The organism is Haloferax sp. DFSO52 (assembly GCF_048158745.1).
Classification (GTDB): Archaea; Halobacteriota; Halobacteria; order Halobacteriales; family Haloferacaceae; genus Haloferax.
Map to the genome: position 1 here is coordinate 786504 of NZ_JBLOPB010000002.1, position 222139 is coordinate 1008642.

Genomic DNA, 222139 nt, shown 5'->3' on the forward strand with positions numbered 1-222139 from the left:
GTCCGTCTCGCGGGTGACCCCGCAGACTTTCACACGGACCATCTCACGCCTCCCGAAGCGCGTCGAGTTTGGCTATTGCGGCACCGGAGTCGATAGCGTCGCGGGCAACGTCGACGCCAGCATCGAGCGAGTCTGCGAGGCCAGCGACGTAGACGGCAGCGCCTGCGTTGGCGAGGATAAGGTCCCGTTTGGCTCCGGTCACGTCTCCCGTCAGGATGCCTTCGAGGTCACGGGCGTTCTCCTGTGGTGACCCACCGGCGACGGCGCTGATTGGAGCCTGGTCGAGGCCGAGGTCTGTGGGTGTGAGCGTGTATTCGGTGATGTCTTCGCCGTCGACTTCTGCGACGGTCGTCGCGTCGTGGAGCGCGATTTCGTCCATGCCAGCGCCGTGGACGACGAGAGCGCGCTCGACAGGCATGTGTGCGAGTGCGCGAGCGACAATCGGCACGAGGTCGGGGTCGTAGACACCGAGTACCTGTGCGTCGGCTCCGGCGGGGTTCGTCAGCGGGCCGAGGACGTTGAAAATCGTGCGCATGCCGAGTTCTTTCCGCGGGCCGATGACGGCCTTCATCGCGGGGTGGAACACGGGGGCGAGCATGAAGCCAACGCCGTTTTCGTCGATACACCGCTCGACGGATTCGGGGTCGGCTTCGACGTTGACTCCGGCGACTTCGAGCACGTCGGCACTCCCAGAAGACGAAGAGACGGAGTAGTTGCCGTGTTTGGCGACTGCCGCGCCCGCACCGGCGGCCACGAGCGCGCTCGTCGTGGAGACGTTGATGGTGTCGTAGTCGTCGCCACCGGTTCCGCAAGTGTCGACGAGTGGGTCACGAGATGGCTCGATAGTAAGCGCGGCGTCGCGCATCCCCTGTGCGAATCCTGCGATTTCGGCTTCAGTCTCGCCCTTCGCCCGCAGTCCCGTGAGGAGGGCACCGATTTGCGCCTCGGTCGCATCCTCGAACACAGCGCGTGCGGCGTCGCGCGCCTCCTCGACAGTCAAATCAGAACCAGCAGTGACGCGTTCGATGTAATCTTGCATTGGTAATCACCAGTGTACGTGTTCGTGTTATGATGTACAAATTCGTACATCGACTTAAGGATGTCGGGCTGGCGAAACTCGCCGGATTCGGACGGTCGCGCTGTGTGTCGAATCGCCCGTGTATGGTGCACAGACGTACCACGGGAGGAATCGCCGCACGTGGTCGGATTCGAAAGCTTAAATTGTAACCCCGGGTAACGGAGAAGTACGTCCGAACGGGCGTGGGAAGCACCGTAACCGGGTTGGTGGTCTAGTCTGGTTATGACACCTCCTTGACATGGAGGAGGCCGGCAGTTCAAATCTGCCCCAACCCACTACACTTCCCACGTTTTCGGAGTTCGGTCGATGTTCGCAACTCCGGGTTGGTGGTCTAGTCTGGTTATGACACCTCCTTGACATGGAGGAGGCCGGCAGTTCAAATCTGCCCCAACCCATTTTCTGATTCCTCGCAACTCTGAGCGACGCTTCCGTGAGCGAAGCGAACGAAGTGGAGCGAGGAGTCTGTGGAATCGAAAATGGTGACGGGTGATTTGAACTCGGGAGCGACTGAAAGGAGCGACCAAAGTTCAAATCTGCCCTAAGTCACGACATCGCCTATCTTCCAGCAGTCAACCATTCGTACTAACGAAGAGTCATCTAGAATTTCTACTCCAGGATTATATTATGTGTTGACAATTTAGAATTGAGTAATATGTTGAATGGTTTAATTCAAATCGAGCTGGCATTCCCGGGATGGTGGACCGCATTAGGATTGTGTGGACTCTTGATTGACTTCATCGCCGCTCTCCTCTTGGCGATGGGGGGAACCGAGTGGTTTTTGAACAAAACCAACCGTTGGGTTACTAAAGACTTCAGTGAGCCAGCCCGAGAAGCCTACGACGACCTGAGAGCTGAAGGTCGACTCGATGAGGATACGAATTCGTTTAAATTCCTTGCCGAGGTCTTTGACCCGTACATCCACGGTGACATCCAATCGTTTGACTACGAAGAGACGGATACACTACTTGGTGATAAGGTGGTGATTGAATTCGCATCTGGTCACGAAGAGGAATATAATCAGGCGGTAGTCCAAAATGCGATAGAGAAGTTCGAGACCGAGTTTGCTAGGAGTCTTAGAGATAGACTCTCAGTTGTGTTCGGGATTTTACTAGTTGTTGGATTCAGCTTACAATTGGTTTCGTTTTTCGTCCGCAACTTCGTTGCGTAGGTAGATACGTGTCAATTACAAAGCTCCTTAATCGTCCGCCGGCAGCAACGCTGGCGGCGAAACCGCCCGGTGCTTGTACATTCGCGCCACCTGCAACACGACGGCGTACCCGACGACGGCCATCGCGAGTGCGAGAATCGTGTTTCCGAGTAGTTGTCGAGAGAGGATATCGAATCCCGAGTTGAGCGATACGTCGGAGACTGACACACCAGGAACGGGGCCGAGGATGTACGACCCAACCCAGAAACTCGCGCCGTAGACGGCGAACTTGACGGGGGGATTGAAGATGACGAGTGTGGAGGCAAGCGCGAGTTTGCTCGCTCGCTCGAAGAAGTAGGCGATGAGTGCGAACAGTGCGAGCGCCGTGCCGGCAGTCGGCATCGCGACGAAGAACACACCGAACGCGAAACTCACCGCAATCTCGTGGGGCGTGTGTTCGGCTGCAAAGGCACGTTCGATTCCCGACCACACACGGCCACGAATCGACGCTACTCTCTGGCGCACAGGTACCGGCTAGATGGGCGTGTGTACTATCAACTCTTCGCCGTGCGAGACGCTCTCTATCGAATTCAGGAGTTCGAGACTATCTGAATCGCCGGTCAGATTCCCACTTGCTCTTGAGTTCCATCATCTCTCCGACGCCACGGGCGACGTCGGAGACGTGGAAGGCGATGTCGGTGGCAGTCACGATGCCGACCATCTCCGTTCCGTCGACGACGACGAGTTTCTTCACGCGCTCGTCGCGCATCTTCTGTGCGGCCATCCGATTCGTCGAGTCCGGACGGATCCACTTGATCGGATGCGACATGACCGCGCGAGTCGGAATCGAAGACAGCGGCGTGTCGCTGGAGACACCGGCACGGAGAACGTCAGATTCGGTGACGATACCGACTGGCCCGCGGTCGGTGGTCACCACGACACTTCCTGCGCCGTGATGGAGCATCGACCGTGCGCACGAGGCGACACTGGAGTCGACGCCGATCGTCGCCACGTCTTCGGTCATGACTTCGTCGACCCGCATCGTCAGTCGTCGTCGGACACCCGAACTGCAGTGACTGGGTGCGAATCGGCGTTCGTCGTCGAGGCACGTCGTATCTTGACAGCCGTTTCTGGTTCTGCTGTATGATATTTAGAACCGATACTCGTCGAATCGAGCGTCGAATTGAGCGTCGGATCGAGAGCGGTTCTGGATGGAGAATAGAACACTCGATTCGTATCAACCGAGGGCCGTAGCCGAATAGTTCTCTCCGTGCCGGTAGGACTAGCCATTACCGAACCTAACCAGAATGGTGCGCATAAATCCGTCCACTCGAATATCAACTCCGATAACTTTCCGTTCAACTCCCCGAGACCATCACGGTCGATAACGCCGATATCGATACATGTGTCGGACGCTAGCGTATCCCATGGATATTGGTCTCCGACTCGTGGTGGCGGGCGTTTGCATCGTCGCCCCGTCGTTGTTGTTCGTCGGATTCGTCCGTCTCCTCGACCGGATGCGAGAGGATGCGCTCGTCGAACGAGTTCTCGACAGACTCGACGAAGACACTCACGAGATGGGAACGTCAGTCGACCCGACGACGTTCCTCCGAACGGCACAGGAAAAATCGCGTCAGCGGATGATTCCCTGCGCGGAGTGCGGCGCGCCGAACGTCGCCGGAAGCACTCGGTGTGGGTTGTGTGGGACGCGATTGAGAAATCGGGTCGGTCGGTGACGGAGTCGCCCGTTCCTTCGAACTCCCGGTCACGGTGCCGTCCCGAAGCAGTCGCTCGAGCGTCGAAAAACGAAGAGAGAGAGCGAAGACTTAGAGGAAGTCTTCGATGTGGTCTGCGACTTCGTTCGGGGTGTCGCCGACGGGAACGCCCGCGTCGTTGAGGGCGTTGATTTTGGACTCTGCGGTGCCGGTTCCGGACCCGGAGACGATAGCGCCAGCGTGACCCATACGCTTGCCCGGTGGTGCCGTGCGGCCGGCGATGAAGCCAGCGACGGGCGTGTCCATGTTCTCCGCGATGAACTTCGCGGCCTGTTCTTCGTCTTCGCCACCGATCTCACCGCACATGGCGACGGCCTTCGTGTCGGGGTCGTTCTCGAACGCTTCGAGTGCGTCGACGAACGACGTACCGATGATCGGGTCGCCACCGATACCGATTGCGGTGGTCTGGCCGATGCCGCGTTCGGTCAGGTTCGAGACAACCTGGTACGTGAGGGTTCCGGAGCGCGAGACGAGGCCGACGTTCCCCGATTCGAAGATGTTGCCGGGGAGGATACCGAGTTTGGCCTCGCCGGGCGTGATGATGCCCGGGCAGTTGGGGCCGATGAGATTGGTGTCGACTTCGGAGAGTCGCTTGTTCACCTTGGCCATGTCCTGCGTGGGGACACCTTCGGTGATGGCGACGACGAGGTCGAGGTCCGTGTCGAGTGCCTCGAAGATGGCGTCACCAGCGAACGCCGGCGGGACGAAGACGACAGACGCGTTGGCGTCTTCTTCTTCGACGGCCTGCGAGACGGTGTCGTAGACGGGGACGCCTTCGACTTCCTGACCGCCCTTGCCGGGGACTGCGCCGGCAACGACGTTCGTGCCGTATTCCATCATCTGCTGGGTGTGGAAGCGGCCTTCCCCACCGGTGATACCCTGTACAACTACGCGCGTGTCGTCGTCGACGAAAATACTCATTGGGACACCTCCTGTGCGTTCTTGACGGCACGCTGGACTGCATCCTCCAGCGTCCCTTCGACCTGTACGAGGTCCGTGTTCAGAATCTCCATGCCTTCTTCGGCGTTCGTGCCTGCGAGGCGGACGACGACCGGTTTCGGAATCTCGTCGAAGCTTTCGAGTGCCTCGTTGATACCCTTGGCAACCTCGTCGCCACGGGTGATACCACCGAAGATGTTGAAGACGACGGAGTCGACGTTCTCGTCGGAGAAGACCATGTCCAGCGCGTTCGCCACGCGTTCGGCCTTCGCGCCGCCGCCGATGTCGAGGAAGTTGGCGGGTTTGCCACCGAAGTAGTCCACGAGGTCGAGCGTCGTCATGACGAGGCCGGCACCGTTGCCGATGATACCGACGTTGCCCGACAGACGGACGTAGTCGAAGCCGTATTCGCCAGCCTTGGCTTCGAGCTCGTCCTCGTAGGAGTCTTCTTCCATCGCCGCGAGGTCTTCGTGGCGGAAGAGCGCGTCGTCGTCGATGTTCATGACGGCGTCCGCGGCGACGACGTCGCGGTCGGACGTGATCATGACGGGGTTGATTTCGATGTCGGACGCGTCGTTCGACTCGTAGAGGTCGTAGAGCGTCGAGAGGAACGAGGCGACGTCGAACGCGACGTCACGCGGGATGCCCGCGTCGAAGACGATTTTGCGGGCCTGATACGGGTGCAGACCGAACGCGGGGTCGATGTGTTCGCGTGCGATGGCGTCGGGGTTCTCCTCGGCGACTTCCTCGATGTTGACGCCACCTTCGGTCGAGACCATCGCGACGGGTTTGCCCTCGCCGCGGTCCATCGTGATACCGACGTACAGTTCGTTCTCGAAGTCGACGCCGGCCTCGACGAGGACCTTCTCGACGGTGTAGCCTTTGAGGTCCATCCCGAGGATGTCCTCGGCGGCCTGCCGAGCTTCGTCTTCGTCCATGGCGATTTTGATACCGCCGGCCTTGCCACGTCCGCCGACGTGAACCTGTGCCTTGATTGCAGCCGGGTATCCGATGTCCTCGACCGCCTCCATAACCTCGTCTACAGACGACGCGAGACGGGACTCTGGGACCGGAATCCCTGCCTCAGCGAAGATATCCTTCGCCTGGTATTCGTGAAGCTTCATTACCATCCGTGGGAGGGGAAGGCACGCGCTTAAATCCCATCCATCTCGGTTTGCGTAATCCGGCGAAATTCGCCGAGTGGGGAGTACTCGTGGGAAAATTAATATTTTCAACCAGTCCTGCTGAGTGGCGCTTACGAACCCCACAGTACCGGTGGTTCCGTTCTCACTAGCTGAGGAATATCGGCGTGTGTTAGGTGTGAGACGACGTACGCTCTGTATGGCGACGAAGGCGACAGACCGACGTGTACCGGCAGGGACGGGGTGGGTAATCGGGATGGTGTTCGGCCTCGTGTTGGGTGCAGTCGGGTGGTGGATGACCCGAGAGATAACGATACTCCTCGTTATCTTCGTCGCGACGGGGACTGCGTTGGGCTACGCGCTCGAACAGACGCTGAATCCGACACCACTGACGCCGACGCAACGACGCCTCATGCTGGCACTGCTGGTTCTCGGTGTCGTCGTTGGCGGGGCTGTGTTCCTCTACGCCTCGATTCTCGGCTAATTGCTGGCTTCGGCGGATACGCTTCGTGGTTGGCCGCTGTGTCCGATTTTATCAATGATGCCGACTCACATCCAGTCATGCGCGCGGTCAGATTCCACGAACACGGCGGACGCGACGTACTGCAAGTAGACGATATCGACACACCAGAACCACAGGACGACGAAGTCCTCGTTGAAGTCGTCGCGGCGGGTGTCAACCCCGTCGATACCTACTTCCGCGAAGGGTCGTACAAACCGTTCGCCATGCCGATGATTCCCGGCGTCGATGTTGCGGGCGACGTCGCCGCAGTCGGACCGAACGTGACGGACTTCGAGGAAGGCGACGCCGTCGTCGGAACCGGCATCGGGAAGGACCACTACGGCGGCTACGCAGAGTTCGCTGCCGTCCCGACCGACCGTCTCGCAGTGCTCCCAGACGACGCCGACCTCGTCGCTGCCGGTGGTGCGGGCGTCGCGGGCGTCACCGCGTGGCGCGCACTCGTCGACCACGGAGAGATGCAACTCGGTGAGACGGTGCTGATTCACGGTGGGTCGGGTGGCGTCGGCCACGCCGCAGTCCAACTCGCCGCAGCGGCAGGCGCACACGTCGTCGCAACCGCGGCACCCGACTACCACGAACGCGTGTCGGAACTCGGTGCAGACGTGGTACTCGATTACAACCGCGACGACCTCGCTGAGGCAGTCACAGACGCCGCGGTCGGTGACGGCGTCGACCTGACGCTCGACCACCGCCTCGACGACTATCTCCAGTTCGACGCCGACGTCGCGGCGACTGGTGGCCGAATCGTCGGTATCGGCGAGAACGACCCACAGGTCGGGTTCGACCTCTCGTCGTCCGCGCGTGGGAAGGACCTCTCGATCACGATGATGAGTATGTTCAACACCCCGGAACTCGCCGCCCCACTGTGTGAACTCGCCGGAATGGTCGACGCGGGCGAGTTCGAAATCGACGTCGCACGAACCTACGACCTCGACGAGGCCGCCGAAGCACAGCGTGCTGTGATGGAAGATAGCTTCCTCGGGAAACTCGTCATCACGCCCTGAGCACTGACCGGCTCTGTTGTTGGAGTCGACGCGTGCGGCGGCCACACTGCCGCGACCGAATTGTGGGCACGCGTTTCCGCGACCGGGTTCTGGACACACGTTGCCGCGACCGAATTATGGGCAATGCTGACGTAGGACACGGATATGGACGTGACCTACGATTTCGATGGGACAGTCGCACTCGTAACCGGTGCCAGCGGCGCGCTCGGCGGTGCAATCGCGCGAGCATTCCACGACGCGGGAGCGAACGTCGCCGCCGCGGATGTCGTCGAACCCGACGACGAAGACGGCTTTTTCGACGCGGACGGCGTCCGGTTCTACGAGGGTGACTTCACCGACGAAGCCGACGTTGCCCGCGTCGTCGACGCCATCGCTTCCGACTTCGGTCGCATCGACCACCTCGCAAACATCGCAGGAACGTGGCGTGGTGGAACACCTCTCGACGAAACCGAGGTGGGGACGTTCGACTTCCTCTTCGACGTGAACCTCAAGACGATGTTCCTCGCGTCGAAACACGCCATCCCGCACCTCAAAGAGACTGAGGGCTCCATCGTGAGTGTCTCTGCTCGCTCGTCACTCGAAGGCGGAACCGGAGACGGCATCTATCGAGCGTCGAAAGCAGGCGTTCGACTCCTCACCGAAACGATTGCGAAAGAGAACAAAGGCCTCGTGCGGGCGAACGCGGTGATGCCGAGTGTCATCGACACTGCGATGAACCGCGAGATGATGCCCGACGCTGACTTCGACAAATGGGTCAGGCCAGAAGAAATCGCCCAGACCGTTCTGTTCCTCTGTTCGGATGCCTCGTCCGCGACGAGTGGGGCCGCCGTCCCCGTCTATGGCGAGGTGTGATAGTCTCAACCGCGGGGCATAATATTACCAACCATGCCACATATTTCCACAGTTTCGCGCACGGATTTTTACACACCACGTGAGCGATTCACGAACACGACACACGTTAGAAAATAGAGGTGAAGTAGGCGAAAAATCCGGACAAACGTCCCATCATTTATCTTCGGTTAGAGAATTATGTCGAATTTCACTCCGATATGCGACTGCATACCGCGTCATTTATCACACCCACATCGGCAAGAGTGGGATAGAAATGAGTGAACGAGAAACATGGGCAACCAGGGCAGGATTCATCCTGGCTGCCGTCGGCAGTGCAGTCGGCCTCGGGAACATCTGGCAGTTCCCGTTCAAGACTGCGCAGTTCGGTGGCGCGTCGTTCCTGATCGTCTATCTGATTGCCGCACTCGGTATCGGTCTTCCGACCATCCTCGCCGAGTTCGTCATCGGGCGGAAGAGTAACCTCAACACAATCAGCGCCTTCGAGAAACTCGGCTACAAGAACTGGCGTATCGTCGGCGCACTCGGCCTCTTCACCGGGTTCTGGATTCTCTCGTACTACAGCGTCGTCGGCGGGTGGGTCCTCCGATATCTCGGTGGCAGTGTGACCGGTGCGTACTTCGGTGCACCAGCAGAGTACTTCGGCCAGATTTCCGCCGGCATGGACGCACTCGTGCTCCACGCCGTCTTCATGGCGCTCGTCATCGGCATCGTCGCCGCAGGTATCGAAGACGGCATCGAGAAGGCAACGAAACTGATGGTCCCGAGTATCGTCGTTATCCTCGGCGCACTCGCTATCTTCGCGTTCACACTCCCCGGTGCATCCGAAGGCTACGCGTACTTCCTGTCGCCTAACTTCGACGCACTCGCCTCGAACTTCGGTGAAATCGTCCCGTTCGCAGTCGGCCAGGCGTTCTTCTCGCTCTCGCTCGGGATGGGTGCGATGATTACCTACGCGTCCTACATCGACGGCGACGAGAGCCTGTTCGGTGACGGTATCACCATCGTCTTCCTGAACAGCTTCGTCGGCATCCTCGCTGGTCTCGTCGTCATCCCGCTGCTGTTCGCACAGGGTATCGACCCCAACACGAGCGGTGCGGGTGCGGTGTTCATCAGCGTCGCTGGCGCGTTCGGAAGCCTGCCTGCCGGACGCATCATCGGCGTCGTCTTCTTCGCAGTCGTCCTCATCGCGGCGCTCTCGTCGGCGATCAGCCTCCTCGAAGTCGTCGTCGCGTGGGCCATCGACAACTACGACGTGTCGCGTCCGCAGGTGGCCACCCTCCTCGGTGGAATCATCTTCCTCCTCGGCGTCCCGTCGGCACTCGACACGGCGTGGCTCGGCTGGTTCGACACGCTCGCGTACAAGTTCTTCCTGCCGGTTGGCGTCCTCGGCATCCTCGTCTTCGCGGCGTGGGTCTACGGCGCACCGGCCATCGACGAACTGATGAAGGGCAGCGGACTCGGCGAAGGAGTCGGCCTGACGTGGCTCTGGCTCGCCCGCACGCTCGTCATCGTGGCCGTCGTCGTCACGCTGGCGCTGGGCTTCCAGACCCTCTTCCTCGGCGAGAACCCGGCCATCATCCCGCCGCTCTGAGGCGACGAGTTCTCGTCGCATCGGGCAGAAACACGTTCCATTTTTGAGCAGTTACGAATCGTCAGTGGCAAGGCTTATTTTTCGGCAATTTGGTGTTGATAATTGCGCATAGATGGGGTAAAGCCGTTAAATTTCTGCGATGACGGTTTTTCAGTTCGAAAGTCATTTGAGGGGCGAACGGGGAATGAGAGCCAATGGCACGAGAAACATGGGCAACACGGCTTGGATTTATCCTCGCCGCCGTCGGAAGCGCAGTCGGCCTCGGGAACATCTGGCGATTCCCGTGGCAGACCGCAGAAAACGGTGGCAGTGCATTTCTGGTCGTCTATCTCGCAATCGTACTGCTGGTCGGAGTCCCCGGACTCCTCGGTGAGTTCGTCATCGGCCGCCGGGCGAAGAAATCACCAGTCGGCGCACTTCGTGACCTCTCCGGGTCGAAAACGTGGGGATACGTCGGTGCGTTCTCGGTTATCGCCGGCATCTCGCTGCTGTCGTTCTACAGCGTCGTCGGCGGGTGGATTCTCCGGTACCTCCTCGAAAGCGGGGCAGCTGTCGTCGGTGGGAATCCCGCCTACTTCACGAACCCCGGCCAATACTTCGGCGGTGTCTCCGCCGGCGCGGATGCCGCGCTCTACCACCTCCTGTTCCTCGGATTGACCGCCCTCATCGTGTTCGCGGGCGTCCGCAAAGGAATCGAACTGGGAACCAAACTCATGATGCCCGCGATTCTCGTGCTGCTCGTCGGCCTCGCAGCGTGGGCCGCGACCCAACCGAACGCCGCGGCCGGATACGCATTCTTCCTCCGGTTCGACCCTTCGGTCATCTCCGAGAACTTCTTCGCCATCCTCGGTCCTGCCGCCGGACAGGCCCTCTTTACGCTCTCGCTCGGTGCCGGGACGATGATTACCTACGCCTCGTACCTCGACGAAGACCGCTCACTTCCCTTCGACGGCGCGGCTATCGCTGTCCTCAACACGAGCGTCGGCGTCATCACCGGCCTCGTCGTCTTCCCCCTGCTGTTCTCACAGGGTATCAACCCAACCGAGACGGGGACCGGTCCCGGCGCACTGTTCGTCGGCCTCGCGGGTGCGTTCTCGCAACTTCCCGCCGGCACGCTCATCGCGACGGCATTCTTCGCCGTCGTGACGCTCGCGGCGCTGTCGAGTTCCATCAGCATGCTGGAGATTCCCGTCGCGTTCCTCGTCGACGAGTACGACATCTCCCGCAAGCAGGCAGTGGTCGGCATGACGACGCTCGTCGCCGTGACGGGGACTGTCTGTGCGTTCAACCCGGCTATCTTCGGATTCGTCGCGGGCACGCTCGTCAACATCCTCTTGACCGCCGGCCTCGCCGCCTTCCTGCTCTTCATCGGGTGGGTCATGGGCCGTGACGCGCTCGAGGAGTTCGCATCCGGTGCTGGGTCGGTCGGTCGCGCACTCGCAACGCCGTGGCTCTTCGGGGCCGGTGTCGTCCTCCCGTTGTTCCTCGTCTTCACGCTCCTGACACACTTCGGCGTGGACACGACCATCGGCTTCTGGCCGACTGTCCTCGTCTCTGTCGCCGCGAGCGCTGTCGCGTTCGCCGGCCTGCGTCGCCCCGGCTCGGTTATCTAACGACGCTTCGGTCTCCGATTTTTCACCTCCAGTTCTCCTCCGCAGACGCTGTCATCCAGGCTTCGTATTTTGGAGCGTCGTATTTCACTCAGGTGACAACTAATACGACAGTTGTCGAAACAAGGGTTGCCGGATTGCGGAACTCCTTTGACCCCAGACTACGCACCGAATTTCAATGAGCGACGGTGGTCTGGCATGACGATGGAGGACCGCATCGACGAACTCAACGAGAAGCGTGAACGAGCCCTGAAAGGCGGTGGCGAAGACCGAATTGCCTCCCAACACGACAAGGGGAAGATGACCGCCCGCGAGCGGATAGACTACTTCCTCGACGACGGGAGTTTCCAAGAGTTCGACCAGTTCCGAACGCACCACAACCACAAGTTCGGAATGGAAGAGAAGAAACTCCCCGGCGACGGCGTCGTCACGGGCTACGGAACGGTCGATGGGCGGACCGTCTTCGTCTTCGCCCACGACTTCACCGTCTTCGGTGGGTCACTCGGCGAAGTGTTCGCCGAGAAGGTCTGTAAGGTGATGGACAAGGCGATGGAAGTCGGCGCACCCGTCATCGGCCTGAACGACTCCGCTGGCGCACGAATCCAGGAGGGCGTCCAGTCCCTCGGCGGGTTCGGTGAAATCTTCCGCCGAAACACCGAAGCATCCGGTGTCGTCCCGCAGATTTCTGCGATTATGGGCCCCTGTGCAGGCGGTGCTGTCTACTCTCCCGCACTGACAGACTTCACGTTCATGGTTCGCGACACCAGCCACATGTTCATCACCGGCCCGGACGTCATCAAGACGGTCACCGGTGAAGAGGTCACGTTCGACGAACTCGGCGGTGCGACGACGCACACCGCCACGAGTGGTGTCGCACACTTCGCCACCGACACCGAAGAACAGGCGCTCGACGATATTCGGCATCTCCTCTCGTATCTCCCGCAGAACAACGTCGAAGACCCACCACGTGTCGACCCGTGGGACGACCCAGACCGCGTCGACGACTCGCTCGCGGAAGTCGTCCCCGACCAACCGCGAAAACCGTACGACATCCACGACGTACTCGGTGGCGTCCTCGACGAGGGGTCGTTCTTCGAGGTACAGGAAGACTTCGCGAAGAACATCGTCGTCGGATTCGGCCGACTCGACGGCCATTCGGTCGGTCTCGTCGCCAACCAACCGCGGGTGAACGCCGGAACGCTCGACATCGAGTCGTCCGAAAAAGCGGCCCGATTCATCCGCTTTTGTGACTCGTTCAACGTCCCCATCCTGACGTTCGTGGACGTTCCCGGATTCCTCCCCGGAACCGACCAGGAACACAACGGCATCATCCGCCACGGCGCGAAACTGCTCTACGCCTACTCCGAAGCGACGGTGCCGCTCATGACCGTCATCACGCGCAAAGCCTACGGCGGCGCGTACGACGTCATGGCCTCGAAACACCTCGGCGCGGACGTGAACTACGCGTGGCCGACCGCAGAAATCGCAGTGATGGGGCCACAGGGTGCGGTCAACATCCTCTACCGCGACGAACTGGAAGCGGCCGACGACCCGGACGCCCGTCGCGACGAACTCATCGAGGAGTACCGCGAAGAGTTCGCCAACCCCTACACCGCTGCAGACCGTGGCTTCGTCGACGACGTTATCGAACCCGGCGAGACGCGCAAGCGACTCATCTCGGACCTGCAGATGCTGAAGTCCAAGCGGAAGTCGCAACCAGACAAGAAACACGGTAATATTCCACTATGAGCGAGGACCTGCGCTCCGGGCTCTCGATTCCTGACGACGCCGACCCCGAGGAGGCAGCAGCCATCGCCGCCGCAGTCGGTGCGCATCTCCACGACCAACAGGTCGCCGCCGCTGCCGCAGCAGCAGACGACGAAGAGACGTGGAACGACAAGCGCTGGCAGTTCGCCGGACGACTCCGGTCTGTCACCGGGTGCGCCCGTCGCGTCCCGTCCAGTGCCCCGACGAACGCGTGGGCCGCGTCGGGTCGAACCGACCGGTTCTAACCCACGTCGTACGGTTCTGGTAGAAGATTTGACCGTTGATTCGTGTGAGAAGCACCTGCTCCGTCGCGCCAGCGCTGCCGCTCCCGCCACGGGTGGAAAAGAGGATTCGCAGAGAGAATCGTCTGCTTCGAACTTACGCGGCCTGGCTGCCTTTCTTCCGGGTGATGTAACCGGCGATACGGTTACGGACGCTCTTCGATTCCACCGTGGTCAGTTGACTGACGCTGTCCTTGTTCGTCTCGAAGTCCGTGTTGAACGCCTGCGGGTAACGCTCCAGCAGGATGTTACCAAGTTGCTTGACGTACTTGGGCTTGATTGCCATGTGCAGAATTTCCCCGGACGAACACTAAAACGATTCGTTCCGTCTTTGCGAGGCCCGCTCGCGCCACCCCGTCACCTCGTCGATTCGTTCGAACGCATCACGCTCTCTCGGTCCGCCGCATTTCTCGACTGTCGTTTCGAAGTACGCGAGTCGAGTGAGCAGTTCGTCGGTATCGAAGGCAGGAACGTCCAACCGAGAAGCGGCGACTGTCGCGTCGATGACCGCACCGAACCCTCGGTTGATGGTGAACGGCCGGGTCGCTTCGACGCCGGCGTCGACGGGAGCGAGTTCCCATCGCTCCCAGTGTGTTCCGTCGTCCTCGCCTGATTCGACCATCGTCGCGGTGACTTCGACCCACGCGTCCGCCGCGTCGAGGACCGGCGAGTCCGTCTCGTAGATGGTCATCGCCGCTTCCACGAACGCCCGCGGGTCGGAGACGAACTGGACGACACCGCCACCCTGCCGGTGGAAGTTTCGACGAGTGCGAGTGTTCCCCCACGTCGTCGCAGTTACCGGGTCGTCGGGGGCGTCGGGCGCGTGAAGCCCCAGCGCCGCCTGATTCCACCGGTCGTTCGGGCCGAGCGTCGCGACCACCGATTCGGTGACGCCGCGAAGTTCGACTGGCCACTCGATGGTCGGTGGAGAGTCATCACCATTCGGAGTAACCGTCACAGCGGCACCCCCCGTTCGAGTGCCACGAACGCCGCCGCACAGACGATATCGGCAGTCGTTCCGGGGTTGATGCCGTCGGCGACGAACGACTCGGCGAGTTCTTCGGCCTCGTCCAACGTCGAGACGGCCGCCGCGCGGTCCATCACGTCGCGGGCGACGGTCTCGCCGTGATTCGTCACGACGAGTGTATCCGGTTCTTCCGTGAGCAGGTCGATAAACGCCCGCGCGACGCGGTCAGTGACTGGGCCATCGTCCTCGAGAATCGCAGCAGCCGCGCGGAAGGTTCGCTCGAATCCACCTGTCCACTCGCGGGCGTTCGCGTCTCGGTCTGCACTGAGGACCATAATATCGAAGAGCGTGAGCGACTGCTCTCTCAGCGCTGGTTCTGCTCTCGCACCTCTGCGAACGTCGAGGTCAGGTGCGTCTTCGGGTGGGTCGCCCACGGCGACATCGACGTACTCGAACGCTCGATAGAACGATACCGCGTCGTCGACGGTGGTCGACCGAACGACGTCGGTCACACCCTCGGGAGAGAGGTCCCCAGCGGCCGACGCCCGGACGAGCGGAACCAGCAGGAGGAGGCATCCGAACTGCGTGTTGCCACCGCCTTGCTTACTCATCCCTTCGACAGCGGTCTCGAACGCTGTTCCGACTGTCGCGCCTTCCTCGGCGAGTCGAAGTCCCGGTCCAGACCCGACAGCGCCTGTCAGGAAGTGTTCGAAGTGGAGATCCGAAAGGTCGCGTCGGCGGTCCACGTTGCCGGGTTTGGGCGTTCCGGCGACTTCGAGGAGCAAGGCGAGTTCGGCGTGTCGCGCGGGTCCGAATCCGCGGTCCGAAACCGGTCCAGTGACCATCAGGGCGACACCCCCCGTTCGCTCTCGGACAGCGGTTCCGTCTCGTCTCCATCGAACCACTCGTCAACGGCGTCTCTGACCCGGCGAAGCACAACGGGGTCGTCGCTCGGGCGGCCGACACTGACCGCGTCTGCGCCGTACTGGAGATACTCGTGTGCAGTCTCCCGGTCGCGAACACCGTTGTTAGCGACGACGAACAAATCCGGGGCGGCAGCGACGATGTCGGCAATCACGGATTCGGAGTCCATCGCATCCACGTGGAGCCACGACGCTCCAGCATCTCCGAGTTTCGGGGTGAGTTCGGGGAGCGAGACGCCGTCGACTTCGGCGCGTACTTTCACGCCGACTGGTGCACCGAATTCGGCCGCCGCAGCGACGTATTCGACGAGACGGTCGGTGTCGCGGAGGAGCGTCTCGCCACACCCGACGGCACACAGTTCGTCCTGTCGGCAGTGCGCGTTCACCTCGACGCCTGCACCGTGGTCTGCACAGAGTGCGGCCACGCCGCGAATCGGGTCCGCAGTGGTCGCGCGGACGTTGACGGCCGCGAAGATGTCTGTGTCCGCGAGTGCGTCGAGCTGTGTCTCCACGAAGGCCAGTGGGTCGTCGGTGAGGAACTCCGAGCGGCCACGGGCCACGAGGGCGCGTGCGGCGTCTTGTGCGGGTTGGTCGAGCGCGACGCCGCCGAGGAACGCTGCCCCGACGTGTGGAGCAGCTGTGCGGGCCCACGCTGCGTCGGACTCGCCGCTGAGACTTGCGACGGCCACGCGCGGGTCGAACATCACGACACCTCCGCGAACGCCGATTCGACCGCACGTGCGACTCGTTCGGCGTCTTCGGGCCCGTCGATGCGGGTGTCTGTGCGGACGACGGGTCGGTCGAGGTCGGTTCCATCGGCGTCGTCGAGGACGAACGCGTCCGCGAAGGGATAGGCGTCGGCGACACCCGCCGTCGATGGGTCGTAGCCCACACCAGCCATGAGGTCCGCAGCAGGGCCGGAGAACACAGTGTCCTCGACGAACGGCGAGACGGCGACGACTGGTGTCGATTCGAGCGCTGTTTCGAACTCGTCGAGAGCGAGCATCGGGCCGATACTCGTCACGGGGTTCGACGGCCCGACGACGACGGGGTCGGTGAGGGCGTCTGCGACGGCGTCGGTGATGCGTGCGTCGTCTGCGCCGCGGAACTCGACATCGAGGACCGTGGGTTCGGCGCGGCGGTGGACCCAGTATTCTTGAAAGTGCATCGTCCCCTCGTCGGTGTGGACGAGCGTCGCCACGGGGTCGTCGCTCATCGGGAGGAGCGAGATGTCGAGTCCGAACGCCTCGGCGAGTGTTCGGGTGACTTCGGTGAGCGACTGTCCTTCGTCGAGAAGCGAGGTTCGGGTGATGTGGACCGCTCTGTCGCGGTCACCAATCTCCATGAACTCCGCGATGCCGGAGAAGCGTCGCCAGCGGGCGATGTCGCGGCCTGTCGTCTGGGTCTCGTCCGAGAGATACCGCGGCCCGGCGTCGAGGCCCGCGGCGGCTGCGAGTCGGCGGAGTTCGTCGTCGGTTTCGGTGGTGTCGTCCGCGATACCCCACCACCGGTCAGTGTCGAGGACGCCGCCCTCAGAAAAGAGAACCGTATCCACGTCCGGGCAGACGAGATGCCCGCCGAGTTCGACGTCGTCGCCCGTGTTCGCGACGACTGTCGTCTCGGCCGGGTCGAACACCTCGGCAGCGCCAGCGAGGAGTTTGGGGGTGCCCGTGCCCCCGGCGAGGAACGTTGTCATGCTCGGCCGTAGGACGAGTGTCGGTTTGAAAGTTCCCTCCTCGGGAGTCGCGCGAGAGACGGGACAACACGAATCACAGAACGATTATCGTTTCAGACGGGCGATATGAATTGTGTCACAGTCTTCGCCCTCCCCTCGCGTTCTCGTCCTCGTCGCTGTCGTCGTTCTGGCGGCCATCGGCAGCGGATTCCTCCTCGCCGATTTCGAAGCGGCAACCTTCGAGACGAAAGCGAGTTCGACGACGACCGCCGCCGGGTCGAATCTCGATTCGCTCCCACCGGTCTCCAACGGATACCTCGTCGTCGACGCGCCGGACGCCATCCGCGACGACCTGACCGACGAGCTCGTCGCCGCCTTCGAGCAGAAAGGACTGGACCTCGAACCCATCGACGCCCGCGACTCGTACGACCGTCCAGTCGTCGTCGTGGTCGTCGACGAGTGGAACCCACGGTGGACCCCCGTCCTCTCGTCTGGAAGCGTGTCGTGGCGTGTCGTCTTCGACGCCGGTGGTCACGCCGAACACGTCGACGCCGCGCTCGCGGACGAACCACTGGAGTACTCCTCGGAAATGGGGGCAGACCTCACCGTCACGGCCGACATCGACATCGACCTCGGCGCTCGGGGGGTCATCTCTCGACCGGCGTACTACGGCCACCTCGTGAGCGCGGTCGCCGACGCCAGCGCGACGCAGACGATGGCGCAGATAGACGGCTAGCGATCCGGTATCTCCTGCCGAAGACGCCGAGAGACAGTGTGGATATTTGATGGCGGGCGCACAGGTCTCTGTATGACCGCGGTCAAAGACAGCGTCCACGACTACATCTCGCTCGACCCAGTGGCCGCCGACCTCGTCGATACACCCGAGTTCCAACGACTTCGGCACATCAAGCAGCTCTCGACGGTGCGTCTCGTCTACCCGTCTGCGAGTCACACCCGGTTCGAACACAGTCTCGGTGTCTACCACCTCGCCTCACAGGCAGTGTCACATCTCGACATCGACGGTGACCGTGCCGACCACGTCCGTGCTGCCGCGCTGCTCCACGATATCGGACACGGCCCCTACGGCCACCAGACGGAAGACCTGATTCGTCGTCGGACCGGCCGTGACCACGACGAAATCGAGCACTTGCTCGACGGAACTCGCGTCGGTGAGATTCTCGAAGCACACGGACTGTCGCCCGCCCGTGTGGCCGCCATCGTCGATGGCGAGGGGCCTGTCGGCCAGTTGGTCTCGGGCGAACTCGACGTGGACCGGATGGACTACCTCGTTCGCGACGCCCACCACACGGGCGTCCCCTACGGCACCATCGACCACGGCCGACTCGTCAGAGAACTTCGCTACCGAGACGGTGAACTCGTCCTCGCAGAAGGGAACGTCCAGACGGCGGAGTCGTTGTTGCTGGCGCGGGCGCTGATGAACGGGACCGTCTACCGACACCACGTCTCGCGTATCGCGGGTGCGATGCTCGAACGTGCGTCCGAACGACTCCTCGAAGACGGCCTGCCAATCGAGACGTTCGTCAGGATGGCAGACCACGACTTGCTCGTCGCACTCGGTGACCGCGTTCCCGAACTTGGTCGGCGTATCGAGAGTCGAAATCTGTACAAGCGCGCAGTCTGGGCCGCTCTCGATGCCGTCCCTGCAGACGTCGTCGAATTCGATTTCGCAGCATCGCGCGCGGCAGAACGCGAAATTGCCGACGTGGCAGGAGTCGCCCCGGCGTCGGTCATCGTCGATGCACCGCCGCGACCACAGATCAAAGAGTCTCGCTCGCGAGTCGTCGTCAACGGTGTCGTTCGACGCCTCGAAGACGCCTCCGAACTCGTTGGGGCACTCCGCGCCGCCGAACGCTCACAGTGGCGACTCGGGGTGTACGCACCGGAATCGATTCGCGACGACGTCGCTGCCGCCGCAGTCGACGTTCTCGACGTTCCGATACGTGGAACGACGCCGACGTGAGAGTCTGGACCCGAACGACACCCCAGAACTACAGGTTCCTCCGAACCCAACGTGACGCCGGACACGACGCAGAGTGATAGCCATCGGTGTGAGTGCGCACGTCACCGGAAGACCAACCAGCACAGATTTCCACGTTTCTCAGATTGTCTGGTGAAATTGTTGCTTAATCAGCTCTCTGCCGACCAGAACCTCTGAAAAGATAGACTCTTCTTCGGAATCTTCTTGAAAAATGTCTAAGGTGTTTATTTCGTGAGAGAGCCATCTGAGCACTATGGCAATCAACTGGCGTGCTGTCCTGTACGGCTTCGGAACCAGCCTCGTCCTCGGAATCCTCAGTGGTATCGCAATCCCCTTTACAGACCTGTCGCTCCCGATCGTCGGAGCGGGACTCACCGGCCTCATTGCGGGTGGTGTCGCCGGATACTACAACAACCGCTCGGTGATGAGTGACGCCACTCACGGTGCACTCGGCGTCGTCATCGGCGCACTCATCGTCGGCCTCCTCGTGACGCTCATCACGACGCTCGTCGCAGGCATCTTCGGGCTCGGACTCGGACTCGGACTCCTGGTCCTCATACTCGTCGCTGGCATCCCCGGTGCAGTCGGCGGTGTCATCGGCGGCTACCTCCACCAGGGCCGCGAAGAGACGATGGGTCGCCCAGCTGCCTGAGCGAGCCAAGGGCATCACATTCACCTCCGTTTTCTAGGCCACTGAGCGAATCCAAGACCTACTAGAATAGACAGTTTTGTTCAGTGTTCGCTCGAATTTTTCGTTCAACCGACGTTACGAACGCTCTGATGTTCAGAAATCTCATCCACAAATCCAGCACCTTCATGATATCTGTCTGAGGTTTTTATCCTAATTCACGTTGATATCTGTGGCATGGCAATCAACTGGCGCGCCGTGCTGTACGGCTTTGGTACACAAATCGTCCTCGGGTTGCTCAGCGGGTTCGTCATCCCGTTCACAGGCCTCGCCCTTCCACTCATCGGGTCGGGATTAGCCGGACTCATTGCGGGTGGTGTCGCCGGGTATTACAACAACCGAAGTACGACGAGCGACGCCACACATGGTGCGCTCGCAACGGTCATCGGTGCACTCGTCGTCGGAATTATCCTGACGGTACTGGGTACGCTCGTCGCGGGTATCTTCGGCCTCGGTGCAGGCCTCGGTCTCATCGCGCTCATCTTCGTCGCTGGCATCCCCGGTGCCGTCGGTGGTATCGTCGGTGGCTACATCCACCGCGGCCGCGAAGACGCCATGGGCAGCCCGGCTGCCTGAGACCACAGTCACCCTTCGTCCCCGTTTTTCCGTCAGTGTAAATCAGCGGAGAGAGCGTTTTTCCTCCCGATTCAGCCCATCCTTTTTACCCGATGACGGCCGAATGACCCACCATGACGACCATCAAGGACAGCGTCCACGACCACATCGAGGTCGAAGGCGCGGCCGAAGCCCTCCTCGATACGCCGGAGATGCAACGACTCCGGCGTATCAAGCAGCTGGGGACGGTCCAACTCGTCTATCCATCTGCGAACCACACCCGGTTCGAACACAGTCTTGGTGTCTATCACCTCGCCTCGCGGGCGCTCTCACACCTCGGTATCGAAGGTGACGCTGCCTCACACATCGAAGCGGCGGCCCTCCTCCACGACGTTGGCCACGGTCCGTACAGCCACAATATCGAGGACGTGACGCACCGACACACCGGGAAGTACCACGACGACGTGAACGAACTCGTCACGAGCGGAACCATCGGCGAGACGCTCGAAGCACACGGTCTAGACCCCGACCGCGTCGCTGCCCTCATCGCCGGCAACGGGCAGTACGGCCAACTCGTCTCGGGTGAACTCGACGTAGACCGGATGGACTACCTCGTTCGCGACGCCCACCACACGGGCGTCCCCTACGGTACTATCGACAACGAGCGCCTGATTCGCGAACTCGCGTTCGTCGATGGCGAACTCGTCCTCGCAGAAGGGAACGTCCAGACGGCGGAGTCGTTGTTGCTGGCGCGGGCGCTGATGAATCCGACCGTCTACCAACACCACGTCGCGCGCATCTCGAAAGCGATGCTCCGACGGGCGTCTGAAGGACTCCTCGCCGAACCGGATATCGATGCCCACGAACTCCGGCGAATGGACGACTACGACCTGCTGGTCGCACTCAGACTCACCCCCTCGACGAGCGAGTTCGCCGAGCGCCTCGCCACTCGAAATCTGTACAAACGTGCTGTCTGGGCCGAAATTCCGGACGTTCCCGACTCGGTCATCGACGCCGACCACGAGACGATTGCCGACTTCGAGCGGGAAATTGCCGACGTCGCCGACGTTTCGCGGGAGTCGGTCATCCTCGACGTCCCACCGCGTCCGTCGATGACCGAGTCGTCGTCGCGGGTGATGGTCAACGGCGAGATTCGGCAGTTAGAACGCGAATCACCGCTGGTGCAAGCGCTTCGGACGGCACAAGAACAGCAGTGGCGTCTCGGCGTCTACGCACCGGACGGGGAGACTGACCGCGTCGGACGCGCTGCCGCCGACACCCTCGGACTCGACATCGACGGCGCACTCGTCTCAGCGGTTCGACGCAACCTCAACGCCACGCTCGACGAGTTCGAGTAAGGTGGTCTCTTCCCTCGTTCCGAGACGAGAGGTTCAAGCCGCGCGCGACACGATTCGAGAGCAATGCAACTCGAGGGAACCGTACTTCGTGGGCGCGAGTTCGAACCGGTCGAGGGGCGCGTCGTCGTCGAAGATGGAACGATAACGGCCATCGAGGAGACCGACACCGATTCGACGGATATCATCATCCCGGCGTTCGTCAACGCACACACCCATCTCGGTGACTCTATCGCCAAAGAAGCGGGCGGTGGTCTGTCGCTCGACGAACTTGTCGCACCGCCAGACGGCCTGAAACACCGACTCCTCCGAGCGGCGAGCACCGAGGAGAAGGTGGCCGCGATGGCCCGCTCACTGCGCATGATGGAACACGGCGGAACCGCCGCCTGCATCGAGTTCCGCGAAGGCGGTGTCGAGGGCGTCGATATCATTCGACAGGCACTCGACGGACGCGATATCGACGCAGTCGTCCTCGGCCGTGAGACAGCCGACGCGATGGAGATCGCCGACGGATTCGGTGCCTCCGGGGCTCGCGACGCCGAGTTCGGAGCGCTCCGAACCGCCACAGAGGCGGCCGGCAAACTGTTCGGAATCCACGCTGGCGAGCGAGACGCACTCGACATCAACCCCGCGTTGGACCTCGACCCGGACTTCCTCGTCCACATGGTTCACCCCGAACCGCTCCACCTCGAACGCGTCGAAGACAGCGAGATTCCAATCGTGGTCTGTCCGCGGTCGAATCTCGTCACGGGCGTGGGCGTCCCACCGATTCGAGAACTCTCCGAACGCACGACTGTCGCACTCGGGACTGACAACGTGATGCTGAACAGTCCCTCGATGTTCCGCGAGATGGAATTCACTGCGAAACTCACGGACGTACCCGCCGCCGAAGTGCTCCGGATGGCGACCATCAACGGCGCGGACATCGCCGGGCTGAACTACGGACTCGTCGAGGAGGGCCGAGACGCGAAGTTGCTCGTCCTCGACGGCGACTCGGACAACCTCGCTGGCGTCCAAGACGTGGTTCGGGCCGTCGTCCGCCGTGCTGGACTCGCCGACGTAACAGACGTCTATCTCTGAGTCGTCGCTCTTTTGAGCGTCACCCTTCTGAGTCGTTGCGGCCCTCGTTGCTGCTTTGTTGCCGCTTTGTCCCCCCTTCGTCGCCTGTTCGTCGCTATTCTCGACGTATTCTGTCCGTCGCAAAGTGTTATTACCTGCTGTGGTAATATGTCACTAAGTGTCATGGTGTTGTACGACCGAATTATCGTTCCAATCGACGGGTCTGCGGGGTCGAGTCGCGTCGCGATTCACGCCGCCAAACTCGCCAACGTTCACGGTGCAGAACTGCACGGCGTGTACGTCGTAAACGCCGGGAGTTTCGCTGGACTCCCGATGGAGTCGTCGTGGGAGGGACTCGACGACCTGTTGCGTTCGGACGCCAAAGCAGCACTCGAACTCGTCGAGCGGGCGGCCGAACGCGAGGGTGTCCCGGTCGAAACCCACATCCTGGAAGGCAGTCCAAGCCGTGAAATCGTCGAATTCGCCGAACGCGGCGAGTGTGACCTCATCGTCATGGGGACACACGGACGGGGCGGCATCGACCGTCTGCTCCTCGGGTCGGTTGCAGAGAAAGTCGTCCGCGCGTCTTCGGTTCCGGTATTGACCGTTCGTATCGAAGGCGGGGACGAGGAGTCTGCGGACCTCGGTGCCGAGACGACTGGCGACGCCGCTGCAGAGTCACACGTCGAGACCGAAACGACGGCCGACCCGACTGCCGCGGCCGATGGCGAAGAATAGCAGTTAGTCGTTCTCAGGCACCGGACGAAGATGTTCGCAGTCTCCGGCGTGGACCCGCGTATCTCCCTCGTCGGTTCGGACGACGAGCGTCCCGGGATGTTCGACATCGACAGCGACGCCTTCGACGACGCCACCGGCGGTGTGGACACGGACTCGTCTGCCGAGCGTGTCTGCTCGCTCGCGCCACGCCGGGAGGACGCCGTCGAGGGCTGTTCGGTGTTCGTCGAACAGTTCGAGCACTCGCTGAACGAAGAGACGGCGTTCTACTTCGTTCGCTTCGGCGGCCACGCTGGTCGCGCCCTCGGGGAGCGTCTCAGGGTCGACGTTGACGTTGATGCCGGCCCCGATAATCATCCACGACACCCGGTCTGCTTCGCCTTCCATCTCGGTGAGGATGCCGCAGAGTTTGCGGTAGTTGTGGTTCGTGGGGTGACTGGCTGGGGGTGTTCCCCCGCTCGCTTTGCTCGCGGGGACGCCGTCTGCGTTCGCAGACGTGCCTCCACTCATGTCATTCGTGGAGACTCCGTCAGGCTCTGATGAGCCTGACGTGCCATCGTTCACTTCGCTCACGATGACTCCGTCGGACGCTGACGCGCCCGACGAGCGATTGCTCGCAGCACGCTCGCGCGTGCTGCTCACAATCACATCATTCGGCCACTTGATACTCGCATCCACACCCGCTTCACGCGCCGCATCACACACCGCGATGGCCATCGCCAGCGTGTACAACGCCGCGAACGCCGGTGGTTCGTCGGGGCGGATGAGGACGCTCATCGAGACGGTTCCGTCCGGTGCGGCCCACTCGCGCCCTTTCCGGCCTCTGCTGGCAGTCTGTTCGCGAGCGACGACGACGACGTCGCTCGCTCCGTCGGCAGCGAGTTCGCGTGCCCGGTCGTTGGTAGAGCCAAGCGTCTCGTGGAACTCCACGTCGTAGTCGGCATCGAGTCCGAATTCGATTGCCGGGCCGCCGTACTCGGGCACGTCCACCACGACGTAGCCCTCGTCGGTGCTCTCGATGCCGAAGCCATCGTCGCGAAGTGACTCGACGTGTTTCCAGACTGCGGCGCGAGAGATGCCGAGTCGCTCCGCGAGTTCGGGGCCGGAGACGGGGCCCTCGGCAAGTGCGGCGAGGAGGGCACGTCGCGTGTCGCTCATAGAGAGTGGTTCTTCAGGCCGGGAAAAGAGGTTCGCGGTTCTCGGTCGGTCGCGACCTTATTCGATGACGATGAGCACGTCGCCCATATCGACACTGTCGCCTTCTGCGACGAGGACTTGCGTGACGGTGCCGCCGCGTTCGGTGACCACGTCGTTTTCCATCTTCATCGCTTCGAGGACGCAGACGGTGTCGCCGGGTTCGACGTCGTCGCCTTCGTCGACGCCGACAGAGAGGATGGTCCCTTGCATCTCGGCGGTGACGGACTCGCCATCGCCTTCGATAACCTGCTGTCCGTCGTCGCCACCGTCGTCACGGCGCGTGCGCGGACCTGATGGTTTGGACGCCGCCGAAGCACCACCGACCGGGATGGCCGGGACGCCGCGTTCTTCGAGACTGACCTCGAAACGCTTGCCGTTGACTTCGACAGAGAAGGTTCGCTCGGTGACTTCTTCGTCGTCGTCGTTGCTCGTGACTGCCTCGGGTGCCCAGCGCTCGACTGCTGCCTCGATTCGGCTTCGGTCGACTACGTCGTCGAGATATTTCGTCGTGTGCGTGCCGTCACGGAACGCTTCGTCGGTGAGCATCAGGCGGTGGAACGGGATGACCGTCCGAATCCCTTCGATGTCGAACTCGGCGAGTGCGCGTTCGGCGCGGGCAAGCACTTCCGTGCGGTCCGACCCGGTGACGATGAGTTTCGCAATCATCGAGTCGTAATCGCCGCCGATTTCGTCACCCTGACGGACGGCGTCGTCCATGCGGACGCCGATGCCGCCCGGTGGGTCGTAGGTCGTGAGTTTGCCCGTCGCGGGGGCGAAGTTCTTCTCCGGGGCTTCTGCGTTGATACGGAACTCCATCGAGTGACCGTCGATTTCGACGTCGTCTTGCGAGAAGTCGAGTTCTTCGCCGGCGGCGACGCGAATCTGCCACTTCACGACGTCGAGGCCCGTCACTTCCTCCGTGACGGTGTGTTCGACCTGAATCCGCGTGTTGACTTCCATGAAGTAGAACTCGCCGTCTTCGACGAGGAACTCCACCGTCCCGGCGTTGGTGTAGTTGGCAGCGCGGACACCGCGCCGTGCCGCCTCGCCGATCTGTGCGCGCAGGTCGTCGTCGAGTGCCGGCGACGGTGCTTCCTCGATGACTTTCTGGTGACGGCGCTGGAGCGAACAGTCGCGTTCACCGAGATGGCGGACGTTGCCGTGTTCGTCGGCCAGAATCTGCACCTCGATGTGACGGGGGGCTTCGAGATACTTTTCGACGTAGACGGATGCGTTGTCGAAGTACGCTTCACCCTCGCGCTGGGCCGTCTCGAACTGGTCTTCCACCTCTTCTTCGGAGTGGACGACTTTCAGACCGCGGCCACCACCGCCACCTTCGGCCTTGATGGCGACCGGGTAGCCGTAGTCGTCTGCGACCGCCTTCACGTCCTCGGCAGATTCGGCGGGTTCGGTCGTTCCGGGAACGACCGGCACGTCGGCGTCCTGCATGAGGGCGCGGGCTTTCGTCTTCTCCCCGAGTCGTTCCATCGCGTCCGCCGAGGGGCCAATCCACTTGAACTCGGACTCTTCGACCTTGCGGGCGAACGTGGCGTTCTCCGCGAGGAAGCCGTATCCGGGGTGGATGGCGTCGGCACCGGCTTTACGTGCCGCTTCGATGACCGACTCGTGGTCGAGATAGGAGTCGGCCGCACGGGCGGGACCGATGTTGTACGCTTCGTCGGCGTAGCGCACGTGGCCGCCGTGTTTGTCGGCCTCGCTGTAGACGGCGACGGTTCGGACTCCTAACTCCTCGCATGCACGCATGACACGTACTGCGATCTCGCCTCTGTTGGCGACGAGAACCTTGCTAAACATTTGCGGTAGACTTTCTGGGAGTTGCACCTTATTCTATCGGTTTTTACCAACGTGTGTCGGTGTCCCGTTCGACGATTGACGATTTGTGTGTTCGACCGTGATAGACGCGCTGACGCCCCCGTTCGTGGCAATTATTGGGAACGAATATCGGCCCAAATCCAAACGGCCTTATGCGTGTGACACACTACGACACGGATAATGGCAGTACGAGTCGGAATCCTCGGCGCAACCGGTGCAGTAGGACAGCGATTTATCCAACTTCTCGAAGACCACCCCACGTTCGAACTCGCGGCCCTGACCGCGAGTGAGTCGAGTGCGGGCAAGCGATACGACGACGCGGCAAAGTGGCGCGTCAATACGCCCATCCCGGACGACGTCGCATCGATGGAAGTCGGCCGAACGGACCCCGCGGACGTCCCCGACGATATCGACCTTCTCTTCTCTTCGCTCCCCTCTTCTGTCGCCGCAGACGTCGAACCCAAGTTCCTCGAAGAAGGCTACGTCGTCTCGTCGAACTCCTCGAACGACCGGATGGCACCCGACGTGCCGCTGACGATTCCGGAGATCAACCCCGACCACCTCGACCTCATCGAAGTCCAGCGCGACGAACGCGGCTGGGACGGCGCGCTCGTGAAGAACCCGAACTGTTCGACCATCACGATGGTTCCGACGCTCGCCGCTCTCGACCAGTTCGGTCTCGACCGAGTTCACGTGACGACCCTGCAGGCCGTCTCGGGCGCTGGCTACGACGGCGTCACCTCGATGGAGATTATCGACAACGCCATCCCGCACATCGGCGGCGAAGAAGAGAAGATGGAGACCGAGTCGCGCAAACTGCTCGGCTCGTTCGACGGCGCGGAACTCAGTCTCCACGACGCCGAAGTCAACGCCTCGTGTAACCGCATTCCGACGCTCGACGGCCACCTAGAGAGCGTCTTCGCGGACCTCGAAGACGACGCCTCGCCCGACGACGTCGCGACCGCGATGCGTGAGTTCCCCGGTGTGGACCTCCCGAGCGCCCCCGAGCAACTCATCCACGTCTTCGACGACAACTACCGACCGCAACCACGCCTCGACCGTGACCGTGGCGACGGCATGCAGATCTCCGCCGGTGCGATTCAGGAGACGCCCAACGGTGTGAAGTACAACTGCCTCGCCCACAACACGATTCGCGGCGCTGCTGGTGCCTCGGTCCTCAACGGCGAACTGCTCGTCCAAGAAGGCTGGATTTAACGAAACAACTTCTTCTCGGCTTCTGAGCGTTCGATTTCGTCAGACGCTGCTCGCCACTCGTCGGCCAGCAGGCCGTATCTCAGTACGTCCACGTGTTCGCCATCGACGAACCCCTCCTCGCGGAGCACGCCCTCTCTCGTGAACCCGACTTTCTCGAGGACGCGAACCGAGGGCTGGTTCGTCTCGTACGCCTTGGCGTAGACTTTGTTCATCCGGCGCTCGTCGAACGCGTATCCGCAGATGGCTCGGACTGCATCAGTCGCGTAGCCCTCTCCCCAGTGCGTCGGCGCGACGATATATCCGACTTCGACTGCGCCCGTGATGGTGTCCGGCGGTTTGAGACCGATGGTACCGACTGGATTGCCGTCGTAACAGATGAGGAAGTTGATGTCGTCACCGTCGCCACGAGACTCGACCCACTGCTGTTCGGTCGTCCTCGTGACCGGGTCGACAGCGGCGATTCCCTGTCGGACTTCCGGAGCGTTGACCAGCTCGTGAAGAAAGTCGATATCCTCTGTCTCGATGGTGTGGAGTTCGATATTCTCACCTTGGATGAACACTGCCCCGGGCATGGCTAGAATCTCTTCTCGAACTGACTTGTAGTTCTACGTAGACCGTCCTGAGTTCCTGTCAGAAGGAACAGTCCGCTTCGCTGTCGCGTGTCGGTCCCGGCACGAAGAGTCAGACACCGTTTTCAGTGTGCACCTGTGGACGTGTGGGTATGGGACGACGAGGTGCCGAGACTGCGCTCGTTGCGGGCATCCTGTTCGCGCTCCTTGGACTCGTCGCGTGGGGGACGGGGAGAGCGTTCGTCTTCCCGAGTCTCGGCCCCTCTGCGTTCGCCCTCGCGTTCGCACGCCCCGGAGACAGACCCAGTGGTCGTCGCGTCGTGGGAGGACACGTCGTCGGCGCGGTCGCTGGCTTTCTCGCGTACACCATCCTCGCAGGCGACGTGGTGCTCACGGCGACGCCGCCTGCGTTTTCAGTCGGTGGGCTCCGACTCGTCGCCAGTGGGCTCGTCTCGCTCGTCGTGACGAGTTGGGGGATGGTCGTCACCGACACCGTCCACGCCCCCGCGTGTGCGACGACGCTCATCGTCTCGCTCGGGTTGCTCTCGTCTCCCGTCGAGGTGGGCATCGTCGTCGTGAGTGTCGTCTTGCTCGCCGTCGCGTCAGAAGCCGTGACTCGACAACAGGTCTCTCTCGAACACTGACGGAAAGCGCTGAATTCAGCGGGTAGACCGTGCGAGGCTGTCGCTCAGCGAGATTAAGCCATCGTACGACGTTGTAGCTGTGATTATGCGAAACCAGATACTCACCGTTTTCGTCGCCTTCCTCCTCGTCCTCGCGGGGTGTACCGGCGCGCCAACAGAGAGCCCGACAGCAACACCAGGCGGCGGGTCGTCCGGAGGGTCTGGTGGGTCCGGCGGTGGTTCAGATGGTGGAGACAGCACGGGTGAGTTCACCGTCAGTGATTCCGAGGCCGCCCTCGTCGATGCAGGGAGTTTCACGAGCACGTGGTCGTTCCGTCTCGTCGACTCCGAAGGTCAAGAATCGACGCTCACCAACGCCTACTACGTGGACCTCGATGCGAACCGAACGAGCGAGACGTTCACCGTCGCTGGCGATGGTGAGGGCGCGAGTTACGAGCGGTTCATCGCCGATGGGATGAGTTACACTCGGTTCGGTGACGGCAGCGACGTCATCTATCAGGTCGTCCCCGCAGATGGCAACCAGCTCGACTACGCGCTGGCCCGCGGCGCAGCCTTCGCCTACGACGACGTCGAAGAAGCCACGTTCGTCGGCACCGAGACGTTCGACGGCGTCACCGTGCAGCGATACGAGTACACCGACCCGATGCTCTGGAGACAGTACGGTGCAGGGACGTTTGGCTCTGACCAGAACGTGACCATCACCGACTTCACGCTCGTGGTTCTCGTGGACGAAGACGGTATCGCCCGCTCGTCCGGGTGGGAACTCGTCGGTGAGACCGAGACCGGTGAACGCGTCACTGCCGAGTGGCGCTTCGAACTGACAGCCCTCGGTTCGACCGACGTTCCGGACCCCGAGTGGCTCGACGAGGCTCGTGAAGAAGGGACAGTAACCTACTAACTTCCACTGTAACCCACTAACTACCACTGTAACCTACTAACACGACCACTCTGGCAGAACGAAGAGGCTACCTACTTCAATCACAGGATGGGGTATAATGACGCTCGATGACGACGCGCGGGAATACCACCGCCGTGACCCACCCGGAAAAGTCGAGATTGCGACGACGAAACCGACGAACACACAGCGAGACCTGAGCCTCGCGTACTCGCCGGGTGTGGCCGCACCCTGCCGCGATATTGCGACTGAAGAAACACTCGCGTACGAGTACACCGCGAAAGGGAACCTCGTCGGTGTCGTCTCGAACGGGACTGCTGTCCTCGGTCTCGGGGATATCGGTGCGCAAGCGTCGAAACCCGTCATGGAGGGGAAGGGTGTGCTGTTCAAGCGCTTCGCCGACATCGACGTGTTCGACGTCGAACTCGATATCGACGACACCGACGCGTTCGTCGAGGCAGTCGCCGCGATGGAACCGACGTTCGGGGGCATCAATCTGGAGGACATCAAGGCCCCGGAGTGTTTCGAAATCGAACAGCGACTCGCGGAGCGAATGGATATCCCTGTCTTCCACGACGACCAGCACGGGACGGCCATCATCTCCGGTGCGGCCCTCCTCAACGCCGCCGAAATCGCCGACAAGGAGCTTTCTGACCTCCACGTTACCTTCGGGGGTGCGGGTGCGGCGGCGACGGCAACCGCCCGGTTCTACGTCTCACTCGGCATCCCCCGCGAGAACATCACGATGTGTGATATCGACGGCATCCTCTCCGAGTCGCGGGCCGACGCGGGCGAACTCAACGAGTACACAGAACCGTTCGCCCGAGGCGTCGACGACGGGACGTTGGCCGATGCGATGGAAGATGCGGACGTATTTGTCGGCCTGTCTGTCGGCGGTATCGTCTCCCAAGAGATGGTTCGGTCGATGGCTGACGACCCTATCATCTTCGCGATGGCGAATCCGGACCCCGAAATCACCTACGAGGATGCCAAAGACGCCCGCGACGACACGGTCATTATGGCCACGGGCCGGTCCGACTACCCCAATCAGGTGAACAACGTCCTCGGATTCCCATTCATCTTCCGCGGTGCCCTGGACGTGCGCGCGACCGAAATCAACGAGGCGATGAAACGTGCCGCTGCAGAAGCGCTCGCCGAACTCGCCCGACAGGACGTACCCGACGCCGTCGTCAAAGCCTACGGTGACGAACCACTCCAGTTCGGTCCCGACTATCTCATCCCGAAACCGCTCGACCAGCGCGTCCTCTCTGAGGTGACACCCGCCGTTGCGAAGGCGGCGATGGAAAGCGGGTCGGCACGGGTCGAACGCGACCTCGACGCCTATCGCGAAGAACTCCACGCACGTCTCGGCAAGTCCCGAGAGATGATGCAGGTGGTCCTCAACAAGGCGAAGTCCGACCCCAAGCGGGTCGCACTCGCCGAAGGCTCCAACGAGAAGATGATTCGGGCGGCCTACCAGATGCAAGAAGAGGGAATCGCCCATCCCATCCTCATCGGCGAGACGACGGCCATCCTCCGGACGGCAGAAGAACTCGGCCTCGACTTCGACCCGACGATCGCCAACCCACACGGCGGCACGTGGGACCACTACGTCGACTCTCTCTACGAACACCGTCAGCGGAATGGACTCACTCGCAGCGAAGCAGCAGAACTCGTTCGGAACGACTCGGATTACTTCGCCAGCGTCATGGTCCAGATGAACGACGCGGATGCGATGCTCACCGGCCTCACCCACCACTATCCGTCTGCATTGCGCCCGCCGCTGCAGGTTATCGGCACCGCAGAAGATGCCAACTACGCGGCCGGTGTCTACATGCTCGCGTTCAAAAATCGCGTCGTCTTCTGTGCCGACGCGACGGTCAACCTCGACCCGGACGCCGAGGTGCTCGCCGAAGTCACGAAACACACCGCAGAACTCGCCCGTCGGTTCAACGTCGAACCACGCGCCGCACTCCTCTCGTATTCGGACTTCGGCAGCGTGGACAACGAAGGCGTTCGCAAACCACGAGATGCAGTCACACTCCTCCACGACGACCCGGACGTCGACTTCCCAGTGGATGGCGAGATGCAAGCAGACACTGCCGTGGTCGAAGAGATGCTCACCGACACCTACGACTTCGCGGCACTCGACAAACCGGCAAACGTCCTCGTGTTCCCGAATCTCGAAGCGGGGAACATCGCCTACAAACTCCTCCAGCGTCTCGGCGGTGCAGAAGCAATCGGCCCGATGCTCGTCGGCATGGACAAACCGGTTCACGTCCTCCAGCGCGGCGACGAAGTGAAGGATATCGTCAACTTAGCGGCGACGGCTGTCGTGGACGCGCAGCAGGAGTAACAGTCGAACGAGAGTAAGACCGGTTTCGAGTCGATCGGGGGACGATGCAAGGGTTTGGAAGACGAGCGATTCCGAGCCGGGAGGCGGCCGACTATGTACGTTGGCGTGGAAGGTCGTCGAAGAAAGCCGTGACCATCTCGAGTTCGGTCGGGACGAGGTCACACTCTTCGAACTCGTCTTTCGCATCGCCTTCGGCGTACATCTGTTTTTCAGGGAGTCCGTTCATCCCCGCCATCGCGGCATCTTGGAGGACGCGACATCCGTTGGCGAGTGCGTCGGTCATACATCCAAATTCTGAAAGCGGTTCCTTGACTGCCGCAATCTTTGTCGTTTCGGCGAGAGAGCCGTGTAGGTCTTCAAACTCTCGAGAGAGTCTATAGAAGCTACTCGCCGCGCCGTCGTAGTTCTCTTCTAAATATTCGCTAAAGCTCTGGTCCAGTTCGAGTACGTGACTGCTCAGGCTGGCGACTAAATCTGCAAATCGTTCGAAGACGGAGAGTTCGGTTTCGATTTGAGCGACCGTTTTCGTATACGCGGCCGGCTTGAGCGCGGTAATTGCGCCGAGACTGCTTGCTTTGGATTCTTCTTTCATCGAAGAAACAGCCTTCTTTGCGTCCTCGACTGCCGAAACGATTTCGTCTGCTCGTGAGCTGACTTGGTCGTACTCACCGAGATAGAACCTCGAGACGGCGTTCTTCGATCGGCGATTCGCTTCGCCGAGTTGCTCGAACGATTTTCCCGCCCACCAGAGGAACCAGTACACATCTCGAAGGCGCGACTGGCGCTCTCGTTGGTCTTCGCTGGCAGTTTCGATATCGTAGAACAGCTCCCGTGCAGCGTAGAGATGTTCGGCGTTTTGGTTGAACGAGAACCGAGACGTCGAGTTCAGGTCAAGAAATCCCTTATTTTTGCCCGCAGCAGCGGCATATCGTTCAACGGTCCTGTCGAGGTGCACCGTGATTTGGTTCAGGGTTTGCTCGACTTCGTCTGGTGTCTCTGGGGTTTCTGTTTCGGTTGTCGTCTCCGGCGTCGTCGTCTCCGGCGTCGTCCTGGTCGGTGTCGCTGTTGTCGTCGTTGTTGGGGCAGTCGTCGTGGTCGGTGTCCCAGCAGGGGGGTCTGACGCGATACACCCACCGAGGGATATCGCCCCTGCTGTGAATAGGAAGGCACGTCGATTCATACTCAATAAAGACAGTCAGTTGAGATATAATTATTGGACAAATGACATCTTGGCGTGTGGTAACTGTCGTCTCAGGTGCGATTGGTGTCGATGACGCAGACGGAGTCTCTCGGGAGTTCGCGGACGAATTAATTGGTCACGAAGTCAGAGAGTCGGTGGAACGACTCGCGAATCTGGTCTCTGCTGACTTGCGTCGTCTCCCCGGTGTCGGAGTGTCGAACCTCGACGTGGTCGAAATGGGCGTCGTATCTGTCGAACAGAAGTGCTGCGGTCATCGTGAATCTCGTCTCGTCGAAGTCGTCTTGCTCGATGACGAGGGTGTCGTCCGTTTCGTGTACGTCGTGAACTTCGATTTCGTAGGTCTCAGCGATTCGTTCGACAGCCTGTGCGATTCCGTGGGGTTCCATGGCGCGCCATCAAAGTAGCGTGTAATAAAATTTCCTTTCGGAGACGACAGAATGGGTTGGAGTATGGGAGTATAGGAATTCGACTACTTACGCTCGTTGACTGTCTCTCCAATTACCAAGAGCGTACAATTTACTCGACACAGCCGGATTCTAGCGGACTCACGGCTCGGGATGGTTCACTGTTTTTGGACCGCGAACCGAGCGGAACGAGGCTTCGCGGGAAGTTTTTGGTCCACCGTGAGACGCAGCGCGTCTCACGAGCCTCCGTTCGCGTTCGCTCACGGAGACTGATTTTTGCGAGGAGACTGTCGCTCGAAGAGCGACAGTCGAAGAAGTAAAAAGGTGGAGTGGGACCGCTGAGAGTCGAACTCAGGTCCTACCGACCCCATCGGCAGAGGATACCACTACCCCACGGTCCCAGGGTGCATTCAAAGCGATGCGTGTCTCGCGGTTAAGCCCTTCGTTTCGTTGTCGGACTGCGGCGGTCTGTCGTGCGATGAGGTCGCAGTCTCGACCACGCAGTGGGTGTTCGAGTCGGACTCTCGAACAACAAGATTGTCGCGACGTTTCACGAATACTCTCCTCCGTGAGGTGTGGTCTCGCGGCCACGCAGAGAGAGCCACCAGAGCCCGCCGACGACTACCAGCACCCACCCGACGATGTAACCGTTGTCGTGGAGTGAAACCCGAAAGCCAGTGTGTGGCTCTATTTCGTCGACGTAGATCTGGTAGAACTGGTCGCCGTCGCGAATGACTGTCCAGCCAATCGGGTCGTGAGTTTCAAGCGACCCATCTCGAAGCAGGTCCTGCGTGCGGGAATCTGCCTGCTCGAGAGGGAGTGCCAGTGCCCCGTAGTAGGTTTCCAGCGAAACCCGTTCAGCCGAAATCCGTACAGTGTCGTCACTCCGGGTGGTCGTCACCCGGTATGGGTGGTACACCTCTGTGCCGTCTGCGTTCTCGTCGCCTTCGACTGCATAGTACTGGTACTCGGTGAGATACGAAAGCCGCCCCTCGTCGTCGGCTGGGATGGTGTACGAGCCGTTTCGTGCATTCCGGATGACCGACTGTCGAACCTCGTCTTGGAGAGAGATAGTTCCCGCTGCTGGACCACGGTTGTCTTCGGAGCTAGAGAGCGAACGTGTGCGCCGGGTGTTGTACGCGACGATTGCCGGTGTCGAACCGTCGGACTGTGATATCTCGTAGACACCGTAGTTTATCGTCGTATCGGGTGTCGTCGCGTCGAGGGCGTACGAGCCACCGAGTATCACGCCGCCCAGTGCGACGAGGAGGAGTGCGGTCTTGGCAGCGGAGGGCATCTGATACGGAGACAACTAGTCTGGAAGTGCTTGTCGTTACTGGTGTCTGGTCAGAGACACGACTGCGTCCTTCGTGAGTTGAAATCTGTGGCCTCGACAGCGCCGAAATAAGAGGGAGTTCTCAGACCAACACACGCTCTAACGAGACGACGACGCCAGATTCAGCGTCCGCGTCGCCGACGAGTTCGCCGAGACAGACGGCCGACCCGTTTTCGGTGTAGCAGGCGACGAGGTCACCACGAGACGCGTCGGCATCCACGTCGAACACGCCGGGGGCGTAGACCGGTGCGCCGTTGGCGACTTCGCGGGCGGCGGTGTTGGCAATCGTGACCGACGGCAGGTGTGTCAGTGCGCGTTCGGCCGGGAAGACGAGGTCACGAAGCCACGACTCGTCACCTTCCTCGGCGAAGACGAGGGCGTCTTGCAGGTCGTGGAGGTCCACGAGGTCCGAATCGTCGAAGGGGTCAGTCGCAGTTCGGCGCAGGTGACCCATGTGGCCGCCGGTGCCGAGTGCGAGGCCGAGGTCGTGACAGAGTTTCCGGATGTACGTCCCCGACTCACAGCGAATGCGAAGGAGGGCCTGACGGTCTTTCACTTCGAGCAGGTCGAGGTCGTAAATCTCGCGGACACGGAGGCGACGCGAGACGGCCGACTTGCGCGGCGGTTTCTGGTAGAGTTTGGTCTCGAACTCGGCGACGGTCGAGTCGATGTCCGCGGGTGCGGGCCCGTGGAGTTCGAGCACCGAGACGTACTCTTTGGAGCCTTCGAGGAACACCTGCGCCATGCGAGTCGCGTCACCGAGGAGAATCGGCAGACAGCCAGTGACCTTCGGGTCGAGCGTTCCCGAGTGCGCAGCACGGTCGACACCGGCCATATCGCGGACCCACCCAGTCACCTGGTGGGCCGACGGCCCCGGTGGTTTGTCGAGGTTGACGACGCCGAACGAGAGGAGTTCGTCGACGCTTCGGTCTTCGGGTGGGGTGCGGAGCATGGTTAGAAGTCGTAGCGGACGCCTTCGACAGGGTATTTGCCTTCGTCTGCGTCCGCGTCGTAGGCTTCGACTGCAGCGGTACAGATGGCGGTCACTTCTTCGGGACCCCAGCGGGCCGTGTTGAGCGCGATATCGTAGATAGAGAGGTCGGTGATATCGATGTCGTAGTACTCGTTGTACCGGAGTGCTTCGCTCTCTTCGCGAGTGACGGTCTCTTCGCGCGCGAGTTCTGCGGACTTGTCTTCGCGGTCCGCGATTCGGGCCGCACGAACGTGGACGGGGGCGTCGAGCCAGAGTCGAAGGTCTGCTTCGTCACCTGCAAGCCACCCTGCGAGTCGTGATTCGAGGAGAACACCGTCGCGTTCGAGTGCGATGGTGCGGAGTCGGCGGTCGAGGTCGCGGTCGATTTGGTCGTCTTCTTCGGCGAGTTTGTTGAATTCGACGGCGGACATGTCGCGTTCGGCAGCGAGTTCGCGGAAGATGTCGCCTCCGCTGATGTGCTCGAGGTCGAACGCCGCGGCGAGTGCGGCGGCCGTCGTGCTCTTTCCGCTGCCCGGTGGCCCGGAAACAGTCAGTAACATATCCATGCTCCGTGGGGTTCACTAAAAGAGGTTATCGTTGGCGTCGGCCCCTGTGGGGGCTTCTCACGCCGGTCGAGAGAAGAAACGGGGTCGGAGAGTTACGACGTCGAGGGCGTCATGTCGATGTTGAGCCCTTTGCGGATAATCTGGGTGAAGCCCATCGAGCAGAGGAAGTACCAGACAATCCACGCCTGCATCGGGCCGATGACGCCATCTTTCCACGCGACTTCCCCGATCATCGGGAGCACGAGCGGTTCGAGCGTGACGTGCGGTTGGGCGTTCGCGCCGCCGACGCCGATGGCCCAGTACATCCAGAGGAACACCGGGATGGTGAGGAACATAATCCAGACCATCGGGCGGAACTGTTCTTTGAACATGCCCATCTGGTCGCCCATCGCTTCCATCTGTTCTTCCTGAATCTTTTCGAGTTCGGCGTCGTCGTCGTTCGCACGGGCTTCCTTCTGCCGCTTCTGGATGTCCTTCATCCGCTCTTGGTAGACGGACATCTTCTCCATGTCCATGAGGTTCGCCTGCAGGAGCGTGGAGTAGAGACCCGTGGCGAGTGCGAGAACCATCACGACGGCGTAGAACGGGAGCAACTCGGCCAGCGGACCGAGTGCGACGTCCATGACTCCGCCGATGACGTTGCGAACTTCGGCGACCGAGTAGCCGAGGAACAGGCCGACAGTGATGACTGCCGCGGCTTTGTCGTACTTCGACCACGAGGAGTCTCCAGTATCAGTAGACGAGGAAGACGAGGTCGACGATTTGGACGACTCAGACGACGAGTCGTCGGCTTCGAGGCCGGCGCGGGTCGCCGTCGCGTCTGCGAGACGGAAGCCTTCGTCGCCATCGACGAGAATTCCTTTCTCGATGAGACGACCCCACTGGCCGCTCGTGAGCTCGTCGCGGACGTCGGCCCACTCGACTTCGCCGTCGTCCGCCCGTTCGAGGACGGTTTCGACGGCAGCGCGCATGTCGGAGTCCGAACCGACGAGGTCACGCACTTTAGATTCGATTCGTGCCATTACCGACTCCTTAGCAACCGGCTGTTATCAAGCTTTTACTCTGCGGACGAGGGGACGCGCAACTGGTGACGTGGTGTCTCACCCGTTAAAAAGCGCCAGAATACCCGAAGCAGTGTTTCGATTACGCGTCGCCGACGGCGTCACCAGAACGCTTCGGGTTCTGGGTGCTCGCCGAATCTTATTGGTCGAGGACGACGACGATGTCGTCGAACACGTCGTCCGGTGTCTGTTCGCCATCGATTTCGACGAGGACGCCTTCGTCGCGGTAGTGCTCGATGACGGGTGCGGTGTTCTCTTCGAAGACGGAGAGACGCTCACGGACGGTCTCTTCTGTGTCGTCGTCGCGCTGAATGAGTTCGCCGCCACACTCGTCACAGACGCCTTCTTCTTCGGGTTGGTTGAACTTGACGTGGAAGTTCGTCCCACACTCGGAACAGACACGCCGGCCGGTGAGTCGCTCGACGAGTTCGCTTTCTGCGACCTTCAGGTAGAGGACAGCGTCGAGGTCCGTAATCTCGGTGAGATACTCCGCCTGCGAGAGGTTTCGCGGATAGCCGTCGAGGACGTAGCCGTCCGCATCTTCGAGTGCGGCACGGACGATTTCGTTGACGACTGCATCGGGGACGAGCTCTCCTTTCTCCATGAACGACCGAGGCGTCCCGTACTCGGTTTCCATATCCTTGTTCGCGCGGAGCGCGTCACCGGTCGTGACGTGCTCGATGTCGTACTGCTCGGCGAGTCGCTTCGACTGCGTGCCCTTGCCCGCGCCAGGAGCGCCGAGCAGGAGGATGCGCTTGCCCATATCGACTACCATCCAGCGAGAGCATATAGTGTTGAAGATACCAACCCAGATATGCACCGACCCGAGTCCGTGCAACTGGCGATATTTGCCAGTTCTCTCCCGACAATTGTGTGTGGATGCAAAACATTGCCACAATTGTGGGAGTATGTTGCTGGTTTCTGTGACAGAGAACGATACGTTCAACGGGGTGTCGTTCGTCTTCCCAACTGATGCGTGACTCGCCTCTCGAGCGTGACTCATCTCTCGATGTAGATGGCCTCTCCGACAGGTTCCGCGACGAACCGTGAGTGTAATGAGTGTCTCTCGCGTTCGTCGCCTCCTTCCGGGCCTCGGACTTCTCGCCCTCCTCGCTGGTGTGGCAACACTCGTCGCAGGGGCTGTCTCTGGGCTCAACGCCCTCTTGCTGGGTGTCTTCTTCGGAGCACTCGTCGCGAACACGGTCGGTGTTCCTTCGTGGGCGAAACAGGGAGTGCGAACACACATGGTACTGCTCGAGGCGGGTATCGTCCTCCTCGGCGCTCGTATAGCTTTCGACGAAGTCGTCGCGTCTGGCCCGGTCGTTCTCGCGTTCGTCGTCACGACTGTCGTCGCGAGTATCGCTCTCGTCGAAGTCGTCGCCGCGCGCGGATTCGGACTCACGGCCAAGACCGGTTCACTCCTCGCAGCAGGCGCGAGTATCTGTGGCGTCTCGGCGGCGACTGCCATCGCGGGCATCATCGACGCTGACGGGGAAACACTCACCCACGTCGTCGCAACGGTGCTGTTGTTCGACGCGATTACGCTCGCTGTGTTTCCTGTGGCGGGAGAGATACTCCCGCTCACTGGCCAGCAGTTCGGCGTCTGGGCAGGCGTGAGTATGTTCAGCACCGGGCCAGTCACTGCGGCCGGATTCGCTCACTCCGACGTTGCCGGGCAGTGGGCGACGGTGACGAAACTTGCCCGGAATTCGATGCTCGGTGCCGTCGCGCTGTGGTACGCCGTTCGATACGCCAGTGCCGAATCGACGGGCGTCAAAGCGGTCGTAGAGGGTATTCCTCCGTTTCTCGTCGGATTCGCCGTCGTCGCTGTCCTCGCAAACGTTGGGCTGTTCTCACCCGGTGTGTTGGCGACCATCGACACCGCCAGCGACGCGTTGTTCGCGCTCGCGTTCGTCGGCCTCGGTCTCGGCATCCGTCTCGAGACCATGCGAAAGACCGGGATGGCCCCTGTCTTCGTCTTCGCAGTGCAGTTACTCACCATCAGCACGGTGAGTCTCGGAGCAGTGCTCCTGTTTATCTGACCGCCGCGACGACGCGGGCGGTTTTTGTACCGAGCGACAGTAGCCACGACTATGACCCGATTCGAGGCTGACTCACCCCGAGAACGCCGGAAACTCTTCGCCGACGCCGTCGTAGCACATCGCAACCGAGGAAGTGCGTTCCTCACGCTCGAAGCGGCCCATGACCCCGACATCGACGGTGAAGACCCCGGCCCGTGGATTCAGTTTGGCGACCGGACGTTCAATATGGACGTGACCGACGAGGAACTCGACCGGCTGAAAGACCTGCTTTCGGAGTTCCCCGAGTTCCGTATCGACCAACTGGAGAGTCCGGACGAAGCAGAAGGAACGAACGTGAGAATCTCTGCGCGCTCTGACGCGAACCGTCTCGCGGGGTTCGCAGACCGTGCATTTCAGGCAGTGTACGGTCGTGCAGACGACTACCGAGCGTGGGTTACTGCCATCTGAATCTCTAAAGTTAACGAACGTCTCATTATTCCGGCGAATTTCGCCGACTCGGGGACGGGATTTGCGAACTTCTATACCAATTCGCGCCCAAGCCGGCGATATGAACTCCCGACGGTCACATGGTGAATCGGGTGCGGCCGAGCCCGACACGATCCCGTTCCGCCGGGTTGAATCGCGCGTATCAAGCAACAAACAGACGGGGACACGACGATGACGACGGACTTCGAGCCATTGTTCTCTCGTCCGCTCGTTCCGCTTGCGAACGAAGCAGACGCCGAGGTGACGTGCAACGTCGCGTTCCCACGGATTGCGGCAACAAACGGCCGGGCGTTCGTCGTCCACGTCATCGAGAAAGCCGGTGGGGCACCGGACAAAGCAGGTGTCGAACAACGTGAGGAACTCGCAGACGACGTGTTCGACATCGCTCGCCGCGCCGCCGACACGGCCGGCATCGACGTAGCGACCGACCTGCGATTCGATACCGACGTTGGCGACGCGATTCTCGATGCTGCGGCCGAGGTAGACGCGTCAGCGATCGTCTTTACGCCCCGTGGCGGGCGCTCGTGGTGGGACCTCTTTTCGGGCGACGTTCGCGACCGATTGATTCGCAAGAGCGATCGTCCGGTGGTCGTCTTGCCCGGAGACGGTGTCGAAACCAGTGAAGAGAGCGAAAACGACCCGGACGAAACGGCAGACGGTGAGAAATGACAGACGAGGAACTCGCAAAAGACCTTGGCCCACTCGCGGCGCTGACGATTGGTATCGGGACGATGATCGGTGCAGGTATCTTCGTCCTGCCCGGTGCGGCAGTCTTACAGGCAGGCCCACTCGCCGCCGCGGCGTTCGTTCTCGGGGGCGTCATCGCACTGCTGACCGCCGCGTCCGCCAGTGAACTCGGGACGGCGATGCCGAAATCCGGTGGTGCGTATTACTACATCAATCACGCTCTCGGGCCACTGTTCGGCAGCGTCGCCGGCTGGGGGAACTGGATGGGGCTCGCGTTCGCGTCCGCGTTCTACATGACCGGGTTCGGCCAGTACGTGGTCACCTTCCTCTCTGTGCCGAGTCTCGTTATCGGACCGGTCGTTATCTCCGGCGTCAAACTGGTCGCGCTCGCTGGCGGCCTGTTGTTCGTCTTCATCAACTACGTCGGTGCGAAAGAGACGGGGAAACTCCAGAACGCAATCGTCCTCATCTTGCTCGCCATCCTCGCAGTGTTCACCGTCTTCGGCCTCCTGAACGCGGACCTCGCGAAACTCCGCCCCTTCATCCCGCCGGACAAGGGTGTGAGTCCACTGCTCCCCGTGACGGGCCTCATCTTCGTTTCCTACCTTGGATTCGTCCAGATTACGTCCGTCGCTGAGGAGATCAAAGACCCCGGAAAGAACCTCCCGCGTGCAGTCCTCGGGAGCGTCATCATCGTCACGGCAGTGTACGCGCTCGTCCTCGTGACGGTGTTAGCCGCCGTCGACAACAGCGTCGTCGCCGGCAACGAAACCGCCGTCGTCGACGTCGCGCGCATCCTCATCGGCCCTGTCGGGGCCGCCGCGATGCTCTTCGGTGGGCTTCTCGCCACGGCGTCGTCGGCAAACGCGTCCATCCTCGCGTCGTCGCGTATCAACTTCGCGATGGGGCGCGACCGTATCGTCTCCGAAAACCTCAACGAGATTCATCCCCGGTTCGGAACACCGTACCGCTCGATCGCAATCACGGGCGGGTTCATCCTCGTGTTCATCCTCCTGGCCGACGTCGGGACGCTCGCGAACGCGGGCAGTGTTCTGCACCTCATCATCTACGGCCTCCTCAACGTCTCGCTCATCGTGATGCGTATCGCAGACCCTGACGACTACCAACCGGATTACACGGTCCCACTGTACCCATTCACGCCGATTCTCGGGGCGATTACGTCGTTCGCGCTCATCGCGTTCTTCGCAGACACGATCGTCCTCCTCGCAGTCGGGTTCGTCGTGTTCGCCATGCTCTGGTACGCCGTCTACGCCCGTGGGAAGGCCACCAAGCAGGGGATTCTCGGCAAGTACGTACTCCAGCGGTCTGAGGAGATGCCTGCTGCAGCAGTCTCGGCGACGACGTCGGTCCAGCCCGACGGTGGGTTCCGGGTGATGGTTCCGCTCGCGAATCCCCAGAGCGAACGTGACCTCGTCACGCTCGGCGGGTCTGTCGCGAAAGCGAACAACGGAACCCTCGTCGGTGTCCACATCGTGCAGGTACCTGACCAGACGGCACTCGAATCCGCCCGGACAGAGTACGACTTCGCCGAGGCAGACGAGCTGCTCGAACAGGCACGTCTCGACGCCGACGAACTCGACGTTGATATCGAGACGCACACGGTGCTCTCTCACCGGTCGTTCGAGGAAGTGTTCGACGCCGCAGAGACGTACAACGCTGACCTCGTCGTGATGGGATGGGGCCCAGACAGTCACGGCGCACCCGGCCGTGCAGAGTCGGCCATCGAAGAGATGACCAACACGCTCCCGTACGACGTGTTGGTGCTGAAAGACCGCGGATTCGACCCATCGGAGGTGCTCGTCCCGACTGCCGGCGGGCCGGACTCCGACCTCTCTGCGTCCATCGCGTTGGTGCTCAAGGAGTTCTACGACGCCAACGTGACGCTCCTGCACGTCGCAGACGACGTGGACAAGGGCGAAGCGTTCCTCAGCAAGTGGGCCGAAGAGCGCGGCCTGAGTGACGCCACGCTGGCAGTCGAATCTGGCGACGTCGAAATGGCAATCGAATCGCACGCACAGGATAAGTCGCTGCTCGTCATCGGGGCGACCGAACGCGGCCTCCTGTCGCGTCTCGTCCGCGGGACGCTGGTGCTGGACGTCGTCGACGACGTCGAGTGTTCGGTGCTCCTCGCAGAACGAACCCGCAAACGGAGTCTCCGCGAGCGACTCTTCGGATAGCCCGGTTCGGCCACGTTTTCGACTCGAATCTGGCCGAATTTCGCGGACGTCTGCCGCACTACTTTCGCCGCGGCACATTTGTCTTCTGACCACGTAACGAGAGATATGTCGAGTCAATCGGGCCTCTCGTGTGAGGACGTAGAACTTCTCGTCGATGCGTCCGGTCGCCGTGTCGAGGTCGGTGACGTCACACTGCACGTCGTCGAGGCAGGACCCGAAGACGGAGAACTGGTCGTTCTCCTCCACGGGTTCCCCGAATGTTGGTACGCGTGGGCGGACTATTTCCGCCCTCTCGTCGAAGATGGCTATCGGGTCGTCGCCCCGGACCAGCGAGGATACAACCTCAGTGACCGCCCGGCAGATGTCTCGGCGTACCAGATCGACGAGCTCGCAGGCGACGTGGTCGGCCTGGTCGACGCACTGGGCTACGAGAAGGCACACATCGTCGGCCACGACTGGGGCGCAGCAGTCGCGTGGTGGACGGCACTCCATCACGAAGACCGAGTGCGGTCGCTCACGGTGATGAATCTCCCGCACCCGACAGTCTACCGTCGGCATCTCCTTCGCGACCCGGCGCAGCAACTCCGCAGTTGGTACATGCTGTTCGCCCAACTCCCGAAACTTCCAGAACTTCTCGCACCCGTCGGCGATTGGGCGGTCCTCGAGCGGATGATGCGCTCGTCGTCGCTTCCGGGGACGTTCTCGGAGACGGATATGGAGCGGTATCGGGCTGCGTGGTCGGTTCCCGGTGCGTATCGGTCGATGGTCAACTGGTATCGCGCACTCGTTCGTGACCGCCCCCGGCCGAAGCGACGTACCGTGGAGGCACCGACGCTCATCGTCTGGGGGACCAACGATAGATTCCTTCGCCCAAAGATGGCCAGGGAGAGCCTCTCGTACTGTGCCGACGGCCACATTCGCACGTTCGAGGACGCGACACACTGGGTGCAACACGAAGAACCGGTCGCCGTCGCCCGCGCCGTCATAGAACACATCGACGACGTCTGGTGGACGCCGAACAACACTCCCGACGAAGCGGGGTATCGGCCAGTCTGAGTGGTCGATGCGTCTCGAAGTCGGTACTGTTTTTTATGGATTTTGTTCCCCTATATATGGCCTTCGAGGGGACTTAGCGAACTTCTTGTAGGTCCAGAGCAGATACTGAACTGACGCGGTTTAACGCCGGTGGTGGTGGGACGTATTGCTCCCGTCGAACCGTCTCCGCGTCCTTCTTCATGAGTTGGGACGGGGGACCGTCCCACGTCCACCTCTCGAGCATGGTGCGTGTCGATAGTCCAGTGATTGCTTCGGTCTCGATGGACGGATGGGTACGTTCTTACTGGCGGCCCACTGACTCTCGATATGACCGACCTCGGAAAGGTCGACCGTGCGTTCTTCGACGAGTTCATCTACCCTCGCCTCGGCGCAGACCGAGACGACGTCGCGCTCGGTCCGACCCACGGCGTCGACTTCGGCCTCCTCGATATCGACGGGACTGCAGTCGCGCTCGCGACCGACCCGATATCTGTGCTCCCTGCACTCGGATTCGACCGAGCGGGCCGGTTCGCTCTCGATATCGTCCTCTCTGATATCGCCGTCTCCGGTCTCGACCCATCTCACATCGCGATATCGTTCACCCTCCCGCCGGAGATGACAGACGGCGAGTTCGCCGAACTCTGGAACGCGATGCACGAAGAGGCAGCAGACCTCGGCGTCAGCATCGTCACCGGCCACACCGCTCGCTACTCGGGGTGTTCCTACCCGTGGGTCGGGGGCGCAACCGCACTCGCAGTCGGCGAGCACGAAAACGTGATTCGCCCCGACGGTGCTCAGCCGGGTGACGACGTCCTCGTGACGAAAGGTCCCGCAGTCGAGACGACTGGCCTCTTGACGACACTCTTCCCCAAAGGGTTCGATGGGCTCGATGCCGACCTGCTCGCGACTGCACAGGCGCGTCTCGACGAGACAGACGCCGTCCGCGACGCGATGACCGTCTCTGCTGCCGGTGGCCGAAACGTCCACGCGATGCACGACGCCACCGAGTGTGGCGTCCACGGCGCGCTCAACGAGATTGCAGAGAGTGCAGGCGTCCAGCTCGAAATCGACGAATCGAGCATCCCGATTCGACCGGGCGTCCGTGAAGTGTGTGACTATCTCGACATCGACCCGTGGCGCTCGACCACTGCGGGGTCACTCGTCGTCGCCACCGACCCGTCTGTCACCGACGACGTGGTTGCCGCCCTCGAAGCGCGGGGTACGCCCGTCGGCATCGCAGGAACTGTCGTCGCCGGCGAGGGCGTCGTCGTCGATGGCGACCGAATCGACCACCCAGATATCGACCCGTCGTGGGCGGCGTACGAGCGCCTCGCCAAGGGTGAATAACGGCCTGACTGTCGTTGGCCGACACTCCGCTGCAACTGACAATGTTTCAGGACTGTCCGAACGCTGAGAAACCGATTTCAAGCCAGTTCAGCGCGTATACCTGTCGGTAATGGTAGAAACAAAGTGGCGTGCAGTCGCGATTGGGTTCGGAATCACGCTCATCCTCTCGCTTCTGGCTGGGTTCGTCCAGCAACTCGCACTACTCGGTGGCGTCGTCGGCGGATTACTCGGTGGGTGGGCGGCGGGATACTACGCCGGTAACGGCCGAGTGAGTGGTGTGTGGAATGGCTTTCTCGCGGGGTCGATTGGTGGACTCGTCGCCATTGCGATGCTGACGTTCGCTGGCCTCGCCGTCTCCATTGCCCAGCTCTCGCTCGGGGGGACCTTTGCGACGCTCGGCGTCGCGCTCTCACTCCTCTTGTTGGTGCTGTTCCACTCGATTCCTGCGACGGTTGGTGGCCTCATTGGGGGCATGTATCCACGCGAAGAGCCAGAAGAGACCAGTCAACCGATGGCCTAACGTCGCACAGGTCGGTTCTTTTTATCTCAGTTCAGCTCATCTCATCTCATCTCAGCTCATCTCAGCTCAGCTCATCTCATCTCAGCCACCGCGACCTCTTGTCTCATCCACCGCGACTCTCTCGACCGTCTTCACTCGAATCAAAACCCGTCTCGCACCGCATCTGCAACCCTGTCGAGCGCTGCGTCCGCCGCGTCGACATCCGCGGTCAGGCTGAGAAACCCGTGTGACATCGCGGGTTCGTGGTCGTGGACGACGCGAACACCGGCCGAATCGAGTGCCGATGCGTACGCAGCACCTTCGTCTCTGAGCGGGTCGAATCCAGCAGTGACGACGTAGGCAGGCGGGAGTCCCGCGTGAGAATCTGCCCGAAGTGGTGCGGCAAACGGATTGTAGCGGTCGACTCGTGACCGAAGGTAGGTGTCGTGGGCCCACAGCACGTCTCGGCGGGTGAGCAGTGGCCCAGTGGCGTTCTCCGAGAGTGAGCGGTGGTCGTCCGAGATGTCTGTCATCGGGTAGAGGAGAATCTGCTGGTCGATTTCTGGGCCTCCAAACTCGCGGACCCAGAGGCAGATTGCCGCTGCAAGGTTGCCTCCAGCGCTCGTGCCAGCGACTGCGAGTCGGCCGGAGTCTGCACCGATGCTGGTCGCGTTGGCTGCGACCCATTCAGTCGCCCACACGCAGTCTTCGAGGCCCGCCGGAAACGGATGTTCGGGCGCGAGTCGGTAGTCCACGGAGACGACGACGTGACCGGTTCGTCTGGCGAGGCGGCGACAGACACCGTCGATGGAGTCCAACGTCCCCATCGCCCAGAGGCCGCCGTGGAAGAAGACGAGGACAGGCGGTGATTGCTCCGGGTCAGGGTGGTAGATCCGAAGCGGAACCTCACCCGCTGGACCGGGGATTTCGATGTTCGTAATGCGCTCGATCTCGGGGGCATCCACCGATGCGAACACCTCGTCTTCGATGCGGCGGGCGCTCTCGATTCCCAGTGCGGACCACTCGGGAATGCCAAGTTGGGCGACTTCGTCGACGACGGCCTGTGCCTGTTCATTCAGCGTGGCTGTGGCGTCGGCGTCGGTACGGACGGTGGCGTCGGCGTCTGTCGGTGCGTCGTCGAAGAGACCCATGCTCCCTCTCGCGTGGGCGACGGTGAAAAACACCACGCCGTCCGGAAACACCACGCCGTCCGGGTCACAAAACTACTTGCGTCGGCCGGCCAACTCGCGTCTATGAACGACGAGGGCGACCACGGAGGCGACCACCTCACACTCGAAACCGCCCGCGAGATGGATGCGGCCGACCCGCTTTCTGCCCTCCGCGAGCGGTTCTACGTCCCCGACAGCGAGTTGTACATGGACGGCAACTCACTCGGTCCGCTCTCGGTAGACGCCGAGGCGGCGCTCGAACACGTCGTCGACGAGTGGCGCGAACTCGCCATCCACGGGTGGACCGACGCCGACCCCGACTGGTTTTCCTACGGTGAACGCCTCGGGAAACGACTCGCACCGTTGGTCGGCGCGGAACCCGCGGAAGTCGTCGTCGCCAACTCCACGACGGTCAACATCCACACGCTCGTCGGGACGTTCTACGACCCTGAACGCGGGGAGAAAATCGTCGTGGACGCCCTCGACTTTCCGACCGACCACTACGCGGTTCGCGCCCAACTCCGCCAGTTCGGACGCGACCCGGACGACGCCCTCCGCGTGGTCGAAAGTCGTGATGGGCGGACAATCGAGACAGACGACGTTCTCTCGGCCATCGACGACGACGTAGGGATGGTGTTTCTCCCGTCGGTCCTCTACCGAAGCGGCCAGTTGTTCGACATCGGGACCATCACTGACGCGGCCCACGACGTGGGCGCACTCGCCGGATTCGACCTCGCGCACACAGTGGGCGTCGTCCCACACGACTTGTCGTCGGCCGGTGTCGACTTTGCCGTCTGGTGCCACTACAAATATCTCAACGCCGGTCCCGGCGCAATCGCCGGCCTCTACGTCAACGAACGACACTTCGGCGCGACGCCGTCTCTCGCGGGGTGGTGGGGCAACGACAAGGAGACGCAGTTCGACATGGCGATGACGTACGACCCCGCACACTCAGCAGGTGCGTTCCAAATCGGGACGATTCCGATTCTCGCCGCGGCACCTCTCGACGGAACACTCGACATCGTGGAGGATGCCGGGGGAGTCGCTGCACTCCGCGAGAAATCGCTCGCACTCACCGACTACCTCATCGCGCTCGTCGACGACCGACTCCCGGAGTGTACGGTCGGGACACCCCGCGACGCCTCGTCTCGTGGCGGTCACGTCGCCGTCGAACATCCCGAAGCGTACCGACTCAGTCTCGCGCTCAAACAGCGAGGTGTCGTCGTGGATTTCCGCCCGCCGAACGTCGTCCGTCTCGCACCGGCACCCACCTACGTCGGATTCGAAGACGTGTACCGGGCGGTCGAACAGTTGCGAGAGATTCTGGACGGCAGGGAGTACGAGCAGTTCGACCGACGAAGTGGCGGCGTGACATGAACCGTTAGAAATCGGAGATAGACCGTCATGGCGGACGAATCGCCGGGAACGGTTCATTAGTTTGAACGGCGTATCTCGTAGTGTCATGTTGCGCACGATACTCACCGTGTTCGGTGTCGCCGAAATCCTCCGACCGGAGGTGCTCATCCGGTCGGCAGAACGACTGGCACTCGAAAACCCCGAAGAGTGCGAGTTACGGCCGTGGACAGTACCCATCGCTCGGGCGGAGGGGGTGGTCTTTTTATTCCTCGTTCGGCGGCGTGGGGGCTCGTATTCGACGTTCAAGAAGTTCCTCGGTATCATGGGACTGCTCTCCATCCTGTACCCACGTCAGTACCTCAGATACGCTACCAAACTCGCGTACACCGACGCCGACGCCTGTCAGTGGAGACCGTGGGTGTACCAAGCGACACGCCTCGTCGGGCTATACTACGTGCTCGTTTCGGTACTCGAGCTACGGCGAGGCATTCGCTCAGAAACGCAGGCGTCTGAGTCAAACTGACGGCAGTTAATCCGAGTTCGAACGAAGCGTGCACCCGAATACGTCGGATTCGAAGACGTGTATCGGGCAGTCGACTCTCTCCGCGAGATACTGGATGGAACGGAGTACGAACAGTTCGACCGGCGAAGTGGCGGCGCGACGTAGTCAGACGCCCGGGAGGGTAAGGGAAAACAGGAACAGCCCTACCGCACCGAGAACGGTAAAGAAGACGTTGACGACGCCGCGTGAGAGCGAGTCCTGCAGTATGACCGACGCAAACACCCCGAGACACACTGCCGACCCTATCATCGCAGCGAGGGATGTCACACCCTCGAAGCCAATCGCTCCTTCGACGAATAGCAGATACAGCACCCCTGTGACGAACCCTAACGGTGGAAACAACAGGATGGTTGCGTATCTGGAGACGACCATAGGAACGTGTCGGCCGAGTGCAAAATAAAGTTTGCTCCGTTGACACGAACACGGCGAAGGTGCCGATTTACCAGTCGATAACCTGTTTGTCCCGCCAGAACTTCCCGGCGGGGCTCCCCGGCTTGAACTGGGCAAGCCACGTCGGCGTCTCAGCACCTTTTTCGACCGATCGTGACGCGTTCTCGCCGCCCATGTCGGTGCGGACCCATCCGGGGCAGACCGAGTTGGCGATGAGGCCGTCGCTTCCGTACTGGCCGTCAAGGTAGACGGTGAGCCCATTCAGACCGGTCTTCGAGATTCGGTACGCCGGAGAACCGCCGGACTGTCCCTCTTCGAGTGCACCCATACCCGACGAAACGTTGACGACGCGGCCACCGTCGTTCTGGAGGAGCAGCGGGACGGCGTGTTTGCACACGAGCATCGGCCCGCGGAGGTTGACGGCGAGTGTCTTGTCGATTCGGTCGGTCGGTTCTGCGACGATGTCGTCACCGAACCCACCGATTCCCGCGTTGTTGACGAGAATGTCGAGGCGAGCCTGGTCGGCGAAGATGCCGTCGACGACTTCCTCGATGTCTCCTTCCTGCGTCACGTCGAGGAGGACGCGTTCGGTTCCGTCGGGCGTCTCGTTCGTGACGCTTCGGGACCCGGCGTAGACCGTCGCACCGAGGTCACGGAGGTTTTCGGCAATCTGCCTGCCGATTCCTCGGTTCGCGCCAGTGACGAGCGCGACCTGTCCATCCAAGTCGTCGTACACGTCGGGGTTCATACGCTCCGGTGGGGACTGGGGAGGGTTATTCTCACCGGAAACTCCCGACTGTGCGGGTGTGGCTCACTCGACGATGATACCGCGTTCGCGGAAGTCGTCGCCGGTCCACTCGTGGGCAGTGAGTCGGCCGTCAGGGGTGCAGATGAGGTAGACGTATCCCGGCCACGTTGCGCGTTCTCGGTCTGTGTCACTCGGGACGGGTGCCGATTCGGGGTGCGAGTGGTAGAACCCAATCACGTCGTCTCCCGCAGATTCGACCGCCTCGAATATGGCCACCGTCTCCGAGGGGTCGAGTTCGTAGGTGACTCGCGGGTCCGTTGCGATGTTCGAAACGGGGCGGACAGAAGAGATGCGCCTTGCTTGTCCGTCGCCGACGAGGACGCCACAGATTTCTTCAGGAGGGTCTCTGGCGGCACCCTCGCGGGCGTGCGAGAGGAGCTCGTCGCGAGCGTGTGCCGAAATCGAGAGCTTACTCGAAGTCACGGCGCATCGCAATCTCGAACCACGGACACAGACGCAGTTGCCGGTACCACTCTGGGTGGTCGTGGATGTGCTCGTAGTCGACCCAGAGCATCCCTGCAATCTCGTCTTCGTCGGGGTCGAGCGTGGTGTCTTCGAGGGTGACCTTCAGGACCGCACAGACTTCCCACTCCAGTCCAGCGTTCTCGTAGTAGCGCTTGTACTCGAACTTGTCCGTGACCCGCAGGTCGGAGTACTGGTCGGGCGTGATACCGAGTTCGTCTTCGAGACGCTCTTCGGTCGCGTCTTCTTGCGACTGTCCTTCGACGGGGTGGGAGGCGACGGTGCCGTCCCAGTGGGTGTCCCACAGGCGCTTGTTCGGCGCGCGCTGTGCGAGGAGCAGTTGGCCTTCCTCGTTGAATACGAGACACGTGAACGCGCGGTGGCGGATTCCGTCGCCCGTGTGGGCCTCGAGACGGTTTACCGTCCCCTCGGCGTTGTCGTCGGAGTCGACCGCGATGACATCCTGTGCTGCATTCTTGTGGAGTTCCGTGGCCTCGTCGGCCGCTGCATTGCTCATGTCCCTGTCGTCGGAGGGAGGGGTAAATTATGCTTCGATGCTGAACTGCGACTCAGCCGAGACGCTCGTCGAGAATCAGGCGCGTCTTCGTACTCTTCACGTCGTCGTGTTCACGTGCGCGAGTGATGAGGTCGTTGACCGCTCGTGTGTCGGCCGCGTCGACGACGAGGACGATGTCTTCCTCACCGGAGACCTGCCAGACGAAGTCGACGTCTTTCCACTCGGACATGAGTTCCGAGACGTCGTTCGTGTCTACGTCCACTGCGACGGTCACCTCTATCATCGCCTTGAGGTTCCCCGTCCGGGTTGCGACGGTGAACCGTTCGATAACGCCTTCGTCGACCATCCGTTCGACGCGGTTGCGAACCGTCCCTTCGGACGTTCCGACTTCTGCCGCAATCTCCGTGTTCGGGGTTCGTGCGTCCCGTCGGAGGATGTCGAGGATGCGTCGGTCCAACTCGTCCATACTCCATCTCTCCACCCCAGTGACTTACCGATTACGAATTTCGTAACTCGGCTTCGAAAGTAACACTTATGCACCCGTGTTCCGTTCGTTTCTCGTAATGTCGGACGCCTATCTGGCCCTGGAAGATGGCCGCGTGGTCGAAGCGCGTGGTCGCGTTCCGGGACGTACACGTGGCGAACTGGTGTTCACGACCGCATACACGGGATACGAAGAGAGTCTGACCGACCCTTCGTACGAAGAACAAGTACTCACCTTCTCGTACCCCCTCATCGGGAACTACGGCGTCCGAGCCGAGCGATTCGAGTCCGACCGAGTCCACCCACGTGCCGCCGTTGCGCGCGAGTTCACCGACGACGTCGTCGAGTGGTTAGCAGACGAGGGCGTTCCGGCCGTCGACCATCTCGACACCCGTGACCTCGTGACGTCGATTCGCGAAGAAGGCGCGATGAAGGTTGGAATCGTCGTCGGCGACGATGCGACCCCAGAAGCCGCCAAAGAAGAACTCGCGAAGTGCAAAGGCATGAGCGAGCACGTCGACATCGGCACGCAGGTCACGACGCCCGAACCAACCACCTACGAAGGTGACGGAGACGAGACGGTGACCCTCATCGACTGTGGCGCGAAGCAGTCTATCATCGACTCACTCGTCGAACGCGGTGCGACGGTCCACGTCCTTCCGTACGGTTCGACGGCGGACGACGTCTCAGCGCTCGACTCCGACGTGCTGTTCATCTCGAACGGCCCTGGCGACCCAGAGAACTTCGGTGCCGCGCGCGAACTCGTCGAGGAGTTCGCCGGCGAGGTGCCAATCGCAGGAATCTGCCTCGGCCAGCAAATCGTCGCGAGCGCACTCGGTGGCACCACCGGGAAGATGGCCTTCGGCCACCGCGGCGTGAACCAACCGGTACGTGACCTCGAAAGCGGCAAGGTCATCATGACGACGCAGAACCACGGCTACACCGTCGAAGACCCCGGTGAGCACCTCGACGTGACACAGCTCAACGTCAACGACGACACCGCAGAAGGGCTCGCCAGCGAGAAACTGAGCATCATCACGCGGCAGTACCACCCAGAAGCACATCCCGGCCCCCACGACTCGCTTGGCTTCTTCGACGACGTTCTCTCCATGGCAAGCCCAGAGGGAAATGGCCGTAAGCGTCGAGTCGTTGCCTCGGACTGACCGAGTCTAACACCACGCGCTCTATTTCTACCAGATACGAACCATAATCTCTCGCCGAGCGGTGCAATTCAGCGTGGTGAGTCGTTTTCACGGTGAAACTGCGGACCCCTCATTAAGAGTACTGTCAAGCATACGCACAACCTATAAGAGATGTATGGGGGATGAATCGCTGATTGAGCGTGGCTTTGACGAACTGCCAGCAGAAGTCGCCATCCTCGATTCGCATGGTGACATCGTCTACACGAATCGGTCGTGGCGGATGTTCGCAGAGGCAAACGACTACGCTGGAGACCATGACTCGATTGGTGTCAACTACCTCTTGGTCTGTGAGGCCGCCCGCGACGAGAGTGAGACTGCTGGTATCGTTGCCGACGGGATTCGGGCACTCCTCGATGGCAAACAGGACCTGCTGACCGTCGAATACCCCTGTCATTCACCGACGGTCTATCGGTGGTTCTTGATGCACGCAGTCCCCTTCGATACGCCCCGCCACGGGAAATTCGTCATCGTCACGCATCTCGACATCACCGAGCGACGACTCGCCGAGTTACAGGTCAACGAGAAGAACCAGCATCTGCTGCTGTTGGCGCGGGTTCTCTCGGACGAACTCAAAGAACCACTGTCGGTTGCGCTCGAGACGGCAGGGCGACTCGTCGCGAAAGACGGCCCGGATGCGTCGAAACTCTCGAGAATCCTCTCGCGTATCGATGCCATCATCGACCAGAGCATCACACTCGCAGACCAGTCGAATACGCTCGAACTCACGTCTGTCGATTTCCGAGAATATGCGAACACAGAGTGGAACGAAGTCGGTCACGAAACAGAGACGACGTTCGAGGTGATACGCAGTGGGATGCTTTCAGCAGACGACCACCTCTTTGGACTGTTGCTCGCGTCGTTGTTCACCCATATCATCGACCGAAGTTCTCTCCCGGGGTATCCATCTGAAGTCCTCACCGGGGTGACCCGCGATGGATTCTACGTCGTCGACGACGGACCATCTCCATCTGACGAAGAGCGGAGTGCGACTGTCGGGGAAAACCAGATTCTTGGCGTCGATTACGATTCGGTCGAACTCTCTGTCGTCAGACGGGTCGTCGACCTCCATGGCTGGAAACTCTCCGTCTCAGAGTCCGAGCTCGGGGGCGCACGGTTCGAGATAAGCGGCGTCAAGTGGTTGTAAGCGACTTACGAGAGATCCGCTTCCATGACGAACGTCGGTTGTTCTGCCACGTCACATCGAGCGACAGAGACGTCTGAGACCCACTCGACTCCTTCCGGGATGAGGACGCGCGTTCGGTCCGCGCCGACCGACGCGGCGTCACGTCGAATCGCATCTACCAGCGCACGACAGGCGTCGGTGTCGTCCCACGCGGCGACGGCGTACTCGGCCCACGTCACTTCACCGTCGTCTTCGAGTTCGCGGGAGTAGGTTCGGTTTCGGTAGGTGAAGCCAGTTACTCGGTCGTCGGCCACGACGAACAACCGGTCGTCTGCGGCCGCATCGTGGAGTTTCGAGCGAGTCAACTCCGAGACGGCCCACGACTCGGTCGGGTCTAACGCGAGTCCAGAGAGTGCGGTCCGCATCTCACTGCCTGTCCAGAGTGCCCACGCCGCGTCTGCGTCGGCGGTCACCTCCAGCGCTGGGTCGGCGTCGGCGTCGGGTTCGGGGGTCGCCCATCGAAACTCCATGCCGGGGTCGAATCCGACGTGTCGCGAGTTGGCCAGACTCGGCACGTTCCACGAGAAGATCATGTTCCGGACTCGCCGCGCACCCTGTTCGCGCGCCCAGTCGAAGAGCGCGTGTGTGAGCTGAGTCGCGATACCCTGCTCGCGGTAGTCTGGGGCGACCCGCATCCCCTGTGCCCACGCTTCGTACTCCGAGAGCATGACCATCTGCGCGATGGCCGCGACGTCGTCCGAGGGCGTCTCGGCTCCCATGTCGACGAGCAGCGTTGCCTGTTCGGCTTCACCGGGTTCTATCCACTGATGATAGATGTCGTGGATGTAGTCCGACCCGCCGCGGTCGGACCACGTATCCCGAGTGAACTCGGCGACTGCGTCGTAGTCTTCGGGCCGCGCAGGTCGAACCTCCATCGGGTTACTCCCAGGGGACCGAGCGCTCGGTCAGTTCGCCTTCGAGATTCCGACCCATCGCACCTGCAGGGTCAGAGTGGTTGGCGAGTGTCCACATGAGTTTCACCTTCGCGGTGCCGGGGAGGGTGTCTCCGGCCTCGACGACGCCCGCATCGAGCAGGTCACGACCGGTGTCGTAGACGCGGTCACAGACGCGTCCTTCGAGACACTGCGACGTCATCACGACCACGGTCCCGTCGTCGACGAGTTCTTCGATACGAGGAATGAGGTCGGTGTGGACGTGGCCGAGACCCGTTCCTTCGATGACGAGGCCTGCCTTGCCGTCGAGGTAGTCGAGTGCCGCAGGGTCCATCCCGGGTGTGAACTTCACGAGTTCGACGCCGGATTCGAGATCGGCGTTGAGAGCGAGTTCCTGCTCGCCGCGTTTGGTGTAGTCGCGGCGGAAGGTGACTTCTTCGGCCTCGTAATCGACTTCGCCGAGCGGTTTCGCGCCAATCGTCTGGAAGGCGTCGCGCCGCGAAGTGTGGTTCTTGCGGACGCGCGTGCCTTCGTGGAGGGCGCAGGTGTCGTCGGACTCCGACGCATGCATGCAAATCATGACCTCTGCAGCGTCGGCTTTGGCGGCCTCGACGGCGCAGACGGCGTTCATCACGTTGTCGGACGACGGCCGGTCCGCAGAGCGCTGACTGCCCGTGAAGACGATCGGGACGGGCGTGTCGAGCATGAACGACATCGCCGACGCGGAGAACTGCATCGTGTCGGTTCCGTGCATGACGACGACGCCGTCGGACCCTGCTTCGATTTCCTCTGCGATGGCTTCCGCGAGGTCTACCCACACGTCGGTCGTCATGTTCTCCGAGAGGATGTTGGCGACGACGCGACCGCGGTAGTTCGCGCGCCCCGCGAGGTCAGGGACGGCCCGAAGCACGTCTTCGGCGTCGAACTGCGCCGTCACCGCACCGGTTCGGTAGTCGACTGTCGAGGCGATGGTCCCACCGGTGGAGATGAGCGAGATGGTCGGCAGGTCGCCGTCGAATTCGATTTCGGACGTCCCGTCGCTGTCGGTCTGTACCTCTTCGATGTCGTAGACGTCGGTTTCGAGCACTTCGACGTCCGCATCTGCGCGGTCGATGCCGACGTTGTAGCCACCCTCCAGTTTGAGGACGAGATACTCGTCGGTCGAAGAGGGCATCAAGACACCTTCGTTCGTAACATCCGCGCGTGTGACACGGACGCGGTCCCCTGCGTTCATATCGCGGGATAACGCGGGGGCAGACTTCAAACCCACCTTTTTATCGGAGGGGTGGCCAAGCCACCCCTCCGACAAAAACCTGGAGGGAAAAAGGCCGAGAGACTCGCTTCGCTCGTCTCTCGGTACAAGTCAGAGGGGGATTCTACAGCATGGCGTAGTGAATTCCTCAGAGGCTGACAGTTTTGACGTGACACAGACAGAGGATGAGTTCAGCACAAGGGCAGTTGATAGAATTGGAGCACTCCATCGCTCATCTAGGGACCATCAACGTGGTTCGCTGAGACCGTACCACTTGTCGAGCCCATACCCCACTAACACGAACCCGTCAATCCCGAAGAGGCCGAACAACACCACCTGGAAAATCCCCGGGGCGGGGTGGTCGCCGTGGATGACTTCGTACTGAAAGAGCTGCCCGTCCTTTCGCACGTAGGTATGGGTGAGGATGCTCCGAACCGCTTCGGGGTCTTTTGACTCCCACACCGGGGCTACTGCTGTTGCATTCGATTGAGCGACATCGAACGAGGCCTGCGCCGCTGGTGGGAGTTTGCTGTACTCGATGACCCTCGTGGAATCAGCAGCGTTTTCAACCGGCTCCACAGCCGTTATCGCATAGCTCGCTCCGACGTTCGCCGTTGCCATCATGTAAAAGCCGTATCAGGAGATGCCGAGGAAGACGACCCCGAGGATGATGACGCCAGTACCCACCCCCTTAGATATCATGTCAAATAGATTAGTCGCTCAATTTATGGGTTTTCTGGCAGGGTACCTTGCTGAATATGCGCCCTCTATTCAGCACGGCCTGTGAAAACTATCACTAAGTGGGAATTTTTCAACAACGTCTCCGAACATGGCACAAGAGCCATCAGCCTCCACATCCACATCTCACACATGCAACGGTCGGACCAAAAGGAGTCTGAGCGGTCCGTCGACGACATCCTCTCCGGGCTGAACCTCGACGACGACGAACCGACGACGCAGAAGCAGTCGAAACGTCGTGGTGGTCGTCTCAGTGGCCTGTTCTCGCTCCGTGCGTTCCTCCTCGCACTCGTGCTCTCCATCGGCGGCCTGCTCGTCGGTGGTGCAATCCCCATCGTCGGCTTCATCGGTCGGTTCGTCGGCATCGCCGCCGCCGGGTTCCTCTTCGGACTCGTCGGGTCGAAGCGGCGGTACGTCGAAATCGGCCTCGCAGGCGCGCTCGCCGCCGGCCTCGCGTTCGTCCTCTCGACGCTGTTTTCGGTGTTCGCACCCTTTGCGGTGCAGCTGCTCGCGGACTACGGGCTGGCCATCGCCGGCGTCGGCGCAGTCAGCGGCGCACTCGCCGGACTCGTCGGCCACTACTTCGGCCGGGATTTGAAAGACGGGTTGACGAGAGACCTGTAGTCGGCGCCCTGTCGTTATCGGTCGGTTTTCATCGCCGAGAGTTCCCACTCTGGAATGTCGCCGACGACTGTCGCGACTCGATAATAGTCTCCTTCGTATCGCACGTAGTCGTACTGTCCGAAGTGGCTCGACGGGTCTCCGACCGACTCCTGCTGCTCTCCGAACCGTGATGCTTCGAAGATATCCTGCGCAGTCGGTGTGAGTTCTTCGAAGGCGATGACGGCGGCGTCATCCTCGATAGCCGTCTCGTTTACGAACTCGGTGTGCACGGAATACTCTGCGATGTAGTCGCCCGTCTGGTCTCGCTCGATGGCGTAGACTGTTCCCTCGTATTCGACGTAGTCGGCGGTCCAGATGTCGGTCGGAAAGTCAGACTTGGGGCCGACCAATGAGTCCGTTTCGAGCAGCGCCTCGAACACGTTCTTCCCCTCGTCGCTCAGGTCGCGGTACTGGACGACAGTCTCCGAGTGACTCGTCGTCTCCGAACGGCCCGTCGTCTCCCCTGTCGTCTCCGAACGACCCGCTGTCGGCGGGCCGGAGCCTGTACATCCAGCGAGGGCAGCCGTCGAAGCGAGTCCGACGAGATACGTCCGGCGGTTCACACGAGCTGTATGGGTACTGTCACGTGAAGTCTTTCGGGAAGCACAAAGAGTCGTTTGACCGACCTCTCGAACGGGAAGGTGCGACTCAGTTAATCTCCCAGCCGTTGCCGTTGTAGATGACGAGGCCACCGTCTGCGAGGCGATGCAGTGCGGCATCCACCATGCTGGGGTCCGCGTTCAGGTCTTTTGCGACGGCACTGACCGTATCCGCGCCGTTCGAGAGCGACGCCAGAATCTCTGCGTAGAATCGGCTGTCAGCATCGACACCCATGCGGTCGTTGATTTTATCGAGAACGTCAGTCAGTCGCCCCTGGACCCATCGCTGGGCGAGCGAGAGTTCGTTGTCGAGTTCCTGTAGCTTCCCGAGTTCGCGCGCGAGGTCGACGATGTCGTTCGTCTCGGCGTTCTCCACGTCGAGCGTGACGTGGGGACAGCGTCCGGCCATGTCGAGGCTGGGGCTGGGTGGATAGGCGCTCTTCGCGCCGAAGCCGTACGGAGAGACGTTCACCTCGAGACGGAGGTTACGCGAGATGTGGAAGTACTTTCGCCGCTGGTCGTCGGTGCGCGACTCGATGAGTCCCGCATCCTCTAGCTTTCGCAGGTGGTCGATGACGGCCTTTGGGCTGACGCCGAGGTACTCGCTAATCTCGGTGACATAGCACGGTTTCTGCGAGAGCAGTCGCAGTATACGGCGGCGGTTTTCGTTCCCGAGTAGGTCAAGCAGTACCGCGGAGTCCATTAGGTATCCATAGTCTGCGGGTAGCCAAAAGCCTGACTCATGGGCAATGTTACGCTGTCAATCGATTATCGATTCGTCGCTGTCGGGAGGCGGTCGAACGCCCGCGCGGCGAGATACACCGAGAGGAACGACAGGCCGACCGTGATGGCCGCGAGCAGAACGCCGGCATCGTACTTCAGCGGCGGGTAGTAGCCGAATCCGTAGTCGAACACGTCGTTGACGAGGGCAAGTGCGAGGGCGAAGGCGAGTGCCCCGCGCGTCGTCGCACCGTAGCGCGGGACGAGATAGGCTGCGACGAGGAACCCGAGGTGCGTGAGCATGATGCCCCAGTAGTCCCAGAGTGCCGCGCCGGAAAAGCCGACGTAGAGGTCGGGTCGGAGGTTCAACGCGACGGCCGTCCAGATGCCGTACTTGACCAACCAGACGAACGCGAGCGTGTGGAGGTACGCGAGTGGCCGGTTGACGGGGGCGTCCGCGACACGTCGCCCGAGGTTGGGGAGAAGTGTCGCCGCCGAGAGCGTCATCAACGCGAGCGCGGTCGGCGAGTCACCGAACAGTGGGTAGAGAAACGTCGGAATATCGGCGAACGAGGGGTCCGAGTGGACGTAAAAACTCACGCCGACGAGGAACGCCGAGGCGAGGAGGACGAGAAAGACGACGAGACTCGGGCCGTTACCGAGGTAGTACTCGGCCCACTCGTCGACGGCGGCGTCGAAGTCGAAGTCGCGCAGACGCATCGACGGTGTGGACGGCACGCCGGGGGAAAAACGCGTCGGGGTCGTCTGCGTGAGTCGTCTCCGACGAGGTCGTCGCGACCGGGTGGGAATCGCTGCCGAGAGCAAAGGACAATTACCCCGTGGTTCCGAACCTCCGGGTATGAATGCAGCCCTCATCATCCTCGATGGATGGGGTCTCGGTGACCACGACCGCCGCGATGCGATCAAAGCAGCGGACACACCGAACTTCGACCGCTACCGCGACACCGGGGCGTACGGTACACTCATCGTCGATGGCCGACGCGTCGGCCTCCCGGACGGACAGATGGGTAACAGCGAAGTCGGCCACCTGAACATCGGTGCTGGTCGCGTCGTCAAGCAGGCCTACACCCGCATCGGCGATAGCATCGAAGACGGGTCGTTCTACGAGAACGAGGCGATTACGGCCGCCTACGACCACGTCGAAGAGACGGGCGGCCGCGTCCACCTGATGGGTCTCGTCTCCGACGGCGGGGTCCACTCCGACCAAGAACATCTGTACGCACTCATCGAACTCGCTGCAGACCGCGGCGTCGAGGCCGTTACCCACGCGTTCATGGACGGACGCGACACCTCCCCCACCGGGGGCGAAGAGTACCTCACGGACCTCGAAGCAGTCGTCGACGAACAGGGAACAGGGCAGGTTGCGACCGTCTCTGGTCGCTACTACGCGATGGACCGCGACGAGAACTGGGAGCGAACCAAGCGCGCCTACGACGCAATCGTCGAGCGCGAGGCAGAGTGGACTGCCGAGACCGCTGTCGATGCCGTCACGAGGTCGTACGACCGTGGCGACACAGACGAGTTCGTCGAACCGACGCTCGTCGACGACGCGCCCGCGCTCGAAGACGGGGATTCGGTCATCTTCTTCAACTTCAGGTCAGACCGGGCACGCCAACTCGTTCGGATGCTCTGCGACATCGGCCCCGAGTGGGAGTTCGAGACGACGCCACCGGAGATGCTCATGACGACGATGACGCAGTACGACAAGACGTTCGACATCCCGGTGGCGTTCCCACCAGAGCAACCCGAAGACACGCTCGGCGACGTTCTGGCAGACGCTGAGCTGACACAGTTGCGCCTCGCCGAGTCCGAAAAGTACCCGCACGTCACGTACTTCCTCAACGGCGGCCGAGAAATCGAGTTCGAAGGAGAGATTCGCCGCATCGTCCCGAGTCCGGACGTGCCAACGTACGACCTGCAACCCGAGATGTCGGCCGAGGAACTCACCGACACGGCCATCGAACTCATCGAGTCAGACGACCCGAACGTGATGGTGCTCAACTACGCCAACCCCGACATGGTCGGCCACACGGGCGACTACGACGCAGCGATTGCGGCAGTCGAAGCAGTCGACGAGCAACTCGGCCGCCTCGTCGAGAGCGTTCGCGCCCACGGCGGGCACGTCTGTCTCACCGCCGACCACGGCAACGCAGACGACATGGGAACGGAAGAAAACCCACACACTGCGCACACCTTCAACCCCGTTCCGTTCGTCTACCTCGCCGCAGAGTCTGACGAACGTACGGAGGATGGTGACGAGACGCCTGCCGACACCGACGAATCAGACCGCCCGCTCTCTGGTGGCCGGACCATCCGCGAAGAGGGGTCACTCTGCGACATCGCGCCGACGCTCCTCGAACTGGTTCAGGTGGAGCAACCGACTGCGATGACGGGCGAGTCGTTGTTGCGGTAGGTCGCAGTCGGCGCGTCTTCCTTCTCAGTTGGCGTCAGTTCGTAGCTCCGAACGCGACCGATACCGCCGGTACACGGGCGGCACGAGGAGTGCAACTCCAGCGAACGCAATGAGGAGGACGAACTCGGGTCGGACGAGTGCGTGCAGCGAATCTGTCGTCAGCGTCTCGACGGACGCGCCGGCGACGACACCGGCGATAGCCCACGGCAGTTCGCCGATGGCGGTTCCCAGCGCGAAGGCACCGAGTCGAACGTTCGCGACGCCTGCCGCAACCGAGACGACGTCGGACGGAACCGGAAGGAGCCGGCTTGCAGTTACGCCTCTGACCGATCCAGTGATGGCGACGGTCTGTTCGCCAATCTCGGCCAGGCGCGTCGTCTCGCGGTAGTGGCGTGCGAAGAGAAACGGCGGAATGCTCGTGAGAACGATGAGCGCCAGCGCGAAGGGTATCCCGACTGGGCCGAGGCCGTATCCAACGACCAGCGCAAGAAGCGTGGTCGGCCACGCGAGAAGCGGGCGGACGAGTGCGAGGAGACTCACCGCGACGACTAATCTGACGGGGTCGGCGGCGACCCACGTCGCGTGGGCGACGACTGTCGCTGGCGAGGTGACGAATGCAGCGACGATGACGACGGCGAGTGCGAGGCCGGCGACGAGACGCGGGCGAGTCACGGATGCTCGGCAAAGCGTCGTCCCCGGGCGACCAAACCCTTTGTGCTTCGGAGGGCTTTAGCCCGATGCGAATCGACTAGGAGCTGATTCGTGACGGAACAGACACGCGAGGAACGCGTCGAACTCGGGCTCGAACTCCTCGCACACCTCGAAGCGGACGAACTCTCGCTCGCAGACGTCGTCGACCGAATCGAGACGGTGACGACGGACCCGACGCTCACACGTGAGATTCTCGACACGGCGGAACTCCGTGGCATCATCGAACGCGAGGGCGGTCGAATCCACCACCAGCGCGGCGGCACGTTCGTCCGATTCGAGAGCCAGGTCGTCCAGCGCGAGGGCGACTTCGACTGTCGACGGTGCGGTGCGTCCATCTCGACAGGGCACTTCGTCCGCTTCGATGCGGGGGAACTCGGCCCCTTCGGGTCGTCGTGTATCCGGAAAGTTCTCGGCCGCGAGTAAGAGACAGCGATGAGTCGAAGAGGCCGACGCGTGTTCGGAAATAGAGAGTCTGACGCGATTTCAGAAATAGAGAGTCTGACGTAGCTTACCGACCGCGACGCAGTTCTTCGATGAGTTGTTCGATGAGCTCTTGCTGGTAGTAGAGATGCTCGCTCTGCGCCTCGACTGCTTCACGAAGTGCTTCGACTTCGGCCGCGAGTTCGGCGGTGTCGTCTGCTGGTTTAGACGCCGGTTCGAATCCCGACGATTCGAATCCGAGGTCTGACGCGTCGGCGACTTTCTCCGCACGCTGTTCGACAGTGGTCGTCTCTGTCGGGGAACTCCCGACGGACGTCGCTTCGACGGTCTGTCCCTCGGTCGGTTCGGCGTCGTCTGCACTTCGTGTTGCGTTCGTCGGTTCGTCGGACAGTTCGCCGGGGTTCGCACTCAGTGGGTCTGGACCGGCACCGAAATCGGTGTTGTCCCGTTCTTCACCCTCCTCGTCGTCTTTCTGTTCGGCCATCATGACGCGGAACTCCTCGAGGCTCCCCACGTCGAAGTGGGCACAGAGTGCTTTCGAGAGTTTCTCGCGGACGATACGAGCCTCCTCGTTCGGGATTTTGAACCGCTCTTGTCGCCCGCCGACCGTGAGCACCACTGTCGTCGCGACGCTCCCGGATTCGAATTCGAGGTTCGTCACGTCGTTGTAGTTGTACGACTCGTAATCTTCGTCCCACACTGCGCTTCCGATGTGCCGGACCACGCGACGCTCGGCGACGACGAACGTGAGTTCGCTGAATCGGAACGACTGCACCACGCTCTCGCCATCTTCGATGACACCGGCCGCAGCGAGCACGCCTTCGACGATTGGTTGGAGGGCCTCGTCGAGACGTTTCACCGAGAGACCGATGGTCTTCGACCCGTCGAGTCCGTAATCGAGGAGTATCTTTCCTTTGCGTCGTCCCTCACTCACTGAAAGCCGCTCCGCAGCGTGCGAAAATTCGTCGACAGATTCGTCCGAGAGCAGCCCTTCCGCGCGATAGACGAGCGTCCTCGTTGGCGTCACAAACAGTTCGTCCTCGCCCCCGAGGTGGACGCGGGAGACCACGTCTTCCTCACCCAGGACGGACTGGACGATCTCCGGTTGGCTCATGCGTGTGTGCACCCAGTGCCGGGGCATAAATCCGTGGGTCAGTCAACACTCGCTGACGTTTTCAGTTGCTGTCATGTCCCCTCCGTCAGCCGGTCCGAGTGGCGTGGTGACTCGCCACGGGGCCGTTCGAGATGAGAAGGTTAAATACAATCAGCATGCAACCCGAAGATGAGCCCGGGTGGCTTAGCTGGACATAGCGCCGCACTCATAGGGTTTCACAATCGGTGCGGAACGCCTTGGAAGCCTCCGCCCCTCGCGAAGTCATGCCGGCTTCGCACCTGGGACATGCGGAGATCGTGGGTTCGGAGCCCACCCCGGGCACTACTCGATTTTGTGAGATATCACGCGACCAGAGATTCGTTTCGTCGTCGTCACAGAGGTGACGGGCCCGGCGCGTTGGGAGCCGTCTTCAACATTTTAATTCCGACCAGAGAGAATCTCTGAACTCCGGTATCTCGACTCAACGTGGCTGTTTTCTGCCAATACCTTTTACTACTCTGATAACCATGTGGTATATGCTGTTGTTGGAGGTCCTCTCGTCTGACTCGACAGTCTGTCGGCCAGACTCCCCCCACAAACACACTCCACCAGAGCAGTTACCATACTCCGACAGCAGAACGCGGAAGACACACCGTGCGATGTTCTCAGTCCCCGGCATCGTACAGTTCTCTTTAACGGGATTGGTCCGGGTGGGTCACCGGTTTTCGACTCGGTCCGTTCGACAATACACACGAGCCATAGTGAGCGCACTCACCGCGACGAACGGGTCTCTCGTCGGTTAGAGGTCGAACTTTTTAGACGCAGTCTCCATGTCTTTGTCACCACGACCGGAGAGGTTGACGAGGATGGTGTCGTGGTCGCCGTCTTCGGCCAGTTGAATGGCTCGCGCCACGGCGTGACTGGATTCAAGCGCCGGGATGATGCCCTCGGTTTCGCTCAGTTCGCGGAACGCAGCGAGTGCTTCGTCGTCGGTGACGCCGGTGTACTCTGCGCGGCCGAGCGCTCGGAACATGGCGTGTTCGGGGCCGACGCCGGGGTAGTCGAGGCCGGCAGAGACCGAGTGGACTTCGACATCCTCGTCGATGACGCGCGTTCGCATCCCGTGGATAACGTCGTCTTTCCCCTTCGCCAGCGGGGCGGCGTGTCGCTTGCTCGACGACCCTTCGCCACCGCCTTCAGCACCGTAGAATGCGACATCATCGTCACGGAACGCGTGGAACAGGCCGATTGCGTTCGACCCACCGCCGACACACGCGACGGCAGCGTCTGGGAGTTCTCCGGTCCGTTCGAGGAACTGTTCGCGTGCCTCTTCGCCGATGACGCTCTGGAAGTCACGAACCATCCGCGGGAAGGGGTCGGGGCCGACGACGCTCCCGACCAGGTAGTGGGTGTCGTCGATGTTCTGTGCGAAGTCCTCTAAGGCCGCATCCACAGCGTCGGCGAGTCCGGAGTTGCCGCGAGTCACTTCGTTCACCTCTGCGCCCATGAGGCGCATCCGGAAGACGTTCATACGCTGCCGGTCGGCGTCTTTCTTCCCCATGTAAATCTCTGTGTCGAGGCCGAAGAGCGCGCCAACCATCGCCGTCGCCGTCCCGTGTTGGCCAGCGCCGGTCTCGGCGATGAGGCGTTTTTTCCCGGCTTTCTCTGCCAGCAACGCCTGCCCGAGTGCGTTGTTGATTTTGTGCGCGCCGCCGTGGAGCAGGTCCTCGCGCTTCAGATAGATGTCTGCGCCGTATCGGTCGCTGAGGTTCCGGGCGTGGTACAGCGGTGTGGGCCGCCCCGCGAACTCTGCGAGGAGGCCGCGAAATTCGGCCTGGAACGATTCGGTGTTCGAAATTTCGTCGTATGCGCCTGCGAGCTGGTCGAGTGAGTCGTCGAGCACGTCGGGGACGTACCGGCCACCGTAGCCCTCGAAATCTCCGTCTGACATGGATGTCCGTGATGATTCATCCCATCTACAAAAAGCGTTCTTCGATGGCCAACGTTGCACATTACTGTTGGTCAACGAAGTCAGGTCTGGGCGAAGGTTCAAAAGGTAACGCGGGGCCACACCTGCGTAGCAACAGAGAGAACGAGGAGGACAACTGAATCGTGGCAGAATGAACGAGGGGCGACGAATGTGAGGGGCGATGCGTCACAGCACAGGCTGTCGCAGGCTTTGGGGCGAGTCGTGTTTCAGGGTCAGGCCATCCGCTCGACGTGGACCAGCGCGACTGGGTCGTCCCATCCGTAGACAGCAGGGTCGAGGTCACCGTCACCGACGATACCGCCGTGCGGCGTGATGACGCCGTCTTCGGCGAGGTCAGGATTGCTCATCCCCGTGCCTTCTTTGTCGGAGTCGATGCCGTAGAGGGCCTGTGCAGGCGGCACCATGTCGGCGTAATCTTCGGTGTTCTCCTCAGTTCCGGCGTCGAAACTGGCCGCGAAGTACGACCGTGATTCGTTCACCTGGTCCGGGAGGGGGACTGTGTCGAGGCCGGTGAACCCGTCGTTCGTCCCGATGAGCATGCTCACGAAAGAGAGGAACGCCCCGCTTGCGTCGGTCTGGAGTTCGAGTGTAGTCCAGGAGGGGAACATATCGCTCGCAGGGAGGTCGCCTGGAACGAGTGGGGTCTCGGCGATGGCAGCGCCGCGAACCTCGGTCAGACTCTCGGCTAGCTCACCGAGTGGGGCGAGGTTCCCGTTCTCGGCGAGTTCTTTGATGGCCTCGCTCGCGGGGTCACCGACCGAGAACAGTTCCACACTGGGTTGGTGGGCAACCACGACAGGCGGGGTGAACGGCTGGCCGGAGGTGAGGTTCGCCACGGTCACGCGGTAGGTGCGGGCAGACTGAGTTCCGTTACCGTTGCCGTCTGCTTGTGCCGGGACAGTCACTCCACCGAGGCACCCGGCGAGTGCTGTAAGCGCACCAGCACCGGTTAGTCCAAGGACGGTTCGTCGTGTCGTCGAAAATTGGTTGTCGGTCATCGTCTCTCACGTGTGGGTAGTTCCACAGAGACCCAGACGTGAGATGACTTGATGTTGATTTTTCCAAATTAGTACCAAATTTTGCAACGAGGGCGTGACTGTCTGCTGATTAAGCGCATCGTGACGTTTGGTTGTCTGTTGCTTCAGCGCATCGTGGCGTAGGTCAGCGCATCGTGACGTAGGTCAGCGCATCGTGACGTAGGTCAAGAACGTGAGCGCGAGGAGTTGGAGGCCGCGGAGGACCAACACTGCCTGTTGGACGTGCGGGTCGCCGGAGTAGAGACTCTGCATGGTGAACAGGAAGTACAGTGCGAACGCGTTTTCGACGAGCATCACGACGGCGAACGCCAGCAAGCCGAGGACGAGGGACGTGCGGAACGTCCGGTAATTGCGTATCCACACGGCGGTCAACGCCGTGAGGAAGACGATATTCACGCCCGAGAGGACGCTGGCTGCCATGATTTGGGTGCCCATTGACATGATTCAATCGAGGTGTTTTGCGATCTCTTCGAACGTGTCGCGTGAGTGTTCGAACTGGTCGGTCAGGAAGTACAGTTGTCCGTACTTGTCCCCACCGGCCTCGACGACGTTGTGCGATTCGAGGACGTCGAGGTGGTGTCTGATGGTCTTGTATCCGACGTCGAGTTCGTCGGCGAGGCGGTTTGCATTCAGTGGTTGCTCCGACAGCACACGGATGATTCTGACGCGGTTTTCACCGCCCCGTGTCGCCGTGAGTAGATACCAAAGCGCCTTATCCATCGACTGCTCTGCGTACTCATTCGTCGGACGTCGTTATATTCACACTGGTCTGATACGACACGTCGACAGTAATTCTCGGAGTGGAGCCTACATGAGGGTTGTTCCACTTCAGTACCAAATCTGGGGTCAGTTCGTCTCCCCGGGAGCAGAACACCACGAGCCACACGCTGGACGGTCGCAAAGATGCGTTTAATCTCAGAGACGGCGTCTAGGTGTGCATGGCTGAACGACAGCACGCGTTCGTCACATACGGTGGGTGTGGTGGGTCCAACATCGCGGGCAGGACGGTGTGAGGATGAAGATTCCGTCTTTCCGACGGTCCAAGACGGGTGCTGTTCCCTGGCAGAATCCGACTGTACAGGTCGTTCTCGCGAGTACGCTCCTCGCACCGTTGGGCGTGCCGCTGGTCGCACCGGCCCTTCCTGTGATTCGCGACGTGTTCGTTCTCACCGACGCCGAAGCGAGTCTGCTCGTCAGCGCGTACTTCATCGTCGGCATCGTCGTCTCTCCGTTCGTCGGCCTCCTCGCCGACCGAATCGGAAGAAAGCGAGTACTCATCCCCGCCTTACTGGTCTTTAGCGTCGCTGGGTTGGCCTGTTACTTCGCACCGAACTACCTCGTATTACTCGGGTTACGAGCGATTCAGGGAACCGCCGCCGCGGCGCTTTTCGTCACGACAGTCACCGTCATCGGCGACGTGTTCGAAGGCGTCCAACGAAACGCCGTCCTCGGAGCCAACATCGCAATTCTCTCGTTGGGTGCGGCGGTGTTTCCCGTCCTCGGCGGGGCGCTCGCGACGGTCGCGTGGAACGCGCCCTTCATCGCCTACGCGTTCGGGTTCCCGGTGGCACTGTTCGCCTACGTGGCACTCGACGAGACCGTCAAGAAACCCAGTGAAGAGAGCGACGATGCCTCGACTAGTTCCGGGCAAACCGCAGGGTACCTCAGCGGAGCGATATCCGCACTCACACTCGGGATGGGCGCGCTCCTCACGACGGCGTTTATCACGGAGTTCTTCCTGTTCGGGGCCCTCGTGACCGCGCTCCCGTTCTTGTTGACAGCGGTCTACGGCGTCGGCCCGCTCTACATCGGGCTGGTTCTGATGGTCGCAGAAGCAGGCGCGATCGGTGCTGCCAGTGCGAACGGGCGATTGGCAAAGACGCTGTCTAATGGGCGGATTATCACGCTCGGATTCGTCTGTTACGCGCTCGCACTGGCGGGCGTGTACGTCGCTCCGTCACCGGTACTCGTGATGGTCTCGGTGTTGCTGTTCGGTGCGGGCCTCGGCCTCAGTATGCCCGCGGTCGATGCAGCGGTCAGCAACCGGGTTACCCAGGAGTACCGCGCCGGCCTGCTGGGACTGCGCAATAGCACGACGTTCCTCGGCCGGGCAACCGGTCCCGTGGTGTTCGCCGCTGCAGCCACTGCCGTTGGCTACCGTCCACTGATGGGCGTCGCGGCCGTCGCATTGGCTGGCGTTGCGCTGGTCGCTGCCATGACGACGCGAGGCACCACCCAGCTTCAAGAAACACAGACTGGCGTCTGAGGCGCACCGTCCTGGGTAGTGCGCTTCGACTTGAGAACCAGCTGCGTGGACATCTTCGCACAACACCAGCTGCGTGGACATCTTCGCACAACACCAGCTGCGTGGACATCTTCGCACAACACCAGCTGCGAGGGTATCTTCACAATAGGAGTGCAGCGTGTGATTCGGAACACCGACCGCGAACCGGCAGGAGGTGCCGACTTTGGCAGAAAACAATATGTTAGTCCAGTCCTTGCAAATCTCGTATGGACGACCCCAGTGGAGAAGCGTGTACAATCGAATCCCCGAGGGGTCGCCCGTGTCCCTTCTGTGGGGCGTCGATGAACCACCGTCACTGCAAATACATCTGCCCTGAACATGGTGTCGTCTACGACTGTAGCGACACGTTCTGGTAGCGATACCTGACATGAGCCCATCAGCACGTTGTCACTGCAACGTCATCGGATTTCGTGGTGATTTGCACCATCGAGGGAAATGTTATGTCGACAGCGGCCTACTAAACGAGTGAGACCACTTGCGGCCCTCCGGCCCTTTTCTCACTCACGAGAGGTAAGACGGTCACGCGAATACGAAACGATGGTAAACGAATCACAGGTCGAAGCCGGAAAGGAGATACAACAGCGAACTGGCAAGACGTTCTACTTCGCGACGCGACTGCTGCCAGAACGCGTGCGGCACGCCACCTACGTGCTCTACGCGTTCTTCCGCGTTGCCGACGAAGTCGTCGATGCCGAAGAGACTGCCCCACCAGCCCAACAGCGGGAACGACTCGAACGACTCCGTGCCGAAGCGCTCGGGGACATCGAGACGGACGACCCGGTGCTGTCAGCGTTCGCCGAACTCCGAGAGCGGTACGATATCGACCCCGACGACGTGAACGTCTTCATCGACGCGATGGCCGCCGACATCGAGAAAGACCACTACGAGACCTACGAGGAGTTAGAGACGTACATGGACGGGTCGGCGTCGGCTGTCGGTCGGATGATGACCGACGTGATGCGCCCTGACGACCCGGAGACGGCGCTTCCGCACGCGACGGCGCTCGGGCAGGCGTTCCAGATGTCGAACTTCCTCCGTGACGTTGGCGAAGACGTGGTCGAACGTGACCGGGTGTATCTCCCAGAGACCTCGCTCGACCGCCACAACGTCGACCGACAGCAGATTCTCGACCTGAAGTTCGACCAGCGCGTCGCCGCCGTGATGCAGGACGAACTCCGCCGGACGGAGGCGCTGTACCGTGACGGTGTCGCCGGCATCGAGCATCTTCCTGCAGACTGCCAGTTTCCCGTGTTGCTGGCTGCGGTCCTCTACGCCGACCACCATCGCTCGATTCGAAAACTCGGCTACGACACGCTCTCGACCACGCCCGAGTTGAGTTTCGCGCGAAAGGTCACCCTGCTCGTGAAGTCGTCGGCGTACTGGGCAATCTGGCGCGACCCAGTGGCGGTGTTCAAAGCCGTCAGCGTCGTTCCATACCCCGAAGACGAGGGATTCGACGCCGACTTCGGCCCCGGTTCGACACCCGCCCGGAACTCGCCAAGCCAGAGTCGCGTCTCCGGGTGGCTTCGCTCGCTGAATCGCTGGGATTCCGAGTAAGTTCGCGTTCGTCTTCTCTCGTCGGGTCTGTTGAAATCCGTAGAATTTGATTGATGTCGCGTACTGCGTAGAGAGGATGCAGACAGCACAGCGATGACCTCTGTACAGCGGTGGTGTCAACGGGACCAACGGCTCCCATGGATACCCCCCACGATGCTTCGGAAACAATTGTTATCATGGGGATGAAACTAGAAGATATATGGACGAATATACGGCTGTATTCGAGGTCGATTCGAAGACAGACGCGCACGCCGTCGAACGACTGATGGAGCGCATGTACGACTCGCTTCGGGAGGAATCACGGACGCTTCGAAAGGGGTCGAGCGATTCGACAGAGATGTTAGAACAGTTCGAGACGATTCTAAACGCCACGCGAAGGCCAACCCCCGGCAAATTGACAGTGATATACGAATCTCGGGACGAACAATTGGACGGGTAACTTGACGCATCAGCTCCGACTATCTGCACGATACGCCTCCGTTTTCAGCACGGCCTCGACGAACCGTCAGTAACTGAGGGTTTCACCAGCGCCCTGCAGCCCCGTGTTTCTGCTCTCTACTGCTAACTCAGGACTGCCAGGGGAACCCACGCGGAATCTTGAGCAAACTGGAGTCGAAGCGGTCGGTTCGAAGGAGTCCAACGCCGAAGAGACCGGCGACGATGAAGGGAACCCAGTTGCCGAACCACGCGTTGATGCCGCCCCAGAGGATGACGAAACTCACCAGGTCGTCGAGCATGAACTCGGTGCCGGCGAGTCGAGAGAGGAGTGCTTCGCGGTCGAACCCCCAGTCGAGGAGGACGACGGCGATGGTGGCGCTGATGACCCACCCAGCGTAGTTCGACAGCGGGACGCCGTAGAAGAGGATGGCATCGTCGCCGAATCGGTAGTACTCCCAGAACCCCAGTGCGACCGCTCCGGGGTCTAACACCACGTCCATCGCAAGGACGGTTGCGATGACGACGACGAGACGGACGATGGTGTTGCGAGCGCGGTCACCCAGCAAGAGGAGACACAGCAGGTAGGCGTTCATCACGAGTGGGATGAAGAACACGGGGAGGCCGAGCGGGACGCCCGCGACGGTTGGACCGAGGTCCACGCCGTACGTGAACCACCCGTAGGGCCACCCAGTCGTGATGCCGGTGTACTCGATGGCGTAGGCGTACGCGGTGAGTGCGCCGACGGCGATGGCGGCCCGACGGGTCACGAGGGGGAGGAGACCGACGATGAGCGGCGACCGCATCACCAGCGTCCCGAAGAGGATGAGAAACGCGTTGAACGCGAGCGGTTCTGGCACCCATCCCATGGCGCTCCCGACGAGGAGGACCGCACCGTTCAGGGGGAAGAACACGGAGATAGTAAACCGGTTGTCGCGCACGAGTTCATCGAGCGCGAGTTCGACTTCCCGGCGCGTCCGAGGAAGGGTCGTTCGCAGATCAGCCATTCACGACACTCCAGAGTGCCCCGAAGGTGATGAGCATGCCGACGATGGTGTTCAACAGCGGATACCACCAGTAGGCGTCGTCGACATCGACGTCCGAGAGCGCGATGCCGATGACGACGACCGGATACGCTGCCAAGAGGGCACCGAGACGCACGTCGACGAGGGCGAACGCGACGGCGGCGAGTCCCCACGTCACCGCGCAGTAGGCGTAGGTCCACCGCGCTCCGAGCAGTGTCGCAGTCGTTCGAATCCCGGCCGCACGGTCGGGTTCGATGTCGGGTATCGCGGAGAACGTGTGCATCCCCATCGTCCAGAACCACGCGCCTGCGATGGCGAGCGCCGGTGGATTCACCCCTGCAATCGTCGCGTAGGCGGCCACGCCGGGGAGGATGTACAGGCCGTTCGAAATCGAGTCGAGAAACGGCGTCGTCTTGAACCGGAACGGTGGGGCGCTGTACTCGATAGCGAGGAAGAAGTGTGCGACCAGCCACGGCCACGCAACCTGTGGCGTGAGTGCGAACAGACCGAGTCCGAGGACGCCGCTCCCGACGACGACAGCGAGGTTTACCGGGTCGCCGCGCCAGCGTGCTTCTCTCTCGTCTTTCTTGGGATTGGCTTCGTCGACGTCGACGTCGAACACGTCGTTGACGCCGTAGAGAAACACGTTCGCCGGGACGAGGAAGTACGCGAACAAGACGAGGGCTTCGACTGAGTACAGGTCCGCGAGGTCAGTCGCGGCGGCGGCGACACCGACGAGGACTGGTCCGGCCAGATAGAGCCAGAATCGTGGGCGCGAGAGGACGAACAAGTATTCGAGTCGGTCTCTGAACCCGCCGTTCGACTGCGTCGTCGCCATGTCGGTGGTCATCGAGCGTCTTCGGCCATCTCTTCGACGGTGAGTTGGCCGCTGATGAGACACATCGGGACGCCGATACCGGGCGTCGTGAACGACCCCGTGAAGTAGAGGCCGTCTACCTTCTTCGAAGCGTGCGGTGGGCGAAGGAGCGAAGTCTGAGTGAGTGTGTGTGCGAGGCCGAGAGCGGTCCCTTTCGTGCTGTTGTACCGGTCTGCGAAGTCGTTCACACAGAACGTCTCTTCGAAGACGATGCGGTCCCGAAGGTCCACACCGGTGTTCGCCGCGATGTCGTCGAGGAGCAAGTCACGGTACGAGTCGCGAATCTCTGGTGTGTCTTCGAGGCCGGCGGCGATGGGAACGAGTGCGAAGAGGTTGCTGTGGCCCTCAGGAGCGACCGTGTCGTCGGTCTTCGACGGAACACAGAGGTAGTACGCCGGGTCGTCGGGCCACGCCGGGTCGTCGAAGATGTGTTCGAAGTGGTCGTCCCACTCGGTTGGGAGGACGAGCGTGTGGTGAGCGAGTTCGTCCACGTCACCTTCGACACCGAGGTAGAGGAGATACGCCGAAGGTGCGTAGGTCCGCGACTCCCAGTAGTCGGCGTCGTACTGGCGCTTCTGGGGAGGAAGCAGTTCCTGTTCGGTGTGGGCGTAGTCGGCGTCGCTGACGACCTGGTCACAGAGGAACTCTCGGCCGTCTTCGGTTCGGACGGCGAATCCACCGCGTCGCCCTGCGATTTCGGTGACGGGTGAGTCCGTGTGGTACTCGACGCCGAGTTCTTCGCCGAGTTCGACCATCGCGTCGACGACGGCTTTCAGCCCGCCGTCGGGGTAGTAGACGCCCATGTTGAAGTCGACGTGACTCATGAGGTTGTAGAGCGCCGGCGTGTTGTTCGGTGCGCCACCGAGGAACACCAGCGTGTACTGCATAATCTGCTGGAGTTTGGGGTGGTCGAAGTATTTCTCGACGTGGTCCTGCATCGACCCGATGAGCGACAGCCCCCACGCGTTTTTGAACACGTCGAAGTCGATGAAGTCCCTGAGTTTCGTCCGGTCGGTGTAGACGAAGTGTTCCATCCCGATGCGGTAGTTGCGCTCGGATTTACGAAGGTAGTCGTCGAACTTCTCGCCCGCACCGGGTTCGTACGACTCGAAGAGTGCCTTGTTCGTCTCGATGTCGGAGACGAGGTCGACCTGGTCGCCATCTTTGAAGAAGATGCGATAGTGGGGGTCCAGCCGCTCCAGTTCGTAGTAGTCCGACGGCTGCTTGCCGAAGTACGCGAAGAAGCGCTCGAACACGTCGGGCATCAGATACCACGATGGACCCATATCGAAGCGGAATCCGTCGACTTCGAGCGTACTGGCCCGGCCACCCAGCTGTTCGTTCTTCTCTAGCACCGTCACGTCCGCGCCGGCGTGAGCGAGATAACACGCCGTCGAGAGACCACCGAATCCGCCGCCGATGACGACGACGGACTCTCCAGCGAGAGAGTCGAGGTCCGAGACAGAATTCATGGTCTCGTGTAAGAACCTAGAGACCATAAATCGACTGACCAAATCGGCCAGTACCGCCCGTCTCTCGGGGGTCGAACCTCCCGTTTCTGTACGTTTCCCGGCAGACATCTTTAGGCCCGGTCCGTCCTTACGACGCCCATGAACGACACCACCGTCGTGGTCACAGGTGCGAGTTCGGGTATCGGTGCCGCAGTCGCGCGAGCGTTCGGCACCGCAGGGGCGACCGTCGTCGTCTGCGCCCGTGACGACGAGGCCCTCCAGACCGTCGTCGACGACATCGAAACCGCCGGCGGGAACGTCAGTGGGATTCGCGCCGACGTGCGCGACGAGTTCGACATGGAGCGATTGATGGAGATGGCCGCCCGCGCAGGCGGAGAAATCGACGTGCTCGTCGCCAACGCCGGAATCTCCCACGGCACGCCCGGAGCGATGCCGATAGCCGAAGAGACCTACGCCGCCTTCGACGATACGCTCAGAACGAACGCTCGCGGCGTCTTCACGGCGATCAAAGAGGCGCACCCGCACATGGCCACCGACGCGCGGATTCTGGTCCCGTCGGGGTCTGTCGCCCGCGACGCAACGGCAGGGATGGGTGCGTACGCCGTCTCGAAATCGGCCGCAGAAGCGCTCGTGAGACAGTTCGCCGTCGACTGTGACCAAACAGTCTGCGTGATAGACCCTGGCCTCGTCGCCACCGACCTGACCGAGGGACAGGGACGTGACCCAGACGAGGTTTCCGACCTGTTCGTCTGGGCAGCAACCGACGCCGACCCGACGACGCTCGATGGGGACGTCGTCGGCCTCTCGGCGTGGAAGAAGGCAACTCGCTGAGCGACAGTCGCGTCCACCCACCGTGTCGTCGGTGCTGTCCGAACCGGGCGTCTTATTAATCCGAACCAATTCGTTCACAACATGAATCGCTCGACAGCCATCGGCGTCGGGAGCGTCGTCGTCCTCGTCACGCTCTCGGCGTACGCGGTGGCCACACAGGCGTGGAAACTTCTCGTCGTCTCGTGGGCCGCCTTCGCGGCGATGGCGTTCGCTGCACCCATTGGTGCCCGCTCTCGTACCGAACACGCCGAGGGCCTCGTCTGGGGGTACGGTCTCGCTAGCGGTGCGATGGTGACGAGTGCTGCCGTCTTTCTCGTCCCGCAGGCAATCGGCCACCACCCGCAGTTCGGCGGATTCGGCATCGCCTTCGGTATCCTCGCTGGGTTCGGTGCGCACACCGTCGGCCATCGGTTTGCACACATGGACTTGCCGATGGACCGCACCGTGACGGAACTCTCTGCGCACGCCATCTCTGCTGGTGCAATCATCGGTATCGTCTACGGAAACATCGACGTTGGCGTCGGCCTCGGTCTCGCCATCGTCTCACACAAAGGGCCTGCAGGATACGCCGCCGCCCGCCGGCTCTCGGGAAAGGGGGAATCCGTCTATCCGCTCCTCTTGCCAGCGGCAGGACTGGGAATCGCCGCCATCGTTTCGAGCGCCGTGTCGCTCCCTGCAACCGGCGCGTTCCGTGGTATCGTCTTTGGATTCGCCTCAGGTGTCTTCCTCCACGTGGCGATGGACTTCCTTCCGCGGTGTGAAATCGGCAGCGAGATTCACGACTTGCTGTCTGTCGAAGACGACCACGCACACGCGGTGCTCGACAGACTCCGACTCCACGCCGCGGTCAGTACCGTCGTCGGTGGCGCTGCCGTCTTCGGGGCGTGGATTCTCGTCGGCTAACGCTCGACTGGTTCAGTCTCTGAGATAGCCCCACGTGTGTAGCTTGTCGCCTTCGCCTTCGACCCAGCGCTCGCCGATATCGTCGCGGTAGTACATGTTCGGAAGCAACACGTCGTCGACCCGGCGGTACGCCACCTCGCGCGCTTCGACCATCGTCTCTCCCATCCCGGTGACGGTCATGACGACACCCGACGTGCCAGCGACGCGCCACTGGTCGTTCGTGCACTTCACGTCCTCGATGTGGACGCCCTCAGGGGCGTTTTCGAGGAGATGGCGCTCTGTCCACTCGCTCGGCGGCTTGGACTCGAACCCGATTGGGGCGTTCGACGCGAACTCGGAGAACGTCTGTGGGTCAGTAAAGGGGAACGGCGGGAGGCAGACACGGACACCGACCTGGAACCCTGCGCTGACTTCGATGCCGGGGTCGTCACCGCGAGCGATGTCGGCGAACACCCTCGAGATCGGTGTCTCCATCGCCTCTTCCATGAGAAAGATGGTCGGATAGCCGAATCGCGGGGTGAATTCGAGTGGGTAGACACCGTCGTGGTTGACGATACAGTTGAGGTCCATGTAGCCGACGTAGCCTTCGTCGGCGAGCGTGGATTCGAGTGGTTCGAGGGTCCGTCGGTAGATGTCGTTCTTCCCGGTCCACGTCATGCTCGTTCCCATCTCGCCAGTCGATGGACCGACGTTGCCGGGGAACAGTCGCTTGTGCTCGAAGTTGATACAGACCGGGCCGACGAACTCTTCGCCGTTGAAGAACGCGCCGACGGCGACTTCCACACCGTCTGCACGGCGCTGTATCTCGAATCGCTCAATCTTGTCGCCCCACGACCGCTGGTAGGACTTGAGGATGCGAATCACGTCTGACCCGTCGTCTTCTTCGCCGACGAAGACGAGGCGCTTGACGTTCTGGACGTTTCCACTCGGTTTGATGACGTAGGCGTCTGGGTTCTCCCGAATCCACTCGACTGCGGCGTCGAAGTCGGTGAACTCCTTGTGCGGGAGGACGTCGATGCCAGCGTCTTTCAGTTCCCGTTGGCCGAAGTTCCGGTCTTCTTCGAGACGGTCGGTGTAGGCGGTTCCGCCGACGACGGCGACGCCCTCCGCTCGCAGTTCTTCTGCGTGCGTTCCTTGTCCGAACACGTCGTCGAAGACGACCGTGTCGGCCCACTCAGTGTGTTCCTCCCAGTCGACGACTTTCTCGACGAATCCGTCGGTAATCTCGCGTTCGTCTTCGTTTTCGATGCAGTATCGCACGTCGTGGCCTTCGTTTCGAACGCGCCACGCGAGGTCTCCGATGAGTCCGTCGATGGAGACGAAGAGGAAGTTCATACCGGACACACGAACGCCGACGTGAAAACTGTTGGTCGAACTAAAAATCGGGTTCAGTTGGTCACCGACTGCGTCGTCAGTTCTTCGTCAACCGTCGAAGCTGGATGGAGATACCGAGTGCCGCGCCGAGGAGCAACACGAGGTTGAACGCCGCCTGGAACGGCGCACGGAACTCGGGGTTCACCCACGTCGAGATGGTCTGCGAGGCGTTGAGGTAGAACTGCAAGGCCGCGATGAGCGCGAGCAACAGCAGTCCTGCGAGGACCGCGTAGTCCAGATACCGACGGACGCGCGCGCTGAATTCGCGGTTCTCGCGGTCGGTCGGGTCCTCGTCAGGGTCGGGGGCAGTCTGCGTCTGTGCGGACTTCTTCGTCCCCGACTTGGTCGGCGTCTCTTCGCTCATTGTCGCCACCTCCGGGCGACGAAGGCAGTCGCAAGGAGCGCCACGAGTGCGACGACGACACCGAATCCGGGTGCAGCGGATTCAGATTGCGTTCGTTCAGGGTCGTAGTCGTCGGGCGTTGCGCCGTTGTCGTCTTCGAAGTCTTCGACGCGCAGTTCGACTTCTTCTGTGGTTTCGTTCACGCTAATCGTCCTCGTTGGGTTCAGGTTGGCCGCGCCACGGGCGGTGTCGATGACGACACCATCCCGCATGAGCACGGCATCGATGTAGTAGTTGTAGCCGTCCGGTACAGTGGCCGTCGCGTCCACGGATTCGGTTCGGCCGGCGGCGATACTGCCGGCGTCGACTGTCGTCCGCGACGCGACGATGTTCGACTCGGCCTGCCGGAGGACGAACGTCACCGAGAGGTCTTCGGCGGGTTCGTCGCCGGTGTTGGTGAGCGTCGCCGTCAGGTCGAGCGTCGTTCGGTTCTCGCCGGCATCCTCGATAGAGAACGAGACGGGTGGAAGCGCCTCGGAGTCGGTAAACGAGGTGGTCGACTGGAGGTACGGCGGTTTGATGGCCGAGACGCCGCTGACACTCCGTCTCGCCTGGTCGACGCGTTCTGCCTCGCGATAGAGGACGACTTCGATGTCGTATCCGCCTTCGCGTGGGACGGTGAGATTCGTCGCCGCAGTCGTCTCACCATCGCGGGAGAGGTTCCCCACGTCGACGCGTTCTGTCTTCGTCAGTAGTCCAGACTCGGCGTCGACAGCACGAACGAGTACGCTCACGTTCTGAGTCGGATTTCCGCGATGGTCGATTTGCGTCTCGATACCGAGTGTGACCGTCTCCCCGGTTGCCTGACCGGCGGTGATGGAGACGTCCTGGACGTCGACCGGTCCGGGCCGAATCGGTCCCTCGTCCGTCGGGTCCGCGAGGACACCGGGGACGAGGACGGCGGTGACTGCCGCGACGATGAGGACGCCGACGGCCCCGCCAGCGAGGAGGGCGTTCCTTTCCATAGTCGATTGACATTTGGGATTCGGTAAATGTTTTGTCCTTGAATAGTCCTCGTTCGAGACTCTCTGTGGAACTGTCCATACCGTATTTCGCCGCAATGTGCGTGATTTCGGTGCACTGACGAAGATACTGAAGCGACGTGCTCGTGTGGGTGCAGTGTCACATCTGAGAACGAAGCCGAGAGTATCGAAATCATTCAGCATCACGCAGATGACACACACGGAACACCGAAGACGGTCAGTGACGTGAACGCGATGCTGAATATGGTGTAATCCGACTGACTGAAGCGTGGATTTTTATAGGACGGCAGAGGGTTATGAGATATGGCAACGTACGTTATGGGCACGAACTCGGTACACACCAGTGCCGAACTCTGTGACTATCTCTCGCGACGTATCGAAACTGGCGACATCGTTCACGTCGTCAACTCTCACGTCGGCGGCGACAGCACAGATAGCGACGACGTTCGCGACGGCGACGACGCGTTGAACGTCGTCACCTCCCGACTCGGTGATTTCGTCACCGTCGAGACACACCAGTTTATCCGCGGCAACGACCCGGCAAAAGACATCCTCGAATGTGCCGACGAACACGGTGCTGACGAAATCATCATCGGCGTCAGGAAGCGCAATCCGACCTCGAAAATCGTCTTCGGAAGCACTGCACAGGACGTGCTCTTGCGTTCGAACATCCCGATGTCCGTCGTTCCGTTAGAGAAAGTGTACTGAGACAGTCGCTCAGTTTCCGGGTCGGTACTCGACGAGCGTCATTTCGAACGCCGGTTCGTCGTCACCTTCCTCCTCGTAGAACGCCATGTACCCCGGCAGTGGACTCTCTGGGGAGACGCAGCTCTGCCAGAAGACGCTGCCGTTCATCTCGACGACGAAGTCAGCACACTGCAGGCCGGCGTAGTTGGAGGTGCTCACGACTTCGAAACTCACGTTCCCGTTCGTCCCGGAGACTTCCCAGCCGTCGCCGACTTCGAGCGTCTCGCCATCGACGCCGCTGTAGTACGGAGAGTTGAATCCGACGGTCGCGATCGACCCGGCGGGACTCCCGGAGAGTTCACCGTACAGGTCGTCTCGTGACGCTGTTACGGTCTGTGTGTTCGTCATCTCGTCAGTCTTCACCGTCGTCTGAATGGTGACGTTGGTCTCGGTGATGGAGACGACTTCCCACTCGTACGTCGCCGTCTCTTCGAGGTTCGGCGACTCGACTTCGTATCGGTAGTACTGGCCGGCACGGAACTGCTTGTCCCACGATTGGTTGAAGTCGAACGAGGCCTGTTTGGCGCTGTTCGACCCATCAGAACTGCCGTCGGTGGCAGTCGCCGTCGCAGTGGCGGTTGCAGTCGCGTCATCTCCACCGCCCGTCGTCGTCGCAGTCGGTGTGTCTTCGCCACCCACCCCACCCGAACACCCGGCCACGAGGACCAGCAGTGCAACGAGGAGGGTCTTCCACAATGCGTTCATACACCACCCATGGATGGGATGGGTATAATATGGTGGTGGCTCGGACTGTCTCCGCGTCGAGACTATCTGTTCGTGCCCCGACGACCGCTACTCGTCTGCCTCGCCGAGCACTTTCTCTGCCAGCGTCGGAACGAACGTCCCGATGTCCGTCACCATCCCGATTGCTTGTGACGACCCACGGTCGAGCAGTTGCGTGACGGTTGCGGGGTTGATGTCCACACAGACAGTCTTCGCCGACGAGGGCAGGCAGTTGCCGACGGCGACAGAGTGGAGAAGCGTCGAGAGCATGAGCACCATGTCCGCCTGGTGTGCCTGCTCGCGGATGGCATTTTGTGCTTCGATGGTGTCGGTGATGGTGTCGGGAAGTGGACCATCATCGCGAATTGAGCCTGCGAGGACGTACGGAACGTCGTTTTTCACGCACTCGTACATCACGCCTTCTTTGATGAGTCCCTGTTCGACGGCTTCTGCGATGCCACCCGCTCGGATGATTTCGCTGATGGTGTAGATGTGGTGTTTGTGGCCCTTCCGGGGGTGTTCCATCGTCTCCATATCCATCCCGAGAGAGGTTCCGTAGAGGCCGCGTTCGATGTCGTGCGTCGCAAAGCCGTTGCCGGCCGAAATCATATCGATGTAGCCTTCGCGAACGAGTGTTGCGAGGGCGTCGCCACCACCAGCGTGGATGAGCGCCGGGCCAGCGACGACGAGAACGTTCCCACCGGCTTCTTTCGTCTCTCGGATTTCATCGGCGACTTCACCGATGAGCGACTCCGAGGGGCGCTCCGAAGAGACGCCGCCTTGCATGAACCCGAAGGGACCGGACGAGTCACGTGGTCGCTCCGGTGGTTTGACACGGATACCCGCTTCGTCGGTGACGATGAGGTCTCCTTCCGTGACGCTGTTGAGGACTTTCGTGTACGCACGAGGGCCGTCTTCGGCGTCCGGGTCGACAACGTCACCAGAACTCGTCGAGTTCTGGTTGCTTGTCGAGCCGCCAGGCTCGACAACGATGGCGCAGTCCATCTCGATATTTTCGACCGAAAGCCACTGGCCGTTGTAGCGGACGTCGGTCGGGTGGTTGGTCGTCGAGTAGAATCCGACTGGAACCACTCGGTCTGCGGGCGATGGCACGACGTGCGCGTCCACTGGGTCGGTGAGGTTCGCCCCGATCTGGTGGAGTTCGTGGAGAATCTCCTGAAGTTTCTTCTCGTCGTCCGCCGAGACAGACATTCGACAGTACGACGTTTTGTCCTTCTGCTTCCCGACGTCGAACTGCTCGACGTCGAACTCTCCCCCGAGGTCCATCACGATACCGAAGGCCTGTTGCATCATCCCGGAGTCGATGATGTGGCCTTCGAGTTCGACGGTGCGCGTGTTCGTCATTGCCGGAGAAATGACTGTGGGGCTAAAGTCGGTTACGGACCCAACGGTCGACTCCGGGGAGTGACAGGGTCCGGAAAACGATGAAATTCGGGAGGTTCACCCGGTCAGAAGAGCAGTCCCTTGATGATGTTGGCGAGGGTCCAGATGGTCTGGTCGACCAAGTTGCCCTTCTCACCCGTGACGCGGATTCTGTCGTCGCGGATTGCCTGTTCGACCACACCCAGGGGGTCCGACGACGAGGAAATCGATTCGAGCGTGTCGTAGTCGGTGGTGATGCGGATCGAGGCGTCCGGGTTCGGGCCCGTCTTCACGTCGGCGATTTGCATGTCGTCTTCGACGACAGCGGAGAACACGTGGGTCTCGTCGCCATCTTCGATGTAGACGTTCACCGTCTTGCCGGCGATGAAACTTTCGGCGAACGAGACGTCTAGCTGGTCGACGTTTTCGTTGTACAGTGCGACACCCTCGTCGAGGAGTGCCTTCATCTCGTCGCTGGAGGTTTGGGATTCCTGGGCGAGCGCTGGTCCTGTCGAGGTTACGACGAGTGCGACGACGAGAAACAGCGTGACGAGACGGTGTACGGCAGACATAGTCGAGCTATCATCGGCGTCAACTGATATAATGCTTCCCGCGAATATTCAACTCTCTGTCAGCTCTACTCCCGAACGGTCTGTAAGAACGAGAGTAGATGCCCAAACGTCTGTTCGAAGGCGCTATCGTAGTGGTCGAAGTGGGCTGTCGGGAGTTCGACGAGCGTCGCGTTGGTGAGTTCGTCGGCGAGGGCAGCAACGTCATCCGCAGGTGACAGTTCGTCACGGGTCCCAGCGACGAGGAGTGCAGGACAGGTGATGGCGTCGGGGTCGGAGAGCGCGTGATACCGGAACATCGAGAGGAACACTCGCGCCGGCGTCTCGTCGCGCCACGCACTCCCCGGTGAGACGAGTTCTCGGTAGGCGACCCGAACAGATGGGTCTTCGAAGACAGACATCGAGACGCCGTCGCCGACGACAGGGACGCGATACGGGCCGAGCAGACGCGACTGACCTTTGTCACGAACACCTGCAACGAGTGCGCTGAGCGTCCCACGAACGCCTCGTCCACCAAACACTGCACTCCCGTCGAGCATCGGGTTCTGTGCGACCACACCTGCGACGTGCCGGTCTTCGGCAGCGACCCGGAGGGCGTACCCACCAGAGAGCCCAGCGCCCCAGAGGACGATGCGCCGCTCGTCGATTTCCGGGATTTCTCGGACGCCTTCGACCGCTGCGTGCCAGTCGGCAACCTGCCGCTCTGGGTCGACGAGATTTCGCGGTTCGCCGTCTGAGTCGCCCGTGTTGCGATAATCGAAGAGGAACGCGGCGTAGCCCGCTTCGGCCAATCGTTCGGCGTAGGTTCGCAGACCGAATCGGCGGTCTGCGGCGAGTTCACCGGCCATCACGACGACTGGTGGCGACTCGACGCCGTCCGGTCGGTAGAGCCACCCAGCGCAGTCCGTGCCGTCGCTCGTGAACGTGAGACTGACACGGGAGTAGTCGAAGTGTGAAGGCCGACGGGGGCCACGGGCTGCCGGCAGCTCACCACGGTGACGCCACGCGCTCACGGCGCATCCTCCTCGTAGAGGGTGGCGAGGACGCGCTCAGAGAGGTCCTCGTCGTCGAGGGCGTACTTGTTGTACGCCTCGACCCAGTCGTCTTCGAGTCGCCACGTCGCCTGAACGTCGTCTTCACTCCGGAGAATCGTCGCTTCGACGGTCTGTGGTGTCCAGTCACCCTCTGCGAGTTCGAGGAAGGCTGTGACCGCTCGCCCGACTTCGCCGTGGTCGGGTTCGACATCGGGGAACGCCGTGAGATAGGTCACGGACACCGTCTCGTCGACCGAGAGCGATTCGACACTGATACCGTTCCCACGGAGCGCTTCCTCGATGTCGGCGACCGGTTCGAGGTCGTTCATGGGACGTGCTACGATTCCCGCCGGCTAAACGTTTGCCGCGAGACAGGAGTCCAGTGGGAGACAGGAGTCCAGTGGGAGACAGGAGTGCAGGAGACAGGTGACCAACGGGAGACAGCCCAGCAGGGGCTACGACTCTGTGTCCAGACGACGAAGTGTGTCGTGGAGCGAGAACAGCGGTTCGATATCGCCTGCGGCGTACTCGACGACCAACCGGGTCAGTTCGTCGTGCGTTCGTGTGTTTTCGAGGCCGGTGGCGACGTTCTCGACGTACTGTTCTCCCAGTGCTTCGCCAATGTGTGCCCCCTTCACGTGTGCGTCGTCGATGCCGAGGCCCTCCAGATACGCCGCCGGCAGGTCGTAGTCGTCGTACCAGACTGTCGGCTGGTCGATACCGGCCTCTTTGCAGGCTTTCCAAAGTGCGGGTATCTCTCTGTTGGGGCGGACAGCGTGCGGATAGGCAGTTGCGGCGAGCGTTGCGAGGTCGATGTGGTCCGAAAAGAGCGCGTCGACGCGGGCAGGCGCTTCGGGCCACAATCCCTCCTCTGCGACGGTGGTCGCCCACGCCCGGAGATGGTGTTCGTCGAAAAACTCGCCGTTGTAGGTTATGACAGGTCCACCACGTTGTTCACACCACTCGACGACTGCTCGAAGGAGCGTTGCAGTGTGTTTCGTCTCCCAGTCTCCGTCGCGGAGGATGACTGTGGTCTCGGTCTCACCACCGTCGTGATAGCCAAGCCCGACCGCAACCAACTCGAAGTCGGCTGTGTTCTGGAAGTCGCTCGGTTCGCCCCGCGGGCTCGCTGTCTCGATGTCCAGTGCGAGTCGCCCCTCGTTCATACACAGGTCCTCTCGGATTAAGTACAAAAACGGCCGGGTTCGGTCGATGGCCTCGACTATCGCAACCCAGTGACGGTGTAGACGGTATTCTATCGGTGATGAACGTCAGCTCTCGACGACATTCAGTTCAATAATCCTACATCTTGATGGCATCTACGGTCGATATCTGGGTATGGCTCGACGACCCAGAGCGAATGCACGACAGACACGACGAGAAGAGCGCGGTACTGGACGACGCGGTGGGGGACGTGAGTGGGACCGTTACAAGATGACCCAGAAACTCGTCTCCATCGGAGACGACTACTACGTCGAAAATCAGGCCGGTCAGCAGATGTTCAAAGTCGATGGCAAGGCGCTCAGGGTTCGAGACACCCTGAAGATGGAGGACCTCCAGACCGGCGACACGTACAAGATTCAAGAGAAGATTGCCCGCGTCAGAGACACGATGACGATTCAGAAGAACGGCAGTCGGGCAGCGTCGGTCCACAAAGCCCTCATCACGCCGCTTCGAGACCGGTTTACCGTCTCCATAGAGGGCCGGCCTGAGATTATGGTGGTGGGGAACATCGTCAACCACGAGTACAGAATGATGCACAACCGCCAGCGCGTCGCAGAGGTTTCCAAGAAGTGGTTCCGCGTCCGCGACTCCTACGGTATCGAAGTCTCCCCAGAGATGGATGCCGGTCTCGTCATCGCCTGTACCGTCGCCATCGATATGATGGCCCATCCGACTCGGTGAGCGAAGACGTGCCGACGATCCCTCCTGAACTCACCGCTCGGACGTTTTGAACGGACCGTTCTGTCTCACTCGGGAGTCCCCTCTCAACGAGGCATTCTCACGACAGTGACCATCTGGCTTCGACGATATTCATCTAGAAAATGCTACAGTTTCATCCAATCTCCACGCGATAGGTTGGGTATGGCCCGACGAGGAAGAGCGGAGACACGACAAACGCGACGAGAAGACCGCGGTGCTGGACGGCGCGGTGGCGGACGCGAGTGGGACCGCTACAAGATGACGCAGAAACTCGTCTCCATCGGAGACGACTACTACGTCGAGAATCAGGCAGGTCAGAAGGTATTCAGAATCGACGGGAAGGCGCTTCGTGTCCGCGAGACGCTCGAGATGTACAACCGTCAGAGTGGTGAGTCGTACTCCATCAAAGAGCGAATCGTCCGCGTCAAAGACACCATGACGATTCAGAAGAACGGTCGTCCGACGGCAACGGTCAAGAAGGCGCTCGTCACTCCGCTTCGAGAGCGATTTACCGTCTCGGTCGATGACGGACCGGACCTCAAGGTGCAGGGGAACATCCTCGACCACGAGTACAAACTCACGCGGGATGGCGAGCGCGTCGCGGAGGTTTCCAAGAAGTGGTTCCGCGTCCGCGACTCCTACGGTATCGAAGTCTCTCCCGAGATGGACGACGGACTCGTCATCGCCTGCACCGTCGCACTCGATATGATGGTGCATCCAACGCGGTGAGCGGCGGATAGACTACCGTATTTCTTGCGCACGTGCTGGCCCGGCAGGGAGGTCACCGAAGTCGACGAGCAACGCCTCTCACGGGCAGGGTAAAAAGAAAATGTGACAGCTGTTCCTTACTCGCCGCCGAACATCTGGCGCATCATCGGGTGCATCTCCATGAGCTGCTCTTCTGCGATCTCCTCGTACAGCTTGTACGTGATGGAGACCGTCAGCAGCAGCCCCGTCCCGGAGACGGCACCGATGGTGCCGAGCATGTTCGCCATGACGGCGAGCAGGCCGACGAGCGCGCCACCGATGACGGTCACTTGCGGGATGTACCGCTCCATGACCTTCTCGATGACCTGCGGGTTCCGTCGGAAGCCGGGAATCTGCATCCCGGAGTTCTGAATCTGTCGTGCCGTCGATTCGGGGCCCATCCCCGTCGTCTCGACCCAGAAGACAGCGAATATCGCGCCACCGACGATCATGAAGACCAGGTCGATGAGCACGCGGATCGCGATGTCGAGCGGGTCGGCCGACGTGAGGCCCAGGAACCACATCCAGTCAGAGCGCGACTGGATGGGCGCGAGGTAGTAGAACAGGCCACCGGTGACCTGTCCACTCGCGTACTCGCCCAGCCACGCGGGCATCGCCGCCCACTGGCTGTCGAGAATGCGCCCGAGGAACTGGATGTTCGCCTGCAGGGCGCGGACGAGAATCATCGGCAGGACACTCGCGTAGATGAGTTTGACCGGGAAGCGTCCGCGAGCACCCTTCACACGAGCGTGTGAGAGGGGAATCTCGACGCGGACACTCTCGGCGTAGACGACGATGCCGAAGATGAGCACCGTCGTGATGAGCGCGAGCAGTTGGCCCTGACCGAGGAAGATGGTCGACAGCAGGTCGGTCGGCGAACTCGGCAGTTGGACCGAGCCGGTGATGATACCGAGCCACGTCGGGAAGAAGCCCGACGCGCCACCGAGGCCCTGCCAGCTGAACAGCCCACCGACGAGCTGCTGGCTGACCCCAGCGATAATGAACAGCCCAACACCGGAGCCGACGCCCCACTTGCTGACGATCTCGTCCATGAAGAGGATGAGGACACCACCGACGGCGATCTGCGCGAAGATAAGCATCTTCACGCCGAACGTACCGATGCCGAGCGAAGTCGCGACGGCCGTGTCGGCCGGCAGGAATCCGCCAGCGAACACCATCGGCAGGCCCGTCAGGACGATCATGACCCCAACGAGCAGCTTCTGTAGACCCTGATAGAGCACCTGGTCGCGCGGATTGTTGTCGGTATCCAGCCCGAGCAGGTCAGCACCGCCAAGCAGTTGTAAGACGATGCTCGCCGTGACGATGGGACCGATGCCCAGTTGGAGCACAGAGCCCTGCTGACCGGCGAGGATCGACCGGAACTGACCGAAGAGGTCGTTCGCGGCCGCCGCGTCGACGCCGAACAGCGTCACGTTCGTCAGGAAGAAGTACAGCACGAGAATGCCACCAGTCCACCCGAGCTTCCGGCGGAACGGTACGTGTCCCTCCGGTCGGACGACTGCAGGCATCCGTGACAGCACTGGTTCGGCGGCGTCCTTCCATCCCATGATTTATTCCTCGTTGTCCTCGTCAGCGTCGGCTTCGGCTTCCGCTTCAGCCTCGGCCGCTTTCTCTGCGCGTTCGGAGAGTTCGGCGCTGCCGCCAGCCGCTTCGATGAGTTCGACGGCACCGGCCGTGAACGCGTCAGCGACGACGTTCAGTTCGTTACGAACCTGGCCGCCACCGAGCACCTTCACGACGTCTGCGTCCCAGCCGTCCTCGGCCACGTCGCGAGCGTCGATGGTGTAAGCGTCGCCGTCCTTCTCAGCAACTCCGTCGGCGGCGAGGAGTGCAGCGTCCTCGTCGAGCTTCTGGATCTTGACTTCGGCGACGTCGTCCTGCAGGGCGTCCGGTCGCTTGAAGCCGTGCTTGCCGAGCGGTTCGTAGTTGTGGAACTCGTGCTTGTCGCGCCCGGCACGGCCGCGGCCACCACGGTGTCCGGCACCACGCCGGTTCTTGTGGGTACCGCCACCGTGCGTTCGGGAGCCACGCTGGCGTCGTTTCTTGGACGTCATCGCATTGCCTCCAGCAGTTCGTCGATCTGCTCGGTCTCGTGCTTGCCGAGCTGACCGCCTTCTTTCGTCACGTGCTTCTGGCCGCGGTGGCCACCACGTGCGGGGTGGAGTCGGAGCACCGGGGAGAGACCCTGCTTTCGCAGCGTCGTCTCCTCGTCGTAGACAGCCTGCGCGAGCGAGGCGATGTCGTCGTAGTCGGTGTTCTCCGAGACCCACTCGTCGTCCACGTCTGCCGAGCCTTCTGCGGGTTCGGCGCGCGTGCGGATGAGTGTCTCGACGACGTCAGCACTCGGCGTACCGTGTGCGACGTAGTCGTTGACCTTCGTGATCATTCCACGGTAGGTGTCCGTCTCGGGGACGAACGTCGCGTGGTTCACGCGGTTGATGTTGAGCATCGTCAGCGTGTCACGAACGTCCTGTGCCATGTTGACTTCACCACGAAGTTGGACGATAGCCTGCATCAGTCGCGCACCTCCTGACGAACTTCACGAGCGCGTCGCGGCGTGCGGGACTGCGACGCGTTCTTGAGTGCGTTGTAGGTTGCTTTTGCGAGGTTGACGGTCGTCCGCGTGTTTCCGTCACTCTTGGTCCAGGCGTCCTGGACACCGGCGAGTTCGAGGATGTTGCGGACCGTCTCTGCGGCCGCGAGGCCGAGACCCTGCGGTGCTGGGATGATACGAACCGTCACAGAGCCTGCCTTCCCTTCTGCCTTGCGGGAGAGGGAGTTGAGGCCGCCTGCGCGGTCTTCCCAGGAACCGGAGCCACGGTCAACCTTGATAATGTTCAGTTTCGCCACCTCGATGGCTTTCTGGATAGCGCCGCCGACCTGATCGTCGCGGGCTTCAGCGTAGCCGAGGTAGCCGTCACGGTTCCCGACTGCGACGACACACCGGAACTTCACCCGGCGGCCGGAGTCGGTCATGCGCTGAACCATGTTGATGTCGAGAACTTCGTCTTCCAGTCCGGGGAGGAGTTGGTCGACGATCTGGGGTTCCTTGAGGGGAAGCCCAGTCTCAAGCGCCTGGTCCATCGACGTGACGTCGCCGTTCTGCACCATGCGGCCGAGCCGCGTTCGCGGCTCCCAGCCGTTGTTATCTCTGCTCATTCGTCCTCCTGAAGGTTCCCGAGCACTTCGTCGAAGTGGTCGGGGAGGTTCGTGGCATCGAAGTCTCCACTGTAGAGCGGCTCGTCGAGCTGCTCTGCGTACTCAGCGATGTGGACACCGCGGTTGCGGTCCCAGTCTGCGAGCACTGCGTCGTTGTGGGGGATTTCGAGGCCAGCGTCGATAGCACCCTCCTGCACTGCGAATACCTTGTTCCCGGGCGTGGCCGTGTTGAGGCCGATGTCGAGGACTGCTTCCTCGACGCCGGCGGCCAGCGCCCGCTTGCCTGCCAGATACCCCGTGAGGTACGCGCTCGGGAGGTTGCCCGTTGGGGCTTCCCAGCCGTACTCGGCGAGGTCGGCAGAGGTCGCTGCAGCGTGGGTCTCGTCGCCCTGCGGGCCCGGAGTGACCAGCTGCGCCCTGACGTGCTTGTTGCTCACGCGAGCAACGAGGCGGGGTTTACCCGATTTCAGCAGGCGCAACCTTTGATGGTAGTCTGTCCGGACTTCGCGGCGGCGACGCATCGGAACCTTGTATCGTGGTCCTGTCGCCATTATTGAATCTCCACCTGGTAGTTGTTCTGGATGTATGCTTCGAGCCGGTCCACGCTGTCGAATTCGCCACCGGACGCCTTGTTGTAGAGCGAGCGGTACTGGGTACGGTCGAGCGTCCCATCGTCACGCAGCTCTTTCAGGCGACGGCGCTGGGCGCGGATTCGGCTGACCCATGCGTCTTTCTTGTTCTTCCGAGCGCCGGAACGTCCCTTGCGGGAACCGGCACCCTTGCGGTGACCGTAGGACCGCTTGGCGGCGCGCTCGCGTGCGCGACCTTTGGAGTTGCCCTTGGCGGTCTTGGCGCGAATCGTGCCCTCGTCGACGAGTTCACGGATGTCTTCGCGCGTGATGGCCTCCGCGATGTCGGACTGTGCGTCGGGGTCGAACCACACACGGCTCTTCCCAACGTCGAGGACGTCGGCGGCCATGCGCTTCTGTGCTTTCAGGTCCGTCATCAGTTATCCACCTCGACTTCGACGTAGGTGGGGTTGAGAACGCGAATCTCGCGCTCTTCAGCCACTTCCTCGATGCGCTCGCGCTTGCGTGCGCCGACCGAGGATGCGATACGAACAGCCTGCGTGTCGCCATCGACGCCCTCGAGGTCGTCCGCGTTGAACACACGAACTTCCTCGAAGCCGGATGGGTGCAGACCACGGGCGGCCTTCGGCGTGCGGTAACCCGCCTGAACCTTGGGGCCTTTGCCCTTGATGCCGCGGCGCTGCTTGGACAGGCCACCACGGGGGCGACGCCACGACGTGGGCGTGCGCTTCTTCTTGTGGTAGTCCTGTCGGTTGAACTGCGGCTTGCCTTCGCGACGCTTCTGTGCGAGGGCTGCTGCCTTTTCGGCGTCGAGTTCGGGCTTCTTATCCGCGTAGCCGCGGGGACGAAGTTCCGTCTCGACTTCCTCGGCAGGTTCTTCTTCTTCTTCGACTGCTTCGGTCTCGTCTTCGACCTCAGCCTCCGCCTCTTCGGAGACTTCGAGGCCACCGACGTCGGCTTTGATACGCGCAGCGAGCGCGTTCCCAATGCCGTCAACCTCGGCCAGTTCGGACTGGCTCGCGGCTTTCACGTCGTCGACGGTTTCGAAGCCTGCTTCGCGGAGCGATTCAGCCTTCGACGGGCCGACACCGCTGATGTCTTCGAGTTCGGTAATTTCGTCCGACATTTAGGCACCACCTTTCTTTGGCTTCTGGGTGATGTACACGCCGTCGGTGAACACGCGAGTGTCCTTGTCCGTGACGCGAGTGAGTTGTTCGATGTCGGCGGCAGTCTGCCCGACGTCCTCCTTGTTGGGGCCGCTCAGGGTGACTTCTTCGCCGTCTACCTGTACCTGGGTGTCGCCGCGAACTTGCGCTCGTCGCGGGGACTTCTCGCCGAGGAAGTTCTTGATGACGACTTCGTCGCCTTCGACGTTCACTTGCATCGGGAAGTGAGCGTAGTGGACTTCCATCTGGTACTCCCATCCCTCGGTGACGCCGTAGAGCATGTTGTTCACGTGGCTTTCGAAGGTGCCGATCGTCGCGTTCGTCTTCGCGTTATCGACGTCGGTTTCGATGACCACGGAACCGTCTTCGGCGCTGACCGAGATGTTCGGGTACCACAGGCGCTTGGTGACGCTACCGTTGGGACCCTCGACGGTGAGTTCGAGGTTGTCGACCTCGGCGGTTACCTCGTCCGGGATTTCGATTTCTATTCGGCTCATTGTTCTAGTAGACGTAGGCGATAATCTGGCCACCGATGCCCTGTTCGCGGGCCTCGTAGTGGCTCATGACGCCGTGGCTCGTCGTGACGATGAGCGCCCCGTAGTCACGGGCAGGGAGGAACTGCTTCTCCCATCGCTCGAAGTCGTCAGCACCCGCGGAGTACCGCGGCTTGACGACGCCACACTTGTTGATTGCGCCTTTTAGTTCGACCTCGAACTTACCGGCCTTGCCGTCGTCGACGAATTCGAAGCCGTCGACGTACCCGCGGTCGTAGAAGACCTCGAGGACGGAGCCGATGATGTTCGAGGCGGGCTGGATCTCGTGGGACAGGTGTCCGACACTCTCGGCGTTGTTCACACCGGAAAGCGCGCTACTGAGTGGATCGTTGTCAGCCATATATTATCGGTACTTCTTGAATCCCATATCGCGGGCAATCTCTCGGAAGCACTGGCGGCACAGGTTGATGTCGTACTTGCCGACAAGTCCCTGTTTCCGACCGCAGCGCCGGCACTCGTTCTCCTGGCCGGTGCGGCGGGTCGCGTGCTCGCCCGTCTGTTCTGTTTCGCTATCGCTCATGCTTCAACCTCCACGTCGAACGTGGATTCGATGAACGCGACGGCGTCTTCGACGGTCATCCGGTGGGATGACGGAATCTGTCGGGAACGCTTGTCGCGCTTTTTCACACGGTAGCCGGGGCGGACGAGGTTGACCGTCACGTCCAGCCCGTAGATACCGATCTGCGGGTCGTACTCCTGGCTCGGGAACTCGGTGTGTTCTTCGACACCGAAGCCGAAGTTACCCGTCTCGTCGAACGACGAGACGGAGAGGTCCGCGATTGGGAGTGCGGTTTCGAGGAATTCGACGGCGGTGTCGCCACGAAGTGTGACCTTTGCGCCGACGGGTTCGCCTCGACGGACACCGAAGTCCTGCGAGGAGCGGCCAGAGATGGTTCGAACGCTCTCTTGGCCCGTAATCTCCTCGAGGATGTCTTCGGCTTTCGCGAGTTCGCGACCACCTTCACCGACGCCCATGTGGACGACGACTTTCTCGATACGCGGGTCGCGCATCGCGTGGAAGTCAGCCTCGCTCATTCGTCATCACCTGCGAAGTTCTCGTCGATGACGACGACGTACTGTTCGATGGTCTCGAACTCGCCGTCTTCGGTCTCGACGAGGACAGAGTTGTTTCCGCTGCCCATCGTCGTGGTAATCTCGACGACTTCACCGATTTCGCCGGCGTGGGAGCCAGCGACGGCGGTGACGAGTGCACCTTCCTCGTACGGGAAGTGTGCGATGACGTCTTTCGTCTCGTTGTCGACGACGATGGAGTCCTTGTTGTGGTACTCCGAGGCGTCGTCGACGACGAGGTTCGCGCCGTCGTGAAGGGTCAACTGGAACTTGCCACCGTTGACCTGCGTCTTGCGGACGATCTTGCCGAGACGGCTGGATGCCGCGTCGGCGTCGATTGGGCTGATCGCGAGGCGACCACCCTCGTCGGGGAAGACGCGGTAGTATTCGTCACGCTCGGTGAACGCCAGGATGTCGAACATCCCGATGGGACGGCGAACGTCGGAAGCGGCGTCGCCGTTGACCAGAACGCTCTGGTTGTTGAGGGCGTACTTCGCTTCCTTCTTCGTGTCCACGTAGCCGAGCACGTCACGCAGGACGATGAGCAGGGGAACCCCTGCCTTGCCGTGCGGACCGGCACCGGCTTTGACCGTGAACGTGCCTGTCTTGCGCTCGACCGGCCAGGACTTCGGTACGGACAGTCGTTTCTGGTGTCGAGTCATTCGTTATCCTCCTTGAGTCGGGCCTCGCGCACGTCGTCTTCGAGGTCCAGTTCCGTCACGCGGACGTTACTGGCCTGAAGGGGTCGTGGGACCTCCTCGCCGTCGGCTTTGGCCACAGTGACGCCTTCGACGTAGATGACGGCGTCTGTGAGGTCGACCTCGGTCACTTCGCCTTCTTCGCCGGCGAAGTCGCCACGAAGTACTTCCACGGTGTCGCCCGTGTTGACACGGACGTTGCGGGTGGAGTACTCCTCGCGGAGGTCGGCCGACAGCGGTGCGCGGACCTGATTTTGCCGCTCGTGGAGCGGCGCATTGCGAACTTGATTTCGCTGTTTGCGCGGTTGTCGGGTCATACTATACAATCATCGTAGCCGTCGATGCGATACTCCCGAAGCGCTCGGCCACTTCGCGCGCGACAGGACCCTTGATCTCGGTCCCGCGAGGCTCTTCCATCTCGTCGATGATGACGGCGGCGTTGTCCTCGAACTTCACGCGCGTCCCGTCCGGCCGGCGGATGGATTTCCGCTGGCGGACGATGACGGCTTCGAGCACCTGGCGGCGCATTTCGGGGGTACCTTTGGTAACCGAGACGGTCACCTTGTTCCCGATGCCTGCCTTGGGGTGTCGGTTCTTCGTGCCGGAGTAACCCGCGACGCTGATAATCTTCAGTTCACGAGCGCCGGTGTTGTCGGCGCACGTGACCAGCGAGCCACGAGCAACGCCTTTGGTGATGTCTGCTTTGAGCGCTTCCATCACTCGTCACCTCCGATGATCTCCACCACAACGTGTGATTTCGTCTTCGAGAGTGGGCGTGTCTCCGCAATCTTTACTTCGTCACCGACAGCGACGTGGTCGAGCACGCCCGGCACGTGTGCCGGAATGCGCGAACGTCGCTTCATGTAGCGGTCGTACTTCGGAACGAATACGTCGTACTCCCGCTCGACGATGACGGTCTTTGCCATGTCCGTGGAAACGACCGTTCCCTCCAGGGTCTGACCCCGGACGGAGAGCGAGCCGTAGAACGGACATTTTTCGTAGTCGTAAGCCTCGGATTCGTCGGGTTCCGGAGGCATTGGAACGTCTAGTCCTATCGCCATTTCGAGTCACCTGTAGTTTCGGTGCGCAGGGCGGGTCGTGAGAGCAGTTGTGAGCCATCCACCGTAACGTAGGCCAGGCCCTCGCAATTCCCGGTGTGGGAAGCGGCCGATGATGAGTCGGCGCGCCGGCCAGACTGACTGGCATCTAATCCGCCAGTAGTATCCGACCGAAGTTTGGACGTGGTCCCCGACGCCTTCTCAGCGTCGGCGGCTTCATCTGTGTTCGGAATCGCAAATTCGAAGGTCGCCCCTCGTTTTGGCACCTGTCGCACCCGAGTCCCATCGTCGACCATCAGGGTCCCCATCGTCTCGACGACGATGCGCCCGGCTATCCCGACGAGGTCGGGGTTCGCCGCAGCAACGACCGCTACGTGGAGGCCGTTGAGTTCGTGTCGCGTGAGGGTCTCGGGTGTCAGTGGCATCTTATTCTTCGTCGAGGTCGCCTTCTTCGCCCTGAATCGTCTTGATTCGGGCGATGGTCTTTTTCAGCTCGGAGACGCGTCCCGGGTTGTCCGGTGCGCCACCCGCAGCCTGAACGGCCTTGGCGTTGAGCAGTTCCGTCTCGAGCTCTTCGAGCTCGGCGACGCGCTCTGCAGCCGTCATGTCGCGAATCTCTTCGGTGTAGAGGATTGCCATTTATTCTTCCTCCGTTTCGTCGTCGTCTTCCATCTCCGCAACGAGGTCGGCCGCCTCTTCGGCGACGTCTTCGTCGAGTTCTTCCTCGACAGCTTCCTCGTCGTCGTCGTCGGCCGCTTCGTCCTCGACGACTTCTTCGTCGTCGACAACTTCCTCGACGGCTTCCTCGACGACTTCCTCGTCGACGGCTTCCGTCTCGGGTTCGGCTTCGGCTTCGACGTCTTCGGAGACGTCCGGAACGTCTTCCGGCTCCTCTTCGAGGAGGTCTTCGACGCTCTCGGTCTCTTCGATCTGTTCGACCGCTTCGGGCTGGGCGTCTTCCTCGACTTCGAAGTCGTCGGGGAGGCGCGCACCCGGCGGGATGATCTTGACCGTAACGCCGATGGTACCGAGCTTCATGACTGCGACGCCCTGGCCCTCGTCGACGATTTCCTGTGCGGGTTCACCGTTGTGCTTGATGTAGCCACGGTTGAACTTCTCCACGCGCGAGCGGGCACCGGTGACCTTTCCGGAGAGGACGATTTCGGCACCGAGGGCGCCGGCGTCCATGATCCGGTCGATGGTCGTGTGACCTGCTTTGCGGAAGTACCAGCCACGCTCGAGTGCGTTGGCGAGACGGTCTGCGACGATGCGGGCGTTGAGGTCCGGCTCGTCGACTTCCTGCACGTCGATCTGTGGGTCGTCGAGATTGAATCGCTCTTCGAGTTCGCGGGTGACCTTGCGGATGTTCTTCCCGCCTTTCCCGATGACCATCCCGGGCTTTTCGGCCTTGAGCACGATCTGGGTGCCCATCGGCGTCTTGGCGACGTCCATGCCGCCGTAGCCGGCGCGGCCGAGTTCTTTTGCGAAGAACTCGTCGATCTGGGACCGCTGCAGTCCGTTCTCGATGAATTGGTGTTCGTCAGCCATTATTCTTCGACCTCTTCGATGATGAGTTCGACGTCACAGATTGGGGTGTTCCACGGGTCGGCCCGGCCGAAGGCACGGGGCTTGCGACCCTGACGCTCGCCAACCTTGTGGGCAGCGAGGTGTTTGATTTCCATGGCTGGTCCGTCGAATCCCTGTTCGGTCGCGTTGTTGCGGACGTTCTCGAGGAGTTCGAGGAACGCCTTGGACGCTTTCTCAGGGTATCGTCCTGCGTCCCAGCCCTCGATGTCGCTTCGGTGACCGACACCAGAGTTGTGTTGCTTGAACGGAACCGACCGCTCGCCGTCGATGACGGCTGCGAGGTAGTCCTCGGCGTCGGCGACGGTCATCCCCTTGATGGCGCGGGCGATGGCCTTGCTGTGCTTGAGGCTGATGGGCCGGTCCCGGAGCATACCCTTAGCCGTGGAGTCCGGGTCGGCCTCGACGCTGTAGTTGATTCCCATGGTATTACTTGAGCGGCACGAACTTCGAGGACCGGGTCGCGCCGATACCGGCCTGACCGTGGGTCACTGACGAGCGGGTCAGCTGGAACTCGCCGAGGTAGTGCCCAATCATCTCGGGCTGTACCTTGACGCGCTCGAACTCCTGACCGTTGTAGACGGCGAAGGTGAGACCGACGAATTCGGGGAGAATCGGCATGTCGCGCAGGTGTGTTCGCACTGGCGCGTTCGCCGTCTCCTCTTCCGTCTTCTCTTCGACCTTCGCGAGCAGTTTCTCATGCTCGGCCGACAGGCCACGGGTGATGGTTCGCCGCTGACGAGCGGGGAGCAGTTCCGCGACTTCGTCGAGCTCCATGTCCTGCAGCTCTTCGAGCGTGTAGCCACGGTAGGTGAACTCACCTTCGCGGCCGGTACGGTATTGCGTGCTCATGATTACTTACCTCCCTTGCCACCGCGACCGGTGCGTTTGGAGGCGATGTCACCGACCTTCCGGCCCGGCGGAGCGTTCCGCGAGACGGACTTCGGCTGACCGGGGTGTTGGCGGCCACCGCCACCGAATGGGTGGTCGACGGCGTTCATAGCAACACCACGAACGCGCGGCCACTTGATACCGCGCGCTTTCATCTTGTGGTACTTCTTCCCTGCCTTGACGAACGGCTTCTCCGTGCGGCCGCCACCGGCGACGACGCCGATGGTGGCACGGCAGTCGGGGTTGAGGCGCTTGACCTCACCCGACGGCAGCTTCACGACAGCGACCTTGCGGTCGTGCGAGAGGAGCTGCGCGCTGACACCGGAGGCACGGGCGAACTTCCCGCCGTCGCCGGGCTGACGCTCGACGTTACAGACGGGAACACCCTCAGGAATCTCGGCGAGGGGCAGCGTGTTGCCGGGCTTGATCTCGGCGGAGACGCCGATCTGAAGCTCTTCACCGACAGTGATGCCCTCGGGCGCGAGGATCATGCGCTGTTCGTCCTCGAACTCGACGAGGGCGATCGGCGCACTGCGGGCGGGGTCGTGCTGGATGTCGACGACCGTACCCGAGATGGTGTCTTTCTGTTCAGACTTCTTGTGCGACAGTTCGGCCTTGTAGCGGTGCGACGGTGCCCGGAAGGTGGGCGAACCGCGACCACGACGCTGGCCCTGAATTCGGCGTCCCATCGTTAGAACACCCCAATTCGCGACGCGACTTCCTGCGCGTCGTCGTCTTCAGAGAGACGAACGGTTGCTTTCTTCTTGCCTTTCATCGTGACCTGTGTGTTGATCTTGTCGACGGTCACATCGTAGCGCGACTCGATTTCTTCCGTAATCTCGGATTTGTTCGCGTCGATGTGGACGATGAACTGGAGCTTGTTGTCGAAGTCCATCTGGTTCATCGCTTTCTCGGTGACCAGTGGGTGCTCGATGATGCTCATCGTTCTGCGACCTCCTCGAGTGCGCTCTCGGTAAAGAGGGTGAGGCGACCGGCGTGCGTACCGGGTGCGAGGTCCTCGGCGGAGACGTTCGCAGCGGTTGCGACGTCGACACCGGCGAGGTTACGGGCAGCCTTCGATGGCTCGTCGGCCGTCACGAAGAGAATGGACTTCGGACGGGTGTACTTGCGGCCACGGAGCTTCCCCTGACCAGCCTTCACCTTCTTGTTCTCTTCGGAGCGCTCGATGTCGGCGTAGACGCCGAGCGACTGCAGGAGGTCGACGACCTCCTTCGTCTTGACGAGGTCGTCGAAGTCGTCAGAGACGACGAGTGGCAGTTCGACATCGTCGTCGAACTGGTGACCGCGTTCGCGGACGATCTCGGGGTTCGCCGTTGCGGCGAGCGCCGAGCGGACTGCGAGTTTGCGCTCCTTCGTGTTGATTTCCTTGCCCTGGTCCTTTTCGGCCTTCGGCGGGTGTGCGCGACGACCGGAGACGGCGTGCGGGACACGTCGTGCGACACCATTCTGACGTGGGTCGTGCGACATGCCGCGACCGCTTCCCATGGACTCTGCCGGCGTTCGCATGCCAGCGTAGGGGTCGGCACCGTACGGCTGTTTTCGGTTTGCCTGAGCTGCGATGACAGCACGCTTGATGAGGTCCGGACGGTAAGCCGTCTCGAAAACCTCAGGCAGGTCGATGCTGCCTGCGTCGTCACCGTTCAGGTCTCGGATAGTTGCCTGCATGGTTTAACCCTGGTTCGATGCGGTAGAGACGAAGCGCACCTCGGGGTCGAGGCGCGGCTGGTCGTTCGGCCGGACGGCCGGGCGGAACCGCAGAAGACGCTTGTTGGGGCCCGGGAGCGAGCCCTTGATGAGCGCGTAGTTGCCGTCGACCTCGCCGTAGTTGACGAAGCCACCGTCGACGGAGGCGTCGTCGCCGTCGCCGAGGTCGATGAGGCGCTTGTTGAGTTCGGTGCGCTGGTGGTAACCAGTCTGACCGAGTTGCGGAACCGTCGAGCGAACGCGCGAGGGGTTCCACGGGCCGAGGTTGCCAATACGGCGTCTCCAGCCCTGACGGGCGTGCTTGCCCTTCCGCTTCTGGACGCCCCATCGCTTGACGGGACCTTGCGTACCCTTACCCTTCGTGACACCGGCGACGTCGAGGAACTCGCCAGCGCGGAACACGTCGGACATCTCGTGTACGCCACCCTCCGAAACGAGTTCGAGGGCGAAATCGGCGCGCTCCACGAGGGAGCCGCCACCGACGCGAGTCTCCATCACGTCGGGTTTCTTCTTGGGCACGTTCTTGAGTTCGGACGGGACCGTGTGCGTGATGACGCGGAGGTCATCGACTTCGCCGGCCTCGACGGCCTCGCGAAGCGCTTCGGCGTCTTCTTCGAACGTGTCTTCTGCCGGGAGGTTGAGGACGCGGTCGAGTTCGTCGTGGAACTCGTTCGTCCAGACCTCAGTCATCGGCTTCATACCGTACGACGTCTGCTCGTAGGCGCGAAGAGCGACAGCACGCATCGGTGGCGTCTCGACGACGGTCACCGGCACTGCTTCCTCCATACCCTCTCGGGGGGAGTCCGCTTCGTCGTTGACCATCATGACGTGGGTCATGCCGGCTTTGTAGCCAGCGAATCCCTGCAGTGCAGGAGAGCCATCGTCACTTGGCCACGACTTGATGCGCGGAACCTCTCTGGTCACACGCTTGCGTGGGCTGAAGCCCATCGAGCCTTTTCGTGGTCTGCTTGGTTGTGGCATGTATTCACTCCGTGAGTGTCAGGGAGGCGAGTGAGGCGAACATCGCTTCTTCCGTTCGCACCACGTCGCTTCCCTGTCGCGGAATCGTATTGAGCCAGAGGTCGAACCCCGGACCACCGGAAGGTTCGACGTCTGCAACATCCTCGGGAGACATCCCGAGCATGTCCGGAAGCCCACGGCCCGGTGAACCGAAGACGACGGTCATACCGCCGGCGTCGGCGATGCGGGCAGTCAGTGCACCCAATCTGGGGACTGACAGCGGCTCGCCATAGCGAGACGTGGCGATTCGCACGCCCGCATCTGGCCTGCCGAGTGCTTCCGTGAGGTCCATGCGGGATACGTCGAACCCCGGAAGGGGGTCGTCGACGATCCTCGCACGGACCGGTTCTCGCGAAGAGATCCTGACAGCGACGCGCTCTCCCTCTGAAACGTCCATCCCCGGGGGGACGAACAGGGAGATCGGGTGTTGCATTCCGCAATTGACCCGAACGCGGTCGTCAGGTCCGACCTCGGTCACGATTCCTTCTCGCAACGCAGGCAACTCGTCGGAGTCGCCCGCGGTCGTAGACGAGACGAGAACGGGTGGCAAGATTCCAGCGTAGCGAAGTTCGTCCCGTTTCCCCCACGCCTCCTTCCGGAGATATGGTGGGGTCGCGGCGTACCGAAGTACGGTTTCGACGAACTCACCGCCCCACTTGTTCTCGCCATCTTCGTCGGAGAAGATGACGAGTTCGTCCGCCCGGAAGACCGCCGCCGCACGGGCGACGTAGCCGAGTTTGCGAGTTGCCTCGCGTTGGTCTTCGGCTTCCCGGACGAGTGAAGTCGGCACGAGTACGCTGAGTGTCATGCCGTGTTCATCCTCGTATCGTCTAGACTGTGGCGTTTGTACCGGGGGCCTACCTAAAAGAGTAGCGAATCCAATCTGGGGTGGTACAGGCTCCCACGACCCATTCTGTGGGGGATTGGCGAATGACGCATGTTAGTGAATTACATGGATTTCGACAGGTCGGTGTGACCGAATCTCATGTGGTAGCAGGTGCCGCGCTGTCACCCGATTTCTTCCCCGTTTCGCAAGTCTTATTTATCAATCCGGTTTACCCAGAAGTGCAGAACGCGCCACGATACACGCGGAATGCGCTGGTAGTGTAGTGGTATCACGTGACCTTGCCATGGTCACAACCTGGGTTCAAATCCCAGCCAGCGCACTTCCACATTGCGTCGGTAGTGTAGTGGTATCACGTGACCTTGCCATGGTCACAACCTGGGTTCAAATCCCAGCCGACGCACTTCTTCCGAACACTAATCTCCGAGAGACCTCTGTGTCTCTCGGTTCTTGTGAGGAATGAATGCGAGAACTGGGATTTGAATCAGGGAGCGAACGCCAGTGAGCGACCGTGGTTCAAATCCGGTCGAATATCCGCTACATCCCGTCCAACATCGGATACGCCACCTCCCACAGATGCCCATCTGGGTCGGCGAAGTATCCGGAGTATCCGCCCCAGAAGGCGTCCTGTGCCGGTTTGACGATTTGACCACCGCTGGCTTTCGCCTCGGCCAGAACCGCGTCTACCTCGGCTTTCGTGGACACGTTGTGTGCGAGGGTGACGCCCGAGAACCCCTTTCCTTCCGCGGCGACAGTCACGTCTTCGGCGAGTGACTCCCACGGATAGAGCGCCAACCACGTCCCATCGAGGGTGAAGAAGGCGATGTCGCTGTCCGGGTCGCGGTCGCGTAACGGAAGCCCGAGGCCGTCTCGATAGAACTGAATCGACGCATCGAGGTCCGAGACTCCGAGTGTGACGATTGTGATTCGTGGGTCCATGCATACGGTACGACCAGTGGGGAAAAAGCTTCGCAGGTGGTCAGCCTGCAGGTTGTCAGCCTCGACGCGACGCTCGCGTGTGGGCGAAGAAGAAATTAATATCCGAGCGTGTCGACCGTCTCGATTCGTTCGATACCATCGAGTTCGCAGAGTGCCGCCACGTCAGACTCGGGGAGAACGACCACGACGCCCCCGAACTGCAGTTCTTTCTCGACCGACCCACCGAGCGATGCGACGCGGTTGTCGAGGGCGATTCGTGCGTCGTCGTCGACGGGTTCGACGCGGAGTTCCGCCGTCTCGTCGTCGAACGGGTTGTCACGCATCCGGCGGACAGGGTGAGAGAGGTACATACTCGTCGGTGGATGGCCGGTGGGAAAACCGTCGCGGTCAGCGCCGACACTCGGAGGCGTCAGTGAGTCTCCGATGTCAGTCTTCGGTGTAGTAATACAGCGCTTCTCGCCCAGCGCCACAGTCGGGGCACGAAGTCGGGAACGCAGAGAGTGACCCAACTTCGCCACAGTTGTCGCACCGCCAGACGAGGAACGCTTCACCGAGGTGGTGGTGTCCCATGGTTCGGTTCTCGACGACGACGGGTGGGAGGACCGCCCGAGACGTGGTCGTCGGACTCGTCTCGATCGTCTCCCACGTGGTGTGGTCTCCGTCGAGCGGGCGAGTCGGGTGTATCGGTTTCTGCGTGGGTGGGGTGACCGGTCGGGTAGATTCGTCGAATGCCATACGAAGGGTACGCTCGCTGGCACCATAATCAGCGACGTCAGTCTTCTTGAGTGTCAGGCCACGACGACCATCTGAGTTCTAACCGAACCGGACCTTCGGGGAGGAACCTGCTCAGATTGGTATCGACGACAACGTTTTCGGGGGATGGAATCCGAATCGTCTCTGTTCCGATGCGGATTTCCACGTCTTCGCTCGGGTTCTCGGCGACGAGTTGGTTGAACTGCTCGATGGCCACCACGACGTCGTCTCGCTTCGTCTCTCCGGTCTGTGAGTTGATGGGGATACCACCGAACAGCGGGCGGACGTTCACGTCGCGCGAGCGGTTCGAGAGCACCGCGTTCACCGCCGCGCCGAGGAGGATGACGAGGCCGCTGAAGTAGAGCCACGTCAAAAGGACGAGGATGCCAGCGATGACGCTCGATTCGGGTGACTGGCTACTGAACCGGACGTAGAGCCGAAAGAGCGACGCGAAGACGGTCAAGCCAACGGCAGCGACGAGTGTCCCGGGGACGACTTCCAGATACGACACGTCCTCGTCGGGAAAGATGTAGTACATCGGGTAGAACGCCACGAAGAGGAAGCTGATGAGAATGAACCGGGAAGCGACCCACCCGAGCGTCCCGTCGAGTGTGGGGAGCACCGTTTCCACGACGCCGCCAACGACGACTGCGAGCGTGACGGTGATGAGGACGACGAGTCCGTCAGTAACCTGGTCGGTGAACGTGTTGGCCGCCTCCGACTCGTAGATGTCCGAAAACGCGGTGTCGAGGCCCCGGAAGATGCGCAGCGTCCCCCACACGAGTACGAGGACACCGACGAGCGAGAGACTGGTGAGTTGACTCGACGCCTCGACTTCCGCGACGATGATCGCTCCGGCACTGGGAGTCAGGACGGACTGCATGACGGTGATGACGCTCTGGCGGAGGCCGACACCCCCGAGCGCCGAGACGGCAGCGAGAACGAGGAGGAAAAGCGGGAGGAGTGAGACGAACGCCCCGTAGGCGATGCTGCCTGCCATGAACGTGAGCCGTTCGGCACGAACCTCGTGGACGATGGCTCGTCCGAGGGTGAGTGCACGCGTTGCGCGCTGATTCATGGAATCCGATACGTCGGGAAGAGAGAAAAAACAGCGCCGCGGTATCAGCGCGTGGTCGTGAAGAGTCCGAGAGCGATACCGAACACGCCACCCGTTGCAGTCCACTCAGTTGCATAGCCCACGAACTCACCAACCACCGAACCGATGACGACACCCACGACAATCGCCGCGGCGAAGACGAGTGCCGCCCGAGTGATATCACTGCGAGACATATCTGAATGGATGACTGTCTGGCAGATAGCCTCGTCGGTTCGGGACACACGTGTTTGAATGATATCACGTTGATTTACCTTTCGTCGGGACGACGGCATCGGTATGACAGTCATCGCGATGCTGAGCGTTGCACCGGTCATCGAAGGCAGTATGGCGGGCGAAGTCGCCAAGGCGGTCGCCGCACTCGACGACTTCGACGTGTCGTACGAGACGAATCCGATGGGAACGATCATCGAGGCGGACGATATCGACGAACTCCTCGCAGCAGTCGGCGCAGCACACAAAGCGGTCAATGGCGATCGAGTGAGTACGTTCCTGAAGATAGACGACAAGCGAACCTCCGACCAGCGGGCCGCAGACAAGGTCTCTGCTGTCGAAGAACATCTCGGTCGCACTGCCAAACGGGACCGCTGAGAATTGGATCGCTGAAGGCGGTCGCCACATGGTTCGAGACGCCAAAAACGTCTCGCTATCACGAAAGACTGCACATCATTCGAATGACTCTGTTCGGCGCTGTAACTTCCTGGCTCAATGCTCAGCGGGTGACATCATTCACTCACCGAACGTTGGGGTCGACGGGGAACTGATTGCATACAATTATACTGTACCGCGAGCCGAGCGAAGTCGTTCGAGAGAGCAACGCTCTCTCGTGATGCCAAAAATCTCTGATTTGTGAGCACGAAGACTCGCGGCTCTTTTCTGTCGCCAGAACGCAGAGCGTTCTGGCTGAATAGCCAGAAGTTCCTGACTTCTGGCGATGGTCCAGATTTTTGCGAGGTGGGTTTCCCGCAACGAGCCGAAGGCTCGTGAGGAAACCCGCCGAAGTAAAAAGGTGGAGTGGGACTGACAAACCCTTTAGCTGAAGGCACGTAATCGGCGGGCATGGACAGCATCAATCGAATGGCCATCGAACTGGTGGACGAGGCACTCGATTTCACCGCCGAACTCGGCATCGAGGCCTACGAACTCGACTCCGGTGCGACGGTTATCGACTTCGGTGTGGACGCCGACGGCGGTATCGAAGCGGGGATGCTCCTCGCGGAGATTCAGACCGCCGGCCTCGCGACAGTACAGACGCGGCTGGGGGAGGTTGCAGACACGCCACGCCCCTACGTCGAACTCTCGACAGACCGCCCTGCGCTTGCACTCCTCTGCTCGCAGAAGGCCGGGTGGGAACTCGTCTTCGACGACTTCGACGGACTCGGGTCCGGTCCCGCCCGCGCCCTCGTCGGTGAAGAAGAAGAGTTCCACCACCTCGGCTACTACGACGAGTTCGACCTGACGGCGCTCACCGTCGAGAGCATCACCCTGCCGACAGACGAAGTCGCAGAACACGTCGCAGACATGTGTGGCGTCGAGCCGAGCGCCGTCTTCCTGCCGACGTACGCAACCGGTTCGCTCGCCGGCAGCGTCACGGGTGCGGCCCGCGCGGCGGAACTCGCGATGTTCAACCTCTTCGAAGCAGGCTACGAACCGTCGAGCGTCATCTCCGTCAACGGGTCTGCCCCCCTCGCACCCGTCAGTTTCGACGAGAGCGTCGCCATGAGTCGAACGAACGATGCCGTCGCCTACGGCGGCCGTGTCCACATGACCGTCGCCGAGGACTTCGACGACTTCGACCGCGCAATTTCGACAGCCAGTGAGGAGTACGGCGTTCCGTTCGAGCACCTGTTCGAAGACGCCGAGTGGGACTTCGGCGAAGTAGACCCCGGCGTGTTCGGCCCGGCACAGGCGACCATCGACGTGGTCGATGGCCCCACCTACACGTTCGGTGAGACGGACGACTCGGTGCTCGCCGACTCGTTCGGACTGTGAGGCGAAAGCCGGTTCCCCCCGCTCCGGACTCGCTCGACAGGTTGTGGGAGGCTCACCGCGCTGTCCCGTTGATTCCGGGAACCGAAGACGACTGTTGTGGCCGCCTCGCCACACGCGTAGACGTGACGCCGGACGAGGGGCGCGATTGGCTGGTGTTCTGTCAGTCGCTCGGACTCGCCCGCGAGACGAGTCGCGGATTCGAGCGCATCCGCGACGAACAGACAGTCGATGACCTCGCGGGAGCGTTCGAAGCGAGCGTCTTCGGCGTTCGGGAAGTGCTCGACATCCTCGCCAACAGTGACGGTCCAGTCACGGTCGATGCTGTCTTCGAGGCGTTCGAGTCAACCATTCCGAACTGGGAACGCCACCGTGACCCAACCGGGTGGGAGAGTCGCTGGCGCGACCGAGTCGAGGATATCCTCGACTGGGCGGTGCTGTTCGAAGTAGTGGAGACAAAAGACGGCGGCTACGTCGCTGTCGACGCCTGAGTAGCAGCGGTCAGACGCTTCGACGTCTGCTTAGTAGACCTTCGTCACCGTTCCGACGCCTTTCGACCGACCCTCTCGGAAGACGAATCGCTGGCCCTCTTCGACGAAGTACGGGCGGAACTTGAACTCGACACGGGTCGTTCCGGTGTCGCCCGGCAGCAGTTGGCCACCTTCTGGGTGGAAGATGGCTGCTTCGGAGACGGTTTCGAGGTGGACGACCGGTTCGTATCCTTCGCGGATTCGCGTGGGGTGGTTGAGCACCATCACTTCCGCGTCGAACTCGCGGACTGCCTTCGGTTCGGCGTCGGCGGGGAGTAACACCATGCCGCGTTGGACGTCGGACTCGCGGACGCCTTTGAGCGCGATACCGACGATTCGGCCGGCGTTCGCTCGGTCGACTCGGTGGTAGTGCATCTCGATTGACCGGACTTCGACCTCCTTGAACGACCCGTCGACCATCGGGCCCAACAGGAGGGTATCGCCCGCTTCCACCGCGCCAGAGTTGACTGTGCCTGAGGCGACGGCACCGACACCAGTGACCGAGTAGGTTCGGTCGATGTACATCTTGAACTCACCCTCTGCGGCACTCCGCTTCGGGAGCGCCTCGAACATGTGGTCGAGTTCGTCCAGTCCGTCCATGGTGACGGCGCTCGTCAGGACGATCGGCACCACTGACTCGCTAATCTCGTCGACGGCGGCCTCCACACCGTGTCGTTCGACGCTCAGCGGCGTTCGACCGACGTTTCGGAGCAGTCGCTCGACTTCGCGCTCGACCTCGTCGAGACGCTCGTCGGTGACCGCGTCGGCTTTCGTGATAGCGACGATCGTCGGCAGTTCCATCGCCAGCAAGATGCCGAGATGTTCGCGAGTCGTCCGCGTCGGGCCGTCGTCGGCCGCGACGACGAGCATGGCGTAGTCGAGTCGCTGGCCGACGAGGCCGCGAATCGTCGTTCGGAGCCACGGTTCGTGGCCGACGGTATCGACGAAGGAGACGAGTCGGTCGGCCTCCTGGACGATGTGTGCCCGGTCAGATTTCCGATGTGGGTTCCGCATGCGAACCGGGCCGTCGTCCGAGAATCCGTAGACAGCATACGAGAGGTCTGCAGAGAGACCACGCTCGATTTCGTGCGGTTGCACGTCGAGGAACGACCGCGTTTGGCCGTTACCGTTGTCTTTCTGACCGGTCACGAGCGACCCGACGAGCGTGGATTTGCCGTGGTCGACGTGGCCGGCGGTACCGACGACGATGTGGTCGTCGTCGACGTCGAGCATCGCACCCTCACGGATGGTCGCGACGCCGACGAGCCCGCGTTTCGCGCGCTCGCCGACACCCCACGTCTCCACGTCTTCGATGTGTGCGCCTGCTTCCTCTGAGAGGAGTGAGAGCACGTCCATCGTTTCGGAGAAGTCGTCAGGAGAGATTCCAGCGATGCCACCGTCGTCGGTGACGCCAACGACGTAGATCGCGACGCCATCGCCGGAGAGGACTCTGTGTCGAAGTTGCGCAGCAAGCGACTCCATCCGGCCGTCGGACAGGTGAACAGCACGGGTGAGGCGTTCTTTGAACTCGATGTTCCCGCCTTCTTCCTCACCGCGCTCGAGGGCCTCGTCGAGGAGAGCCCGGTCAGCGCTCATGGCGAGCCGTAGGAAACCGACCGTGAAAACCCTTTCCGCGGCATGGTTTACCATGTTAATACCACTCACTGAACAGTGCTGACCCGTCAGCGGCCTATCTGGATAGCAATCTGCGTCAACAAAGGAGGCTCCTACCTCACTTACTCCTCACTCGCTGAGGCGCTCGTAGGCCCGCGTGACGCGTTTGAACGACTCCTCGTCGCCCGTCTTCGAATCAGGGTGTGTCTCCTTGACCCGTTCTCGGTACGCTCGTTTTACGTCCTCGGAGGAGGCACCGTCGTCGAGTCCGAGGGTTCGGAGCGCTTCGCTTCGAGTGAGCCCACGTCGAGGTGGTCGAACACGCTGGTACCGTTCTCGTTGGCTCGTTTGCCCACCGAGCCCACCGAAACGACCAGCACCCGGGCCTTCTCGCGGGTCGCCACGAGGCCCAGCGCCAAATCCACCGGTTTCCCGGCGCGTCGCACCGTTGCCGTCTGCTTGGAACCCGATTCGGCCGTCGTTCATCCGGATACGTTCCTGGTAGAATCGGTCTTCTAAGCGACCGCTGACGTGGGCGTACATGAAGTACGTCGTCGCGCCGAAGGGGATGGCCATCACCAGCAGAAACGGCTGGTAGGCGAAGGCCAACACCACGATGAGCATGGTGATACCCGCGAACACCGCCGCGAGGCCCATGACGAGTCGGTCCCGATCCACGAGCGCACATACGGAGTGCACGAGGGTAAACGTCTCGCCGGAACGCCACACCGGAATCGCCTCGATTCGACGGGGTTAGCGGTACTGATTCAGCCGGTTCTTCAGCCGTTTTGCGGCCTGTCCAGCGGCCTTGTCGAAGTGTTCACCCTGGTCTTCGCCAGCGAAGATGATGCCGCGAGAGGAGTTCACGAGGCCGACGCCATCTGCGAGGCCGAACTCGACTGCTGCTTCGGCGTCGCCACCCTGTGCGCCGACGCCGGGGACGAGAAACGGCAGGTCGGGAACCTGTTCACGGAGGTGTTCTAACTCGTCGGGGCCAGTCGCGCCGACGACGAGGCCGACGTTCCCGTGTTCGTTCCAGAGGTCACAGAGCGCTGCCACGCGTTCGTAGAGCGGTTCGCCCGACGCGAGTTCGAGCGACTGGAGGTCCGACCCACCGGGATTCGACGTTCGACAGAGGATGAACACGCCTTTGTCTGCCTTATCGAGGAAGGGTTGGAGCGAGTCGCGACCCATGTAGGGGTTGACCGTAATCGCATCCGCCTCGTCCAGCAGCTTCGCGTACTTTCGGGTCGTGTTGCCGATGTCGGCGCGCTTGGCGTCGAGCAGGACGGGAACTCCTTTTCCGTGGGCGTAGGCGATGGTCTCGCGGAGTGACCGCCATCCGTTTGCGTCCTCGTAGAACGCCGCGTTCGGCTTGTAGGCCGCCGCGTGTTCGTGCGTCGCGTCGATGATGCGTCGGTTGAACGCCCACCGGGGGAGGTCCTTGTCGAGGAGGTGTTCGGGGATGCGGTCGATGTCGGCGTCGAGGCCGACCGAGACGACGCTGTTCGTCTTCTCGATTCGGTCCCGAAGATCGTCGAAGAAGCCCATTGCACGCGAGTGCGACGAGCGGAACTAAGGGGTTTTCCTTTCGGCCCAAATCTGCACGTGTTCGAGCGAGACTCGGACACGGAGAACCGTTTCACCTCGATTACACAGGTCGGTCGACGACCCAGAGCACAGCGGAACCGACGGCGAGCACGCCGCCGAAGGCCGCGAGCGCTCCCGCCGGAGAGAACACGTCTGCGACGACACCGCCGGCGAGTTCGAAGGGAATGACTGCGAGTGAGTAGAGCATCCCAGTGGCCGAGAGAACCGTCGCTCGGCCCACCGAGTCGATTCGGTCGTTGACGTACTGGTTGCCGAGGACGAGTGAGGTGTTGGCGACGCCGCGAGCGACGATGAACGCCGGAAACGCAAACAGGCCGAAGAGTGGAAGCGACGCGAACGACACCGCGATCAAGACGGGTGCAGCGAGGAACCACCGACGGATACCGACCCGGTCACGAATCCACCCCGCCCGATAACTCGCTGCCGCCGCGGCGAGCGAAAAGACGGCGTACGAGGCGCTGACGGCGGTGTTCGACGCGGACTCGGGGACGCCCAAATCGAGTGCGACGTCACGGAGAATCGGTTGGTCGAAGATGTACACCATGTTGACGACGCCGAAGAGGAGTGCGAAGTAGACGACGAAGCCCCGGAGCGGCGGGCGAGCCAGTTTCTCTCGGACGAGTCGAAGCGCCGTCTGCGGGGTGAAGCTATCACCGTTCCCCGAGGTCGCTGGAACCGAGAGAAGAATCGGAATCCCGAGTGCGGTCACCATCGCAGTCGCGTAGAAGGTAACCGAGTAGTTCGTCGCGTCGGCGATGAGCCCGCCCGCGAGTGTGGTTACAGCGCCGATTGCGAGGCCGATGCCTGTCGCGCGTCCGCGGACGCTCGCGAACTCGTGCGTCTCGTCCGTCTCGCCGAGCAAATCGTAGAGCCACGCGTCGTCGCTTCCGGAACGGAAGGTCTGGCCGACTGCCCACAGGCCGTAGACGAGCGCGAACTGGAGAAACGTGGACGAGAGTCCCATCCCGACTGTCGAGACTGTGACGATGGCTGTTCCGAGCATCATCGCGGAGCGCCGGCCGAGTCTGTCGCCGGCGTAGCCCGTCGGGATTTCGCTGGCGACGAGTGCAAGCCACCAGATGCTGTTGAGCGCACCAACTTCGGCGAACGAGAGGCCCTGCGACCGAACGAAGAGAATCCAGATCGCGTTCGTGAACGAGACGTACTCGGTGCTCTTGTAGGCGTAATATTTCGCGACCGGCGAGCGAATCCCTCGTTGCATTCAGTCCCGCGCCTCGAAGACGACTCGGCCGTCGACGACTGTCGTGGCCACGTCGATGTCACGAATCGACTCGGACTCCCACGGCGACTCGTCGAGGACGACCAGGTCGGCGGTGGTTCCCGGTTCGACGGTTCCCAGTCTGTCTTCGTCGAACCCGGCGTAGGCCCCGCCCGAGGTGTACGCGCGGAGTGCGTCGGTGACCGACAGTGACTGGTCGGGGTTCGGGTGGTCGGTGGCCAAATCGACACCGAGCAACGGGTCGAGCGGCATACAGTCGCTCCCGAACGCCAGATGGACGCCGGCATCGAGCAAGTCGCGATAGCGGTTGGTCTGCAGACGACGCTCCCCGAGGCGGGCGTCGTAGAGGCCATCCTCGCCGGCCCACTTCAGGAAGTTCGGTTGGACCGACGCGACGACACCCAGCTCAGCGAATCGGTCGATTGCTTCGTCGGAGGCGAGTTCGACGTGTTCGACGCGGTGGCGGGCAGACGCTGGGTCGCCCGTTGCTTCGTAGGCGTCGAGAACCGTGTCGATTGCCTCGTCGCCGATGGCGTGTGCCGTGAGTTGGTAGCCTGCGTCGTCCGCCTCTGAAACGAGTTCGTGGAGTTCGCCGGGAGCGACGACCCACTGGCCTGTTTCGTCGGATGCGTCCGCGTAGGGTTCGGTCAGTTTGGCGGTTCGGCCGCCGAAACTGCCGTCTGTGAACGTCTTGATAGCACCTACGGTGACGAGTCCATGGCCGTGGTTCGTCCGGAGACCGATTTCGGAGAGGGCGTCGACGTGGTCCGACCAGTAGTTGATGCGAACGCGGAGGTCCAACTCTCCTGCGGCGGCGAGGTCACGGTAGACTTCGGGGGCACGAGAGCCACGGACCATGTCGTGGATACTGGTGACGCCGCGAGCGGTGGCATACTCCTGTGCGGCACGGACGAGTTGGGTCATCTCCTCGCGATCCGGTTCGGTCGCGGCCCAGAGCACGTCGATTGCTTCCTCGACGATGACGCCGGTTGGTTCTCCTCGCTCGGTCTGGACGCCTTCGTCGGCCATCTCGTCGCGGAAACGGTCGAGAACGACGGAGTTGACGCCGGCAGTGTGGAGGTCCTCGCGGAAGGCGACGACGGGTGCTGTGTCGGAGACGCTGTCGAGGTCATCGCGAGTGAGGTAGCGGGCGTCGTCCCACATGCTCTCGTCGTAGTTGAAGCCGAGAACCCACTCGGTCTCGTCGTCGAGTTCGGCCGCTCGCTCGCGGAGTAGTTCGACAGCATCGTCCACCGAGCGTGCGTTCGAGAGGTCGGCGTGGACGAGCGACCGGCCGACCATCGGGAGGTGGGTGTGGGCGTCGATGAATCCTGGCAGGACGACTCGACCGTCACAATCGACGACTCGCGTCTCGACACCAGCGAGGAGTGCAACGTCGTACGCGCGGCCGACGCGGACGATGTCGCCGTCGCGAATCGCGATTGCTTCGTGGGTCTCGTCCGGTGAGTCGAGCGTGTGAACCTCCGCGTTCGTCAGTACGAGGTCCGCTGCCGCAGTCATACGTTCGACCCCGTCGCGGGAGGGCAAAATCGTTCGGGATGTCTCAGCTCCGTTCCGACGGGTCGACTCCGTTGCTGTTCTCGGTTCGTGACCGCTTCTCAGGGGTGTGCTGAATACAGGGCGCGTCTGAGGCACGTCCGGCACTCACAGGCACGGATTTGTTGTGCTTTCCTTCCACAATTTTATCCAAGAGCATTGTCTACCGGATGCCATGACACCCCTCCAGATGTTCGGAATCAACCCACTCGGGAGTGTAATACTGGCACTTGTGGTTCCGCTCGTGATTGTTGTCCTCGGGACGTATGTGGGTGCCCTCATGGCGCTTCAGTCCTTCTTCGGTGAGTCGTCGTGGCAAGAGGTCACTACCGGCGAGGAGGAGTGAGACGACCACTCGCCACCCTCTCTTGGTGAAGTGCGTGTAGTCATACGGCACGTAACCGGTGAGAGAAGTACCCTCTCTATTCAGCACACCGTTCCTATCATCTCCTGAGGAATTCCACTGAGGCCAAAAACCGGAAACCGTTAGGGCAGGGCCAGAATACGTCCGGGCATGACAGACGCCGCGTCTCTCGCAGACCGCGTTCGGGAGGGCGAACTCCGCCTTCACGAACTCGAAGCACACGCCGACGCCGACGTTGCCGCCGAAGCACGCCGCCTCCTCGTCGAAGAGCAGTCGGGAGCGTCGCTCGACGCCGTCGGAAACTACGGCTTCCCTGCCGAAATCGCCGACACTGCCATCGAGAACATGATTGGTGCGATTCAGGTTCCGATGGGCGTCGCCGGCCCCGTGACGGTCAACGGTGCCGCCGTCTCGGCCGAAAAGTACCTCCCGCTCGCGACCACCGAAGGCGCACTCCTCGCGTCGGTCAACCGCGGTTGTTCGGTCATCAACGCCGCCGGAGGCGCGACTGCCCGCGTCCTGAAATCGGGAATGACTCGTGCGCCGGTGTTCCGCGTCGCCGACGTTGCCGAAGCCGAAGCGCTCGTCTCGTGGACGCGCGACAACTTCGAGAAACTGAAAGACGCCGCCGAGGAGACGACCAACCACGGCGAACTCCTCGACGTGACGCCGTACGTCGTCGGCAACTCCGTCTATCTGCGCTTTCGGTACGACACGAAAGACGCGATGGGGATGAACATGGCCACCATCGCAACTGAAGCAGCGTGTGACGTGGTCGAAGACGAGACCACCGGGTCGCTCGTCGCCCTGTCGGGCAACCTCTGTACCGACAAGAAACCCGCCGCCATCAACGCCGTCGAAGGCCGTGGCCGAAGCGTCTCCGCCGACGTTCGCATCCCTCGCGAAATCGTCGAAGAACGACTCCACACCACGCCCGAAGCGGTCGCAGAACTCAACACCCGGAAGAACCTCATCGGCTCCGCAAAGGCCGCGAGTCTCGGCTTCAACGCTCACGTCGCAAACGTCGTCGCCGCGATGTTCCTCGCGACCGGACAGGACGAAGCACAGGTCGTCGAGGGCGCGAACGCCATCACGACTGCCGATGTCCAGGACGGTGACCTCTACGTCTCCGTCTCGCTCGCGTCGCTCGAAGTCGGGACGGTCGGCGGCGGGACGAAACTGCCCACGCAGTCCGAAGGCCTCGATATCCTCGGTATCCGTGGCGGTGGCGACCCCGCCGGGTCGAACGCGGACGCCCTCGCCGAGTGCATCGCGGTTGGGTCGCTCGCAGGCGAACTCTCACTGCTCTCTGCGCTCGCGTCTCGACACCTTTCGAGCGCCCACGCCGAACTCGGCCGGTAAACCAGTCCTACCCTCCGAGTGGTTGCATCTGGAGTGGTTGCATCTGGAGTGGTTGCATCTGGAGTGGTTGCATCTGGAGTGGTTGCATCTGGAGTGGTTGCATCTGGAGTGGTTGCATCTGGAGTGGTTGCATCTGGAGTGGTCCCATCCGGAGTGGTCCCATCCGGGGTTGGTTTCTCGGACGTGAACTACCCGCGTTACTCTGTCGCGACAGTGACCCCCACGAACTGAGATTCGTGTATCTCAGTCAATAGCTTTCGCGACCATTAGGTGGGTAGTACCATGGTCGAAACAGCAAAAGTCCAACCGAGAGTAACGTCTTCGTTCGTGACGAGCCCGCTGGCGTTTTTCGGCGTTACGTACCTGATTACGTGGACCTTCTGGGTGGCGGCGATTGCACTTGGAATCTCGTTCGAGAGTGCAGAAGGCCTCGTGCTGCTGTTGGCTGGACTCGCTGGCCCGGGCATCGCCGGCATCGGGTTCACCTATCTCGTCTACGACGAGCGAGGACGGACAGATTACTGGAGACGCCTCACTGACGTGAGTCGAATCGGTCTCAAATGGTTCGTCGTCATCCTGTTTCTCCCCCTCGCGATAAGTCTCGTCGGGGCGGCAGTAGACATCCTCCTCGGTGGGACTGGGGCAACGTGGAGTGAGGGTGTTCGGGGCTTTGCGGTGAGTCCACTCGCGATACTTCCGGCGGTGTTCTTCGCGACGCTCCCACCGTTCATCGAAGAGTTAGGATGGCGTGGATACGTGCTCGACCGTCTACAGTTGCAGTGGTCTGCCCTCACTGCGAGTCTCATCTTGGGTCTCGTCTGGGCAGTCTGGCACCTTCCGTTGTTCTTCGTCGAAGGGACGTATCAAGCGGGACTCGGCGTCGGAACGCTCGAATTCTGGTCGTTCATGATTGGAGTCGTCGGCCTCACGGGGGTGTTCACGTGGGTGTTCAACAACACGACCCGGAGTATACTCGCGATTATCATCCTGCACGGGATGGTCAACTTCACGGGCGAAATTATCGCACTCACACCGCGTGCTGATGCGATTGCGACCGTTTCGTGGGTCGTCTTCGTCGGCGTTCTCGCAGTCGTCTGGGGGTCGCAGACGATGACCAGTTCGGACGAGGTGCCGCGCCCACCACCGGTCGCTGCATCCCGGTAGTGTACTCTCGATAGAACAGCCGACGATGGACCGAAGAACGATGCGAGGGTCGTGCAGTGAACCACACACGTGTTGTTCAAATATAATAATAAATAATCGTGAATGTTTTGACTGGTATGCGTCGTCGGTGTTCAACCCCCCGCTGACGTACCCGACCATGACTGAACATCACCATTCGTGTGACTGTGGAAGCGGTATCGACCGACGTGGATTCCTTCGAGGCTGTGGTGCAGTGTTCGCACTCGCTGCTGCATCGACGCCTACAGTCGCTGCTGCAGAGCCAGAATCTGGCGACTTACACTCGCTTCTCGACGGACTCCCGACGAACTGGGGGCGGTGGGGCGACGACGACGAACGCGGTGCGCTCAACTTCCTCGGCAGTCGCGAGTCGTTCGACGGTCTGCAAGCCGCAATCAGCGGTGGGAGCAAGCACGTCGAACGGTTCACACTTCAGTTGTCGGTCACGGGTGATGAAGCCACAGACCCGTTGTTCGTCGGACGATTCCCCGCACGGAAAGACAACACACTCGACGCTCGATTCGACGGTGTCGAGGGAAGTCCCATCCCGCTTCCGGGCGGATTGAAGTACGCCGACGATGCGTTCGTCACTCGGTTTTTCCTGCAGGGGACGACCCACTTCGACGCACTCGGTCACGCCTGGTACGGCGAACACCTGTACAACGGGTATCACCAGTCGACGACGGCAACACCGACGACGTACCCTGACGCTGTCACCGGACTCCGCGATGGCGACGGTGACGGGTCGGTCGAATCGACGCCTATCGACACGACCTACGGACTCGGCGCTGCTGATATCACTGCCGCGGCAGGGTCAGGAGTCTCCGGTCGCGGTATCCTCCTCGACGTCGGCAGATACGAGGGCGACGACAACGGTCGCCTCCCGTCGGACTACGGTATCACGTTAGACGACCTGCTGGCGACCGCAGACGCACAGAACGTCGATATCCGAAAGCGCGATATCGTGCTGATTCGGACCGGGTCGATAGAGCGTGCACGCGACCCAGAAGCGACGTACAACCCACTCCAAGAACCCGGTCTCGTCTTCAGTGAAGAGCTCGTTCGGTGGTTCCACGAGATGGAGATTCCCGTCGTCGGCGCAGACAACGTGGCTCTCGAACGCGCCGCGCAAGTTATCGATGGAACCGTCTACTTCGCACCACTCCATGGTGCCCTCCTTCGAAACCTTGGGATGTCCCTGCTCGAGATTCTCGACTTGCGCGCGCTCGGTGCCGCGTGTGCTGACGATGGTGTCTACGAATTCCTGTTCACCGCTGCACCATTGAACGTCCCAGGTGGCACCGGAGGGCCGACGAATCCAGTCATTCTCAAATCGGGACGTTCCGACGACGAAAGAAAGTAAGCTTAATCGAGAACACAACTCTCGAACGAGTGGCACCTTCAGTACTGTCGGTACCCTGTGAACGACCGGTGTACAGATGGCTCGCCGCAACTCGTGAGAAATGCTAACGTGGATTGGCGACCTAGTTCTAGCCTCGAACGAGTATGGAGACCATCTCGTCGATGGACGGTACCCAGATTGCTTACGAACGAACCGGCAACGGTCCGCCACTGGTCCTCGTCCACGGGACTTCCGCCGACCACACACGCTGGGAAATCGTCCGGTCACCCCTCGAAGCGCACGCCACGCTGTACGCAATCGACCGTCGAGGCCGTGGTGAGAGCGGCGATAGCCCTGACTACGCGTTGGAACGTGAGTTCGAAGACATCGCCGCAGTCGTGGACTCGATCGCCGAACCGGTGATTCTTCTCGGCCATTCGTTCGGGGCGCTCTGCTCCCTCGAGGCGGCCCTCCGCACCGACAATCTGCTCAAACTCATCCTGTACGAACCGCCGATTCCGATTGGAGACCACTACCCCGACACTGAAGACGTCGTCACCGAGATGATGGCGCTGTACGAAGACGGGAACGCCGAGGAAGCGCTCGTGTTGTTCTTCACCGAGGTTGCGAGAGTCCCACCGATGGAACTCGACGCGCTCCGGGCGGCACCGAACTGGCCCGCCCGCGTCGCCGCAGTCAAATCCGTCATCCGTGAGGTTTCGCTCGACGACCAGTACGAGTTCGACGCCACTCGGTTCGAAGACCTGACCGTCCCGACGTTGCTGTTGTCGGGAAGCGAGAGCGCACCGTTCCTCAAGGCCGCAATCGAGGCACTTCGAACCGCGCTCCCTGACAACCGAGTCGTCGTCTTCGACGGGCACGCTCACGCCGTGATGAACACTGCACCGGACCGCTTCGTCGACGAAGTCGTCAGTTTCCTCCGAGAATCACGCTAACGTCCGGCGACTGCTGACTGGTGTTCACTTTCGTGGGAGGCTCTCAACAGAACCGTCGGGTACAGGCGCTTCACTCGGTCGAAACCTGGTCTCTCAGCTGTAAACACACGACGTTCACTTTCACTCTACACTCGTGGCTCGATTTTAATCCATTCTCTCTGGTACGTTTACGAGCGTCCGTCAGGAGAGCACCTGCGGGCGTGTCCACACTCCCTTCCCCACCATGTACGCACCCTCCCGTAGTACCGACCCCGAATCGGACGACGACCACGACGACGTACGCCGCATCGCACTCGCGTTGCGTCTGTTGAAGTTAGCACTCGGCGTCGTCGCCTCGGCGCTCACCATCGCCAAGTTGCTCGGGTATCTCTGAGTACTCGTCGTTCCCGCTCCGTGCTCAGAGCAACCGATACCGGCCGCCAGACTCGGACACGTCGCCGCGCCGGCGGAGTTTCTCCAGCAGGTCACGGGCCTTCTCTTCGGGGACTCCGCGTTCGCTGGCGGCAGCGACGATTTCGTCTTCTGTCGGTCTGTCGCCGTCGCGTACCGCTTCTTTCACGGCAGTCAGCCGGTTCACCGACCCTGACGACGCTGCTCGCCCGCGTTTCGCCTGTTCGCCGGCGTCGAACACTTCGTCTGCGTCGAGTCCCGACGCTTCGAGATACTCTCTGTCGTCGACACCTGACTCGGCCACCTGTCGGCCGAGTTCAGAGACGTGTTCGACCTGTGCGAACGCTTCGCTGTCGCCGTGTTTCTTTGCCAGGAGTGCTGCTCGGGCCTGTCTCGCTGCATCTCGGTCCTCGGATTCGAATAACCGGCGGAGCTTTTTGGTCTGATGTCGTCGCCCGCATCGCGGACAGGTCGCCGTCTTCGACTCGCGAGGGTCCGAGAGCAACCACAGATTCGCACAGTCGGTACACCCGACAACCGCGTACATAGTGGTGAGTTGCCCGGCATCCGGTTTGAACGTTCGGGGGCGGAGTCGGGTCACCACTCTTGGCAGGTGTCCATCGGTTTTATCTCCGCAGCGAGTGGCCTGTCACCATGGACCGAATTGCAACCGACGACGTAGAATCGACCGAGGCGGTCGAAGACGTCTATCTCGGGCTCCTTGCGGGTGGCGAGAAGATGAACATCCAACACGTTCGTATCGAACCGGGTGGCTCGGTGCCGGTTCACCACCACCCACACGAACAGGTTGGGTACATCTTCGCCGGCGAGTTGACCTTCATCGTCGGCGACGAGGGCGAGGAGATCGTCGTCGGCCCCGGCGACTCCTACTCACTTGCAAGCGAGGAACCGCACGGTGCAGAGAACCGCGGAGATGAGACAGTCATCGGCATCGACGTATTCTCGCCGCCCAGAGACAACCCACCGTGGTTGGACTGACCGTCGCATCGGCGGAGTATACCACCGTACGAGAAAGCATTTATCAATAGGTTGTAACTAGACTGCTGACGGTAGTCACTAACTATGCCCTCCACACGCGTATCTCCAGTATGGCTAGCGCCCAGCCTACCGGACGAAAACCAACGAAAACCCACTCACGCACGGCGATGAGTCGGTTCGCTCTCTCGCGAAGCCCGCGGGTCTGGTTCTTCGTCGGCATCTGGGCAGTGTTCGTGAGTGCCCTCCACTTCGGTGGCCTCGCGTACGACATCTACACGAAGATCTGGTGGTGGGACCTGCTCACTCACTCACTGTCTGGATTCGGGGTCGCAGGCGTCCTCTTCGTCGTCTTTCCACGGATGTTCGACGGCCCTCGCGCACCAGTCGTCGTCGCGGGGGTCATACTCGCTATCGGCGCAGGGTTCGAGGTGTACGAGTATCTGTTCAAGGACTTCTGGTACGGATGGTCGGCGTCGTACTACGCCGAAGACACCCTCACCGACCTTGTGGTGGATGTCGTCGGCGCACTCGGGTTCCTCGTCGTCGTAGACGGCGTGGTCCGACTGACGGACACCCCGGTCGAGGAACCGACCGAACCGCACTCCACTCCGGTCCGAACCACCCTGCGGTCTGACGGTGGTCACCGTTCGGTTCTCGACGAGAACTCGGTCCACTCGAGGCAGGCTCACTCGCCCCGACGTGGCCCACGCTCTCGTCGCTAACACCACGTGCCTCGTCGCGAACACCACGTGTCTCGGCGCTAACGCTACGTGCCTCGACGGATTCGGATTAAATTAACCGTAAACCAGTCGCTCCGCCTGAATAACGTACATATCACAGATTCCCGTTCTTCCCGTATGGGAACGCTCGGCTACCGCCTTCTGACACAGACACACTTCACCGCGCTCGGCGCACTGCGCCTCCCACGCCGCGAATGCTAAGGCGAACGTGGAATCAGATGGTAGCACCGCGCTGGGAAGAACGTCCGCGGGAGATGACTGTCGTCTTCGCGTGGGGTGGTGCTGTCACCTTCACTCACTTTACGAGCATGGCGTTGTTCCTCTACACGAAGATCTGGTGGTGGGACCTCTTCGTCCACGCCGCATCCGGATTCGGTGTTGCGGCCCTGTTGTACGTCCTCCACCCTCGACTGCTCCGGTCACCCGTCGCCCTGCTCGTCGTTCTTCCGATGGCCGTCGCCGCCATCGGCACGTGGTTCGAAGTGTACGAGCGACTCTTCACCGACTTCTGGGTCGACTGGACCATGGCGTACTATCTCGAAGATACGTGGGCCGATATCGTCGCCGACACCGCCGGCGCAGTCGTCTTCGGCGTGGTGCGACCGCTGTGGAGTCGGTTGATGGGGTGAGACGTCGCTCTCGGAGACTGTAGAAAGAGAGAAAATCGGGGGCTCACTCGGCCACGATAGGTGAGAGACTCGCTTACGCGAGCGTTTCGATGTTCTCGGAAATCACAGATTTCCGAGCGCTCGAAAAACTCTCTACGAGAGTTTCTCGATATTCTCGACGACCTTGTCGGCGTACTCGCTCGTTGCGAGCTTGTTGCCGCCTTCGATCTGGCGTTCGAGGTCGTACGTCACGTCGCCCTCGGAGATGGTTTTCTCGACAGCGTCGCGGATGAGTTTGCCGGCGTCCTTCCAGCCCATGTACTCGAACATGATACGGCCGGAGAGAATCATCGCGGTCGGGTTGACCTTGTCCTGACCCGCGTACTTGGGTGCGGAGCCGTGGACGGGCTCTGCGAGACAGAGACCCTCACCGAAGTTGCCACCGGGGGCGATGCCGAGGCCACCGATCTGTGCACCCGCGGCGTCGGACATGTAGTCGCCGTTGAGGTTCATCGTGGCGATGACGTCGTAGTCGGCGGTGCGGGTGAGGAGTTGCTGGAGCATGTTGTCTGCGATGCGGTCCTTGACGACAACCTTGTCCTCGGGCTTCTCGCCGTCGTACTCCTCCCAGAGTTCGTCTTCGGTGATGGTGACGTCGCCGAACTCCTCTGCTGCGAGTTCGTAGCCCCAGTCACGGAAGGCACCCTCGGTGAACTTCATGATGTTACCCTTGTGGACGAGCGTGACGGAGTCACGGTCGTTTTCGAGGGCGTACTCGATTGCTTCGCGGACGAGGCGCTTCGTCCCGAACTCGGTGATGGGCTTGATGCCGATGCCGACGGGGCCGTCGTGGATGACGCCCGTGGCACCCATCTCGTTCTCGATGAACTCTTTGACTTGCTGGACTTCGTCGGTACCGGCTTCCCACTCGATGCCGGCGTAGACGTCTTCGGTGTTCTCGCGGAACGTGACCATGTCCATCGCCGAGGGGTTCTTGACGGGCGACGGGACACCGTCGAGGTGGTAGGTCGGGCGGACGTTCGCGTAGAGGTCGAGCTTCTTGCGGAGCGCGACGTTCAGCGAGCGGAAGCCTGCACCGACAGGGGTCGTGAGCGGGCCCTTGATTGCGACGCGGTGGTCGCGGATGGCGCTGACGGTGTCCTCTGGGAGGTTCTCGTCGTACTTGTCGCGAGCGGATGCACCGGCGTAGACGCGCATCCAAGATACAGAGCGACCGGTTGCTTCGGCAGCAGCGTCGAGAACCTTCTGTGCGGCGGGACCGACGTCCGTTCCGATTCCGTCACCGTGGATGATGGGGATAATCGGGTTGTCGGGGACAGAGAGCTCGCCGTCCTCGAACGTAATCTTCTCGCCGTCTTCAGGAACCTCAATCTGGTCGTAACTCATGAACAATCAGGGGTTTTCATCGCGGTGTAAAAGTCCTGCCGTTCTCCCGCTCGTTCTGCAATATTCACCGATTTTCGCAGTCTATCGATACGTTTCCACTCGACTTCCGGGCGGCGACACGTTTACCAACAGTCTGCGATTGCGACTACATATGCGAATTATCGTCCACGGTGGGGCAGGTGGCGTCCCTGACGAACCAGAACCCAGACAGGCGGTTCTCGACGAGGCGGCCGCAGCAGGTGTCACAGCATCTGACCCCCTTTCGGCGGTCGAAACATCTGTCCGGGTACTCGAATCCGACCACCGGTTCAATGCAGGCGTCGGTGGTGCTGTGCAGTCTGATGGCGTCGTCCGAACCGACGCCGGCGTGATGACGAGCGACCGGCGTGCCGGTGCCGCAGCGGGGATGGACGGCGTCGAACACGCTGTCTCCGTCGCTCGTGCTGTCCTCGAAGAGACACCACACGTGCTGTTGGTCGGCGACCCAGCAGTCGATTTCGCAGCGGATATCGGCGTCGAGACGGCTGTCGACCTCTTCACCGACGAGACCCGGGAGCGATGGGAGGCGGCCGACGCACCAGACGGGTCCGCACAGACACATCTCGACTGGCTTGCAGACCGGTTCGGCGGAAGTACCAGCGACCCAACGGCGGAAGAAAGCGATGGACACGTCCGGGCAGACGACGCTCGCCTTCCCGGCCACGACACAGTCGGTGCTGTCGCGACCGACGGCGAGACGTTCGCCACCGCAACCTCGACAGGTGGGCGGTGGTTCGCGCTCGCTGGTCGCGTCGGGGACGTACCGCAAATCGGCTCTGGCTTCTACGCTGCCCCTGCTGGTGCGGCATCGACGACGGGTGCCGGTGAGGACATCGCTCGTGTGACTCTCGCTCGGCGGGCAGTTCGACACGTCGAACGTGGCTGTGACGCACAGACCGCCGCTGACCTCGCTATCGAAGCGTTCGGCGAACTCACCGGGTCGTCCGCCGGCGTCATCCTCCTCGACGACCACGGGTTCGGGTCGGCGTTCAACTCCGAAGGGATGCAGACCAGCACGGCGAGTCGATAACCGTCTCGGTTCGGGACCAAAACAGCCACCACGTTCTTTCTCTGTCGGTCCCTTTCGACATCCATGAGCGAGTGGACTGTCGAAGATATGCCCGACTGTTCCGGGAAGACTGCCATCGTCACAGGGGCAAACAGTGGTCTCGGGTTCGAGGCGACGAAGGCACTCTCTGCGAAGGGTGCACACGTCGTCATGGCCTGTCGAAGCCTCGACAGGGGCGAAGATGCGATGGCTGAGATTCGAACAGACGTCCCGGATGCGTCACTTTCGGTCTCAGAACTCGACCTTGCAGACCTCGACGCTGTTCACAGATTCGCCGACGACTTCGCAGACCAGTACGACGCACTGCACGTCCTCTGTAACAACGCGGGCGTGATGGCGATACCCCGAGACGAGACGGAACAGGGGTTCGAAACCCAGTTCGGCGTCAATCATCTCGGTCACTTCGTGCTGAGCGCACGCTTGTTCCCGCGTCTCCGTGAAACCCCGGGGGAGACGCGTCTCGTCACTGTATCGAGTGCCCTCCACGAGCGCGGGCACATGAACTTCGATGACCTCCACGGCGAGCGTCGATACGACGAGTGGGAGGCATACGCCCAGAGCAAACTCGCGAACCTCCTGTTCGCGTTCGAACTCGACCGCCGACTGACTGCCTCTGGCATCGACGACGTGGTGAGCGTCGGTGCACACCCCGGATACGCGGACACGAACCTCCAGTTCCGCGGTCCCGAAGAACGCGGGTCGACTGCTCGGCTGGTCGTGAGTAAACTCGCGAACGCCGTCTTCGCCCAGTCAGCAGCGAACGGCGCGCTGCCGCTTCTCTACGCTGCCACCGAATCGTCAGTCGAAAGTGGCGACTACATCGGCCCACAGGGTGTCTTTGAGATGCGTGGCTATCCGGGGACGACAGACGCACACGAGCGGGCCAGAGACCCGAAAACGGCGAAACGACTGTGGGAAGTCTCCGAGGAGTTGACGGAGACGCAGTTCCGACTCGCGTGAAACTCTGTCGAAGCCACTATTCTCCACTCTCAGCCCTTCTATCCAGCGAGATGTCCAAATACTGGCGAGTGCTATGAGTGGACATGACGAGTACATCTATCACACCTGAAACGTTCAACACGGCAATCGTCTCCACCTGTCGAACGACCCTCGGTGACTCGCTCCGGAGCGTCGTCTACTTCACCCGTGAGGAGTTCGAGGTGCTCTACGTGAGACAGGACCTCTATGGAGACGACGAAGAGATGCGGACGGTGAAGGCCGACCTCGTCGAGAGCGAACGGACTGGGTTCGGCCCACAGGAGACCTACAACCGGAAGGAAGACCCGACCGACGACGGTCCTGATTTCGGTGAGTACGAGTTCACCCTCCGCGTCTTTTCAGGGGGATTCGTCGGCCGTGTCGTCGCCGGTGACCACGGTGTCATCGTGACCACGGACGAACTCGACCTCTCGGAGTTCGAAGAGATGGAAGTCGCGATTCGCCGGATGCTCGAAGACACAGGTGACGAGTAACCACCTCGCACGTCGCTGGCGACGCGTGCTCGCCTCCGACGCACAACCAAGCAATTCGTTTTTGTAACCTCGTCTAATACGAGTCTGTATGACCGACTCACCGGCCGAACGTATCACCGTCTACTCCGACTACGTCTGTCCGTTCTGTTATCTCGGACGCGAGTCACTGAAACGATATCAGGAGACTCGTGACGAAGAACTCGCCATCGACTGGCATCCGTTCGACCTGCGAAGTCAGAAGCGCCGCCCCGACGGGAGTATCGACTTCTCTGTGGACGACGGAAAGGACGACGACTACTACGAACAGGCGAAACAGGGAGTTCGCCGGCTGCAAGACCGGTACGGCGTCGAGATGGAACTGGAGATTGCGACCGATATCGACTCGCTTCCGGCACAGGTGGTGTCGTACTACGTGAAACAGCACTACGACAACGAGACGTGGCTCGCATTCGACGTTGGCATCTTCGAGGCACTCTGGCAGGATGGTGCGGACATCGGTGACGAAGACGTACTCGTCGAACTCGCTGAAGACGCCGGTGTCGCTGGCGACGAAGTTCGCTCGGCCCTCGACGACGATGGGCTCTTCGAAGAAGTTCGCGAACAGTTCGCCGAAGCACAGCGTCACGGTGTCACTGGCGTCCCGACGTTCGCCTACGAAGGCTATGCTGCTCGCGGTGCAGTTCCACCAGAGCAGTTAGAACGACTCGTCGAAGGCGTCTAACCGTTCGTTCTACCCCAAACCATTTCACACAGTAGAGCGCCACGTCGCTCGATTTTGACATCTCAGAGCGTTCTACAGACAGCAGATTCGTCACCTGTTGGCTAGGTTAATCGTGTTAGCTGCCGTAGGTATTCTATGGCCAAGCGACACCACCGATGCAATCTCTGTGGCCGTGACTTCGACACCGGTGAACAGCTGAAAGAACACGTGGAACGCCGGCATCCGAAAGATGACGTTCGCTGGTGGGTCGTCGTCGAAGACCCGGCAAAGGACCTCAAATTCTCACGCTGAACGCGTCGAAGACACGAGGCCACCTCACCCGAGATGCGTCTCGAACCAGTCGGCCGCGAGTTCGGCCACGTCCTCCAGTTCGTCGGGTCGTTCGAAGAGGTGGCCGGCGCCCGGTATCACCTCCAGCGACTTCTCGCAGTCGAGTCGTTCGAACGAGTCGCGGTTGAGACTGAGTACGGGCTCGTCTGCGCCACCGACGATGAACAGCGTGGGCGCGCGGACGTCTCCCAGACGTGCGTCAGCGAGGTCCACACGGCCGCCGCGAGAGACGACAGCGCCCGTCTCGTCGCCCAGTTCGGCCGCCGCAAGCAATGCTGCTGATGCACCCGTACTCGACCCGAAGTAACCAATGTCGAGGGTTTTCGTGTCGTCTCGCTTCCGGAGCCATTCTGTTGCACCGAGCAGTCGTTCGACCAGCAACGGAATGTCGAACCGAGTCTCGTACGTCTCGTCTTCCTGTTCGGTCAAGAGGTCGAACAGGAGCGTCCCCACAGTTCGGTCGCGAATGACTTCTGCGACGTAGTTGTTCCGTGGACTCTTCCGACTGCTTCCACTGCCGTGTGCGAAGACGACGAGCCCCGAAGCGCCGGCAGGAACTCTGAGGTCACCTTCGAGTTCGACGCCATCGACGGGTATCGTGACCGATTCGAGAGTCTTGTCAGCCATACGAACAGATACGACGCGAGCCAATTTATTTCTGTACGCCAGAGCGCGTCCGCTGCGAAATTCGACTGTTCAGCCGACACGAGGTTCGCGTTTTACACAATTAATGTTAATATAGTATATCGTGTAGTCTCAATAGCACATGGTGAGTGTTAACGAACTCCAAACGATGTACGAGCAGATGGTTACTGCTCGGTACTACGAAGAACGATTACAAGAAGAGTATCTGGTCGGGAAGCAACCGGCATTCGACATCTCTGCGGGGCCGATTCCGGGTGAACTGCACCTCGCTGCAGGGCACGAATCCTCGGGTGCTGGTGTCTGTATCCATCTCCGAGACGACGACACGGTCACAGCGCCACACAGGCCCCACCACATCGCTATCGCGAAAGGTGTGGACCTGAAGAAGATGACTGCCGAAATCTTCGGCCGGAAGACGGGACTCTGTAAAGGAAAAGGCGGGCACATGCACCTGTTCGACCCGGACGTAAACTTCGCATGTTCGGGTATCATCGCGCAAGGGTGCCCGCCCGCAGTCGGCGCGGCGATGGCAGCGAAGAAACGCAACACCGACTCGGTTGCGGTTGCCTTCCTCGGTGAGGGGGCAATCGACCAGGGTGGGTTCCTCGAATCGCTCAACCTCGCGGCAGTCCACAACCTCCCCGTCGTCTTCGTCATCGAGGACAACGACTGGGCGATTAGTATGCCGAAAGACCGCGTGACCGACGTGAAAGACGGCTCACAGCGCGCCCGAGGATTCGACATGCACGGAAAGCGAATCGATTCCGACGACGCTGTCGCCGTCTACGAGGCGGCAGAAGAAGCCATCATGCGTGCTCGCGATGGCAACGGGCCGACGCTCCTCGAAGTGCAGGTCCATCGCCGGATGGGCCACTTCATGGGCGACGCCGAGGCCTACCGACCGGAAGCGGATATCGAGCATGCGAAACAACGCGACTCGATCGTCCGACTCGCCGACGACCTGCGGACACGCGGTGTGACCGACGACGAACTCGACGAGATTCGAGAGCGTGCACACGAGCGCGTCGACGAGGCAATCGCGTGGGCGAAAGAGCAGCCAGAACCCGACCCGTCGGAGGCGTACGAGGACGTGTTTACGAACCCGCCAGCGCAGACAGCGACAGACGGTGGTTCCGCAGACGGAGGAAACACGTCGGATGCGGCATCCGACGGCGGGAACGAGGGAGGTGAGCAATAATGGCGACTGAATCACGAGACGTTACACAGGCGACCGAGACGGACCGAGAACTGACGATGAGCAGAGCGATGGTCGAAGCCATCGCGTGGGAGATGCGTGAGAACGAAGAGGTGTTCTACATGGGCGAAGACGTCGCCGACTACGGCGGCATCTTCTCCAGTACGACCGGCCTCTTAGACGAGTTCGGCCGCGACCGAATCATGGACGTTCCCATCAGCGAGACGGCCTACCTCGGCGCAGCAGTCGGCGCGGCACAGGCCGGAATGCGCCCGATTGCCGAACTCATGTTCGTCGATTTCTTCGGCGTCGCGATGGACCAGATCTACAACCAGATGGCGAAGAACACCTACATGAGCGGCGGGTCGTTCTCCGTTCCGATGGTGTTGACCACTGCTATCGGCGGCACCTACAACGACGCTGGGCAACACTCCCAGACGCTCTTCGGGACCTTCGCCCACCTCCCCGGGATGAAAGTCGTCGTCCCGAGTAATGCCTACGACGCCAAGGGCCTGATGCACACCGCAATCCGCGACGACGACCCGGTGATGTACATGTTCCACAAGCGCCTCATGGGTCTCGGCTGGATGCCGTCGCCGCCGGGTCCGAAGACGCCCGTTCCGGAAGAAGACTACACGATTCCGTTCGGTGAAGCCGACATCAAGCGCCACGGGAACGACGTGACCGTCGTCACGCTCGGCCTGCAAGTCCACCGGTCGCTGGACGCGGCGAGCCAACTCGAAGACGACGGCATCGACGCCGAAGTCATCGACCTGCGGACGCTCGTCCCGCTCGACACCGACACCATCCTCGAATCGGTCCGGAAGACCGGGAAACTCCTCGTCGTGGACGAAGATTACCGGTCGTTCGGCGTGACTGGCGAAATCATCGCCCGCGCCGCAGAAGGGGCGCTCGACGACCTCCAGGCGGTCGAACGGCTTGCCATCCCGGACGTGCCGATACCCTACGCGCGCCCGCTGGAAGACGAAGTCAACCCCAGCACTGACAAAATCGCGGCGGCCATCCGCAGACTCCACGAATGAGCGGGACACAGAACTCATACGGAGGCCGTAGATGACCGACACCGTCGATATCGATTCGACGACGCTCTGGCCGGCCGATTCGGACGACGTCGACGAGGGCTACCTCTCGAACTGGTTCGTCCGCCAGGGCTCCGCCGTCGACGAAGGCGAGACCATCGGCGAGATGCAAGTCGAGAAAGTGAGCATCGACATCTCCGCCCCGACGAGTGGAACCGTCACGGAAGTCGTCGTCGCGGAGGGTGGCGAGTTCACACGCGGTGACGTCCTCGCTCGGATTCAGCCGAGCGCCTGAGGACGGCTATTTTTCGGATCGGTCGGAGAGGCGTATCGACTGAGAAGATCCGTCACGACTCGTGCTGCTCGTTTCTCACGCGCTCGGACTCCGCCAGCGCCCGGTCCATCAAGGTTCTGTGGGCTTCTCTTTTGTCGTCGTCGTTGGGTGGTCGAAGTTGTTCGTATCGTCCCTCGCTGTCCATCGTCCAGCGTCGGCGGTTGTCCGACTGGAGCGCATCGAGAACGGCTTCGAGTTCGACCCGCAGCGAGGGGTCTTCGACGGGTGCGATGGCTTCGACTCGCCGGTCGAGGTTTCGCACCATCCAGTCGGCAGACCCGACGTAGTACTCGGGGTCACCGTCGTTGTGGAAGTAGAAGATACGGGAGTGTTCGAGGAAGCGGCCGACGACGCTCGACACCGAGATGGTCTCAGAGATACCCTCGATTCCCGGGCGGAGACGGCAGATGCCGCGAACCACGAGGTCGATATCGACACCGGACATCGACGCCTCGTAGAGTTCGCGGACCATCTTCGGGTCTTCGATGGCGTTCATCTTGGCGACGATTCGGGCCTCCCGCCCGGCACGCGCGTGGTCCGCTTCGCGGCGGACGAGTCGCGTCATCTCTTCGCGGAGGTTGGTCGGCGCAACCAGCAGTTTGCGGTAGGTGTCGTGTCGTGAGTGGCCAGTGAAGAAGTTGAACAGGCGCACGAGGTCGTGGCCGATGTCTGGGTCGGCGGTGAACAGACCGAGGTCTGTGTAGTGTTTGGCAGTCTGCGAGTGGTAGTTCCCCGTCGAGACGTGCGAGTAGAGTTGGACGCCGTCGCCCTCTTCGCGGACCACGAGCGCCGTCTTCGTGTGTGCCTTCAGGCCGATGGTTCCATAGGCGACGTGGATTCCTTCTTCTTCGAGACGCCGGACCCATCTGAGGTTGTTCTCCTCGTCGAATCGGGCTTTGAGTTCGACCATCACGGCGACCTGTGTCCCGTTCTTCGCCGCCTCGATGAGTGTCTCGATGACTTCCGAGTCAGGTGCAGTCCGGTAAATCGTCGCCTTGATTGCGAGCACCCTGGGGTCGTTCGCCGCCGCTTGCAGGAACGTTCCGACGGTCCCGGTAAAGGAGTGATACGGGTGGTGGACGAGCACGTCTTTCCGGGCGATTTCGGTGAAGAGTGCGTCTGGGTCGTCTGCCGAGAGACCTGTGAATCTCGGGTGCGGTTGCGGGTGCCACGGTTCGACTTCCAGTTCTGGTCGGTCGAGGTCGAACAGCGTGGTCAATCCAGTGAAGTCCATCGGAATCTCGCGTTCGAACACCTCGTTGTCGTCGAGGTTGAGCTGTTCGACGAGGAGGTCACGGACTTCGCTCGGCGTATCGCTCTCGACTTCGAGTCTGACGACAGTCGCGAACCGACGCTGATGAAGCACGTCTTCTATCATCGCAATCAACCCCTCTGCGACCTCTTCGTTCCGCCGAATCTCGGCATTTCTCGTCACCCTGAACAGCGACGTGTCGATGAGTTCGACGTTCGGAAACAGCAAGTCGAGGTTGTGCTCGATAATGCGAGCGAGCGGGACGAACCGGGTTGATGCGTCGGGGGCAGTTGAGCCGTCGCCAGTGTGCGCGCTGACACTGACGAGTTGCGGCCGATTCCCCGGAACCTTCACACGAGAGAACTTCGTCCTGGCGTCGTCGTGTTCGCGGGTGCGGACCGCGAGCGAGAGTGAGAGATTCGAGATGAACGGAAACGGATGTGCTGGGTCGAACGTCAACGGGGTGAGCGTCGGGAGCACAGCAGTCTCGAAGTAGTCACGGAGCGCCTGCTGTTCGTCCGACGAGAGCTGCTCGTAAGCGACGATTTCGATACCCGCGTCTGCGAGCGCGGGTCTGACGAGTTGTTCGAAACAGGCGGTCTGTTGGTCTAACAGGTCGCGTGCACGCTCTAAGACGAGCGTCCACTGTTCGCGAGGAGTCCGGCCGTCGGGCGACAGTTCCGTCACGTCTGCGACGATTTGCTGTTTCAACCCGCCGACTCGTTTCATGAAGAACTCGTCGAGGTTCGTGGTGAGAATCGAGAGGAACTTCACCCGCTCGAACAGCGGATTGCGCTCGTCGAACGCCTCGTTGAGCACGCGTTCGTGAAAGGAGAGTTCGCTGAGTTCGCGATTGAGATACAGCGTCGTGTCCGAGAGGTCAACCTCGGCTGCGACTGACGACGTGTCAGTGCTATCGCGGACCAGAACAGGGGCGGTCGTCGGACGCTGACCGTCCGTAGCCTCCCCTTGAGATTCGTAGCTTCCACCGACGGATGCGTCGTCTTCGGACATCGATTGAGAGAATATGGTACTGCAGTGGACTTTACTTCGCCGCCTGTTCCGAGCGACCGGACGAGACGACGCGAGACTGACGTGAGACCGACTGTCCTCGTCAGACGAGTGCGGGTTGTCGAGGCTCGACGATTTTCGACTCTTTGCGTGATTCGTGGGTCACTTCGACGTCGACCGAGACGAGTTCGTCAGCGTGGAGGTCGTACGCCGTGAGTGCGCCGCCGTAGACCGCTCCCGTGTCGAGTCCCATCGCGTATTCGTAGACTGCCGGGCGGGCCATGACGGTGTGGCCGAAGAAGACCCGCTCGGGGCCCTCGTAGTGTTCGAACCAGAATGGACCATCGTAACTGTCGCCGGGAGTCATCGCACGCGTGTTTTCGAGCGCTTCGATGTCGTGGTCTTCGAGCGGGACGTCGGGGTGGACGCCGCCGTGGACGACGAGTGCACCCTCCCACGAGATTGCGACCGGAAGACTCTCAATCCACGCCAGGTCGTCGTCGGTCAACGCGTCGATTTCTTTCGTCCCGCGGATGAGTTTCTCTTCGTTGTTGCCGCGGACGGTGAGGAAGTTGTCGCGCTCGCGGACGTAGTCGACGACACCTTTGCTGTCGGGGCCTTTTCGGACGAGGTCGCCGACGAACACGACCAAATCCTCGGGGGAGGGGTCGAGCCGGTCGACGAGGCGTTCGAGCGCGGGGAGACACCCGTGTACGTCGCCGACGACGTAGACATCGTCCCAGTCGTTGAGGTTGACGTGGAGGTGCGTTTCGGCGACGTCGGGGTGGAACGTGAGTGCACTCATAGTAGCCAGTCTTGCAGGAGAGTTCCTCTGTCGTTTAGAAAGCGTTTCTAGGAGGACTTGTATGAACTATATAGTCACGCGACGGGGGCCGGAGGAGGGTGAATCTGTGCTTCTGTATCCCGCAATCGCTTTCCGGCGGGCCCCCGAACCCGAGCACATGAGCATCGGACCCCTCGACGACGAGACGGTCGAAAAGTATCGAGAGGCAGGAACGGTCCTCCGAACGGTGTTAGACGAGACGGCCGAGATGGTCGAACCCGGCGTCACCCACCTCGAAGTTGCCGAACACGCAGAAGCGCGCATCCGCGAACTCGCCGATGGCTGTGCCTTCCCGGCCAACATCAGCATCAACGAAGAAGCGTCACACGCGAGTCCGAGCCGCAACGACGAGACGGTCTTCGGTGAAGACATGGTCTGTCTCGACCTCGGCGTCCACGTCGACGGCTACATCGCCGACTCGGCGGTGACCATCGACCTCTCGGGCAACGACGAACTCGTCGAGTCCGCCGAAGAGGCGCTCGACGCCGCACTCGATATGGTCGAAGCGGGCGCACACACCGGAAAAATCGGTGCCGAAATCGAAGACGTGATTCGTGGCTACGGCTACACGCCGGTTCTCAATCTCTCGGGCCACGGCGTCGAACGGTGGGACGCCCACACCGACCCCACGATTCCAAACCGTGGTGCCGACCGCGGCGTCGAACTCGAAGTCGGCGACGTCGTCGCCATCGAACCGTTCGCAACCGACGGGTCGGGCAAGGTCACCGAGGGGTCGAAAAACGAGATTTACAGCCTCGTTCACGACCGGTCTGTCCGCGACCGAATGTCGCGCAAACTGCTCGACGAAGTCCGCGAGAAGTACAAACTGCTTCCCTTCGCCGCCCGCTGGTTCGAAGGTGGCCGCTCCGAGATGGCGATTCGCCGTCTCGAACAGCAGGGCGTGCTCCGTGGCTACCCCGTCTTGAAGGAAGAAGCGGGGGCGATGGTCGGACAGGCAGAAGACACCGTCATCGTCACCGAAGACGGCTACGAGAACATCACCCGGTAGGGAGTTCGTTCGGCAAAGCGGCCGGATCTCAGCAACCGAAACTGCTTGCATCCCCCCGTTCGTTCTCCTCGCTATGGACCAACTGTTCGCTCCGTGGCGCATCGACTGGGTGACGCGGGACGACGACCAGGACAGAGACGAAGACTACTGTCCGTTCTGTGCGCTCCCCGAACGCGACGACGACGCCGAGAGCAACATCGTCGCCCGTTCGGAACACTCGTTCGTCATTCTCAACAACTCTCCGTACGCCCCCGGTCACGTCATGGTCATTCCGTACCAGCACACCGGAGACTTCACGGACCTCTCCGACGAGGAACTCCTCGACCACGCCCGACTAAAATCGCTGACGCTCGACGCGCTCGACGCGGCGTTCGGGCCGAACGGGTTCAACACAGGGGAGAATCTCGGCGGGTCGGCCGCCGGCGGGTCTATCGACGACCACCTCCACACGCACGTCGTCCCACGGTGGAACGGCGATACGAACTTCATGCCGATCGTCTCCGATACGAAAGTCATCGTGCAAGCGCTCGACGACTCGTACGAACAGCTCCACGAGGCCTTCAGTGACCTCGATGAGGCCGTCGTCGGGGACGACGACACAGCGGTTTTCTTCGATTTAGACTGACTCAAAAACTCTTGTGAGTGGCGTCTAAACGGCTGCTACCACCCGAAGCGCATTTCAACCCCACTCCCGAACGTCACGGTAATGGAGCGGAAGCAGGCTATCCGTCGGGTTGGTGCTGTCATCCTCGTGGCGAACGTCCTGCTCGTCCTCGGAAAGGGGGCGGTGTGGTGGACGACGGGTAGTCTAGCTGTGGGGTCCGAAGCAGTGAACAGTCTCGCTGACGCCATCTACAGCACAATCATTCTCGCTGGCCTCTATCTGACGACGAAACCGCCGGACTTCGAACACCCACACGGCCACGAACGAATCGAACCGTTCGTCTCGTTGTTCGTCGCCGTCGGTGTCTTCGCCGCCGGCGGGGCGATTTTCTGGCAGAGTATCACGAGAATCCTCGACGGCACCTTCGGCGGGACGGCAGGAACGCTCGGCGTCGTCGTTCTCGCCCTCGCCGGCGTGGTCAAATACGGACTCTACCGCTACTGCTACGACGTGGGCCGCGAGCGAAACTCACCAGCACTCGTCGCCGCCGGACTCGACAACCGAAACGACATTCTCACCGCGGGTGCCGCGCTCGTCGGTGTTCTCGGTGCACAGGCCGGCTACCCGATTTTGGACCCGCTCGCCGCGATGGTCGTCTCCATCGGCATCGTCTACACGGGTGTCGAAATCGTCCGCGACAACGTCAACTATCTCGTCGGGGCCGCCCCGCCGGAGTATCTCCGTGAACTCATCGTCCAACGAGCACTGTCGCATCCGGACGTTCACGGCGCGCACGACGTGGTCGCTCACTACGTCGGCCCGGAGATCGACGTGAGTCTCCACATCGAAGTCGAAGGCGACATGACGCTCGCAGAGGCTCACGATATCGAGACGTGGGTGGTCCAGGCGATTCGAGACATCGACGAAGTCGACGACGTGTTCGTCCACATCGACCCGAGAGAACTCGGCGAGTGGAAAGACGGCCCGGAAGACGAGCGATACACCCCGTACACGCCGGACGGGAGTGGAGAGAAGTAGCGAGGGTACAGCGTCGATTCGGTCCTCAGAGCCGTTTTTGCAGTTCGAGGCGAAGGTTTCCGAGATACGGGATGTGGAACTGGGCTTTCGCTTCGACCCACTCTGGCCGGACCGGTGCCGCGATACCGCCGGCCTGGTCGTAGTACCCGTTGTTGTCGCCGCGAGTGATGTATCCCGCGTGGGGTGCAGGGCAGTTCTGCAACTCGGCACAGGAGCCAGCACCGTTGACGTACGACGTGTTCGCCTCGTCGTACCAGTTCTCACCGGATTCAACGAAGAACACGGCTCGGTGGATTATCGGCGACCCACGTCTCGACGGGGGTGCGTACACGATAACGTCGCCCTCGCCGCCGATTCTGCCGTAGCCTTCGCTGGCGTTCACGGTGACGATACCGTGTGCGTCGGCCGCGGGGCCACCGAACCGACCCTCGTCGGTGACGACCACGAGGTCACCGCGTTCGAGGTGTGGTTCCATACTCGCACTTTCGACGGCGACCATCGGTGGCCACACGCCCGTGGCAGCAAAGAGGACGGCACCGACGAGGACGACCCCGAGAACCGTCCGGAGGACGTCGCCGGCGACGAGACGAGACAGTGGAGGACCGTCAGAGGACATACAGGGTACTATGCAACCGGTGACACCAATCTGTCGGTTACTCCGTTCGACCACCGACCGTGTGAAGGTTCAAATACGATTCCGCCGCAGACCGCCCATGAGACACTGAATTATCTGGTCGTGCGGGCCATCGGCGGAGAACTCACGGGTGAAACTGCAGGCGTCAATCAGGCAGCTTTCGGCTCGACTCGCGTCTCGACTGGTTCACCGAAGGCGTAGACGGTCTGATGTGCGGTGACCGTCACCCGAGCGAAGTCGCCGGGTTCGAGGTCGTGTTCGGACGCGTTCTGGACGATAATCTGCCGGTAGGCTTCGTCGCGGCATTTCACGGAGTCGCCAGTGCCTTCCTCGACGACGAGTACGTCGCGTTCGGTGCCGACCATCTCTTCGTAGGCGGCGGCGACGATATCCATCTTGGCTTCGGACATCTCCTTCGAGCGTTCCTTCTTGATGGTCCCGCCGAGACCCTTCAGGTCGGCGGCGTCGGTGCCGGGGCGCTTCGAGAAACGCGTGACGTTGATTTTCTCGGGGCGAATCTCGCGGAGGAGGTCCATCGACTTCGCGTGGTCCTCGTCGGTTTCGGTGGGGTAGCCGACGATGAAGTCCGTCGAGAGCGTCCAGTATTCTAACTCCCGGTCGAAGGTTTCGACGATGTCTCGGAACTTGTCGACGCGGTGTTGGCGGCGCATGTGTTCGAGGACTTCGTCGGACCCTGACTGCACGGGCGCGTGGATGAAATTGTAGAGCTTGTCGTGCTTGGCGAACACGTCGGCGAGTTCCTCACGAATGCCGTGGACGCCACCGGGGTTGGCCATGCCGACGCGGACGCGGAAGTCGCCCTCGATTTCGGAGCAGATGCGGTCCAGCAGCTCTGGAAGCTTCCGGTCACCCTTGTCCCAGCCGTAGACGCCGGTGTCCTGGCCGGTGATGCGGAGTTCCTTCGCACCGGCGTGGACGAGCGCACGGGCTTTCTCGACGTTCTCCTCGACAGACGGGGAGTCGACCCGGCCAGTGGCGAACTTCGTGATGCAGTACGAACAGTTCGACATACACCCGCGAGCGATGGGGAGAATGCCGACGACACCGTCCAGGACGGGTTCGACACCCGGGCCGGGGGTTGGACACTCACCGTTGGTGACGGCCGTCGGCACGTCGTCCCAGTGGAGAATCTGGGCGTCGATTCCCTCTTCGCGGAAGTCGTTGCCCTGTGCGAGCGCCATACAGCCGGTGATGATGAGGTCTGCCGTCTCCTGTTCGAGTTCTTTGGCCCGGCGGAGCATGTTCCGCTCCGTCTTCTCCACGACCGTACAGGTGTTCATGATGGCGACGTCGGCTTCCGCAGGTCCATCGACGCGGTAGTGACCCGCATCGCGGAGGGCACTCTCGATGGCACGGCTCTCGCCGCGATTCGAGGTACAGCCATACGTCTCGATGTGGTATCGGGCCATTCGGTTACGTCATCTACCGGATGCGCGGCCAAAAACGACGCGGTATCAGACGGGGGTGTGTCACGCTCGCAGACCGGGTTGGCAGTGACCACGTCCTGCCGAGTGAGCACGCTCTCTCTACGAACCGTCTCTCGAACTCTGGAGGTTCCGGCCCAGCAGATACTCTTCTCACCAGTATCATCCGCAAAACTGCGAACATAATTCAAGCTCTCATACGTTGTATATAGGGATGCTATGGAACTCAACGTACGTGCAATCGCATACGGTTTTGTTGCGACACTCGTCATCGGTTTACTCAGCGGGTTTACCATCCCGTTCACCAGTGTAACTCTGCCGACAGTCGGCTACATCCTGACCGGGATTATCGGCGGCTTCGTCGCCGGATACATGGTGATGACCGGAACGACTGACGGCGCGCTCAACGGCCTCGTCGCAACCACGCTCGGTGGTATCTTCGTCGCGATCGGGCTGGTCGTGTTCAACATCCTGTTCACCGGGCTGTTCTTCGGCCTGACCACGTTCGCAGCGGCAATCGTCATCATCGTCCTCGCCGGCATCCCAGGCGCACTCGGTGGCGCCGTCGGCAGCATGATGAAAGAGCGCTCTGTCGAACGCACTGGCAGACCCGCAGCCTGAGCACGCACGACGAGACACCGGCCCAATTTTACGATTTTCGACTGTTCGACTCCGGAGTGCGCACTGTCCGTGTCCGGAGACGAAAAGCTACTTGTCACCACGTTATGAATTCTGTTGCACATGAATCTCCGCGGTATGCCCTCCAGCAATCGCGATTCAGCGCAACGAGGTGCGCCACTGTCACCACCGTCTCTTGGGCGACGTGACGCACTCGCTCTCGCTGGGTCGGGAGCACTTACTGCCCTCACCGGGTGTCTCGGTGGGGCCGACACCGCCGCCGACGACTCGCCAGAAGGAACGCAGTTCGACGCCGAGTGGCCCACCTACGCACACGACGACGCGAACACTGCCTTCTTACAGGAAGGCGATGCCGTGACGGAACCGGTCGTCGAGTACGAAGCGGACTTCGGAATGCCGACGTGGGAACCGGCCGCAATCGGGTCGTTCGCCTACACCGCCAGCGACCCGCTTCGAATCGTCGATGCCGCGGCGGGCGAAGAAGTCGAAACTGTCCCCGGCGACCGGTGGACGACGCCCGCCGTCCTCGATGGGTCGCTGTACTCGTCAGGCATCAGTGATGCCCCTCGTCGAATGGGCGTCTATCACGCCGAAACCGGCCGCACCCTCCGCAGCATCGAACTCCCTGCCGCACCGACGACGGCCCCCGCCTTCTCGAACGACCGCGAGACGATGTTTCTCGGCCTCAGAGACGAGCAACTCTGTGCCGTGGACCTGAACGCCGGCGAAGTGAAGTGGACCCGAAAACTGTACGGCGCGGTCCACCAGCAACTCGCTGTCAACCTCCGAGCTATCTTCGTCGTCACACAGGGTCAGCGCCTCTACTGCCTCGGAACAGATGGCAGTGGCTACTGGCAAACGGCGCTCGAAACCGCCGAACCGTACCCGGCCGTCGTCGGCGACGAACGCGTCTACATCGCCGGATGGGACCGCATCGCCGCACTGGAGAAGCGGAACGGCAACGTGGTCTGGGAAGACGACGGCGGCGTCCACGAGCGACTCGCGTTCGACGGGAAGCGGCTATACGCCTCCAGAGGCGGCCTTCGCGCCCTCGACGCCGAGACCGGTGAAGAACAGTGGTCGTTCGACCCGCGAGACGGCACGTCGGCCGCGAGCATCGCAGCCGACACTGTCTACGTGGGCACCGACGACGGGCGGTTGGTCGCGTTGAAACGCGGCGGAACAGACGTACTCGAAGACCGGGAGCGCTGGTCCATCGACCTCGGCAGCAACGTCGGTCACTCGATGGCCGCCACCGACAGGCGGGTGTTCTGCCCGGTTCTCCGCGACGACGGCCTGATGAGCCTCACCGTGGTCGCCGACGCGTCGGTGTCGGGGCAGTCGACGGCTGGGTCGGCAGCAACGCAAGGGGGTGAAGCGGCGTGAGACTCTCCAGACGCGATGCGCTCAAAGCGGTCGGCGCTGGTACGCTCACCGGTCTCGCCGGGTGTCTCGGCGGCGAAGACGACGGTTCGACCGGTGAGGGCCGGCCCGACTGGCCACACCCTCACTTCTCGCCGGAGGGGACGAGTTACAATCCCCGTGGGACCGGCCCTTCGTCGAAACCAACCGAAGCGTGGAGCGTCGAGGTCGGTGGGCTGGGAGCTACCCGCCCGACAGTGTACGAAGAGACGGTCTACTACGCGACGGGTGAGCGACTCCGGGCGTTCGATGTCGAGGATGGGACCGAACGCTGGTCGGTCGACGTTGAGTCCAATAGCGGGTTCAGGTCGCCGGTGACCGTCGATTCCGACCACGTCTACATCGGACAGACTGGTACCAGAACGGGCGTCCTCGCGTTCACCCACGACGGCGAAGAAGCGTGGCACGCACCGACCGAATCGAGCGTCTGGGCACCGATACTCCGACCGAATCCTGACGACAACCACATCTACGCGGCCGACACCGACGGCTACGTGTTCCGTATCCGTGCGAGCGACGGTGCTGTCGAGTGGAAAACCAAAGTGTTCGGTCCGGCAGTACGGTTGGCTGCCCGGTGGGACGAACTCGTCGTCGGAACCGAAGCAGGAGAAGTCTTCGCCCTCCTCGATTCAGGGGCAGAAGCCACAGGAATGTGGCGGACGAAACTCCCCGGGTCGATACAGGCACTCTCCGTGGTCTCGGGTGGTGACGTCGTCGCAGGAGCGTTCGGGGCAGGTGTTGCCCGCCTGCGAGGTGCTGCCCGTGCCGGTCGAATTGGATGGCATCAAAGAGAGTCCTCGCCGCATCGCTCCGTCGTCGTTGGTCCGGACCGTGTGTTCGCAACCGACGGAAGCGGCATCCACGCCTACGACGACCGCGATGGGTCACCCTCGTGGACCTCCGTCGGCGACTTCTTCGCACCCCCCGCGGGTGCCGGCGACACTATCTTCGTCTCCGACACGAGCGACGACGGCGGCGTCATCGCGTACGACCGCTCGGGTGGAGTCGGCGTCGGCAGTGCACGACTCGGCAACCACCGCTGGAAGTACTCGCTCGACGGAGGCGCAGTGACTGGACCGACGCCTGCGCACGACGCACTGTTCGTCGTCGAAGCGGGCGGTGAAAACGAGTCTGCGAAATTGGTCGCGTTGCGGGCCGAGTAAGAAGGACAGACGGGGTAGACCGTTATTTCAGACCGTTATTCGTCGGGCGCGCCCGAGACGATTTCGACGCCTGAGGAAGCACCGATTCGCTCGGCACCCGCTTCGAACATCGCGAGCGCATCCTCGTACGAGCCAACGCCGCCAGACGCCTTGACGGGGAGATATTCGGCCATGAGTTCCACGTCTTCGACCGTCGCGCCACCGTCGGCGAATCCGGTCGAGGTCTTGACGAACGCGGCGTCTGCCTCTTTTGCGGCCTCGCACGCCCGGTGTTTCTCTTCTTCAGTGAGCAGTGCCGTCTCGATGATGACCTTCACCGGGATGGGGACGGCGGCGACGACCTCGGAGATATCTTCGGTGACAACGTCGTCCTCGCCCGCTTTGAGTCGGCCGATGTTGATGACCATGTCGAGTTCGTCCGCACCGGCTTTCCACGCGTCGACTGCCTCTTCGTGTTTTGCGGCCGTGGTGTTCTGGCCGTGCGGGAAGCCGATGACCGTCGCGAGCACCACGTCGGGGGCGTATTCGGCCGCCTCTTCGACGTAGCACGGCGGGATACAGGCGTTCATTCCCCACTCGTCGGCCTCGTCGAGGACGGCTTCGACGTCTGCCATCGTCGTCTCGGGTCCGAGTACCGTGTGGTCGATACGGGGCGCGATATCGTCTCGGTTCATACCGAGAGGTGGAGACGGGTGCGTAAAGAACGTAAGGCTTTCACGGCGACGCGTTGGGCCTCCTGCATGGCCATCCTCCCCGAAGGGTTCGCGCTTCCCCCACTGCCGTATCTCGTCGTCCTCGTCGTCGGTCTCGCGGGCATCGCCGTCGGCGTGGCCAGAAGCCGTCCGACCGTCACCGACGAGCACGTTCTCGCGCTCGTTCCGTGGATGGTGTCTGGGTCGGCGTTCCACGTCCTCTACGTCGTCGGACTGCTCCCACCCGTCGTCGAACCGTTCGGTGGGACGCCAGCGGTCTATCTCACTGTCGCCGTTCTCGCTGGCGCAACCTTCCTCGGACTCGACGCCGCAGGCAGTGCATCACCGCGAAACATCGCGCTCCCCGGCATCGTCTTCGCGGGTGGACTCGTCGTCGTCGGACTCGCCAGCGGACTGTCCGCTGGGACGCTGTCGCCGCTGTGGCCCGGTATCGCCCTCGTCGTCGCGGTGCTTCTCACCCCCGCGACGTGGGCGGTCCTGACTCGAATCGACCCGATGGCGACTGCTGCTGGCACGCTCGGCCTCCTCGCAATCTTCGGCCACGCACTCGATGGCGTCTCGACCGCCGTCGGTATCGACGTCCTCGGATTCAGTGAACGAACGCCGCTGTCACGGTTTATCCTCGATGCTGCCGGCGCGCTCCCGACGGCGGAGCTCGTCGGTGTCGGTTGGCTCTTCGTCCTCGTCAAACTCGCAGTCGTGGGGCTGGTCGTGGGCCTCCTCGCCGAGTACGTCGAGGAGGAACCGACCGAGGGCGCGCTTCTCCTGGGCCTCGTCGCGGCGGTCGGTCTCGGCCCGGGTGTCCACAATCTGTTGTTGTTCACCATCGCCGGTGTCTGACCATCGACGACGACCCACTAACAGGCTGACTGGCTGGCTGGTTGACTGACTGGCTGATATTCCAATCCAACTCACCGACCGGAGGACCGACTGTGCCGGGAGAGTTATCTGCGCGGCGAAACGATTCTCGGAGACGTATGTCCCGTGTCATCTGCGCCGGTCACCTGAACTGGGACGTCACGCTCCGGGTCGACGCCCTCCCCGAACCCGATGGGGAAGCGACGGTCGAATCGCGCGTCGGAGCGGGCGGTGGGAGCGCCGCCAACGTCGCCAGTGGCCTCGTCGGATTGGACGTTCCCGCGTCGCTTCTCGGGAGTGTCGGAGACGACGAGCACGGATACGCTGCTATCGCCGAACTCGCGTCGAAGGGCGTCGATTGCAGTCACGTCGTCAGTGTCGACCACGGCCCGACCACGGTCAAATACATCGTCGTCGACGCCGACGGAGACGTGTTCGTCCTCGGGTCGCCCGGTGTCAACGAGGCGTTCGATGCGTCTGACCTCCCAACCGATACGCTCGCAGATGCAGACCACCTTCACCTGACGAGTCAGTCACCCGGCACCGCCGCCGCACTCGCACGGCGAGCAATCGAGGTGGGAACGACGGTCAGTTTCGACCCCGGTCGGCGCATCGGCGACAGAGGCTACACCGACGCGCTCCGACTGGTCGATTTCGTCTTCCTCAACGACCGAGAGGCCGCCACAGCACTTGGAGAAGCGGCCGAGGCTGACACGAACCACCCCGGAAAGGGCGGCAACGGTGGCGCAGTCGGTGACGCACTCGACGAGACGACACTCGTCATCAAACACGGGCCGAAGGGCGCAGAGGTCCGCGACGGTGGCGAGCGACACGTCCACCCCGGCTACCCGGTCGATGCGGTCGATACGACCGGCGCGGGTGATGCGTTCGCTGCTGGATTCATCGCCGCACGGTTGGACGGGCGGGAGTACGAACGGGCGCTTGCTATCGCAAACGCGTGTGGCGCGCTCACCGCGGCGGAACCCGGTGCGCGGACGCAACTGGACTGGCGGCGACTGGACGACCTGCTCGAGCGCTAACGGTCGCTCGTCACCGCTGGACGGCATCTTGTCGGTGGGCGTGAATCTATTTTCGAGCGTGACCCAACCAATTTTATCCTCACCGTTCGTTCGGTGGGACAATGCTGTTGCAGGTGTCGCCTCTGGTTGCCGTGACTGCAGCGCTCTCCAATCTCGGGACGCTCGCTGGACGACTGGCACTCGGTGCCGTCGTCGGGCTAGCCGCCGCTGTCGTGATGGATATCCCGATGTGGCGTCAAGACGAGGGCTTTACGCCCGCGTACATCGCGGCGTCGGTGATTCGCAAGACAGACCTGGATGGCGTCGATTTCCTCGACGCGAACCTCGTCCATCACATCGCCGGGCTCCTCTCGGGTGTGCTCTACGCCGCCGTCTACCTCCTCGCCGACGCCGTGCTTCCGGAACTCCCACTCGTCGGCATCGACTTCACGCCGCACCTGCTCTCGATGGTCGTCGTCGTCGTGAGTATCAACTTCCTGTTTTCGTACTTCGTCTTGCCTCGGGCGGGTCGCAGTATCTACGAAGAACGTGCGACGGCAGTTCGGGGGCAGTGGCTCCGGTCGTCAGTGGTCTTCGGGGCGGCGCTGTTGGTTCTCGGCCCAGCGCTGTTCGCTGGTATCTTATAAGTGGCCGCTGTCGTGTCGTTCTCTGCGAACCGCGTCGTTTTTGCCCGCGACACGTGTGGGTCGAATTATGGCAAAGCAGCCCCATCTCCTCGTCGAAGAAGGCGACGTAAACGACATCGCACTCATCCCCGGCGACCCCGGACGTGTCGACCGAATCGCAAAGCAGTGTGAGAACGTCGAAGAAGTCGCCGAGAACCGCGAATACAAGGTCGTCAACGCGGAGTACGAGGGCGTCCCCCTGACCATCTCCTCGACGGGTATTGGCTGTCCATCGGCCGCAATCGCACTCGAAGAACTCTCGCGCGTCGGCGTCGAGACGTTCATTCGCGTCGGAACCATCGGCGCACTGCAGGAAGATATCGAAATCGGCGACATGATCGTCGCGACCGGTGCCGCCAAGGAGGAAGGCACGTCCAAGCGCTACGAGTCCGAAGTCTACCCGGCTGTCCCCGACTACGAGGTGCTCACGTCGCTCGTCGACGCGGCGGAAGCGAACGACGAAGACGTTCACGTCGGTCCCATCGTCTCCGACGACGCGTTCTACAACGAATCCGACGACTACGTCCAAGACTGGAACGCGGCGGGCCTCCTCGCGATCGAGATGGAGGCGGCGACCGTCTTCTCGCTCGCCCGACGGAAGGGACTCCGCGCCGGTGCCATCTGTACCGTCGACGGCAACCTCGTCGCAGGCACCCAGAAGGGTGCAGACTCCGACGAAGAACTCCCCGAGAAGGCGAAGAACAACGTCGAGCGCGCCATCAGCATCACGCTCGATGCCGTTGCTGACCTCGCGTAGAGACGAGACGTGGATATACGCTCCCTCGCGCTCCGCATGGTCGCTCGCGTCAGCGACCTCCGCTCCCGAATCCGGCGGTTAGAGCGGCGCGAAGCGGTGGCGTTCAGTCGGTGGATAGAGAACACCAACAACCTCCTTCATCTCACCGTCCTCCTCATCATTCCGCTCCTCATCGCGGTGGTGACGTTCGTCTCGAACGCGGTGAGTACCCTCTCGTTCCTGTTGTTCCCGCCACTCGCGTCTGGGTCGTACACGCTGTTTTCAGACCCGGAAGGCAAGTACGCGTCGCCGCTGAAGTTCGTCCTCGCGCTCACTGTGGGCGCGCTCTGTGGCCTCGTCGCCTACGGATTCACCACGTGGGTCTACGGACCATTGGGAACTGCAATCGTGCACCCGACGTCTGCCGCACTCGCCATCTTTCTCGCCGGTGCTGCGACGTGGGCACTGGACGTCGAAGCGCCCTCTGCGTTCTCGACGGCGCTGTTGACGCTCGTCACCGGGAACGTGAACCCCGAAGAGTACGTGGTGAGTATCTTCTTCGCGAGTCTCGTCATCGCCGTCGTGTTCTCGGTGTGGCGCGACGAGTTCTACGAACGCCGAGCCGAGTATCTCTACGGCACCGTCACTGGCGACGACCACGTTCTCGTGCCGATGCGCGGTGAGACAGCAGACCGGACGGCCTTCTTCGCCGCCAAACTCGCCGCCGCTCACCAGGCAGGCAAAGTCGTCCTCTTGGACGTTCTCTCGACCAACGAGACGGAAGCTGGAGAACCCGACGCGAGTGCCGTGACCGCCGCCACCGACGCTGCAGTCGAGCGACTCGAACAGACTGCCCACCATATTCAGACCCGACTGGGCGTCCCTGTCGAAGTCGTCGTCGCTCGCGGCGACCCGCTGTCTGCGACCGTCGAAGCGGCCGGGAACACGAACTCTGACCTCGTCGTCACCCCGTACGAAGAAGACCGTGGCCTGCTGTCAGATTACGTCCGTGGTCTGTTCGGCGGTGCGTACGACACCGTGGCGTTTCGGTCGGTTGGGGAGTCGTCTCAGTGGCGACGGATTCTCGTCCTCATCGCTCGCCCCGGCGACACTGCTCACGGGATGATAGATTTCGGAACCCGGTTAGCCGGAAAGACAGGGAGCGTGAGCGTCACGACCTGTATCTCCGCAGAGGTCGAGCGGCGACGGGCGGAGTCGAAACTCGCAAATCTCGTCGAGACGGCGGAGGGAAACATCGAAACCCGAGTCGCCCGAACCGAGGTGACGAAGTTCATCACGTCGAACGCCGAGTCGTACGACCTCGTGGTTCTCGGGTCGAGCGGTGAGCGCTCTGGGGCGTCTCGGTTCATCTCGCCGCCGACATTCGAACGAATCAGAGAAATCGACTGCGACGTCGCCGTCTTCGACCGCGGAAACTAGTCGTCGCTGGTCGGGCCGTCGCCGGTCGTTTCGTCGTTGTCGCTGGGAGAACCGTTGCTGGTGTCCTCGTTTCCTGCGTCTTCGGTGTCCGCGTCGGCGACCATCTCGTCCGGTTGTTCTTCGAGGAGTCGTTCTTCGACGGTTTCGAGGCCACCGCCACCCATCGCGGACTCCGCGAGGAAGTGACCACCGAGTGCGGCGGGGCTAATGACCGTGTTCGCACCTGCCCGGCGGAGTTTCGGTTCGTTTTCTCGCTGCGTCGCCGCCGCGACGATGTGGATGTCGGGGTTGAGCTGCCGAGCGGTCAGGATGGCGAGTGCGTCTTCTGCGTCGTTGTTGGTGGCGACGATAGCCGAGCGAGCGACTTCGACGCGAGCACGTTTGAGCGACTCTTCGTCGCTCGGGTCGGCAGTGAACACGTCGTACCCGCGGTCGGTGAGACGCTGTGCTCGCTCCGCGTTCGGCGTGATGATGAGTACGTCAGCGCGGTTTTCGAGTTCTTCGAGAATCGGTTCGGTCAGTTCCCCGTGTCCGAGGACGAGGATGTGGTTGTCGAGGATTTCGAGTTGTGATTCGGTCATACGTCCAAGTGCTTTGGTGAGTCGTGCTTCGATGGCGGGCGTGAGCAGGACACCGAGCGCCACTGCGAAACTCGCGACAGTGACGAGTAGGGCCGTCATCCCGAATATCTTCGCGACTGGTGTCCGAGGGGTGATATCTCCGTAGCCGACGGTGCTCCCGGTGACGAGCGCGAAGTAGAACGCGTCGAACAGCGAGTCGATGCCGTTGAACTGCTCGCGGAGTGCATACGCGCCCGCCGTCGCGTAGGTCTGTGCGCCGGCGATAGCGAGGAGTGCAGACAGTTGCGTGACGTTCAGGTCGAGGTCACGGTCGAAGGCGCGGTAGTTGAGCGAGAGAAGGACGAAACTCACCGTCGAGAAGCCGATCAGCGGCAGCGCACGCTCCGGCGACTGAATTAGGCCCTGTGCGGCGGAGACCGGGAGGAGGACAATCGAGGAGTACCACGCCGCGCGAAGCCGACGCCGAAGGCCATACACACTGACCAGAAGCAAGAATCCGGTGAGCGTGCCGGTGAACCCCGCCGTAATGCGAATCACTTCGGGGACGATTGATGCGATTACGCCGCCAGTCACGGGCGAACTGATGTTGATGATACCAGTCGCTGCCGAGAGGATGGCGACGATGAAGACCGTCGTCACAGTCGTCCGTGGGCCGACCCAGTCGCGTACCGACACCATGTCGGCCGAACCTCCGCGGGGCATACGAAAAAAGGGTTGGGAATCGGACAGCGACGACAGCCACATTCGACGGCCAACTGTGACCGAGTGCGAAGAACAGTGCCAACGCTTCCGGCGTCGGCACGCATTTACCTCGTCAGTGAGTGAATTGGGCTATGGCTTCACTCCCTGTCGAAGTTGTGTACGGTCTCTACTTCGGCATTCTCACGGGACTCGTCCCGGCCGCCGTCGCGTGGCTCTTCGGGTTCGGGTTCCGATACGTGACCGGAGTCACCATCCCGGGCCTCGCAGTCGTCGTCTTCAGCGTGGCCATCGCCGGTGCGAGCGGCGGCCTCATGGCCCTCACAGACCCGACGATTACGCAGTCGGACAATCAGGTCCGACTCACCGTCGCACTGCTGGTCGTGTTGATGGGCGCGCTGTACGCTCACAACCGAGGTGACGCATTTGCAAACGAAATCCCGCGGAAGATGTCGCTTCGGAAACTCACCGAACGGTCGCTTTCGACCGACGTGGTCGAACTCGTGGGCGGACGCGGACAGGTTCGCGTCACCGTCACACGAGAAGTCGAGGACATCGAGGGCTACCCACCGGTCCCCGTCGACGTGCGAACCGCGATCCGCGACGGAGAGTGGACGTTCCCTGCAGACATCCCACTCGTGGAACTCGAATCACGGTTCGCCGACCGCCTGCAAACCGACTTCGACCTCGTTGCAGTGGAAGTCGAAATCGACGAACAGGCCCGTGCAACCGTCGCTGCGGCGGCCCCACTCGGCGGCCTCTCGAAACGACTCCCTGCCGGGAAACGAGCAGTCTCGGTCGAGGCGCTCGTTCCGACTGGGCTCGCACAGGGCGACGATGTCGTCGTCGTCACTGACGGCGGGACTGTCTCCGCGAACGTCGTCGGCGTCGGATCAGTTACAGAGACGACCGACAAAGACGACGATGCCGACGAAGACGCACCGAAAGCGGCACCCCGTGCACCGACCGCAATCGGTGGTGACGGGCGCGTCACGCTCGCAGTCGACAGAACCGACGTGGAGTCGCTTCTCGGCAGTGACTCGAAACAGTTCGTCGTCAAATCTCGCGGCGTTCGCCGTGAGTTCGAACTCGTCTCGCTCCTCCGACGGGCCGGAAAGCGGTTTTCGAGGTTCACTGTCGGGGAAGACGGCCCACTCGATGGCGTGACGCTCAGAGACGCGAGCGTCCGTGATAGCTACGGCGTCGCCATCCTCGCCGTCCGACACGGTGGCACGTGGACGATTGCGCCTCGAGGCGACCAGGAAACCGCTGCCGGCGATACCGTGTACGCGGTTGGGTCTCGAACTGACCTCGCCGCGTTCGAGGAGGCGGTCAAATGACTGGACCCCTCGTCATCGACCTCGGCTCGGCCCTCGCAGGACAGGTGTCGCTCCCTCCCGCGAGCGACCCACTCGTCAGAAACGTCCTCCGAGTTATCGGCCTCATCGTGGGCGCGTTCCTCGCGTCCAGTGTCGCCGCGCTCACCTATCGGTGGTACACGCGCGAAGTCATCCCCCAGGCGCTCGCGATCCTCTTCGGGGCGTCAGTCGTCGCGCTGTATCTCAACACCGTCGGCCTGTTCGGCGACTTCGTCACCGGAACCGACACCGCCGTCTTCCGACTCGAGACGGTGCTGTTCAACACCTCTGCGCTGGCGGGCGCGGCGCTCGCGTCACCCGTTGGGCGCATCGTGGGTGACCGGCTCGCAACCGACGTGTTCGCCGTCGCCGGCGCGACGGAACTCGACGCCGACGTGAGTCGTCTCGTTCGGACCGTCGGTCGGGTGCGGACTGTGACGCTCCCCGATGAGATAGGCGATATCGAAGGCTACGACCCGGTCGCAGAGTCGGTGAAATTGCAGTTGACCGGCAACCGCTTCCTCTTTCCGAAGCGACTGACGGAGACAGAACTCCGTGACCGACTGGTCGAACGCATCAAAGACGACCACGGCATCGGCCACGTCGACGTGGATTTCGACGACGGTGACGTGTCGTATCTCGCTCTCGGGAGTCGTGCTGCCGGACTTGGCCCGACGCTCTCGCCGGGAACTGTCGCGCTCGCCATTCACGGTGACCCCGGCCCTGGTGCTGCCGCCGGCGACCCGGTCCAGGTGTGGGCAGTCCCGCCTAGTTCTCCCAACGAGACGCCCGAAGCGACCAAAACGTCCGAAGCGACCGAAGCGACCAAAACGGCCGAAACGACCGAAACGACCGATTCAGCGGTCAAAGGAAGCGGAAACGGAAGCGTCGAACAGACCGGAGACGCGAAACCCGAGTCGAAACCGACTCGCATCGCGTTCGGAGAGCTTCGTGGCGTCGCAGACGACGTTGCCACCGTCGCACTCGACGAAGAAGACGCCGAGCGACTCTCCGGTGCCGACGAGTACCGAATCGTCACACTCCCGGCCGACCCGCGAGTGGACCGCGAGTTCGCGTCGTTGTTGCGAAACGCCGACGAGACGATGGCGGTCACCACGATTCGACCGGATGCGACACTCGATGGCCGCGTCGTCTCGGACGTAGAGACGACTGTCGTCGCCATCCGACCGTCGAGCGGGTCTGTCGAGGCCATCCCAGCCCGCGGAACCGAACTCCACGCCGGTGACACGCTCTACGTCGTTGGCCGCCCCGAGATACTCCGAAAAGTCGAACGGCAGGCGACGACCGCCGACCGCCTCTCCGGTTCCGACGACGAGGAAGACGGCGACGGAGACGACGAACCACCCGAGCGTGACGACGGTGAGCGGACACAGACGACCACGAAATCGGATGCATCGACGACACAGTCGGGGGCGCAATCCTCATGACCACCGAGCGAGGAGACGATAGTATGGAGTGGAAACTGTTCGCTGACCTCGCCGAGGTTGCTGGTGCGCGGACCATCAGTGTGGACGTTACTGACGACGCCACCGTCGGTGAGGCGCTCGACGCACTCGTCGGGTCGTACCCGTCGCTCGAATCTCGGGTGTACGCCGACGACGGCGAGTTATACGACCACATCAACGTTCTGCGAAACGGCGAGACGGCGTCGCTCGACGACGACGCCCAACGCGGCGACGAACTCGCGCTCTTCCCGCCGGTCAGCGGCGGGTGAGACACAGATAGACGACTTACGACCGACGACTGGTTACACCATCGCGTCGGAGCGAACGTGCGGATTTTCCCGGACGAACGCGACAAGCTCTGAGACGTAGGATTCGAACGCTGGTGGTTCGATTCCGGTGTCGGCGAGGTGTGCCCGTGCATTCGCCCCGACGTACCGAGTCGGGTGCGTGAAGTACGGAAGTGTCTCCGGTTCGATATCGACGGCCAGTCTGAGCGTGTCCCACCGTTCGAGCGCCGACTGTGCGAGACTGACGGGGGTGGGCGTCGGGATGCCGACGCGCTCTGTCGCATCGAGAACTGCCGACGTAAACTCGCGAATCGTCGGCGGATTCGGGTCGCACAACTGGTAGGTGACGTTCGTCGACCGGTCGAGACGCGAGAGGTGGTCGATTGCATCGACGACGTAATCTCGCGGGACGACGTTCAACTCCGTCGCATCGGGGTTACCGAGGCGAGGCACGAGCGCGACACGGGGTTGTCGGAGAAGCCAGCGAATCAGGTAGTACGGGCCGTCGTACTTCTGTGTCTCGCCGGTGCGACTGTCGCCGACGACGATGGCCGGTCGGTAGACGGTCGCTGGCAGTTCGCCCGACTCCATCCGGTCGCGAACGAGCGCCTCTGCGCGGAACTTCGTCTCTTCGTAGTGGTTGTTGAACGACTGCCCGACGTCGAGGTCGGATTCCGTGAAGACGCCGTCGTGGCGGCCGCTGACGTAGCAGGTGCTGACGTAGTGAACCCGCGCGACATCGGCCGCCGAAGCGAAGTCGAGAACGTGTCGTGTGCCATCGACGTTGACTGCCTGTCCGACCTCTGGGGAGACGGCGAGGTCGTAGACTGCGGCGAGGTGAAACACTTCTTCGACGGTCGATTCGAGGGTCGAACGCGTCGTCGCCGAGAGGCCCAGTGTTGGGTCTGTGATGTCACCTTCGACGAGGGTTACGGTCTCGCGCCAGTCGGGGCCGAGACGGTCGAACGCGCGTGTTTCTGCCGCGTCTCGATATCGAGGTTGGACGAGACAGACGATTTCGTCGGTTCTGTCGGTGAGGCGTTCGACGAGTGCGCTCCCGAGAAACCCGGGAAATCCGGTGAGGAAGATGCTCACGGAAGCACCTCAGAGAGTCGTTTCCACACACGAAGTCCGAGCGTCGCACCAGTCGTCCACAGTCGTTTTCCACGCTTCGGAGGCGACAGGAGAGACAGTCGCTGTGTGGCAACCGTCTGCGACTCGGTGTACTTCAACAGACCGTGTCGACCGTGTCGGCGGCCGACGCCGGAATCTTTCATGCCGCCCATCGGGGCGTCGAGAGACGCCCACGCGGCGGCGTACGCTTCGTTGACGTTGACCGTTCCCGCGTCCAGTCGCTCGGCGACCTGCTCGCCTCGCTGTGGTCGTTCTGTCCAGACGCTCGCGTTCAATCCGTACGCCGAGTCGTTGGCGCGTTCGATTGCCTCAGACACGCTCTCGACTTCGTACAGGGAGACGACTGGACCGAACGTCTCCTCGTCGGCGAGCGTCATCTCGGGCGTCACGTCGGTCAGAATCGTCGGTTCGTAGAAGAACGGTCCGAGGTCGGGTCGTGCTCGGCCGCCACTGAGCACTGCTGCGCCGTTGTCGACGGCGTCTTCGACGTGTGCGGTGACTTTCTCCAGCAGTTCACGGTCGAGGAGCGAGCCAACGTCGTGGTCATAGTCGTAGCCTGCGTCGAGCGAGAGACTTCGCGTCTCTCGAATCAGTGCGTCGCGGAACTCGTCGGCGACTGCCTCGTGGACGTAGATGCGTTCGATTGAGATACACAGTTGGCCGGCGTTGGCGAAACAGCCGCGAACAGCACCGCGAGCGGCTTTCTCCACGTCGGCATCGTCGAGGACCAACAGTGGATTCTTCCCGCCGAGTTCGAGGGAGCAGTCCGTGAGGTGACGCCCGGCGGTTTCGGCGACGACGCGGCCGACGTCGGTACTCCCGGTGAAACTCACGTAGTCGACGCGTTCGATGAGTGGTTCACCGAGACGCGGTCCGTCGCCGGTGACGACCTGAAACAGGTCGTCTGGGAGCCCACACTCCTGGAGCAGTTCGAGCGCCCACAGCGCCGTAAACGGCGTCCCTTCGTCGGGTTTGAGGACGATACCGTTGCCAGCGAGCATCGCCGGAATCGACTCGGAGACAGACAGTGACAGCGGATAGTTCCACGGAGAGATGATGCCGACGACACCGACGGGGTGGTGGTGCTCGACGGCTTTGGTCGCCAGTGGTATCGCCCCTTTTCGCTGGGTGGAGGCGAGTTCTCGCTCTGCGATTGCGGTGTAGTATCTGGTCGTCGCGGCGGTGTCGAGAATCTCTTCGAATGCGTCGCCGCGTGCCTTTCCAGTCTCGCTTTGAATCACGTCCAACAGCGACTCGCGCTGGTCGAGAAGGGCATCGTGGAAGCGGTCGAACACGGCGAGACGGTCTTCGATGGGCCACGCTGCCCACTCGTCTCCTGCTCGTCGGGCACTGGTCACTGCTGCGTCAACGTCGTCGGGAGTGCACGATGGGACGGACCCGATAACGCTGTCGTCGTAGGGGGCACGCACGGAGAGTTGCGGACGGTCTGCGAGTGGGGTGACCAACTCGGCGAGCGCGGCAGTTCGGTCCGAGGAGAGTGGCGCGGAGGGGGCGTCTGGCATATCACCCCATAGGCCGCGGCGCTACTATAGTACTGTTTCCACGTCGGCACAGAGAGAAAACCGAGGCCGAGGTTACTCTTCGGGGCGGGGAAGCGCCGTAAAGAGCGTCTGGACGATCGAGAACGGGTCGTAGACGGACTGGTGACACTGACAGTAGACACCGTCTTCTGCGTTGAACTTCGCAGAGTCGGCTGCCTGCTTATATCCGGGGACACAGCAGAAGTGCGTACATTTGTTGAGCCACGCGATTACGCCCTGATCGGTTGCGGCAGCGAGGAAGTCGTTGTCCTGTGCCGCCTCCTCGATGCGCGACGAGCGGAGGACCTGAATCGGCATCGTGTCTTCGGTGTCCTCCGACCGCCACGTTCCGGTTGCGGGCTTTCCGAGGCCGGCGTTCCCGATGCCGTTGCCCCACGTCTCGTAGTCGTCGAAGTCGTTGACGTTCAGTCTGTCACCGACGCTGTAGGTTTCTCGCTGCCAATCGTAGCCGCCACTGTCGGAGCGGAAGTAGTTGTCAGACTCGAAGTCGGGTGCCATGCCCTCGTAGGACTGCACACCACAGTACTGGAACCACGCCTGCGAGTACGTGACGCCAGTTCCTTCGTAGTCGTCCGTCTGTGCAATCTGGACATCGACACCGTTCTGAGTGACCGTCTGCACTTCCGGCCAGACGCCCTTGATGAAGCCGTCGCCGTCGATTTCGATCGGGATAAGTGGCATCCCACGCGGTGCGGGACCGCCAGTGTTCTCGATGGCGTACGCCTGCGTTGGACCGCCACCTGCACCCGGTGAGGTGGTCGCGCTGTTGATTGCGGCCGCGCCAGTCGTTCCCACGCCAGCGAGCGCCGCGCCCCCGACGACGCCCTTGACGAACCGACGACGACCCGAATCGGCGGGGTACTTGTCGCTATCGCTCATACCCTGAAGTTCGACCCGTCCAGTAAAAGCGTGACGAATCCACCGTGTGAGTGTACCCCACGAAATTGGGGGCCTCAGTACTGAGGTTGATGATAATCGACAGACTGTGGCGTTTTACAGAAATCTACAAGTCGTGCACAAACATTCGTTTACAACGGTACTTCGGGCAATTTTTCGACCGGACTCTTGGGTTTTACAAGATGGTACTCGTATTCGTGTAGTATGGAATTGCATACCAGAGACGTCAGACAGGACGTCCGCGAGCTTGGTGCGTTACTCGGGGACGTTCTGGAGGCACAGACCTCGACGGCGTCGTTCGAAACTGTCGAAGAACTTCGGCAGGCGGCCATCGCCTACCGCAAGGGCGAATCTGGTTCCCGCGAGAAGCTGTACGATGTGGTGGGTAATCTCGACCCGGAACGAGAGAGTGTCGTCGCACGCGCGTTTACGACGTACTTCGAACTCATCAACCTCGCCGAGGAACGAGAACGAGTCCGAGTCATCCGACAGGCCTCACAGGATGGCACACTCGAAGACGGCATCCTCGATACGCTCGAGGAACTCCGCGACGAAGAAGTCGACGAGGAACTCCTCGGACAGGTCCTCGAAGACGTTCTCATCGAACCGACGTTCACGGCACACCCCACGGAAGCACGTCGGAAGACGGTCAAGGCGAAACTCCGGTCGATTGCCAACCGATTAGAGACACTCGACGAGCGCCGTCTCACCGACCTCGAACACGACCAGGAGTGGCGACACGTCGTCGCTGAAGTGACGAGCCTCTGGCAGACCTCGCAGGTTCGAAACCGCCGTCCAGAACCGACTGACGAAGCACGAAACGTTCAGTGGTACCTCGAAAACATCCTGTTCGACGTCGTCGGTGAAGTGTACGAGGAACTCGAAGAGGAGTTCCACAACGACTATCCTGACCTCGACGTGCCGAAACTCTTCGAATTCCGGTCGTGGGCAGGGTCAGACCGCGACGGCAACCCGTTCGTGACGCCAGCAGTCACAGAAGAGACGCTCGCTCGCCAGCGAACTGTTGCCCTCGAAAAGTACAGCGACGCACTGAAACGGCTCTCTGGTGTGCTGAGTCAGGATGCGACGCGAGTCTCTCCCGGTCACGAACTCGAACGGTCGTTGAAAGCCGACCGCGAACTCCTCCCTGTCGTCGCCGACGAAGCGGACGAACGCTACCCCGACGAACCGTATCGGCAGAAACTGAAACTGATGCGCGAGCGTCTCCGCCGCATCGAAGACGTTCGCCCCAACGGCTACAGTAACGCGAGTGAACTCATGGCGGACCTCGAAGTCATCGACGGCAGTCTCCGTGCTGTCGGTGCGGCGCAGGTCGCCGACGTCTACGTCGAACCGCTGATGCGACAGGTCGACACCTTTGGATTTACGCTCGCCAGCCTGGACCTCCGTGACCACCAGGAGAACCACACCAAAGCGGTCCACGAGGCGCTCTCTCACGAAGGAATCGACTACTACAGCCGGTCTGAAGACGAGCGCGTCGAACTCCTCACCGACGCGATTCTCCAGACCGAACCGGTCATCGACCTCGAAGACCCCGGCGAACTCTCCGAGACGGCCGAGCGCGTCCTTCGACTCTTCCGCAAACTCGGTGAGTGGCAGCGAGAGTACGGCGTCGCCGCCATCGACACCTACTGTATCTCGATGACGGAAGAACCGTCCCACGTCCTCGAAGTGCTCTTCCTCGCCGACCAGGCGGGTGTCGTCTCCCTGCCCGACCACTGCGGAATCGACGTGGTCCCGCTTCTGGAGACTGAGTCCGCACTCAACGGCGCACGCCGCATCATGGGGACGCTGTTCGAAAACGAGGCATACGCGCAGGCGCTCGCCGCACGAAACAACGTCCAGGAGATAATGCTGGGCTACTCCGATTCGAACAAGGAAAACGGCTTCCTCGCCGCAAACTGGGACCTCTACAAGAACCAACGTCGTCTCGCGGACATCTGCGACGACTTCGACGTGACGATGCGGTTGTTCCACGGCCGCGGTGGGTCCATCTCCCGTGGTGGCGGGCCGATGAACGAGGCGATGCTGGCGCTTCCGAACGAGACCATCACCGGCCAGATTAAGTTCACCGAACAGGGCGAGGCAATCGCCGAGAAGTACGCCAACCCGCGTGTCGCAGAGCGAAACCTCGAACAGATGCTCAACGCCCAGATTCGCGCTCGCCTGAACGCGATTCGGCAATCCGAAGAACACGTTCCGGACCGGTGGGTCGACGCGATGGACACGATGGCCGCCGCCGCCCGCGAAGAGTACCGCGACCTCCTCGAATCTGAGGGCTTCGTCTCCTACTTCGAACAGGCCACACCGATTACCGTCATCGAAGAACTCAACCTCGGGTCGCGTCCCGCATCTCGAAGCGACGAGCGAAGCGTCGAAGACCTCCGCGCCATCCCGTGGGTGTTCTCGTGGACGCAGTCGCGGTGTATCCTCCCGGGATGGTACTCGCTGGCAGAAGGTGTCAACGCCTATCTCGACGACGGGGGAAGCCTCGAGACCGTCCGCGAGATGTACGACGAGTGGCCGTTCTTCAGAAGTACGCTGGACAACGCCGCGATGTCGCTCGCACGCACGGACCTCGAAATCGCCACCGAATATGCGAATCTCGCCGACGAGGAGCTCCGAAACGAGTTCTTCCCACGACTCGAAGCGGAGTACGAATCGGCGGCCAACCTGATGCTCGACATCAGCGGCCGGAGCGGTCTCCTCAAACGTGAATGGCTCGAAGAGAGTCTCGAACGGCGAAATCCCTACGTGGACCCGCTGAACGTGCTCCAGACGCACCTCCTCTCGCAAAATCACCGAACCGACGACGAAGAACGAACCCTTCGGCTCACGGTCAAAGGAATCGCCGCAGGGATGAAAAACACGGGATAAGTCGGCGTCTTCGGCCACCACCGAAGCAGTCGTCTTCCCCGTGGGCCGTCACGCGCGGCGTAAGTCGTACGCGTTGGAACAGACCGGACAGGTCTCCCGCGCGATACGGTATTCGCTCTTGAGGCGCTGCCGAACACCGTCGAAATCGGCGTCACCGTCGTATCTCGATTCTACTTGTTGTCCACAGTGTGGGCACACCACCACCACCGACGACATGTTCGTAGATACGGTCGTATTCAACATATATTTTACCTAGTGTGTGGTGTGTTCGCACACGACCATCCGGTAGGCCGAAAACGTCCGTTAGAGGTTCTCTAGCTCGAGAATTAGCGTAACCGAATCACATTTATTTCGGTAATATACTTCTGAATGATATTCGTTTGGCTTGATATATCAGGCAAAAACTGTCAATAAATCGCGGATACCCTTGATGGCTCAGTTCGCTTCAGACCCGGTTCCACGGGGCGTTGTCGAAGTCGACGATTCTGTGGTCTCGGGAGAGCGCGTCGATGGCAGCGATATCGTCGTCGTCGAGGTCGAGGTCCAGAGCGGCGAAGTTGTCGCGGATGTGGTCGGGCGAGGCGGCTTTCGGAATCGGAACTGCGCCTTTCGCCAGTATCCACGCGAGCGACACCTGAGCAGGAGAGGCGTCGTATTTCTCGGCGATTTCGACGATGGTGTCGTTGTCTGCGACGCTGTTTCGCGCGATGGGCGAGTACGCGACGAGGTGGTGGTCGTACTCGTCTGCGAGTTCGCGAAGTTCGTGTTGTTGAAGAAGCGGATGCATCTCGACCTGATGGGCGAACACGGGCGCGTCGAGTTTCTCGATGGCCGACTCAAGTTGGTCGGGGCGGAAGTTACTCAGGCCGATGTTGGCGACGAGACCTTCTTCGACGAGTTCGTCGAGGGCCCGCAGCGTCTCGTCTTCGTCGTAGGTGTTGAGCGGCCAGTGGACGTACAGCAAGTCGATGGTGTCGACGCCGAGTTTCTCGGCCGACTCGTGGGCCGTCTCTATGGCGTCGTCGTAGCCGAGATTTGCAGGCTTGAGTTTCGTCGCGACGAAGATGTCGTCGATGTCCACGTCGGATTCCGCGAGCGCTTCGCCGACGTACTCCTCGTTGTTGTACATCTGCGCCGTGTCGACGTGGCGGTATCCGATGTCGAGTGCGGTGGTGACGCCCTCGATACACTCGTCGCGGTCTTCGAGTTTGTACGTTCCGTAGCCGAGTTGCGGGAACTCCTTCATACACGAGTACACTCGCTGGAGGGGTTCAAATTCTGCGGTTGCGGTAGGTTGTGGACACATTTACGTCTCCACCGCCGGTGGTCGAATCATGCCCTCTGAGAAGGAGAAGATGCTCGCGGGCGAGTTGTACGACTCGACGGACCCGGAACTCCAGGCCGAACAGGAACGCGCGCGACGACTGACACGCTTGTTCAACGACACAGACGAGACGCAAACTAACCGCCGTGAGGAACTCATCCGCGAACTCTTCGGCGAGGTTGGCGACGAACTCTACATCGAACCGACGTTCAAGTGCGACTACGGCTACAACATCAGCGTCGGAGAGAACTTCTACGCCAACTTCGACTGCGTCTTCCTCGACGTCTGCCCAATCACCATCGGCGACAACGCCCTGCTCGCGCCGAGTGTCCACATCTACACCGCGACGCACCCACTCGATGCGGCGGAGCGAATCAAAGGCCCGGAATCTGCTGAACCGGTCACTATCGGCGACAACGCGTGGATTGGTGGGCAGGCCGTCATCAACCCGGGCGTCACCATCGGCGACGACGTGGTGGTCGCCTCCGGCGCAGTCGTGACGAAAGACGTGCCCGACAGTGTGGTCGTCGGTGGGAACCCCGCACGCGTCGTCAAAGAGTTGGAGTGAGTACCGAACGTTGGAGTGAGTACCGAATCGAGTGACTGGACGCCCACTTGCCGTCTCGCGATTCCTCAGCTATCGGCCATGTGCGGGCGGCTGACACACGGTGTGTGCTCCGAAATCGTTTTGAAGGACGCTCGCACACGGTCAGTATGCCGACGGACGAATACGACCCAGAGATGGGGCGCAAGTTCATTTTCGTAACCGGGGGTGTCATGTCCGGCCTCGGGAAGGGTATCACGGCCGCGAGCACTGGCCGACTCCTGAAAAACGCCGGGTTCGACGTCACCGCAGTCAAAATCGACCCGTATCTGAACGTCGATGCGGGGACGATGAATCCCTACGAGCACGGCGAAGTGTACGTGCTGAAAGACGGCGCGGAAGTCGACTTAGACCTCGGGAACTACGAGCGGTTCCTGGGCATCGACATGACCGCCGACCACAACATCACCACGGGAAAGACCTACCAGCACGTCATCCAGAAGGAACGCGCTGGCGACTACCTCGGAAAGACGGTTCAGATTATCCCGCACGTCACCGAAGATATCAAGCGCCGCATCCGCGAGGCGGCAGACGGAACCGACGTGTGTATCGTCGAAGTCGGTGGCACCGTCGGCGACATCGAATCCATGCCGTTCCTCGAAGCCCTCCGCCAGTTCGCCTCCGAGGAAGAAGACGGCGACGTGCTCTTTACGCACGTCACGCTCGTCCCGTACTCGAAAAACGGCGAGCAGAAGACGAAGCCCACCCAGCACTCGGTCAAGGAACTCCGAAGCATCGGCCTCCAACCCGACATTCTCGTCGGCCGCGCGGACGACAAACTCGAGCCTGAGACGAAGACCAAGATTGCACAGTTCTGTGACGTGCCGGACGCCGCCGTCTTCTCGAACCCCGACGTTCCGGACATCTACCACGTCCCGCTGATGGTCGAAGAAGAAGGTCTCGACGAGTACGTGATGGAGCGACTCGACATCGTCGACGAAGCGCTCCCGAAAGCCGAACGCGACAGTCGCTGGCGCGAACTCGTCACCGCAGAGCGCACCGGGTCCGTCGATATCGCGCTCGTCGGCAAGTACGCCCTCGAAGACGCCTACATGTCCATCCACGAAGCGCTCAAGCACGCCGGCATCGAGTGCGGCGTCGAAGTGAACATCCTGTGGGTCGACGCCGACGAGATGGACGACAAACACGAAGCGCGCCTGAAGGACGCCGACGGCATCGTCGTCCCCGGTGGGTTCGGCTCCCGCGGGACGGACGGAAAGATAGACGCCATCCGCTACGCCCGCGAGAACGACGTCCCGTTCCTCGGCCTCTGTCTCGGCTTCCAGATGGCCGTCGTCGAACAGGCACGCAACGTCCTCGGCCACGAAGACGCCCACTCGACCGAACTCGACCCCGACACGTCCTACCCTGTCATCGACCTGCTCCCCGAGCAGTACGAAATCGACGACATGGGCGGGACGATGCGACTCGGCGCACACGAGACGGACATCTCGTCCGGCAGCCTCGCGGAAGTCGTCTACGGTGACACCTCCTGTACGGAGCGCCACCGGCACCGCTACGAGGTGAATCCGGAACTCATCGACGAACTCGAATCTGGAAGCCTGCGATTCTCCGGACGCGCAGAAAACCGCATGGAGATCGTCGAACTGACAGACCACCCGTTCTTCCTCGGCACGCAGTTCCACCCCGAATTCCGTTCCCGACCCGACCGCGCAAGCCCACCGTTCATCGGCTTCCTGCGCGGCGTTCTCGGCGAACTCGACGCACGTGAACTCGACAGCGAAGAGGTAACAGCATAATGGTAAACGTAGACGAATTCATCGAAGACGCAAAAGAATCGATTCGCGACCAGATTGGAGACGAACACGCCATCATCGCCCTCTCGGGCGGTGTGGACTCCTCCGTCGCCGCAACCCTCGCGTACGAGGCCGTCGGTGAGCAGCTCACCCCGGTCTACGTCGACACCGGCTTGATGCGCAAAGGCGAGACCGAACAGATTGCAGAGACGTTCTCCTTCATGGAGAGTCTCCGCGTCGTCGACGCCGAAGCACGGTTCTTCGACGCGCTCGAAGGCGTCATCGACCCCGAAGAAAAGCGCGCCGTCATCGGCGAGCAGTTCATTCGAGAGTTCGAACGCGAAGCACAGGACACGGACGCAGAGTACCTCGTACAGGGGACCATCTACCCCGACCGCATCGAGTCCGAAGGCAACATCAAATCGCACCACAACGTGGGTGGCCTGCCCGATGTCGTCGACTTCGAAGGTATCGTCGAACCCGTTCGTGACCTCTACAAGGACGAAGTCCGCGACGTCGCTCGCGCACTCGGTCTCGAATCCATCATCGCCGAGCGGATGCCATTCCCCGGTCCGGGTCTCGCAGTTCGCGTCCTCGGCGAAGTCACGCCCGAGAAGGTCCAAGTCGCTCGGGAAGCGTGCCACATCGTCGAAGACGAAGTCGAGAAACACGACCCGTGGCAGGCGTTCGCCGCCGTCATCGGCAAAGGCACCGGTGTCAAGGGTGACAACCGCGTCCACGGCTGGATCGTCTCGGTTCGCTCCGTGGAGTCGCGCGACGGCATGACCGCTCGTGCGCAGGAACTCCCGTGGGACACCCTCCAGCGCATCCAGTCGCGTATCACCGGAACGAACGAGAACGTCGCCCGCGTCGTCTACGACGTGACGCACAAACCACCGGCGACCATCGAGTACGAATGACGACAGCAGTCGTTGCGGGGGCGGACCCCGACGGACTCGGTGAAGCGCTCGAAGACGAAGGTGCGACTGTGGTCCGTGTCGACGGCATCGCCTCTGCAGACTCGCTCACAGTGGCGGGCATCGAGGAGGCCGACCTGTTCGTCCTCACCGACATGGACGACGCGACCGCCATCTCGGTTGCGAAGGAACTGAATCCGGACGTTCGTGTGGTTACCTACTCGCGTGACTCGCTCCCGGAGTTCGCGAAGGGCCAAGCCGACCTCGCCGTCGACCCAGAACTCCTCGCGGCCAACGTGGTCGCCGAGGAAATCGTCTAGACGAGTCGGACTCCCCCGACTAGACCTGAAGTCGCGTTTCGCGGTCTTCTTCTCATTCTCGATTGGCGGCCACCTCCTCGTCGGAGGCGACTCTCCGCACGTCGCACGAAGCGCCGCCGTCGCCCGAAGCCATGGGCGATCTGCGTCGGAATTTCTGATAAACCTTCGTTCGACCGTAGAACAGTGGGCACCGGCGAGTCTTCGTCACACTCACCGCGCGAGCCACCCCCGCTCTCACCTCCTCACTGGTCATGGGTCGAAACCCGACGCAATCCGGTGCCGACCGGCCGAATCGGGCGCTCGTTTTCGTCGAAACTCGGCGAAATTCGGTTCGAATAGCGGGTAATCTCCGTCCAACGAGCGCAACCCAGTGCAGCGATTTCCACCCTTCAATACCCCAGCGTCCTCAGGCAGGATTGCCGCGACGCGCCGGACGCTTGCTCCCACACCACCCGCAAGCGTGGCACGTCGTGGAACACGGCTAGCAGGCCGTTGCATGAGTATGTCCACTCATCCCCCTCCCTTTGGTCGCACGACGCGACGGGCGGGCACGAGTGGAACACGAACCGGAATGCGAACAGCCAAATCGAACCGCGATACCCCGTAGATTACACTGATATCACAATGACACTGAACCGACGAGAATTCGTCAAGAGCGCCGCAGGAATTGCTGCCGCAAGTACAGCTGGAATCGCCGGCTGTATGGGCCTCGCATCCGCGAAGACTGGAACGCTCTCTACCCGCGTAAGCGACAGACCCGGTGACATCGACGACTTCGAGTCCTGTCTGGTAACGCTCTCGACGATTCGCGTCAAACCAGCAGACGGCGACGTGAAATCGTTCGACGCTGGAGAGACAGAAGTCGACCTCGTGGACCTCCAGGGCGACGCTTCGGCCCTCGTCAAAGACGCCGAACTCGAGACAGGCACGTACGAATACCTCCAGGTGGAGGTCAGCGGAACCGATGCCAAACTCGCCGATGGGTCCGACGCGACGCTCGAAGTTCCCGGTTCGGCACCCCTCAAGTTCGAACAGTCGTTCGAAATCCGGGCGGACGAGACGACCACGTTCACGGCCGACTTCACCCCCGTGAAAGCCGGCAACGCTGGGAAGTACGTCCTCCAACCCGTCGCCGAGGAAGTGACCGTGACGTACGAGTCCGACGAAACGGCCGAAGCCGAGACGACGGACAGTTCGACTGCTGAAACAGAGACGACGGCAGAACCAGGGACAACTGAAGAAGGCGAGGCGACGACAACGACCAGCGAGTAGTCTCCGAACCTCACGCGCCACTCCCGTCTCCCTCCACTCACGTCGGTCCTCGCTGACCCCTCCATCGACGCTGGTCCCCGCTACCCGGCCTAACGGAGTCAGTTCCCGCTGACACGCTGCCCAGCCCCAAGGTGCCCCTGCCCATCCCCCAAGGTGCCCCTGCCCATCCCCCAAGGTGCCCCTGCCCACTCCCAAGGTGCCTCTGCCCACTCCCAAGGTGCCTCTGCCCACCCTCCACGTCGGTACCCGCTGACGTCCCCCATTTTACTGTTCTCGCTGCATCTCCCAGTGGACAGTCTCAACTCACTCCCCGGATTCGCACGACAGCGTGGACAGATGGCGGCCCTCGTTGCCATAGTCGCAACTGCCTTTATCAGTGGTCTCTGACCTCCGATGACATGGCACGGGTTTCGGCCGGGGCACGCATCCACTTCGGCTTCTTGAATCTGAGTCTCTCCCGCGACCGGTTGTACGGTGGCCTGGGTGTCGGGCTCGACGAGCCACAGGTGACCGTCTCGGCCGAACCCGCCACCGAGGTTCACTGCCGACACCCTGACGCGCGTGAGTACGCCGAGCGTGCTGCGGACCTCCTCGACGTTCCGGGTGTGGACGTTACGGTCGAACGGACCCTCCCGCGGCACGCTGGTCTCGGGAGCGGGACGCAACTCGCGCTCGCCGTCTTGCAAGCGGTGGCGACTGCGACTGAGACGACTGTCGACATTCGCCGACTGGCCCCAGAGATGGGTCGCGGTGGTCGCTCCGGCGTCGGCGTCGCGTCGTTCGAAGACGGCGGTGCCATCCTCGACGCAGGTCATCCGACCGCGCGGTTCACGACCGACCGGCCAGCAGACGGGTCGTGGACTGTCCCGGCCGTGGCGGCGCGGCATTCGGTCCCCGACGACTGGCGGTTCCTCCTCCTCGTCCCTGAGGTCGACCCGGGTCGAAACGGGGCGGCCGAAGAAGCGAGTATGCGGTCGGTCGTCGAACGCGCCGACCCGGTGACGAGTGACCGAATCGCCGGCATCGTCACACGACGCCTCCTTCCAGCACTCGCAGAGGGGTCTGCAGAACGATTCGGTGAAGCGGTCGAATCGGTCGGCCGACTCAACGGAACGTGGTACGCCGACGAACAGGGTGGCGTCTATCGCCCGCCAGTCGGCGCACTCGTCTCGACACTCTCGGAATCGCCAGCAGTGTACGGCGCTGGACAGTCGTCGTGGGGGCCAACAGTCTACGGCGTCACCGACGCCGACCACGTCGACGAAGCGATAACTGCCGGGGAGGAAGCACTCGCAGCAGCCGGTATCGAGGGAACAGTGACCGTCGCTCGCGGACGAAATCACGGCGCATTAGTCGAGTAGCAGGCGAGTATGCGTGGCGCAGGCAAGTACGTGAGTAGCAGGCGAGTACGCCCGATTGACGCCGCGCTGGTCTCGGGTACAATATTCCCCGAAACGACTAACCTTCGTGGTTGAGTCGGGTTGGACATGCGCTCTATCCCCTTCGGCGTCCCTCGACTCGATAGCATCATCGGCGGAGGGGCACCACCGGGAAACGTCCTTCTCCTCGCAGGGGAGTCCGGGGCAGGTGCTCGTGAGTTCCTCTACACGAGTGTGACGATGAACGCGCTCTCGAAGGCCGACGAAGACCTCTTCGACCTGCACTACGGGACGCTGGCCGAGACGGCCAGTCCGCCCCCAGAGATTCACTACATCTCGTTTACGTCCGGTGAGACGCATCTTCGCCGGGAGATGCTCTACACGATGGACGACGAGATGGTCGACGCCGCGCTCGACACCATCGAATTTCACGACCTTTCGCCCGAATACTTCCAGTTGAGTTCGATTCCACGAGAGTGGTATCTCGGAGAGCCGACGAAACTGGAGGACCTCGGTGACAGACAGAACCGAGAGTCCGTGTTGAGTGCACTCGGGAGCACACTCAGCGAACACGCCCCCGGAAATCTCGTTGTCGTCGACTCGTTGACCGACCTCGTGGCGAGTCGGTCCGAGGACATGACGTGGGCAGACATCACCATGGTGATGAAAGGACTCGAAAAGGCGTCACACCAGTGGGGCGGTCTCATCCTCGTTCTCGTGAGTACCGAGGCACTCTCTGACCGAGAACTCGGCATCCTCAAGGGAGCGACAGATGGGACGCTCATGTTCTCGTGGGAGACCGGCGGGTCGAAGCGGGCACGAACGATGGTCGTCCAGGAGTTCCGTGGTGTGCTCTCACAACTGGAGAGTGAGAACATCGTCCAGTTCGAGACCGAAATCAGCGAGAGCGGCCTCGACGTCAGCGACGTTCGAAAGATTCGCTGACCGTGGCATCGCGCTGCGAATCATTCTCACACAGCGATAGTTCTTAACCCCTACTCGACGAACCACCCATGGAAATGGACGGGGACACAGGAGGGACGTTGCCGGAGGACCTCCGAGCGTGGGTCGACGACCGTGCCGAGGCACAGGGAGTCGACCCAGAGACAGTGCTCACGCGAGCGGTCAGTACGTATCGCCTCGCAGTGACCGATCTGGGTGCGTCACTCGACGATATCGACGCCGTCTCTGAAAAACTCGACACTGTTGAAGGGCGTGTCGATGGACTCGAAGAGACCGTCAGCGAGAAGATCGACGACGTTCGGATGCGCGTCGTACAGGTCAAACGAGAGACCGACGAGAAAGCCGCCCACGCCCACGACCATCCGACGCTGCGCGAGGACATCGACGATGTGACGGCCAATATCGAGACAGTCCGTGAGCAACTCTCCGCGGTCGAGTCGCGAGTCGAAGGCGGGTTCGATAACTACGAAGAGATTCTGACATACCTGGACGAAACGACGACTGACCTCGACGAACGTCTCGACGTTGTTGCAGCGTCACTCGCCGATGTGCGGTCGCGGGTCACCGACATCGAAGCAGCACACCGAGAGCGGAAGCAACTCTCTACGCTTCTTCGAACTGCGAACGACGCCGGCGAACGGAAAGCGACGTGTGACAACTGCGAGGAGACAGTCCATCTGGACCTTCTCACTGAGCCTCGATGCCCGGCGTGCCAGTCGGCGTTCGAGGCGTTGTCGCCCTCGAAGGGATTCTTCGGGTCTGCGACGCTCCGTACCGGTCAACCACTCGCGCTGGAAGCCGCGTCGTCCCCGAACGACGATGTGACGACACTCGCCGACGCCGACGGAGCGACGAATCTCGACAGCAAGGGGGAGACGGGGAAGGATGTCGAGACTGATTCGGCGGACGCTGTTACATCGGCCGGTGACTCAGGCGCCGACGACAGTGATGAACTGACACACGAGACGACACCGAACACCAACACCAATGACTGACGAGACAACCGACGAGCAGTCGGGCGACAACGCACCGGCAGAAGCCCCACCGAATGAACGGACAGGCCACGGCGACCGAGACGACTCTGGGCGCACGGACGACGAAGCACCACTGTCCGGGCTCGCCGACCGCATCGATGCACGTCGCACTACCGCCGACGCGACTGCCGACGAACGCGACGCGTTGTTCGAGGAGGTTCGCGTCACCGAACTCGAATCCAGTGAGGTGTGGGCCTCTCTGGCCCAGGACGACCCAGACGGTGACGATGGTGTTGGTGTTGGTGCGGAGGCAGAACCTCTCGACCACACAGCAGGGGCCACAGACCACATCATCCCAAAATCCGGATTTTGCCAGCGATGTGAGTTCTTCGGTGCTCCGCCGGTGCTGTCGTGTGACCACGAGGGAACGACTATCGTCGAAGTCGTCGACAGCGACTCCTTCCGTGTCAGAAACTGTCCGTTCGTCGAAGACGATGACTGAGTCCCGGCGCTGTCTTCACCGTCTTCGAGCGACCGGAGTGACAGATTCTTAGTGTCGGGCCCGTTACCGCTGTGCATGCAATTCTGCGACGACTGCGGGTCGATGATGGTCTCCCAAGACGGGGTGATGTCCTGCACGAACGACGACTGTGGCGCGACTACCGAGCGCGACGAAGAACTCGCCGAGCAGTTCGTCTCGACCGAAGCGCAGTCGGACGACGAACTCATCGAGACGGTCGAGGGTGCCGAGTTCGAGGGCAAACCGACTGCAAAAGACGTTCACTGTGACGAGTGTGGCCACACGGTGGCGTGGTACACCATCAAGCAGACGGCGTCTGCCGACGAACCGCCGACGCGATTCTTCAAGTGCAAGGAGTGCGGGTATCGGTGGCGGGAGTACAATTAAGCGACGACACGCTCGTCTGACTAGTTCTCACGAACAGTGTCTGTCGTGCGCCTATCGAACCGCTATCTCCGAAAAACCGAGTCAGGCGGGTGCTGGTGTGTCTGTCCCCGCAGTCTCTGCTACCTTCTTCTGTCGCTCCTCTTCGAGTGCTCGACGGTGAGCAGTTCGAATGACCTCCTGCCACGATAGCGGTGGCACGACGTACTCCTCGTCGAATTGTTTGTCTGTCATTGCTCCCCACCGACTAGAATCGTTTGGGTACGAGATAGCCGTTTTTCGAAGTTTCACAGACCATCATGACAACCAGAATCGACTATTTCATTGACCTCATACACTGACAATCCTCGCCCACGATAAGACGACTATTCTGTCAAATTACCGTCTCCAATTGTGAGTAAATCGATGGATAGTGCGTTGTTCTATCAAATCAAGAATGACCGCGTATCATACGTTCGTCGGACGCGTAAACTCTGCAAGAGCACCACTGAGTGACAGATGCTCATCAGGAATGTTCATGAACACAGCTACCTATCCCTCCAAACCAGACGTGGAAAAACGATTGCGAGCCGGGCGAGATGTACTTACGAAGACAATAGTCGATATCGCAGTCGAACTCGGAATCAACCCGCGAGGGGAGCCAACCCGTATTCAAGACGTCATAGACCTCGACGCCCTGTACGCACTCATCCAAGAACCGAGAGGCACGAAAAGCGGCGTCGTCGTGGCGTTCACCATCTGGGGAATCGAGTACACCGTGACGCCAACGTCGGTTGCAGCGACGAAAAAGCGGTAGAATTACAGGACGAACGGCGGAGGACGACCCCGCCAGGAAAACTGGACGATGTCACCGAACGGTCGCGTTCGGGAACGTTACAGCGTCATCGACTTACTGTGTCATCGACTCTTGACTCGCAGCACAGTTGTTCGGCCCGAGTTCGAGCTGGAACGCGACGTAGTTTGGCGTGTCAATCTGTCCGAGGTTGGTCTGGATGATCTGTTCGTGGTTCGAGGGACGCGGAGGCACGTCGGCCGTGATGTACTCGACGAATTTGGCTTTGGGCATCGAAAGCGCCTGCATCTTCGCTTTCAACGCTCCCAGCGTCGCGGTGTACGACCCGTCGTCTGCTGGGGTGGCGCTGTCGCTGTAGTGTGCGGGCGCAACGACAGTTTCGTCGGCCAAGGTGAGGATACGGTTTTGGAGTGAATCGAAGAGCGTCGACGCCGCGTCAGCAGCGCCTTCATCACCATCTTCGAGGTCCGGACGAGCGACGCTCTCGGTGAAGAGGCCGTCACCGCTGAGGAGGACGGCGTCGTCGACGAGGAACGAAGTCATCCCCGAAGTGTGGCCGGGCGTGTGGACGACGTCGATGGTGCTGTCTCCGACCGAAATCACGTCACCGTGGGCGACTGTTTTGTACGCGACGCTGTAGTCGATACCGCGGGCGACGGCGGCTTCGGGGACGACGACGTCGGCCGACGAACGCGTTGCGAACGCCCGGACGCCGCTGATGTGGTCAGCGTGGACGTGCGTGTCGACAGCGGCGGTGATTTCTGCACCGTACTCACGGGCAACTTCGATGTAGGTGTCGACGAAGGCGAGAAGCGGGTCGACGACGACTGCTTCGTCACCCGAGAGAACCATATACGCGAGGCACCCACTCGACGGGCGACTGAACTGGAGAATCGTCGCCGCAGTATCTGTCTCGAGTTCCTGGTGGACGTAGAGGTTCGCCCACCCGTTCATGCCGTACTGAAGATTCCTGGCGTCGATACCCGACTGTTGGAGCAACTGAACCGCCATCTGACTCGTCTGGCCAGATGCGCAGACAGCGACGACTTCTCCGTCCGACGCACCGTTGAGAAGTTCTGCGGGGTCGATTGTTTGCAGTTGCATCACCGGCACGTTCACAGCTTCGACGTTGTCACCGTCGATGTGCCACTCGTCGAAGTCGTGCGGACCGCGTACGTCGACGATTGTGACGTCAGCACCGCTGTCGATAATCTCCTTCAGTTCGTGTGGCTGGATACTTGGGATGGTTGCCATTGTGTCGTACTCTCAGATGTGGCTCGACGGAGTATAAGAGTTACCTTAGTATTGTGGAGACAAAGCAATATATTCGGGTTAGTGTCTGATGGGTGTGAATGGGTACGTTCGCCATGTCGAGTCTCAAGAGGCTCAAAGTCAGCGCATATAGCGCCAGATGAAGGCAATTGTTACGAAATAGCCTCCACTTCCAGAGTCGGGATGGCCGTCTCCAGAGAAGACTGTTGTCTTGTTCTACACGCACAATTCGAATCCGGCAATCGAGGCGGGAAAACCTCAGCAAACGAAGCGGGAAAACCTCAGCAAACGAAGCGAGAGAACCTCCGGAAAAGAAGAACGGACTCTGTTGCCGAGCGTCGTGTTGCAGGAGCAACGTACCGAAATTCGAACACCCGACGCCGTCAGCCCAGAGACTCTACTGGACGAGGTTCGGAACGAGGAACTCCGCGACAGCGACAGCGACTTTCTCGGTCTGCCCGACGAAGAAGTGGTCGGCAGCGAACTCGACGGTCGATTGGTGAAAGTCGGTGGCGCAGTCGACGACCGGTTGCCACTCCGCGATGTCGTCGCGTGTCCCGTAGACGACCTGTACTGGCACGCGAATCTGGTCGAACACCGCTGGAACGTCGAGGTCGTCGGCGAGACGGGCCGTCGGGCCGAGTGCGGAGACTGCTTCGATTTCCACGCCGTCAGCGGCCGAAAGCAGTGCCATCGCGCCGCCGAAACTGAAGCCGAAGAGCCCAACACGGTCGTATCGTTCGTTCGCCCACGCGACTGCGTTCCGGGTATCAGCGAGTTCACCGTAGCCGTCGTCCCACTCACCGTAATCGAACCGAAGGCAGTCGATGCCGTGTGCGGTGAGTTCGTCACTCACCGCGGTGAGTCGTGCATCGCCGCGGTGGCCGCCTTGTTGCGGATGGGGTGGGCAGGCGACGACGACAGCGTCGGCCCTGTCGGCAGACTCGTCGAGCGTGGCCCGGACGTCTCGGCCACCGGGGACGAGAATCGTATCAGTCATACCGACCTCTTACACTGGTGAGGTTTTAAGCCGAACGTCGCGTATTAAACGGATATGGGAATTCTCTCTCGCACGTCGTACGTCATTCGCTCGAAAATCAACGCCCTCCTCAATCGTGCAGAGGACCCAACGGAGACGCTCGACTACTCCTACGAGAAGATGCGCGACGAACTCCAGCAGGTCAAACAGGGCATCGCGGACCTCACCACGCAGAAGAAGCGCCTCGAGATACAGAAACGACGTCTCGAGGAGAACGTCGAGAAACACAACGACCAGGCGCGGCAGGCCATCCAACAGGACCGCGAAGACCTCGCTCGCAAGGCCCTCGAAAAGAAGCAGGCCAAGATGACCCAGATCGAGGAGCTCGACACCCAGATTGCGAACCTGCAGGATACACAGGACACACTCGTCCAGAAGAAAGACGAACTCCAGAGCCGAATCGAAGAGTTCCGGACCAAGAAGGAGACGATGAAAGCACGCTACGAAGCGGCCGAAGCGTCGAGTCGCGTCTCCGAAGCGATGTCCGGTGTCGGCGACGAGATGGCCGACGTGGGGCGCGCACTCGAACGTGCCGAAGAGCGTACCGACGAGATGGAAGCCCGCTCGGCGGCGATGGACGAACTCATGGAGTCCGGTGCCCTCGACGACGTCCTCTCGGACAAGGACTCCATCGAGCGTGAACTCGAAGCGGGCCGCACGAACGCGGAAGTCGATGCCGAACTGGAGACGCTGAAAGCCGAGATGGGCAAGTCGTCTGCCCCGGCAGAAGAATCGGAGGCAGAGGCCGACGCCGAGGTCGACATCGAAGCGGAAGTCGTCGACGAAGAAGTCGAGGCCGAACTCGAAGAACTGAAGAACGACGAAGAGTCGTCGTCCTGAGACCGACGACGGAGCACGCGAGCGGGTCCGACGTGACTCACTTCGACAGACCGACACGACCGATTTTACCACGATATTGAACGACACCATGTCGAACAACGACGGGTCGTCGCCAGGCGAACCGGAAGACAGGATGCGAGCACGTGGTGCAACCAGCCGTGCCAAACTCGATATCTACCTCCGGGCTGACCGCTGGGCAGTCGCGCTCGTCCCGCTCGTCATCGTCTTCCTCAGCATCGTCGTCTTGGGGATACTCGATCCGACGCCACTTCGGAGCGCCGTCGAGTCGACGGACCCAATCGAGACGCTCGCACAGGGCCTCCTCACGTCGATCGTGACCGGCGTCACGCTCGTCGTCAGTATCAACCAACTCGTCCTGTCGCGCGAACTCGGGCCGCTCGGCGAGCAGCGAGACCGGATGCAGGGGTCGATAGATTTCCGCGAAGAGGTCGCCGACTTGCTCGGCGTTCCTGTCGCGCCCCCCGAACCGTCGGCGTTCTTGCGCGCACTGGCCGAGGACATCGCTGCGCGCTCACGAGCGGTCACCGAGACGCTCCCGGACGACACCGACACCGACGGAACTCCCGACGATGTGACGAAGCGCGTCCGCGAGTTCACCACACAGGTCGCAGAGAACGCCGAAGAGGTGGCCGACAGACTCGAAGGACGGCAGTTCGGATCGTTCGAAGTCCTCTCGGCGGCACTGGACCTCAACTACTCGTGGAAGATATATCAGGCGACGCGACTGCAGCGGACCCACGACGACCTCTCGTCGGAGACGAAGTCGGCCCTCGACGATTTGCGGGACGCTCTCGAACTGTTCGGCCCCGCCCGCGAACACGTCAAGACGCTCTACTTCCGGTGGGAACTCGTCGACCTCTCGCGGGCGATGTTCTACACCGCGATTCCCGCGCTCGTGGCGAGCATCGGCGCGATTCTGTTCCTCGACAACCTCGGAAGCGTTCCGGGGGCGACGCTCGGAATCTCCAACTTACTGCTCGTCGTCGCGTTCGTCACTGCCGTCTCCCTCTCTCCGTTCGCGGTGCTCGCGGCCTACGTCCTCCGCATCTCGACGGTCGCAAAGCGGACGCTCTCTATCGGCCCGTTCGTGTTGCGGTCGGAGACGCGAGACGAGAATCTCGACTGGGAGTCGTGAGAACGCGCTACCCGAAAAGCAGTCTCCCCCTCGACTCAGTCGAGTTGAGCGCCGGTCCCGGCGCGGTCGAGTGCGTCGAGGCCGATCGCGCCGTTTGGCATCGGGACACCCTCGTAGGGGTCGTCCGCGAGGAGGAGCGAGCCATCGAGGTCGGCGTAGTCGAGAAGCGGTGCGAGATGACAGCCGGCGGCGATGGCAGCGTTCGTCTCTATCATACACCCGAGCATGACTTCGAGGCCGTGGGAACGCGCGGTGTGAATCATGCGTTTGGCTTCGGTGAGACTGCCGCACTTCATCAGTTTCAGATTCGCGATATCGACGCGGTCGGCAATCTTCGGAATATCGTCGGCGGTGAGACAGGACTCGTCGGCCGCGATGGGGAGTTCCGAGTGGTCGTAGACGAACTTGAGGCCCTCGTAGTCCTCGGCCGGGACGGGTTGTTCGATGAACTCGACGCCGTAGTCGGCGAGGAACTCGCTCATTTGCACGGCCTCTCGGGGCGTCCACGCCTCGTTGGCGTCCACGCGGATGGTGACGCCCGGTGCTTCGTCGCGAACGGCCTCGATGATTCTCTTGTCGCGGTCGGTTCCGACCTTCACTTTGAGAATGTCGTAACCCGCTTCGTAGGCGTCTGCGGTCTTTTCACGCATGGTCTCGATGTCGTCGAGGCCGATGGTGAACGAAGAGGAAGGTGTGCGCTCGGGGTCGAGTCCCCAGAGTTTGTAGAGCGGGACGCCGAGTCGCTTCGCCGCGAGGTCGTGGAGTGCGATGCTCACGCCGGTTCGGGCGGCCGGATTGCGGCGAACCGTCTGTGCCATCCGCCGCTCGATGCGGTCGATTGCATGCGGGTCACCGACGTCCTCGACGATTTCGAGTAATTTCGGAAGGACTGCCTCGACGGTGTCTGCAGTCTCACCGTAGTGAGTGGACGGCGCGGCCGCACCCACGCCCGTCATTCCACCTTCGTCTTCGATGCGGACGACGACGTTTTCGGCCGCTGTCTGCGTCCCACGAGAGATTCCGAACGGGTCGGCGAGCGGCATCGAGATGCGTTCGAACTCGGCTGAGAGCATCCTAGAACACCTCGTCGATGAAGGCGGTAGCGTCCTGTCGGACCGGGTCGACGGCGGGGACGCCAAGTTCGTCGCTGTACGCCTCGACGGCAGCAGCGGCCTCGTCGTCGTCGTCGACGTTCGACGTGTTGAGCGCCCCGCCGACGATTTCGGCTTCGTGGACGGGAGCGGCGAGGTTCTCGTAGAGCGAGACGTACTCCGAGAGCGGGGGGAGCGCGAACGATTCGTAGCCGTGAATCACCTCACGGGTGGACTCGTGACAGAGAATCAGTTTGTCTGCCATCGACCCGTGGAGAATCCCACAGGTGACAGCGGAGTACGCCGGGTGGACGATGCTGCCCTGTCCCTCGACGAAGAGGACGTCGTACTCGTCGCCTTTCTCGAGAATCATCTCTTCGACCGACCCGGCGGTGAAGTCGCTGACGACCCGGTCGACGGGGTTGCCCCACCCGGCAATCATGATGCCGGTCTGGCCAGTCGGGATGAATCCCGCGTCGATACCCTGCTCGCGGGCGGCCTTGACGAGTTCGAGTGAGACGGTCATCTTCCCGACAGAGCAGTCCGTCCCGACGGTGAGGACGATTTCCGCGTCTACGTCGGCGGCGACGCCCTTGGCGACGCCAATGTCGTCGTGGGGTTTGCGAACGTCGTTGATTTCACATCCGTGTTCGGCGGCGAGCTCGGTGAACTCCTCGTCGTCGTTCAGGAAGTAGTGGAGGCCGGCGATAACGTCGCATCCGCGTTCGAGCGCGGTCCGAACGTCGTCGCGCCACGTCTGGTCGAATCCGCCGCCGATTGGCGCGATACCGATGAGCAGTGCATCCGCGTCGGGGGCGTCGGCCATCGAAGCGACGATTGGAACGTCGGGGAGGTCACGACGGTGGTCTGCAGTGGAGGTTCCGGGTTTGTCCCGGTCGAGGACGGCAACCACGTCGTAGTCGGCGTATTTGAGGACGCCTGTCGCGGTCTTCGCGCGGTTAGGGAACTTCTCGTGGGCAAGGACGACGACTCGTTGTGGGTCGCTCATACAGGATGTGAGTACGTCCCACCCTAAAAGGACGGGCGATTCGGCAGTGACTGTCGAGGACTGTTCGGTGGTGACCGGCAGCAATCCGGCACGAAGTCGTAGACGTAGATCCGGTGCGGTTCAGATACGGTGCGATTCAGATACGGTGCGATTCAGATGCAGTACAATTCAGATACGGTACAATTCAGATGCGATGCGGTTCAGATACGGTACAATTCAGATGCGATGCGGTTCAGATACGGTACAACCGTGTCGTCCAGAACTCACGAGACGCCTCTTCGAGGGCGGCTTCTGGCTCACCACTGGCGTCGACAGTCGCGGTCAGCGAGGCCCGCTTGCGGAACTCACCGAGGACCGTTCGCTCACCGAGGACGACGAGGTCCGAATCAGCGTCGAGCGAGTCGTCGAGGACCTCGTGGCACTCGTCTAGGTGGTCGTCTATCTGGCCGTCGCGGATGCGCTCGAATCGCCGCTGAGAGAATCCGCCCTTCGAGTGTGCCGATTTCACGTCGCTTTCGAAACCTGTTTGGTAGACGAGCGTTCCGTCGTCGTAGTGGCCGAGTGCGAACAAATCTGCACGGACGAGCGCGACGACAGTCTCCGAACTGGGTGCAAACCACTCCGCTTCGAGGGAGAACCCGTCGGTCCACGCGTCGAACGAATCTGGGAGTCGTGGCGGTGAGAGCGCGACGCTCACGAGTCCTGCGTCATCGGTGAGGGCGACACACGGCGCGGCCCGGCGGACGAGCGAGGCCCTGTCGCCGAACGCCGTCTCGACTGACGATGGGACCGACTGTTCGTCGGCGACGACGGCGGTCAGTGCGCCTTCGGCCCCTGTGGAAACTGACTCCAGACGACGGAGAACCTCACGAAGACGGCCACCGCGGAGTTCTTCGGTTCCACGGAACTCCAGTGCGCTGTCGTCGCCGGAGAGTCGTTCGACTCGGTCTTCGAGTTCAGTGATACGGTCTTCGAGACGGTTGACCTCGGCTTCGGCCTCCTGTCGTGCCCTGACGGCCTCTTTCCGCCGGTCCGACTCACCTTCGAGACGGCCAGCTACCGCATCGCGCTCGTCTTCCAGCTCGTCGATGCGTTCTTTGAGTTCGGCCCGGCCCAACAACTCGTCCAACATACGCGGAATCGTGCGGGCCGACCACTTGAGGTTTCGGTCCGGCGATGGACTCGACTACGTCCGTCGTCGTGACGGGTCGAGGTCGTCAATGTCGTAGCCAGCGTATCGAAGTAGTTCGACCGCGCGTGTTCCGTCAGCGAGTAAGACGGGTCTGTCGTCGGGAAGCGCCTCGGGGGAGATGACTTCTCGGGGGAGTGCGAGTGTCCCTGTCGGGACGCTGTCGTCACCGACGACCGGGAAGTGTGCACTGTCGAGTTTCATGACGAGCGGATAGTCGATTCGTTCGACACCGGTTCCGCTCGCGTAGACGTGCTCATTGAGCTGCTCGTGTTCAGTCCGCTGGATAGCTGCCTCGTCCCCGTCGTACGGTTCGACGTACAACCGGCCGAGATAGTAGCCGCTCGAGAATCGTTCGAACATCGACACATGGTATCATAACACACAGTTGAAGATAAGCGTTGTCGGAACTATTTATATTGGACCGCAATTCTACCGCTCGAAATAGCGTGCCAGCGGCGTGAAAGAAGCGTTGTGTTCGGTCGGTCACGCCGCGGCGGAGTGTCGAACTATCCGTCGCCACGGGTCGCCGCCGTCATCGACCAGACGGCGACGGCACCGAGTGCGAGCGCTGGCAGCATCGGCAGTGCCAGCATCGCGGCGATGTACGGCAGTCCCGCCATCGCCGGAAGCGACGGCACGAGATACACCGCACCGGGGACGACGAGGAAACACAGTGCGACGACACCGACGAGGGCCCAGCCACGGGTCCCGAATCCTTTCGGTTCGGGTTCGTCCGCCCCGATGTCAGTCTCACCCGGTCGGTGAACGTACGTATCCTCCCGAGATGTGGTGTCAGAGCTCACTATCTGGGATAACGACCACCTTGCCAAAGCCCTGTCGTTCCTCGATGAGTTCGTGTGCCCGGTCGATTTCGCTCATCGGGAGCGTCTCGCGGATTCGTGGTTCGAACGTGCCATCCCAGACGAGGTCGAGCACTTCGTCCGCCTCACCGGGCGTCGCCATCGTCGACCCGATGACAGACAACTGGTTCCAGAAGATGTAGTTGAGACCTGCCCCGGGGTTCGGTCCGGTCGTCGCACCACAGGTGACGACGCGGCCACCTTTGACCAGGCTCTTGAGCGACTGTTTGTACGTGGCGTCGCCGATGTGGTCGACGACCATGTCGACGCCGCGACCATCGGTCATCTTCCGAATCTCTTTCGAGAAGTCCTCTTCTTCGTAGTTGATGACGTGGTCTGCGCCGCACTCGCGGGCGTACTCGAGTTTTTCGTCGGTGGAAGCGGTTGCGAAAACCTCTGCGCCGGCGTAGTCGGCGATCTGGACGGCTGCGTGTCCGACACCACCGGACGCGCCGAGGACGAGAACCTTCTCTCCTGGACGGAGTTCGCCACGGTCGATGAGCATCCGCCACGCCGTCTGGAAGACGAGCGATGCCGACCCCGCGATTTCCCACGGGACGTCGTCGGGGACGGGTACGAGATTTTCCTCGGGGATGGCCGCGTATTCGGCGTGGACACCGCGCTGGTGTTCGCCGATGATTCGGAAGTCGGGGGCGAGCGTCGGGTCACCCTTGCGAGAGAACTCGTCGCCCCCGTTGGCGATGCCCGCGATGAGTGCGACGTGGTCGCCTTCTTCGAATCGACTGACGCGGTCACCGACTTCGGTAACGACACCTGCCATGTCACTGCCAGGGATGTGTGGCATCTCTAATTCAACACCCGGGAGTCCGCGGCGTGTCCAGATGTCGAGGTGGTTCAGTGATGCTGCTTTTACGTCGACGAGTACCTCTTCTGGTCCGACTTCTGGGTCTGGGAAGTCACCATATTCGAGTACGTCTCGGTCACCGTGTTCGGTGAATTGGACCGCTTTCATCTCGAATCGACCCATGAAACCGAACGATAAAAACATAGGTTTCCGTCACATGTCTTACCCCTAATTCGATATCTGTCGAATAGAGTGAGCGCAGTATGTGAGAACAGTGGGCACGTTCATTAGGTGGTACTGTGTACTCAGTGACGAATCCCATACTCACCTCATCTTTGACATGATTGTTCAAATGCAGTTTCACGTCGGACGACACACACATGCCGTCCCCGACGATTCGTGGCTCTCTCCCCGTGGTGATCGTCTGTGAAGCGAGACAGCGACCATCACGGAGAAGAGTTGTTGAGCCTTCTCATCACTCGTGCTGGCTTTTTGTCGGTCCTCGCCGAGGATGGCCCACAGGACAAACGGTCGTTGGCAGACACGCTCGAGTCGTCACGCTCGACTATCGACCGAGTACTCCGGACGCTCGTCGACACGCAACTCGTCACAAAGCGAAATGGAAGATACGAACTGACGCTTTCGGGACGATGTGCACTCGAGGCGTTCGAACGGTACGAACAGACGGTTCGAGGCCTTGCGGACGCACAGGAACTCCTGTCGATGCTCCCAGCAGACGCGCCACTCGACCCGGTGATGCTTTCCGGCGCAGCCGTGCACACGTCAAGTCCCGACATTCCGGATGCTGTCGTCGAGCAACTGTTCACGAGTATCCAAGACAGTGAGACGCTGTACGGTATCGCTCCCGTCGCCATCGAGGGGCAACTGGAAGCGTTCTACGACGCGGCGACAGCAGGCGGCACCGCCGTCGAGATGCTCGTCGCGGACGAGCTCACCGAGAAACTGCTCGAATCACCCCGTTCGCGTGAGGTCATTATCGAGAACATCCAGAAAGACGAGGTGAACGTCTACCGTGGCGACATTCCGTTCGGATTCGGGCTGTGGGCGACTGACGACGAGGCAGGCATCATCGTCTACACCGACACCGGCGTTGGTGGGGTCGCAACCAACGAAAACGAAGCGGCCATCTCGTGGGTGGTCGAACTGTTCGAGTCGCTCCAGGCAGAATCGAACGTGTTGACGCTCGAGTCGATTCTCGAAAAATATCCCGACGAGACCACTGACGACTGACCGGGGAACTTTATCGCCCGACGACGAAGCCACCGTCGTGAGCGACCACGAGCACGGCCATGGGCACGAGCACAGTCACGACCACCATCACGACCACGAACATGGCAACGGGCACGAGCACAACCACGAGCACGACCAAGAGAACCACAACCACGAGCATGGCCACAACCACGGCCACGACCACGACCACCATCACGACCACGACGTCACCGAACTCGGCTTCGCAGTCTTGACCGTCTCGTCGACTCGAACGGTCGAAGACGACCCGTCGGGCGACGCCATCGAAACGATACTTCACGATGCCGGCCACTCTCTCTCGGTTCGTCGCGTCGTCGACGACGACTTCGACGAGATTCAAACAGCACTCGCTCGAATGGCAGACCGTGGGGACGTCGATGCGACCATCACGACCGGTGGGACGGGAGTCACACCCGACGACCAGACTGTCGAAGCTGCCGAACAACTCTTCGTAAAGACGCTTCCGGGGTTCGGTGAGTTGTTCCGCCACCTCTCGTTCGACGAGATTGGGACGCGTGTCGTCGGCACGCGAGCGACCGCAGGCATCGTCGATGGCGTCCCGACGTTCTGCCTGCCGGGGAGCGAGCACGCCGCACGACTCGGCACGAAAGAGCTAATCGTCGCCGAAGCACCGCATCTCACTGGGCTCGCCAGACGCGACGAGTGAGTGCACGTGTTGTCGCGCTCGCTTCCGCTCCACAGTCGGAGAACTCGCATCCGATAGTCCGAGAACTCGAATCCGACAATCGGAGAACTCCCTTCAGCGACACACACGTTTGATTCCCCCGAACCGGTTCGGGAGTTCTCAACCCGACTGCAACGTCTGCCCAGTCGCCTCCATTTAAGTTCGCGCACACGTTTCGGACAGGTATGAGCCAACAGTCCCCACGCGAAGAGGACGCAGACGACGTGTTCTCTTCCGGGAAGGACCCGAACCTCCGGAGTTCGGAGGTCACAGAAGGGCCGGACAAGGCCCCACACCGAGCGATGTTCCGTGCCATGGGATTCGACGACGAAGACTTTTCGTCACCGATGGTCGGCGTCCCGAACCCCGCCGCGGACATCACGCCGTGTAACGTCCACCTCGACGACGTCGCCGACGCGGCAATCGGGGGTATCGAGGCAGCAGGCGGGATGCCCATCGAGTTCGGCACCGTCACCATCTCCGACGCCATCTCGATGGGGACGGAGGGAATGAAGGCCTCGCTCATCTCTCGCGAAGTCATCGCCGACTCCGTCGAACTCGTCTCGTTCGGTGAGCGCATGGACGCGCTCGTCACCGTCGCGGGGTGTGACAAGAACCTCCCCGGCATGATGATGGCCTCCATCCGCACCGACCTCCCGTCGGTCTTCCTCTACGGCGGGTCCATCATGCCCGGCCAACACGAGGGGCGCGAAGTCACCGTCCAGAACGTCTTCGAGGGCGTCGGCACGTACGCCGAAGGCGAGATGAGCGCCGAAGAACTCGACGACCTCGAACGCCACGCCTGCCCCGGCGCAGGGTCGTGTGGCGGGATGTTCACCGCGAACACGATGGCCTCGATTTCAGAAGCACTCGGCATGGCACCGCTCGGGTCGGCGTCGGCACCTGCCGAGTCGAAAGAACGCTACGACGTGGCCCGCCGCGCTGGCGAGGCAGTCATTCAGTGCGTCGAAAACGACCTGCGTCCCTCGGACGTGCTCTCGAAGAAGTCCTTCGAGAACGCCATCGCGCTGCAAGTCGCTATCGGTGGGTCGACCAACGCCGTGCTTCACCTCCTCGCACTCGCCGCGGAGGCCGGCATCGACCTCGACATCGAGGAGTTCGACGAAATCTCCCGGCGCACGCCGAAGATTGCGAACCTCCAACCCGGTGGCACGCGCGTCATGAACGACCTCCACGAAGTCGGCGGCGTCCCCGTCGTCATCCGTCGCCTCCTCGACGCTGGGCTGTTCCACGGTGACGCCATGACCGTGACGGGTCGAACCATCGAAGAAGAACTCGACCATCTCGACCTGCCTGACGACGACGACATCGACGAGGACTTCCTCTACACGGTGGACGAACCCTACCAGTCCGAGGGAGCCATCAAGATTCTCACCGGCAACCTCGCACCCGACGGCGCGGTGCTGAAAGTGACCGGCGACGACAAGTTCCACCACACCGGCCCCGCCCGTATCTTCGAGAACGAAGAAGGCGCGATGCGCTACGTCCAGGAAGGACACATCGAGTCTGGCGACGTTATCGTCATCCGCAACGAGGGACCGCGCGGTGGCCCCGGCATGCGCGAGATGCTCGGCGTCACCGCCGCTGTCGTCGGACAGGGCCACGAAGACGACGTGGCACTGCTCACCGACGGTCGGTTCTCCGGTGCGACGCGCGGCCCGATGGTCGGCCACGTCGCCCCCGAAGCCGCAGACGGTGGTCCAATCGCACTCGTCGAAGACGGCGACGAAGTGACCGTGGACATCCCGAACCGCGAACTCTCCGTGGACCTCTCGGACGACGAACTCGCCGCCCGAAAAGACGACTGGGAACCCAAACCGCCGAACTACACCTCCGGCGTGCTGGCGAAGTACGCTCGTGACTTCGGGTCGGCGGCAAACGGTGCTGTGACGAATCCAGCACTGACGCGGGACGACTAGCGTTCGAATTCGGTCCCCTCGAACTCACACTCCTCGAACTCGCTATCGCTAGACGATGCGGTTGCGGAAGTCGGTGTCACCAGCGTCTAACTTCTCGACGTTTTCTACGATAATGTCGGCTATGCGGTCCCAGTACTTCGGTGTGTGACCGGCGTTGTGTGGCGTGATGAAGACGTTCTCGAAGTTCCAGAGTTCGTGGTCCGACGGGAGTGGTTCGGGGTCGGTCACGTCGAGTGCCGCACCGCGAAGTTCGTTCATCTGGAGTACAGTGACGAGTGCGTCGGTATCGACGATCGGGCCGCGTCCGACGTTGACGAGGACGGTATCGGGCCCCATCGACCTGAAGGCGTTCGCATCGACGAGGCCACGCGTCGTGTCGGTCAACGGGCACGCGACGACGATGTACTCGGAGCGAGCGTACGCTTCGTGAAGTCCCTGTTCGTCGTCGAACCCGAGGATTTCGTCGGTGGGGCCGCCCTTGTCGGGGGTGTAGCGGATACCGATGGTTTCGACGCCGAACGATTCGAGCCGCTCGACGATGGCCTGTCCGAGTGCACCGAGTCCGATGACAGTGACCGTCGAACCCTGCAGTTCACGGGTCTGGTAGGACTGCCAGTGTGCGTTCCGTTGTTGCCGCTCTGCGACGTGGAATCGACGGGCGAAGTAGAGGATGTTCCCGAGGACCTGTTCTGCGATGTTCGGCCCGTGAACTCCTGCCGCGTTGGTGGCGGCGACGCCGTGTGCGTCTAATACCTCGATTGGGAGGTGACCAGTGCCGGCGAAGAGGCAGGCGAACAGTTCGAGGTTTTCGGCCGATTCGAGCGCCGCTTCGTCGACGCTGTATCCGGTGGCGACCCGGGCGCGAGAGAGCAATTCACGCTCCTCTGCGGGGGTTCGTGCGAGCGCAATCTCTCTGTCTGGGAGGCGTGCACGGAGCGTTTCGGCAAGTTCCTCGGCGGACAATCCGTGTATCTTCTGGCGTAAAACCGCGATATCTGGGTCGCTCATGGACCAAAATTCTCGAAGAGCGTGATGAATCTGTCCGAAGTGGCAGTCTCGTGGTTTCGGGCGGGTCGCTCGTCGAAATCGTTAGTCGTCTAAGTAGTCGCCGTGAGGGCGGTGGTGCTTCGAGATGGTTCTCGTGACGGCGACCGCATCGACAGTCGGGTCCACGACGAATCTCGACCCGTCGTCACCGAGTCTCCACGCGACAGGTGCGTATCCTTGCGGAGCGGGGCCGCCATCGACGAAGACGAGGTCACCGGTCTCGTCTCTGAACACCACAGGTGCTCGTTCGCTACCCGACCGTTCATCGTCCATCTACGCCGAACTCCTGCGGTCTCCCTGATAAACCTCCGGCCCCAGTTATCAGAGGCGGTAGTGGACTGACTGCCGGTTCCACCGTACGCGACACCCGTTGGGAACGCATCACTGCACTGAGTCACGCGAGCAAGCACGTCGGTTCAGGAGGTTTAATACTCGAGCGAAATCCTGTAGCGGTATGGAACGCGTAGACGTCGCCATCGTCGGTGGCGGCCCGGCCGGAACGTCGGCGGCACACGCCGCTGCATCGGCTGGCGCCACCGCTGTGGTCTTAGAGAAGGGCGTCCCCCGAGCGGACCGAGCAGGGCTCGGTCCGGATTCGACGGATGCGGCGGGTATCCTCGATTACTGGGTGGACATCATGGGCATCGACCCCGACGAGATGCCGGACGGTGTCGTCCTCGACATCCTCGACCGGGCAGAGTTCATCGGACCAACCGAGACGCTGACGATGCGGAGTACGGGTATCGAGTCGTCGTACGACGAGTTCGGGTACACGTTTCACCGGGCGAAGTTCGACGACTGGATGCGAAGCCGTGCAGAGGACGCCGGTGCAGAGTACCGAGTGAAAGCGTCCGTCCGCGACGTCGAGACTGACCTCGACGCCGCCGGTGACGGAGACGACCCGCGTCACGTCGTTCGTCTTGCGAGGGGTGAGGACATCGGTGCCGATTTCCTCATCCTCGCGGACGGCCCACAGCGGACGGTCACGAACAAAGTCCTCGACAGATATCTGTCGTTCGACGTCACCGACCGCCTCGCCGCGCCGAAGGCAAACCACATCGCCTATCAGGAACACCGCGAGTTCCCGACGGAGTTGTTCGACGAAGTCGACGGCGCAATCAAGTTCTGGTGGGGGTACATGCCCGGCCACACGGCCTATCCGTGGATTTTCCCGAACGACAACAACGTCTGCCGGGTTGGCCTCACGATGCCGATTGGTCTGGACATCGACGAAGTGAAAGACCGAGACGACTACAAACTGCTTCGCCCGGAAGACGAGCGCATCCCGCAGGGACGCGAGTACGTCCGCCGACTGCTCGAACAGGAGTACGGCGACGAGTACGATATCGACGAGGACTTCCCGCTCGTCGAAGACCGAGGAAAGACCAAAGGGACAGAAACCTACGCCATCTCGTCGACGCGGCCGATCGACTCACCAGTCGGGGCCGGAATCGCCGTCACCGGCGGTGCGATGGGTTCGACGTCGGCATTCCACGAAGGCGGCGACCACGTCGCGGTTCGGACCGGCGCAATCGCAGGCGAACTCGCTGCCGACGGTGACCTGAGCGAGTACAACACGCGATGGAAAGACGCCATCGGCGACGAAATCCTCCGAAACGTCGCGATGGCCGAAATCGTCCACGACTACGGCCCGAGCGACTGGGACAAGACGTTCAAATCGGCACGCAAACTCCTCGCGGAAGACGGCGGATACAAGTCGTTCGACCGGGCCAAACTCTCCGCCGGGTTCAGCGCGGCCAAACTCGCCACCCGGTACAAGAAGACGAAACTGAAGTACCGAAAGGGCAAGTACGTCCAGATTACGGAATCCGAGTACACGCTGTAAGCCGCCGGCGGCTATTTCGTCGATTCGACTCCCACCGCGCGGTCGGAACTCGTTTTACCCCTGACGAACTAGACTCCTCTGCGTACCTCAAGTCCCCGTCCGAGTTGTCCCACTTTGGGAGCGATGACAGAACGGCGAACCCGGGTGCGCCACACCTACTGGCCGGCTGACGCCGGCGTACTTCGGAACGTCCGCGCCCGAAAGACGGACCGCCTGGCACGAGGGTTTCCCGGTTGACGCGGCACGCCGCCTCGGGATGATACCGGCCGTTAGTGTTCCGGGCGACAACTCAGACCTATCGGAGATACATCTCTACTGCTTCCACGACGCCGTCGACGAACGAGCCGAAAACGCGACCGAAATTCTCCCATCTCGATGAATGAACGAATCACAGAGAGACTATGGAGAGACATCATGTACGGGGAGATGAGACTGGTCTGACAGCAATTCGGAGTGGTTTTGCAAACAGTTCCTATAGACCTCACAGACTGTGTCTGTTTTCACGTGACACGTGCCATAGGTATCCTAATCCGTCCACAGAGCGTTCCTGAAATCGTATCGTGATGAAAATACTCGTAGCCGGATCGACCGGCACACAGGGAGGGAGCGTTGTCGATCAACTTCTCTCTGGCAAGTTCGGAGAGTACGACGTGTACGGGCTGACGCGAAACGCCAACAGTGACGCGGCTCGGGCCCTCGAAGCGCGAGGCGTGACTGTACTCGGGGGAGACCTCACCGACGCAGAGCGCATGCGCGATTGCTGCGAGGGGATGGATGCCGTCTTCTGTGTGACGACGTTCTACGAGGCTGGCACCGACGTCGAGACGGAACAAGGGGTCATCTTCGCCGAGGCCGCAAAGGAAGCCGGAGTCGAACGTTTCGTCCTCTCGTCGGTCGGTAAAGCGGACACGGCGCCGCTGGCACACTTCGCGTCGAAGGCACGCGTCGAGGACCGGGTCAAGGAGCTGGGATTCGACTACACGATCATCCGCCCGGTGTTCTTCATGCAGAATCTCACGCGCTTCTACGGTGAGGAACTCGCCGAAGAAGGTCTCTCGGTGCCGATGTCATCAGAGACACCACTGGCACTCCTCGACGCGACGGACATCGGCAAGGCCGCCGCGATGGCACTAGCCGATCCCGAGCGCTTTGTCGGGAAGACGATCGAACTCGCTGGCGACAACCGCACGCCAGCTGAAATAGCAGCGGCCCTTTCGACGGTGAGAGGCCACGAGATCACGCACGTCCGCCCCGATATCGACGACTATCGTCAGATGGTCGGTGACGAGATGGCAGACATGTATGTCTGGTATGAGGAGGTCGGCTATGGTGTCAACCCGATAGCTGACGCAGAGGCCTACGGCATCGAACCGAACGATCTCGAGACATTTCTCTCGGTTAGCGAAGAGTCCCGGTCGACCCCCACTTCAGCCTGACACCACCGGTCGCTCCCTGTCGGTTCCCGAAGGGAAGTTTCCAGCTGCCGTTTCGCCTCTCTACGCCGAATCTCTCACGGAGCCACATCACGTAGGAGTCCGTGTACTCACTCCTGGACGTTACTGCACTGATGACGGGTAGGTGGGCGTGAGACTGTGCAAAGCAGGTGGTAATTCCCGATATCACACCGTCTCCGCGCGTTGGAGCGACACCGAACTCATCCTCTGAGACGGTCACGGCATACCTGACAGAAGCCGGGTGAGTCGGACGGCCTCTGCTAATACAGGGCGCGAGTCGGTCACGGCCGAGTGGTCGAAATCGACGGGGTGAGTCGACCGATACAGAGCGAGAATACGACGGGGACCTCTTCGCGCTCCAATCCCGCTCAATCGGTGAGTTGTCGGCTCTCTGTATTGCGGAACGCCCACCTGTCCGCCCGTTTCGGACCCGCCAGCAGCTCCTCCTGAGTGATTAGGAATCAGAATACTACGCTTCACGTAGACAATTGTTGGTAACACAGCTTCTTCTCGTAGAAGAGTGAACAGTAGCTCAGGAAAGGGGCCGTATGGAAAATAAACTAAAGTTAGGGTTGGTGGGGGCAGATGCCGCTGGCAAGGGCTGGGGACCAGCTGCTCATATCCCAGCATTGCGCGAACTAGAACAGATCGAGTTGGCGGCACTCTGCACAAGTCGTCCCGAATCTGCTGCTGCTGCCGCAGAAGCATTTGGTGTAGACCGTGCATATCATGATGTCAATGAACTGGTGGCGCAACCAGACATCGACATCATCGCGGCTGTCGTAAACATACCAAGCCATTACGAAATTGTGGTGCCAGCACTAAACGCTGGAAAGCACGTTTATTGTGAGTGGCCGCTCGGTGCAAGTCTCACAGAAACAGAGGAGATGGCGGCACTCGCAGACGCCAACGGTGTTGTCACAGCAATCGGGCTTCAAGGGCGTCACGATCCGTCCCTTACCTACATCAAGGAGTTATGTGATGAAGGTTGGTTAGGCGACATTCATTCCGTTCAGATGACATTCCTTGGGACGAGTATCCCTGACCGCCCCTCTCGGATGGAATACGAGCGTGAGATCCATCGAGGTGCCCATTTTATGACAATCATTGGTGGACACACGCTTGCTTACATCGCGTATTGTTTCGGGTCACTGGCTGAGGTTTCAGCCAGGGTAGCAACACGAGTGAAGAAGTTGCGTATGGCTGACACTGGTGAGATGGTTGATGCAGAAGCAGCCGATAATGTACTTATCAACGGCGTACTCACCAATGGCGCACTTCTCTCTTACCAGTTATCAGCTGTTCCATTCCATGGAGACGGGTGGCGGATGGCTGTGTATGGTAGTAAGGGAACAATCATAGCAACGGCCCAGGGGCTACCCCAGATCACGCCGATCAAACTTGTTGGTGCTCAAGGCGACGAACCGCTCGTCGAATTGCCAATTCCTGAACGACTGCGAGTAGTGCCAGCATCGGTACCATTTGGCCCACCACAGAACGTGGGACAGGCGTATGTACGCATGGCAGAGGCGATTCAAGAAGGGAAACCGTTTGCTCCCAGCTTTGAGGATGCGTTGGAAGTGCACAGACTTCTTGACGCGATCCAGCAATCTTCCGACGAGGGTCGCAGTATCAGGTTAGAGTAGATTCTCGCCCGGTAGTGTTCCGGGCGACAACTTACGACGACACAGAGACATTACTACAATCATCTAACCGCTACTCCCAGTCTGAGAAGCAATCAGACACTAGCTCAAATCTGAGATAGATGCGGGACGTGAATCGGTTACACGTGGACACTAGTTCAGTCAGCGTGTCCGACAGAGAGACTCACGTTCGCCGACAGAAGCTTGTGCCACGATAACACATGTCGTCTTTATAGCTCTCCAGAGTCTACATTATTGGTGGTGATATAGATGGTGTACCTACTGGCAAAATCGGCTGTAGAGGATTTTGAGGCGTGGAGAGCGTCGTTCGATAAAAACGATTCCTTCCGCACTGAGCATGGAGAACAGGGCTATCAGACCTTCCAGAGTGTGGACGACCCGAACGAAGTCGTCGTCCTATTCGACTGGGACGACAACGAAGACCCTCGTGCGTTCTTCGGGTCCGAGGAGATGCGTGAGCGGATGGCGCAGGCTGGGGTGAAGGGGATGCCAGATATGTCGGTCGTGAAGATGGTCGACCAGAAATCGGCTATCGAACCGTCCGTATGAGGCACCCCTACGGGCACGTGACGAAATTGGTGTGCTGATGTATTCAGAGTACTGTCGTGCTTCTCGTAGTCGTCACTAGTAGTTTGTCGACTGCTAATGTCCCGGGCGGCATTCAAACACCCTCTGAGAGCAATCTGTGAGTTCGCAGGTTCGGACACAGTACCGTCGCGCACCGTGAGTCACCGTCGACATACTTGTGTCTCGCCCCCGGACTGTGCGTATGGAACCATCTCACGTCCTCGTCCCACTGGACGGGTCGCCGCTCGCAGACGACGCGCTGGCACACGCGCTCGACACATTCGACTGTCCGGTAACGGTGTTGAACGTAGTGACGCCACTCGATAGCGGGATGAGCGAAGGAGGTGTAATCGGGGTCGACGATACACGAGAAGCGGCCGCTCACGAACGGGCCGAAAATCTCGTCGCAGACGCGAAACGACGGGTAGAGGAGGCGGGCCAGAGCGTCGACACCGCAGTCGAGGCCGGCGACCCAGCGGAGGCTATCCTCTCGTACGTCGATACACACGAGGTCGACCACATCGTCATGGGCGGACACGGAGGAGACCGGAACGCACTCAGTCGCCGTCTCCTCGGGACTGTCGCTTCGACCGTCGTTGGGAAGGCCTCCGTGCCGGTGACGGTCATCAAGTGATTACGTCCCGAGCAACGTGGCGAAGAGTCGGTAGAGCCCGAAGCCAATCACAATCGACATCCCGAGCGTGAGGATCCAAAACCCCAGCGTGAAGCCGATTTTCCGACGCGAGATGCCCGCGGAGCCACCGGCAAGCCCGCCACCGATGACGCCTGAGATGATGATGTTGTTGAACGATATCGGGATGCCGAGCGTGATAGCGAGTTGTGCGATGATGAATCCGGGGACGAGCGCGGCGATGGAGCGTCGGATACCGAGCTGTGCGTACTCGCGGGACGTCGCTTGGAGCAGACGCGGTGCGCCCATCCACGCTCCACTGAGAATACCGGTCGCACCGAGTGCCAGTAACCCAATCGCCGGCAGTCCCAATTCGGCCCGGTAGAGGTTCTCCAGCGGGCCAGTGGCCAGCCCCACCTGACTTCCACCACTGGAGAACGCGACCACGCTTCCGAGCACGATGAGGAACGTCTTGACCCCCTTGTCGACGGATGCCTGAGTTCGTCGGCGGATGAGCTGGAAGCTCACGACGGCGAAGAGCAGCGTCACGACGCCGGTGGCGACGTCGACGCCTGCGACGGTCAGGGCCGGGAGGGAACTCGAGACGAACCCGGCGACCGACTCCTGTGCCGCACCGGTCGGCGAGGGGATGATACTCAACTGGACGTTCGCGACGATGCCACCGACGACGCTCGCCAGCAGGGGAATCGCCACCGTCTCTGGGATATCGTCGCGCCGCAACAACTTGGCCGTGAGATACGCGAGCCCACCGGAAACAGGCGGGACGAGTACCCAAAACGTCGCAATGCGCCGGTACGTTTCGAACGCCGGGTCGCCACCGAGCGACAGTCCGACGCCGACCATCGCCCCCGTGGTCGCGAATGCGGCCGGAACCGGGTAGCCGGTGTAGACACCGAACGCCATGAAGGCGGTGGCGGTCAGGAGTCCGGTGGTCGCCGCCAACGACGTGAACGCGACACCGTCTATGAGCCCCGACCCGACGGTCTCGGAGATACTCCCTCCCTGCGTGAGCGCGCCCAGTGCAGCGAGGATACCGATGAGGAAGGCGGCGCGCATCGTCGAGACGGCGTTCGCACCGATTGCAGGGGCGAACGGCGGCGAGTTACTGTTCGCACCGAGCGCCCACGCGGTGGCGAAGCTGGTGACGGTTGCGAGCGCGACGAGGACCCAGAACACGATAGCCGTCATCGGCGGAATAATCGACCGAGGCTGTGTAGCGGGCCACCGACCACGTCGCCGTTCCGGGCGAGGATTACCGTCCGGTCGGTTCGATTGACCACCCGTCGGGGGACCGACCCGACCAGTTTACGCCGGAGAGAGCGCTGCCGGGTTGCTCCCATCACGACCACGTCGTGGGCGGCCGCCTCGTCGACGACGGCCTCGGTCACGTCGTCGCTCTCCCGAACCGTCGTCTCGACCGGTACTTCGGGGCCGTCTACGTCGGCCAGCGCCTCGCGTCCCTCGGCGACAAATGCGGCGGCGTCGTCGGATGTCTCGACCGAAAACACGACCACGCGGGCGTCGTTCCGGGCAGCGATAGCTATCGCGGCCCGAGCAGCGGTCTCGACGTGTGGGCCACCCGCGACTGGGAGGAGGACGGAGTCGACGCCGTTCGCTTCGTGGCCGACCCGCTCGACGTACAAGTCGCAGGGTGCGTGCTTGACGAGCGCGTCGACGGTCGTCCCGAAGACAGCGTCGGTTCGTCGTTCCTGCGCTCGCCATCCGACGACGAGCGCGGCAGGGTCTGTCTCTTCGACCGCCGCGAGCAGCCCTCTCGTGGCTGACCGCGCGACGAGTACGTCGCGTTCGATGGCGACACCCGCTGGTGTGGTCACCTGGTCGAGCAGTTCGTGGCTACTGTCGGCGAACTCGCGGACGATGGTCTCGTCGCTGAACACACTGAACGGGGAGTCTGACCGCTTTACTGCGACGGTCACGAGTCGAACCTCGCCCGTCCCGAGGTCGGCGAGGTCGCTGGCGGTACGTACCAACTGCTGGACGTTGTCCAAGCTCTCGATTCCGACAAGTACGGGCCTGTCCGACCTCGGGTGATCCATCAAGCGGGATTCTCTCCGTCGAGGCAAAAGCGTTCGCGCTGGGACGGTGCGAATCAAACCGACGAGAGAGCTGCAATACCCACGAACAGCGAGAGCATCCCTCTGACCGTCTGCGGAACGGCCGCGTCGTACTCGAATCTGGGGGCTGCCATCGTGACGGCCACTCACTCTCCGCTGTAATTACTTACGACTGTCCAACGTGTTTGCGTCGACGAGGCGCGTATCGATTGGTGAAGTGCTAGGCGACACAGCGCTTCGAGAGGACTGGTGGTTCCGGTGAACGCTAGCCCACACTCCGCTGTTACCACTGGTCTGGTGCGGCAAACGTGATAGTTGGCAATCACCATTATCTACTCTCAGACACCACTAGGCTAGCTATGAACACTCCCTTCGACGACATCGCGTTTCTCGCGAACTCGGAGAACAGGGTGGCGATTTTCGGAGCTCTCGTCGAGAATCCGAAGAGTCGCTCCGAGATACGCGACCAGGTCGATACGTCGGGGGCGACGATTACCCGAGTCCTCAGGGGGCTAGAAGATCGGAACTGGATAACGAGTGTCGGACAGGCGTACGCGGTGACGCCACTGGGTGAATGGGTCTACGACGAGTTCACCCATCTCGTCGCCGAGATGGAAGCCGTACATCGATTGCGTGAACCGATACAGTGGTTACCGGACGACCAACTGACGTTCGACGTCCAACGCCTCCGCGATGCGGAACTCATCCTCGTCGAAGAAAGCGACGTGACCCGTTTTCTCCGCCGTGTCCGTGATTTTCAGGCGTCTGGCGACCAGATTCGTGGGGTCACACGAAGCGTCTCCCCAGATATGGTCGAAAATCAGTGGGAGTTGGCAGTCCACGGTGAGACACACATCGACTTCGTCATCTCACCCGAGGTTCTCGACGTCGTCTTGGGACACCAGACCGCCTGCCAGCAGTTCAACGAGATGCTCGACCAACCGAACGTCCGATTCACCGTCTGCGAGGACATCCCGATGTCGGTGGGAATCGTGGATGGCAAAGTGGGAATCAATCTCACCGACGACCAGGGAGTTCTCAAGGGAGGGCTGATTTCCGAGGACGAAACCGTCCGCGAATGGGCTCTCGCCCTGTTCGAGCATTGCCGCAAAAACGGGAGAGACGTAGAATCGAGGGACATTCGCGGTGAGTAACCCACCCGTCCGCCGAACCGTGGGGACACGTACTGTTTTCACGGCGTCGGTACTATCATAGGTATCCGAACATGTTCTCGCTCCCCGAGTCGATTCGCCGGTTGGAACCAAGCCGTCGAATCCGACACGTCATCTACTACCTCACAGGACTCGTGTTACTCATAATCTTCTACACAGCGGCGTACAACTATGCGCTGTTTCGGCTCGAAGGGGCTAACCAGTCCATTTTCGCCTCGTTCGAGTTCGTCATCCAGACGATGACCACCACGGGCTACGGTCAGGACTCGGATATCTGGAGCCACCCGTTGATGTTTCTCTTCGTCGCTCTGATTCAGATTTCCGGCATCGCAATCGGGTTTTTTACGCTCCGTCTCATCATCATCCCACTCTTCACCGGCGCAGAGGTCAACCTCGACGACCGGCTCAGCCCCAAAACCGACCACGTCATCATCTGTGAGTACCGCCGCGACTCTGCGATTCTCCTTGACGAACTCCGAGAACTCGGCATCGAGTACGTGCTTATCTCTTCTTCACGGGAGGGCGCTGAGTCACTCTCGAATCGCGGCTACGCCGCCATCCACGGCTCTCCGCAATCGACGGAAACCTTCGAGCGGGCCAGCATCGAGACTGCACGGGCGGTCATCACCGACGCCGGCGACGCGAACGTCAACACGATACTCACCGTTCGAGGAATGCGGCCGGATATCGACGTCATCGCACTGACCGACGACAGCGAAATGGAGGAGGTACTGCGCGCCGTCGGCGCAGATACCGTGCTGTCACCGCACGGCGTCTTGGGACACCGTCTCGCAGAGAAAGCCGTCGCGTCGTTCAGTTCCGAACTGCGAGACACCATCGAACTCGGGGGTGACACGAGATTGATGGAACTCCCAGTCTCGGATTCGAGCGAACTCGTCGGGCGCAGCATCCGAGAAACCAAGGTCAGAGAGCGAACTGGAGCCAATATCGTCGGTGCGTGGCTCGATGGCGAGCTTCAGCTCCCACCCAGTCCGAACGCTATCGTCCGTCCGAACACCGTCCTCTTGGTGTCCGGTGAGGAGGCCGCACTCAAGAACTTGAGCGAGTTCACTCGGCCGCCCCGGTCGTTCACCGAACACGAGCGCTTCGTGCTCGTCGGGCTGGGAGAAGTCGGCCACGCCGCCAGGGAGGTCATCGAGGAATCCGGTGGTGAAGTCGTCACGGTCGACGTCGAAGACCGCCCTGGGGTCGATATCGTCGGCGACGGAGGCTCCCGAGACGTGTTGCTCGCCGCAGGTGTCGAGAGCGCCGGGGCCATCATCATCGGCGTCCCAGACGATTCGATTGCGCTCTTGACGACCGTACTAGCACAGTCACTCAACCCGGAGATAGAGGTTCTCGTCCGTGTTGGTGACGCAGATGCCACGCAGAAGGCGTTCAGCGCCGGTGCGGACTACGTTCTGTCGGTCCCGCGGGTGAGCGCGAGGATGGTTGCGAAGGAGCTTCGAGGTGAGGACGTGCTCGCACCGGCGAGTCAGATTCGCCTCGTTCGCGTCCCGGCCACGCCCTTTTCGGGGTCGACACTCGGAAACTCCAACATCTACGAACAAACCGGCTGTCGCGTCATCGCTATCGAGAACGGTGACGGGCAAACAGTGGACATCGACCCACAGCGACGATTCACCGGCGACGAACGAATAACCATTGTCGGGGCTGACGAGGCGGTACAGAAGTTCCTCAAGCGGTTCGACGTCTCCCCAACTGATCTTCCCGGATAGTCCGCCCCGACCCCGGACAGAGACGCCAGAACAGTCCCACGAGCGTGAGATATGCCCATCGTGCTCGGCGACCTATGCTAGCGCGATGGATAACGACACCACGATTCGTGAAACGGAACACGGGTACGCGTTTGTAGCCGAGGTACTCGAATCTCGGCCATTGACGCCAACGAGCCATCACATACGCACCAGCCGACACCCCCGATTCGAGTACAAGCCGGTGCAGTACACCAAACTCTCACTCACAACTTCCGAGGGAAGAGGGCGATTCAACGACTCTCGACCGATGTCGCTGGCCTCGACCCCAACCCGGGATTACCTCGAATACGGCGTCCGTGTCTCGGAGAGTGCGTACAAACAGGCGTTCGTCGACCTCGAGCCTGGAGACACGGTGTTAGTCGAAGGGCCTCGTGGCGATTTCCTCTTGGACCCCAACCACGACACCGTTCTCGTCGCAGGTGGAATCGGTATCACGCCGCTGAAGGGGATGGCCGAGTATGCAACCGATGCACAACTCGACATCGCTGTACGACTCGTCTACAGCAACCGGACTGCAGACGAGATTGCCTACCGAACGGAACTCGAAGCGCTAGCCGAGGCGAATCCGCGGTTCGAACTCGTTCACACACTCACCCGCGAACCCGAAGGAAGCGAGTGGACCGGTCGGCGGGGTCGTATCGACCGACACTTACTCGAAGAGATTGCAGGTGAGTTGCACGAACCCATGTTCTATCTCTGTGGAACGCCGGGCATGGTCCAAGGATTGTGGAACACACTCCAATCGATGGGTGTCCCTCCTGAGCGAATCAAGTACGAGCGATTCTGGGGCTACCACGACTGAAGACGTAGATTGAGGGGTAGGCAGTCGGTTCTTCTCCGACTGTGTTCCGGATTGAGCGGGGTACAGGCGTGCAATCGTCCGCGTCCGCTGCCCGGTCGTCGGGGCGTACGAGGCATGTTGGTGGAGCGGGTGTGAAGGAGAAGAGACAGGGCGTCGGTAAGAACCAAATCAAATCAATTAATTGATATTTTTACAGCCCACAGAAATCTCGATATATTTGTATTTCTGACGCTCTTTTCGTCGTTGACAACTCCTTATGGTAATATGAGTGATACTTTATTGCCGTCGCAAGCGATACTCTACTGAGAGTCTACTATGGCAATCAAACAAACAGACGAAGGCGTGCGGGCGGCGTCGGACAAATTCTACAACGCACTGACACAGATGGCGAGTGGAGACGCCGCACCGATGTTAGAACTCTGGCCACACCGAGACGACGTAACGACGATGCACCCAATCGGTGGGCGCGAAGTTGGATGGGACGAGGTTCAGGGGCCGTGGCAGGGAGTCGCCGACATGGCTGATGGAGGGGAGGTCACACCGACCGACCAGCACTTCCGAGTTTACGGCGACGTCGCAATCGAACTCGTCACCGAAAAAGCGTCGATGTCCCTCGGCGGAGAGACCGTTGATGGTGAGTACCGCGCGACGAACGTGTATCTACGCGAAGACGGTGAGTGGCACATCATCCACCACCACACCGACACCGACTCGGAGTTCATCGACATCGTCCAGCGCCTCGGTGGCGGCGAATAACCGACGGTACGGGGCCGAACCCGAACCGTGTGACTGCAATCTCATCGGTTCGACGACGACCTAACTGTCTCCTCGTTTTGTCGCTTCACGGAGACTGTGGGGAATGATTTTTCGACAGCCCCTGCCATGAGCGACCATGGCAGAGTACGATATCGTCGTCGTCGGGTCGGGAATCGCCGGCCTCTCCAGCGCTCACCAGCTCGCCGACCAGGGTCGCGTGTTGGTGGTCGACCGGGGCGCAGTCGGTCAGGGTACGTCGAGTCGCGCGTCGGGGGTCATCACGACACCGGTCGACTACCCTGACCTCCCGAAGTGGGCCAGTCGCGCCATCGATTCCTTCCGGGAGTTAGACGGCCGTGGAGTCTTCACGTTCGACGAGCAGCCCTTCATTCGCCTGGTTCACAGTCCAGCGTACGCCGCGATGGTCCGCGGACGCGACGATGCAGTGATGCTCGGCCCCGAGGAGTCGATGGCACGATTCGGGGACGTCGTCTCGTCGCCCGGTGCCGAGGGAGTGGCCGTCTACGACAACGTCGGAACGTGTGACGTGAGCGCGTTCCTCGCGACACTCAAATTCGAATGTGAGCGTCGCGGCGTCGACTTCCGCCCCGACACGACGGTGACGGGAGTTCGAGTGGAGGACGGCCGCGTCGTCGGGGTCGACACCGAGTACGGCCCAATCGACGCGGACGATGTCGTCGTTGCTGCCGGCTCAGCCACCCCCGACGTGGTCGCCGAGCACGTCGAGTTGCCGATTCGTCCCTTCACGTGGAACGCAGTGTATCTCGACGTCGACGGAGACGTGACGAACTGGCCGATGGGGGGCGACACGGAACACCAACTCTACTGGCGCACGATGCCCACAGGGGACCTCCTCGTCGGCCGAGAGAACCAGACGTTCGACGCTGACCCGAAAATCGACGCCGACTTCGAACGGCTGGTCGACGAGGACCTCTCTACGTTCTTCGCGTTCGACGACTTCGACGTGGTTCGTTGGGAGACGTGCCCGATTCCCGATGCGACCACGCCTGACGCGAGGGCGATAATCGACGCCCCGGCCGCCGCCCCGGAGGGCCTCGTCGTCGCCGCGGGGTTCCACGGCGCGGGTGTCATGGCAGGGCTGGCGATTGGCGACATCGTGCGGTCATACGTCACCGGCGAGGCGGTCGACCTCGAAGTCGAGGCGTTTGCCCTCGACCGATTCAGCGACCTCGGTCGCGACTTCCCGTTCTGTTCGCTGTGGGATTGACGACGAGGGCGACCCTTGCGGGGCGGGTAGTCGACCGTAGGAGGGGTTTCATATCGTTCGTCTGCGAAGCGAATCTCATCTATGGCTCTGCCAGCCGACGTGTTCTCGCGGGAATCTGACGAGCAACTTCGAGTGCTAGACGCCGACGGAACGGTTGTCGCGCCAGAACTCGTCCCGAATCTGGACGACGAGGCGTTCGTCTCGATGTACCGCGACATGCGCTTTTGCCGGCGATTCGACGAGCGGATGATTAGCCTCCAGCGACAGGGTCGCATCGGAACCTACGCATCGCTCGCGGGGCAGGAAGGCTCCCAGATCGGGTCGATGTACGCACTTTCGGACGAAGACGTCGTCTCGTATCAGTACCGCGAACACGGGGCCGTCGTCGAACGTGGCTTCCCGTGGGAGTATCTCCTCTACTGGGCAGGCCACGAGGACGGCCACAGAGCACTCGCAGACCGGAACATCTTCCCACTCAACATCAGCATCGGAGACCATCTCCCCCACGTCACCGGGGTGGCGATGGCGATGAAGTTCCGCGAAGAATCGCGCGTCGCAGTCGCGCACTTCGGTGACGGCGCGACGAGCGAGGGAGACTTCCACGAGGCGCTGAACTTCGCTGGCGTGTTCGACGTTCCTGCGCTCTTCGTCTGCAACAACAATCAGTGGGCGATATCGACGCCACAGGGCGAACAGACTGCGAGTCGAACGTTCGCACAGAAAGCCGACGCGTACGGATTCGAAGGCGTGCAGGTCGATGGGATGGACCCGCTCGCGATGTACGTGGTGACACAGGCGGCCCGGGAAAAGGCACTCGACGCGTCGAACGAGGCTCCTCGTCCAACGTTCATCGAGGCGGTGCAGTACCGGTACGGCGCGCACACCACAGCAGACGACCCATCAGTGTACCGGGACGACGAGGAAGTCGAACAGTGGCGACAGAAAGACCCGCTCGACCGGTTCGAGGCGTTTCTTCGTGAAACCGGGCGACTCGACGACGAGCAAATCGAGGCGATAGACGAGGAGAGTACCGACGTACTCGCGGACGCGGTCGACCGAATGGAGTCGTTCGAGGCGGACCCCAACTCGATGTTCGAGTACACGTATGCTGAGCAGACATCGGAGATTCACGAACAGCACGAACAGTTCCAGCGACACCGTGAGACGTACGGCGACGAGTCGTTCCTCAGAGAGTAGTCGCAGGCGCCCTCGACGCGCCAAGAATTCAGTGCCAGTTCGAGGGGTAGACATACGGTCGATTCAGAAGAAACTGTCGCGACCAGTTGTGCGTCGTCAGTTCAGTTGGTGGATTCCTCACGGAGTTGGGTTGTACACCTCTGGGTCTGGTTCGCCTTGCACGTCGATGACGGCGAGACACCCTTTTCGAGCAACGCGACTGAGCGCGTGGTCAACGAGTTTGATTGGGAGCGGAACCGGTGACGAAAGCGTTGCGATAACCGCGCTCCCGGGGAGGACGGGTGTCGTTTGGACGTACCGATGTGGATCTGAGAGGATGGCACCCTGTGGATAGACTTCGTCCCAAACCGACCCGATTGGGTGGAAGCTACTGAACAGGTTCGGCCCGCCCACGGCGAAATACACGCGTGCAGTCTCACCCGTATTCATCTGCATGTCGTTGTAGCCCTGCGGTCCGATGGCGTACTTTTCGCCGTTGATGAGGACGTACGTGGGGTCTTCGCGTGCCATTGCCTCGAAGTCGAAGTCGTGGTGGCCCTCTTCGCCTGTCTTTCCGTTCGTGTACAGTTCGTGCTGACCGAGGTAGAACTCGTGGTCGACTGCCGGAAGGCCTTCTTCTGGTTCGACGAGGATTGCACCGAACATCCCTGCCGAGATGTGGTAATCGAGGTTTGGAACCGCACAGTGGTAGACGAACAAACCGGGGTACGTGACTTTGAACGTGATTCGTTTGGTCTCTCCTGGCATCACTAACGTGTCTTCGGCACCACCACCTGGTCCACGGACGGCGTGGAGGTCGATGTTGTGCGGCATCGTATTCTCGGGGTGGTTCGTGATGGTGAGGTCGACAGTGTCACCAACCCGAGTACGGATGAGCGGCCCGGGGATTTGGCTGTTGAACGTCATGTACGTGAACGTCACGCCGGGTTCGATCTCTGCAACCAACTCGCGAGTCTCGAGTTCGACGACGACTGTGTCGGGAGTCGTCCGTGTAATTGGACCGGGAATGTCTGTGGGGTCTGCCGCAATTCGGTCGATATCGACAGCCAACGCAGGATTGAGCGACCCCGGGGCGGCGACGGACTTCACCGTCACGTTTCCGACGCGCTCGGTTGTGAGACAGCCAGCAACAGCGAGCGTCCCACCGACGCCAACCGTCTGTAACATTTGTCTTCTGGTTATCGATGGATGAGTCATTAGACAGCGGGAAATAGGTGGCGAGATAACATATCCTAAAACGCTTATTCTCCGGGCGTGAGAACTTGAGAAGCAGATTTTCATATACACGTCGTTACTCTTTCATGTATGATTCCATGAGTTCGAATCGCAGTGAGCCGGTGGTCGACCGGCGAACGTTCATGCGAACAACTGCCGCCACGGCCGTCACACTCGGGGCAGTTGGGACACTCCCCACAGCGCGTGCACAAACAGAGATCGACTTCGAGTCGTGGTTCGACGGCGTGGAAAACTATCGTGGTGTCGTAGACATGACGGGCGAATCGACCGTGACTGTCGCCGTCGGCGCAGAGGGAAACGGTGGTGGGTTCGCGTTCGAACCAGCCGCAGTCCGTATCGACCCAGGGACCACAGTCGTCTGGGAGTGGACGGGCGACGGTGGCCTGCACAACGTCGCCGCCAAAGACGGTGCTTACGAAAGTGACCTGCTCAGTGCGGTCGGCGAGACGTTCGACCACACTTTCGATGGAGAGGGAGTGAGCTACTATGCTTGTACTCCACACGAGGCCATCGGAATGCGTGCGGCAATCGTCGTGGGAAACGTCCTCGTTGGGAGTAGCGTCTCATCTTTCCCTGAACCGGACTTCGGAACGTGGTTCGACGATGTAGATAACTACGCTGGGACTGTCGATGCGACCGGACTCACAGAAGTCACAATCAGCGTCGGGTCGGCCGGCAACGGTGGTAACTTCGCCTTCGAACCGGCATCAGTCCGCATCGACCCCGGAACGACAGTCATCTGGGAGTGGACGGGCCAAGGCGGTGCACACAACGTCGCCGCAACAGACGGCTCCTTCGAGAGTGAGCTTCTGACAGAGCAGGGAGAGTCCTTTGCGCTCGAATTTGACGGAGATGGCATCAGTATGTACGTCTGTGAACCACACGCCGGATTGGGGATGAAAGGTGCAGTCGTGGTCGGTGCAGGGGGACACTATGAGACGACACTGACGCCACTCGGAATGGCCGTCGTCGGTGCTGTGGGCCTCATCTTCGGGATTCCATTCGTCTACGCACTCTACAGTCACTTCAAAGAACTCGGCGATCAAGCGACCATCGCGGCAGCCAAACAAGCAGCGAGAGCCCCCGAGAACGTTGTGATAGATACAGAAACGAGTCCGTGAACGGTTCGCCCCTCCCTCGGGAACGTACCGCAGTCGAGTGTCTCTGCGTTACAACCCAGCGACGTCTTCGATGGCGTCGGTCAGCGCCTTGATGGACTCCACGTCGTGTTCGCCCATGTGTCCGATACGGAACGTCTTCTCGCCGAGTGCAGACCCGTACCCGTTCGAGAAGGCCATGTCGTACGCTTCGTTGACCTGTTTGATCGTTCCTGCAACGTCGATGCCCTGCGTGTTCTCGATGCAAGCCACCGTCTGGGATTCGTAGCCCGATTCGGGGAACATCGCGAAGTGCTCACGAGCCCAGTCTCGGGTGTACTCGGCCATCTCGCGGTGTCGCTGGTCACGCGCCTCGTGACCTTCGTCGAGCATGTGCTTCATCTGCTTTCGGTAAGCCAGCATGATAGGAATCGCGGGGGTGGAGTGCGTCTGGCCTTTCCGATTGTAGTAATCGATCGAGCGCTGGAACCCGCCGTACCACGAGGCAGTTCGATTCTCCAGTTCTCGGTCGTACGCGTCCTCGCTGACGACACAGACTGCCACTCCCGGTGGCATCGCGAAAGCCTTCTGCACCGAGGTGAAGATGACGTCGATGTTGTGCTCGTCGATATCGACGTAGTCGCCACCCAGCGCGGAGACAGCGTCGACGACGAAGTACGTGTCTGGGTACTCGGCGACGACGTCACCAATCTCTTCGATTGGGTTGCGAACGCCAGTCGAACTCTCGTTCATCACGCAGGTGACGACGTCGTACTCGGTGTCGCTCTGTTCGAGGTGTTCCCGGACGTCTTCTGGCTTGACCGCCTGTCCCCACTCGTATTCGAGGGTATCGACGTTCTTTCCGAGTCGTTCGGCGATGTTCGCCTGTCGCTCGCTGAAACTCCCGCACGTCGTCACGAGGACGTTCTCGTCGACGAGGTTGAGAATCGAACTCTCCATGAACTCCGTGCCCGACCCGGTGAGGATGATGACGTCGTTGTCGGTGCCGAGGAACGTCTTCGTGTCCTCGACGATGGTCGTATAGAGGTCGGTCATCTGGTCCATCCGGTGGCCAAACATCGGCGCGGACATCGCGTCGATAACGTCGTCACGCACTTCAGTCGGACCGGGGATATACAGCGTCTTCTTCGGGTAGCTGTCTTTGTATTCGCGTTTCTTGGTCACAGGAACCACCTCAGTAAGGTCCACTGTGTAGCGGGGTGGCAAGGTACTTTTGATTCCGTCACTTCACTGGTGCAGTCACGTCAGTTCGCGACAAAAGCACGAACTCTCCTCACCAGAAACGGTTTTGAATCGGTGGGGAACCCCGATTACCGGACGAGTGTGACCGCGTTCGACGCATCCCACCCGACTCGGATGGTGCGGCCGATGGAGAGATACTCCTCCTGGTCGGTCAACTGGAGGTCCACGGTGAGTTCGCGGCCGTTCTCCAGTCGAACGACGAACTTCCCAACGTTTCCTTTGTAAATTTCGTCGGTGACCTCAGCGCTGAACTCGTTGTCCAGTCCACGAGCGTCGTCTCCGAGCCGAATCTTCTCTGGCCGGATGGCGAACGCATCGTCACCGGACGCCTCTTCGTGCGGTTGGACGCGGAACGTGAGGCTGCCGTCGGTGATGGTCGCACCGTCGGCGTCTTCGGCGTACGACCCGTGGACGAGGTTGGTCTCTCCGATGAAGTCGGCGACGAACTCGGACGCGGGTTCTTCGTAGATTTCGGTCGCGGTGCCGAGTTGTTCGAGTTGCCCCTCGTTCATCACCGCGATCTCGTCGCTCATCGTCAACGCCTCTTCCTGGTCGTGTGTGACGTAGACGAACGTGATTCCAAGCTCTTCTTGGAGGTTTTTCAGCTCGACTTGCATGTTCTTTCGAAGCTTCAGGTCGAGCGCACCGAGGGGTTCGTCTAGCAGAAGCACGGTCGGTTCCGTCACGAGTGCACGAGCGAGCGCGATGCGTTGCTGTTGGCCACCAGAGAGTTCTGAGATTTGACGGTCTGCCATCTCTGGCAGTTCCACCAGGTCGAGAACACGCTGGACACGCGATTCGATTTCCTCGCTTCCGTGCCGACTCACGAGGCGCTTGAACGCACCAGCGAGCCCAGATGACTGCGTGGCAGTCGACCCACCGTCTGTGGCAGTCTGGTCACCAGGAATGCCCTGCATCTGTAACCCGAAGGCGATGTTTTCCCCGACAGTCATGTGGGGAAACAACGCGTACGACTGGAACACCATGCTCGTGTCCCGCTCGAACGGTTGCATGTCGTTGATGCGTTCGTCGCGGAGGTAGACGTCGCCCTCGCTGGGTGTCTCGAACCCCGCAATCATCCGGAGTGTCGTCGTCTTTCCACAGCCTGAGGGGCCGAGTAGGGTGAGGAACTTCCCCTGTTCGACCTCGAAACTCACGTCCTCTACGGCGGTCACGTCTCCGAAATCCTTCGAGACGCCGTCTAATCGAACGTCGTACGTACTCATCGGTCAGGCCGTCTTGACTTCAGTCCACGCCTCGCTGTACATCTGGGTCGCTTTACCGAGGGGTTCGAAGTATTCGAGGTTGTCCATCGTCTTCTGGTCCGGGTAGGCGGTCTGAACCAGTGTCTCATCCATGTACTCTTTCGCCGCGTCGTTCGGACTGGCGTATCGGACGAGGTTGCTGATACTTGCACCGACCTTCGCATTCAAGAAGTAGTTGATGAACGCGTGGGCGGCATTGGGATGTTTGGCCTTTGACGTAACGGCGCCGGAGTCGGTCCAAATGGGTGCGCCCTCTTTCGGCACGACGTAGTTGACCGGTGATTCACCGCTCGACATCGTGTTCTCACGGGCACGGAGCACCGCACCAGACCATCCTTGAACCGGGCTGGCGGATGAGTTCTCGAGTTTCTCACGGTACGTCGACGAATCGTACGCCTGAAGCAAGCTCTTCTGTTCGATGAGCGCCTGCTTCGCCTCTTCGACCTTGTCTTCGTCGGTCGTGTTGAGTGAGTATCCGAGGCGCTTGAGTGCTCCCCCAAAGCTGGATCGCATGGAGTCGAGCATGGTGATATTCCCGCTGAACTCGCTGTTCCACATCGCGTTCCACGAGTCGATTTCGACGTCACCGATGACATCGGTGTTCCATCCGATACCGGTGGTCCCCCACTGGTAGGGTGCAGCGTAGGTCTCTGATCCCGGGTCGTAAGACGGATTCTGGAAGTTCGACAGGAGGTTGTCCCAGTTCGGGATTTTCCCCGTATCGATGGGTTTCAGCATGTCCTGGTTCGCCATGATGGTGAGCATGCTGTCGGAGGGGAATATGAGGTCGTACTGGTCGGTCCCACCAGCTTTCAGCTTGTTGTACAGTTCCTCGTTCGAGGCGTAGTTCGAGACGTTCACCGAAACACCGTACGCTTTTTCGAAGTTGGCGACGGTGTCGCTCGGCCAGTACTGGGCCCACTGGAGGATGTTGAGCGAGTCTTCGAGTTCGTAATCTAGCGACTGAAGACCGAGTTCCTCACGAACCTCGTTCGTTGCGGTTGTCTCGGAAGCAGTCGTTTCGCCCGACGTCGTCGTGTTCTCCGACTCGCTCGTATTCTCACCGCTGTTCGAACTATTTCCAGTACACCCTGCGAGGCCAGTCAGACCAGTTGCAGCGAGTGTACCGGTGTATTTCAGTATGCGTCGCCGTCCTACTGCGGATTCTCGGGTCATGATAGTGTGTACACATGACACGGTCCACCTTCCAAATAGTTATCGGTATTTTACAATATTCTCCGAATTAGTTCTGGAAAGCAGCGGATAAAAGCGATAATATCTCTTTCAAGTCACGCGCTGGTACCGATTGGCACCGATGACGAGGGCAACCGTCCCGATGAGTATGAGGGTGGCGATGACGTTCACGCCTGGTGTGACGCCCTGGCGAACCATCGAGAAAAAGAAGATTGGTAGCGTGTTCTGGTTCCCGATGACGAAGAACGTGATAACGAAATCGTCGAAACTCATCGTGAACGCGAGCAGGGCAGCGGCGATGAGACCCGGTTTGATGGCGGGGAGGGTAACATAGCGGAACGTCTCGAGTTCGTTCGCACCGAGGTCCATCGCGGCTTCCTCTATCGACCGGTCGAACTGCTGCAGGCGTGTGAAGACGACGATGGTGACGAAACTAATGTTGAACATTATGTGCGCTGCCGTTGCGGTCCAGATGCTGAGGTCCTGCCCGACGAGTTGATAGAACATCAGGAGCGAAATTCCAGTCACGACGCTCGGGACGATGATAGGGAGATAAACCAACCCGCGAAGTGCTCGTTTGCCAGGGAACTCGTGCCGGTCGAGAGTGATGGCCAGCATCGTCCCGAACACGAGCGCAACCACGACTGAGACGACAGCTATCTGGATGGAGTTCCAGAGGGCAGTGGCTGCGACTGATGGGTCGATTTGTGCAAATATCTCGCCCGAAAAGAGTTGTCGATACCACTTCGTGGTGAATCCTTCCCAGACGAGGACAGACCGTGAGGAGTTGAACGAGAGGGCGACTAGCAGCACGATCGGTCCGTACAGAAAGAGGTACATCAGAATGGCCTCGGTCGTGATTACGGCCGAACTGTACCGCTGCACGAGCGTCTGCCGGACGTTGACGAGCGACTGAATAGCTGAAGCGAGTGCGCTCATGCTTCACCACCCGTGATTGCCCAGTAGTAGCCGAGTGTCAAGAGGAGGATGACGGTCATCATGACGAAGGAAACTGCCGCACCGAACGGCCAGTTGCCTGCGGCACCGAACTCGTGAGCGATGAGATTTCCAATCATCTGGCTGTTCGGTCCACCGAGCAGTTCTGGGATAACATACGAACCGCTTGCGATGATGAAGACGAGGCTCGTCCCGGTGACGATGCCCTGTTTGGAACGTGGTAATGTGACGTACCGGAACGCAGCGATACGGTCTGCGCCGAGGTCCATTGCTGCCTCGTGAAGACGGAAGTCAAACCGTTCGAGGTCAGTGTATATGGGGAGCACCATGAACGGTAACCACATGTAGACGAGTCCGAAGAGAACTGCCTCCTGAGAGTTCATGAGAGAGATAGATTGAGGAACACCGGGAAGACTCCCGAGCACACGCATGAGGATACTGTTCTGAGAGAGGAGTATCTTAATCGCGTAGACCCGTGCGAGGAACGAAGCCCAGAACGGGAGCACAACAGCAACGAGGAGGACGTCTCGGTACTTCTCGGGTGCGATTCGAGCGATAAAGTACGCGAGAGGATACCCAATTGCCAGTGTGACTACCGTCGTCTGAACACCGAACCAGAGACTCTTGAACAGCAGTTTCACGTATGCCGTCGGCTCTCCTGTAACGACATCCACCGGAAAAAGCTGTTCGAGCAGCCAACCGCCAGTCAACAGGATGGACCCGCTTACACCCGTCTCATCAGGGAGGAAAAAGCGAGTGTACTGGTGGATGCCAAGGTCCTCGAGGGCGAGATAGAAGGTTCCGTAGCCACCGACTTGCCCCAAACTGAAGTAGAGCATGACGGTCAATGGAAGGAGGAGGAACACGGTGAGCCATCCAGTTGCCGGAAGCATGGTGACTGCAAGGCGACCAAACCGGTGGTTCCGCACGCGAACAGTGAACTCGCTGACGAGTGACGAGGTATCGGATCCCCCCGCCTGGTCTGAATTCACTCCCATTACGGTACCCCCCACGCAGATCCACCACGCAGATGGGGACTATCTGTCCAGGAAGAAGTAGTGTATTGATTGAATTGCGCTGTCATATGCTAAATCCATTATGGTAACAAAGACATTTTTCCATAAGGTTTTCGGGGAACGCCAATAATTACACAACTATCGTCGGCTCCCCCGACAATCCTGTTACATCCCAGACCGGTAATCCGTGTACGGTCCGACGCTAGCGTGCGTACGCGAGCGACGGAGTTCGTCGACGTCAACTGGGCATGCGGCAGAGACCTGTTGATCGAGTGGAAGAGTCAATCGAGTCCCACCTGAGCCACAGACGTCGTCGCACGGTGCGAAAACAACACTCCGGCCCGTCCCTGAAGGATCGGCACCCTGCTCGGTGACGAGCGGGACTTGCGCGACGTAGCACTGGTTCTCGACCGCACGGGCGGCAGCACAACGTCGAACGCGCTCTGCACCTGCTGTCGACCCGGTCCACGACGGAACTGCGAGAATCTCTGCGCCTCGGTCGACGACTGAGCGTACTAGTTCGGGGAACTCAACGTCGTAGCAGACCAACGGTGCGACTGTCACCCCCTTGTGACGAATCAACGGTGGTTCAGCATCCCCGGACCGAGTTCCGTACTCTCGTTCTTCCGGGATTGGATTCCGTTTGTCGTAGGTCAGTACGTCTTCCGGTGTCGCAATCGGGCACCGATTATAGATCCCGTCTTCTGGCCCAGTTGCAGGATAACTCCCACCAACGACGATTGCGTCTTTCTCTTCTGCGAGTGTCGCGAGATGGCCATGGAGTTGTTGGACACCGTCGTCAGAGAGTGGTCTGTCAGTCGGCGGGACAGCAGGGTCGTACGTCGGCCCTGCACCGAGGAGTTCCGGCATGATATACAGATCGGCAGGGCCTGCCTGGCGGACTGCGTCTGTAATTCGAGCGTTGAGTTCGCTAACGGTCTCCGTAGAATCGAACGTCATCTGACAGAGCCCAATAGTAAAATTCACCTGATAATACCCCCAGCTTGAGAGTTCATGGGAGTAGTCAGTGGAGTCTCTGACATAAGTGTTCACTCCGCACGGCGTTCCGGAGAACTGCCAGTCCGTACTCGACGATCGGTAGTACGCACGGGGTTCAGCAGAATGGTAGCCGAACGCATCGATTTGGACGGCGATATTCGATAGACTGCTAGTATACGACGAGTGACTCGGAGGGCTAAGATAGTTGGTTCACCTACGCTCCAGTCACCTCCTATCTTCGGTAATCGAGACGATTTCACCACCCGTCTTTCCGGTCGTGTCCAACACCGATATCGACACGTCGTAGGTGTGGCCGGTTCCGTCGTCGTGCTTGGCCGCGAGTATCGTCGTCCCGCTCGCACTCCCACCACTCACGTCGATAACCACCGAATCCTCAATGCCACCTGCTGGCGATGTCTGCGTCAACCTCAGTTCGACCGTGTCGAGGTTTCCGTCGGCGTCCGACGCACTCCACGGAACGGAGAACTCAGCGTGAGGATTCCGTGCGTTTGCTTCCGTGATATCCGTCACGTCGATTGCTCCGGTTGGGCCACTGCTCGTGTTGTTCACGTCGACCGAGATCTCGGCGGCTGTCGAGGTGTTGTTACTCCCGTCTGTCGACCGAGCAGCGAGACTGTGCATGCCGTCACTGACCGAGTCAGTGTCCCACGAATCTCGGAACGATCCACTTTCGCTGTCGTAGGTCGCGGTTCGCCACGTTCCACTGCTATCGAGTTCGTATTCGACGAGCAGATTCTCGGGCGCTGTGTTGTCGTCGTTCGCGTCGATTCGAAGCACTGTTGTTCCCGAAACCACCTCGCCGTCTTGAGGTGTGACCCACGAGGCACTGGGCGCGGTATCGGTGGTGTCTGTGGTGCCGGAAACCGCCACTTCAACGTCGAGTAAGCCAGCGCCTTGCTGACTGCTTGACAGACCGATATCTTCGGCGCTCTCTTTCAGGCGTTGCCGTGCTTCGTCACGCGTGTAACCCTGTGCCATCAGTTGGCCGGCGGCACCACTCACGTGTGGGCACGCCATCGACGTTCCCGAAAACGTTCGGTAGCCACCGGGGTACGTCGAGTAGATATTCACACCTGGCGCGGCGAGTTCGATATCGTCGCCGTAGTTGGACCAGCTGGCGAGTCGGTCCTGGTCGTCGGTCGCGCTGATTGCCATAACTGTCGGGTACGTCGCCGGTGCCGCATCAGCGACGTTCTTCCCGTCGTTTCCGGCCGCCGCGACCAGTAACACCTGACGGTCGAAGGCGTACTGACAGGCGTCCTCGATGGTGCTCGACGTTGGCCCACCGAGACTCAGACTCGCAACGTGCCACTGCTGGTCTGCGACGTATTTGATTCCAGCGGCGACATCGGAGTAGCGCCCACTTCCGTTCTTGTCCAGGACTTTCACGGCATGGAGCGTCGCGTGCGTGCTGACGCCGACGACTCCCGAACCGTTATCGACGGCAGCAGCGATACCAGCGCAGTGGGTACCGTGGCCGTTGTCGTCGTCCCACGATTCCGCGTAGGGGCCGCGTGCCGAGACGAATGCCCTCCCAGTTCCGAGGTTGTTCTGGAGGTCAGGGTGGTCAGAATCGATACCCGAGTCGATGATTGCAACGTGAGCCCCGAGACCGGTTGCACCACCAGCGTGGGCTTTCTCTGCGTCGATTCTGTCGACGCCCCAGGGCACTTCTGGGTCGGCCGAGTCGATACTGATCGCGTGCATCGTCCCGTCCGGTTCGACGTAGCGGACGTGCGGGTTCTGGCGAAGTCCTCGAAGCGCTTCCTCGGTGAAGACGCCCGCGACGGCCGTTCCGAGAGTCCCGAAGTCGAGTTCTCGATGGACTGTTCGCGCCGCCTGTTTCGCCGCCCGCGTTGAACTGGGTGAACTCGTTCCGACGATGTATCGTCCGTCGGGTCGCGCGAGTGCAGTTCCTGTCCCACCTGTGAGCGTTCCGAGACCAATCCCACAGCCAAACAGGAACGACCGCCGGGAAAATGTGTAGTCACCCATACCCCTCTAGATAGGGCCACAATATCATAATAGTTCGTGACAATCATAGTGGGTAGTTAGTATTAGTATCTGTCCGAAACCGTCGGAATGAATCTCTCTGAGCTACAGGAAGTACTACTGGTGCGGGTGCTGTTATCCGTCGATTTCCACCCAGACGATGTTTGTGTTCTTGCGCGGAGATAGTGTTAACTTGATGTGTTAAGTGCAACTGATAATGGAGTGGAATCTCACCGCACTCTCACTGTTTTCGTTCCTCGCTGCAGGAGTTCTCGCAGCACTCGTTGGTGTGGTGTGGCGTCGACAGAACGATTCTCGGGCGTTCACAGCGCTCATTGCTGCAGTCTTCTTCTGGTCTGTCGTGTATGGAATCCAACTCGGATTCGAGGGAGAACAGGCACAACTGCTGTGGCAACGCGTAACGCTGGTCACGAGTGGGTTGGTTCCGATGATGTTTCTCTTCTTCGCGTTCGAGTATGCAGGACGTGAAAACCAGTTAACACAGGTCGTGACCGCCGTTCTCACCGCCGAATGGTTTCTGTTTTCGGTTCTCACGGTCTCGAATCCGATTCATCATCTCATCTGGACGCGGGCGACACTCACCACCCAGCTGTTCTCTCCGGTTCTGGACGTCGAGTTCGCGCTCGGCTATCAGATTCACATCCTGTTCGCATATCTCGTCGTTACCGCTGGCTTCTGGGCGGTGTTGTCGGTCTACTTTCGGTCGGCCGGTATCTATCGAAAACAGTCGTCGCTCATCCTCGTGGGTGCAGTGCCGGCGTTCATCTCACACGTACTGTACACAGTGAAAGCAAGCCCGGTACCCGGACTCGATTTGACGCCGTTCGTGTTCTCGTTTACGGGCATCGTCTACGGACTCGCCCTGTTTCACTTCGACCTTCTCGAACGGACACCGGTCGCTCGGCAGCGCGCGATGGAACTGACCGGTGACGGCCTCATCGTCGTCGACGAGAGCGGCCACGTCGTCGATAGCAATCGCATAGCCAGACACCTGTACGATATCGACCACTCCGAAACGAGCCACATCTCGACGGTTCTCGGGGAGATGGACGTTCGACACCTCCACGGAACGACGACGCTCGGAACCATCGACGGCACGCAACGGGTGTACGAACTCTACATCACAGAACTCGCGTCTGAGTCGGGGCCGAACGCAGGGTTCGCAGTCGTTCTGCGTGACGTCACCGACCAGAATGCGTACGAGCAACGACTCGTCGTGACGAATCGGGTCCTCAGACACAACCTCAGAAACGATATGAACGTCATCATGGGCTACGCAGACACCCTGGCGGCGAGTGCATCGTCTCCCGAGGAGCGAAACCGTGCAGACGTAATCAGTGCCACTGCGGAGCGCCTCGTCGAACTCAGCGAAAAAGCTCGCCAGATAGCCGATATCGACAAGAACACTCCCACTGCGGCCGAACCGGTCGATGTCGTCTCAGTGGTCGAGACATTGTTAGACGAGTATCGTGAGCAGAACCCGACAGTGACGGTGACGAGTACGTTTTCTGCCTCTGAAGCACCTGTGTTCGTTTCGAAGCAGGCACTGCGAATCACGCTCCAGAATCTCCTGGAGAACACCGTCGAACACAACGACACAGAGACACTTGCTGTCGATGTCACAGTCACGGTCACCGACACACAGACACTCGTCACAGTGAGCGACAACGGGGTGGGGTTACCCAAGATGGAGCAGGCGGTCCTCGAAAGCGACACCGAGACGCCGTTGCAACACAGCAACGGCCTCGGCCTGTGGCTCACCAGCTGGGTCGTCTCGGCTGTCGGTGGAGAGATTACGGTCGAGGCGTCGGAATCCTCGGGGACGACTGTCTCGCTTCAGTTTCCGAAGCAAGTGCAGGTGCCGAACGCACAGTTGCAGATGAACTAGCCTGTCGAAATTCGAACGGGAAACCGGACACGTGGGTGTGGGCCGGTTAGTCGTCCGCTTCGACGGATTCCGCGCGAGGTATCGTCACGTCCGCCAATCCCGCTTCTATCTCTTCACGGCGAGATTCGAACGGGCCGGGAAGGACGAGGCGGCCGCCGAGGTCATCGAGCGGTTCGTCAGAGGCGTATCCCGGGCCGTTCGTCGCGAGTTCGAACAACACGCCGCCGAACTCACGGAAGTAGACCGAGCGGAACCAGTGACGGTCGATCTGCTGGGTCGGCCGCAGTCCTTTCGACTGGACTGCCTTCCGCATCGCCGCCTGGTCGTCGTCAGTCGGCGTCTGGAACGCCACGTGGTGGACAGTTCCGTGACCCTGTCTACCGCTTTCGATGGTGGGGACGACATCCACGTACTTGCCGACTGGTCCCGCTGCGGCGAATCGTGTTCGCTCGTCACCTGCCATATCTCCCTGCGCCTGTTCTGTTTCCCCTCTCTCGAATCCCATCGTCTGAAGCAGGTCCATCGTGGGGTCGGGGTCCGCAAGCCAGAGTGTCACCGAATGGAAGCCACGGATAGCGGACTCCTCGGGGACGAACTCCGTCCACGGGACGGTCGGGTCGTCGTCGGGGAGTTCGACTTCGACCAACTCGACAGGGAGGCCGTCTGGGTCACGGAACGGAAGGACGGTTTCGCCGAACCGTTCGAGTCGCTCGTCGTACTCGACGTCGTACTGGTCGAATCGGTCTTCCCAGTAGTCGAGACTTCCTTCGGGGACGCGGAACGCAGTCCGAGAGACCTGTCCGGTCCCGACCTTTCCCTGCGAGAGATGCTCCCACGGGAAGAAGGTCATACTCGTTCCGGGCGTGCCCTCAGCATCGGTGAAGAAGAAGTGGTAGGTGCTGGGGTCGTCCTGATTGATGGAGCGTTTGGCGAGTCGGAGGCCGAGTGTCTCGACCCAGAAGTCGAGGTTCTGCTGTGGGTCGCCCGCCATACACGTCACGTGGTGGATTCCCGGTGTTGGTGTTGGGTCTGCCATTGCCCGTGGGTACGGGCTGGAAGGACTTGAGTTTCTGGCGACGTGAGTGTTACCGGGTGCGGTGGGGTCTCCCTCCCGTGGTGGAGATAACTGCCGGTCACCGGTGTGGTTGACGCATGCCTGCCGGTCACTGGTGTGGTCGACGCATGCCTGCCGGTCACCGGTGTTGTCACCCCGTGTAGAAATCCGAGCGTCACGAATCCCAGTTCACCGTCGAAGTCGTCGTCTCCCCGTTCAGTCGCTCATCGATTCGTTGCCTGCCACGCTCGCTTACACGACTCGTCGCAAAACGGGGTGAAGACGACAATCTCGCTTTCGAAAGCTGTCAAGATGGGATACCACTCAGTCGTGTCGATACGCGCGCCACAGTAGGCACAGACCGTCGAGTCAGACTGTCCTGACCCATCGGTTACGTGGGTGGGTGGAGGGTTGTGTTTCCTACCTCGGTTCCTCACAGTTCCTCACCTCTACGGCGACGTCGCCCCGTGTGACGGTGATGCGTACGGTACAGCCTTCGACGGAAAATTCGACGCTCCCACCCGGTCGAATCGTCTGGGGGGACGGAGACGCAAACAACAGTTCGAGCGCATCCGGGTCGATATATTCGTACAGTGGTTTGAGAGAAAGTGGGTCGGTGTCTTTCGCCGCCGCGACGGCGTTGATGACTTCCCGACTGATGGGTGCGATGTGTCCGTCGTTCAACCGTATCTGGTTGTCCCTACGTATCTGGTTGTCCCTACGTATCTGGTTGTCCCTACTCATCTTACGCGGAGAATCGTGTGGTGTTCGGAAGACGGTTCGCTCTCAACTGTTCGGTCCCGAGAAACCGGGACACTCACTATCTAGAGTCGTCGTCCTGGTCGTCGATGAGCATCCCGAGCAGTGTCCGTTGGCCCGCTCTGAGATGGTAGTTGAACGTCGGTTGCGTAATCGACAGCAGTGACGCGACTTCCTGCCCGTTCATGGAGCGTGGCGAGTCGAAGTACCCGCAGAAGTACGCGGTCTGGAGCACCTCTAACTGCCTGTCGGTCACTTCCGATTTGAAGTTCGCCTTGAACGTGTCTCTCGTCAACGGGGCGCGGTCACGGTCGCGTCGGGCAATCAGTTCGATGTCGGAGTACCAGCGTCGAAGCGTACGGACGAACGCACCGACGTCCGCTTGGTGGGACAACTCGACGACTGCTCTCGTCTCCTGCGGTGTCGATTCGATGGATTTCGGAATTGCCCCCTGGTCGACGAACACGCTCGCGAATACCGGCGACGCAGAGACGATTTCGAAGGAGCCACCGTCGTCGAATTCCGAAATCACGTGTACAGATTCGATGTCTGGACTCTCGCTTGCTGCGGCCACAATCGCGTCCGCGCTGGTACCGCTGGCAGTGAAGAAGATGCGCTGGTACTCCGCGCCGGGAACGAGTCCATCGAACCGGGAAACTGCACCAGTCTGACGGGCGAGTCGGGCGAGTGGGTCTCTCGTCTCTTCGGTCCGCAAGACGAGTTCCACGGCGCGGTCCGACAGGAAGCCGTGTTTGGTCTCGACTGTGTTGATGGCGTACGCGATGGTTTCGCTGAGTTCGTCGAGGACCGATTGTATCAACCGGTCGAACGCATCGTTTCGGGTCGCATACACCGTCAGGACGCCGTAGGTGTGACCATCGTAGATGAGCGGGACGCTCATCACAGACTGATACCCACTGGCGAGCGCCTCTCTGCGCCACGGCTCTTCTCGAAGTCTATCGGCAACCGACCGAACGACAACCGGTTCGAGCGTCGATGCCGCGATTCTCGACGGTTCCGTCTCGTCGTCGATGTCAGCGAGCGCGGGGAGATACCCTCGTTCTGACCCTGCCGAACACTTCGGCGTGACCGTCCCCCCGTCTACCGAACCAATCCAGGCGAACGCCACCCGTTCGGGTTCGACGAGCCGTTCACAGACACCCCGTTCGATGTCGCTCCGAGTTTCGCCCATCACGAGGACGTGCTCGACGTTTCGAATCTGCTCGTTGATTTCGTGGAGGTTTTCGAGCCGTGCGGTCTGTTCTCGAAGGCTCCGTTCACGGTTTCGAAGCATCTCTTCGCGTTCGACTCTGTCGAACGTCTCTTCTGCAGTCGCACCGAGAAGTTCGGCCAACTCGACCATATCGTCCGTCACCGACTGGCTACCCTGTGTCTCTGCGACGAACAGGCCGTGGCCACCGAGCGGAACGGTTAGCTCGCCGTCGTCGATGCCGATTGACCCGGTGGTTTCTTCGACGAACTGTTTCCAGTAGCCCGAATCGGGGCCATAGCGATGTCGTTTCGCTGCCGTGTCGTTCTCCCCGGCGATTGCGGCCGGATAGAGGTCGCCCGCTCGTTCGTCGAAGAGCAGAACCGAGACGGATGAGAGGCCGAGAACGTCGATTCCAGCGTCGACGACGATGTCTGCGACTTGCGCTTTTGTCTCGGCGGTGAGTAACTCGCGACTCGACCGATGGAGTGCGGTGAGCGTCAGCTCTTTTCGACGGAGTTCCGTGATGTCGGTTGCGACACCGATGACGTATTCGACGGTTTCGTCGTCTCCGTAGACCGGTTCGTACCACGCTTCGAACGTGACGTCGTCGAGTTCGACGATAGAGTATATCCGTTCGCCGTCGAGTGTGCGGTTGGCGATATCGATGATAGCGGGGTACTGACTATACAGGTCGTATATAGACTGTCCGACGACTTCACCCGGTTCGAACCCAAGTACATCGAGTCCGCGACCTTCGGAGAGCGTGAACAATCCGTCAGCGTCGAACATGAAGTGGATGAGTGGCGCGTTCTCGACGACGATTCGGAGCTCTGTTTCTTTGTCTCGAAGCGCCTGTTCTTGCGCTTCGAGTTCGGTGATGTTGTGGATGCTGTAGAGGCGCGTCCCACCTTGAATCGAAACTGGCGATATCGTGATGAGAACAGTGTGTTCGTTGCCGTCCGCGTCACTAACGACGCGTTTGATGTTCTCGACGACGTCATCTGGTCCGAAGTCGTCGGGTACCGGGTCGCCACCGAGGAGGTTGTCGACAGATTCTCGCGCCAGAATATCGTCTGCCGAGTCACCGAAGATGAAGTCCACGTTCGGACAGACGTAGGTGAACCGCCCTTCATCGTCGGTGATGAACACCGTATCCGTGATGTTGCTCAGGGTGGTCCGGTGGAGTTCTTCGGACGCTCGAAGCTCCTGTTCGAGGTGTTTCTGTTCGGTGATATCCGTGGCAACCCCGACCATTCGTAGCGGGCTGCCGTCGTCGTCTTTGTACAGTTCTCCCCGCCCCCCAATCCACCGTGTCGTCCCGTCGGGGAGAACGATTCGATGGTCGACCGAGTACGGTTCGGACTCTTCGAGCGTGTGTTTGAGGCTTCGAGCCACGTCGGGTAAGTCATCGGGATGGACGCGATTGATGAACCCTTCGTACGTTCCTTCGAACTCGGTCGGGTCGATTCCGAACAATCGACTGGTCGGCCCCCACCAGACGACTTCGTCTGTCGCAATCTCCCAGTCCCAGATACCCGTGTTCGTGCCTTCGAGCGCGAGGTTGAGACGTGTGTTCGCTTCTTCCAGTTCACGCGTTCGCTCTTTCCGACTGGTGATATCTGTTGCCACACCAGTCAGCCGAATCGGATTCCCCTCGTCATCTTCGTACACTTCTCCACGCCCTTCGAGCCATCGGGTTTCGCCAGCGGGCGTTCGGATTCGGTGCTCGACGACGTATGGGTCGGACCCGTCGAACGACGCCTGAATAGCCTGCTCGACGTACGACTGGTCGTCGGGATGGACTCTGTTCAAGAATCCTTCGTAGGTTCCGTCGAACTCGTCGGGGGCCAGTCCAAACAACCGATTCATCGGTCCCAGCCAGACGACTTCGTCGGTTTCGATGTCCCAGTCCCAGATGCCGGTATCGGTCCCGTCGAGGGCGTGGCTCACCCGGTCGAACGCGTTAGCGTGTTCCCACTCGGCGGCCGTCCGCTCGGCCGCTAACCGATTTCGCTCCGAGAGGTCCCGAACCACACAGATCGTCCCACTCCACGCTCCGTCGAGCGGGTACGGCGTGAAGGCACACTCGACGGGAATCGTCGTCCCGTCCTGTCGCGTCAGATTGGTTTCGATAATTCGGCGTTCCCCGGGTTGTAGCTCGTCACGAATACTGACGGCCGTCGATACCGTTTCCTCGTTGACGGCGACGGAGACGTGCTCGCCCAGCAACGCCTCCGGTTCGCCCCCGACCAACTCGGCGTATGCCTCGTTCACCAACACGAATTCGAACCGCTCGTCGAGAACGTAGATACCCGCTACCATCGATTCGATAACCGTCTCGTACCGTTCGAGTTCCGCCTGTCGGTGTACCTCGTCCGTGACGTCGCTGACGGAGACAGTCACACCATCGGCAGCGGGATAGATTCGCGTTTCGTACCAGGCATCGAGTGGTTCGTACGTCTCCCTGAACCGTACTGGTTCCTGGGTTTCGAACGCCCGGGGGACTTCCGTCGAAATCCGAGACGCCGCCGCTCGCGGCGAACTCTCCCAAATCACAGTGCCGATGAGGTCCTCACTGAATCCTGGTGGTCGGTACGCAGCGAGCGCTGATTCGTTCGCGTAGGTCACGTGATACGCTGTATCGAGTGCGAAAACTGCGTCATCCACACGGTCGAGCGTCGAAAAGACCTCGCGACAACGGTCATCGAACGCTCCGCTTTCCGAGTCGGTATCGTCCCGAGTACTCTCATCCGGTTGTCTCTCTTCCAACACCTCTCACCATCTGCAGAGAGGGCCCCAGTGGTAATCATGTAAGCGGTCGAACTAGTATACTGTCCCGTGGATTTCCTGTTTCGCAGATAATCATCCGTTCCTGTCTACAGGAGAAACAGAGCGTTCTGTCGGTACGGCTCTCGATTTCCCCCGAAGCGGGTGGCGGACCGAACGGGAAAAGTACCCAATCTACGTCGGGGTCACTCTAGGTACGTAGCCTCACCTCGAAACGGATGCTTACTGTTGAGTGAGTGATGACTTACCGAGTGGACCCTTGTGAGAATCTGTGGAACGAGCAGGAATTCGTCCTGAGTCGTCCCAACCACGACCACGCTGAACCACCGACGCGGGTGTCGTGGGTGCCTTCGAAGCGCACGATGGGACGCCACACTGTTCAACCCACACGAACGAGCACAGAATCAGAGGCACACCACCAACCATGCGAATCGGGGTCGCCCCCGAATAACCATGTCGAACGCCGCGAACGGCCGTGACGCATTACACACGAACTGGGCACTGTGTCACCTCCTATTGGCGGTCTTCGGCGTTTGTTCCCCTCACCTCGTCTGCTGAGCGCTTTCTTCCGAGACGAAACCAACACCCTTAGGCACGCGAGTCGAACGGCTCTGAATCCGCTCTCAGTGATTCGTAGACGCGTTCGCCCCACTGGCGTGCGATGGGGGCGTCGGTATCGACGAACACCTGCATGAGCCCCGTCGACCTGTCGTATCCACCGATACCGATACGGTCGTCGAACAGAACAAGCCCGTACGGGAGTTCATCGCGCGTCCGGAGGGTCAGATGACCACGCTCGATTGCTTCGCTGGCGTGTTCTGGATAGGTTTCGAAGAGTTTCTCGACTATCGATGGGAGATATATCAGCTCGGTCTCTGTCTCTTCGAACACCTGCTGGTGGAACTCTCCGAGGACCAGCGGTGCCATGTGCGTGGTGTTGAACCCACGGAGTGTCCGAGACGCACGGGCGAGTTCGATGAATCGTTCGACAGGTCGGTACGGGTCTTCGGGTTCCGCCGTGGTCACTGTTGCGTCCACGAACGGTTCGACGAAGAACTCGTCGTGGTCGTCACAGATGGCGTCGAGAAGCGGTGTGAGTCGATGAGCGGTTCGGACGTTCGCTTCGAATCGAAGGAGTTCTTCTGCGATGGCCGTGCCGCGACCGGTCAACTGGACCCGGTGGTCGATGCGTTCTCCGAGTCCCGCCGTATCTAACCACTGTGTGAACCGGTGGCTGGTCGCCTTCGAAACGTCGAGGCGCTCTTCTATCTCTCTCCTGTCGCGTGGGCCGTCGAGAAGCAGTTCGAGAAGTGGCCGATGACGAACGATATCGACGAGTTCCTCTGTGGAGACACGGTCGCCTTCCTCCGCCAACCGCTGGCCGAGATGGCGACGGTTCCGTGCGTTGTCGAGGAGGGCGTCTACAATCGACGCACTCGGTGTCCGAGATACGTCGTCGTTCTCGTCCTGAGAGCCACCCGATGTGTGCATGCGAATGACTCTCTAGTAGGTCAGTGACGGTACTAACTCTATCCATCGTACGACAGGATTCTCACGGTCTGAAACGTATCTCACGACAGGACACGCGTTTCGGTAGGTGAGGCTAACGCCATGCGACCTAATATCATGGTATGTCAGTTGACCTCGTCACCGACCAGCAAAGAGAGGAGTTCGCAGCGTCGCTCCACGGCGAACTGATTCTCCCGACCGACGCGGAATACGACGACGCGCGGGCGATATGGAACGGGATGATAGACAAACACCCGGCGTTAATCGCTCGATGTCGAGGCGTCGCAGACGTCGTCAGTGCGATCACGTTCGCTCGGGAGAACGACCTCCTCGTGGCGATTCGGGGCGGTGGCCACAACGTCGCTGGGACAGCGCTCTGTGACGACGGACTCGTCATCGACCTCTCGGAGATGCGGAGCGTCCGTGTCGACCCAGACCGACGAACCGCGTGGGTGCAAGCAGGCGCGACGTGGGCTGACGTCGACCGCGAGACCCAGTTGTTCGGACTCGCAGCACCCGGTGGCGTCGTCTCAGAGACTGGCGTCGCGGGTCTGACACTCGGCGGCGGACTCGGCCACCTTCGCCGCAAATACGGTCTCAGTTGTGACAACCTCCGTGCTGTCGAACTCGTCACTGCCGACGGCGAATTCGTGACGGCGAGTGCTGACACCAATCCAGACCTCTTCTGGGCGCTGCGTGGTGGTGGTGGCAATTTCGGTGTCGTCACCGGATTCGAGTTCGACCTCCACCCAGTCGGTCCGGAAGTCGCGAGCTGTCTGGTCTTTTACGACGCCAAGGACCCTGCTGGAATCCTCGAAGCGTACCGCGAGTACACGGAGCGTGCTCCCGAGGAGGTCAGCACAGTCGCATTCGCTGGTGTGTTACCCGACGAAGAACTGTTCCCCGACGCGGTAGACGTTCCGAAGATTGGTATCATCGGGTGTTACGCTGGTCCGGCGGAAGCGGGAGTCGAAGCACTGGCACCGCTTCGAGAGTTCGGTGAGCCACTCGCAGACTTCAGCGACGTTGTCTCGTACGCCGACTTCCAGCAAGTCCTCGACGAGGATTACCCCGATGGGATGCGCTACTACTGGAAATCGCTCTACCTCGACGGACTCTCCGACAGCGCGATCGAGCGAATTGCCTCCTGGGCCGACGCTGCTCCGTCACCGCTTTCGACCGTCGATATCTGGCACCTTGGCGGGGCAATCACAGACATCGACGTGAGCGAGAGTGCCTTCGCTGGGCGTCACGCACCGTTCCTCCTCGGCATCGAAGCAAACTGGGAGGACCCCGATACCGACGACGAAAACGTCGCGTGGGTTCGCGACTTCATCGACGATATGCAGGAGTTCTCCGATGGCTCGGTGTATCTGAACTTCCCCGGATTCTTCGAAGAAGGAGACGAGATGATGGAAACCACGTTCGGGTCGGCGTACGAGCGACTCGTGCGCGTCAAAGACGAATACGACCCGACGAACCTGTTCCGGGTGAATCAGAACATCAAGCCGTCGATGTAATCGTCAAGCCGTCAGCGTAGTCGGCACCACTGCAGGAACCCTCGCAACTCGGCATACGCGGCGTCGTACTGGTCGCGAAATACGCAATGACCGGCGTCAGGGACGTGGACGAGGCGGCCATTGCGTAACGTGGACGCGACAGCGAGGTCGTTGGCCCGCCCAGCGGTGTCGTCGTCGGCTTTCAACACGAGTGTTGGCGCGGTGATGCTGGGAAAGGAGTCTGCTGCACTCGGAAATCCTGACCGGACGATTTCGGCTATCTCTGGCCGGCATTCGGTTCGTGCAACGGCGAGGCGTCGGGCGAGAGTGGGCCGCGTCTCGGCGTACTCAGCTTCGATATCGTCTACTGTGCGGTTCGACCACTCGCGGACGTTTTCGCGGACCGAAGTTACTCGCTCTTCGGGGGTCGCATCCTGTCTCTCGAGCATTCCTGCTGGGTCTTCGAGGACGACTGCTCGCGGAAGTTCAGGGTGGGTTGCAGCCGCAGCGGCGACTGTGTTCCCGCCCATCGAATGTCCGAGGAGAATCGGGTCGTCGAGCGACAGTGCATCGACGACGTTCACGAGGTCAGCAACCCGGTCTTCGATGGCATACCCTGTCTGGGGAGCGTCCGAGCGGCCGTGTGCGCGGGCGTCGTAGGCAACGACGTCGTAGTCTCCTGCAAGGTCCGAAATGAGCGGTTCCCAACAACGACCATTGTCGGTGAACCCGTGTGCCATAACGAGCGGTGGGCCGGCTCCGGTCCGGTAATACTGTATCGTCACGCCATTCGAATCGACTGTCCCTGTCGTCCAGTCGTCGGGAACGTCCATCGTGTCGAACTGTCACGCGGTCGATTAAAAATGGCATCCTCGTCACTCGACTATCGCAGGACATTCCGAGAACGAGTCGAATACAGGCGAAGACTCGTCTTCAGCAGCAGAGACGGCGTTCGAACAGCCGACTGACTGCGAAGACGGCGACGGCCATCACGCCCGCAGCAACCGTCACATCGAAGAGCGTAATCGGAATCGTCGCCGCCGCGAACGGGTTCTCGCCACCGACAGCGAAGAACGACATCATCGTCTCTTGTCCGCCGAATCCGAGGAGGAAGACGCCGGTGAAGGCGGCGACAGCGAACGGCCCCGTGACCAGACTGAACAGCGAGGCCATGTCTTCGATATCGAGAAGACGGCGGGCTTGGCGTTCTGTCAGTGACCCGCGGTTCCGAATCCGTCTCACGCCAACGTATATCAGACACAGCGCCGCGACGACCTCGATCGCACCGGCGTACGCGCCTAAGAGGAGAATCTTCGGTGTCGATGCCAGCGGGTCGCCCGTCGAAAAGAGCGCGCGTGTCGATTCCGGGAGGGCCAGGGCCAGCGGGAAGACCACTGCTAGCCCGGCGAGGATGAGACTCTGCCAGGCGAGTTTCCGTGACAGTGGCTGTTTGAACAAACTGCGTCGGCGAATCCGAAGGCGCTCGTATGTCGAACCGCTGAGAAGTGCGGTCGCAATCGGGTCATCGATCCGTTCGTCGGTGTCCATACTCTACAGTCGGCGGTCTGCTAGCGGGTGTTAAAACTCAGTCGGTTGTAAAATGCGTCCGAAACGATGACCGTTCAATGCGGTGAGACGAACCACTGGAACGCAAAACGGCCGACATGGAAGTGAACCATCCTCGTTTACCCCTCCAAACGACCCATGTCACCCGAACGTGTGACTGCTAGATTCACACATACAGAACTGAACGTCTGCGTGTGATTATGCGGTACCCTTCCCTCCTGTCCACCGATGAAAAACAGTTATCTAGCCAATATGAATCGTCGGGCGCACCGCGCCCAGCGGTTCGAATATTACGCTAACGGTTCTTCGGGAAGTTTCGACTCGATTTCTTCGAGGAAGTATATCTCGGGTTCACCGATGACGCCGGCGTCTTCCATCACGTCCTTGAGGTCCGACTCTTCGAGGAACTTCTGTGCGTCTTCCATCGTATCCCAGTCGAACACCATGACGAGGTCGTTCGAATCTTCAGCGGTCCGGAACAGACGGTACCCCTGCGATCCATACTCGTTCCGGGTACTATCGTGGTTGTCAAAGTACGGTTTCCACGAGTCGTAATCTTTGACGGCATGTTTGACGAGAATTGCTGGCATTTCCACCACCGATACTACTGACACTCCCTGACACGAAATACTCGCTAGATTCGTGTGTGCGGCCAGTCACGGCTCCCGACAGACCGAAAGACAAGAGTGGCGTTCGGGTGGTGACACACGTTTTTGGTGGTCGCCAGTGACTGTGTATGTATGAAGACACGACCGCTTGGTGCGATTGGCCACGACAGCAGCATCATGACGTTCGGGACGATTGCGCTCAACTGGCTCGAACAGGAGGGTGCCGACCAGATGGTCGAACTCGTCCTCGACCGGGGAGTCAATCACTTCGACGTCGCGCCCATGTACGGAGACGCCGAGCTGAAGTTAGGGCCGAAGCTTCGGCAACACCGCGACGAAATCTTCCTCGGGTGTAAGACCCAGGAGCGAACCTACGAGGGAGCGAAACGAAAGCTCGAGCAGTCGCTCAATCGACTCGGTGTCGACTACATCGACCTCTATCAGGTTCACGGCCTCGAATACGAGGAGGAACTCGACACCATCACGGGTGCGGGTGGGGCACTGGAAGCGTTCCGCGAGGCCAAAGACGAGGGCCGCATCGGCCACATCGGGGTGACGAGTCACAGCGGACCCCAACTCATCCTCGACGCGATCGACCGCATCGACGACCTCGAATCGCTGATGTTCCCGATGAATCCAGTCGTCGTGGGGAAAGACGACGCAGACCACGATTACGAAGCGGTGCTCGAACGCGCCACCGAGGAAGGAATCGGGACGCTCGGAATCAAGGCGTTCGCGAAGGGACCGTGGCCGTCCACAGACGAACTCCCCGAGACAGACCGACCTTACGCGAACTGGTACGAACCGGTCGACACACCGCGAGAAATCGAAGAACGGTTCGACTTCGCTGCTGCACAGGGACTGACGAGCGTCGTCAGTATGGGCGACCCAAAGCTGATGGCGATGGTTCTCGACGCGGCAACTCGGTACGACGGCATGGACGAATCCGCACAGCGGTCGCTCGTCGAACGGGTGCGTCACGACGAGAGTCCGGTCCCCGAGCAACTCCATCACTGACCGAGGATGGACGTTCCGACGACGGTTTCCACCGCGCTCGAAGACCGACCAGTCAACGGTGCAGTCTGTCTCGAAGCGGGTGCTGGAGTCGGCAACACGACTGCCGGGTTGCTCGCAGCGGGCGCGAGTCGCGTCTACGCCATCACGAACGACGCCGACCACGCGGCAACCGTCGAAGAACGCGTCGCCAGCGACGACCCAGACCGAACCGCTGTGGTACACGCAGACCTCCGCAGCCTGCCGCTTGCAGACGACTCAGTCGAGATAATCACCGCGCACGGCCTGTTCAACGTCGTCTCACCCGAGTCCCTCGATGCAATCGGACACGAATTGACTCGGGTCGCCGCACCGGGATGTCACCTCGTCGTCGACGACTACGAACCGCTCCCGGACGGCGCGAGGATGCATGACCTGTTCGCGCTCGAAAACGCCGTCTCCGAACTAGCCACCGGACGCCCTGCACTGACCTTCTATCCCTCGAACGTCCTCCGACAGTTCTTCGTCGGGTCCGGCTGGCAGTTCGACAGAACGCGAACGCTCCTCGACCCGGTTCCGTGGACAGCGAACCACGTACGGGCCCACGCGAACGTAGTTCGGTCACTCGCATCCAAACTACCGGCCGAACTGGGTGACTCGATGGTGAAACAGGCAGACAGTCTCGTGATGGCTATCGGTGACGAATCGGTCGGTGAGATGTACAGCGTCGCGTTTCAGTACGTCGAGTAAGCGTCGTCAGGTTCGAGTGAGCGCTGTCACAGTCGAGTGAGCGCTGTCACAGTCGAATGAGCGCCGTCACGGTCGAGTGAGCGCTGCCGCCAACGACCCAGTACGCTCAGACACAGAAGTGAGTCAAAGATTACATAAAATCGCTTCAGGGAGCATTTTTGGGCTGCTGCACCGACACGAGAGACAGAGAGCGGTGTCGGTTCTTCCCTGCCCTGTCTGGCGTCGGCCCTCCACACCCGAGACGACTATCGCCCACACTTCTCTTTCGGCACCTCTCTCAGCACCTCTTTCGGCAGTTCTCTCGATA

At 61.2% G+C, this 222139-nt stretch carries 238 protein-coding genes and 6 tRNA genes (1 of these 244 running past the window's edge); 115 read left to right on the forward strand and 129 right to left on the reverse strand.

The features are described from left to right. On the reverse strand, window positions 1–42 hold the 5' portion of the coding sequence (locus ACK3SC_RS13480) for a phosphoribosylanthranilate isomerase (protein WP_416840707.1). The gene continues 630 nt to the left of window position 1, outside the view; the window shows 42 of its 672 coding nt (coding positions 1–42); it begins with the start codon at window positions 40–42; its stop codon lies beyond the left edge, outside the window. Window position 43: 1 nt separating this feature from the next. After that, the gene (gene trpD, locus ACK3SC_RS13485) at window positions 44–1039 is read right to left on the reverse strand and encodes an anthranilate phosphoribosyltransferase (protein WP_416840708.1); all 996 of its coding nucleotides are present in this window, start codon (window positions 1037–1039) and stop codon (window positions 44–46) included. A gap of 239 nt (window positions 1040–1278) precedes the next feature. Here trpD and ACK3SC_RS13490 point away from each other — a divergent pair. The 3 genes from ACK3SC_RS13490 (at window position 1279) to ACK3SC_RS13500 (ending at window position 2246) form a co-directional block, all read left to right on the forward strand. Beyond that, window positions 1279–1353, forward strand: a tRNA-Val gene (locus ACK3SC_RS13490). Between the two features lie 45 nt (window positions 1354–1398). Beyond that, window positions 1399–1473, forward strand: a tRNA-Val gene (locus tag ACK3SC_RS13495). A gap of 329 nt (window positions 1474–1802) precedes the next feature. After that, window positions 1803–2246, forward strand: coding sequence for a hypothetical protein (locus ACK3SC_RS13500; protein WP_416840709.1), 444 nt, complete (start codon window positions 1803–1805; stop codon window positions 2244–2246). Between the two features lie 27 nt (window positions 2247–2273). Here ACK3SC_RS13500 and ACK3SC_RS13505 read toward each other — a convergent pair whose 3' ends face one another. Both ACK3SC_RS13505 and ACK3SC_RS13510 read right to left on the reverse strand, forming a co-directional pair. Continuing rightward, complete coding sequence (locus ACK3SC_RS13505) at window positions 2274–2750, reverse strand: DUF2062 domain-containing protein (protein WP_416840710.1); 477 nt, start codon at window positions 2748–2750, stop codon at window positions 2274–2276. A gap of 79 nt (window positions 2751–2829) precedes the next feature. Beyond that, window positions 2830–3267, reverse strand: a complete 438-nt coding sequence (locus ACK3SC_RS13510) for a CBS domain-containing protein (RefSeq protein WP_416840711.1) — start codon at window positions 3265–3267, stop codon at window positions 2830–2832. Between the two features lie 385 nt (window positions 3268–3652). Between ACK3SC_RS13510 and ACK3SC_RS13515 the strand changes: the two genes are divergently transcribed. Beyond that, window positions 3653–3961: a zinc ribbon domain-containing protein gene (locus ACK3SC_RS13515; protein WP_416840712.1), complete on the forward strand. Its 309-nt coding sequence runs from the start codon at window positions 3653–3655 to the stop codon at window positions 3959–3961. A gap of 90 nt (window positions 3962–4051) precedes the next feature. Here ACK3SC_RS13515 and sucD read toward each other — a convergent pair whose 3' ends face one another. Both sucD and sucC read right to left on the reverse strand, forming a co-directional pair. Next, window positions 4052–4921 carry a succinate--CoA ligase subunit alpha gene (gene sucD / locus ACK3SC_RS13520; protein WP_416840713.1) on the reverse strand — a complete coding sequence of 290 codons (870 nt, stop codon included), beginning with the start codon at window positions 4919–4921 and terminating at the stop codon, window positions 4052–4054. Then, a complete protein-coding gene (gene sucC / locus ACK3SC_RS13525) occupies window positions 4918–6063 on the reverse strand; it encodes an ADP-forming succinate--CoA ligase subunit beta (RefSeq protein ID WP_416840714.1) in 1146 nt (381 codons plus the stop codon). The genes sucD and sucC overlap by 4 nt, the downstream gene beginning before the upstream one ends. A 217-nt stretch (window positions 6064–6280) precedes the next feature. On the opposite strand from sucC, the gene ACK3SC_RS13530 reads away from it, so the two are divergent. The 7 genes from ACK3SC_RS13530 to ACK3SC_RS13560 all read left to right on the forward strand — a co-directional run bounded on the left by ACK3SC_RS13530 (window position 6281) and on the right by ACK3SC_RS13560 (window position 13673). After that, window positions 6281–6565, forward strand: coding sequence for a hypothetical protein (locus tag ACK3SC_RS13530; protein WP_416840715.1), 285 nt, complete (start codon window positions 6281–6283; stop codon window positions 6563–6565). A 77-nt stretch (window positions 6566–6642) separates the two neighbouring features. Further along, window positions 6643–7608: an NADPH:quinone reductase gene (locus ACK3SC_RS13535; RefSeq protein WP_416840716.1), complete on the forward strand. Its 966-nt coding sequence runs from the start codon at window positions 6643–6645 to the stop codon at window positions 7606–7608. Between the two features lie 144 nt (window positions 7609–7752). Further along, window positions 7753–8460, forward strand: a complete 708-nt coding sequence (locus ACK3SC_RS13540) for an SDR family oxidoreductase (protein ID WP_416840717.1) — start codon at window positions 7753–7755, stop codon at window positions 8458–8460. 253 nt (window positions 8461–8713) lie between these two features. After that, complete coding sequence (locus ACK3SC_RS13545; RefSeq protein ID WP_416840718.1) at window positions 8714–10051, forward strand: sodium-dependent transporter; 1338 nt, start codon at window positions 8714–8716, stop codon at window positions 10049–10051. Window positions 10052–10245: 194 nt separating this feature from the next. Next, on the forward strand, window positions 10246–11664 hold the full coding sequence (locus ACK3SC_RS13550; RefSeq protein WP_416840719.1) for a sodium-dependent transporter: 1419 nt from the start codon (window positions 10246–10248) through the stop codon (window positions 11662–11664). A gap of 201 nt (window positions 11665–11865) precedes the next feature. Beyond that, window positions 11866–13410, forward strand: a complete 1545-nt coding sequence (locus tag ACK3SC_RS13555) for an acyl-CoA carboxylase subunit beta (protein WP_416841226.1) — start codon at window positions 11866–11868, stop codon at window positions 13408–13410. Next, window positions 13407–13673: an acc operon protein gene (locus tag ACK3SC_RS13560; protein WP_416840720.1), complete on the forward strand. Its 267-nt coding sequence runs from the start codon at window positions 13407–13409 to the stop codon at window positions 13671–13673. Before ACK3SC_RS13555 ends, ACK3SC_RS13560 begins: the two co-directional genes overlap by 4 nt. 133 nt (window positions 13674–13806) lie before the next feature. On the opposite strand, the gene ACK3SC_RS13565 is transcribed toward ACK3SC_RS13560, so the two are convergent. From ACK3SC_RS13565 to cofD, 5 genes are read right to left on the reverse strand one after another with little or no spacing between them, the layout of a single operon-like run. Beyond that, window positions 13807–13995, reverse strand: coding sequence for a 30S ribosomal protein S17e (locus tag ACK3SC_RS13565; RefSeq protein ID WP_416840721.1), 189 nt, complete (start codon window positions 13993–13995; stop codon window positions 13807–13809). A gap of 24 nt (window positions 13996–14019) precedes the next feature. Next, window positions 14020–14667: a DUF447 domain-containing protein gene (locus ACK3SC_RS13570; protein ID WP_416840722.1), complete on the reverse strand. Its 648-nt coding sequence runs from the start codon at window positions 14665–14667 to the stop codon at window positions 14020–14022. Continuing rightward, window positions 14664–15521 (reverse strand): triphosphoribosyl-dephospho-CoA synthase, encoded by an 858-nt coding sequence (locus ACK3SC_RS13575; protein ID WP_416840723.1) that lies wholly within the window; start codon window positions 15519–15521, stop codon window positions 14664–14666. Before ACK3SC_RS13575 ends, ACK3SC_RS13570 begins: the two co-directional genes overlap by 4 nt. Continuing rightward, entirely contained in the window at window positions 15521–16303 is a 783-nt protein-coding gene (locus ACK3SC_RS13580) for a tRNA-dihydrouridine synthase (RefSeq protein WP_416840724.1), read from the reverse strand. Before ACK3SC_RS13580 ends, ACK3SC_RS13575 begins: the two co-directional genes overlap by 1 nt. Next, window positions 16303–17295, reverse strand: a complete 993-nt coding sequence (gene cofD / locus ACK3SC_RS13585; RefSeq protein WP_416840725.1) for a 2-phospho-L-lactate transferase — start codon at window positions 17293–17295, stop codon at window positions 16303–16305. The genes ACK3SC_RS13580 and cofD overlap by 1 nt, the downstream gene beginning before the upstream one ends. Window positions 17296–17407: 112 nt before the next feature. Between cofD and ACK3SC_RS13590 the strand changes: the two genes are divergently transcribed. The 7 genes from ACK3SC_RS13590 (at window position 17408) to ACK3SC_RS13620 (ending at window position 23668) form a co-directional block, all read left to right on the forward strand. Further along, a complete protein-coding gene (locus ACK3SC_RS13590) occupies window positions 17408–18010 on the forward strand; it encodes a hypothetical protein (RefSeq protein ID WP_416840726.1) in 603 nt (200 codons plus the stop codon). Window positions 18011–18082: 72 nt separating this feature from the next. Continuing rightward, window positions 18083–19255, forward strand: a complete 1173-nt coding sequence (locus ACK3SC_RS13595; protein ID WP_416840727.1) for an HD domain-containing protein — start codon at window positions 18083–18085, stop codon at window positions 19253–19255. Between the two features lie 271 nt (window positions 19256–19526). After that, window positions 19527–19925 carry a DUF5518 domain-containing protein gene (locus tag ACK3SC_RS13600; RefSeq protein WP_416840728.1) on the forward strand — a complete coding sequence of 133 codons (399 nt, stop codon included), beginning with the start codon at window positions 19527–19529 and terminating at the stop codon, window positions 19923–19925. 213 nt (window positions 19926–20138) lie between these two features. Further along, a complete protein-coding gene (locus ACK3SC_RS13605; protein WP_416840729.1) occupies window positions 20139–20537 on the forward strand; it encodes a DUF5518 domain-containing protein in 399 nt (132 codons plus the stop codon). Between the two features lie 113 nt (window positions 20538–20650). Next, window positions 20651–21874 carry an HD domain-containing protein gene (locus ACK3SC_RS13610; RefSeq protein ID WP_416840730.1) on the forward strand — a complete coding sequence of 408 codons (1224 nt, stop codon included), beginning with the start codon at window positions 20651–20653 and terminating at the stop codon, window positions 21872–21874. Between the two features lie 63 nt (window positions 21875–21937). After that, on the forward strand, window positions 21938–22951 hold the full coding sequence (locus ACK3SC_RS13615) for an amidohydrolase family protein (RefSeq protein WP_416840731.1): 1014 nt from the start codon (window positions 21938–21940) through the stop codon (window positions 22949–22951). A 162-nt stretch (window positions 22952–23113) separates the two neighbouring features. After that, on the forward strand, window positions 23114–23668 hold the full coding sequence (locus ACK3SC_RS13620; RefSeq protein WP_416841227.1) for a universal stress protein: 555 nt from the start codon (window positions 23114–23116) through the stop codon (window positions 23666–23668). A gap of 3 nt (window positions 23669–23671) precedes the next feature. On the opposite strand, the gene ACK3SC_RS13625 is transcribed toward ACK3SC_RS13620, so the two are convergent. Then, the gene (locus tag ACK3SC_RS13625; protein ID WP_416840732.1) at window positions 23672–24823 is read right to left on the reverse strand and encodes a biotin--[acetyl-CoA-carboxylase] ligase; all 1152 of its coding nucleotides are present in this window, start codon (window positions 24821–24823) and stop codon (window positions 23672–23674) included. Window positions 24824–24880: 57 nt separating this feature from the next. After that, the gene (gene pccA, locus ACK3SC_RS13630) at window positions 24881–26677 is read right to left on the reverse strand and encodes a propionyl-CoA carboxylase biotin carboxylase/biotin-carboxyl carrier subunit (RefSeq protein WP_416840733.1); all 1797 of its coding nucleotides are present in this window, start codon (window positions 26675–26677) and stop codon (window positions 24881–24883) included. Window positions 26678–26875: 198 nt separating this feature from the next. On the opposite strand from pccA, the gene asd reads away from it, so the two are divergent. After that, a complete protein-coding gene (asd, locus tag ACK3SC_RS13635) occupies window positions 26876–27910 on the forward strand; it encodes an aspartate-semialdehyde dehydrogenase (RefSeq protein ID WP_416840734.1) in 1035 nt (344 codons plus the stop codon). Here asd and ACK3SC_RS13640 read toward each other — a convergent pair. Next, entirely contained in the window at window positions 27907–28482 is a 576-nt protein-coding gene (locus ACK3SC_RS13640; RefSeq protein WP_416840735.1) for a GNAT family N-acetyltransferase, read from the reverse strand. The genes asd and ACK3SC_RS13640 overlap by 4 nt on opposite strands. Window positions 28483–28631: 149 nt before the next feature. On the opposite strand from ACK3SC_RS13640, the gene ACK3SC_RS13645 reads away from it, so the two are divergent. The 3 genes from ACK3SC_RS13645 (at window position 28632) to ACK3SC_RS13655 (ending at window position 32374) form a co-directional block, all read left to right on the forward strand. Next, complete coding sequence (locus ACK3SC_RS13645; protein WP_416840736.1) at window positions 28632–29123, forward strand: HPP family protein; 492 nt, start codon at window positions 28632–28634, stop codon at window positions 29121–29123. A gap of 85 nt (window positions 29124–29208) precedes the next feature. After that, window positions 29209–30021, forward strand: a complete 813-nt coding sequence (locus tag ACK3SC_RS13650; protein WP_416841228.1) for a hypothetical protein — start codon at window positions 29209–29211, stop codon at window positions 30019–30021. A gap of 97 nt (window positions 30022–30118) precedes the next feature. Then, entirely contained in the window at window positions 30119–32374 is a 2256-nt protein-coding gene (locus tag ACK3SC_RS13655; RefSeq protein WP_416840737.1) for an NADP-dependent malic enzyme, read from the forward strand. A 91-nt stretch (window positions 32375–32465) separates the two neighbouring features. Here the strand turns inward: ACK3SC_RS13655 and ACK3SC_RS13660 are convergent, their stop codons facing one another. The 8 genes from ACK3SC_RS13660 to ACK3SC_RS13695 form a co-directional block, all read right to left on the reverse strand. Then, a complete protein-coding gene (locus ACK3SC_RS13660) occupies window positions 32466–33554 on the reverse strand; it encodes a hypothetical protein (protein WP_416840738.1) in 1089 nt (362 codons plus the stop codon). A gap of 128 nt (window positions 33555–33682) precedes the next feature. After that, window positions 33683–33961, reverse strand: coding sequence for a hypothetical protein (locus tag ACK3SC_RS13665; protein ID WP_416840739.1), 279 nt, complete (start codon window positions 33959–33961; stop codon window positions 33683–33685). A gap of 348 nt (window positions 33962–34309) precedes the next feature. Then, a tRNA-Pro gene (locus ACK3SC_RS13670) sits at window positions 34310–34380 on the reverse strand. A 149-nt stretch (window positions 34381–34529) separates the two neighbouring features. Then, on the reverse strand, window positions 34530–35276 hold the full coding sequence (locus tag ACK3SC_RS13675) for a hypothetical protein (protein ID WP_416840740.1): 747 nt from the start codon (window positions 35274–35276) through the stop codon (window positions 34530–34532). A 121-nt stretch (window positions 35277–35397) separates the two neighbouring features. Next, complete coding sequence (locus ACK3SC_RS13680) at window positions 35398–36267, reverse strand: RNA-guided pseudouridylation complex pseudouridine synthase subunit Cbf5 (protein WP_416840741.1); 870 nt, start codon at window positions 36265–36267, stop codon at window positions 35398–35400. A 2-nt stretch (window positions 36268–36269) separates the two neighbouring features. Continuing rightward, window positions 36270–36848: a (d)CMP kinase gene (cmk, locus tag ACK3SC_RS13685; RefSeq protein WP_416840742.1), complete on the reverse strand. Its 579-nt coding sequence runs from the start codon at window positions 36846–36848 to the stop codon at window positions 36270–36272. Window positions 36849–36946: 98 nt separating this feature from the next. Further along, the gene (locus ACK3SC_RS13690; protein WP_416840743.1) at window positions 36947–37876 is read right to left on the reverse strand and encodes a DUF106 domain-containing protein; all 930 of its coding nucleotides are present in this window, start codon (window positions 37874–37876) and stop codon (window positions 36947–36949) included. A gap of 178 nt (window positions 37877–38054) precedes the next feature. After that, a complete protein-coding gene (locus tag ACK3SC_RS13695) occupies window positions 38055–38678 on the reverse strand; it encodes an adenylate kinase (protein WP_416841229.1) in 624 nt (207 codons plus the stop codon). A gap of 292 nt (window positions 38679–38970) precedes the next feature. On the opposite strand from ACK3SC_RS13695, the gene ACK3SC_RS13700 reads away from it, so the two are divergent. The 7 genes from ACK3SC_RS13700 to ACK3SC_RS13730 all read left to right on the forward strand — a co-directional run bounded on the left by ACK3SC_RS13700 (window position 38971) and on the right by ACK3SC_RS13730 (window position 46230). Beyond that, window positions 38971–39957, forward strand: coding sequence for a YeiH family protein (locus ACK3SC_RS13700; RefSeq protein WP_416840744.1), 987 nt, complete (start codon window positions 38971–38973; stop codon window positions 39955–39957). Between the two features lie 51 nt (window positions 39958–40008). Then, entirely contained in the window at window positions 40009–40404 is a 396-nt protein-coding gene (locus ACK3SC_RS13705) for a hypothetical protein (protein ID WP_416840745.1), read from the forward strand. A 210-nt stretch (window positions 40405–40614) separates the two neighbouring features. Then, window positions 40615–41112: a universal stress protein gene (locus ACK3SC_RS13710; protein WP_416840746.1), complete on the forward strand. Its 498-nt coding sequence runs from the start codon at window positions 40615–40617 to the stop codon at window positions 41110–41112. Further along, window positions 41109–43328 (forward strand): amino acid permease, encoded by a 2220-nt coding sequence (locus ACK3SC_RS13715; protein ID WP_416840747.1) that lies wholly within the window; start codon window positions 41109–41111, stop codon window positions 43326–43328. Before ACK3SC_RS13710 ends, ACK3SC_RS13715 begins: the two co-directional genes overlap by 4 nt. Window positions 43329–43433: 105 nt before the next feature. After that, window positions 43434–44384, forward strand: a complete 951-nt coding sequence (locus ACK3SC_RS13720) for an alpha/beta fold hydrolase (protein ID WP_416840748.1) — start codon at window positions 43434–43436, stop codon at window positions 44382–44384. Between the two features lie 306 nt (window positions 44385–44690). After that, window positions 44691–45710 (forward strand): HypE family hydrogenase expression/formation protein, encoded by a 1020-nt coding sequence (locus ACK3SC_RS13725; protein ID WP_416840749.1) that lies wholly within the window; start codon window positions 44691–44693, stop codon window positions 45708–45710. A gap of 109 nt (window positions 45711–45819) precedes the next feature. Further along, complete coding sequence (locus tag ACK3SC_RS13730; RefSeq protein ID WP_416840750.1) at window positions 45820–46230, forward strand: DUF5518 domain-containing protein; 411 nt, start codon at window positions 45820–45822, stop codon at window positions 46228–46230. A 140-nt stretch (window positions 46231–46370) separates the two neighbouring features. Here the strand turns inward: ACK3SC_RS13730 and ACK3SC_RS13735 are convergent, their stop codons facing one another. Then, a complete protein-coding gene (locus ACK3SC_RS13735; RefSeq protein ID WP_416840751.1) occupies window positions 46371–47360 on the reverse strand; it encodes an alpha/beta hydrolase in 990 nt (329 codons plus the stop codon). 102 nt (window positions 47361–47462) lie between these two features. Here ACK3SC_RS13735 and kynU point away from each other — a divergent pair, with 102 nt between their 5' ends. Then, window positions 47463–48755 carry a kynureninase gene (kynU, locus tag ACK3SC_RS13740; protein ID WP_416840752.1) on the forward strand — a complete coding sequence of 431 codons (1293 nt, stop codon included), beginning with the start codon at window positions 47463–47465 and terminating at the stop codon, window positions 48753–48755. An 85-nt stretch (window positions 48756–48840) separates the two neighbouring features. Continuing rightward, window positions 48841–49257 carry a hypothetical protein gene (locus ACK3SC_RS13745; protein ID WP_416840753.1) on the forward strand — a complete coding sequence of 139 codons (417 nt, stop codon included), beginning with the start codon at window positions 48841–48843 and terminating at the stop codon, window positions 49255–49257. Between the two features lie 144 nt (window positions 49258–49401). Here the strand turns inward: ACK3SC_RS13745 and ACK3SC_RS13750 are convergent, their stop codons facing one another. The 5 genes from ACK3SC_RS13750 to ACK3SC_RS13770 form a co-directional block, all read right to left on the reverse strand. Beyond that, the gene (locus ACK3SC_RS13750; protein ID WP_416840754.1) at window positions 49402–49668 is read right to left on the reverse strand and encodes a hypothetical protein; all 267 of its coding nucleotides are present in this window, start codon (window positions 49666–49668) and stop codon (window positions 49402–49404) included. 67 nt (window positions 49669–49735) lie between these two features. After that, window positions 49736–50434, reverse strand: coding sequence for an SDR family NAD(P)-dependent oxidoreductase (locus ACK3SC_RS13755; protein WP_416840755.1), 699 nt, complete (start codon window positions 50432–50434; stop codon window positions 49736–49738). Window positions 50435–50497: 63 nt separating this feature from the next. Then, window positions 50498–50917, reverse strand: coding sequence for a desampylase (locus ACK3SC_RS13760; RefSeq protein WP_416840756.1), 420 nt, complete (start codon window positions 50915–50917; stop codon window positions 50498–50500). Further along, window positions 50904–51473, reverse strand: a complete 570-nt coding sequence (locus tag ACK3SC_RS13765) for an NUDIX hydrolase (protein WP_416840757.1) — start codon at window positions 51471–51473, stop codon at window positions 50904–50906. Before ACK3SC_RS13765 ends, ACK3SC_RS13760 begins: the two co-directional genes overlap by 14 nt. Before the next feature lie 52 nt (window positions 51474–51525). Beyond that, a complete protein-coding gene (locus ACK3SC_RS13770) occupies window positions 51526–51939 on the reverse strand; it encodes an Lrp/AsnC family transcriptional regulator (RefSeq protein ID WP_416840758.1) in 414 nt (137 codons plus the stop codon). 97 nt (window positions 51940–52036) lie between these two features. Here ACK3SC_RS13770 and carA point away from each other — a divergent pair, with 97 nt between their 5' ends. Together carA and ACK3SC_RS13780 are read left to right on the forward strand one after the other, a co-directional pair. Next, the gene (carA, locus tag ACK3SC_RS13775; RefSeq protein WP_416840759.1) at window positions 52037–53119 is read left to right on the forward strand and encodes a glutamine-hydrolyzing carbamoyl-phosphate synthase small subunit; all 1083 of its coding nucleotides are present in this window, start codon (window positions 52037–52039) and stop codon (window positions 53117–53119) included. A 154-nt stretch (window positions 53120–53273) separates the two neighbouring features. Further along, window positions 53274–54302, forward strand: a complete 1029-nt coding sequence (locus ACK3SC_RS13780; RefSeq protein WP_416840760.1) for a PAS domain-containing protein — start codon at window positions 53274–53276, stop codon at window positions 54300–54302. Window positions 54303–54307: 5 nt separating this feature from the next. Here the strand turns inward: ACK3SC_RS13780 and ACK3SC_RS13785 are convergent, their stop codons facing one another. From ACK3SC_RS13785 to ACK3SC_RS13795, 3 genes are all read right to left on the reverse strand, one after another. Next, on the reverse strand, window positions 54308–55216 hold the full coding sequence (locus ACK3SC_RS13785) for a GNAT family N-acetyltransferase (protein WP_416840761.1): 909 nt from the start codon (window positions 55214–55216) through the stop codon (window positions 54308–54310). Between the two features lie 4 nt (window positions 55217–55220). After that, window positions 55221–56468: a Glu-tRNA(Gln) amidotransferase subunit GatD gene (gatD, locus tag ACK3SC_RS13790; RefSeq protein ID WP_416840762.1), complete on the reverse strand. Its 1248-nt coding sequence runs from the start codon at window positions 56466–56468 to the stop codon at window positions 55221–55223. Between the two features lie 264 nt (window positions 56469–56732). Further along, entirely contained in the window at window positions 56733–57110 is a 378-nt protein-coding gene (locus ACK3SC_RS13795) for a hypothetical protein (protein WP_416840763.1), read from the reverse strand. A 246-nt stretch (window positions 57111–57356) separates the two neighbouring features. Here ACK3SC_RS13795 and ACK3SC_RS13800 point away from each other — a divergent pair, with 246 nt between their 5' ends. Beyond that, window positions 57357–57848, forward strand: a complete 492-nt coding sequence (locus tag ACK3SC_RS13800; RefSeq protein ID WP_416840764.1) for a hypothetical protein — start codon at window positions 57357–57359, stop codon at window positions 57846–57848. A 14-nt stretch (window positions 57849–57862) separates the two neighbouring features. Here the strand turns inward: ACK3SC_RS13800 and ACK3SC_RS13805 are convergent, their stop codons facing one another. From ACK3SC_RS13805 to ACK3SC_RS13815, 3 genes are all read right to left on the reverse strand, one after another. Next, window positions 57863–58450, reverse strand: coding sequence for a hypothetical protein (locus ACK3SC_RS13805; RefSeq protein ID WP_416840765.1), 588 nt, complete (start codon window positions 58448–58450; stop codon window positions 57863–57865). 85 nt (window positions 58451–58535) lie between these two features. Beyond that, entirely contained in the window at window positions 58536–59189 is a 654-nt protein-coding gene (locus tag ACK3SC_RS13810; protein WP_416840766.1) for an ArsR/SmtB family transcription factor, read from the reverse strand. A gap of 65 nt (window positions 59190–59254) precedes the next feature. Then, window positions 59255–59926 (reverse strand): DUF1405 domain-containing protein, encoded by a 672-nt coding sequence (locus ACK3SC_RS13815; protein WP_416840767.1) that lies wholly within the window; start codon window positions 59924–59926, stop codon window positions 59255–59257. Window positions 59927–60065: 139 nt separating this feature from the next. Here ACK3SC_RS13815 and gpmI point away from each other — a divergent pair, with 139 nt between their 5' ends. Next, complete coding sequence (gene gpmI, locus ACK3SC_RS13820; RefSeq protein WP_416840768.1) at window positions 60066–61640, forward strand: 2,3-bisphosphoglycerate-independent phosphoglycerate mutase; 1575 nt, start codon at window positions 60066–60068, stop codon at window positions 61638–61640. A gap of 24 nt (window positions 61641–61664) precedes the next feature. Here gpmI and ACK3SC_RS13825 read toward each other — a convergent pair whose 3' ends face one another. Continuing rightward, window positions 61665–62312: a TVP38/TMEM64 family protein gene (locus ACK3SC_RS13825; RefSeq protein WP_416840769.1), complete on the reverse strand. Its 648-nt coding sequence runs from the start codon at window positions 62310–62312 to the stop codon at window positions 61665–61667. A gap of 90 nt (window positions 62313–62402) precedes the next feature. Between ACK3SC_RS13825 and ACK3SC_RS13830 the strand changes: the two genes are divergently transcribed. After that, on the forward strand, window positions 62403–62774 hold the full coding sequence (locus tag ACK3SC_RS13830) for a DUF5830 family protein (protein WP_416840770.1): 372 nt from the start codon (window positions 62403–62405) through the stop codon (window positions 62772–62774). Window positions 62775–62859: 85 nt separating this feature from the next. On the opposite strand, the gene ACK3SC_RS13835 is transcribed toward ACK3SC_RS13830, so the two are convergent. Next, window positions 62860–63906, reverse strand: coding sequence for a hypothetical protein (locus ACK3SC_RS13835; RefSeq protein WP_416840771.1), 1047 nt, complete (start codon window positions 63904–63906; stop codon window positions 62860–62862). Window positions 63907–64078: 172 nt separating this feature from the next. Here ACK3SC_RS13835 and ACK3SC_RS13840 point away from each other — a divergent pair. Then, window positions 64079–64227: transfer RNA gene (locus ACK3SC_RS13840), tRNA-Met, on the forward strand. A gap of 457 nt (window positions 64228–64684) precedes the next feature. On the opposite strand, the gene trpB is transcribed toward ACK3SC_RS13840, so the two are convergent. The 4 genes from trpB to ACK3SC_RS13860 form a co-directional block, all read right to left on the reverse strand. Beyond that, window positions 64685–65836 carry a tryptophan synthase subunit beta gene (gene trpB, locus ACK3SC_RS13845; protein ID WP_416840772.1) on the reverse strand — a complete coding sequence of 384 codons (1152 nt, stop codon included), beginning with the start codon at window positions 65834–65836 and terminating at the stop codon, window positions 64685–64687. Between the two features lie 251 nt (window positions 65837–66087). Continuing rightward, window positions 66088–66873 (reverse strand): spondin domain-containing protein, encoded by a 786-nt coding sequence (locus ACK3SC_RS13850; RefSeq protein ID WP_416840773.1) that lies wholly within the window; start codon window positions 66871–66873, stop codon window positions 66088–66090. A gap of 183 nt (window positions 66874–67056) precedes the next feature. Continuing rightward, complete coding sequence (locus ACK3SC_RS13855; protein ID WP_416841230.1) at window positions 67057–67347, reverse strand: hypothetical protein; 291 nt, start codon at window positions 67345–67347, stop codon at window positions 67057–67059. A 9-nt stretch (window positions 67348–67356) separates the two neighbouring features. Further along, entirely contained in the window at window positions 67357–67632 is a 276-nt protein-coding gene (locus ACK3SC_RS13860) for an ArsR/SmtB family transcription factor (RefSeq protein WP_416840774.1), read from the reverse strand. 295 nt (window positions 67633–67927) lie between these two features. Between ACK3SC_RS13860 and ACK3SC_RS13865 the strand changes: the two genes are divergently transcribed. From ACK3SC_RS13865 to ACK3SC_RS13880, 4 genes are all read left to right on the forward strand, one after another. Beyond that, window positions 67928–69178, forward strand: coding sequence for an MFS transporter (locus ACK3SC_RS13865; protein ID WP_416840775.1), 1251 nt, complete (start codon window positions 67928–67930; stop codon window positions 69176–69178). A gap of 245 nt (window positions 69179–69423) precedes the next feature. Further along, a complete protein-coding gene (locus ACK3SC_RS13870; protein ID WP_416840776.1) occupies window positions 69424–69573 on the forward strand; it encodes an HVO_2523 family zinc finger protein in 150 nt (49 codons plus the stop codon). Between the two features lie 181 nt (window positions 69574–69754). Continuing rightward, window positions 69755–70774 (forward strand): phytoene/squalene synthase family protein, encoded by a 1020-nt coding sequence (locus tag ACK3SC_RS13875; protein WP_416840777.1) that lies wholly within the window; start codon window positions 69755–69757, stop codon window positions 70772–70774. A gap of 199 nt (window positions 70775–70973) precedes the next feature. After that, window positions 70974–71213 carry a hypothetical protein gene (locus ACK3SC_RS13880; protein WP_416840778.1) on the forward strand — a complete coding sequence of 80 codons (240 nt, stop codon included), beginning with the start codon at window positions 70974–70976 and terminating at the stop codon, window positions 71211–71213. Window positions 71214–71340: 127 nt separating this feature from the next. Here the strand turns inward: ACK3SC_RS13880 and cruF are convergent, their stop codons facing one another. From cruF to ACK3SC_RS13895, 3 genes are read right to left on the reverse strand one after another with little or no spacing between them, the layout of a single operon-like run. Beyond that, window positions 71341–72216, reverse strand: coding sequence for a bisanhydrobacterioruberin hydratase (gene cruF, locus ACK3SC_RS13885; RefSeq protein ID WP_416840779.1), 876 nt, complete (start codon window positions 72214–72216; stop codon window positions 71341–71343). After that, entirely contained in the window at window positions 72209–73084 is an 876-nt protein-coding gene (locus ACK3SC_RS13890; RefSeq protein ID WP_416840780.1) for a prenyltransferase, read from the reverse strand. The genes cruF and ACK3SC_RS13890 overlap by 8 nt, the downstream gene beginning before the upstream one ends. Beyond that, window positions 73081–74583: a phytoene desaturase family protein gene (locus tag ACK3SC_RS13895; RefSeq protein WP_416840781.1), complete on the reverse strand. Its 1503-nt coding sequence runs from the start codon at window positions 74581–74583 to the stop codon at window positions 73081–73083. Before ACK3SC_RS13895 ends, ACK3SC_RS13890 begins: the two co-directional genes overlap by 4 nt. A 138-nt stretch (window positions 74584–74721) precedes the next feature. On the opposite strand from ACK3SC_RS13895, the gene ACK3SC_RS13900 reads away from it, so the two are divergent. Beyond that, a complete protein-coding gene (locus tag ACK3SC_RS13900; RefSeq protein WP_416840782.1) occupies window positions 74722–75414 on the forward strand; it encodes an SDR family NAD(P)-dependent oxidoreductase in 693 nt (230 codons plus the stop codon). Between the two features lie 81 nt (window positions 75415–75495). Then, window positions 75496–76317, forward strand: a complete 822-nt coding sequence (locus ACK3SC_RS13905; RefSeq protein WP_416840783.1) for a ZIP family metal transporter — start codon at window positions 75496–75498, stop codon at window positions 76315–76317. 12 nt (window positions 76318–76329) lie between these two features. Here the strand turns inward: ACK3SC_RS13905 and ACK3SC_RS13910 are convergent, their stop codons facing one another. The 3 genes from ACK3SC_RS13910 to ACK3SC_RS13920 form a co-directional block, all read right to left on the reverse strand. Then, complete coding sequence (locus ACK3SC_RS13910; RefSeq protein ID WP_416840784.1) at window positions 76330–77652, reverse strand: phosphoribosylglycinamide synthetase C domain-containing protein; 1323 nt, start codon at window positions 77650–77652, stop codon at window positions 76330–76332. A 76-nt stretch (window positions 77653–77728) separates the two neighbouring features. Continuing rightward, a complete protein-coding gene (locus ACK3SC_RS13915; RefSeq protein WP_416840785.1) occupies window positions 77729–78055 on the reverse strand; it encodes a hypothetical protein in 327 nt (108 codons plus the stop codon). Continuing rightward, window positions 78052–79059, reverse strand: a complete 1008-nt coding sequence (locus ACK3SC_RS13920) for a PGF-CTERM sorting domain-containing protein (protein ID WP_416840786.1) — start codon at window positions 79057–79059, stop codon at window positions 78052–78054. The genes ACK3SC_RS13915 and ACK3SC_RS13920 overlap by 4 nt, the downstream gene beginning before the upstream one ends. Before the next feature lie 321 nt (window positions 79060–79380). Here ACK3SC_RS13920 and ACK3SC_RS13925 point away from each other — a divergent pair, with 321 nt between their 5' ends. Further along, window positions 79381–79785, forward strand: a complete 405-nt coding sequence (locus ACK3SC_RS13925; protein ID WP_416840787.1) for a universal stress protein — start codon at window positions 79381–79383, stop codon at window positions 79783–79785. A gap of 9 nt (window positions 79786–79794) precedes the next feature. Here ACK3SC_RS13925 and ACK3SC_RS13930 read toward each other — a convergent pair whose 3' ends face one another. The 6 genes from ACK3SC_RS13930 to ACK3SC_RS13955 form a co-directional block, all read right to left on the reverse strand. After that, on the reverse strand, window positions 79795–80529 hold the full coding sequence (locus tag ACK3SC_RS13930; RefSeq protein ID WP_416840788.1) for a hypothetical protein: 735 nt from the start codon (window positions 80527–80529) through the stop codon (window positions 79795–79797). A gap of 87 nt (window positions 80530–80616) precedes the next feature. Next, a complete protein-coding gene (locus ACK3SC_RS13935; RefSeq protein ID WP_416840789.1) occupies window positions 80617–81912 on the reverse strand; it encodes a TIGR00300 family protein in 1296 nt (431 codons plus the stop codon). A gap of 104 nt (window positions 81913–82016) precedes the next feature. After that, a complete protein-coding gene (locus ACK3SC_RS13940) occupies window positions 82017–82502 on the reverse strand; it encodes a hypothetical protein (RefSeq protein ID WP_416840790.1) in 486 nt (161 codons plus the stop codon). A 65-nt stretch (window positions 82503–82567) separates the two neighbouring features. Further along, complete coding sequence (locus tag ACK3SC_RS13945; protein ID WP_416840791.1) at window positions 82568–83512, reverse strand: alpha/beta hydrolase; 945 nt, start codon at window positions 83510–83512, stop codon at window positions 82568–82570. Next, window positions 83509–83862, reverse strand: a complete 354-nt coding sequence (locus ACK3SC_RS13950) for a hypothetical protein (protein WP_416840792.1) — start codon at window positions 83860–83862, stop codon at window positions 83509–83511. The genes ACK3SC_RS13945 and ACK3SC_RS13950 overlap by 4 nt, the downstream gene beginning before the upstream one ends. Before the next feature lie 126 nt (window positions 83863–83988). Beyond that, window positions 83989–84699 (reverse strand): hypothetical protein, encoded by a 711-nt coding sequence (locus ACK3SC_RS13955; protein ID WP_416840793.1) that lies wholly within the window; start codon window positions 84697–84699, stop codon window positions 83989–83991. Window positions 84700–84871: 172 nt separating this feature from the next. On the opposite strand from ACK3SC_RS13955, the gene ACK3SC_RS13960 reads away from it, so the two are divergent. Continuing rightward, a complete protein-coding gene (locus tag ACK3SC_RS13960; RefSeq protein ID WP_416840794.1) occupies window positions 84872–85438 on the forward strand; it encodes an LURP-one-related/scramblase family protein in 567 nt (188 codons plus the stop codon). A gap of 180 nt (window positions 85439–85618) precedes the next feature. Beyond that, window positions 85619–86185 carry an LURP-one-related/scramblase family protein gene (locus ACK3SC_RS13965; protein WP_416840795.1) on the forward strand — a complete coding sequence of 189 codons (567 nt, stop codon included), beginning with the start codon at window positions 85619–85621 and terminating at the stop codon, window positions 86183–86185. A 116-nt stretch (window positions 86186–86301) separates the two neighbouring features. On the opposite strand, the gene secY is transcribed toward ACK3SC_RS13965, so the two are convergent. The 25 genes from secY to ACK3SC_RS14090 are packed head-to-tail and all read right to left on the reverse strand — an operon-like array spanning window position 86302 to window position 100548. Continuing rightward, window positions 86302–87771, reverse strand: coding sequence for a preprotein translocase subunit SecY (secY, locus tag ACK3SC_RS13970; RefSeq protein WP_416840796.1), 1470 nt, complete (start codon window positions 87769–87771; stop codon window positions 86302–86304). Between the two features lie 3 nt (window positions 87772–87774). Continuing rightward, window positions 87775–88278, reverse strand: coding sequence for an uL15m family ribosomal protein (locus tag ACK3SC_RS13975; RefSeq protein WP_416840797.1), 504 nt, complete (start codon window positions 88276–88278; stop codon window positions 87775–87777). Further along, entirely contained in the window at window positions 88275–88739 is a 465-nt protein-coding gene (locus ACK3SC_RS13980) for a 50S ribosomal protein L30 (protein WP_416840798.1), read from the reverse strand. The genes ACK3SC_RS13975 and ACK3SC_RS13980 overlap by 4 nt, the downstream gene beginning before the upstream one ends. Further along, on the reverse strand, window positions 88739–89383 hold the full coding sequence (locus ACK3SC_RS13985) for a 30S ribosomal protein S5 (protein ID WP_416840799.1): 645 nt from the start codon (window positions 89381–89383) through the stop codon (window positions 88739–88741). Before ACK3SC_RS13985 ends, ACK3SC_RS13980 begins: the two co-directional genes overlap by 1 nt. Beyond that, complete coding sequence (locus ACK3SC_RS13990) at window positions 89380–89934, reverse strand: 50S ribosomal protein L18 (protein ID WP_058571910.1); 555 nt, start codon at window positions 89932–89934, stop codon at window positions 89380–89382. Before ACK3SC_RS13990 ends, ACK3SC_RS13985 begins: the two co-directional genes overlap by 4 nt. Continuing rightward, window positions 89934–90389, reverse strand: a complete 456-nt coding sequence (locus ACK3SC_RS13995) for a 50S ribosomal protein L19e (RefSeq protein WP_416840800.1) — start codon at window positions 90387–90389, stop codon at window positions 89934–89936. Before ACK3SC_RS13995 ends, ACK3SC_RS13990 begins: the two co-directional genes overlap by 1 nt. After that, window positions 90389–91099 (reverse strand): 50S ribosomal protein L32e, encoded by a 711-nt coding sequence (locus tag ACK3SC_RS14000; protein ID WP_416840801.1) that lies wholly within the window; start codon window positions 91097–91099, stop codon window positions 90389–90391. Before ACK3SC_RS14000 ends, ACK3SC_RS13995 begins: the two co-directional genes overlap by 1 nt. After that, window positions 91100–91636, reverse strand: a complete 537-nt coding sequence (locus ACK3SC_RS14005) for a 50S ribosomal protein L6 (RefSeq protein WP_416840802.1) — start codon at window positions 91634–91636, stop codon at window positions 91100–91102. It abuts the gene before it with no gap. Window positions 91637–91640: 4 nt separating this feature from the next. Beyond that, window positions 91641–92033, reverse strand: coding sequence for a 30S ribosomal protein S8 (locus ACK3SC_RS14010; protein ID WP_416840803.1), 393 nt, complete (start codon window positions 92031–92033; stop codon window positions 91641–91643). 3 nt (window positions 92034–92036) lie between these two features. Further along, complete coding sequence (locus tag ACK3SC_RS14015) at window positions 92037–92213, reverse strand: 30S ribosomal protein S14 (protein WP_411964072.1); 177 nt, start codon at window positions 92211–92213, stop codon at window positions 92037–92039. Further along, a complete protein-coding gene (locus ACK3SC_RS14020; protein WP_416840804.1) occupies window positions 92210–92728 on the reverse strand; it encodes a 50S ribosomal protein L5 in 519 nt (172 codons plus the stop codon). Before ACK3SC_RS14020 ends, ACK3SC_RS14015 begins: the two co-directional genes overlap by 4 nt. Continuing rightward, window positions 92725–93426: a 30S ribosomal protein S4e gene (locus tag ACK3SC_RS14025; protein ID WP_416840805.1), complete on the reverse strand. Its 702-nt coding sequence runs from the start codon at window positions 93424–93426 to the stop codon at window positions 92725–92727. Before ACK3SC_RS14025 ends, ACK3SC_RS14020 begins: the two co-directional genes overlap by 4 nt. Further along, on the reverse strand, window positions 93423–93779 hold the full coding sequence (gene rplX / locus ACK3SC_RS14030; RefSeq protein WP_416840806.1) for a 50S ribosomal protein L24: 357 nt from the start codon (window positions 93777–93779) through the stop codon (window positions 93423–93425). The genes ACK3SC_RS14025 and rplX overlap by 4 nt, the downstream gene beginning before the upstream one ends. Window position 93780: 1 nt before the next feature. Further along, a complete protein-coding gene (locus tag ACK3SC_RS14035; RefSeq protein WP_004974917.1) occupies window positions 93781–94179 on the reverse strand; it encodes a 50S ribosomal protein L14 in 399 nt (132 codons plus the stop codon). Continuing rightward, window positions 94179–94523 (reverse strand): 30S ribosomal protein S17, encoded by a 345-nt coding sequence (locus ACK3SC_RS14040; protein WP_416840807.1) that lies wholly within the window; start codon window positions 94521–94523, stop codon window positions 94179–94181. The genes ACK3SC_RS14035 and ACK3SC_RS14040 overlap by 1 nt, the downstream gene beginning before the upstream one ends. Continuing rightward, complete coding sequence (locus ACK3SC_RS14045) at window positions 94514–94945, reverse strand: ribonuclease P protein component 1 (protein ID WP_416840808.1); 432 nt, start codon at window positions 94943–94945, stop codon at window positions 94514–94516. Before ACK3SC_RS14045 ends, ACK3SC_RS14040 begins: the two co-directional genes overlap by 10 nt. 1 nt (window position 94946) lies before the next feature. Beyond that, window positions 94947–95159 carry a 50S ribosomal protein L29 gene (rpmC, locus tag ACK3SC_RS14050; protein ID WP_416840809.1) on the reverse strand — a complete coding sequence of 71 codons (213 nt, stop codon included), beginning with the start codon at window positions 95157–95159 and terminating at the stop codon, window positions 94947–94949. Then, entirely contained in the window at window positions 95160–96068 is a 909-nt protein-coding gene (locus ACK3SC_RS14055) for a 30S ribosomal protein S3 (protein WP_416840810.1), read from the reverse strand. Then, window positions 96068–96529 (reverse strand): 50S ribosomal protein L22, encoded by a 462-nt coding sequence (locus tag ACK3SC_RS14060; RefSeq protein WP_416840811.1) that lies wholly within the window; start codon window positions 96527–96529, stop codon window positions 96068–96070. The genes ACK3SC_RS14055 and ACK3SC_RS14060 overlap by 1 nt, the downstream gene beginning before the upstream one ends. 4 nt (window positions 96530–96533) lie before the next feature. Beyond that, window positions 96534–96956, reverse strand: coding sequence for a 30S ribosomal protein S19 (locus tag ACK3SC_RS14065; protein ID WP_416840812.1), 423 nt, complete (start codon window positions 96954–96956; stop codon window positions 96534–96536). Window positions 96957–96958: 2 nt separating this feature from the next. Further along, window positions 96959–97684, reverse strand: a complete 726-nt coding sequence (locus ACK3SC_RS14070) for a 50S ribosomal protein L2 (protein WP_416840813.1) — start codon at window positions 97682–97684, stop codon at window positions 96959–96961. Window positions 97685–97686: 2 nt separating this feature from the next. Continuing rightward, window positions 97687–97938 carry a 50S ribosomal protein L23 gene (locus ACK3SC_RS14075; RefSeq protein WP_416840814.1) on the reverse strand — a complete coding sequence of 84 codons (252 nt, stop codon included), beginning with the start codon at window positions 97936–97938 and terminating at the stop codon, window positions 97687–97689. Then, window positions 97935–98681 (reverse strand): 50S ribosomal protein L4, encoded by a 747-nt coding sequence (gene rpl4p / locus ACK3SC_RS14080; protein ID WP_416840815.1) that lies wholly within the window; start codon window positions 98679–98681, stop codon window positions 97935–97937. Before rpl4p ends, ACK3SC_RS14075 begins: the two co-directional genes overlap by 4 nt. 3 nt (window positions 98682–98684) lie before the next feature. Beyond that, entirely contained in the window at window positions 98685–99701 is a 1017-nt protein-coding gene (locus ACK3SC_RS14085; protein WP_416840816.1) for a 50S ribosomal protein L3, read from the reverse strand. A gap of 4 nt (window positions 99702–99705) precedes the next feature. Beyond that, entirely contained in the window at window positions 99706–100548 is an 843-nt protein-coding gene (locus ACK3SC_RS14090) for a putative RNA uridine N3 methyltransferase (RefSeq protein ID WP_416840817.1), read from the reverse strand. A gap of 287 nt (window positions 100549–100835) precedes the next feature. Here ACK3SC_RS14090 and ACK3SC_RS14095 point away from each other — a divergent pair. Together ACK3SC_RS14095 and ACK3SC_RS14100 are read left to right on the forward strand one after the other, a co-directional pair. Continuing rightward, window positions 100836–100906: transfer RNA gene (locus ACK3SC_RS14095), tRNA-Gly, on the forward strand. A 10-nt stretch (window positions 100907–100916) separates the two neighbouring features. Continuing rightward, window positions 100917–100987: transfer RNA gene (locus ACK3SC_RS14100), tRNA-Gly, on the forward strand. Between the two features lie 134 nt (window positions 100988–101121). Here the strand turns inward: ACK3SC_RS14100 and ACK3SC_RS14105 are convergent. The 5 genes from ACK3SC_RS14105 to ACK3SC_RS14125 form a co-directional block, all read right to left on the reverse strand. Then, window positions 101122–101523: a VOC family protein gene (locus ACK3SC_RS14105; protein ID WP_416840818.1), complete on the reverse strand. Its 402-nt coding sequence runs from the start codon at window positions 101521–101523 to the stop codon at window positions 101122–101124. A 95-nt stretch (window positions 101524–101618) separates the two neighbouring features. Next, on the reverse strand, window positions 101619–101873 hold the full coding sequence (locus ACK3SC_RS14110) for a hypothetical protein (RefSeq protein WP_416840819.1): 255 nt from the start codon (window positions 101871–101873) through the stop codon (window positions 101619–101621). 76 nt (window positions 101874–101949) lie between these two features. Then, window positions 101950–102258, reverse strand: coding sequence for a rubredoxin-like domain-containing protein (locus ACK3SC_RS14115; protein WP_416840820.1), 309 nt, complete (start codon window positions 102256–102258; stop codon window positions 101950–101952). 37 nt (window positions 102259–102295) lie between these two features. Next, complete coding sequence (locus tag ACK3SC_RS14120) at window positions 102296–103354, reverse strand: YihY/virulence factor BrkB family protein (RefSeq protein ID WP_416840821.1); 1059 nt, start codon at window positions 103352–103354, stop codon at window positions 102296–102298. 44 nt (window positions 103355–103398) lie between these two features. Continuing rightward, the gene (locus tag ACK3SC_RS14125) at window positions 103399–103566 is read right to left on the reverse strand and encodes a hypothetical protein (protein ID WP_416840822.1); all 168 of its coding nucleotides are present in this window, start codon (window positions 103564–103566) and stop codon (window positions 103399–103401) included. A gap of 103 nt (window positions 103567–103669) precedes the next feature. On the opposite strand from ACK3SC_RS14125, the gene ACK3SC_RS14130 reads away from it, so the two are divergent. The 3 genes from ACK3SC_RS14130 (at window position 103670) to ACK3SC_RS14140 (ending at window position 105870) form a co-directional block, all read left to right on the forward strand. Next, the gene (locus tag ACK3SC_RS14130; protein WP_416840823.1) at window positions 103670–103981 is read left to right on the forward strand and encodes an MTH1187 family thiamine-binding protein; all 312 of its coding nucleotides are present in this window, start codon (window positions 103670–103672) and stop codon (window positions 103979–103981) included. A gap of 468 nt (window positions 103982–104449) precedes the next feature. Next, window positions 104450–105382, forward strand: coding sequence for a methenyltetrahydromethanopterin cyclohydrolase (gene mch / locus ACK3SC_RS14135; protein ID WP_416840824.1), 933 nt, complete (start codon window positions 104450–104452; stop codon window positions 105380–105382). Further along, the gene (locus ACK3SC_RS14140; RefSeq protein ID WP_416840825.1) at window positions 105379–105870 is read left to right on the forward strand and encodes a hypothetical protein; all 492 of its coding nucleotides are present in this window, start codon (window positions 105379–105381) and stop codon (window positions 105868–105870) included. The genes mch and ACK3SC_RS14140 overlap by 4 nt, the downstream gene beginning before the upstream one ends. 30 nt (window positions 105871–105900) lie before the next feature. On the opposite strand, the gene ACK3SC_RS14145 is transcribed toward ACK3SC_RS14140, so the two are convergent. From ACK3SC_RS14145 to ACK3SC_RS14165, 5 genes are all read right to left on the reverse strand, one after another. Beyond that, on the reverse strand, window positions 105901–107505 hold the full coding sequence (locus ACK3SC_RS14145; RefSeq protein WP_416840826.1) for a GTPBP1 family GTP-binding protein: 1605 nt from the start codon (window positions 107503–107505) through the stop codon (window positions 105901–105903). 147 nt (window positions 107506–107652) lie between these two features. Then, a complete protein-coding gene (locus tag ACK3SC_RS14150) occupies window positions 107653–108201 on the reverse strand; it encodes a J domain-containing protein (RefSeq protein WP_416840827.1) in 549 nt (182 codons plus the stop codon). 75 nt (window positions 108202–108276) lie between these two features. Beyond that, window positions 108277–109074: an orotidine-5'-phosphate decarboxylase gene (pyrF, locus tag ACK3SC_RS14155; RefSeq protein ID WP_416840828.1), complete on the reverse strand. Its 798-nt coding sequence runs from the start codon at window positions 109072–109074 to the stop codon at window positions 108277–108279. Between the two features lie 100 nt (window positions 109075–109174). Continuing rightward, on the reverse strand, window positions 109175–110356 hold the full coding sequence (locus ACK3SC_RS14160) for an MFS transporter (protein ID WP_416840829.1): 1182 nt from the start codon (window positions 110354–110356) through the stop codon (window positions 109175–109177). Beyond that, complete coding sequence (locus ACK3SC_RS14165; RefSeq protein WP_416840830.1) at window positions 110357–111895, reverse strand: amidohydrolase; 1539 nt, start codon at window positions 111893–111895, stop codon at window positions 110357–110359. Window positions 111896–112106: 211 nt separating this feature from the next. Between ACK3SC_RS14165 and ACK3SC_RS14170 the strand changes: the two genes are divergently transcribed. Further along, on the forward strand, window positions 112107–112277 hold the full coding sequence (locus ACK3SC_RS14170) for a hypothetical protein (protein WP_416840831.1): 171 nt from the start codon (window positions 112107–112109) through the stop codon (window positions 112275–112277). 168 nt (window positions 112278–112445) lie between these two features. Further along, the gene (hmgA, locus tag ACK3SC_RS14175) at window positions 112446–113657 is read left to right on the forward strand and encodes a hydroxymethylglutaryl-CoA reductase (NADPH) (RefSeq protein ID WP_416840832.1); all 1212 of its coding nucleotides are present in this window, start codon (window positions 112446–112448) and stop codon (window positions 113655–113657) included. Window positions 113658–113664: 7 nt separating this feature from the next. Here hmgA and ACK3SC_RS14180 read toward each other — a convergent pair whose 3' ends face one another. Continuing rightward, complete coding sequence (locus tag ACK3SC_RS14180) at window positions 113665–113820, reverse strand: hypothetical protein (protein ID WP_416840833.1); 156 nt, start codon at window positions 113818–113820, stop codon at window positions 113665–113667. Between the two features lie 119 nt (window positions 113821–113939). Here ACK3SC_RS14180 and ACK3SC_RS14185 point away from each other — a divergent pair, with 119 nt between their 5' ends. The 4 genes from ACK3SC_RS14185 (at window position 113940) to ACK3SC_RS14200 (ending at window position 117510) form a co-directional block, all read left to right on the forward strand. Further along, window positions 113940–114821 carry a CPBP family intramembrane glutamic endopeptidase gene (locus ACK3SC_RS14185; RefSeq protein WP_416840834.1) on the forward strand — a complete coding sequence of 294 codons (882 nt, stop codon included), beginning with the start codon at window positions 113940–113942 and terminating at the stop codon, window positions 114819–114821. A 157-nt stretch (window positions 114822–114978) separates the two neighbouring features. After that, window positions 114979–116202, forward strand: coding sequence for a cyclase family protein (locus ACK3SC_RS14190; RefSeq protein ID WP_416840835.1), 1224 nt, complete (start codon window positions 114979–114981; stop codon window positions 116200–116202). A gap of 143 nt (window positions 116203–116345) precedes the next feature. Next, entirely contained in the window at window positions 116346–117137 is a 792-nt protein-coding gene (locus ACK3SC_RS14195) for an alpha/beta fold hydrolase (RefSeq protein ID WP_416840836.1), read from the forward strand. Between the two features lie 223 nt (window positions 117138–117360). Continuing rightward, entirely contained in the window at window positions 117361–117510 is a 150-nt protein-coding gene (locus ACK3SC_RS14200) for a hypothetical protein (RefSeq protein WP_416840837.1), read from the forward strand. 24 nt (window positions 117511–117534) lie between these two features. On the opposite strand, the gene ACK3SC_RS14205 is transcribed toward ACK3SC_RS14200, so the two are convergent. Beyond that, on the reverse strand, window positions 117535–118074 hold the full coding sequence (locus ACK3SC_RS14205) for a DUF5817 domain-containing protein (protein ID WP_416840838.1): 540 nt from the start codon (window positions 118072–118074) through the stop codon (window positions 117535–117537). A 107-nt stretch (window positions 118075–118181) separates the two neighbouring features. On the opposite strand from ACK3SC_RS14205, the gene ACK3SC_RS14210 reads away from it, so the two are divergent. The 3 genes from ACK3SC_RS14210 to ACK3SC_RS14220 all read left to right on the forward strand — a co-directional run bounded on the left by ACK3SC_RS14210 (window position 118182) and on the right by ACK3SC_RS14220 (window position 119895). Continuing rightward, the gene (locus ACK3SC_RS14210; protein WP_416840839.1) at window positions 118182–118526 is read left to right on the forward strand and encodes a cupin domain-containing protein; all 345 of its coding nucleotides are present in this window, start codon (window positions 118182–118184) and stop codon (window positions 118524–118526) included. 167 nt (window positions 118527–118693) lie between these two features. Beyond that, window positions 118694–119248, forward strand: a complete 555-nt coding sequence (locus ACK3SC_RS14215; protein ID WP_416840840.1) for a hypothetical protein — start codon at window positions 118694–118696, stop codon at window positions 119246–119248. Window positions 119249–119460: 212 nt separating this feature from the next. Next, complete coding sequence (locus ACK3SC_RS14220) at window positions 119461–119895, forward strand: hypothetical protein (RefSeq protein WP_416840841.1); 435 nt, start codon at window positions 119461–119463, stop codon at window positions 119893–119895. Window positions 119896–120027: 132 nt separating this feature from the next. On the opposite strand, the gene icd is transcribed toward ACK3SC_RS14220, so the two are convergent. Beyond that, window positions 120028–121281, reverse strand: coding sequence for an isocitrate dehydrogenase (NADP(+)) (icd, locus tag ACK3SC_RS14225; RefSeq protein WP_416840842.1), 1254 nt, complete (start codon window positions 121279–121281; stop codon window positions 120028–120030). Between the two features lie 151 nt (window positions 121282–121432). Here icd and ACK3SC_RS14230 point away from each other — a divergent pair, with 151 nt between their 5' ends. The 5 genes from ACK3SC_RS14230 (at window position 121433) to ACK3SC_RS14250 (ending at window position 124873) form a co-directional block, all read left to right on the forward strand. Next, on the forward strand, window positions 121433–122350 hold the full coding sequence (locus tag ACK3SC_RS14230; RefSeq protein ID WP_416840843.1) for an isoaspartyl peptidase/L-asparaginase: 918 nt from the start codon (window positions 121433–121435) through the stop codon (window positions 122348–122350). 63 nt (window positions 122351–122413) lie between these two features. Next, window positions 122414–123349, forward strand: a complete 936-nt coding sequence (locus tag ACK3SC_RS14235) for an oxidoreductase (protein WP_416840844.1) — start codon at window positions 122414–122416, stop codon at window positions 123347–123349. An 83-nt stretch (window positions 123350–123432) separates the two neighbouring features. Next, window positions 123433–123861 (forward strand): hypothetical protein, encoded by a 429-nt coding sequence (locus tag ACK3SC_RS14240; RefSeq protein ID WP_416840845.1) that lies wholly within the window; start codon window positions 123433–123435, stop codon window positions 123859–123861. An 88-nt stretch (window positions 123862–123949) separates the two neighbouring features. Next, on the forward strand, window positions 123950–124582 hold the full coding sequence (locus ACK3SC_RS14245) for a DsbA family oxidoreductase (RefSeq protein ID WP_416840846.1): 633 nt from the start codon (window positions 123950–123952) through the stop codon (window positions 124580–124582). Between the two features lie 135 nt (window positions 124583–124717). After that, the gene (locus tag ACK3SC_RS14250; protein ID WP_416840847.1) at window positions 124718–124873 is read left to right on the forward strand and encodes a hypothetical protein; all 156 of its coding nucleotides are present in this window, start codon (window positions 124718–124720) and stop codon (window positions 124871–124873) included. Window positions 124874–124897: 24 nt separating this feature from the next. Here ACK3SC_RS14250 and ACK3SC_RS14255 read toward each other — a convergent pair whose 3' ends face one another. Then, the gene (locus ACK3SC_RS14255) at window positions 124898–125539 is read right to left on the reverse strand and encodes a dienelactone hydrolase family protein (protein WP_416840848.1); all 642 of its coding nucleotides are present in this window, start codon (window positions 125537–125539) and stop codon (window positions 124898–124900) included. Between the two features lie 166 nt (window positions 125540–125705). Here ACK3SC_RS14255 and ACK3SC_RS14260 point away from each other — a divergent pair, with 166 nt between their 5' ends. Genes ACK3SC_RS14260 through ACK3SC_RS14270 form a run of 3 tightly spaced genes read left to right on the forward strand, consistent with a single transcriptional unit; the run spans window position 125706 to window position 128087 of the window. Beyond that, the gene (locus tag ACK3SC_RS14260) at window positions 125706–126755 is read left to right on the forward strand and encodes a thiamine pyrophosphate-dependent dehydrogenase E1 component subunit alpha (protein ID WP_416841231.1); all 1050 of its coding nucleotides are present in this window, start codon (window positions 125706–125708) and stop codon (window positions 126753–126755) included. Continuing rightward, window positions 126755–127795 (forward strand): alpha-ketoacid dehydrogenase subunit beta, encoded by a 1041-nt coding sequence (locus tag ACK3SC_RS14265; RefSeq protein ID WP_416840849.1) that lies wholly within the window; start codon window positions 126755–126757, stop codon window positions 127793–127795. Before ACK3SC_RS14260 ends, ACK3SC_RS14265 begins: the two co-directional genes overlap by 1 nt. A gap of 31 nt (window positions 127796–127826) precedes the next feature. Next, on the forward strand, window positions 127827–128087 hold the full coding sequence (locus ACK3SC_RS14270; protein WP_416840850.1) for a lipoyl domain-containing protein: 261 nt from the start codon (window positions 127827–127829) through the stop codon (window positions 128085–128087). A gap of 52 nt (window positions 128088–128139) precedes the next feature. On the opposite strand, the gene ppk1 is transcribed toward ACK3SC_RS14270, so the two are convergent. Next, the gene (gene ppk1 / locus ACK3SC_RS14275) at window positions 128140–130392 is read right to left on the reverse strand and encodes a polyphosphate kinase 1 (RefSeq protein WP_416840851.1); all 2253 of its coding nucleotides are present in this window, start codon (window positions 130390–130392) and stop codon (window positions 128140–128142) included. Between the two features lie 100 nt (window positions 130393–130492). Beyond that, a complete protein-coding gene (locus ACK3SC_RS14280; RefSeq protein WP_416840852.1) occupies window positions 130493–131194 on the reverse strand; it encodes a metallophosphoesterase family protein in 702 nt (233 codons plus the stop codon). 157 nt (window positions 131195–131351) lie between these two features. Between ACK3SC_RS14280 and map the strand changes: the two genes are divergently transcribed. The 3 genes from map (at window position 131352) to ACK3SC_RS14295 (ending at window position 133884) form a co-directional block, all read left to right on the forward strand. Further along, window positions 131352–132242 (forward strand): type II methionyl aminopeptidase, encoded by an 891-nt coding sequence (gene map / locus ACK3SC_RS14285; RefSeq protein WP_416841232.1) that lies wholly within the window; start codon window positions 131352–131354, stop codon window positions 132240–132242. A 73-nt stretch (window positions 132243–132315) separates the two neighbouring features. After that, window positions 132316–132867: an HIT family protein gene (locus tag ACK3SC_RS14290; protein WP_416840853.1), complete on the forward strand. Its 552-nt coding sequence runs from the start codon at window positions 132316–132318 to the stop codon at window positions 132865–132867. 81 nt (window positions 132868–132948) lie between these two features. After that, a complete protein-coding gene (locus ACK3SC_RS14295; RefSeq protein WP_416840854.1) occupies window positions 132949–133884 on the forward strand; it encodes a cation diffusion facilitator family transporter in 936 nt (311 codons plus the stop codon). Window positions 133885–133909: 25 nt separating this feature from the next. Here ACK3SC_RS14295 and ACK3SC_RS14300 read toward each other — a convergent pair whose 3' ends face one another. Beyond that, window positions 133910–134500 (reverse strand): S26 family signal peptidase, encoded by a 591-nt coding sequence (locus ACK3SC_RS14300; RefSeq protein ID WP_416840855.1) that lies wholly within the window; start codon window positions 134498–134500, stop codon window positions 133910–133912. Between the two features lie 167 nt (window positions 134501–134667). Continuing rightward, the gene (locus ACK3SC_RS14305; RefSeq protein ID WP_416840856.1) at window positions 134668–135948 is read right to left on the reverse strand and encodes a tRNA (N(6)-L-threonylcarbamoyladenosine(37)-C(2))-methylthiotransferase; all 1281 of its coding nucleotides are present in this window, start codon (window positions 135946–135948) and stop codon (window positions 134668–134670) included. 234 nt (window positions 135949–136182) lie between these two features. Here ACK3SC_RS14305 and ACK3SC_RS14310 point away from each other — a divergent pair, with 234 nt between their 5' ends. The 3 genes from ACK3SC_RS14310 to ACK3SC_RS14320 all read left to right on the forward strand — a co-directional run bounded on the left by ACK3SC_RS14310 (window position 136183) and on the right by ACK3SC_RS14320 (window position 139187). Next, the gene (locus ACK3SC_RS14310; RefSeq protein WP_416840857.1) at window positions 136183–136584 is read left to right on the forward strand and encodes a DUF5518 domain-containing protein; all 402 of its coding nucleotides are present in this window, start codon (window positions 136183–136185) and stop codon (window positions 136582–136584) included. Window positions 136585–136704: 120 nt separating this feature from the next. Further along, complete coding sequence (locus ACK3SC_RS14315; protein WP_416840858.1) at window positions 136705–137988, forward strand: PQQ-binding-like beta-propeller repeat protein; 1284 nt, start codon at window positions 136705–136707, stop codon at window positions 137986–137988. Continuing rightward, a complete protein-coding gene (locus ACK3SC_RS14320; RefSeq protein WP_416840859.1) occupies window positions 137985–139187 on the forward strand; it encodes a PQQ-binding-like beta-propeller repeat protein in 1203 nt (400 codons plus the stop codon). The genes ACK3SC_RS14315 and ACK3SC_RS14320 overlap by 4 nt, the downstream gene beginning before the upstream one ends. 35 nt (window positions 139188–139222) lie before the next feature. Here ACK3SC_RS14320 and deoC read toward each other — a convergent pair whose 3' ends face one another. Beyond that, window positions 139223–139861 carry a deoxyribose-phosphate aldolase gene (gene deoC / locus ACK3SC_RS14325; protein WP_416840860.1) on the reverse strand — a complete coding sequence of 213 codons (639 nt, stop codon included), beginning with the start codon at window positions 139859–139861 and terminating at the stop codon, window positions 139223–139225. A gap of 66 nt (window positions 139862–139927) precedes the next feature. On the opposite strand from deoC, the gene ACK3SC_RS14330 reads away from it, so the two are divergent. From ACK3SC_RS14330 to ACK3SC_RS14350, 5 genes are all read left to right on the forward strand, one after another. Further along, a complete protein-coding gene (locus ACK3SC_RS14330; protein ID WP_416840861.1) occupies window positions 139928–140740 on the forward strand; it encodes a DUF63 family protein in 813 nt (270 codons plus the stop codon). Between the two features lie 137 nt (window positions 140741–140877). After that, entirely contained in the window at window positions 140878–141798 is a 921-nt protein-coding gene (locus ACK3SC_RS14335; RefSeq protein WP_416840862.1) for a carbohydrate kinase family protein, read from the forward strand. A 101-nt stretch (window positions 141799–141899) separates the two neighbouring features. After that, window positions 141900–142424 (forward strand): hypothetical protein, encoded by a 525-nt coding sequence (locus tag ACK3SC_RS14340; protein ID WP_416840863.1) that lies wholly within the window; start codon window positions 141900–141902, stop codon window positions 142422–142424. A gap of 67 nt (window positions 142425–142491) precedes the next feature. Beyond that, entirely contained in the window at window positions 142492–143220 is a 729-nt protein-coding gene (locus ACK3SC_RS14345; RefSeq protein ID WP_416840864.1) for a nucleoside phosphorylase, read from the forward strand. A gap of 9 nt (window positions 143221–143229) precedes the next feature. Continuing rightward, window positions 143230–144639: an HPP family protein gene (locus tag ACK3SC_RS14350; protein ID WP_416840865.1), complete on the forward strand. Its 1410-nt coding sequence runs from the start codon at window positions 143230–143232 to the stop codon at window positions 144637–144639. Here the strand turns inward: ACK3SC_RS14350 and ACK3SC_RS14355 are convergent. Further along, window positions 144636–145898 (reverse strand): NAD-binding protein, encoded by a 1263-nt coding sequence (locus ACK3SC_RS14355; RefSeq protein WP_416840866.1) that lies wholly within the window; start codon window positions 145896–145898, stop codon window positions 144636–144638. The two genes, ACK3SC_RS14350 and ACK3SC_RS14355, sit on opposite strands and share 4 nt — an antisense overlap. A gap of 155 nt (window positions 145899–146053) precedes the next feature. On the opposite strand from ACK3SC_RS14355, the gene ACK3SC_RS14360 reads away from it, so the two are divergent. Genes ACK3SC_RS14360 through ACK3SC_RS14370 form a run of 3 tightly spaced genes read left to right on the forward strand, consistent with a single transcriptional unit; the run spans window position 146054 to window position 149012 of the window. After that, on the forward strand, window positions 146054–147259 hold the full coding sequence (locus tag ACK3SC_RS14360) for a potassium channel family protein (protein WP_416840867.1): 1206 nt from the start codon (window positions 146054–146056) through the stop codon (window positions 147257–147259). Further along, on the forward strand, window positions 147256–148725 hold the full coding sequence (locus ACK3SC_RS14365; RefSeq protein WP_416840868.1) for a potassium transporter TrkA: 1470 nt from the start codon (window positions 147256–147258) through the stop codon (window positions 148723–148725). The genes ACK3SC_RS14360 and ACK3SC_RS14365 overlap by 4 nt, the downstream gene beginning before the upstream one ends. A 23-nt stretch (window positions 148726–148748) precedes the next feature. After that, the gene (locus ACK3SC_RS14370) at window positions 148749–149012 is read left to right on the forward strand and encodes a ubiquitin-like small modifier protein 1 (RefSeq protein ID WP_416840869.1); all 264 of its coding nucleotides are present in this window, start codon (window positions 148749–148751) and stop codon (window positions 149010–149012) included. A gap of 33 nt (window positions 149013–149045) precedes the next feature. Here the strand turns inward: ACK3SC_RS14370 and ACK3SC_RS14375 are convergent, their stop codons facing one another. The 3 genes from ACK3SC_RS14375 to ACK3SC_RS14385 form a co-directional block, all read right to left on the reverse strand. Further along, the gene (locus ACK3SC_RS14375) at window positions 149046–150125 is read right to left on the reverse strand and encodes an SDR family oxidoreductase (protein ID WP_416840870.1); all 1080 of its coding nucleotides are present in this window, start codon (window positions 150123–150125) and stop codon (window positions 149046–149048) included. Continuing rightward, window positions 150122–151687 carry a succinic semialdehyde dehydrogenase gene (locus tag ACK3SC_RS14380; protein ID WP_416840871.1) on the reverse strand — a complete coding sequence of 522 codons (1566 nt, stop codon included), beginning with the start codon at window positions 151685–151687 and terminating at the stop codon, window positions 150122–150124. Before ACK3SC_RS14380 ends, ACK3SC_RS14375 begins: the two co-directional genes overlap by 4 nt. A 72-nt stretch (window positions 151688–151759) precedes the next feature. Beyond that, entirely contained in the window at window positions 151760–152605 is an 846-nt protein-coding gene (locus ACK3SC_RS14385) for a ubiquinol-cytochrome c reductase iron-sulfur subunit (protein WP_416840872.1), read from the reverse strand. Between the two features lie 222 nt (window positions 152606–152827). Here ACK3SC_RS14385 and ppc point away from each other — a divergent pair, with 222 nt between their 5' ends. Next, window positions 152828–155521 carry a phosphoenolpyruvate carboxylase gene (ppc, locus tag ACK3SC_RS14390; RefSeq protein ID WP_416840873.1) on the forward strand — a complete coding sequence of 898 codons (2694 nt, stop codon included), beginning with the start codon at window positions 152828–152830 and terminating at the stop codon, window positions 155519–155521. 445 nt (window positions 155522–155966) lie between these two features. On the opposite strand, the gene ACK3SC_RS14395 is transcribed toward ppc, so the two are convergent. Continuing rightward, a complete protein-coding gene (locus ACK3SC_RS14395) occupies window positions 155967–156767 on the reverse strand; it encodes an aldo/keto reductase (RefSeq protein WP_416840874.1) in 801 nt (266 codons plus the stop codon). A gap of 88 nt (window positions 156768–156855) precedes the next feature. Here ACK3SC_RS14395 and ACK3SC_RS14400 point away from each other — a divergent pair, with 88 nt between their 5' ends. The 10 genes from ACK3SC_RS14400 to ACK3SC_RS14445 all read left to right on the forward strand — a co-directional run bounded on the left by ACK3SC_RS14400 (window position 156856) and on the right by ACK3SC_RS14445 (window position 165938). Then, window positions 156856–157413 (forward strand): sugar O-acetyltransferase, encoded by a 558-nt coding sequence (locus ACK3SC_RS14400; protein WP_416840875.1) that lies wholly within the window; start codon window positions 156856–156858, stop codon window positions 157411–157413. Between the two features lie 146 nt (window positions 157414–157559). Further along, the gene (pyrG, locus tag ACK3SC_RS14405) at window positions 157560–159209 is read left to right on the forward strand and encodes a glutamine hydrolyzing CTP synthase (protein ID WP_416840876.1); all 1650 of its coding nucleotides are present in this window, start codon (window positions 157560–157562) and stop codon (window positions 159207–159209) included. Further along, window positions 159209–160126, forward strand: a complete 918-nt coding sequence (gene guaA, locus ACK3SC_RS14410; RefSeq protein ID WP_416840877.1) for a glutamine-hydrolyzing GMP synthase — start codon at window positions 159209–159211, stop codon at window positions 160124–160126. Before pyrG ends, guaA begins: the two co-directional genes overlap by 1 nt. Further along, a complete protein-coding gene (locus tag ACK3SC_RS14415) occupies window positions 160123–160443 on the forward strand; it encodes an NAD-binding protein (protein WP_416840878.1) in 321 nt (106 codons plus the stop codon). Before guaA ends, ACK3SC_RS14415 begins: the two co-directional genes overlap by 4 nt. A 624-nt stretch (window positions 160444–161067) precedes the next feature. Then, window positions 161068–161715 carry a DUF4382 domain-containing protein gene (locus tag ACK3SC_RS14420; RefSeq protein WP_416840879.1) on the forward strand — a complete coding sequence of 216 codons (648 nt, stop codon included), beginning with the start codon at window positions 161068–161070 and terminating at the stop codon, window positions 161713–161715. A gap of 398 nt (window positions 161716–162113) precedes the next feature. Continuing rightward, window positions 162114–163076, forward strand: a complete 963-nt coding sequence (locus ACK3SC_RS14425; protein ID WP_416840880.1) for a beta-ribofuranosylaminobenzene 5'-phosphate synthase family protein — start codon at window positions 162114–162116, stop codon at window positions 163074–163076. Window positions 163077–163202: 126 nt separating this feature from the next. Continuing rightward, on the forward strand, window positions 163203–164039 hold the full coding sequence (locus ACK3SC_RS14430) for an RAD55 family ATPase (RefSeq protein WP_416840881.1): 837 nt from the start codon (window positions 163203–163205) through the stop codon (window positions 164037–164039). 74 nt (window positions 164040–164113) lie between these two features. Then, window positions 164114–165052, forward strand: a complete 939-nt coding sequence (locus ACK3SC_RS14435) for a hypothetical protein (RefSeq protein ID WP_416840882.1) — start codon at window positions 164114–164116, stop codon at window positions 165050–165052. Beyond that, a complete protein-coding gene (locus ACK3SC_RS14440; protein ID WP_416840883.1) occupies window positions 165045–165533 on the forward strand; it encodes a hypothetical protein in 489 nt (162 codons plus the stop codon). The genes ACK3SC_RS14435 and ACK3SC_RS14440 overlap by 8 nt, the downstream gene beginning before the upstream one ends. 75 nt (window positions 165534–165608) lie before the next feature. After that, the gene (locus tag ACK3SC_RS14445; RefSeq protein ID WP_416840884.1) at window positions 165609–165938 is read left to right on the forward strand and encodes a transcription factor S; all 330 of its coding nucleotides are present in this window, start codon (window positions 165609–165611) and stop codon (window positions 165936–165938) included. 81 nt (window positions 165939–166019) lie between these two features. On the opposite strand, the gene ACK3SC_RS14450 is transcribed toward ACK3SC_RS14445, so the two are convergent. Next, entirely contained in the window at window positions 166020–166169 is a 150-nt protein-coding gene (locus ACK3SC_RS14450) for a hypothetical protein (protein ID WP_416840885.1), read from the reverse strand. Window positions 166170–166452: 283 nt separating this feature from the next. Here ACK3SC_RS14450 and ACK3SC_RS14455 point away from each other — a divergent pair, with 283 nt between their 5' ends. Next, the gene (locus ACK3SC_RS14455) at window positions 166453–166731 is read left to right on the forward strand and encodes a hypothetical protein (RefSeq protein ID WP_416840886.1); all 279 of its coding nucleotides are present in this window, start codon (window positions 166453–166455) and stop codon (window positions 166729–166731) included. A gap of 93 nt (window positions 166732–166824) precedes the next feature. On the opposite strand, the gene ACK3SC_RS14460 is transcribed toward ACK3SC_RS14455, so the two are convergent. Further along, on the reverse strand, window positions 166825–167982 hold the full coding sequence (locus ACK3SC_RS14460; protein ID WP_416840887.1) for an MBL fold metallo-hydrolase: 1158 nt from the start codon (window positions 167980–167982) through the stop codon (window positions 166825–166827). A gap of 415 nt (window positions 167983–168397) precedes the next feature. Continuing rightward, a complete protein-coding gene (locus tag ACK3SC_RS14465; RefSeq protein ID WP_416840888.1) occupies window positions 168398–169000 on the reverse strand; it encodes an alpha/beta hydrolase in 603 nt (200 codons plus the stop codon). 54 nt (window positions 169001–169054) lie between these two features. Between ACK3SC_RS14465 and ACK3SC_RS14470 the strand changes: the two genes are divergently transcribed. Continuing rightward, window positions 169055–169879, forward strand: coding sequence for a PspA/IM30 family protein (locus ACK3SC_RS14470; protein ID WP_416840889.1), 825 nt, complete (start codon window positions 169055–169057; stop codon window positions 169877–169879). An 88-nt stretch (window positions 169880–169967) separates the two neighbouring features. Beyond that, window positions 169968–171035, forward strand: a complete 1068-nt coding sequence (locus ACK3SC_RS14475; protein ID WP_416840890.1) for a hypothetical protein — start codon at window positions 169968–169970, stop codon at window positions 171033–171035. A gap of 35 nt (window positions 171036–171070) precedes the next feature. Here ACK3SC_RS14475 and ACK3SC_RS14480 read toward each other — a convergent pair whose 3' ends face one another. The 6 genes from ACK3SC_RS14480 to ACK3SC_RS14505 all read right to left on the reverse strand — a co-directional run bounded on the left by ACK3SC_RS14480 (window position 171071) and on the right by ACK3SC_RS14505 (window position 176160). Then, complete coding sequence (locus ACK3SC_RS14480; RefSeq protein ID WP_416840891.1) at window positions 171071–172108, reverse strand: dipeptide epimerase; 1038 nt, start codon at window positions 172106–172108, stop codon at window positions 171071–171073. Window position 172109: 1 nt separating this feature from the next. Beyond that, window positions 172110–173135 (reverse strand): DUF1611 domain-containing protein, encoded by a 1026-nt coding sequence (locus ACK3SC_RS14485; protein ID WP_416840892.1) that lies wholly within the window; start codon window positions 173133–173135, stop codon window positions 172110–172112. Between the two features lie 232 nt (window positions 173136–173367). Further along, the gene (locus ACK3SC_RS14490) at window positions 173368–174267 is read right to left on the reverse strand and encodes a Vms1/Ankzf1 family peptidyl-tRNA hydrolase (protein WP_416840893.1); all 900 of its coding nucleotides are present in this window, start codon (window positions 174265–174267) and stop codon (window positions 173368–173370) included. Window positions 174268–174321: 54 nt separating this feature from the next. Continuing rightward, window positions 174322–174687: a DUF5802 family protein gene (locus ACK3SC_RS14495; RefSeq protein ID WP_416840894.1), complete on the reverse strand. Its 366-nt coding sequence runs from the start codon at window positions 174685–174687 to the stop codon at window positions 174322–174324. Between the two features lie 146 nt (window positions 174688–174833). Next, complete coding sequence (locus tag ACK3SC_RS14500) at window positions 174834–175130, reverse strand: hypothetical protein (RefSeq protein WP_416840895.1); 297 nt, start codon at window positions 175128–175130, stop codon at window positions 174834–174836. Continuing rightward, entirely contained in the window at window positions 175120–176160 is a 1041-nt protein-coding gene (locus ACK3SC_RS14505; protein ID WP_416840896.1) for a zinc-binding dehydrogenase, read from the reverse strand. The genes ACK3SC_RS14500 and ACK3SC_RS14505 overlap by 11 nt, the downstream gene beginning before the upstream one ends. 258 nt (window positions 176161–176418) lie before the next feature. Between ACK3SC_RS14505 and ACK3SC_RS14510 the strand changes: the two genes are divergently transcribed. The 3 genes from ACK3SC_RS14510 (at window position 176419) to ilvD (ending at window position 179886) form a co-directional block, all read left to right on the forward strand. Next, window positions 176419–177243, forward strand: coding sequence for a helix-turn-helix transcriptional regulator (locus ACK3SC_RS14510; RefSeq protein ID WP_416840897.1), 825 nt, complete (start codon window positions 176419–176421; stop codon window positions 177241–177243). 37 nt (window positions 177244–177280) lie between these two features. Then, entirely contained in the window at window positions 177281–177928 is a 648-nt protein-coding gene (locus ACK3SC_RS14515) for a MogA/MoaB family molybdenum cofactor biosynthesis protein (RefSeq protein ID WP_416840898.1), read from the forward strand. Between the two features lie 203 nt (window positions 177929–178131). Beyond that, complete coding sequence (ilvD, locus tag ACK3SC_RS14520; protein WP_416840899.1) at window positions 178132–179886, forward strand: dihydroxy-acid dehydratase; 1755 nt, start codon at window positions 178132–178134, stop codon at window positions 179884–179886. 48 nt (window positions 179887–179934) lie between these two features. On the opposite strand, the gene ACK3SC_RS14525 is transcribed toward ilvD, so the two are convergent. Then, window positions 179935–180894 carry a D-2-hydroxyacid dehydrogenase gene (locus tag ACK3SC_RS14525; RefSeq protein WP_416840900.1) on the reverse strand — a complete coding sequence of 320 codons (960 nt, stop codon included), beginning with the start codon at window positions 180892–180894 and terminating at the stop codon, window positions 179935–179937. Between the two features lie 81 nt (window positions 180895–180975). Then, window positions 180976–181206, reverse strand: coding sequence for a hypothetical protein (locus ACK3SC_RS14530; RefSeq protein WP_416840901.1), 231 nt, complete (start codon window positions 181204–181206; stop codon window positions 180976–180978). Window positions 181207–181387: 181 nt separating this feature from the next. Here ACK3SC_RS14530 and ACK3SC_RS14535 point away from each other — a divergent pair, with 181 nt between their 5' ends. The 5 genes from ACK3SC_RS14535 (at window position 181388) to ACK3SC_RS14555 (ending at window position 187098) form a co-directional block, all read left to right on the forward strand. Continuing rightward, window positions 181388–182779, forward strand: a complete 1392-nt coding sequence (locus ACK3SC_RS14535; RefSeq protein WP_416840903.1) for an NAD(P)/FAD-dependent oxidoreductase — start codon at window positions 181388–181390, stop codon at window positions 182777–182779. A gap of 563 nt (window positions 182780–183342) precedes the next feature. Then, the gene (locus ACK3SC_RS14540) at window positions 183343–184215 is read left to right on the forward strand and encodes an NmrA/HSCARG family protein (RefSeq protein ID WP_416840905.1); all 873 of its coding nucleotides are present in this window, start codon (window positions 183343–183345) and stop codon (window positions 184213–184215) included. 566 nt (window positions 184216–184781) lie between these two features. Further along, window positions 184782–185879, forward strand: coding sequence for a Gfo/Idh/MocA family protein (locus ACK3SC_RS14545; RefSeq protein ID WP_416840907.1), 1098 nt, complete (start codon window positions 184782–184784; stop codon window positions 185877–185879). 267 nt (window positions 185880–186146) lie between these two features. Beyond that, window positions 186147–186446, forward strand: a complete 300-nt coding sequence (locus ACK3SC_RS14550) for an antibiotic biosynthesis monooxygenase (RefSeq protein ID WP_416840909.1) — start codon at window positions 186147–186149, stop codon at window positions 186444–186446. A 220-nt stretch (window positions 186447–186666) separates the two neighbouring features. After that, window positions 186667–187098, forward strand: coding sequence for a universal stress protein (locus ACK3SC_RS14555; RefSeq protein WP_416840911.1), 432 nt, complete (start codon window positions 186667–186669; stop codon window positions 187096–187098). Here ACK3SC_RS14555 and ACK3SC_RS14560 read toward each other — a convergent pair whose 3' ends face one another. Next, a complete protein-coding gene (locus tag ACK3SC_RS14560; protein ID WP_416840912.1) occupies window positions 187099–188304 on the reverse strand; it encodes an anion permease in 1206 nt (401 codons plus the stop codon). It lies immediately after the preceding gene. Next, on the reverse strand, window positions 188301–189173 hold the full coding sequence (locus ACK3SC_RS14565) for a universal stress protein (protein ID WP_416840913.1): 873 nt from the start codon (window positions 189171–189173) through the stop codon (window positions 188301–188303). Before ACK3SC_RS14565 ends, ACK3SC_RS14560 begins: the two co-directional genes overlap by 4 nt. Before the next feature lie 377 nt (window positions 189174–189550). Between ACK3SC_RS14565 and ACK3SC_RS14570 the strand changes: the two genes are divergently transcribed. The 6 genes from ACK3SC_RS14570 (at window position 189551) to pdhA (ending at window position 196145) form a co-directional block, all read left to right on the forward strand. Then, the gene (locus tag ACK3SC_RS14570; protein ID WP_416840915.1) at window positions 189551–190345 is read left to right on the forward strand and encodes a helix-turn-helix transcriptional regulator; all 795 of its coding nucleotides are present in this window, start codon (window positions 189551–189553) and stop codon (window positions 190343–190345) included. A 71-nt stretch (window positions 190346–190416) separates the two neighbouring features. After that, window positions 190417–192102: a potassium channel family protein gene (locus ACK3SC_RS14575; RefSeq protein WP_416840916.1), complete on the forward strand. Its 1686-nt coding sequence runs from the start codon at window positions 190417–190419 to the stop codon at window positions 192100–192102. An 85-nt stretch (window positions 192103–192187) separates the two neighbouring features. After that, window positions 192188–192943: a ferredoxin--NADP reductase gene (locus ACK3SC_RS14580; RefSeq protein WP_416840917.1), complete on the forward strand. Its 756-nt coding sequence runs from the start codon at window positions 192188–192190 to the stop codon at window positions 192941–192943. 315 nt (window positions 192944–193258) lie between these two features. Beyond that, window positions 193259–193699, forward strand: coding sequence for a YybH family protein (locus ACK3SC_RS14585; RefSeq protein WP_416840919.1), 441 nt, complete (start codon window positions 193259–193261; stop codon window positions 193697–193699). Between the two features lie 136 nt (window positions 193700–193835). Then, window positions 193836–194948, forward strand: coding sequence for an NAD(P)/FAD-dependent oxidoreductase (locus ACK3SC_RS14590; RefSeq protein ID WP_416840921.1), 1113 nt, complete (start codon window positions 193836–193838; stop codon window positions 194946–194948). Window positions 194949–195029: 81 nt separating this feature from the next. Continuing rightward, entirely contained in the window at window positions 195030–196145 is a 1116-nt protein-coding gene (pdhA, locus tag ACK3SC_RS14595) for a pyruvate dehydrogenase (acetyl-transferring) E1 component subunit alpha (RefSeq protein WP_416840922.1), read from the forward strand. A gap of 117 nt (window positions 196146–196262) precedes the next feature. On the opposite strand, the gene nirK is transcribed toward pdhA, so the two are convergent. Next, the gene (nirK, locus tag ACK3SC_RS14600) at window positions 196263–197312 is read right to left on the reverse strand and encodes a copper-containing nitrite reductase (protein ID WP_416840924.1); all 1050 of its coding nucleotides are present in this window, start codon (window positions 197310–197312) and stop codon (window positions 196263–196265) included. 146 nt (window positions 197313–197458) lie between these two features. Here nirK and ACK3SC_RS14605 point away from each other — a divergent pair, with 146 nt between their 5' ends. Next, entirely contained in the window at window positions 197459–198502 is a 1044-nt protein-coding gene (locus ACK3SC_RS14605) for a halocyanin domain-containing protein (protein ID WP_416840925.1), read from the forward strand. A 48-nt stretch (window positions 198503–198550) separates the two neighbouring features. On the opposite strand, the gene ACK3SC_RS14610 is transcribed toward ACK3SC_RS14605, so the two are convergent. The 7 genes from ACK3SC_RS14610 to ACK3SC_RS14640 all read right to left on the reverse strand — a co-directional run bounded on the left by ACK3SC_RS14610 (window position 198551) and on the right by ACK3SC_RS14640 (window position 207188). Beyond that, complete coding sequence (locus ACK3SC_RS14610) at window positions 198551–199663, reverse strand: pyridoxal-phosphate-dependent aminotransferase family protein (RefSeq protein ID WP_416840926.1); 1113 nt, start codon at window positions 199661–199663, stop codon at window positions 198551–198553. A gap of 146 nt (window positions 199664–199809) precedes the next feature. Next, complete coding sequence (locus tag ACK3SC_RS14615; protein ID WP_416840928.1) at window positions 199810–200967, reverse strand: ABC transporter ATP-binding protein; 1158 nt, start codon at window positions 200965–200967, stop codon at window positions 199810–199812. A gap of 3 nt (window positions 200968–200970) precedes the next feature. Next, window positions 200971–202182 (reverse strand): polyamine ABC transporter substrate-binding protein, encoded by a 1212-nt coding sequence (locus ACK3SC_RS14620; protein WP_416840929.1) that lies wholly within the window; start codon window positions 202180–202182, stop codon window positions 200971–200973. Between the two features lie 108 nt (window positions 202183–202290). Beyond that, complete coding sequence (locus tag ACK3SC_RS14625) at window positions 202291–203139, reverse strand: ABC transporter permease (RefSeq protein WP_416840930.1); 849 nt, start codon at window positions 203137–203139, stop codon at window positions 202291–202293. After that, window positions 203136–204155 carry an ABC transporter permease gene (locus tag ACK3SC_RS14630; protein WP_416840931.1) on the reverse strand — a complete coding sequence of 340 codons (1020 nt, stop codon included), beginning with the start codon at window positions 204153–204155 and terminating at the stop codon, window positions 203136–203138. The genes ACK3SC_RS14625 and ACK3SC_RS14630 overlap by 4 nt, the downstream gene beginning before the upstream one ends. A gap of 183 nt (window positions 204156–204338) precedes the next feature. Next, window positions 204339–205133, reverse strand: coding sequence for a nitrilase-related carbon-nitrogen hydrolase (locus tag ACK3SC_RS14635; protein ID WP_416840933.1), 795 nt, complete (start codon window positions 205131–205133; stop codon window positions 204339–204341). Between the two features lie 264 nt (window positions 205134–205397). Continuing rightward, the gene (locus ACK3SC_RS14640; RefSeq protein WP_416840934.1) at window positions 205398–207188 is read right to left on the reverse strand and encodes a S8 family serine peptidase; all 1791 of its coding nucleotides are present in this window, start codon (window positions 207186–207188) and stop codon (window positions 205398–205400) included. A gap of 214 nt (window positions 207189–207402) precedes the next feature. Here ACK3SC_RS14640 and ACK3SC_RS14645 point away from each other — a divergent pair, with 214 nt between their 5' ends. Beyond that, the gene (locus ACK3SC_RS14645; protein ID WP_416840935.1) at window positions 207403–209094 is read left to right on the forward strand and encodes a histidine kinase N-terminal 7TM domain-containing protein; all 1692 of its coding nucleotides are present in this window, start codon (window positions 207403–207405) and stop codon (window positions 209092–209094) included. A gap of 46 nt (window positions 209095–209140) precedes the next feature. Here the strand turns inward: ACK3SC_RS14645 and ACK3SC_RS14650 are convergent, their stop codons facing one another. From ACK3SC_RS14650 to ACK3SC_RS14665, 4 genes are all read right to left on the reverse strand, one after another. After that, complete coding sequence (locus ACK3SC_RS14650) at window positions 209141–210130, reverse strand: VOC family protein (protein ID WP_416840937.1); 990 nt, start codon at window positions 210128–210130, stop codon at window positions 209141–209143. A gap of 438 nt (window positions 210131–210568) precedes the next feature. After that, window positions 210569–210892, reverse strand: coding sequence for a HalOD1 output domain-containing protein (locus tag ACK3SC_RS14655; protein ID WP_416840938.1), 324 nt, complete (start codon window positions 210890–210892; stop codon window positions 210569–210571). A gap of 76 nt (window positions 210893–210968) precedes the next feature. Further along, complete coding sequence (locus tag ACK3SC_RS14660) at window positions 210969–214787, reverse strand: PAS domain S-box protein (protein ID WP_416840939.1); 3819 nt, start codon at window positions 214785–214787, stop codon at window positions 210969–210971. A 708-nt stretch (window positions 214788–215495) separates the two neighbouring features. Next, window positions 215496–216398: a helix-turn-helix transcriptional regulator gene (locus tag ACK3SC_RS14665; protein ID WP_416840941.1), complete on the reverse strand. Its 903-nt coding sequence runs from the start codon at window positions 216396–216398 to the stop codon at window positions 215496–215498. Between the two features lie 140 nt (window positions 216399–216538). Here ACK3SC_RS14665 and ACK3SC_RS14670 point away from each other — a divergent pair, with 140 nt between their 5' ends. Continuing rightward, window positions 216539–217936 carry an FAD-binding oxidoreductase gene (locus tag ACK3SC_RS14670; protein WP_416840942.1) on the forward strand — a complete coding sequence of 466 codons (1398 nt, stop codon included), beginning with the start codon at window positions 216539–216541 and terminating at the stop codon, window positions 217934–217936. 11 nt (window positions 217937–217947) lie between these two features. Here the strand turns inward: ACK3SC_RS14670 and ACK3SC_RS14675 are convergent, their stop codons facing one another. The 3 genes from ACK3SC_RS14675 to ACK3SC_RS14685 form a co-directional block, all read right to left on the reverse strand. After that, a complete protein-coding gene (locus ACK3SC_RS14675) occupies window positions 217948–218748 on the reverse strand; it encodes an alpha/beta fold hydrolase (RefSeq protein WP_416840943.1) in 801 nt (266 codons plus the stop codon). Window positions 218749–218848: 100 nt separating this feature from the next. Beyond that, window positions 218849–219463: a hypothetical protein gene (locus tag ACK3SC_RS14680; protein ID WP_416840945.1), complete on the reverse strand. Its 615-nt coding sequence runs from the start codon at window positions 219461–219463 to the stop codon at window positions 218849–218851. Window positions 219464–219771: 308 nt separating this feature from the next. After that, on the reverse strand, window positions 219772–220071 hold the full coding sequence (locus ACK3SC_RS14685) for a hypothetical protein (protein ID WP_416840946.1): 300 nt from the start codon (window positions 220069–220071) through the stop codon (window positions 219772–219774). Window positions 220072–220221: 150 nt separating this feature from the next. On the opposite strand from ACK3SC_RS14685, the gene ACK3SC_RS14690 reads away from it, so the two are divergent. Both ACK3SC_RS14690 and ACK3SC_RS14695 read left to right on the forward strand, forming a co-directional pair. Further along, window positions 220222–221106, forward strand: coding sequence for an aldo/keto reductase (locus tag ACK3SC_RS14690; protein WP_416840947.1), 885 nt, complete (start codon window positions 220222–220224; stop codon window positions 221104–221106). Window positions 221107–221112: 6 nt separating this feature from the next. Then, window positions 221113–221832: a class I SAM-dependent methyltransferase gene (locus ACK3SC_RS14695; protein WP_416840948.1), complete on the forward strand. Its 720-nt coding sequence runs from the start codon at window positions 221113–221115 to the stop codon at window positions 221830–221832. The last annotated feature ends 307 nt before the right edge of the window (window positions 221833–222139 follow it).

Bases quoted from the DNA above. Each gene is read 5' to 3' on its own strand.
- ACK3SC_RS13965 (WP_416840795.1), top strand. From the start codon at position 85,619: ATGGCCCGACGAGGAAGAGCGGAGACACGACAAACGCGACGAGAAGAC.
- ACK3SC_RS14255 (WP_416840848.1), bottom strand. From the start codon at position 125,539: ATGGCTGACAAGACTCTCGAATCGGTCACGATACCCGTCGATGGCGTC.
- ACK3SC_RS14110 (WP_416840819.1), bottom strand. From the start codon at position 101,873: ATGTACCTCTCTCACCCTGTCCGCCGGATGCGTGACAACCCGTTCGAC.
- ACK3SC_RS13975 (WP_416840797.1), bottom strand. From the start codon at position 88,278: ATGACGTCCAAGAAACGACGCCAGCGTGGCTCCCGAACGCACGGTGGC.
- ACK3SC_RS14000 (WP_416840801.1), bottom strand. From the start codon at position 91,099: ATGTCGGACGAAATTACCGAACTCGAAGACATCAGCGGTGTCGGCCCG.
- ACK3SC_RS13995 (WP_416840800.1), bottom strand. From the start codon at position 90,389: ATGACGGACCTGAAAGCACAGAAGCGCATGGCCGCCGACGTCCTCGAC.
- ACK3SC_RS13545 (WP_416840718.1), top strand. From the start codon at position 8,714: ATGAGTGAACGAGAAACATGGGCAACCAGGGCAGGATTCATCCTGGCT.
- ACK3SC_RS13925 (WP_416840787.1), top strand. From the start codon at position 79,381: ATGGCAACGTACGTTATGGGCACGAACTCGGTACACACCAGTGCCGAA.
- ACK3SC_RS13565 (WP_416840721.1), bottom strand. From the start codon at position 13,995: ATGGCAATCAAGCCCAAGTACGTCAAGCAACTTGGTAACATCCTGCTG.
- ACK3SC_RS13780 (WP_416840760.1), top strand. From the start codon at position 53,274: ATGGGGGATGAATCGCTGATTGAGCGTGGCTTTGACGAACTGCCAGCA.
- ACK3SC_RS14170 (WP_416840831.1), top strand. From the start codon at position 112,107: ATGACACCCCTCCAGATGTTCGGAATCAACCCACTCGGGAGTGTAATA.
- ACK3SC_RS14055 (WP_416840810.1), bottom strand. From the start codon at position 96,068: ATGGCTGACGAACACCAATTCATCGAGAACGGACTGCAGCGGTCCCAG.
- ACK3SC_RS14090 (WP_416840817.1), bottom strand. From the start codon at position 100,548: ATGACACTCAGCGTACTCGTGCCGACTTCACTCGTCCGGGAAGCCGAA.
- ACK3SC_RS14455 (WP_416840886.1), top strand. From the start codon at position 166,453: ATGAACACAGCTACCTATCCCTCCAAACCAGACGTGGAAAAACGATTG.
- deoC (WP_416840860.1), bottom strand. From the start codon at position 139,861: ATGAACCGAGACGATATCGCGCCCCGTATCGACCACACGGTACTCGGA.
- ACK3SC_RS14265 (WP_416840849.1), top strand. From the start codon at position 126,755: ATGGCGACTGAATCACGAGACGTTACACAGGCGACCGAGACGGACCGA.
- guaA (WP_416840877.1), top strand. From the start codon at position 159,209: ATGGTAAACGTAGACGAATTCATCGAAGACGCAAAAGAATCGATTCGC.
- ACK3SC_RS14270 (WP_416840850.1), top strand. From the start codon at position 127,827: ATGACCGACACCGTCGATATCGATTCGACGACGCTCTGGCCGGCCGAT.
- ACK3SC_RS13955 (WP_416840793.1), bottom strand. From the start codon at position 84,699: ATGAACGAGGGGCGACTCGCACTGGACATCGAGACAGCGAGCCCGCGG.
- ACK3SC_RS14200 (WP_416840837.1), top strand. From the start codon at position 117,361: ATGTACGCACCCTCCCGTAGTACCGACCCCGAATCGGACGACGACCAC.
- ACK3SC_RS14315 (WP_416840858.1), top strand. From the start codon at position 136,705: ATGAATCTCCGCGGTATGCCCTCCAGCAATCGCGATTCAGCGCAACGA.
- ACK3SC_RS14580 (WP_416840917.1), top strand. From the start codon at position 192,188: ATGGATAACGACACCACGATTCGTGAAACGGAACACGGGTACGCGTTT.
- ACK3SC_RS13910 (WP_416840784.1), bottom strand. From the start codon at position 77,652: ATGAACTTCCTCTTCGTCTCCATCGACGGACTCATCGGAGACCTCGCG.
- ACK3SC_RS13515 (WP_416840712.1), top strand. From the start codon at position 3,653: ATGGATATTGGTCTCCGACTCGTGGTGGCGGGCGTTTGCATCGTCGCC.
- ACK3SC_RS13640 (WP_416840735.1), bottom strand. From the start codon at position 28,482: ATGCCCGGGGCAGTGTTCATCCAAGGTGAGAATATCGAACTCCACACC.
- ACK3SC_RS14470 (WP_416840889.1), top strand. From the start codon at position 169,055: ATGGGAATTCTCTCTCGCACGTCGTACGTCATTCGCTCGAAAATCAAC.
- ACK3SC_RS14125 (WP_416840822.1), bottom strand. From the start codon at position 103,566: ATGTCTCGCAGTGATATCACTCGGGCGGCACTCGTCTTCGCCGCGGCG.
- ACK3SC_RS13980 (WP_416840798.1), bottom strand. From the start codon at position 88,739: ATGCAGGCTATCGTCCAACTTCGTGGTGAAGTCAACATGGCACAGGAC.
- ACK3SC_RS14480 (WP_416840891.1), bottom strand. From the start codon at position 172,108: ATGCTCTCAGCCGAGTTCGAACGCATCTCGATGCCGCTCGCCGACCCG.
- ACK3SC_RS13990 (WP_058571910.1), bottom strand. From the start codon at position 89,934: ATGGCGACAGGACCACGATACAAGGTTCCGATGCGTCGCCGCCGCGAA.
- ACK3SC_RS13750 (WP_416840754.1), bottom strand. From the start codon at position 49,668: ATGGTCGTCTCCAGATACGCAACCATCCTGTTGTTTCCACCGTTAGGG.
- kynU (WP_416840752.1), top strand. From the start codon at position 47,463: ATGAACGACGAGGGCGACCACGGAGGCGACCACCTCACACTCGAAACC.
- ACK3SC_RS14145 (WP_416840826.1), bottom strand. From the start codon at position 107,505: ATGAGCGCTGACCGGGCTCTCCTCGACGAGGCCCTCGAGCGCGGTGAG.
- ACK3SC_RS13865 (WP_416840775.1), top strand. From the start codon at position 67,928: ATGAAGATTCCGTCTTTCCGACGGTCCAAGACGGGTGCTGTTCCCTGG.
- ACK3SC_RS13665 (WP_416840739.1), bottom strand. From the start codon at position 33,961: ATGGAACCCCACGGAATCGCACAGGCTGTCGAACGAATCGCTGAGACC.
- ACK3SC_RS14205 (WP_416840838.1), bottom strand. From the start codon at position 118,074: ATGTACGCGGTTGTCGGGTGTACCGACTGTGCGAATCTGTGGTTGCTC.
- map (WP_416841232.1), top strand. From the start codon at position 131,352: ATGAGCATCGGACCCCTCGACGACGAGACGGTCGAAAAGTATCGAGAG.
- ACK3SC_RS14540 (WP_416840905.1), top strand. From the start codon at position 183,343: ATGAAAATACTCGTAGCCGGATCGACCGGCACACAGGGAGGGAGCGTT.
- ACK3SC_RS14295 (WP_416840854.1), top strand. From the start codon at position 132,949: ATGGAGCGGAAGCAGGCTATCCGTCGGGTTGGTGCTGTCATCCTCGTG.
- ACK3SC_RS13860 (WP_416840774.1), bottom strand. From the start codon at position 67,632: ATGGATAAGGCGCTTTGGTATCTACTCACGGCGACACGGGGCGGTGAA.
- hmgA (WP_416840832.1), top strand. From the start codon at position 112,446: ATGACAGACGCCGCGTCTCTCGCAGACCGCGTTCGGGAGGGCGAACTC.
- ACK3SC_RS13530 (WP_416840715.1), top strand. From the start codon at position 6,281: ATGGCGACGAAGGCGACAGACCGACGTGTACCGGCAGGGACGGGGTGG.
- ACK3SC_RS13850 (WP_416840773.1), bottom strand. From the start codon at position 66,873: ATGACCGACAACCAATTTTCGACGACACGACGAACCGTCCTTGGACTA.
- ACK3SC_RS13920 (WP_416840786.1), bottom strand. From the start codon at position 79,059: ATGGAAAGGAACGCCCTCCTCGCTGGCGGGGCCGTCGGCGTCCTCATC.
- ACK3SC_RS14670 (WP_416840942.1), top strand. From the start codon at position 216,539: ATGTCAGTTGACCTCGTCACCGACCAGCAAAGAGAGGAGTTCGCAGCG.
- ACK3SC_RS14545 (WP_416840907.1), top strand. From the start codon at position 184,782: ATGGAAAATAAACTAAAGTTAGGGTTGGTGGGGGCAGATGCCGCTGGC.
- ACK3SC_RS14445 (WP_416840884.1), top strand. From the start codon at position 165,609: ATGCAATTCTGCGACGACTGCGGGTCGATGATGGTCTCCCAAGACGGG.
- ACK3SC_RS14035 (WP_004974917.1), bottom strand. From the start codon at position 94,179: ATGGAAGCGCTCAAAGCAGACATCACCAAAGGCGTTGCTCGTGGCTCG.
- ACK3SC_RS14065 (WP_416840812.1), bottom strand. From the start codon at position 96,956: ATGAGCACGCAATACCGTACCGGCCGCGAAGGTGAGTTCACCTACCGT.
- ACK3SC_RS13610 (WP_416840730.1), top strand. From the start codon at position 20,651: ATGACGACCATCAAGGACAGCGTCCACGACCACATCGAGGTCGAAGGC.
- asd (WP_416840734.1), top strand. From the start codon at position 26,876: ATGGCAGTACGAGTCGGAATCCTCGGCGCAACCGGTGCAGTAGGACAG.
- ACK3SC_RS14260 (WP_416841231.1), top strand. From the start codon at position 125,706: ATGTACGAGCAGATGGTTACTGCTCGGTACTACGAAGAACGATTACAA.
- ACK3SC_RS13550 (WP_416840719.1), top strand. From the start codon at position 10,246: ATGGCACGAGAAACATGGGCAACACGGCTTGGATTTATCCTCGCCGCC.
- ACK3SC_RS14665 (WP_416840941.1), bottom strand. From the start codon at position 216,398: ATGCACACATCGGGTGGCTCTCAGGACGAGAACGACGACGTATCTCGG.
- sucC (WP_416840714.1), bottom strand. From the start codon at position 6,063: ATGAAGCTTCACGAATACCAGGCGAAGGATATCTTCGCTGAGGCAGGG.
- ACK3SC_RS14630 (WP_416840931.1), bottom strand. From the start codon at position 204,155: ATGGGAGTGAATTCAGACCAGGCGGGGGGATCCGATACCTCGTCACTC.
- ACK3SC_RS13815 (WP_416840767.1), bottom strand. From the start codon at position 59,926: ATGCGTCTGCGCGACTTCGACTTCGACGCCGCCGTCGACGAGTGGGCC.
- ACK3SC_RS14040 (WP_416840807.1), bottom strand. From the start codon at position 94,523: ATGGCGATAGGACTAGACGTTCCAATGCCTCCGGAACCCGACGAATCC.
- ACK3SC_RS14635 (WP_416840933.1), bottom strand. From the start codon at position 205,133: ATGACGTTCGATTCTACGGAGACCGTTAGCGAACTCAACGCTCGAATT.
- ACK3SC_RS13880 (WP_416840778.1), top strand. From the start codon at position 70,974: ATGGACGAATATACGGCTGTATTCGAGGTCGATTCGAAGACAGACGCG.
- ACK3SC_RS14195 (WP_416840836.1), top strand. From the start codon at position 116,346: ATGGAGACCATCTCGTCGATGGACGGTACCCAGATTGCTTACGAACGA.
- cruF (WP_416840779.1), bottom strand. From the start codon at position 72,216: ATGGCTGATCTGCGAACGACCCTTCCTCGGACGCGCCGGGAAGTCGAA.
- ACK3SC_RS14645 (WP_416840935.1), top strand. From the start codon at position 207,403: ATGGAGTGGAATCTCACCGCACTCTCACTGTTTTCGTTCCTCGCTGCA.
- ACK3SC_RS14025 (WP_416840805.1), bottom strand. From the start codon at position 93,426: ATGACTCGACACCAGAAACGACTGTCCGTACCGAAGTCCTGGCCGGTC.
- ACK3SC_RS14525 (WP_416840900.1), bottom strand. From the start codon at position 180,894: ATGAGCGACCCAGATATCGCGGTTTTACGCCAGAAGATACACGGATTG.
- ACK3SC_RS13725 (WP_416840749.1), top strand. From the start codon at position 44,691: ATGACCGACCTCGGAAAGGTCGACCGTGCGTTCTTCGACGAGTTCATC.
- ACK3SC_RS13540 (WP_416840717.1), top strand. From the start codon at position 7,753: ATGGACGTGACCTACGATTTCGATGGGACAGTCGCACTCGTAACCGGT.
- ACK3SC_RS14570 (WP_416840915.1), top strand. From the start codon at position 189,551: ATGAACACTCCCTTCGACGACATCGCGTTTCTCGCGAACTCGGAGAAC.
- ACK3SC_RS13940 (WP_416840790.1), bottom strand. From the start codon at position 82,502: ATGTCTGCCGTACACCGTCTCGTCACGCTGTTTCTCGTCGTCGCACTC.
- gpmI (WP_416840768.1), top strand. From the start codon at position 60,066: ATGAATGCAGCCCTCATCATCCTCGATGGATGGGGTCTCGGTGACCAC.
- ACK3SC_RS14560 (WP_416840912.1), bottom strand. From the start codon at position 188,304: ATGACGGCTATCGTGTTCTGGGTCCTCGTCGCGCTCGCAACCGTCACC.
- ACK3SC_RS13710 (WP_416840746.1), top strand. From the start codon at position 40,615: ATGACGACGGACTTCGAGCCATTGTTCTCTCGTCCGCTCGTTCCGCTT.
- ACK3SC_RS14465 (WP_416840888.1), bottom strand. From the start codon at position 169,000: ATGACTGATACGATTCTCGTCCCCGGTGGCCGAGACGTCCGGGCCACG.
- ACK3SC_RS14490 (WP_416840893.1), bottom strand. From the start codon at position 174,267: ATGTTGGACGAGTTGTTGGGCCGGGCCGAACTCAAAGAACGCATCGAC.
- ACK3SC_RS14345 (WP_416840864.1), top strand. From the start codon at position 142,492: ATGGCAAAGCAGCCCCATCTCCTCGTCGAAGAAGGCGACGTAAACGAC.
- ACK3SC_RS14590 (WP_416840921.1), top strand. From the start codon at position 193,836: ATGGCAGAGTACGATATCGTCGTCGTCGGGTCGGGAATCGCCGGCCTC.
- ACK3SC_RS13555 (WP_416841226.1), top strand. From the start codon at position 11,866: ATGGAGGACCGCATCGACGAACTCAACGAGAAGCGTGAACGAGCCCTG.
- ACK3SC_RS14165 (WP_416840830.1), bottom strand. From the start codon at position 111,895: ATGACTGCGGCAGCGGACCTCGTACTGACGAACGCGGAGGTTCACACG.
- ACK3SC_RS13510 (WP_416840711.1), bottom strand. From the start codon at position 3,267: ATGCGGGTCGACGAAGTCATGACCGAAGACGTGGCGACGATCGGCGTC.
- ACK3SC_RS13935 (WP_416840789.1), bottom strand. From the start codon at position 81,912: ATGACGAACACGCGCACCGTCGAACTCGAAGGCCACATCATCGACTCC.
- ACK3SC_RS13870 (WP_416840776.1), top strand. From the start codon at position 69,424: ATGGACGACCCCAGTGGAGAAGCGTGTACAATCGAATCCCCGAGGGGT.
- ACK3SC_RS14460 (WP_416840887.1), bottom strand. From the start codon at position 167,982: ATGGCAACCATCCCAAGTATCCAGCCACACGAACTGAAGGAGATTATC.
- ACK3SC_RS14360 (WP_416840867.1), top strand. From the start codon at position 146,054: ATGGCTTCACTCCCTGTCGAAGTTGTGTACGGTCTCTACTTCGGCATT.
- pdhA (WP_416840922.1), top strand. From the start codon at position 195,030: ATGGCTCTGCCAGCCGACGTGTTCTCGCGGGAATCTGACGAGCAACTT.
- ACK3SC_RS14415 (WP_416840878.1), top strand. From the start codon at position 160,123: ATGACGACAGCAGTCGTTGCGGGGGCGGACCCCGACGGACTCGGTGAA.
- ACK3SC_RS13770 (WP_416840758.1), bottom strand. From the start codon at position 51,939: ATGGACGAGTTGGACCGACGCATCCTCGACATCCTCCGACGGGACGCA.
- ACK3SC_RS13950 (WP_416840792.1), bottom strand. From the start codon at position 83,862: ATGAACGACCTCGAACCGGTCGCCGACATCGAGGAAGCGCTCCGTGGG.
- ACK3SC_RS13800 (WP_416840764.1), top strand. From the start codon at position 57,357: ATGCAACGGTCGGACCAAAAGGAGTCTGAGCGGTCCGTCGACGACATC.
- ACK3SC_RS14675 (WP_416840943.1), bottom strand. From the start codon at position 218,748: ATGGACGTTCCCGACGACTGGACGACAGGGACAGTCGATTCGAATGGC.
- ACK3SC_RS13960 (WP_416840794.1), top strand. From the start codon at position 84,872: ATGGCTCGACGACCCAGAGCGAATGCACGACAGACACGACGAGAAGAG.
- ACK3SC_RS13810 (WP_416840766.1), bottom strand. From the start codon at position 59,189: ATGGACTCCGCGGTACTGCTTGACCTACTCGGGAACGAAAACCGCCGC.
- ACK3SC_RS13985 (WP_416840799.1), bottom strand. From the start codon at position 89,383: ATGAGCAGAGATAACAACGGCTGGGAGCCGCGAACGCGGCTCGGCCGC.
- rpl4p (WP_416840815.1), bottom strand. From the start codon at position 98,681: ATGCAGGCAACTATCCGAGACCTGAACGGTGACGACGCAGGCAGCATC.
- ACK3SC_RS14475 (WP_416840890.1), top strand. From the start codon at position 169,968: ATGTCGAACAACGACGGGTCGTCGCCAGGCGAACCGGAAGACAGGATG.
- ppk1 (WP_416840851.1), bottom strand. From the start codon at position 130,392: ATGTCCGAAGACGACGCATCCGTCGGTGGAAGCTACGAATCTCAAGGG.
- ACK3SC_RS14370 (WP_416840869.1), top strand. From the start codon at position 148,749: ATGGAGTGGAAACTGTTCGCTGACCTCGCCGAGGTTGCTGGTGCGCGG.
- ACK3SC_RS14250 (WP_416840847.1), top strand. From the start codon at position 124,718: ATGGCCAAGCGACACCACCGATGCAATCTCTGTGGCCGTGACTTCGAC.
- ACK3SC_RS14585 (WP_416840919.1), top strand. From the start codon at position 193,259: ATGGCAATCAAACAAACAGACGAAGGCGTGCGGGCGGCGTCGGACAAA.
- ACK3SC_RS14245 (WP_416840846.1), top strand. From the start codon at position 123,950: ATGACCGACTCACCGGCCGAACGTATCACCGTCTACTCCGACTACGTC.
- ACK3SC_RS13625 (WP_416840732.1), bottom strand. From the start codon at position 24,823: ATGAGCGACACGCGACGTGCCCTCCTCGCCGCACTTGCCGAGGGCCCC.
- pccA (WP_416840733.1), bottom strand. From the start codon at position 26,677: ATGTTTAGCAAGGTTCTCGTCGCCAACAGAGGCGAGATCGCAGTACGT.
- ACK3SC_RS13895 (WP_416840781.1), bottom strand. From the start codon at position 74,583: ATGAATTCTGTCTCGGACCTCGACTCTCTCGCTGGAGAGTCCGTCGTC.
- ACK3SC_RS14085 (WP_416840816.1), bottom strand. From the start codon at position 99,701: ATGCCACAACCAAGCAGACCACGAAAAGGCTCGATGGGCTTCAGCCCA.
- ACK3SC_RS14385 (WP_416840872.1), bottom strand. From the start codon at position 152,605: ATGAGCGATAGCGACAAGTACCCCGCCGATTCGGGTCGTCGTCGGTTC.
- ACK3SC_RS13905 (WP_416840783.1), top strand. From the start codon at position 75,496: ATGAATCGCTCGACAGCCATCGGCGTCGGGAGCGTCGTCGTCCTCGTC.
- ACK3SC_RS13535 (WP_416840716.1), top strand. From the start codon at position 6,643: ATGCGCGCGGTCAGATTCCACGAACACGGCGGACGCGACGTACTGCAA.
- ACK3SC_RS13575 (WP_416840723.1), bottom strand. From the start codon at position 15,521: ATGGTCACTGGACCGGTTTCGGACCGCGGATTCGGACCCGCGCGACAC.
- ACK3SC_RS13875 (WP_416840777.1), top strand. From the start codon at position 69,755: ATGGTAAACGAATCACAGGTCGAAGCCGGAAAGGAGATACAACAGCGA.
- ACK3SC_RS13765 (WP_416840757.1), bottom strand. From the start codon at position 51,473: ATGAGCAATGCAGCGGCCGACGAGGCCACGGAACTCCACAAGAATGCA.
- ACK3SC_RS13675 (WP_416840740.1), bottom strand. From the start codon at position 35,276: ATGCCCTCCGCTGCCAAGACCGCACTCCTCCTCGTCGCACTGGGCGGC.
- ACK3SC_RS13600 (WP_416840728.1), top strand. From the start codon at position 19,527: ATGGCAATCAACTGGCGTGCTGTCCTGTACGGCTTCGGAACCAGCCTC.
- ACK3SC_RS14335 (WP_416840862.1), top strand. From the start codon at position 140,878: ATGTCCCGTGTCATCTGCGCCGGTCACCTGAACTGGGACGTCACGCTC.
- mch (WP_416840824.1), top strand. From the start codon at position 104,450: ATGGACAGCATCAATCGAATGGCCATCGAACTGGTGGACGAGGCACTC.
- ACK3SC_RS14340 (WP_416840863.1), top strand. From the start codon at position 141,900: ATGCTGTTGCAGGTGTCGCCTCTGGTTGCCGTGACTGCAGCGCTCTCC.
- ACK3SC_RS14440 (WP_416840883.1), top strand. From the start codon at position 165,045: ATGACTGACGAGACAACCGACGAGCAGTCGGGCGACAACGCACCGGCA.
- ACK3SC_RS14495 (WP_416840894.1), bottom strand. From the start codon at position 174,687: ATGTTCGAACGATTCTCGAGCGGCTACTATCTCGGCCGGTTGTACGTC.
- ACK3SC_RS13755 (WP_416840755.1), bottom strand. From the start codon at position 50,434: ATGAACCCCGACGTGTACGACGACTTGGATGGACAGGTCGCGCTCGTC.
- ACK3SC_RS14305 (WP_416840856.1), bottom strand. From the start codon at position 135,948: ATGGCCCGATACCACATCGAGACGTATGGCTGTACCTCGAATCGCGGC.
- ACK3SC_RS13605 (WP_416840729.1), top strand. From the start codon at position 20,139: ATGGCAATCAACTGGCGCGCCGTGCTGTACGGCTTTGGTACACAAATC.
- ACK3SC_RS14690 (WP_416840947.1), top strand. From the start codon at position 220,222: ATGAAGACACGACCGCTTGGTGCGATTGGCCACGACAGCAGCATCATG.
- sucD (WP_416840713.1), bottom strand. From the start codon at position 4,921: ATGAGTATTTTCGTCGACGACGACACGCGCGTAGTTGTACAGGGTATC.
- ACK3SC_RS14070 (WP_416840813.1), bottom strand. From the start codon at position 97,684: ATGGGACGCCGAATTCAGGGCCAGCGTCGTGGTCGCGGTTCGCCCACC.
- ACK3SC_RS14310 (WP_416840857.1), top strand. From the start codon at position 136,183: ATGGAACTCAACGTACGTGCAATCGCATACGGTTTTGTTGCGACACTC.
- ACK3SC_RS14365 (WP_416840868.1), top strand. From the start codon at position 147,256: ATGACTGGACCCCTCGTCATCGACCTCGGCTCGGCCCTCGCAGGACAG.
- ACK3SC_RS14020 (WP_416840804.1), bottom strand. From the start codon at position 92,728: ATGAGCGAGGCTGACTTCCACGCGATGCGCGACCCGCGTATCGAGAAA.
- ACK3SC_RS13645 (WP_416840736.1), top strand. From the start codon at position 28,632: ATGGGACGACGAGGTGCCGAGACTGCGCTCGTTGCGGGCATCCTGTTC.
- ACK3SC_RS13930 (WP_416840788.1), bottom strand. From the start codon at position 80,529: ATGAACGCATTGTGGAAGACCCTCCTCGTTGCACTGCTGGTCCTCGTG.
- ACK3SC_RS14535 (WP_416840903.1), top strand. From the start codon at position 181,388: ATGGAACGCGTAGACGTCGCCATCGTCGGTGGCGGCCCGGCCGGAACG.
- ACK3SC_RS14015 (WP_411964072.1), bottom strand. From the start codon at position 92,213: ATGAGCGATAGCGAAACAGAACAGACGGGCGAGCACGCGACCCGCCGC.
- ACK3SC_RS14505 (WP_416840896.1), bottom strand. From the start codon at position 176,160: ATGAAAGCGGTCCAATTCACCGAACACGGTGACCGAGACGTACTCGAA.
- ACK3SC_RS13705 (WP_416840745.1), top strand. From the start codon at position 40,009: ATGACCCGATTCGAGGCTGACTCACCCCGAGAACGCCGGAAACTCTTC.
- ACK3SC_RS13835 (WP_416840771.1), bottom strand. From the start codon at position 63,906: ATGAGCCAACCGGAGATCGTCCAGTCCGTCCTGGGTGAGGAAGACGTG.
- ilvD (WP_416840899.1), top strand. From the start codon at position 178,132: ATGAGCCAACAGTCCCCACGCGAAGAGGACGCAGACGACGTGTTCTCT.
- gatD (WP_416840762.1), bottom strand. From the start codon at position 56,468: ATGAACGCAGGGGACCGCGTCCGTGTCACACGCGCGGATGTTACGAAC.
- ACK3SC_RS13900 (WP_416840782.1), top strand. From the start codon at position 74,722: ATGAACGACACCACCGTCGTGGTCACAGGTGCGAGTTCGGGTATCGGT.
- ACK3SC_RS13695 (WP_416841229.1), bottom strand. From the start codon at position 38,678: ATGGGCAAGCGCATCCTCCTGCTCGGCGCTCCTGGCGCGGGCAAGGGC.
- ACK3SC_RS14430 (WP_416840881.1), top strand. From the start codon at position 163,203: ATGCGCTCTATCCCCTTCGGCGTCCCTCGACTCGATAGCATCATCGGC.
- ACK3SC_RS14655 (WP_416840938.1), bottom strand. From the start codon at position 210,892: ATGAGTAGGGACAACCAGATACGTAGGGACAACCAGATACGTAGGGAC.
- ACK3SC_RS13915 (WP_416840785.1), bottom strand. From the start codon at position 78,055: ATGAGCGAAGAGACGCCGACCAAGTCGGGGACGAAGAAGTCCGCACAG.
- ACK3SC_RS13595 (WP_416840727.1), top strand. From the start codon at position 18,083: ATGACCGCGGTCAAAGACAGCGTCCACGACTACATCTCGCTCGACCCA.
- ACK3SC_RS14625 (WP_416840930.1), bottom strand. From the start codon at position 203,139: ATGAGCGCACTCGCTTCAGCTATTCAGTCGCTCGTCAACGTCCGGCAG.
- ACK3SC_RS14210 (WP_416840839.1), top strand. From the start codon at position 118,182: ATGGACCGAATTGCAACCGACGACGTAGAATCGACCGAGGCGGTCGAA.
- ACK3SC_RS14395 (WP_416840874.1), bottom strand. From the start codon at position 156,767: ATGAAGGAGTTCCCGCAACTCGGCTACGGAACGTACAAACTCGAAGAC.
- ppc (WP_416840873.1), top strand. From the start codon at position 152,828: ATGGAATTGCATACCAGAGACGTCAGACAGGACGTCCGCGAGCTTGGT.
- ACK3SC_RS14190 (WP_416840835.1), top strand. From the start codon at position 114,979: ATGACTGAACATCACCATTCGTGTGACTGTGGAAGCGGTATCGACCGA.
- carA (WP_416840759.1), top strand. From the start codon at position 52,037: ATGTCGGACGCCTATCTGGCCCTGGAAGATGGCCGCGTGGTCGAAGCG.
- ACK3SC_RS14530 (WP_416840901.1), bottom strand. From the start codon at position 181,206: ATGGACGATGAACGGTCGGGTAGCGAACGAGCACCTGTGGTGTTCAGA.
- ACK3SC_RS14565 (WP_416840913.1), bottom strand. From the start codon at position 189,173: ATGGATCACCCGAGGTCGGACAGGCCCGTACTTGTCGGAATCGAGAGC.
- rpmC (WP_416840809.1), bottom strand. From the start codon at position 95,159: ATGGCAATCCTCTACACCGAAGAGATTCGCGACATGACGGCTGCAGAG.
- ACK3SC_RS14105 (WP_416840818.1), bottom strand. From the start codon at position 101,523: ATGGACCCACGAATCACAATCGTCACACTCGGAGTCTCGGACCTCGAT.
- ACK3SC_RS14550 (WP_416840909.1), top strand. From the start codon at position 186,147: ATGGTGTACCTACTGGCAAAATCGGCTGTAGAGGATTTTGAGGCGTGG.
- ACK3SC_RS13715 (WP_416840747.1), top strand. From the start codon at position 41,109: ATGACAGACGAGGAACTCGCAAAAGACCTTGGCCCACTCGCGGCGCTG.
- trpB (WP_416840772.1), bottom strand. From the start codon at position 65,836: ATGTCAGACGGAGATTTCGAGGGCTACGGTGGCCGGTACGTCCCCGAC.
- ACK3SC_RS14120 (WP_416840821.1), bottom strand. From the start codon at position 103,354: ATGAATCAGCGCGCAACGCGTGCACTCACCCTCGGACGAGCCATCGTC.
- ACK3SC_RS14680 (WP_416840945.1), bottom strand. From the start codon at position 219,463: ATGGACACCGACGAACGGATCGATGACCCGATTGCGACCGCACTTCTC.
- ACK3SC_RS14235 (WP_416840844.1), top strand. From the start codon at position 122,414: ATGAGCGAGTGGACTGTCGAAGATATGCCCGACTGTTCCGGGAAGACT.
- ACK3SC_RS14185 (WP_416840834.1), top strand. From the start codon at position 113,940: ATGGTCGAAACAGCAAAAGTCCAACCGAGAGTAACGTCTTCGTTCGTG.
- ACK3SC_RS13785 (WP_416840761.1), bottom strand. From the start codon at position 55,216: ATGGAGGTTCGACCTGCGCGGCCCGAAGACTACGACGCAGTCGCCGAG.
- ACK3SC_RS14650 (WP_416840937.1), bottom strand. From the start codon at position 210,130: ATGGCAGACCCAACACCAACACCGGGAATCCACCACGTGACGTGTATG.
- ACK3SC_RS13735 (WP_416840751.1), bottom strand. From the start codon at position 47,360: ATGGGTCTCTTCGACGACGCACCGACAGACGCCGACGCCACCGTCCGT.
- ACK3SC_RS14115 (WP_416840820.1), bottom strand. From the start codon at position 102,258: ATGGCATTCGACGAATCTACCCGACCGGTCACCCCACCCACGCAGAAA.
- ACK3SC_RS13680 (WP_416840741.1), bottom strand. From the start codon at position 36,267: ATGCTCCGCACCCCACCCGAAGACCGAAGCGTCGACGAACTCCTCTCG.
- ACK3SC_RS14425 (WP_416840880.1), top strand. From the start codon at position 162,114: ATGGCACGGGTTTCGGCCGGGGCACGCATCCACTTCGGCTTCTTGAAT.
- cofD (WP_416840725.1), bottom strand. From the start codon at position 17,295: ATGACAACGTTCCTCGCCGGGGGCACGGGCACCCCCAAACTCCTCGCT.
- ACK3SC_RS14620 (WP_416840929.1), bottom strand. From the start codon at position 202,182: ATGACCCGAGAATCCGCAGTAGGACGGCGACGCATACTGAAATACACC.
- ACK3SC_RS14300 (WP_416840855.1), bottom strand. From the start codon at position 134,500: ATGTCCTCTGACGGTCCTCCACTGTCTCGTCTCGTCGCCGGCGACGTC.
- ACK3SC_RS14280 (WP_416840852.1), bottom strand. From the start codon at position 131,194: ATGAGTGCACTCACGTTCCACCCCGACGTCGCCGAAACGCACCTCCAC.
- ACK3SC_RS13730 (WP_416840750.1), top strand. From the start codon at position 45,820: ATGGTAGAAACAAAGTGGCGTGCAGTCGCGATTGGGTTCGGAATCACG.
- ACK3SC_RS13650 (WP_416841228.1), top strand. From the start codon at position 29,209: ATGCGAAACCAGATACTCACCGTTTTCGTCGCCTTCCTCCTCGTCCTC.
- ACK3SC_RS14605 (WP_416840925.1), top strand. From the start codon at position 197,459: ATGAGTTCGAATCGCAGTGAGCCGGTGGTCGACCGGCGAACGTTCATG.
- ACK3SC_RS13745 (WP_416840753.1), top strand. From the start codon at position 48,841: ATGTTGCGCACGATACTCACCGTGTTCGGTGTCGCCGAAATCCTCCGA.
- ACK3SC_RS13560 (WP_416840720.1), top strand. From the start codon at position 13,407: ATGAGCGAGGACCTGCGCTCCGGGCTCTCGATTCCTGACGACGCCGAC.
- ACK3SC_RS13720 (WP_416840748.1), top strand. From the start codon at position 43,434: ATGTCGAGTCAATCGGGCCTCTCGTGTGAGGACGTAGAACTTCTCGTC.
- ACK3SC_RS14615 (WP_416840928.1), bottom strand. From the start codon at position 200,967: ATGAGTACGTACGACGTTCGATTAGACGGCGTCTCGAAGGATTTCGGA.
- pyrG (WP_416840876.1), top strand. From the start codon at position 157,560: ATGCCGACGGACGAATACGACCCAGAGATGGGGCGCAAGTTCATTTTC.
- ACK3SC_RS14075 (WP_416840814.1), bottom strand. From the start codon at position 97,938: ATGAGCATCATCGAGCACCCACTGGTCACCGAGAAAGCGATGAACCAG.
- ACK3SC_RS14330 (WP_416840861.1), top strand. From the start codon at position 139,928: ATGGCCATCCTCCCCGAAGGGTTCGCGCTTCCCCCACTGCCGTATCTC.
- ACK3SC_RS14400 (WP_416840875.1), top strand. From the start codon at position 156,856: ATGCCCTCTGAGAAGGAGAAGATGCTCGCGGGCGAGTTGTACGACTCG.
- ACK3SC_RS13620 (WP_416841227.1), top strand. From the start codon at position 23,114: ATGGTGTTGTACGACCGAATTATCGTTCCAATCGACGGGTCTGCGGGG.
- ACK3SC_RS13660 (WP_416840738.1), bottom strand. From the start codon at position 33,554: ATGAATCGACGTGCCTTCCTATTCACAGCAGGGGCGATATCCCTCGGT.
- ACK3SC_RS14485 (WP_416840892.1), bottom strand. From the start codon at position 173,135: ATGAGCGACCCACAACGAGTCGTCGTCCTTGCCCACGAGAAGTTCCCT.
- ACK3SC_RS13795 (WP_416840763.1), bottom strand. From the start codon at position 57,110: ATGATGGCAACGGCGAACGTCGGAGCGAGCTATGCGATAACGGCTGTG.
- ACK3SC_RS13580 (WP_416840724.1), bottom strand. From the start codon at position 16,303: ATGTTCGACCCGCGCGTGGCCGTCGCAAGTCTCAGCGGCGAGTCCGAC.
- pyrF (WP_416840828.1), bottom strand. From the start codon at position 109,074: ATGGGCTTCTTCGACGATCTTCGGGACCGAATCGAGAAGACGAACAGC.
- ACK3SC_RS14010 (WP_416840803.1), bottom strand. From the start codon at position 92,033: ATGGCTGACAACGATCCACTCAGTAGCGCGCTTTCCGGTGTGAACAAC.
- ACK3SC_RS14130 (WP_416840823.1), top strand. From the start codon at position 103,670: ATGACAGTCATCGCGATGCTGAGCGTTGCACCGGTCATCGAAGGCAGT.
- ACK3SC_RS14380 (WP_416840871.1), bottom strand. From the start codon at position 151,687: ATGCCAGACGCCCCCTCCGCGCCACTCTCCTCGGACCGAACTGCCGCG.
- ACK3SC_RS14450 (WP_416840885.1), bottom strand. From the start codon at position 166,169: ATGACAGACAAACAATTCGACGAGGAGTACGTCGTGCCACCGCTATCG.
- rplX (WP_416840806.1), bottom strand. From the start codon at position 93,779: ATGACCCGACAACCGCGCAAACAGCGAAATCAAGTTCGCAATGCGCCG.
- ACK3SC_RS14180 (WP_416840833.1), bottom strand. From the start codon at position 113,820: ATGGGACCACTCCGGATGGGACCACTCCAGATGCAACCACTCCAGATG.
- ACK3SC_RS14555 (WP_416840911.1), top strand. From the start codon at position 186,667: ATGGAACCATCTCACGTCCTCGTCCCACTGGACGGGTCGCCGCTCGCA.
- cmk (WP_416840742.1), bottom strand. From the start codon at position 36,848: ATGTTACTGACTGTTTCCGGGCCACCGGGCAGCGGAAAGAGCACGACG.
- ACK3SC_RS14355 (WP_416840866.1), bottom strand. From the start codon at position 145,898: ATGGTGTCGGTACGCGACTGGGTCGGCCCACGGACGACTGTGACGACG.
- ACK3SC_RS13700 (WP_416840744.1), top strand. From the start codon at position 38,971: ATGAGTGTCTCTCGCGTTCGTCGCCTCCTTCCGGGCCTCGGACTTCTC.
- ACK3SC_RS14435 (WP_416840882.1), top strand. From the start codon at position 164,114: ATGGACGGGGACACAGGAGGGACGTTGCCGGAGGACCTCCGAGCGTGG.
- trpD (WP_416840708.1), bottom strand. From the start codon at position 1,039: ATGCAAGATTACATCGAACGCGTCACTGCTGGTTCTGATTTGACTGTC.
- nirK (WP_416840924.1), bottom strand. From the start codon at position 197,312: ATGTTACAGACGGTTGGCGTCGGTGGGACGCTCGCTGTTGCTGGCTGT.
- ACK3SC_RS13855 (WP_416841230.1), bottom strand. From the start codon at position 67,347: ATGGGCACCCAAATCATGGCAGCCAGCGTCCTCTCGGGCGTGAATATC.
- ACK3SC_RS14420 (WP_416840879.1), top strand. From the start codon at position 161,068: ATGACACTGAACCGACGAGAATTCGTCAAGAGCGCCGCAGGAATTGCT.
- ACK3SC_RS13690 (WP_416840743.1), bottom strand. From the start codon at position 37,876: ATGGCACGAATCGAATCTAAAGTGCGTGACCTCGTCGGTTCGGACTCC.
- icd (WP_416840842.1), bottom strand. From the start codon at position 121,281: ATGAGTTACGACCAGATTGAGGTTCCTGAAGACGGCGAGAAGATTACG.
- ACK3SC_RS14695 (WP_416840948.1), top strand. From the start codon at position 221,113: ATGGACGTTCCGACGACGGTTTCCACCGCGCTCGAAGACCGACCAGTC.
- ACK3SC_RS14160 (WP_416840829.1), bottom strand. From the start codon at position 110,356: ATGCAACGAGGGATTCGCTCGCCGGTCGCGAAATATTACGCCTACAAG.
- ACK3SC_RS14045 (WP_416840808.1), bottom strand. From the start codon at position 94,945: ATGCCACTGACACCCGAGACCCTCACGCGACACGAACTCAACGGCCTC.
- secY (WP_416840796.1), bottom strand. From the start codon at position 87,771: ATGGGATGGAAGGACGCCGCCGAACCAGTGCTGTCACGGATGCCTGCA.
- ACK3SC_RS13890 (WP_416840780.1), bottom strand. From the start codon at position 73,084: ATGACCACCGACATGGCGACGACGCAGTCGAACGGCGGGTTCAGAGAC.
- ACK3SC_RS13615 (WP_416840731.1), top strand. From the start codon at position 21,938: ATGCAACTCGAGGGAACCGTACTTCGTGGGCGCGAGTTCGAACCGGTC.
- ACK3SC_RS14290 (WP_416840853.1), top strand. From the start codon at position 132,316: ATGGACCAACTGTTCGCTCCGTGGCGCATCGACTGGGTGACGCGGGAC.
- ACK3SC_RS14060 (WP_416840811.1), bottom strand. From the start codon at position 96,529: ATGGGAATCAACTACAGCGTCGAGGCCGACCCGGACTCCACGGCTAAG.
- ACK3SC_RS14240 (WP_416840845.1), top strand. From the start codon at position 123,433: ATGACGAGTACATCTATCACACCTGAAACGTTCAACACGGCAATCGTC.
- ACK3SC_RS14215 (WP_416840840.1), top strand. From the start codon at position 118,694: ATGAGTCGGTTCGCTCTCTCGCGAAGCCCGCGGGTCTGGTTCTTCGTC.
- ACK3SC_RS14220 (WP_416840841.1), top strand. From the start codon at position 119,461: ATGCTAAGGCGAACGTGGAATCAGATGGTAGCACCGCGCTGGGAAGAA.
- ACK3SC_RS14575 (WP_416840916.1), top strand. From the start codon at position 190,417: ATGTTCTCGCTCCCCGAGTCGATTCGCCGGTTGGAACCAAGCCGTCGA.
- ACK3SC_RS14685 (WP_416840946.1), bottom strand. From the start codon at position 220,071: ATGCCAGCAATTCTCGTCAAACATGCCGTCAAAGATTACGACTCGTGG.
- ACK3SC_RS14230 (WP_416840843.1), top strand. From the start codon at position 121,433: ATGCGAATTATCGTCCACGGTGGGGCAGGTGGCGTCCCTGACGAACCA.
- ACK3SC_RS14005 (WP_416840802.1), bottom strand. From the start codon at position 91,636: ATGAGCCGAATAGAAATCGAAATCCCGGACGAGGTAACCGCCGAGGTC.
- ACK3SC_RS13655 (WP_416840737.1), top strand. From the start codon at position 30,119: ATGACGCTCGATGACGACGCGCGGGAATACCACCGCCGTGACCCACCC.
- ACK3SC_RS14640 (WP_416840934.1), bottom strand. From the start codon at position 207,188: ATGGGTGACTACACATTTTCCCGGCGGTCGTTCCTGTTTGGCTGTGGG.